Origin of the sequence: Oceaniradius stylonematis (assembly GCF_965223445.1) — a bacterium.
In the GTDB taxonomy this organism is placed as follows: domain Bacteria; phylum Pseudomonadota; class Alphaproteobacteria; order Rhizobiales; family Rhizobiaceae; genus Roseitalea; species Roseitalea stylonematis.
In genome coordinates this window covers 1620001-1846005 of record NZ_OZ244994.1, presented here as the reverse complement: position 1 = coordinate 1846005, position 226005 = coordinate 1620001, and the positions used below count along the sequence as shown (strand labels likewise).

The window sequence follows — 226005 nt, the reverse complement described above, 5'->3', positions numbered from 1 at the left end:
CGGCGGCAATGATGCCGGTCGACAGCGACTGGTAGCCGCGGTCGCGCTTGCGCGCGCGGAAGAAGCGGTTGAGCCGTTCGGGCGAAGTGAAGACGACGCGGATGATCCACCAAGTCAGCATGATCGCCGCGACGATTGAAACGACGCCGACGGCGGCGACCATCAGTGAGACATGGATGAGCTGGTCACCCACGGTGACGGCGACATCACCGGGCATGTCGGCGAGCCAGGCAAAGCCGAAGCCGAGCGCGAAAACCAGCGCGATGAAGATGAGCACCTTGATCATGGCAACGCTCCCTTACTGCGTCGCGCCGGCCGGGGGCGCGGAGGGACGCGCCGCCGACATGGCGTTGGCGAGAGCGCCGGCGACGAGCTGATCGACGGTCTGGCGCGCGCGGACCCTGTCCATGAAGTCCGCCGAGGCGGCCTTGGCCGGATCGGGGAGCGTCTCCCATTCGGCCAGCGCGCCTTCGAGATTGCCGTCCTTGAGCCGGGTTTCGACGCGGGCGGCGATGGCGCCGGGCGTGTCGCCTTCGGCCTCGCCGACCGGACGCACCTGCACCAGCGACCGGGCGCTCGACATCAGCCGGTCGCCGAGCGAGGCGTTTTCGTCCAGGCCCTGGCCGGTGGCGACGATCCGGTTGGCAACGGCGGCGAAACCGTCGGAGAGTTGCGTGACCGTCGGCACGCCGGAGGCGGCGAAATCGCGCAACTGCGCCACGGTCTCGTCTTCGCCGGCGACCGAGGCATAGGCTTCGAGCTCGGTCGCAAAGGCGCTGCCGCGATCGATGGCCGATTTGAGGCCGGCCGCCGCGATGGCTCGCGCGACGACGGTGGAATCCGCGCCACCCTCGGCCAGCCGGTCCTGCGCCTCCGACAGCGCCGCTTCGTTGGCGTCGATGCGCGCTGCGAGCGCGGCCAGCCCGTCACTGACCGTCGTTTCCATGCCCTGAACGCTGTCGCGCACGGTGCCGACGTCGCCGGCCAGCGTGTCGAGATCGCCGCGCAGCGCATCAAGGTCGCCCTGCACTGCGGCGACGGTTTCGCCGAGCGCCTGCATCGCCTCGGCGCCGGCGGCGTCCGCGCCGCTTGCGGAAAGGTCCGCCATCTGTGCGGTCATGCCCGTCACCTGCGCCTCGATCTGGTCGAGACGGCCGGAGAGGGTTTCAAGTCCGGCACCTTCGCCGGCGGCGCCCGACGACATGGCCGAGCGCAATGCGTCGATATCGGCGGTCAGCGTCTCGATGGCGGACAGCGCGCTGCCGCTGTCGGCCTGTGCGCTCCGGGCCGCTTGTGCCGCCGCTTCGATCTGGCCGGCCAGTTCGGCGGGCACGGCCGCTTCGCCCGACGCGGGCGCTGCGGCCATCTCGTCGAGACGCGCCTGCAACTGCGCGATCTCGGACTGGACCGGTGCCAGATCGACGGTCTCGGCGGGTGCCGAACCGAAGGAGGGCAAAAGACCGGTCCATTGCAGTCCTGCGCCGGCGACGAGCGCGATCACGCCGCCGATGATGCCACCGGCGATGGCGCCCGAACCGCCGCGCCGCGCGGGCGCGGGAGGGGTCGGTGGCGCTGCACGATGGGTGCGAGGCGTGTCTGCGTCGCCGCTTCTGTCGGTTCCGCCCGGTTGGGCTTTCTCCGCCTTTCCGTCTTCTCCGGCTTTGGCGAATGGCGAAGCTTCATTGCCGGTGGCTGAAGCCTTGTCCCCGGCGGTCGAAGCCCTGGCGCCTGGCTTGGCGGCCTGCTCCATGGCCACCGGTTCCGCCGCCTTGGGCTTCGCAGCCTTTTCGGCCGACGATTTGGAGGCACCGCCGGCGGTCGCGCCGGCGGTCTTCTCCGCCTCGAGATCGATGGTGACGGGCTTGCGAGTGCCGCCCCGTCCCGCGCCTCGCGACGGTCTTGCGCGCTGTGCCATGAACGCTCTCCCTTGAACCAGCGGACCAGATGTTGCCCGGTTCTAGCACGGCGGTGCGGAATCAAAAGCCGTCATTGGTCAAGTGCCGGCAATCAGGACGAAAAATGTCGCCGCACCGTCTCGACGAGCGAGTCGTCACGCGGTGCCGGCGCGGCGATGATCGACGCCTGCGCAAGCCTTTCAAGGGGCTCGCCGGCGCGCCCGGAAATCAGAAAAAGCGTTGTGTTCTCAAGCAATTGTTGGCGACCCGTTGCCTCAAGGGCATCGGCGAGCAGCCGGGCGGACATGCCGGAGTGCAGCAGCATACCGTCGAGATCGGCGCATTTTAGCGCATCCGTGATTTTGTCAGTCAAGTGGCTGACTTTTTGTATTGTGTAGGTCTCGATCAAGGTGACCTTGCGTCCGGTTTCCGACAGGCGCCGCTCCAGTTCGCCCGTCCGCACGCGGCCGCACATATAGGCGACGGTCGCATCGGCGGGGATGGCATGGCCGACCAGTTCGGCGAGCGCGATGGCGTCGCCGTCGGCGGACCTGACATCGACCATGCCTGCCTCTCGCGCGGCGCGCGCGGTTGCATCGCCCACCGCAAAGACCGGCATGGCGCGCACGGCGTCGACCAGCGCCGGCGGCGCGTGGGTCAGCGCCTTGGCGCTGGTGACGGCCGCCGCGGCACTGCGCCCGGCTTCGGCAATCGTTGCATCCTTCACCGGCAGGTCTACGCTTTCGGTGAACGGGCAGATGATGGCTTCGATGCCGGCCTCACCCAACGCGGCGGCGGTGCGCGATGCGCCCGGCTCGGGCCGCGTCACCAGAACGCGCGGGCGGCGTCCCGTCACCGGTCAGGTCCAGCTTTCGAAAAAGCCGGCGCCGGCACGGGCGCGCAATTCGTCGCCCGCCGTCCGCCCGAGCGTTTCGGGATCGCCGGCGGGGCCGCTCGACGCGATGTCGTGCGAGACCGTGCCGTCCGGCGTCAGGATGGTGCCGAAAAAATCGATCGTATCGCCGTCGATCCGGGCATGGCCGGCGATCGGCGTGCGGCAGGAGCCGTCGAGCGCGGCCAGAAAGGCCCGCTCGCACGTGAGCGCGGTTTCGGTCGCGATGTGCTTGAGCGGCGCGACCAGCGCGTCGGTGCGCGTGTCGCCGGTGCGGCCCTCGATGCAGATCGCGCCCTGGCCCGGCGCCGGCGGGAAGACGTCCATCGCGATCAGATCGGTGATCACATCGGCCATGCCAAGGCGCCTCAGACCCGCATTGGCGAGCAGCGTGGCGTGCGCGACGCCGTCCTCGAGCTTTTTCAGCCGCGTCTGCACATTGCCGCGAAAGCCGACCACTTCGACATCTGGGCGCGCGCGGCGCACCAGCGCCTGGCGCCGCAGCGAGGAGGTGCCGACGATGGCGCCCCTGGGCAGCGCGTCAAGCGTCGGCGCCGCCTTGCCGATGAAGGCGTCGCGCGGGTCCTCGCGCTCAAGGAACGCTGTCAGCGCCAGACCTTCGGGCAGTTTGGTCGGCATATCCTTGGACGAATGCACCGCCAAATCGATATCGCCAGACAGGAGCTGCGCCTCGATCTCCTCGGTGAACAGGCCCTTGCCGCCGATTTCCTTGAGCTCACGGTCGAGTACGCGGTCGCCCTTGGTCGAGATGACGACGATCTCGATCGCCTCGGGCGCCATGCCATGGGCGGCGACGAGCCGGTCACGCACCTCGTGCGCCTGCGCTAGCGCCAGCGGGCTACCCCGCGTTCCGATCCTGACCGTCTCCGACCCCTGTGCCACGGTTTGCTTGCTCCCCGATCCATGATAGGCGACCTGTTCCCTAACCTGTCTGGCCGAGGGCGGCAATCGACCCTTCGCCCTATCGGAATTTGCGCCATGCCGACCGTGCTGGGCATCGAGACGAGCTGCGACGAAACCGCCGCCGCCATCGTGCGGGCCGGCGCCGGCGATGCGCGCGGCGAGATCCTGTCGAACATCATCTACAGCCAGTTCGGCGAGCATGCCCGCTATGGCGGCGTCGTGCCGGAGATCGCCGCCCGCGCCCATGCCGACAAGCTCGACCGGGTGATCAAGGCCGCGCTTTCAGAAGCGGGCACCGATTGGGACGCGATCGACGCGATTGCGGCGACCGCCGGCCCCGGCCTGATCGGCGGGCTGATCGTCGGCACGATGACCGGAAAGGCGATCGCGCTGGCGCGCGGCAAGCCGTTTCTGGCGGTCAACCATCTGGAAGGCCATGCCCTGACCCCGCGCCTGACCGACGGCCAGCCGTTCCCCTATCTGCTGCTGCTGGTCTCGGGCGGGCACACGCAGATGGTCCTGGTGCGCGGCCTTGGCGACTATGAGCGCTGGGCGACGACGATCGACGACGCGCTCGGCGAAGCCTTCGACAAGACGGCCAAGCTGCTGGATCTGGGCTATCCCGGCGGGCCGGCGGTCGAGAAGATGGCCAGCACAGGCGATCCCGACCGGTTCGCACTGCCAAGGCCATTGAAGGGCGAGGCGCGGCCGGACTTTTCGTTTTCCGGCCTGAAGACCGCGCTGCGCAAGACGGCGACCGATCTGGGCGCGCTGACCGACCGGGACGTCGCCGACCTTTGCGCCGGTTTCCAGAAGGCGGTAACCGAGACGCTGGAAGACCGGGTGACGCGCAGCCTGGCGCGCTATCGAGCCGAGATCACCGACATCTCGCCGACGCTGGTCGTCGCCGGCGGTGTCGCGGCCAACAAGGCGATCCGCGCGATGCTGGAACGGGTCTGCGCCGAGCATGGCTTTGCCTTTCTCGCGCCGCCGATGGAGCTTTGTTCGGACAATGCGGCGATGATCGCCTGGGCCGGGCTCGAGCGGTTCCGGCGCGGCGAATCCGACCCGCTGGATATTGCGCCGCGCCCGCGCTGGCCGCTCGACGGCGACAGCGCGCCGCGGATCGGCTCGGGCCGCAAGGGCGCCAAGGCATGAGGGACGCCAAGGCATGAGGAGCGCGAGACGATGAGCGTGGCGGTGGTCGGCGCCGGCGCGTGGGGCACGGCCCTGGCGGCGGCCATGGCGCGGAACGGACAGCGCGTCGCGCTGTGGGGCCGCGATGCCGGCGTCGTCGGTGAGATCAATACGCAGCGCCGCAACCGCTTCTATCTGGGCGATGCCGATCTGCCCGAGGCGATCGATGCCACGACCGATGCGGGCACAGCGCTGGCCGATGCCGACATGGTGCTGCTGGCGGTGCCGGCCCAGACGATGCGCGCGGTGCTGACCATGATGGTGCCGCATCTTCATCCGCACATGCTGCTCGTCTCCTGCGCCAAGGGCATCGAGCGCGGCTCGGGCGCGCTGATGACCGAGGTGATGGGCCGGACGGCGCCCGCCAACGCCAATGCCGTCCTGTCGGGGCCGAGCTTTGCGGCCGATGTGGCGCGCGGCCTGCCGACCGCCGTGACGCTTGCGATGTCGGACGAAGCGCGCGCGCTCGCCGCCTGCCGGGCGCTTGCCCGTCCGGGACTGCGGCTTTATGCGAGCGGCGATGTCGCCGGCGTCGAATATGGCGGCGCGCTGAAGAACGTGCTGGCGATAGCCGCGGGCATCGTCGCGGGCCGGGGCCTTGGCGCCAGCGCGCAGGCGGCGCTGACGACGCGCGGCTTTGCCGAGATGAGCCGGCTTGCGGTGGCGCTCGGCGCACAGTCCGAAACGCTCGCCGGGCTTTCCGGCCTTGGCGACCTGATCCTGACCTGCGGCTCGGACCAGTCGCGCAATTTCGCCCATGGCAAGGCGATCGGGCGTGGCGAGGACACGTCCGGGCTCAAGCTTGCCGAGGGCGTTGCGACAGCAGGCACCGCCGCGCGCATTGCCGGCGACCATGGCATCGAGGCGCCGATCATCGCCGCCGTCGCGGCGATCGTCGATGGCACCCTTGACGTCGATGCCGCGATCACCACCCTTTTGTCGCGGCCCATCAAACCCGAAACCGAAAAAGGCTGACCATGTCCAATTACTGGCTCTTCAAATCCGAACCCTTCAAATGGTCCTGGGAGCAGCAAAAGGCCAAGGGCGAGGCCGGCGAGGAATGGGACGGCATCCGCAACTATCAGGCGCGCAACAACATGCGGGCCATGAAGCTGGGCGACAAGGCGTTCTTCTACCATTCCAACGAGGGGCTGGAGATCGTCGGCATCGCCGAGGTCTGCGCCGAAATCCACCCCGATTCGACCACCGACGATCCGCGCTGGGAGTGCGTCGACATAAAGGCGGTGTGCGACATGCCGCAGCCGGTGACGCTCAAGGACGTCAAGGCCAACGCGAAGCTGGCGGACATGGCGCTTGTCACCTCGATGCGCCTGTCGGTCCAGCCGGTCACCAAGGATGAGTGGCTCGAGGTCTGCCGCATGGGCGGGCTCGACAACCCGCCGCTCTGAGCCCTCGAAGGGCCGGCCATGTCTCAAAAAAGCCCGGATCGCGGGCGACATCGGGCGAAAAAAACGGGTGCCAGAGCGTTCCAACATGACGGGTCGATCGTTCAAACGCTGGCTGGCGCGTGTGCGCCAGGGCCGGGCCGGCATCACCGGCCTGTTCTGGCTGTCGGCGGGCGAAACCACGATTTTGCCCATGCCGGTCGAGATCGTTCTGATCCCGTTGATGCAGTATGCGCGCGACCATGTGTGGCGCATGGCAACCAGCGTGACGCTTGGCGCCGTTGCCGGCGCGGTTGCCGGTTATCTCGTCGCCTATTTCTTCATGGAAGCGGCCGGCAACAGCTTCGTTGCCCTGGCCGGCTGGCAGGACGAGCAGGCCCGCTTCGCCGAACTGTTCGACCGCTACGGCTTTCTGGCCATCGTTCTGGTCGGCATGTTGCCGCCGATCCCGTTCCAGCTTGCGATCGTGTCGGCCGGCGCGACGGGCTATCCGTTCGCGCTGTTCGTTCTGGCAACGCTCATCGCGCGGGGCATCCGCTATTTCTTCCTTGCGGCGGTCGTCCGCCTTTTCGGTGACCATGTCGCGACCGCCTATCAGAACAACCGTGCGCTGGCGCTGACGGTGCTGATCGCGCTGTTCTTTGGCGCGGTCGGCCTGATCGTCTATTTCGAACGCGGCTTTGCGTAACCCGAAAAGCAGACGGCCCGCCAATGGCGGGCCGTTTTCGGTTTTGCCGATCGGGCCGGTCAGCCGGTCTTGTTCTGGCGGTTCTCGATCAGATCGTCGACCACGGAGGGGTCGGCGAGCGTCGATGTGTCGCCGAGCGAGCCGAAATCGTCCTCGGCGATCTTCCTCAGAATACGCCGCATGATCTTGCCTGAGCGTGTCTTGGGCAGGCCCGGCGCGAACTGGATCTTGTCGGGCGAAGCGATCGGGCCGATCTCCTGACGCACATGCTGGACAAGCGCCTTGCGCAGGCCGTCATCGCCGTCATAGCCGCCCATCAGCGTCACATAGCAATAGATGCCCTGGCCCTTGACCTCGTGCGGATAGCCGACAACGGCCGCTTCCGACACGGAATCGTGGCTCACCAGCGCGGATTCCACCTCGGCCGTTCCCATCCGGTGGCCGGAGACGTTGATGACGTCGTCGACGCGGCCGGTGATCCAGTAATAGCCGTCGGCGTCGCGCTTGCAGCCGTCGCCGGTGAAATATTTGCCCTTGTAGGTGGAGAAATAGGTCTGGATGAAGCGCTCATGGTCGCCATAGACCGTGCGCATCTGACCCGGCCAAGAATCGACGATGCACAGATTGCCCTCGGCGACCGTCTCCGAATGCACCTGGCCCTCATTGTCGACCAGCTGCGGCTGGATGCCGAAGAAGGGCCGCGTCGCCGAGCCCGGCTTGAGCTTGGTGGCGCCGGGCAGCGGCGTGATCATGATGCCGCCGGTCTCGGTCTGCCACCATGTGTCGACGATCGGGCATTTCTTCTCGCCGACGACATTGTAGTACCATTCCCACGCCTCGGGGTTGATCGGCTCGCCGACTGAACCCAAAAGCCGCAGCGTCTTGCGCGAGGTGCGATTGACGAAAGAGACGCCGGCGCCCATCAGCGCGCGGATCGCGGTCGGAGCAGTGTAGAAGATCGTCACCTTGTGCTTGTCGACCACGTCCCAGAAGCGCGAAGCGTCGGGATAGGACGGTACGCCCTCGAACATCAGTGTCGTCGCGCCGTTACACAAGGGGCCGTAGACGATATAGGAGTGGCCGGTGACCCAGCCGACATCGGCCGTGCACCAGTAGATGTCGCCGTCCTGGCAATCGAAGACATATTGGTGGGTCATCGAGGCGTAGACCAGATAGCCGCCGGTGGTGTGCAGAACGCCCTTGGGCTTACCGGTCGACCCGGAGGTGTAGAGGATGAAGAGCGGATCCTCGGCCTTCATGCGTGCCGGCTTGCATTCCGGCTTCTGCTCGCTGACGGCTTCGTGGTACCAGACGTCGCGGTCGGAGAACCATTCGATCTTGCCGGCGGTGCGCCGGACGACCATCACCGTATCGACCTCGACCCCCTCGCGCTCGGCCACCTCGACGGCCAGATCGACATTGTGCTTGAGCGGAACCTTCTTGCCGCCGCGCAGGCCTTCGTCGGCCGTGATGACGAAGCTGGACTCGCAGCCGACGATGCGGTCGGCGAGCGCGTCGGGCGAAAAGCCGCCAAAGACGATCGAATGCACCGCGCCGATCCGCGCGCAGGCGAGCATGGCATAGGCCGCCTCGGGGATCATCGGCAGGTAAAGCGTGACGCGGTCGCCCTTCTTGACGCCGCGCGCCTTCATCGCGTTGGCGAGCCGGCAGACCTCGTCATGCAGTTCGCGATAGGTGATCTTCTTGTCGTCGTAGGGATTGTCGCCCTCCCAGATGATCGCCACCTGGTCGCCGCGCTTTTCCAGATGCCGGTCGATGCAGTTGTAGGAGACGTTGGTGACGCCGTCCTCGAACCATTTGATCGCGACCTTGCCGGTGAACGAGGTGTTCTTGACCTTGGTGTAGGGCTTGAACCAGTCGATCCGCTGGCCGTGCTTGGACCAGAAGCCTTCGGGGTCGTCGACGCTCTGCTGATACCAGGTCTTGTAGGTCGCATCGTCGATCAGCGCCTTCTTCTTGACCGCCGCGGGGACCGGATACACTTCACCTGACATCGAAAACCTCCACTTGGTTCGCGGGCACGCCGCCTTCACTCCCTGATGCGACGGACGGCTGGGCCGCCCGCGCGGGTCGGCACGGGTGTAGCGCGAAGTCTTCGTTGGCGTAAATTAGACCATGGATAGCGCAACGCCCGCTGCGGCCGTGCGGCGTATCCGACATTGGGCGAAGACGGGCGGCTTATGCGCCGCCCAGCGCCTGTGCGGCGACCGCTTCGGCAAGCGCCGTCTCCAGCGGCGTGTGCGGCTCGGCGCCGATCAGCGCCTCAAGGCGCGTATTGTCGAGAGAATGGGGCGTGTCCCACAGATAGCGCATCTTGACGACTTCGCGCACCAGCGGGTTGAACAGGCCGATCACCCGCATGATCGTCCAGGGCGCGGCGCCCTTCCTGAGCGGCCGGCCGACAGCGGTCTCCATGGCGGCATGGAATTGCTGGCCGGTCGCGGTGTGGCCGGCAAAGTGCAGCCGGGCAAACGGCGGTAGCGTCTCGCGCCTGTCCGCTACCATGACGAAAGCGCGGGCAAAGTCGGGCATAAAGGCGAAGGCGTGGTCGATATCGCGCCGGCCCGGCCAGACGACGCGGCCCTTCTTCAGATCCTTGGCGATGACCAGGTCGAACCAGCTTCCGTCCACCGGTCCGCCGAAAAAGTCGCCGGCGCGCAGCACGACCGACCGCAGGCCGGTCTCGCTTTCGGCGCGCAGCCGATCCTCGATGGCGACGCGGATGCGGCCTTTTTCGGTGTCGGGCGCCATCGGCGTGTCCTCGGTCAGTCCGGGGCGGACCGCGGTACCGTAATTGTAGACATTGCCGGGCAGCATCACGGTCGCGCCGGCGGCCCGGGCGGCGGCGATGACGTTTTCGGCCATCGGCATGGCGAGCTCGTCCCATTTGTCATAGGGCGGATTGAGCGCGTGCAGGATGACGTCCGCGCCGGCGCAGGCGGCGATCATGCCCTCGCGGTCCATGGCGTCGGCCTCGACGGGTTCGACGCCGGCGGGCAGCCGGCCGAGCTTGGCGCCGCGGGCGATGCCGCGAACGCTCCATCCGGCCTCGATGAAAGCCTCGGCGGCGGCGTGCCCGATCCGTCCGGCCGCGCCGGCAATAACGATTGTGCTCATCTGTTGCATCTCCTGAATCCTGATGATGCGCCATGATCGGCCATCGCCAGATGAATGGATAGACAAGAGTTCGACTGTCTAATATTCATTTTCGAATGAATGGAACGCGCTTCGACTGGAACCTGATCGGCAGTTTTCTGGCGGTGCTCGACGCCGGCACGCTGAGCGGCGCGGCACGGCAGTCGGGCATTTCGCAGCCCACTCTGGGACGGCATGTGGGCGAGTTGGAGGCGCAGACGGGCCTTGTCCTGTTCGAGCGGGGCCGCGCCGGGATGATGCCGACCCAGGCTGCCTTGCGGATCGCCGACGAGGCGCGGGCGATGCGCGACAGCGCGGCGGCGTTTTCGATGGCGGCGACCGATCAGGAAACGCGCGTCGAGGGCACGATCCGGCTCACCGCCAGCCGGGTGATGGCGACCTTCGTGCTGCCGCCGGTGCTGGCGGCGCTGCGCGCCGCCGAGCCCGCGCTTGCCATCGAACTGGTGGCGAGCGACGGCATCGATAACCTTCTGGCGCGCGATGCCGACGTCGCCGTGCGCATGGTGCGGCCGACCCAGAACGATCTGATCGCGCGCAAGATCAACGATTTTGTCATGGGCGCCTATGGGCACGAGGACTATCTCGCTCGCGCCGGCACGCCGGAAACACTGGACGATCTCTACCGGCACACGATGATCGGCTATGACCGGACGGATTTGATCGAGCGTGGCATGCGCGCGCTGACGGGCGGCTATGACCGCGATGCCTTCCAGATCCGCACCGACGACCAGATCGCCTATTGGGCGATCGTCGAGGCGGGCGCCGGCATCGGGTTCGGGCCGCGCTTTGTCGCCCGGAGGAACCCGGCCCTGCACAGGGTTCTGCCCGATCTGCAGATCGCGCCGCTGCCGGTCTGGCTCGCCTCGCACCGCGAATTGCGGCACAGCGCCAAGGTGCGGCGGGTCTATGACTTCCTTGCCGACACGCTGTCGGCGCTGCCGCTCGACCGGGACGGCAAATAGCCGATGACGAGGCTGCTCGCCCCGACCGCCAGAACGATCAGCGACCAGCCGGTGAAGACCAGCGCCAGCGAGAATGTTTCGGCGAGAGCGCCGACGAAGGCGGGCATGAACAGCAGACCGGCATAGCCGAAGGTGGTGATCACCGCGATCGCAACGGCCGGCGGAAGGCCGGGATAGGCGCCGGCGGCGGAAAACAGGATCGGCACCATGTTGGCCATGCCGAGACCGGCGATGAAGAAGCCGGCGCAGGCGACGAGGAAGCCGGGTGCCGTGCCGGCGATGGCCAGCCCGGTCGCCGCTACCGCAGAACTGGCAAGGAAGATGCGCCGGTCGCCGAAACGGGCGCGCAGCCCGTCGCCCAGAAACCGCACGGCGGCCATCGTCGCCGAGAACGCCGCGAACGCATAGCCGCTGACGACCAGCGGCGCGCCCAGCTCGTCGCGCAGATAGAGCGCGCTCCAGTCGATCACCGTGCCTTCGGGCGCAAACGCCAGAAGCGTCAGGATGCCGAGCCCGTAAATTCCCGCCTCGCGCGGGATGCCGGTCCGACGAGGCGTGCGGGCCTCGCCGGTTTCACTTGCGTCGACGCCGAATTCGTCGGGCCGGTAATGGCGCCATGCCCACAGCGCAACGGCCAGGCCGATCGCGCCGACCGCCAGCGCATGGCCCATCTCGCCGAGCGTGACGATCATCGCGCCGCCGGTCAGTCCGCCGACCATGCCACCGAGCGACCAGAAGCCGTGAAACGAGGACATGGCGGGCCGGCCGGCGGCCTTTTCGACGCCGATGCCGTTGGCGTTCATCGCATTGTCCATCGCGCCCAGAAACGTGCCGAGCCACAAAAGCGCCAGCGCGGCGGCCGGCACCGAGGGCGCGAGCGTCAGAAGAACCAGCGAAGGTGCCAGAAGCACCGACGTCCAGCGTACCACCGCGACCGAACCCAGCCGCGTCACCATCCAGGCGCCGCCGATCAGTGCGATCACCGCGCCGATGCCGAACAGCACGATCAGCCGTCCGAGCACCGCCTCGCTGATGCCGAGCCGTTCGACGAGCACGGGGATCTTGGTCGCCCAGTGGCCGACCATGAAGCCGTTGACGAAGAACGCCGCAAAGACGGCCAGCCGTGCCAGTCTCAGGCGCCTGATGTCGGGCGGCATGCCGCTTGCGCTGGTTTGAACGGTCGACATGACGGCTCCGCAAAGAACAGCTTTCCTTAGATCGGTTTCCGCGCTTCTCAAAGCGGTTTGAGAGCAGGGGCGTCAGAAGCCGTACAATTGCGCCGGATTGTCGACGAGAATGCGCTTGCGCGTCGCCGCGTCGGTGACGACGCGCAGCAACGCATTGAGCAGGACACCCGCGTCGGGCATCTGTGCATCGGCCAGCATCAGATGCGGCCAGTCGCTGCCCCACAGGCACCGTTCGGGATTGGCGGCCACCAGCGCGGCGACGAGCGCATCCGTCGCTTCATAGGGCGCGCCGGCGAGACGGTAGAGGCCGGACAGCTTGACCCATGCCCTGCCGCCTGCGAGCAGCGCAAGGAGGCGCTGGAAACCCGGTTCGTCCGGTCCCGCCGCGACATCGGGCCAGCCAATATGGTCGAAGACGACATCGACCGGCATGGAGCGCACGCCGTCATCGAGTTCGGCCATGTGGCGGTGCGCGTTCATCAGCATCTGGACATGCAGCCCGCGCGCCTTCAGCCGGTCGGCCATGGCGGTCACGCCGGCCCAGCTCAGGACACCGCCATGGACATAGTTGAGCCGCACGCCCGACAGGCCCGCTTCGGCGAGCGCGTCCAGTTCGGCGTCGGTGGCTGCATCGGTGACGAGCCCGATGCCGCGCGCCCGGTCGCGCCCGAGCCGGGCGACGGCGGCCTTGGTCACCGCATTGTCGGCGCCATAGAGGATCGAATGGACGATGACGACGCGGTCAAGGCCGAGCGCGGCCATGTGCCGTTCATAAAGCGCGATCCAGCCCTCGAAATCGAGGCCCGGCGCGGGGTTCTCGACGCGGCCGTCCCAGAGGTCGAACTCGCCCGGCGCCGCGACCATGTGGATGTGGGCGTCGCAGGCGCCCGGCGGCAGCGGCCGGTCCGGGCTTTGGGGAACGGCGACGGGCATTTCGGCATGGGGCTTCATGGCAGGTCCGGTGCAAAGGCGGTTGACGTCGGCGGCCGGCTTAACGCGTTTGCGCGGTGGCGCACAGATACCGGCCGTCATGTTTGCGCCGCACAATGCGAACCGCTAAAGAATGGTTGCGCCCTTCCACCCTTGTCCGGGAATTCCTGCCTTGACCATCACCAAACTGCTCGTCGCCAACCGCTCCGAGATCGCCATCCGCGTGTTCCGCGCCGCCAACGAGCTTGGCATGACAACCGTCGCGATATGGGCCGAGGAGGACAAGCTGGCGCTGCACCGGTTCAAGGCCGACGAGAGCTATCAGGTCGGCCGCGGCGGGCATCTGGACAAGGATCTCGGCCCGATCGAGAGCTATCTGTCCATCGAAGAAGTGATCCGCGTTGCCAAACAGTCGGGCGCCGATGCGATCCATCCCGGCTACGGGCTTCTGTCGGAAAGCCCCGAATTCGTCGATGCGTGCGATGAAGCCGGCATCATCTTCATCGGGCCGCGCGCCGACACGATGCGCGCGCTCGGCAACAAGGTCTCGGCCCGAAACCTCGCCGTCGAGGCGGGCGTGCCCGTGGTGCCGGCGACCGAGCCGCTGCCCGACGACATGGACAAGGTGCGCGCCATGGCCGCCGAGATCGGCTATCCGGTGATGCTGAAAGCGTCCTGGGGCGGGGGCGGACGCGGCATGCGCGCCATCCGCTCCGAGGACGATCTGGAGCGCGAGGTGACCGAGGCCAAGCGCGAGGCGATGGCGGCGTTCGGCAAGGACGAGGTCTATCTGGAAAAGCTCGTCGAGCGAGCCCGCCATGTCGAGGTGCAGATCCTCGGCGACACGCACGGCAATGTCGTTCATCTGTTCGAGCGCGACTGCTCGATCCAGCGCCGCAACCAGAAGGTCGTCGAACGCGCGCCGGCGCCCTATCTCGACAATGCGCAACGCGCCGAACTGGCCGAACATGCGATGAAGATCGCCCGCGCCACCGACTATGTCGGCGCCGGTACGGTCGAATTCCTGATGGATGCGGATACCGGCTCGTTCTATTTCATCGAGGTCAATCCGCGCATCCAGGTCGAGCATACGGTGACCGAGGAAGTCACGGGCATCGACATCGTCAAGGCGCAGATCAGGATTCTCGAGGGCGAAAGGATCGGCGATCCGGCATCGGGCGTGCCGGCGCAGGAGGACATCGCGCTGCACGGCCATGCGCTGCAGTGCCGTATCACCACCGAAGATCCCGAGCAGAACTTCATTCCCGATTATGGCCGGATCACCGCCTATCGGGGCGCGACCGGCTTCGGCATCCGGCTCGACGGCGGCACGGCCTATTCGGGCGCGGTGATCACGCGCTTTTACGACCCGCTTCTGGAAAAGGTGACGGCCTGGGCGCCGACGCCCGAAGAAGCGATCCGGCGCATGGACCGGGCGCTGCGCGAGTTCCGCATCCGCGGCGTCGCCACCAACCTGACCTTCCTTGAAGCGATCATCGGCCATGAGGATTTCAAGGCCAACCGCTACACGACCAAGTTCATCGACACGACGCCGGAGCTGTTCGCCGCCGTCAAGCGCCAGGACCGGGCGACCAAGCTCCTGACCTATCTGGCCGACGTCACCGTCAACGGCCATCCCGAGACCAAGGGCCGGCCGAAGCCGCCCGCCCATGCGGTGCCGCCGGAACCGCCCTTCGTCGGCGGGCCGGTGCCCGAAGGCGGCACCAAACGGATGCTGGACGAGATGGGGCCGGCGAAGTTCGGCCAATGGCTGCGCGAACATGATCCGGTGATGATCACCGACACGACGATGCGCGACGGGCATCAGAGCCTGCTCGCAACGCGCATGCGCACCTACGACATGGGACGGATCGCCGGGACGTATGCGCGCGCGCTGCCGAACCTTCTGTCGCTGGAATGCTGGGGCGGGGCGACCTTCGATGTCTCGATGCGGTTCCTCACCGAGGACCCGTGGGAGAGGCTGTCCGTCATCCGCGAGGCGGCGCCGAACATTCTGTTGCAGATGCTGCTGCGCGGCGCCAACGGCGTCGGCTACACCAACTATCCCGACAATGTGGTCAAGCACTTCGTCCGGCAGGCGGCGAGCGGCGGCATCGACCTGTTCCGCGTCTTCGATTGCCTGAACTGGGTGCCGAACATGCGCGTCGCCATGGACGCGGTCGCCGAGGAGAACAAGATCTGCGAGGCGGCGATCTGCTATACCGGCGACATCCTCAATTCGGCACGGCCGAAATACGATCTGAAATACTATGTCGGCATGCTCAGGGAACTGGAAGCGGCCGGCGCGCACATGATCGCGGTCAAGGACATGGCGGGCCTTCTCAAGCCGGCCGCCGCGACGGTGCTTTTCAAGACGCTGCGCGAGGAAACGGATCTGGCGCTGCATTTCCACACGCACGACACGTCCGGCATCGCGGCGGCGACGATCCTTGCGGCGATCGATGCCGGCGTCGATGCGGTCGATGCCTCGATGGACGCCCTGTCGGGCCTGACGGCGCAGCCCTGCCTTGGTTCGATCGCCGAGGCGCTAACTGGCACCAAGCGCGATCCGGGGCTGGACCCCGAATGGATCCGGCGCATTTCCTTCTACTGGGAAGCGGTCCGCGCCCAGTACGCCGCCTTCGAGAGCGATCTGAAGGGGCCGGCGTCGGAGGTCTATCTGCACGAAATGCCGGGCGGGCAGTTCACCAATCTGAAGGAACAGGCCCGCTCGCTCGGCCTCGACACGCGCTGGCACGAGGTCGCCCGCGCCTATCACGACGTCAACATGATGTTCGGCGACATCGTCAAGGTGACGCCGTCCTCCAAGGTGGTCGGCGACATGGCGCTGATGATGGTCAGCCAGGATCTGACGGTCGCCGATGTCGAGAACCCCAAAAAGGACATCGCGTTCCCGGACTCGGTGGTCTCGATGATGCGCGGCGATCTGGGTCAGCCGCCGGGCGGCTGGCCGGAGGGCATCCAGAAAAAGGTGCTCAAGGGAGAAGAGCCCTACACCGACGTGCCTGGCTCTCTGCTTCCGCCGGAGGATCTGGACGCACGTCGCGCCGAAATCGAGGACAAGCTCGGCCGCGAACTGAACGAATATGAGTTCGCCGCCTATCTGATGTATCCCAAGGTGTTCACCGACTTCGCGCTGGCGCAGGACAAATACGGGCCGGTCAGCGCGCTGCCGACACCCAACTATTTCTACGGTCTGCCGGCGGCCGAGGAGGTTTTCGTCGACATCGAAAAGGGCAAGACACTGGTCATCCGCTGCCTTGCCGTCGGCGAGCCGGACGACAAGGGCATGGTGACGGTGTTCTTCGAGCTGAACGGCCAGCCAAGGCGCATCAAGGTGCCAGACCGGGTGCACGGCGCCGAAAGTTCGGTCGCCCGGCGCAAGGCCGAGGACGGTAACGAGGCCCATGTCGGCGCACCGATGCCGGGTGTCGTCTCGACCGTCTCGGTGGCCGGCGGCCAGGAGGTCAAGAAGGGCGACGTGCTGGTGTCGATCGAGGCGATGAAGATGGAAACCGCGCTGCACGCCGAACGCGACGGCACGGTGTCCGACGTTCTGGTCAAGGCCGGCGACCAGATCGACGCCAAGGATTTGCTGGTGATTTACGCCGCCGGCCAGGCGGAATGAGGGCCGCGCCCCGCGGTGAATGCGACCTTCGGCACTTTTGGTTCGTCACCACTTACCTTATTATGTGAGTGGTTGCTTACTGAAACGCGCCGGCCGGTCACCTGCACGGCGCGACCGGGCTTGAGCGGCGGGCAATGCGCCCTTGGCGTGACGGGGCGAATTGGCCTAAACCGCATCCCGAACGATGGGACGTCGCTCGGAGATGGGGCATTCCGCCCGCCGGGTCTCCTCGCATTCAGGATCACAAAGCTCAGATGACCAACGAAAAAACCCGCGACATCGTCCTGATCGCACTTTTTGCCGCGATCATGGCCGTGCTCGGCGTCTTCCCGCCGATCACGCTGCCGCTCGTCGGCGTGCCGATCACCGCCCAGTCGCTTGGCGTGATGCTGGCAGGCGGCATATTGGGCGCACGGCGGGGCGCGCTCGCCATGGTTCTTTTCCTGGTGCTGGTCGCTGCCGGCCTGCCGCTCCTGTCCGGCGGCAGGGGCGGTTTCGCGGTCTTTCTAGGGCCAAGCGGCGGCTTTCTGGTCGGCTGGATCGTCGCCGCCTTCGTCGTCGGTCTGATGGTCGAACGGTTCTGGCCGCGGCTCGGCCATGTCAACGCGTTCGCCGCCTGCGTCTTCGGCGGTATCGTCGTCCTCTATGCGATCGGCATTCCGTGGATCGCGTTCGCCGCCGAGATTTCGATCGCGCAGGCCTTTGTCGGCTCGATGCCGTTCGTGCCGGGCGATGTGATCAAGGCGGTCATCGCCGCGACCGTCATCGTGACCGTGGCGCGGTCCTACCCGGTCATCGTGTCGCGCTAGCGGACCCATCTTGCACGCGGGAAGGCGCAGCCATTGATCCAGCTTGAAGGGGTGACCGTTCGCAAGGGCGATACGCTCATACTAGACGCGATCTCGGTGACGCTCACCGAACGGCGGATCGGCATTATCGGGGCGAACGGATCGGGCAAGAGCACGTTCGCGCGGCTGCTCAACGGGCTGGAACGGCCGACCACAGGCACAGTCCGGGTCGACGGGCAGCCGACGGACCGGAAATCGCCGCTGGGCAAGGTGGGCTTCGTTTTCCAGAATCCCGACAACCAGATCGTCATGCCGCTGGTCGATGAGGATCTGGCGTTCGGTCTTCGAAAATCCGGCCTGTCGAAGTTCGAGATCGGTGAACGTGTGCGGCGCCATCTCGAGCGGTTCGGCCTGACCCACCTGAACGGGCGGCGCACCCACGAACTGAGCGGCGGCGAAAAGCAGCTCATCGCGCTGATCGGCGTTCTGGTGATGGAGCCGGCGATCATCGTGCTGGACGAGCCGACCACATTGCTCGACCTGCGCAACCGGCGCATACTGGTCTCGTTTCTGGACAGGCTCGACCAGACGCTGATTGTGGTGAGCCACGATCTGGAGCTGATGGCGTCGATGGACCGTCTCATCTGGATTGACGAGAGACGGATTCGCGGCGACGGCGATGCCGGCGACATTGTGCGCGCCTACCGGGAGGCGATAGCGACCGAACCATGCTGACAAGCGATTACGTCCCCGGAGACAGCGCCGTTCATCGCGCCCGGCCGTTGATCAAGGTCGGCCTGCTGTTCGTCTTCTGTACATGGCTTTTCTTGCAGGAGGGCTGGCTGTCGCTGAGCGTCGCCGGGATGGCACTGGCGGCGCTCCTTGCTGTCGCGCGCATTCCGCCGAGGATGGTTTTTGCCGCCGTCCGTCCGGCCCTGTGGGTGCTTGGCCTGATCTTCCTGGCGCAGCTCTTTCTCGCCGACTGGCGTTTCGCCGGCTTCGTCGTGCTGCGCTTTGCCGTGATGATCCTCGCCGCGTCGCTTTTGACGCTGACCACGCGGACGAGCGATCTGGTCGAGGCCATCGAAGGCGCCTTGAGCCAATTTCTTCCGCAAAGATCGGCCGAAGCGATCAGCCTCGCCCTGTCTTTGTGCCTGCGCTTCATCCCGAGGGTCCGCGACATCTTCGATGAGGTGAAGAATGCGCAAAGGGCGCGGGGGCTGGGGACGAACTGGCGGGCGCTGGTCACGCCGACCATCGTCCGGGCGCTCAAGTCGGCCGACGAGATCGCGCGGGCCATCGTGGCGCGCTCGCCTGGCCCCGCCGACGGACCGGCAATGCCGGATGGCCGCCATGTCCGGTGACGACGCGACCGAAGCGGACGCCGGGCAGTTCGCCGATCTGGTCCGCAAGCGCCGGTCGGTGCGCGCCTATCTCGACACCGATGTCAGCCGCGCGCAGATCGAAGCCATCCTTGACATGGCACGCCACGCGCCGAGCGGCGGCAACATGCAGCCATGGAATGTCCATGTGCTCGGCCGGCAAACGATCGGCGAGTTGGGCGATGCGATCCGGACGGCGCTCGCCGAGCCCGACTACGTCGAGACAGGCGATTACCGCTACTATCCGGCACGACCCGTCGCGCCCTATGGCGACCGCATCCGGCAGGCGGGCCACGATCTTTACGAGGCGCTGGGGATCGGCCGCCGGGACGTGGCCGCGCGCCGCGAACAGAAGCTGAAGAATTTCGATTTTTTCGGCGCGCCAGCCGGCCTTCTGGTGACGATCGATGCGCGGCTGGAGCGCGGAAGCTGGATCGATGTCGGCCTGTTCCTCAACGCGCTGTCGCTGGCGATCGTCAGCCAGGGGCTCGGATGCTGCCTGCAGGCCAGCTTTTCGAGCCATGGCGATGCGGTGCGGCGGGTGCTGGGCCTTGAGCGCGATGCGCTGGTCGTCTGCGGCGTCGCCGTCGGCCATGCCGACGAGACCCATCCGGTCAACCGGCAGCCGCTGCGCCGTCAGGACGTTGCCGAATTTGTGCGGTTTCACCCATGATCGAAATTCGCGGCCATCATCTGCTGTGCGCCGTAACCTTTGTCGGGCGGGGCTATTCGCGCCGGTTCGAACGCGATTACAGGCGCGTCATCGCGCGCATGAACGACAATGAGGAGATGGTCATCGTTGGCGGGCCCGACGCGATATGCGCGTCGGTAAAGGATTGCGCGGGCAGCCATTGCCATGAGGAGCGGATCGTCGCCCGCGACCGGGCCGCCCTGGCCGCAATATCGGCGCTGACGGGACGCATGCTGACGGTCGGCTCGCGGATCATGCCGCACGATGTCTTCACCGCGCGCCACCGGGCGGCGTTTCGCGATGGGACGATCCGCGCCGCCTGTGCCGATTGCCAATGGTCGGACCTGTGCGACCGGATCGCCGCCGACGGCTTTCAGACGACTTTGCTGGACCGGCGGTGAGGGGATCGGCGGTCATGGCGTCGCGCATTGCATTGTCGATCCTTGAACATCTGCGCACGCGCCCCGGCGCGCCGGTCCTGCATTTCGGAACCGGGACGATCAGCGCCGGCGATCTGGCGGACAGGATCGACCGGCTGTCGCGCGGGCTGCGGTCGCTGGACCGGCATGGGCGCATCGGGATCGCGATGGAGGCGGCGCCGGACACGCTGGCGCTGTTCATCGCTTCGCTGATCGCCGCGCGCGAAACCTTCGTGCTCGATCCGTCCTGGCCGGAGGCGACGATCGCCCAAGTCACGGCCAGCACCGGGCTCGATGCCGTCGTCGCCCAGATGGACGCAGCGCCCGCCGGGGCGATCGGCGCCGAAACGCTCGCCCGGATGGGTGCCGACGCGCAGGTGCCCTTCTCGATGGATGAGGATGCGGCCGAACCGCTCTTCACCCTCTTCACCTCCGGCTCCACGGGCATGCCCAAGGGCTGCCGGCGCACCGAAACCTCCTGGTTGAGAAGTTTCGAGGCCGACCGCGCGCTCGCCGATCTTGAGGGGCGGGGCCTGGTGCTGGTTCCGGGCAATCTGGCGCATTCGCTGTTTCTCTATGCGGCGGTGCGCGGCCTGTGGGCCGGCTGCGCCATCGCGCTCTTTCCCCGCTTTCGTCCGGACCGGGTGTTGGCGCTTGCCGACCGGTTCGGCGATTGCGCCATGTTTGCCGTGCCCACCCAGTTGAGCGCGCTTTGCGCGGCGGCCGAGCGCCGGCATCCGGGCGTCAAGCGCGTGCTGCTCACGGGCTCCAAGCTGCCTTCCGCGGTCGCCGGACAGGCGCGGCACACATTTCCCGGCGCGGCCCTCATCGAGTTCTACGGCACGACCGAACTGAGCTACGTCGCCGCTCGTCATGTCGATGCCAACGATCCGCCCTCGCTGGTCGGCAAGCCGCTTGCCGGCGTCGATGTGATGGTCGTCGACGATGCGGGCGCGCCATGTCCGCCCGGCGCCAGGGGCCGCGTTTTCGTCCGGAGCGGCATGGCGTTCGACGGCTATGTCCGGAACGGGCGCTTCGAGCCGGCAGAGGCGTCGGTCGGCGTCGGCGACGCGGGATGGCTGGACGAAGAGGGCAACCTGCATCTGGACGGGCGGATCGACCGCATGTTCCAGTCGAGCGGGCGCAACATCGTCCCCGAAACCATTGAGGCGGCACTTGCGGCGGTGGAGGGCATCGAGGCCGCGGCCGTGTTCGGCATCCCGGACCCTGTGCGCGAGCACCGCATCGTCGCGGTGCTCAAGGCGCCGGTCGCGTCCGGCCGGTCGGCGATCGTTGGCGGCCTGAAGAAGAGCCTGCCGCCCTATGCGATCCCCGGACACTATTTCGAATGCGGTGACTGGCCGCTGACCGTTTCGGGCAAGCCGGATCTGGTCACGCTGCGCGAACGGCTCGACGGCGGAACGCTGGAGCCGCTTGCGTGAGCGGCGCGGTGTGGATGGCCGGCGCCCGCCGGACCCCGGTCGCCCCGCGCGGCGGCGCGTTCGCAGGGCTCGACGCGCACCGGATCGGCGCGGCGCCGATCACGGCCCTTGTCGATGACCTCGGCCTTCCCGCCGATGCTGTGGGCTGCGTCATTTTCGGAAACGGCGTTTATGGCGGCGGCAATCCGGCCCGGCTGTCGGCGCTCGCCGCCGGCCTGCCCGAAACCGTTCCGGCGATGACCATCGATACGCAATGCTGCGGCGGGCTGGACGCGATCCATCTCGCGCACAGCCTCGTCGCCTCGGGCGCGCACGAATTCGTCCTGGCCGGCGGCGTCGAATCCTACAGCGCCGCGCCGCGCCGCTTCCGGCGTTCGGCGGCGGGAGAAGCGGATGTCGAATATCAGCGGCCGCCCTTTTCGCCCTGGCCCGGGCGCGATCCGGACATGCTCGAAGCGGCCGCGCTTCTGGCGCGGCAGATGGGAATTACGCGAGCGGAACAGGAGGCGTTCGCCTGCCGCAGCCATGCCGATGCGCTTGCCGCTCGGGAAAGGCTCGCCGCCGAATGCGTGCCGCTCGGCGGTCTTGCCCATGACGCGTTCACCCGGCGGATCGGCCCGAAGCTGTGCGCGCGGCTGCCGGTCCTGGCCGGCGATGATGCGCACGGGCTGACCACGGCGACCACGGCTGTCGAAGCCGATGCGGGCGCGGTCTGCGCGATCGTCTCGGACGGTTTTTTGGCGGCCCATCCGCATCTCAAACCGCGGGCGATCCGGGTCGCCGGCGGCCTGTCGCTGGGCGACGATCCCGCCATGCCGGCGCTGGCGCCTGTGGCGGCGGTCCGCGAGACGCTGGCTCGCTTTTCCTTGGCGATGGATGGGTTCGACGTGTTCGAACTGATGGAGGCGTTCGCCGTGCAGGCGATTGCGTGCATCCGGCTGGCCGGCTTTGCGCCGGAGCGGACCAATCTGGGCGGCGGCGCGCTTGCGCGGGGTCATCCGGTCGGCGCATCGGGCGCGATCAACGCGGTGCGGCTCTACCATGAAATGCTGGTTCGGCCCGAGGCCGGCAAGGGCCTTGCCGCGATCGCCGGCGCGGGCGGGCTCGCCGCAACGCTGGTGCTTGCGCGGTAAGGCCGGACCCGCGCCGACGCGGGACGGTTTGCGGCAGCCAGCGCCGTCACATCAGCTTGAAGGGCACACCCGACAGCAGCGCCTCGACATAGCGCTTCTTCTGGAAGTGGCCGTTCAGCGAGACGCGCGGCATCGCCGTCGGGTTTTGGAGGCATGCGGCATTCAGCACGCCGGGCTGTGTGGTCACGGCGGCGGCGAAACCGGCATCGGCCACTGCCTTCACCTCGCGCGCGCCGACCGCTTTGGTCCAGCCATAGGGATAGGCAAACGACTGTGGCCGGCGGCCCGCATAGGCTTCTACGGCAGCCCTCGATTGTTCGATCTCGGCGTTCAGCCGTTCGTCGCTGACGCGGCGCAGATTGACATGGGTCATGGTGTGCGCGCCCAGATGCACCAACCGATCTTCGGCCAGTCGGCGCAGTTCCTCCTCATCCATGACAAGCGAATCGACGATGGCCATCGGGTCGATATTGTGAACCTGGCGCGCGACGTCATCGATCCTTTGCACCGCTTCGTCCTCGTCGATCGACTGGACGAAGGCTGCAAAGCGTTCGAAGGCAGCGAACTTGCGGGCCGTCGTTGTGGCTCGGAGGGTTTCCGGCCCGTCGCCGAAATCGAAGTCGATCCTGTCGGCCTTGCGGGCGATGGCGGCGGCGGTCTCCCACCATATGGAGCGTGTACGTTCGACGAAGCCGGGATTGATGAAGATCGAGTAGGGTACGCCGTGCCTGCGGAAGACAGGTGCCGCGAACTCGGCATTGTTGCGGTAGCCGTCATCGAGCGTGAACGCGACGAAGCGGCGCTGGTCGCCGGGCTCGGCGAGCAATGCCGGCAGGTCGTGCAGGTGAACCGGCGTCAACCCGCTTTCGAGCGCGGTCTCGACGGCCTGCTCGAGAAATTCCGGCGTTACGGACAAAAGTGCGTTGGGCGAGAACCTGGTGGTCTCCTGTTCAGGGCGGACGTGATGAAGCGTGAAGATCACGCCACGGCCGGCGGCGGATGGAAACAGCGACCGGACACCAGGCAGGGCGACGGCTTCCAGCCCGGCGCGGATGATGCCGTATTTCAGGTAACGCTTGGCTGTTGCACGCGCTGCCATTTGTCCGCAAGCTCCCTTCGTCAGGTTTGGTGACCGGCTTTGAGGATTCGCCTGGTCAGGACCCGCCCGCCTGTCAGCGGCAGATCGATCAGGCCCGGCCTGGGATCGTTGCGGGCAAAGGTGGCGCAGGCCCGGACCCGTCCGAACGAGCGCAAATCGCCGCCAAGGCCGATGTCCCTGCGGGCCATCAGGCTGGTGGCCGCGACGGCATCGCGGGCCAGATACATCCACGCCGTCCCAGGCGTTGCCGCGGCGGGCGCATTGGGCTGATCGTTGGCAAGCCGCCACAGCATCGTGCCAAGATCGATGCCGGCGGTCGAGCACAGGCCGAACCATGACCAGGGGCGCGGAATGACGTCCAGCAGCCTGAGCGAACCATCCCTTTGGTCGCGCTTGAACTCCACTTCGACCAGACCATGGTGGCCGATCGACGCGAGGATTGTGCGGGCCGCTTCGACAACGCCCGGCTCCTCGACGATCTCGACGAATGTGCTCTTACAGCCGAAATCGACCGGATACTGCCGGGTGCGGCGGGCGGTGAACTCGGCGACCGGCTTTCCATTGTCCCAGAGGGCGGCGTAGGAGAACTGGTCCTCTGCGGCCTTGAAGAGAAACGGGATGGCGCCTTCATCGAGCGGCCCGGGCCAGCCGATCTGGTGCTTTACATGGCGCAACGAGCCGGGGAGGGGGGAATCGTTGCTGATATGGGAAACCGGGACGCCGGACGCGCCCAGACTGCGCGCCAGGGCCAGCGCGCCATGCGCACCACCCAGAACGACTGCGCCTCGTTTGTCCATCGTCAAGAGTTCCCCAAAACCTCACGTCAGGTTAGCTGGGAATCACTAAGAAAGAGCTATGGGTGGCCGTGCCGATTGCGCGCGTTTCTTCGCCGGGCCGCCGAGGACATCGGCCGCACTGGCCGGGGCCGCCGCCAAGGCCATGATCGGGCCGGATTTCGGTCTCGCCAAAGGCATGGCACAGCCATGCCCGCGCCCTGCGCATTGCCGCACAGCGTGCCGAAAACCGTCAGTGTCGGTCTGGAATTTTGGAGCGGGCGATGAGATTCGAACTCACGACCCCAACCCTGGCAAGCGTGAGATTGCGAAATGCAGAACCGGCCCTGTTGAACACAAAACGGAACGAAACGGCACGAAATTGACGATCCTAAGCGGGCGACGGGCGCGCTCGCTGTTGGCCGATTGGTGGTTCTTGTCGAACTGTGTTCGAATGTGCAGGTTCTGGCTCGGTAACCGCGCTGGAACCGCACTTTCTCCAGAGCGTGACCTCAGGAGGCAACTGCATCTTCAATTCGCTGAAGAGGCCCAGAGAGCCGCCACCGACCAAAGGCTGCCGTGACCTGCACTCAGGCGTTCAGGCCGGCGGCGCATGCGCGAAAGTCTTGCACTGCTGGAGCTGCGCCATCGAGTGAAACAGGAACGGACCTGTCGCCAAGAAGAGCTGTTGCGGTGTGGTTGAACTCGAGGCCGTTTAGTACGTTGCCGAAGCCGCTGTCAGTGACCGTTAGGGACCGGCCTTCATCCGAGGCAATGTGGCGGTCTGTCGTGATGGTAAGCCCTCTCGGGCCATCGAAACGCATGGCAAAGATCGGGCCGCCAGGCCAGGGCTCCACCGTTCTGACCTCGATTGCGTATTCTGCTATCGCGGGATCGTACGTCACGCGGAAGAAAGCGTTTTCACCATCGTGGATGAGTTCACAAACTCGGCCAGGCTTGGTCTCCCAGGCCAATGCGGGCGCCGCACTCAACAAGATAACCGCAACTGCGCGCGAGAATCGGATCATCATTTGGACTCTGACGCCTCCGCGTATCAAGACCGTTGCTTGATGGAGATGGAGCAAAGCGAGGGGCCGTCAATTGGGCAATGGCGGCCCAGACAGTCCAAACTGCTGGTAGCGCGTTTTCGAGCCAGAGCTGCCGTTGGCGGGCGAAGTCCGGTTTCGGCCCAATGCTGGCCTTCGAGTTCAGCACGGGCAACGTCTGCAATTGGCGGCGAAGCGGACGTCAGCAGATCGGGCGAACTGGGTCATCTGGCGACCAGCGGCTGACGAACCGGATGACCAGGACGGCTGACTGCACATGGTCATCGTCCGAACGCCAAGCCTGATGGCAAAAATGGCAAGTCGGGGGAAGAAAGCTTTCCTCCATCCGTTCTTCTTGGTGAGCAAGCACAAGCCCATGTACTTCGGCGGATGATCCGCCCCGTGCTCATTCAAGAGGTAAGGCTGTCATGAATATCGCAATGCTGACCAACCGGAATGGACATCATACCCAGAACCGGTTGAAGCAAACCGCGGAAAGACGTGGACATGAACTCCATGCCATCAACCCGTTGCGCTGCACGATGGACATCAGCGAGAACGGGCTGCGTCTTTGGCACGAAGGACGGCCATTGACGAATTACGATGCTGTGATCCCTTTGCTGACCCCATCGACAGCCGAGTTCGGCATGGCCGTTTTGCGTCAACTCGAATGTATGGGTGTTATCTCCCTCAACCCGTCGGCGGCCGTCGCGCGGGCGCGCGACAAGTTGCTTTCACTTCAGCTACTCGCTCAAAGCGGGGTGCCCGTGCCTACGACTGCGCTCGCGCACGAACGGGCGCGCGCCGAACAGATGGTCGAATTGGTTGGTGGCGCCCCGACCGTGGTCAAGTTACCACAGGGGCGGCAGGGCATTGGCGTGGTTCTCGCGGAATCCATGCAATCGGCCCGTTCTGTCATCGAGGCCTTTCGCAGCACCAGGCAATATGTGCTGGTGCAACGTTTCATCAAAGAAGCAGCAGGCAACGATATACGTGTGATCACCATTGACGGTGAGGTGGTCGCTACAATGCGACGTACGGGCCAACCGGGAGAATTCCGGTCAAATCTGCATCGCGGCGGTGATCCAAAACCCGTTGCCATCACGCTGGCCGAACATGCGCTGGCATTGCAGGCAACACGGGCTGTGGGCCTTTCTGTATCCGGCGTTGACATTCTGCGCTCAAAGAACGGGCCACTGGTCATAGAAATCAATTCGACGCCCGGCCTGAAGGGCACCGAACAGGTGTCCGGACAGGATGTAGCCGGCAAGATGATCGATTTCCTAGAGTCACGGCTGAAGCAGCGTCGAGCCGAAGTGCCAAAACTTCGGACGATGGCTGCCTAGGGGCGGGCTTTCAACAAGTTGCCCTTTTGGGCCGGATAGGCGCGGCGGGTGCAACCTAAGCGGCATGCTCGGACCAGGCGGCCAGCATGCATGTCCGGTTCTGTCCGATTGGTCTTAGCGCAAGGGTCGTTGCCGCGTATCGTGCGTTCAGTCCCATTGGGCCGTTTCACCGATCCTTCCAATCCGCAATACAGCATGTTGAAGGATCAGTAAGGCGACCCAAGACGTTTCCCACATCCGGCAAGCTGGAGACCCGTCCGTTTGTCCAACGGTCTCTTTTTGTCGGACAAGCAACAGTGCTAGCCGTCATTGGCATCCGATGAGGCTGGCAAGAGCGGAAGTCAGCGGTTGATGATTTGCCGAGCCTGGTCGCGTTCATTCGCATTCCAGATGAAGGGCGAAGTGCTTCAGGCGACTTAGGAACGGTCCGACCCTGCTTCGGCTTCTTCGGTTTCACACAGTCCGCTCGCCCGCACCAGCCCGTGACCGAACACCGAGTCAAAACCCGGTTCACCCAGATCCTCCGCAAGGGCGATCAGCCGCGTTTTGGCCTGTTCGTAGGTCTGAAGGTCTGGATTGTTGGTGCGCAACACGGCCAGCGCGGCAGTCACAAAGGGTGTGGCAAAGGAGGTTCCCGTGCGGGTGCGTGCGCCCCTCACCGAGGCGGCCGTCCAAACCTCGACGCCCGGCGCAGCGAAATCGATGTGCTCGCCCCGCCCCGCGCGACGATAGATCCGCTTGCCATTGTCGATCGCTGTGACCGCAAACACCTGGTCATAAGCGGCTGGAAACGCCGGATCGGATCGCGGACCACGATTTCCAGCCGCGGCAACCAGAAGGATGCTCTGCGCGTTCAATCTTTCCACCATCTCCTCAAGCAACGCGTTGGCCGGCCCTGCCAGGCTCATGTTGATGATCTGGGCACCGCCGTCAGCGAGGCTGTCTAGAGAGCGCACGAGGGTGTAAACATCGCTCCGGTCATCGCCGCGATTGCCGCGATGAAAGGCATCGACGGCAATAACTTCAGCACCCGGAAGCAGACCCGGTGAGCGGGTATCCGCCGATCCAACCAGCATTGATGCGACAGCCGTGCCGTGTTGCTGGCTGGAGCTCGACAGCTTTCCTTCGACAGTCGTGAGCAGCGTCAACGCGCTGTCCTTGAGCGCTTCGTGATCGGCATTGATCCCAGTGTCGATCAATCCGATCGTTACATCGGCGAGGCAAACGTCATTGGCCTTGGGATCGGGCCAACCAATCAGGTTGGTTGCGAGGCACCACAATTCGTTGCAGGGCTGTGCCGCTCCGGGGCGGTAGAAGTGATTGAAGTCCGCCTCGCTGCCCGGTTGCACCTCTTCAACGGTGATCCGTGCCTCATCAAGGCTGGTGCCATCCGGCACCTGGAGGCGCGTTACAAACGCATCCACCAAACCAATCTGATCACGTTGAAGCACGGAGTATCCCAGCGCCTCAAGCGCGGTGACGCTCGGGTCCGTCAAACCAAGGGCAACGATCTCGGTCGGGGCGAAGTCCGGCAGAGGAGGTGGCGGCGGCGCTGATTGGCGGACCACGCGCCGAGGCTGTTGTGCACGCCGTGGTTGCTGATCGCGTCGCGGCGCAAAAAATCGGTCCAGCAGGTTGCGGCCAGATGAATCGCTTGAGGAACGTTGACCGCCGCCAGACCATCCGCCGCTGTTGCTGCCGCCACCATGTCCACCGCCGCCGCCATCACCATCGTCGCCGTCGTCTCCATCATCGCCGTCGTCTCCATCATCGTCGGCCCACGCAATTGCAGGCGTCAACTCCGAGAACATCGGCACAACCGTCCATGCGGTCGTCAAACCGGCGATCAACGCAAGCCGCCGGATCATCTTCCACGGCGTCAAACTGGTGTCGGACATGCAACCAACATTGAGCATCACAAGCTCCCTCGGGAATATCGCCTGGCTCGGCGCGTTTGCATGGTGTGTAAACGGCGCCACCGGACTATTATTCCATGACGGCTGAACTTTGTCGGAGAAATCAATGTCGCAGACATTCGGGCAGCAACTGATCGGGCTGCTCCCTAACCTGCGGCGCTTTGCGCTTTCGCTAACGCGTTCGGCTGCTGCCGCCGACGATCTGGTTCAGATTACCTGCGAAAAGGCCCTGGCCAATGCGAGCAGCTATGCGGACGGCACACGGTTGGACGCCTGGCTGTTCAGGATCATGCGCAATGCGTGGATCGACCAGCTGCGCAAGGAAAAGACGGCCGGCCTGAGCGTCGATGTCGATGCGCTCGTCAACATGCCAGGAGATGATGGGGCGAGGCAAACCGAAAGCGTACTGATGCTCAGGGCGACACGCGCCGCCATCGCCGATCTGCCTGATGAGCAGCGCGAGGTGCTTGTGTTGGTCTGCATCGAGGAACTGAGTTATCAGGAAACGTCCGACGTGCTGCGCATTCCGATCGGCACCGTGATGAGCCGGCTGGCGCGTGCGCGGAAGAAACTTGCGAGCGTGATGGGAATAATCGCCGACGAGTGACGTTGTTCCTGTAACCAAGGTCAAACACCATGCAAGAAGAGTTCAGCGACACCACATTGATGGCCTATGCGGACGGCGAGCTGGATGCCGAGACGCGCATCGAAATCGAGCGCGCGCTCGCCCGTGATGCCGCACTTGCCGCACGCCTTGACATGTTCACCAAGACACGGCGCGCCGCGTCGGACGCCTTTGAAGCGCATCTGGATGGGCCAGTGCCCGACGCGCTGGCAAGCAGCATCGCGGCGATGGTTGAACGCCATGAGGGTGCGACCGGTTCGGCAACCAGTGCGACGGGTGAACCGGCGGACAACGTATTCGCGTTTGATCGCAAGCCTCGGTTTTCGATGTTGCGTTTTGATGTTGCGCTTGCTGCGTCTATTGCGTTGGTTGCCGGTGGCGTCGTTGGCTACCTCGCCTCAGGGGTTGGTGGTGTCTCGCCGTCCAGCAGCATTTTGACCGCTGACCTCACCAATCCCTTGCTCCCTATCGCGCTGCGCAGTGTGGCGTCGGGCGATGAAATGGATCTCGACGGTGGCAGCCGGTTCCGTGCCATCGCCTCTTTCCGTGATGAAGCGGACAATATCTGCCGCGAGTTTGCGATCGACTACACCGATACATCGACGGTCGTCTCCGTTGCCTGTCAGGCCGATGAGCAATGGCATGTCCAGTTCACGGTTGCCGCTTCCAGTACCGATGATGGCTATGCGCCGGCATCGTCGCTTGAAGCGCTGGATGCCTATCTCATGGCGATCGGTGCTGGCGCACCATTATCTGAGGATGAAGAGCAAACGGTGCTCGACGGATTGCGCTAAAGCGGTTCGCACTGTGTGAGGATCAATCGATTGCCGAACCTTCAACGGACGGGCGCTTGTGCCGTGCCGTCCGCAGCGCCTTTGGTCAGGCGGGTTTTGCAGATCAATGACGTCGTCGACAAAAAAACGCATGGCTTGGGGAATAGCTGCCCCACCTGATCGTTCTCCTGGTGTGGTTTCGCTCCGAAACCAAAACGCAGGAGATAGACATGGACAAGCCCATCGCCTTCACTTCTTGCGCGCCTGTTGAAGACGGCGCCATGGCTGCGCTTTCCAGGGCGCATTGGACCTTCACCACACGCCGGGTTGCACGCCGCGACGCCGTCGGATTATCGGACGCCGTTGCTGCTGCACGATCCGGCGATCTTGTGTTGTGCGAGATCACCGAGATCGGCCAGCACCGTCGTCTGCAATTGACGTCAAAGCGCTACAAGAAAAGTTATGTCGGCGACCTGTTCGTCGCCTGCGTCGCGGACCGCTATGCGCCGGACCAGTATGAGGGACGAGCCGAGATCACCGATCAGGTCGGCCATTTGCTGGCCGGAGGCGGTGTTGTTGGTACGCTCGAGCACGCCCATGAACGGATGGCGCCGCCCACCGAAATCCGTCCGCTAGGCCTGCTGGTCGATACCAGCGGCGATGTCATCAATGTCTCCCGCTACAGCCTGCCAAGGCGCACGATCCCTGGCGAGGTCACCGTTCTGGGCGTCTTTGGCGCGTCGATGAATGCCGGCAAGACGACCGCCGCGATCAGTCTGGCCCATGGCCTGAAGCGGGCCGGATATGCGGTTGCCGGCGCCAAGGTGACAGGCACTGGATCGTTCGGCGATTTCCTGGCTTTTGAAGACACAGACGTTGCCACTTTCGATTTCACAGACGCAGGTCTGGCGTCCACCTACCGAATGCCGCTTTCGCGCATCGAAGACAGTTTCGAGACGCTGGTTGGCCATGCGGCCGCAGGCGGAGCCGAGGTCGTCGTTGTCGAAGTCGCCGACGGAGTTTTCCAGAAGGAAACGGCGGCGATCCTGCGGGCATCAAAGATCAAGGACCGCCTGGACGGTATCTTGTTTGCAGCGCCCGATGCGTTGGGTTCAGTCGGCGGCGTGCATGCGCTGGATGGCTATGGGCTGCGGCCTTTTGCGGTCTCCGGAATGGTGACCCGTTCGCCGCTCGCAGTCCAGGAAGCGTTTGCTGAAACCGGCGTTCCACACATGACGTGTGAGCAATTGGGTGACCCGGCTTCGATCTCGGAACTGGTTCGCCCCCTGTTGCGGAGCCAACCCGTGGTGCGATGGGCGGCCGCGTGACTCCCAATCTGCCATCAATCGATGCGTCCCGGATATTGGAGCGGTGACGGAGTAACCGTTCAGGTCAACCGTTATCCCTCCAGACGCCGGAAACGCTCAAGCCGCAAAGCGCCGATCGCATTCCGACACCCGGACCAAGGCAGGCCGTCGCGCGGTCGGACCAGGAAGAACTCGACCACAGAACACCGCCAACCAAATGAGAGGATGAAACCATGCAGTACTTCAAACGCCTGAAATTCAATGTCGATCCAAAGCCGTTTCTCGATGAGATCGAGAGCATCGATGATGCCTGGGCCCAATCGACGGGTCGGCAGGACAAGATTGAGGTTCAAAGGGAGGCGCTGGCGATCCCGTTGCGTGGTTTGCGCAAGTCGGCCATTGGCGATCGTAAACGCCGCGACGTTCATGAAAGCCGGTGGACCAACAGCTCGGCGCCTTTCGTTCTGGCAAGGCAGTTTCTCGAGGCGTTCGCACTGGAGCAGGACGGTATTCTTGGCCGTGCCAAGATTGTCTGCCTGCCAGCTGGAAAGCGTGTCTACCCGCACATTGACCGCGGCGAATACTATCGTGTCCGCAATCGCTACCATTTCATTCTGCGATCAACTTACGGCTCATGGCTGAAAGCCGGCAACGAGGAGGTGCGGATGAAAGAAGGTGAGTTGTGGTGGTTCGATAACGACCAGATGCATGAAGCTCACAATGATGGCGAGCAGGATCGCATCCATATGATCTTCGACATGCTGCCCAGCCACCGCGCCGAGGCCGTTTTTGGCGCGGCTGCCTAACCCAAAAAGAAGGACCACAATGATGGCTTTGGCGATTGCTCATGCAGCAGCTTCCGATGAACCGGCTGCGAACCTGTTGTTCCGGTCAGCATCGGAAACCGGTGGTCTGGCCTGCTGGCTGGCCGTGCCAGACAGCGTGGCTGGCGATAAGTCACCTTTGGTGGCTGTCCATGGCATCCGACGCGATGCCCGCCAACAGGCTGAACTGTTTGCTCAGCGCGCCAATGCGCTGGGCCGTCCGGTGATCGCGCCCTTGTTTGGCGAGCAGGAATGGCCGCGTTATCAGCAGGCCATCAGGCGCGGCCGCGCGGACCTTGCGCTGATTGCATTGATGGGAGCACTGAGCGCGGAAGGCATCTGCCGGACATCGCATTTCGAACTGTTCGGCTTTTCTGGCGGCGCGCAGTTCGCCCACCGGTTTGCCATGATGCATCCGCAGTTGATCAACCGGCTCACAGTCGCATCCGCAGGCTGGTACACCTTTCCCGACAGCACACAATTTCCCTTCGGTCTCTCTGCACGCACCGATGGTCCAGACCCATGGTCCGCCGTCACCGAAGACAGGATCCGACGTTTCCTGGCGATACCGACCCAGGTTTGTGTTGGGGCTGATGACACGTTGCGTGACGCCAATCTGCGCTCTGGAGACCGGATCGACGCCCAGCAGGGTCAAAACCGGTTGATCCGGGGTATCCGATGGGCACAGGCTCTCAAAAGGGCTGCGGAGGAACGTGGCCTACCGCCCCGCGCAGCCTTCTTCGCATTGTCGGCATGCGACCATCGTTTTCTGCAGTGTGTGCTTCGCGGCGGTCTCGATCGGATCGTCATCCCCGTCGATTATGGTCGGCGTCCCGTCACCGGTCGCTGCGGTCGTCAATGCGTCACATGCGACCAACCGTGCAAAACCAGAATCGATTTTTTGAAGCCCGTATCATGAGCGCCCTGCCAAAACTGTTCGACAAGGGGCGAACCCGTGGGATCGTGACCATTATCGCGCTGGCGCTCGGCCAGGCTGCTTCGACCGGGGTCGCCGCCTTCGCCACACGGGACGTGTTTGCCGCTTTCCGAGATACCGAAACCGGTCTTCCGGTCGCCGCGCTGGCACTTGTTGCCTGTTCGGGGCTGGCGATCGCCGCGATGCGCTATCGTGAACGGGTGGTGGCAGAACGTGTCGGCCAGGACTATGTCGCCGCCCTGCGCGTCAAACTGTTCCAGCATCTGGCACAAGTGTCGGCGCGTGACCTTGCTCGCCGCCGCGCTGGCGCGCTTTCTTTGCGTTTTGTCGGAGATCTGTCCGCGGTGCGCAACTGGGTCAGTCTGGGTCTGACACGACTTACGTCATCCCTGATCGTGCTGCCACTGGCGACGTTGGTGTTGTTTCTTTTGAACGTGCATCTTGCTGTCGCAGCGGCGATCCCGATTGCGATCGGCATGTTGGCCATGGCGATTGCGGGACCACGCCTCGGTCCAGCGCATAAAAAGCTGCGCAGCCGCCGGGCGCGGCTGGCCGCTGACATGAGCGAGCGTGTGCCCCATGCACCTGAACTGCGCCTGTTGGGCCGTGTCAAAACCGAAACACGCCACATCATAAAGCGCACCGAAACGCTGATCGATGCGGCTCTCGAGCGCGCGCGTGGCGCGGCTCTGCTGCGCGCCATCCCCGACGCCGTATCAGGCGCTGCAGCGGCATCGGTCTTTGTGACAGCGCTCGCCAGCGGAGCCGCGGCCGCTGAGGCTGCCGGGGCGCTTGCTGCTGTGGGGCTGATGATCCAGCCCCTGCGAGAACTGGCTGGCGTTTGGGACAGGCACCGTGCGTGGAAAGTGGCTCGCGACAAATGCGAGTCTCTTCTGTCGGTACCGAAACTGGCCAACAGGACCGACAACGAGTTGAGCGTTCTGGAAAACGTCCCGCAAAGCCTGACTTTCAAGAGTGCCGGAGCAGGCCGGCTTTCACCGGTCAATGTCATTGCACGGCCCGGCAAGAAGATCGCGATCATCGGCCCCAACGGATCAGGCAAGTCGACGCTTCTGAGTTTGGCAGCCGGTCTTGAAAGCCCGGAAAGCGGTGCCGTTCTGCTCGGCGATCGAAATGCCTTCGAACTGTCCACTTCGGAGCGCCGCAAGTTGATCGCCTATATCGGCACGCGCTCTCCGATCCTCGCAGGCTCGTTGAAACGTGCGCTGACGATGGGCGTGGACGGCGTGCTTGATGATGACACGATCTTTCGCTGTGCAGAGGAGTTCGGGTTGGGCCAGGTGATCGAAAGAATGGGTGGTCTTTCGGGCAAAGTATCGGAGGCGGGCCGCAATCTGTCTGCCGGTGAAATCCGGCGTGTTCTGCTGACACGAGCGGCACTGTCGAACTCCAGCTTGCTGCTGCTGGACGAACCCGATGATGCTCTGGATCAAGACGGTATCCGGCTGGTCGAACAGCTTGTCTCCAATACGCCGGCGACTACTCTGATGATCACACACAATCGGGACCTCGCTGCCCAGATGGATGAAATCTGGATCATTGACGACGGCCGGCTGACCATCAAGGGCCCGCCGGAGTTGGTGTTTACAGACAGGTCTGAAGCTGTCCGTGATTGGCGGTAGTTGGCCGACTTGGATAGCAAACAACTGCCGCTGACATGCGGGCAATTGACCCGCCAATCCGATTGTTGGGAAAGAGGCTCTTGCCCTGCGTCGATTGTCTGTTTTCGGACCTTTGCCGGTCCTTCGCTGCACTGCCGCTGATGGCAGCTTTGGGGATAAAGCGGACTTTGCCCGCCAACGGCAGCTCTGGCTCGAAAACGCGCTACCAGCAGTTTGGACTGTCTGGGCCGCCATTGCCCAATTGACGGCCCCTCGCTTTGCTCCATCTCCATCAAGCAACGGTCTTGATACGCGGAGGCGTCAGAGTCCAAATGATGATCCGATTCTCGCGCGCAGTTGCGGTTATCTTGTTGAGTGCGGCGCCCGCATTGGCTTGGGAGACCAAGCCTGGCCGAGTTTGTGAACTCATCCACGATGGTGAAAACGCTTTCTTCCGCGTGACGTACGATCCCGCGATAGCAGAATACGCAATCGAGGTCAGAACGGTGGAGCCTTGGCCTGGCGGCCCGATCTTTGCCATGCGTTTCGATGGGCCAATAGGCCTCACCATCACGACAGATCGCCACATTGCCTCGGATGAAGGCCGGTCCCTAACGGTCACTGACAGCGGCTTCGGCAACGTACTAAACGGCCTCGAGTTCAACCACACCGCAACAGCTCTTCTTGGCGACAGGGCCGTTCCTGTTTCACTCGATGGCGCAGCTCCAGCAGTGCAAGACTTTCGCGCATGCACCGCCGGCCTGAACGCCTGAAAGGGAGCGACGGCAGCCTTTGGTCGGTGGCGGCTCTCTGGACCTCTTCAGCGAATTGAAGATGCAGTTGCCTCCTGAGGTCACGCTCTGGAGAAAGTGCGGTTCCAGCGCGGTTACCGAGCCAGAACCTGCACATTCGAACACAGTTCGACAAGAACCACCAATCGGCCAACAGCGAGCGCGCCCGTCGCCCGCTTAGGATCGTCAATTTCGTGCCGTTTCGTTCCGTTTTGTGTTCAACAGGGCCGGTTCTGCATTTCGCCATCTCACGCTTGCCAAGGTTGGGGTCGTGAGTTCGAATCTCATCGCCCGCTCCAAAATTCCGGGTTGAACAGAGACGGTTTCTCAGACGCTTGGCGGCATATTGCTGCACGCGGGAGTTGCTGCGCTGTGGGATCTTGGCCGGTCGCGGTTACAGCGCGGTTACATGTCCAAGCGTCGTGGGCTTTGAGACCTTGAAAACGCGCACGAATTCCACACGTGAACCCGCCGTATTGAACTCGGATTTCGAGATGACTGTCGATTTTGCCGAGATTCGGCTTACAGCCCAACCTCGCGACTCGGGACGATCGATTGTTGCGTTGGGCCGGCCTCTCACAGCCACAGGCAAGTGGCGAGCCCCAGACGCATGCGGATGAGGTTGGCGCCCCACCCTCCCCGCAGGGCAAGCCACGATAGAAGCATCCACGCAACTATCTCCCCGTCGCCCGATCACACCACGGCGTTGGTAGCCTCCGTTGGAGCTGTTGTCCGCTGAGGATGCTGGCCCTAATCGCGCCAAAGGCTGCAAAGCGGAGATGGTGTTGAACAAGTCGCTGCTCTTGTCGGATTTGGCAAAGCGATGGGCGGGTCTGGCTTAACCTTTCACACTGGTTGCGGCACCAGCTTTGCGAGCTTGCGGAGATTTTGGACTGTTGCCGCCAGGATGAACTCATCTCTGGCGCCGTTGGGTCCCCAGAGGCGCAACCGGTCGAGCCCGATGATGCGTTTCAGGTGGGCGAACAACATCTCGACCCTGTTTCGCGCATAGCTGGCGGTCACATAGGCGTCGGTCTTGGTGATGTCGCGCGCCATGTTGCGTGCGCCCTCGTGGATGGAACGCAGGACCTTGCGGGCTGGCTCCTTGGGGCAGCATTGCTGCTTCAGCGGGCAAATATCACAATCGGTCTTGCTGGCGCGGCAGCGCATCAGACCTTCCTTATCGACGCCAGAACGCGGTGTTTTGTAGGGGCGCCTGAACTGCACCAGCTGTTTGCCGCCGTGACAGGTCCGCTCGGGCACCACCGGTTGGCGACAGAGCCACCTCGATGTCGCCATGCGCTCCGGGCGCAAGATGCCGTTGTTCATCGCCCGATCAAAAGTCTGTTGCCGGCGAGCAAGTGCATTGAGATCAGGTTTCCGGCTTGGGAACTGACGGGGCAGAACGCAGCCGAGATCGAACGCACCATGGCTCCAGAGTTTGTGGCTCCGGCATTTCAGACATCCTCGACGCGCACCTCTATGTCCATCGAGATCAGATCGACGCCGGTTCCGAAAAAACTGCCGCTCACCGGCGCCACCTGTTCGATCTTTCGCGCAACCGCGACCGGTATCAGGTTGGCGGATCCGATAGCCCGATTGGTTGGGTCAAACGGGATCCATCCGGCGCCGGGGACGAAGACTTCGACCCATGCATGGGTGGAGCCGGTTGCAGCCGAACCGAGCCGGTCACCGGTCGGATCGTAAAGATAGCCGGACACCAGACGCGCACCAAACCCGAGCGTCCGTGCCGCCTCCGCAAACAGAACCGCAAAGTCGCGGCAGGAGCCCCAGCCCCTGTCCAGCGTTTCGAGCGGTCCCTGGGTGCCTTCGGTTTCCCGGCTTTGGTAAGTGATTTGAGCCGTCACCCCGTTTGCGACATCTTTGAGCAAAGACAACGTATCGGTCGGCCGTTGCATGACGAACGCTTCGACCCAATCGGAAAGCCGGCCTGCATGATCGGCATATTGCGGCGATGCAAGCGTACCCAGGTCGGTCCAGTCGTCGGCGGCATAGATGAAGGGGTACGAGATCGCCGAGGCCGCGATCGCAAACACCGGCCAGACGGGCGCCGTCAGGTCCACGATCGTCCGCGCACCGATGGTCAAGACATCCGAGGACGCCGCGAAGGTCGCCGCCGCAATGGCATTTCCCGCCACGTCGTGCGACCAGTCGATCCTTGCGGCCGGCAAGATGTCCAGATCGAAGGCGACCAGCGTCAGATCGCGGGTCTCCCGCGGACGCAGCATCATCCGGTGCGGCGCCAAGGCGACGGCCGTCGTGTATCGATACGTCGTGTTGTGGGTGATCGCGACTCGCGGCACAGGCGGCGCCTACGACGTGCGTGCCGACGAGCGACGGCGGCTTTGTCCAGTGCTCACGGAGACAGCGGACCGCCAGGCGGCCGATCTCTTGCAGCGGCGGCAAATCCGTTCACCGAAACTGTCGCTCCAGAACGTCATCGTGCATCTCAGGCAAGCGCGCTCCGCGGCCACGTCGCCGCGAGCCTTCTCGATCGCAGAACCTGTTTCGGTGCCGTCCGTCATGGGCTGTTCTCCTCGCACTTTACGGCTTTTCCAAACCCGTCGCTTCTTTCGGCTTCCACGGTCCAGACCCGGAAATCCCTCAGGGTGTTCGGACCAAAGGTCTGCGTCAAAGGAACGTCGGCGGCATCGCGGCCCCTGGCCACGAGGATCCGTGCGGTCCTCCTGGTATTGTTGCGCGGATCGAAGACCCGCCAGCGACCGTCGAGGAAGACTTCCATCCAGGCCGCGAAATCCCCTGGCGGATGCGGTTCAGGCTCGCCGATATCGCTAAGGTAGCCCGTGCAGTAACGCGACGGGATGTTCATGCAACGGCAGAACGCGATGGCGAGATGCGCGAAGTCGCGACACACGCCCCGGCGGCCGGACAGGGTTTGCGAGGCCGTTCGTGTCGCATCGGCCTGCATGTAGTCGAACACAACGCTGTCGTGCACGAAATCGCAGATGGCTTGAACCCGCGCCCAACCCGGGTCGGTGTTGCCGAAAAGCCGCCAGGCCTCGTCCGAGAGGAGGTCGGTTTCGCAGTAACGGCTTCCGAGAAGGTAGACGAGCGTCTCGAAGGGCAGGTCCTCGACCCGATGTTCGCGCGCGCCAGGCGAGATCGGGTCGGGCTCGCCGGAGTCCCGGAAGATACCCTCGGTGGAGATCGCAAAATCGCCGGCGGGCGCTACCATTCGTGTGCACCAATTGCCGAAGCCGTCCCGGTAGTTTTCGAGCGGTACGCTGGGCGACGTTGCCAAATAGTCGGCCCGTTCAAGGTCGCCAAAGCGTGAGTGATGAACATTCAGTATGGCGATCAGCGGTGTCGGCTGGGGCAATTCGTACTTCAGGTTACATCCGATGCGCACGCGCATGCCCGCCCTCTCTTTCAAATGAGCCTTCGGCAACGTGTCATCGTCCAAGAATGCACCGACCATCCGTCACTCGAAAGCCCCTGTCGCAGCGCCACGCATTGCCGTCACGATCGAGATGCGCGTTAGTGGGCAGCTCCAGTTCGATGCAGGCATTGCCTTCGGCCTCATACCCACGCTCACAGCGCCATCCCGGCCCGTAGGACCTATTGTCCAGGAAGGCGTTGCCGGAACTGCGACCGCATCACACCGCCCATCGATTTCACCAAATCCCCGTTCACAGGCCCACGCCGCGCCGTACTCCGAGTTGGTCAGATACCCGTTCGCGGGAACGGCGATCGGAATACATCGGTCCGCTTCAGCCATGAAACCGCGATTGCAGGCCCATCCCGATCCTGAAGGCTCGCCGGTCAGATAAGCGTGATCGGGAAGCTCGATGGTGACACACATGTCTTGATCTTCCCGGTAGCCGCGCTCGCATTGCCAATCAAAGCCGGAAGACCGCAGAAAGGCATTCTCGGGAACGAAGATCGCCGCGCAGGCTTTGGCTTCCACCTCTTCAAAGCCGCGGCGGCAGGCCCAGCCCGTCCCGTAGGATCGTCCTGTCGCGTAGGAGTTTGCTGGAAGGTCGAGTTGGACGCAGAGCCCGTCCGTCAGGCGAAATCCGATATCGCAATCCCAGCCGCCATTGTACGTCCGCTCATGCGCGTTCTCTGGAGGGGGGCCGGTGCCGTCCTGCGCCCACACTGGCAATGCCGAAACCATCACTATTGCGGTCAGCAAAAGCGCACTCGAGGCCAGCTTCGCTAGCGGCATCCAACAGTCGGTCTTGATGAGAGTCATCGCAGGTCCCTTTTTGCCATTGGCCGCTTGTTCGTTGCTTTCGTCGGACGCCACACGCGGTCCACCATGCTCAGCGCGCACATCGCGGTGTGAGGGTGGATCTGCGGGCAGCGCTGAACGTCATCAGGTATTCGGCTTTCGACAGCGCAATCCTGCCGGAAATCGCCAGCACGCCCACTTCAATCGGGGAAGGCAACTGCGCCGAGCCATTCAGGCTCGCGCCGCCTGCGTTCGGTAACCGGACCCGGAGATAGCCGCTTGGCTTGATCGGTGGTCAATCAGAAATCGGCGACGGTCAGGGTGTAAAACGGGCGCCTTCCGCATGAATAGGTTTTGCGCGCCACATTGTGGATCGAGCCGCGTGCGGCGTCGAATGCCGTCAGGCACTCCTCTTCCGACAACGCAGTCTTGCCAGACCTCGGCAGTGCTCCCGCCTCGATCAGGAACGGCACCTGGGTCATGCCGTCATAACCGCTGAAGCGTATGGCGTTTCGTGCTTCGTCGAAGCTGCGGCTCAGATTTGGAAACTCCAGTGCCATTGTGTCAGCCCTTGCCTTTGGCGCGCGAGGAGCCCGCCACTGCGGCAGTGCTGATCTGCTTGGAGAACGAACTTTCAGTCTTGGGCGGAGGCCTTTCCTTCTTCGGCTTTCTGATCTCGCGATTGCTGCGTCTTCTTCCCTTGGCCATCGCCGAACGTCCTTTCGATGAGAGTTGCGTCAGAACCGGGCTGCGAACTATCGGCCTGTTCGAGACTGTCTTGCGTGGCCACCCGCTCATGGCCTTCGTCGTCGTTGCGGATGCGATATTGCGGCGAGCCGCCTTGAGGCGGGAGCGTCGCCGTGATCTGGTAAATGTCAGTGGGCGAGGCTCGTCTTCCAAACTCACTCTTCAACGTAACGGTCTGCCCGACCTTGAAGAGGTGCGTTGGAGCTTCGGTTCTAGCTGACCCTGCTTTGCTCCGGAAACGTCTTGCAATGTTCATGGTTTTTGCTGGTCCTTTTGGAGAGCGGCGTCGAGATCAGCCGGCTTTATCGGCACCGTCTGTCGTATCGACGCTTGGGTCGCGATCGCCGGCAAATGGATGAAAGTGCCGACACGCCGCCACGCAAGCCGGGAAATCCCTTCGATTTGCTCCTCGTCGAAATCGACGCGGTAGTCTCCCGCTGGCTGCCGCTGGTCAAACCCCGGCAGATCAAATGCGGACGAGAATCGGACAGAGGTCTGCGTGGTTCGGCGGGTCATGGCTGATACCTTGGAAAACGTACGATGGTCGCGCAGAACGGCCGCGCGTTCTTGTGCGTGCAGCGTATACAAGAACAGATTCGAACATATCGAAGTAAAAACACGCTGATTATTTTTCGAAATTCTATGGTTGATTATGAATCGTGACCGTGATTTATATGTATGCGCTTAAATCAGCTATTTCAAGCCCATTAAAAAACATGGGCGATATTCGGTATTGTGTGCTAAAAGAACGCATCCTGCGCGCGATTTTGCGTGTCTGTTCTCAAAACCGATTGGACATAATCATGAACATCCCTGTGTGGACGAAGCCTGCGTTCATGGGCGCGGCCGCCGGCGCTGCTGCCTTGGCCATCATCGGATTTGGATGGGGCGGCTGGGTGACCGAGGGCACCGCGATGGAGATGTCGAACAAGCAATCCATGGCTGCCACCGCAACGGCACTGACGCCTTATTGTGTCCAGAAGTCACGCAACGACCCCGATGCGACCGGTCTGATGGTGGAGATCAACGATGCCAGCAGGTTCCAGCGGCGCGGGATTGTTGAAAAGGCTGGCTGGGCCACGCCCTTGGGTGCCGATAAGCCCGATCGTGCTCTTGCGGAGGCATGCCTGATCGCACTGACCAGCGACACCTGAGGACCGAGCCGCCGCGTTCCCCGCGCTGGCCCAGACAGCATTTGAGGGAATCACATGGCTTCCATCATACATCTCGGACCACCGCATGCGCTGGACACAAAAAAAGCACCTTGCCATCGTCAAGGCTCCGGCGTCGGTTGTCCCGTTTTCATCTCACAACCACGCAAAACAGACCAGTACAGCGATCATCTACTGTGAAGGCAAATTCGGAGCCATTGACGGCAAGACGGCCAATGGCCTGGTCCGGCACTCGGAGAAATAGGAGATCCTTTCGGTCATCGACAGCCAAAAGGCCGGCCTCGATGCCGGCGAGGTGCTCGGAGACGCGCCGAACGCCATTCCGATCTACCGCGACCTGGCTGGCGCGCTGGCGCGCGCTGAAAGCCTGCCGGACTATTTCATGTTCGGAATGGCGCCATCAACCGGCATGTTGACCGCCCATGAGCGCGGTCTGCTGATCGAGGCCATGAGCCACGGCTTCAACATCGTCAGCAGGATGCACGAATTCCTCAACGACGATCCTGTGTTCGCGGCGGCTTGCGTCGCCAACAAGGTCGGCATTGTCGATGTCCGCAGGCCGCGTGACAAGAAAGATCGGCGCCCGTTCAGCGGCCAGATCCATGACGTCACCTGTCCACGCATCGCGGTCCTCGGCACCGTTTGCGCCGTCGGCAAACGGGCGACGGCGATAATTCTGGCGCGCGCCCTCAATGATCGTGGCATCAAGACGGTCATGGTGGGCACCGGCCACACACGAGCCTCGACGGGCTCACACCGAACGAGTTTGCAACCCGGCCCGAAGCGGACCACAACGTGAACAGGGCTAACCTATGAATGGGTACATTCAGGGGAGCATGTCATCTCCCGACCTTTTGTGGATCCCTGGTGGCACTGCTGCCGATGGCGGCTTTGTGAGCTGCTGCCGGTTTTGAGGACACCGAGTTAGGGTGTTTTTGAAACTGGAGATCAGACATGTCGAGACGACAGTTCAGCCGCGAATTCAAGACGGAAGCGGTTCACTTGGTGACGATGCGTGGCGTGAGTGTGACGCAGGCCGCCCGCGACCTCGATGTCCATGCGACAGTACTTCGTCGCTGGATCAAGCAATATGGGAACGATCCTGCCGAAGCGTTTCCCGGCAAGGGGCAGATGACGCCCGCCGATGACGAGGTGCGCCGGCTGCGGCGTGAGGTGGCCAAGCTGAAGGCCGAGCGCGACATTCTAAAAAAGCCGCGGCCTACTTCGCAAAGGACCAGGCGTGATGTTTGCCTTCATTGCGAAACACCGGGGGATCTGGCCCCTCTCGGCGATGCAAGCATCGCCTGACGGGCAGCAGGATCAGTTGGATGTGCGGGGCGCTCGTGCTACGCACCTCGCGAAGCGGTTTCCCTGCCTGGCTGACACGGTCGCCCAGCGCACGGGCCAGAGCCGATGCGAGCCTGACTGAACGCATCCGGGCAAGCTTCCTGCTCTCGGATCGGACCTATGGCGCCCGCCGTGTCTGGCGCGAAATGCTTGAGGAAGGCTTCGTCTGCGGCCTGCATCGCATCGAACGGTTGATGCGACTTCATGGCCTTCGGGCCCGGCCTCGCCGCCGCCAGCTTCCGAAGGATACCGGCGTACGCTCTGTCATCGCACCGAACGTGCTTGAGCGTGACTTTGCGGCGGATGGGCCGAACCGGAAGTGGGTCGCGGATTTCACCTACATCTGGACCGCCGAAGGCTGGCTCTATCTTGCGGTGGTGCTCGACCTGTTCGCCCGGCGCGTTGTCCGCTGGTCGATGAAGAATGCGATGACCGCCGATCTGGTCACCGACGCCCTTGTCATGGCGATCTGGCGACGCGGCAAGCCCGACGAACTGCTGCACCACAGCGATCAGGGAAGCCAGTACACGAGCGAGCAGTTCCAGCGCCTAATGGCCGATCACGGCATCACCTGTTCGATGAGCCAGTCGGGCAATGTCTGGGACAATGCGGCCATGGAGAGCTTCTTCTCGTCGCTGAAGACCGAGCGGACCGCCCGTAAGGTCTATCGTACGAGGGATCAGGCCAGGGCCGACGTGTTCGACTACATCGAGCGCTTCTACAATCCCCGGCGTCGTCATTCGACGCTGGATTACATGAGCCCAATGGCATACGAAAACGAGCTATGGGAGCTTAATCAGCCGTCCATCAAACCGGCAGCAGCTCAACGCCCTAAACCTTCATAGAACCGTGGACACACCAGGTCGGTGGAAAGCTCATCACCTCGCCGAGTTGGCACTTGCGGTCCGGGATGCCACAGAAACTGAGAAAGCAACCGCCGAGGCGAAGTTCGCAAGCATGTTGCAAAATTTCGGCCACCGGGCCCAGGGCATTTCCTTTATTCGGAAGGTTATGACATGAGAAAGATAGCGCCGATTTTGGACCAAGTCCTAAACAAGTAAAGACAGTAATTTCCAGTCACTCGAATGTAGTGCGAAACGATCAATTGGACGTTCGTTTTTTGGTCTGGCCACATCCATAGCCGAAGCACGGTGATCGGCCACAGTACCGGGACCAAACATCTAATGTCGGGTCTGCCGCCAGTTCGGACATCAGCCTGGAACGAACTGCTCAGTCGCCCAATGGCAACTTGCCGCCAGAACAGGACGGCCGTTTAGCTCATGATTTCAGCTGCTTACAATCGGCGAGGACCTACGCGTGTAACCGCGCTGTAACCGCGACCGGCCAAGATCCCACAGCGCAGCAACTCCCGCGTGCAGCAATATGCCGCCAAGCGTCTGAGAAACCGTCTGTTTTCAACTTGAAATTTTGGAGCGGGCGATGAGATTCGAACTCACGACCCCAACCTTGGCAAGGTTGTGCTCTACCCCTGAGCTACGCCCGCTCACGTCCGGCTGGCGCCGAACCGCCGCTTAATGCCGCAAGCCTTGGGTGAATGCAAGTGGGTTTTTGATGCCGTTTCCGGTGGCCCGTCCTGGCCTTGTGTTCGCCGTCCGGCTGCGTCACAAAGCGGCCAAACCGAAGCCCAGCCGCAGGCCCGAAACGCCGCCATGACCGACGATCACAGACAGGACAGCGACGCCACGGCGGCTCCTCCGGCGGTTGCCGCAAAGACCCCGGACGATCTGTTCGCCTTTCTCGACGCCCTGTCGATCGCGACGACGACGCACGAGCATGCGCCGGTCTTCACGGTCGCCGAAAGCCAGGCGCTGCGCGACGAAATCCCCGGCGGGCACACCAAGAACCTGTTTCTGAAGGACAAGAAGGGCCGCTACTTCCTTCTGACGGTCGGCGAGGAGGCGGAGATCGACCTGAAACGCATCCACACCCGGATCGGCGCGCAGGGCCGTGTCTCGTTCGGCAAGCCCGAAGCGCTGATGGCGCTTCTGGGCGTGGTGCCCGGCGCGGTCACCTGTTTCGGCGTCATCAACGATGCCGACAACCAGGTGACGCTGATCTTCGATGAGGCGCTGATGGAGCATGAGATCATCAACGGCCACCCCTTGCGCAACGATGCGACGACGTCGATCGCGCGCGACGATCTCAAGCGTTTCGTCGAAGCGACCGGCCACGCCTTCACCATCTTGAATCTGAGCGCGCCCGAGGCGACATAACGCCCATCACGGGATGAATTGCAGAAAAGCGCATCGTCGCGATGCGGGGACAGTGACCATGACCAACAACGACAATCCTTTTGCAACGGGCGGCGGCGCCGGCGGCTATGGCAACCAGACGGTGGATTTCGGCGCAACGCCCGCCAACGGCGCGGCGAACAGCTCGCCCGCAGCGGCGCCCGGCGCGCTGATCAAGGACACGACGACCGCCGACTTTCAGACCGACGTCGTCGCCGAGTCGCGCAACCAGCCGGTGCTGATCGACTTCTGGGCGCCCTGGTGCGGCCCGTGCAAGCAGTTGACGCCGGCACTCGAAGCGGCGGTCCAAAAGGCGGGGGGCAAGGTCAAGCTCGTCAAGATGAACATCGACGAGCACCCGGCCATTCCCGGCCAGATGGGCATCCAGTCGATCCCGGCCGTGCTCGCCTTCGTCGACGGCCAGCCGGTCGATGGCTTCATGGGCGCGCAGAGCGAAAGCCAGGTCGAGGCCTTCATCGACAAGCTGGTCAAGCAGTCCGGCGGCGGCGCGCAGAACGCGGCCATCGAACAGGCGCTCGCCCAGGCAACGGAGGCCGCCGCTGCCGGCGACGTCAACGGCGCCGCCCAGCTCTTCACCATGGTGCTGCAGCAGGAGCCGGAAAACGCCGCCGCCTATGGCGGCATCGCCGCGCTGATGGCCGATCACGGCCAGCCGGACCGGGCGCGCGACATGCTCGACCAGGCGCCCGAATCCATTCGCGAGGCGCCGGAGCTCGCGGCGGTCCGCACCAAGCTGGAGCTTGCCGAAAAGGTCGCACAGATCGGCGATCCGGCGGCGCTCGAGGCGCGGCTTGCCGGCAATGAAGACGACCATGATGCCCGCTTCGATCTGGCGCAGATCCTCAATGCGCGCGGCGAACGCGAGGCGGCCGCCGACCATCTTCTGGCAATCATGAAGGCCGACCGCGAATGGCGCGAGGACGGCGCGCGCACCGAACTGCTCAAGTTTTTCGAGGCATGGGGCCAGACCGACCCGGCGACGGTGAAGGCGCGGCGCAAGCTGTCGAGTCTTCTGTTCCGCTGATCCGGGAAGGGCCGGCGGCGGCGCAGGGGTTGCTGGCAGCCGCCGCTGCCCCATCTTTATCGCCATGAAACACAACAAGTCCCGGCGGTGATCCCATGCAGGCTGGCAACACGGTCTATCACGATCTCGACGATGTGCCGGCGGTGGTTCCGGTTTTCCCGCTGTCCGGTGCGCTGCTGCTGCCCGGAAGCCAGTTGCCGCTGAACCTTTTCGAGCCGCGCTATCTTGCCATGTTCGATGCCGCGCTCAAGGGCAGCCGGGTGATCGGCATGGTGCAGCCGGCCTTCAGCGGCGATCAGGGAAAGCCGGACAAGCCCGACCTCTGCAAGATCGGGTGTCTGGGCCGCGTCACCGCGTTCAGCGAAACCGGCGACGGGCGCTATCTCATCACGCTGGAAGGCATCTGCCGCTTCCGGATCATCGAGGAACTGTCTGTGACCACGCCGTTCCGGCAGTGCCGCATCGCGCCGTTCGCCGGCGATCTGGCCGACAAGGATGAGGGCGCCGATGTCGATCGCGAGCAGTTGCTGGCCGCCTTCCGCGACTATCTGGAGGCCAACCAGCTCGAAGCGGACTGGGCCAGCGTCAACAAGGCCAACAATGCCGCGCTCGTCAACGCGCTGTCGGTCATGTCGCCCTACGGGCCGGCGGAGAAGCAGGCGCTGCTCGAGGCGCCCGATCTGAAAAGCCGCGCGGAGACGCTGGTGGCGATCACCGAAATGTCGCTGGCGCGCGACAATGATGATTATGCGCGCACATTGCAGTAGGCTTTGCGGGTAGACCGGCCGATTCCCGGAAACCGCGATGACCGACGATCCCAAGCCCGAGACGCCCCAGACCGACAGTCCCGCCGACGCATCGCCGCCCGGCGGCGGCGAGACAGATGCGCATGGCGGTATCGATCCCAAACTGCTCGACCTTCTGGTCTGCCCGCTGACGAAAAAGACGCTGCGGCACGATGTCGAGGCGAACGAACTGGTGTCGGAAGCCGCCGGCCTTGCCTATCCGATCCGCGGCGGGGTGCCGATCCTGCTGCCGTCCGAAGCGCGCTCGCTGCGTGACGACGATGGCGACGCAGAGCGTGCCTCATGAGCACGGCGAAAGAACCGGCGGCAAAGCGTCACAAGCGCGGCGATGCCCGGCGTGAGGCGCTGGTGCAGGCGGCGGCGGAGCGGTTCTGGACGCGGGGCTATGCGGGCAGTTCGATCGCGCAGGTTGCCGCCGCGGCGGGCGTGCCGCTCGGCAATGTCTACTACTATCACAAGACCAAGGCGGACCTTGCGATGGCCGTCGCCGACCTGTTCGTCGGCCAGACCGAGGCACTGATCGACGAGGTTTCCGCCGAGAGCGACGATCCGCGCGGGCGTCTCAAGGCGCTGGTCGGGCGGTTGCGTGCCTCGCAGGCGCCGCGCCTTGCCCATGGCTGCCCGATCGCGGCCGCCTGCCGCGACTTTCGCGACGAGGCGCCCGAAGCGGCACGCCGTGCGGCCGAAAGTTTTTCGATCCTGACCGGCTTCATCGCCGCCGAGCTCGGCCGGACCGGGATGCGTCCGGCGCTGGCACTTGCCAGGGCGCGGGCGATCGTGTGCGACTGGCAGGGCGGCATCGCGCTCGGCCATGCGCTCGGCGAACCGCCGGTTCTGGCCGAGGCCTTCATGCGCATGGACCGACACATCACACAGACCTGACGCGTCGGATCTGGCCTTCAAGCCCATGCCGACCGGCCACAATCCGGTCACCAAATGATCCACCGCGCGCCGCCATTGCGACCGATTGTCGCCCTCACCATCACCAAATGTTGCGCCCGTTTGCTTTCGGTTCGCAGTCAGGAGGGTGATGATGACCGATACGATGACGGGCGTGCCGCCGGTGCCGCCGAAACGATCGACCGGGGGGCTGAGCCTTGGGGCAAAATTCTTCGTGCTTGGCATTCTGGCGGTGCTGCTCAGCGTGCCGCTTTTCGCCGTGTGGCTGCTGGTGCAGGACCGGGAGGCCAACTATCGCCGCGCCGTCGCCGAGATCGGTGCCCAGTGGGGCGGCAGCCAGACGCTGACCGGACCGCTGCTGGCGGTGCCGGTCACCGTTCTGTCCAATGTGCGCGGACAGGACGGCCGCACGGTGCAGCGTCGGGTCGGGCGGACGCTGCTGATCGCGCCGGAGACGCTCGATATCACCGGCCAGGTCGATCCCGATCGGCGCAAGCGCGGCATTCATGAAGCCATCGTCTATCAGGCCCGCCTGACGGCTCGCGCGCAGTTCGGCGCGCCCGATCTCGATGCGCTGGCGCAGCCGGTTGTCGCGGCCGACTGGTCTCGCGGCAAGCTGGTCGTGGCGCTCAGCGATCTCAAGGGCATCGAGACGGTTACGATCACGCGCGGCGAAACGGCGCTGGACGATGTGTCGCCGGGTATCGGCATTGGCTCGGCCGTCCGGCAATCGGGCTTCCATGTCCCGGTCGATCTGTCGGGCGGTTTCGCCGATGGCCGGACGACCGCCGGCTTTTCACTCGATCTGGCCTTCAAGGGCTCGCAGACGCTCCGGTTCACGCCGGTCGGCGGGGAGACCAAAGTGGCGCTGGCATCGCCATGGCCGCATCCGAGCTTTTCCGGCGCTTTCCTGCCGGCGGCGCGCTCGGTCGGCGAGCAGGGGTTCGAGGCGTCATGGACCGTGCCGCAACTGGCCCGGCCGATCCCGGCGGTGGCCCTGGCCGATGGCCATGCGCCGCTATCGGCCTTTGCGGACGCGCAGTTCGGCGCCGATCTCTATCAGCCGGTGCATTTCTACCGTTTCGTCGACCGGGCGGTGAAGTATGGCGTCCTGTTCGTCGGCGCGGCGTTCCTGGTGATCTTCGCCATCGAGGTGATGTCCGGCGGTCGCATGCATCTGGTCCATTACATGATGACCGGCCTGATGATGATCATCTTCTATGTGCTGCTGCTGGCGCTGGCGGAGATGATCGGCTTTGCGGCGGCCTATGCGGCGGCGGCCGGCGCCACCGGCGCGGTGGTGGCGGGGTTCACGGCAACGCTCTTCGCCGGGCGCCGGTGGGCACTGTCGGCCTTTGGCGGGTTCGCGCTGCTTTACGGCGTGCTTTATGTCGTGCTCAGCCTTGAGGACGCGGCTCTTCTTGCGGGCGCGGTGACCGGATTTGTGATCCTGACCGCGATGATGTTCGGCACCCGCAAGGTCGACTGGTCGGCTGGCGGGTCACCAGCGGTGAAAATCTGACGTCAGATCGGGTCCCCGCGCAGCAGGCGCGGCGCGGGGCCCGCAAGGCCGGCAGCCTGCCGGATGAAGAAGCTCTTGAGCTGCGGCATCCGGTCGACCAGCCCGAGCCCCAGATCGCGGACCGCGCGTACCGGCGCCAGATCGTTGGAGAAGAGGCGGTTCAGCACGTCGGTGGTCACGCCCATCTGCACCGTGTCGAAGCGGCGCCAGCGCTGATAGCGCTCCAGAACGTCGAGCGCGCCGATGTCCTGGCCGAGGCGATGCGCTTCGACCACGGTTTCAGCCAGCGCGGCGGCATCCTTGAAGCCCAGATTGAGACCTTGTCCGGCGATCGGATGGATGCCGTGCGCGGCGTCTCCGGCCAGCGCGAACCGCTCGGCGACGAAATCGCGCGCCAGCGTCAGGCCGAGCGGGTAGGCGCGCGGCCCGTCCTCGACGGTCAGTTCGCCCAGCTTGAGCCCGAAGCGCTGTTCAAGCTCCATTTCGAAGGTGAACGGATCGGCCTTCAACAGGCGTTCGGCATTTTCGGTCGATTCGGTCCAGACGATGGAGGACCGGTTGCCGGTCAGCGGCAGGATGGCGAACGGGCCGGCGGGCAGGAAGTGCTCCTCGGCGCGGCCCTCATGCGGGCGCTCATGGGCGATGGTGGCGACGATGCCGGACTGGCCGTAATCCCAGTGAACGGTTCTGATGCCGGCCATGTCGCGCAGCCGCGAGCGGACCCCGTCGCAGGCGATCAGAAGCCGCGCCTCGACGATCGTGTCGTCGCCGGCCATGATCCGCGTCAGTGCACCGTCGCGCTCGAAACCGGTCACGCCCGCGCCCTGGACGATGGTGACGCCGGCCTCGGCACAGCGCTGGCGCAAAATGCGGTTCATCTCGACATTGGGCAGCATGTGGGCAAACGGCTCGCCCGGCGCCACATCGCCGTCGAAGGTCAGGAATACGGGCCGCACCGGATCGGCGGTGCGGCTGTCGGTGACGATCATCTCGGTCATTGGCTGGGCATGCGGCACCAGCGCGTCCCAGCAGTCGAGCGCCTCGAGCATCTTGCAGGCCGCGGCGGCAATGGCCGATGCGCGGCCGTCCTTTTCCCACACGCCTTCGGGCGCGGCGTCGGCAACGACCACCGACAGGTCCGGCGCGCCTCTTGCGACCGACAGCGCCGTGGCAAGGCCGACATAGCCGGCGCCGGCGACGAACACGTCGCAACGGTCGGGCAGGGCCGGCTTTTTCGCCTTGCTGCGCGCGGATTTCGTGCTTGCCTTGGCCATGGGTCTGCCCTTTCAGCGCCGGTGCGTGTGTCACTTGACTTGATGTGCGCGCTTGTAGCAAGGCGGCAACACGTCGCGCAAATCCGCGCGTTGCCACGATCCCCGAACGGCGAGCCGAAATGTCCCAGGCGATGCAAAAGGTCCTGTCGATCCTCGATCTGGAGGCGGCGGGGGAAAACCGCTTCACGGGCCGCAGCCCGCAATCGGGCTGGCAGCGCGTGTTCGGCGGACAGGTGATCGGCCAAGCGCTGGTTGCCGCGCAGCGCACGGTCGATGCCGCCCGGCATGTCCATTCCCTGCACTGCTATTTCATGCGCCCGGGCGATCCTGCGGTCCCGATCGACTATTCGGTCGACCGGATTCGCGACGGCGGCAGCTTCAACACGCGCCGCGTCGTTGCCGAGCAGGGCGGTCGCGCGATCTTCTCATTGTCGGCCTCCTTCCAGCATGACGAGCCGGGCCTCGACCATTTCATGCCGATGCCGCCCGAGGTGCCAATGCCCGAGGCGCTGATGGGCGAAAGCCAGCTGATCGAGAGCTTCATCGACAAGGTGCCGGACAACATCCGCCGCTACTGGCTGCGCGAGCGGCCGATCGAATTGCGCCCGGTTTCGTTCACCCATTATGTCAGCCGCGAGAAACTGCCGCCGGTGCAGCATGTCTGGGTGCGGGCGACCGGCCCGGTGCCCGACGACCGCGCGCTTCAGGCCGCCGTTCTCGCCTATCTGTCGGACATGACGCTGCTGGACACCTCGCTGTTTGCGCATGGCCGTGCGATCTTCGATCCGGACCTGCAGGTGGCGAGCCTCGACCACGCCATGTGGTTCCACCGCCCGCACAAGCTCGACGACTGGCTGCTCTATGCCCAGGACAGCCCCAATGCGTCCGGCGCGCGCGGCTTCACCCGCGGCGGGCTCTACACGCGCGACGGCGTGCTGGTGGCGTCGGTCGCCCAGGAAGGGCTGATCCGCCTCCGCAAGCGCTGAAAAAACGAGCAGATCGGCTATTTTGCACAATATTTGTGCGCTTGATGGTTTCCGCCGTGCCCGCTTTCCGAGCATCATATAAAAAAGCCTTTTGAAAACAGCGGTTTGCCAAACTGGCACGCTGTGTGACTCCTCGTTGTGCGATGCAGCGTGCCCATAGGGCCGGCGCGCTGTGATGTCCGCCGGCGGCATGGTGCCGCTGCGGCAAGCAAACGGGGAAGACAAGCGCATGAAAATAGTCATGGCTATCATCAAGCCCTTCAAGCTCGACGAGGTGCGCGAAGCGCTCACAGGGCTGGGCGTTCAGGGCCTGACCGTGACGGAGGTCAAGGGTTATGGGCGCCAGAAGGGACACACCGAGATCTATCGCGGCGCCGAGTACGCGATCAGCTTCCTGCCCAAGCTGAAGATCGAACTGGTCGTCGACGACGACATGATCGACAAGGTGCTGGAAGCCATCGCCGGAGCCGCCAAGACCGGCCAGATCGGCGACGGCAAGATCTTCGTCCACTCCATTGACCAGGCGGTGCGCATCCGCACCGGCGAAACCGATTCCGAAGCGCTGTGACGCCGCTTCGCCATTCAGGAGTTCTCCACCCATGACACAACGCAAACTTGCAACACTGGCGGGCACCGGCCTTGCGGCGACCATGATGATGGTGGCGCCCGGTTTCGCCCAGGAGGCGGCCGAAGCCGCCTCGACCGCGCCGTCGGCCGAGGTCCAGTACATCTTCAACACGCTGCTGTTCCTGATCGGCGGCTTCCTGGTGATGTGGATGGCGGCCGGCTTCGCCATGCTCGAGGCGGGGCTCGTCCGCTCCAAGAACGTCTCGATGCAGTCGCTCAAGAACATCGCGCTCTATTCGATCGCCGGCCTGATGTACTGGATCGTCGGCTACAACCTGATGTACGCCAATGTCGATGGCGGCTTCATCGGCTCGTTCGGACCCTATTCGTTCGATCCGGTCGGAGGCGATGCGCTCGACACGGGCTATTCGACGGCGTCCGACTGGTTCTTCCAGATGGTGTTCGTGGCGACCGCAGCCTCGATCGTCTCGGGCACGCTCGCCGAACGCATCAAGCTGTGGCCGTTCCTGATCTTCGTGGTCGTGCTGACCGGCTTCATCTACCCGATCGCCGGTTCCTGGCAGTGGGGCGGCGGCTGGCTCAGCGAGATGGGCTTCTCCGACTTCGCCGGCTCGACGCTGGTGCACTCGGTCGGCGGCTGGGCGGCACTCGCCGGCGCGATCCTGCTGGGCGCTCGTACCGGCAAGTTCGGCGCGGACGGCTCGGTCCATCCGATGCCCGGCTCGTCGATCCCGCTGGCAACGCTTGGCACGTTCATCCTGTGGCTCGGCTGGTTCGGCTTCAACGGCGCCTCGCAGCTCGCAATGGGCACGATCAGCGACGTCACCGACGTCAGCCGTATCTTCGCCAACACCAACCTGGCTGCCGCTTCGGGTGTCGTGACGACGATCGTTCTGCTGCAGATCCTCTACAAGAAGATCGACACCACGATGGTCCTCAACGGCGCGCTGGCCGGTCTCGTCTCGATCACCGCAGAGCCGCTGGCACCGTCGATCTGGCAGACCGTCATCATTGGCGGCATCGGCGGCGCGATCGTCGTCTTCACGGTTCCGCTGCTCGACAAGCTGAAGATCGACGACGTGGTCGGCGCCATCCCGGTTCACCTGTTCGCAGGCATCTGGGGCACGCTGATCGTGCCGTTCTCGAACGGCGACGCGAGCTACGGCGTGCAGCTTATCGGCATCCTGGCCTATGGCGTGTTCACGCTGGTCGCCTCTTTCGTGGTCTGGTTCATCCTGAAGGCCGCGATGGGCATCCGCGCCAGCGAGGAAGAAGAGATGATGGGCCTGGACATGTCGGAAACCGGCGTCGAGGGCTATCCGGAGTTCACACGCGGCTAATGCCGCCCCGCGGGGCCGGCCGACATGCCGGCCCCTGCATTTCGACAAGGCCCGAAAGGGCCGTTCCAATCCCGTCGTGATGGTCACCATCACACAAACTGACCCGGTCCCTGTGACCGGGTCTTTTTTGGTTTGCGGGGCATCCGGGCGGAGCGCCATGGTTAATGTGCGTTTAACCAGTGCCCGCTAGGCTTCGGCGCGACATCGCAGCCAATCTCCAGACCGCACGCGCACGGGACCTACAATGTCGGCAGACCGTTTCGACCCCCATCACGGCCACGCAGACCTCGCCGACGGCGCATTTGCAGCGGATATGGCGGGTGCCCACGGCTCCGTCGGGGACTGGCTGCGCCGACAGGTTCGTTTCGCGGCCGGATGGGCGCTTCTTGCAATTGCCGGTTTTATCGTCCTTTCGCTGCTCGGCTGGAACGTTGCCGACCCCAGCCTCAGCCACGCCACCGAAGCGCCCGTCACCAACTGGATGGGCTATCCGGGCGCGGTGACCGCCGATCTGGCCATGCAGTTCTTCGGGCTGGCCGCGCTGGCAGCGCTTGTTCCATTGGTCGCCTGGGCCGTGGCGCTGATCCGCGACCAGGTTCCGAACCATGCCGGGCGCCGGATGGCGGCATGGTTCGCGGGCGCCCTTGGTGCCGCGGCGGCGATTGGCTGCCTGCCGCCGACCGCCGGCTGGCCGCTGCCGTCGGGCCTTGGCGGTGCGCTGGGCGACATGGTGCTTCGTGTGCCCGGCACATTCACCGGCGGCTATCCGTCAGGCTTCGCCGCGGTCGTCGTCGCGCTCGTCATGGCGCCGCTTGCGGCCGTTCTTCTGGCGTTGGCGAGCGGGATCGGCTGGCGCGGAACCGATGACGACCGGCCTTTCGATGCCGACGATGACGAGGAAGAAGGCGGTTCGCTGATCACGATCGGAGCGCTCCTGCACGGCATCTATGCGCTGCGCACGGCCGCCCGCCGCGTTCTGCCCGCCGATGCGTTCGGGGGCATGGTTCGCCGCCGCTCCGCTTCCACGCCGGTGCCCGCCACGCCGCGGGCCGAGCCGCAATTGGAGCCGTCGATGGACGCGATGCCGGCGCCGGACGCCGACGCCGCGCAATGGCAGGATGCCGGGGACTGGGCACCGCAGCCGGCGCCGACGGAGGCGATGCCGGAGCTGCTCCCCACCGAGCAGGCCGCGACGCGCGTCGCCGCGCCCGCGCCGCCGCCCAAGCCGAGCGTGCGTGTTCAGCGCGAGGCGCAGCCCTCGCTGATCAAGGACGGCGTGTTCGAGCTGCCGCAGATCCACTATCTGAACGAACCCAGGAACATCGTCCGCGACGAGACGCTGTCGGACGAGGCGCTCGAACAGAACGCCCGCCTTCTGGAAGGCGTGCTCGAGGATTTCGGCGTCAAGGGCGAGATTATCCAGGTCCGCCCCGGACCGGTGGTCACGCTTTACGAACTCGAGCCGGCGCCGGGCATCAAGTCGTCCCGCGTGATCGGCCTGGCCGAGGACATCGCCCGCTCGATGAGCGCCATCGCCGCGCGCGTCGCCGTCGTTCCCGGCCGCAACGCGATCGGCATCGAACTGCCCAACGCCCGGCGTGAGACGGTCTATCTGCGCGAACTGATCTCCTCGCAGACCTACGACAAATCCAAGGCGAAGCTGTCGCTGACGCTGGGCAAGACGATCAATGGCGAGGCGGTGATCGCCGATCTGGCGAAGATGCCCCACCTGCTGGTCGCCGGCACCACCGGTTCGGGCAAATCGGTGGCCATCAACACGATGATCCTCTCATTGCTCTATAAAATGACGCCGGACGAGTGCCGGCTGATCATGATCGATCCGAAGATGCTGGAACTGTCTGTCTATGACGGCATTCCGCATCTTCTGACGCCCGTCGTCACCGATCCCAAGAAAGCGGTCGTCGCGCTCAAATGGACCGTGCGCGAGATGGAACAGCGCTACAAGAACATGTCCAAGCTCGGCGTGCGCAACATTGACGGGTTCAACACCCGCATCCGCGAGGCCAAACGCAAGGGCGAGGAGCTGAGCCGTACCGTCCAGACCGGCTTCGACCGGGAGACGGGCGAGGCGATCTACGAGACCGAAGCGCTCGATCTGCACGTCATGCCCTATATTGTCGTGATCATCGACGAGATGGCCGACCTGATGATGGTCGCCGGCAAGGACATCGAGGGCGCCGTCCAGCGCCTGGCGCAGATGGCGCGCGCCGCAGGCATCCACGTGATCATGGCCACGCAGCGTCCGTCGGTCGATGTCATCACCGGCACGATCAAGGCCAACTTCCCGACGCGCATCTCCTTCCAGGTGACCTCGAAGATCGACAGCCGCACGATCCTGGGCGAGCAGGGCGCCGAACAGCTTCTGGGCATGGGCGACATGCTCTACATGGCCGGCGGCGGCCGGATCCAGCGTGTCCACGGCCCGTTCGTTTCCGACGAAGAGGTCGAGGATGTCGTCAGCCACTTGAAGGCGCAGGGCGTGCCGCAATATCTCGACGCGGTCACCGAGGATGACGAGGAAGACGAGGCCGGCTCCGAAGGCGGCGCGGCGGGCGCCGGCGGCGCAAGCGACAGCGAAGACCCCTACGACCAGGCGGTCGCCATCGTCATCCGCGACCGCAAGGCGTCGACCAGCTACATCCAGCGGCGGCTCGGCATCGGCTACAACCGCGCCGCCACGCTGATCGAACGGATGGAGCAGGAAGGCGTCATCGGGCCGGCCAACCATGCGGGAAAACGCGAGATCCTGGTTCCGTCCGAAGAAGAACGCATGGCGGGCATGTGACCATGCCGCGACGATGTGTGATCCATGACACGTGGTCCGCGTCCGGCTTCGCCTTAGTGAAGTCAAACTGTGACTCCAGATGAACCGCAAAAGACGACCCACCGATTCCGGGAAACCACCATGACCGACGCAAAAAGAGCCCACCGGACCCCGATGACCCGCCGCGGCGCGCTGACCGCCGGCGCTGGTCTCATCGCCGCCTTCGCGCTGCCCGGCGCGACGCGCGCCCAGGCTTCGGGCGCCCCGCAGCAGATCGCCGACCATTTCACCCGCGTGCGCACCATGATGGGCGAGTTCGTGCAGTTCGGCCCGTCCGGCGAGCAGACCGGCGGCCGCTTCTTCATCGAACGGCCCGGACGTGTGCTGTTCCTTTACGAGGAGCCGTCCAACATCCGCGTGGTTGCCGACGGCCGTTCGGTGCTGGTCAACAACACCAAGCTCGACACCTGGGATGCCTATCCGCTCAACAAGACGCCGCTCAACCTGGTGCTCGGCGACCGCATCGATCTGAGCGGCGGGCGCGTGCAGAGCGTGGTGGAGGCCGAGGACCTGACGACGATCGTCCTGCAGGACAAGCAGATATTCGGTGATTCGACCATCACCATGATGTTCGATCCGTCGAGCTACGATCTGCGCCAATGGACCATCCGCGATGCGCAGGGCAAGGACACGACCGTCATGATCTTCAATGTCCGCGAGGGCGTGACCTTCGGCGAAGGCACGTTCGACATCGACTATGCGCGGGTGCGCGAGAAAGACCCCAGCTATTCGCGCTGACCGTCTTCCAGCACGACAAGGAACTTGTGTGCGACGGCCGCTCCATCGGGGCGGCCGCTTGTTTTTGAGCCCCGGCGGGGCGAGAAGGCACCCGGTTCACGAGTTCAGGACCATTGTCCTTTCGCCACGATCCGGCCCTTCCGATGACGCAGCCCTTCACCATCGCCACCTGGAACATCAATTCGGTGCGCCTCAGGCGCGGGCTGGTGGAGCGGTTTCTCGCCGACCATGCGCCGGACATACTGTGTCTGCAGGAAATCAAGTGCCAGGACGACCAGTTCCCGGCCAAGGCGTTCGCCAGGGCGGGCTATGAGCATGTCGCACTGCACGGCCAGAAGGCCTATCACGGCGTGGCCACGCTTTCGAAAATACCCTTCTCAAGCGTCGAAAGGCGCGATTTTTGCGGCATGGGCGATGCCCGGCACGTGGAATGCACAGTCGATGTGAACGGCAGCCGCATCCGCGTGCACAATTTCTACGTTCCGGCCGGCGGCGACGAGCCCGATCCCGCCATCAATCCGAAATTCGCGCACAAGCTGAAATTCCTCGACGAGATGCGGGCGATCACCACCGAGACCGGTGCGCATGACGCCGCGCTTCTCGTCGGCGATCTGAACATCGCGCCGCTGGAAAACGATGTCTGGTCACACCGGCAGCTGCTGAAGGTGGTCAGCCACACGCCGGTCGAGACCGAGACGCTGGAAGAGTTGCGGCGCGAGGCGGGCTGGGCCGACCTGATGCGTCATCATGTTCCCGGGGACCAGAAGCTGTTTACCTGGTGGAGCTACCGCGCCAGGGACTGGGCCGCGTCCAATCGCGGCCGGCGGCTCGATCACATCTGGGGATCGGAAGCGTTGCGCGGGGCGCTCACCTCGATGAATGTGCTGACCGAGGCGCGCGGGTGGGAAAAGCCTTCCGACCATGTGCCGGTCGTCGCTCGGTTCGCGCCATAGGCCCGTCAGAGCTCGGGTGCCTGCCGGAGGCGCCGTTCGGCGACCTCGATGTCCTTGATGAGCTGTTGCAGATCGTCGGAAAGCTGCCGATGGATGGCCATGGCCGTTTCCGGATATTCCGCCAGCATACGGCGGAACAGGGCACGGCTGATCCGCAGCACCTCGGTCTCGGTGTCGGCCTGGGCGTCGGTCATCCACTGGGTTTCGGTGATCAGGGCCAGTTGGCCGAGCACACTGCCCGGACCGGCGCTCTGCACCGGCTTGCCGCCATCGGGCGCCGACCGCGACAGCGTGACGGCTCCGCTGACGATGACGAAGCCGCAATCGGCGCGATCGCCCTGGCGATAGAGTCTCCGGCCGGCGCGAAACTGAAGCCGTTCGGCGCCGAATGCCAAAAGGCGCAGCTGCTCGGCAGTCAACTGCTGGAACAGGCCCGCCGCCGAAAGGGCGCGTATGTCATCGTTCAGCGTCATGAAAGGCTCGGGCGCCACCGGCATGATTGCCGGCGTCGCTGTTACATGACCGGCGCGCCGTTGGAAAGGACGGCGCCGCCAAAGGGCATGTCCGCATGTGGACGCAGGGCCGCTTTGCCCCGAAATGTCCGACTTCGGACGAAACCGTTCAGGGCACCAGCTTGTAGCCGCCGCTTTCGGTCACCAGAAGGGATGCGTTGGAGGGATCGCTCTCGATCTTCTGGCGCAGCCGGTAGACGTGAGTTTCCAGCGTGTGGGTCGTCACGCCCGAATTGTAGCCCCAGACCTCTTCGAGCAGCGTGTCGCGGGTCACCACCTGGGCGCCGCTGCGGTAGAGGTATTTGATGATCGAGGCTTCCTTCTCGGTCAGGCGGATCTTGCGGCCGTTGCCGTCGACCAGCATCTTCTGGCTCGGCGTGAACGTGTAGGGGCCGACCGAGAAGGTCGCGTCCTCGCTCTGCTCGTGCTGGCGCAGCTGCGCGCGGATGCGGGCCAGCAGCACGGCGAACTTGAACGGCTTGGTGACATAATCGTTGGCGCCCGCTTCCAGCCCGAGAATGGTGTCGGAATCGGTGTCGTGGCCGGTCAGCATGATGATCGGCGCCTTGAAGCCGCCCTTGCGCAGGATCTTCACCGCCTCGCGGCCGTCCATGTCGGGCAGGCCGACATCCATCACCACCAGATCGATCATCGCGCCGCGCGCCGCCTCGACGCCCTTGGTGGCACTGGCGGCCTGCAGCACGTCGAACTCCTCGTAGAGCGAGAGTTGCTCGACCAGCACTTCGCGCAGATCATCGTCATCGTCGACAAGCAACAGCGTTCGGGTCGTCATGATCCACCTTCTTCTGTTCGGCCCGGGCGGTCGCGCGGGAAGGGTCAAGTATCTGGCCCTTTTGGCATCTTAATGGCAGTTTGCGTGTCAACAAAGGCTCAACTTTGCGTGTCTGCCGCGTCAGCGCGCCGTGAATGTCCGTGAGCGAACAAGGCGCCGGCACCCATGCTCACAACCATTGAAGTAAGGCGCAAACCGGGCGAGAGCGCACGCGGCGTACTGATTGCCGGCGCTCGGACGCTGTCATGCGCGCTGGGACGTTCGGGCCCCTCGATCTTCAAGCGCGAGGGCGATGGTGCCACGCCCGCCCATGCAGCCATGCGACCGCTTTGGGGTTATTGGCGCCCCGACAGGGGCGTTCGGCCGCGATCTATCCTGCCGCTGCACCGGATCGGGCCGGATGACGGCTGGTGCGATGCGCCGGAACACCCGTCCTACAATGCGCCCGTGCGGCTGCCGTTTGCCGCCTCGCACGAGGTCATGCGCCGCGCCGATTGCCTTTATGACATCTGCATCGTGCTCGACTGGAACATGGCGCCGCGCGGCCGCGCACGGCATCGCGGATCGGCGATCTTCCTGCACATGGCCAAGCCGGGCTACCCGCCCACGGCCGGCTGCATCGCGCTGGCACGCCGTGATCTTGAATGGCTGGTCGCCCGGATCGACCGGCGCAGCCGATTCGTCGTCGTGCGCTGATCAGACGCCGATCAGGCCGATCACGGCGCCCATGACCGTGGCGACAAGCAGCCAGTGGGCGCCGTCGATCAGCGTCAGGTCCCATCCGGCGTTCTGGTAGCGGTGGTTGACCGCCATGGTGGTCGCCATGAAGCCGGCCCAGACGAAAAAACCCGAGATGATGCCGTTGCGCAGGGTGACCTGTCCGTCGCCGAGATGGCCGATCAGCCCTGCCAGAACGAAGGCCATGACGAGCTGGCAGGCGAAGGTGATGGCAAACAGGGCCGGGCCGAACCTGGCGTCTTCGGGTGCGATGCCAGCCGCCTTCATCCACGGCCTGGACAGGGCACTGTAATAGACCGCGCCGACAATGAATGCGCACACCGTGGCGGCGAGCACCGCCCAAAGGTTGATACCGCCAAATGCCACCGCTGCCTCCTGCTTTGACCGCTGGCAGACAAACACCATGCCGCTTCGCGATCAAGCGGCACGCCAGCCGCCGCCGCTCACACTTTTTTGCTTGGCAAATCAGCGCGAAGGCGCCACCTTGATCGTGTGTTCAACGAAGTGAAAGGAGGTGATCCGATGTCGAGTGGTTCCATGGGTCCGGTTCGGTCTTTGCGGGTCATCATCCGTTGGAGCAGTCTCTGACGGCGTGAGCGCCCCGCGCAGCCGGTGACGCCCTGAAGGGCGCAAGGCCTGACGGCCGGCCGGAGACATGAATTGCGGAAGGGCCGCCCGAGCGATCGGGTGGCCCTTTTTCGTGCTTGCCGTCCTCTCTCTTGCGCTTGGCGCGCGCTTGGGGTTGGCCGGTTCAGAAGTCGATCGCCAGGCCCTTGACCTCCCAGTCGCCGTATCGGGCCGGGTCCTTGCCGCCGCGTCCGCCGCGTTCGGCTTCCGCCTGCGCCTCGAACCGGTCGACCTCGGCGCGGCGCGCTTCGGCTTCCTTCAGGGCGCGCTGGGCCGCCGGCGGCAGATCCTCGAAGCGCCGCGCCGGCGCTTGGTCGGCATCCGGATGGGATGTGATGTCCTCGCTCGCCATGCAGCCCCCTTCGGTCGATTGTTGAAACTCTGACGGCGCTCATCCATTTATATGGCGGCCCCGGGGGCCGCGTCCAGCAGCCCCGCAAGAACAGCGACGATGATGGAGTTGCACCCGATGAACATGATCAAGACCGCCATGCTGATCGCCTTCATGACGGCGCTGTTCATGGGCATAGGATATCTGATCGGCGGTACGGGCGGGATGATGATCGCGTTTGCCATCGCGGTCGTCATGAACGGCTTTTCCTACTGGAACGCCGACAAGATGGTGCTGCGCATGAACGGCGCGGTGGAGGTCGATGAGCAAAGCGCGCCCGAATATTACGGCATGGTGCGCGATCTGGCCGCCAATGCCGGCCTGCCCATGCCGAAGGTCTACATCATCAACCAGGAGCAGCCCAATGCGTTCGCCACGGGCCGCAATCCCGAAAACGCCGCCGTTGCCGCGACGACCGGCCTTTTGGACCAGCTGACGCCCGAGGAGGTGGCCGGCGTGATGGCGCATGAACTGGCCCACATCCAGAACCGCGACACGCTGATCATGACGATCACAGCGACGCTGGCCGGCGCGATTTCCATGCTCGGCAATTTCGCGCTTTTCTTCGGCTCGGGCCGCGATAACAACAATCCGCTGGGCATTGTGGGCGTCCTTATCGCAATGATCGTCGCGCCGTTTGCCGCAATGATCGTGCAGATGGCGATCAGCCGGACGCGCGAATATTCAGCCGACCGGCGCGGCGCGGAGATTTGCGGCCGGCCCGACTGGCTGGCCAGCGCCCTTGCCAAGATCGCCCGGGCTGCCGGCCGTTCGGTGAACGTGCCCGCCGAGCGCAATCCGGCGACGGCGCACATGTTCATCATCAATCCGCTCAACGGCCAGCGTGCCGACAGCCTGTTTTCCACCCATCCGGACACGCAGAACCGGATCGACGCGCTGATGGCGATGACCGATGCCGGCGGCCCGCCGGCACGGCCGCATCGGCCCGAACCCGCCCCGCGCCGCACATCGGGCGTTCCGGGCACCGGCAATCGCTGGGGCCGTTCTCATGACGGCAGCGACGGCAATGGCGGACCCTGGGGTTGAGCGCCTCCGCCCGCCGTCGCAAGCCCACAAAACGCACAGCCACACATGGCGCAGCCGAACGGCCCGGCCTCGCCGCGCGATTGGCGGGCCAGCGCCTTTTGAGCGCGATCGTCGATTCGCGCACGCCGATGGATGCGCTGACCGACGACAGCCACGGCCATCCGCATTATCTGGCGCTCGATGCGCGCGACCGGTCGCTTGTCCGCGCCATGCTGATGGCGGCGCTGCGCCACCGGGGCGATCTCGAAGCGCTGATCGACCGGTTCACCGACCGGCCGCTGCCCGGCGGCGCCGCATCGCTGCGCGCCATCATCCATCTCGCGCTGGCGCAGATCCTGTTCCTCGACGTGCCGGACCACAGCGCCGTCGATCTTGCGGTCGAGGCGGCGCGCACCGACCCGCGCAACCGGCGCTTCGCCGGTCTGGTCAATGCGCTTTGCCGCCGCGCAGTACGCGACCGGGAAAAGATTCTCGACGCGATCGCCCGGTCACCGTTGCGCGCGCCGGCATGGTTCGCCGAGCGGCTTACCGAGATCTATGGTGCGGACAGGGCGCTTGCGATCGAAGCGTGCCACCGGCGGCCGGCGCCGATCGATCTGACGCTGGCCGACGAAAGCCCCGAAAACGTGGTGCTGTGGGCGGAACGGCTCGGCGCTATCGCGCTGCCCACCGGTTCGCTGCGCCTGACGTCCCATACGGCAATCACGGAGTTGCCCGGATATGCCGATGGCGTCTGGTGGGTTCAGGACGCGGCGGCGGCGATCCCCGCGCGCCTGTTCGGCGATGTCGCCGGCCAGCGGGTTCTCGACCTTTGTGCGGCGCCCGGCGGCAAGACCGCGCAACTGGCCGCGCGCGGCGCCACCGTCACCGCGCTCGACCAGTCGGCGAACCGGCTCAAGCGCCTTGCCGCCAATCTCGACCGGCTCGGCCTGGCCGATCGCTGCGAGACGGTTGCCGCGAGCCTGTTCGATCATGGGGCGGACGTGCCGTTCGATGCGGTCCTACTCGATGCGCCGTGCTCGTCGACCGGCACCGTGCGGCGGCACCCCGACGTGCCCTGGACCAAGACACCGGACGACATCGCCAAACTGGCCGCGCTGCAGGCGCGGATGCTGGAGAGGGCGGCCGACTTCGTCGCGCCCGGCGGAACGCTGGTCTTTTCCAACTGCTCACTCGATCCGAGCGAGGGCGAAGACGTGGCGCGCGCCTTTTCGCGCGAACATGCAAACTTCGAGCCTCTTCCGGCGACCGATGACGACCTGCCCGGCCTTTCATCGGCGATCACCGGGGAAGGATTTGTCCGAACCACACCGGCGGATCTGCCGCTTGCCGGCGATGAGGCGCGGCTTGGCGGGATCGACGGTTTTTTTGCCGCGCGCTGGCGCCGTAGGGTCTGAAAAACGACAATAAAGCATTGGTTTGGCATAGCTGCGCAATGCAGTTATGGTTTCAGCCGATTGGGGAATCGGGGCGGAAGCCGTGGCACGTTCTCGCTGGAATGCGCAGCCGGGATACTGGGGAGTCAGCACCGGCCTGCTGTGGGAACGGCTGCGCTACCGGCTGCAGTCCGGCTCGATCACCAATTGGCAGCTTGTCGGCCCGGTTCCGGCGCGGCTGCTGCTGTCGCCGTCATGCCTGCGGCCCAGCGATCCGCTTCTGGCGCGCGACTTCTATCAGGGGCGCTACAGCTTCGGCGGGCGCACGGTCGAGACCGGCAGCCAGTCGCCCTTTCTGGCGGAGCCGCCATCGGCGGCCTGGTATGCCGAACTTCACGGCTTCCGGTGGCTGCGCCATCTCGCCGACGCCAACACCGATCTTGCGGCAGCGCAGGCACGCGCGCTGATCGAGGACTGGATCAGCGGCTACGGCAAGCGGCTGCGCGAACCGGCCTACGACCTGCCGACCACCGCCAGCCGCTTGATTGCCTGGATCCAGCACGCCCGCTTCTTTCTGCAGAGCAGCGAGCACGGTTTCTACCGCCGTTTCATGATGTCGCTGTCGCGGCAGGTTCGATATCTGCGCAACGCGCTGCGCGGCTATCCGGACTGCATCGACACGCTACAGGCGCTGATCGCCCTGTCGGTCGCTTCGCTCGCCATCCCGACGGCCGAGCGCCGCCAGCAGCGCATTGCCCGGCAGCTCGAATTCCAGCTCAAGCGCCAGATCCTGCCAGACGGTGCCCATGTCAGCCGCAACCCGGCGCATCTGCCCGAACTGCTCGCCGATCTTCTGCCGCTGGCGCAATGCTATGTGGCCGCCTCGCGGCCGGTGCCGCCCGAACTGGTGCGTGCCGTCGACCGGATGTTTCCGCGCCTGCGTGCCATGCGCCACCGCGACGGGCATCTGGCGATGTTCCACGGTGCCGGATATGACAAGACAGACCTGATCGCCGCCGTGCTGCGGCTCGACCAGACCGAGGGCAAGACCGGGCCGCATGCGGTCCAGAGCGGCTACTATCGGCTCGAGGCCGGCGACACGGTGATCATCGCCGACACCGGCACGATACCGAAGGGCATTGACGGGGCGAACTGCCATGCCAGCGCGCTGGCCTTCGAACTGTCGACGCTGCGCGGCCGGATCGTCACAAATCTGGGCGTCGACCGGCTGCTGCGGGCTGATTTCGGGCCGGTCGCCCGCGCCACCGCCGCCCATTCGACGCTTTCGGTGGGCGATGTGTCGTCGGCGCGCTTTCGCCGCTTCGCCGGCGCGCCCCGAAGGCATGACTGGCGCGCGGTGTCCGGTCCGCGCCGGGTCGCGGTCTCCGACTGGCAGAGCGACGGCATGACCGGCTTTTCGGCCGAACATGACGGCTATCAGCGCGTCTTTGGCCTTGTGCATGAACGCGGCATCGCAGTCCGGCCCGATGGCGGCCGTGTCGACGGGTACGATCTGCTGCGCCCGCCCTCCGGCCGCAAGCCGCATGCGGTTGCGGCGCAATTGCGCTTTCATTTCCATCCGGGCGTGCGCGTGAGCGCGACGCAGGCGGCCAACACGTTCCTGCTCTCTCTCGAAAGCGGCGAACGCTGGGCGTTCCGCGCCATCGGTGCGCCCGCCGCGATCGAGGAAAGCCTCTTTCTGGCGGCCGTCGCCGGCCCCGTGCGCACGGCGCAGATCGCGATCGGCATCGAGTGGCCGGAGACCGAACGGGTGAGCTGGCGCTTCGAGCGACTGTCCGACTGACAGCCCGACGATTTGCTGTGCGTTGCGGACCGGCCGTGGCGGGCTGGCGGTGGGCAATCGGCGTGGCGCCATGATAAGCGGGCGCCATCATCCGTCCCAGCCGAGGAAGCCCGCCCATGGCCGTCGCCGCCAAGACCATCGCACCGCCCGACCGCGTGCCCGTGCGCCGGGCGCTATTGTCGGTGTCCGACAAGACCGGGCTGGTCGAACTGGCGACCGCGCTCGCGCAGATGGACGTCGCGCTGGTCTCGACCGGCGGGACGCGCCGGGCACTGGCCGATGCCGGGCTCGCGGTTACCGACATTTCCGAAGTGACCGGGTTCCCTGAAATCATGGACGGAAGGGTGAAGACGCTGCATCCCAAGGTGCATGGCGGGCTTCTGGCCGTGCGCAACGATCCCGACCATCAGGCGGCGATGGCCGAACATGGCATCGAGGGCTTCGATCTGATCGTCGTCAATCTCTACCCGTTCGAAGAGGTTGTCGCGGCGGGCGGCGATGAGGCGACGACGATCGAGAACATCGACATTGGCGGCCCGGCCATGGTGCGGGCCTCGGCCAAGAACCATGGCCATGTGGCGATCGTCACCGACCCGGATGACTACGACATGGTGCTCGGGCATCTGTCGGACGGCAAGGGCACGACCGATCTCGCCACGCGCCGCCGCCTCGCGGTCAAGGCGTTCAAGCGGACGGCCAGCTATGACGCCGCGGTGGCGCGGTGGATGGAGACGGCGTTCGATGCCGAACCGTTCGATGCGCTCGATGCGCTGGGCGGGCGCCGTGTCGCGACGATGCGCTATGGCGAGAACCCGCATCAGGCGGCAGCGCTTTACCTGACCGGCGAGACCCGTCCGGGCGCTGCCACGGCGAGGGTACTGCAGGGCAAACCGCTCTCCTACAACAACATCAACGACACGGACGCGGCCTTCGAGCTGGTCAGCGAGTTTGGCGCGGAGACGCCGGCGGTGGCCATCATCAAGCATGCCAATCCGTGCGGCGTCGCGCGCGCCGGAACGCTGATCGACGCCTATCGCGCCGCATTCGATTGCGACCGCACATCGGCGTTCGGCGGCATCGTCGCGTTCAACCGTGAACTGGACGCCGAAACCGCCCGCGCCGTGCTTGAGATCTTCACCGAAGTCGTCATTGCGCCGGCGATCAGCGACGGCGCGCGCGAGGCTTTTGCGAGCAAGCCCAATCTGCGCCTTCTGCAGACCGGCGGGCTCGCCGATCCGCGCGCGCCGGGCTTCGTCGTCCGGCCGGTCGCCGGCGGCTATCTCAAACAGGGGCGCGACGCGGCGGTCGTCGACGACATGGCCCTGCGCGTCGTCACCAAACGCGCGCCGGACACGCGCGAAATGAACGATCTGAAATTCGCCTTCCAGGTTGCCAAACACGTCAAGTCGAACGCGATCGTCTATGCGCGCGACGGCGCCACCGTGGGCATCGGCGCAGGCCAGATGAGCCGTGTCGATTCAAGCCGCATCGCCGCGCGCAAGGCGGTCGACGCCGCCGAGGCGCTCGGTCTCGCCGAGCCGAAGACCAAGGGATCGGTGGTTGCCTCGGACGCGTTCTTTCCGTTCGCGGACGGATTGCTGGCGGCCGTCGAGGCGGGCGCGACAGCGGTCATCCAGCCGGGAGGCTCGATGCGCGACGATCAGGTGATCGAGGCGGCCGATGCGCACGGCATCGCCATGGTGTTCACGGGCACCCGCCATTTCCGCCACTGACCCGACGACCGGGCGGCTCGGCGCCATGGTTTTGCCATCGGTTTGCCGCATTCGCGGCTAAGGTGCGGCGCCGGGAATGCCGCGCCCGTCTGACATGTTCGTGATGGGTACGGGGAAACCTTGCGGTAACTTTCCGTCAACTATATTGCGTGGATCGGAAGCGACTATCGGGACCTCTAACATGCGTGTGCGTTCGGCTTTCACCGCATTGGCGCTGTCGGCAGCGGTCGCGCTGGCCTCGTGCCAGGGCAGCGACGTGCTGAACCTTGCCGCCGAGGCGCCGCTGCCGCGCGATGTCGTCAACATCATGAGCGCCAAGGGGATGACCAAGTCATCGCCCATCATGATGCGCATCTTCAAGGAAGAAGAGGTGCTGGAGGTCTGGAAGCAGACCGACACCGGCCGCTACGATCTCGTCAAGACCTATGAGATCTGCGAGTTTTCCGGCGACAAGGGACCAAAATTCCGGGAAGGCGACCGGCAGAGCCCGGAAGGGTTCTACTTCGTCAACCGGAACCTTCTGAACCCCAATTCGAGCTATCATCTGTCGTTCAATCTGGGCTTTCCCAATGCGTTCGACCGCTCGCATGGCCGCACCGGCTCGTTCCTGATGGTGCACGGAGATTGTTCGTCGCGCGGCTGTTACGCGATGACCGACAAGTACATCACCGAGATCTACGCGTTCGCGCGCGAGGCGCTGCGCGGCGGCCGGCAGAACGAGTTCCAGGTGCAGGCCTTCCCGTTCCGCATGACGCCGGAAAACATGGCCGCGCACCGCGACAGCCCGCATTTCGAGTACTGGAAGATGCTCAAATCGGGCTATGACCATTTCGAGCTGACGCGCACGCCGCCCAAGGTCGATGTCTGCGAGCGCAAATACATCTTCAACCAGATCCCCGAGGACGGCGACTTCGAAGCGGCTGCGCAGTGCCCGCAGACGACGATGCCGGCGCCGCTGGCCATCGCCTACAACCAGCTCAAGCAGCAGCACGCGCTGCAGTTCGAGCGCGCCGTGGCGCGCCTCGAGGGCCGTCCGCTCGATCTCAGCGAGGGCATGACCGGACTTCTGGACCTGCCGCCGACGCCGGTGCGCCAGGTCGAACCGCTCACGCCGGCCGAGGTATTGCCGACCGTCGGCCAGCCGCCCGAGGCATCGGTTCAGCCGGCGCCCGCCGTTCAGCCTGCAGGACAATCCGCGCCGTCATCGGCCCAGTCGACGCCGCTGACGGCGATCACGCCCGGCACGGCCGGCCCGATCATTGCGACGTCCAGCGGATCGGGCATCACCGCCAATTCCGGCCCGCAGGCGGCTCAGGCTGCGCCGGGCGTCGCCCCGGATTCCGGCGCCGGAACCGGGGTTCCCCTGCCGGCCTCGCGGCCGTTGCAGTGACCGCGCCATGAGCGGAGAGGCACTGTCCGACGATTACGATCTGCGCGGGCTGAACTGCCCGCTTCCCGTGCTGAAAACGCAGAAGCGGATGCGCGCCATGGCGGCCGGCGAGCGGCTCTGGGTGCGCACAAGCGATCCTCTCGCGGTGATCGACATTCCCAATTTCTGCCGCGAGAGGGGCCACGGCCTGATCGAGACCGAGAGCGTCGATGACGGCCACCGCTTCCTGATTGAACGGGGCTGACGTGCGCCGCTACCCGCTTTCGGGGCGGCTCGCCGGCACCGGCACATCGAAGCCGGGCCGCAGTTGGTAACGTTCCATCTCCGCCTCGCTGGCCAGCGACGGCCGATAGGGCCGCGGCGCCGGCACCGGATAGGCGTCGATCGCCGCGCCGCCCAGCACGATCGCGGTCATGCTGGCGCCTTCGGCGCCTCCAAGTCCGACCCGCGCGGCGCGCGGTTCCCGGTCCATCGTGCCTATGAGGGCAGTGTCGAAGACGATGTTGCCATCGACATCGCGCCCGTCCCAGCGGGCGGCACGCGCCTCGTCGGTGCACACGACCGGCCGCAGATCGGCGGGAACGCCGTCGGCGTCGGTTCCCGGAACGCTGTCGAGATCGACGGTGGTGGCCGCTTCGGCGCTGAAACCGTCCTGCAGCAGCGTCGCGCTCTTTTCGGCGCGCTCCTTCTGGCTTTCGGTGCCCATCACCACGGCGACCAGCGTGCGGCCCCCGCGCGTTGCCGATGCGACCAGATTGAAGCCCGATGCGCATACGAAACCGGTCTTCATGCCGTCGGCGCCCTCGAAGCGGCCAAGCAGCAGATTGTAGGACGGGATCAGCTGTTCGCCGAAGCTGATCGCCTCGATGGAAAAATAGTCGGCGCGGTCGGCAAACTCGGTCCTCAGCGCGCGGGCCAGAACCGCCATGTCGCGCGCGGTCGTATATTGCTGTTCGTCGTGCAGCCCGTGCGGATTGACGAAGTTGGTGTTCGTCATGCCAAGGCGCGCCGCTTCCTCGTTCATGCGTGCAACGAACGCCGCCTCGCTGCCCGCCACCGCCTCGCCGAGCGCGACGGCGATGTCGTTGGCCGAGCGGACGATCACCATCTTGATCGCATTGTCGACGGTCATGATCGATCCGGACGGATAGCCCATCCGGCTCGGCGGCGTGGAGACGGCGTTGGCGGTGACGCGCACCGGCGAGCGCAAGGTCAGTTCGCCGGCCTCGAGCGCACGGAACGTGACATAGGCGGTCATCAGCTTGGTCAGCGAGGCCGGGCTCCAAAGGTCGTGCGCCTGCTCGTGATGCAGCACCGACCCGGTTGCCGGCTCGAAGACCAGCGCCGGCGCGGCCTCGGCGGCGATCGGCAGCCCGAGCGCCAGAACCAGCGCGGCTGCGGTCCGCGCCGGCATCGTCCTGCGTGCAGTTGGTGCGATCATCATGTTCCCCGGCCAGCCCGTTTGCGCCGCATCCCGCGCGGCTCCGTTGCGCCATCAAACAAATCGTGCCCGGTCATGGCAACCGCGAAATGATGACATCGGCGCGAGCGGCGCGCTATATGGAGCCCAGATCAGACAGGCCGTGTCCCGGTCCCAGCGAGAGAGAGCCTTTATGCCCTTATTGAACCGCGCCGCCGAACTGCAGGATGAAGTCAGCGGATGGCGCCGCCATCTGCACGCCCATCCCGAACTGATGTTCGATGTGCACGACACGGCCGCCTTCGTCACCGACAAGCTGCGCGCCTTTGGCTGCGACGAGGTGGTGACCGGTCTTGGCCGCACCGGCGTCGTCGGCGTCATCAAGGGCAATCGGGGCGAAGGCGAGACGATCGGCATGCGCGCGGACATGGATGCGCTGCCGATCCATGAAGCGACGGACGTGCCGCACAAATCGACCATCGCCGGCAAGATGCATGCCTGCGGCCATGACGGACACACCTCTATGCTGCTCGGCGCGGCCAAATATCTGGCCGAGACGCGCAATTTCGCCGGCACGGTGGTCGTCATCTTCCAGCCGGCCGAAGAGGGTGGCGGCGGCGGCAACGAGATGGTCAGGGACGGGCTGATGGAACGCTTCGGCATCGACCGCGTCTACGGCATGCACAACATGCCCGGCGTCGATGCGGGCGCGTTCGTCATCCGGCCGGGCGCGCTGTGCGCGGCGACCGACGAGTTCACGATCACGGTGACCGGAAAGGGCGGCCACGCCGCCATGCCGCAAAAGAGCATCGATCCGATCGTCATCGGCGCGCAGATCGTCACGGCGCTGCAATCGATCGCCTCGCGAAACACCGACCCGGTCGGGTCCATCGTCGTGTCGGTGACCAAGTTCAATGCCGGTACGGCCTACAATGTCATTCCCGGAACCGCCGTTCTGGCGGGAACGGTGCGCACGCTCGACGAGGATGTCCGCAAGCTGGGGGAGGAACGGCTGCACGCCATCACGCACGGGATCTGCGAGGCGCATGGCGCCGAGGCCCATATCAAATGGCATCGCGGCTATCCGGTGACGGTCAATCATGCCGACGAGACGATGATCGCGGCCGATGCGGCCGAGCAGATCACAGGGCAGGGAACGGTGCCGACCGACATCAAACCGATGATGGGCGGGGAGGATTTTTCCTACATGCTCAACGCCCGGCCGGGCGCGATGATCATGATCGGCAACGGCGACAGCGCCGGACTGCATCACCCCGAATATGATTTCAACGACCAGATCATTCCGGCCGGCATCAGCTTCTGGGCCAAGCTCGCCGAAACCAATCCCGCGCGCTGAGCGCGGGCGTCATTCGGCTTTCTGGGTTTCCTGACCGGTAGCGGCGGCTTCGCCGTCCATGCCCCGCGGGCAGTAAAGATCGTGCAGGACAGCGAGCACCTCGGTCACTTCGCGGCCCTGCAGCGAATAATAGATCGTCTGCGCATCACGCTCTGTCTTGACCAGGCCCGCCTCGCGCAGCTTGCGCAGATGGTGCGACATGGCGGGCTGTGACAGGTTGACCGCCTCGGCCAGCTTGACCACGCTCCATTTCTGTTCCGACAGCGCACACAGGATGCGCAGGCGCACCGGCTGGGAGAGCATTTCCATCAGCCGGGCCGCCTCGGCGATATGCGGTTCGAGCTCTTCGACATCCATTATATAAGACCTCTTGAATATTAACTGATGAGAATATAACTATCGGATCATCGCGGTGCAAGCAGGCGCTGCGAAAAGGGCGGAAAGCCCCGTTCAACCGGTTGGGATCAAGGAAAGCTTCATGGCCACCGAATTCACCCCCTTCATGTCGCTTCTGGGCGGCTTTCTCATCGGCGTCGCCGCCATCGCGCTGATGGCGCTGCATGGCCGCGTTGCCGGGATGACCGGCATCATGGCCGGCATTCTGCCGCCAGCCGTCAGCGACTGGCAGTGGCGCGCCGCGTTTCTGGCGGGCGCCGTCATCGCGCCGGCCCTGTTCCTGTTTGCCGGCGGAACCGTGCCGTTCGCGGTTCCCGTGCCGGTCTGGGCCATGGTCGTCGGCGGTCTGATTGTCGGCATCGGCGTACATTTCGGCTCGGGCTGCACGTCCGGTCACGGTGTCTGCGGCATGGCGCGCCTGTCGCCGCGCTCGATCGTCGCCACCATCACCTTCATGATCACGACGGGCATCACCGTCTATGTCATGCGTCACGTTCTTTCGGTCGGAGTTGCCTGATCATGCATATCGTTTCAGCCCTTCTCATCGGCGCCGTCTTCGGCCTGGGGATCGCCATTTCCGGCATGGCCAATCCGGCCAAGGTGATCAACTTCTTCGACGTCGCCGGCACCTGGGACCCCAGTCTCATCTTCGTGATGGGCGGCGCGCTGGTCACCACGGCGATCGGCTATCGTATCGTCTTCGGCACGCGGTCCCGGCCGCTGTTCGCCAAGAATTACTCCCTGCCCACGCGCACCGATCTCGATGCGCGGCTGATCGGCGGCTCCGCCCTTTTCGGCGTCGGCTGGGGTATCTCCGGCTTCTGCCCGGGCGGCGCCATCCCGGCACTCGGGCTCGGCCAGCCGGCCGTTCCGGTCTTCGTCATCGCGATGGCCGCCGGCATCATCGTCGCGCGCAGCGCGCTCAGTCCCATGCTCAGCAAGACCGCTTCTGCGTAAGCGGCATAAAAGGAGTCCCATCATGACACTTCAGTTCCAGCCCGACATGCAGGTCAAACCGGACGTTGCGGCCTTCTTCGATCCGCAGACCAACACGATCTCCTATGTCGTCAAGGACCCGGCAAGCAACAGCTGCGCCATTGTCGATTCGGTGCTCGATATCGACTATGCGGCCGGCCGGCTGTCCTATGACAGCGCCGACAAGATCATCGAACACGTCAAGGCCAACGGCCTGACCGTCGAGTGGATCATCGAGACCCATGTCCATGCGGACCATCTGTCGGCGGCGCCCTACCTTCAGGAGAAGCTTGGCGGCAAGATCGGCATCGGGGACCAGATCACGATCGTCCAGGACACGTTCGGCAAGGTGTTCAACGAGGGCACAGAGTTCCAGCGCGACGGCTCGCAGTTCGACCGGCTGTTCGCCGACGGCGACACCTATCAGGTGGGCTCGATGACCGCCCATGTGATGGCGACGCCCGGCCACACGCCGGCCTGCCAGACCCATGTGATCGGCGATGCGGCCTTTGTCGGCGACACGCTGTTCATGCCCGATGGCGGTTCCGCCCGCGCCGATTTCCCCGGCGGCGATGCAGGCGTGCTCTACGATTCCATCCAGCGTGTTCTGGCGCTGCCGGATTCGACCCGCCTGTTCATGTGCCACGATTACGGTCCGAACGGCCGCGACATCAAGTGGGAGACCACGGTCGCCGACGAGAAGGCGCACAACATCCATGTCGGCGGCGGCAAGAGCCGCGATGCGTTCGTCGCCATGCGCACGGCGCGCGACGAAACGCTCGACATGCCCAAGCTGATCCTGCCGTCGCTGCAGGTGAACATGCGCGCCGGCGACGTTCCCACGGACAAGGACGGCAACCCGATGCTGAAGGTTCCGCTCAACAAGCTCTGAGCGGCCAGCGTTGCGGCCCGGACGGCGTCCGGGCCGCAGCATCCCGAAACAATTCAAGAGAAGGCCCGATGTGATGCGCAAGCCGCCTCATCTCCTGCAGCGCTATTTCCCGGTGCTCGATTGGGGGCGCGGCTATGATGGCGAGACCCTGACCGGCGATCTGGTCGCCGCGGTGATCGTCACCATCATGCTGATCCCGCAATCGCTCGCCTATGCGCTGCTGGCGGGTCTGCCGCCCGAAATGGGCCTCTACGCCTCCATCGTGCCGATCGTCCTTTACGCTCTGTTCGGCACCTCGCGGGCGCTGGCCGTCGGCCCGGTCGCGGTCGTCTCGCTGATGACGGCGGCGGCGATCGGCAAGGTCGCCGAGCCCGGTTCCTCCGACTATATCATCGCCGCTTTGACGCTGGCCTTCATGTCGGGCGCGCTTCTCGTCGCGATGGGGCTTTTGCGCCTCGGTTTCGTCGCCAACTTCCTGTCGCATCCGGTTATTGCCGGCTTCATCACCGCGTCGGGCATCCTGATCGCTGCCTCGCAGCTCAAACATCTGCTCGGCGTCAGCGCCCACGGCCACACGCTGCCCGAGATCCTGGGCAGCCTGATCGCCGATCTGGGTGCGCTCAACTGGATCACGCTTGTCATCGGGGTCGCGGCCACCGCGTTCCTGTTCTGGGTGCGCGGCGGGCTGAAGCCGATCCTTGTCCGCATCGGCATAGCAGAACGCCTTGCCGGACATCTGGCACGCACCGGCCCGGTCTTCGCCGTTGCGGTCACTGCGTTGGCCGCCTGGTACTGGAACCTTGGAGAGGCGGGCGTCAAGCTCGTCGGCGACGTGCCGCGCGGCCTGCCGCCGCTGACCCAACCGTCCTTTTCGCCCGATCTATGGCTGGCGCTCGCCGGTCCGGCGGTGCTGATCTCGATCATCGGCTTTGTCGAATCGGTGTCGGTCGCCCAGACGCTGGCCGCCAAGCGGCGCCAGCGCATCGACCCGGATCAGGAACTGATCGGCCTGGGCATGGCCAACATGGGCGCCGGCATGACCGGCGGCTATCCGGTCACCGGCGGCTTTGCCCGCTCGGTCGTCAATTTCGACGCCGGGGCGCGGACGCCCGCAGCCGGCGCGTTCACCGCGATCGGACTGGCCATCGCTTCGTTGACGATCACGCCGTTCATCGCCTTTCTGCCGCAGGCAACGCTGGCGGCAACGATCATCGTCGCGGTCCTCAGCCTGGTCGATTTTTCGATCTTCCGGACGGCATGGGTCTATTCGAAGGCCGACTTCGTCGCGGTCGCCGCCACCGTTCTGGTCACCCTTGTGATCGGCGTCGAGGCCGGCGTGACGGCAGGCGTGCTCCTGTCGGTGCTGATCCACCTCTACAAGACGTCCAAGCCGCACATGGCGGTGATCGGCCAGGTGCCGGGCACGGAGCACTACCGCAACGTCAAGCGCCACGAGGTGATCACCGATCCGCACATCTTGCAGCTTCGCGTCGACGAGAGCCTTTATTTCGCCAATGCGCGCTATCTCGAGGACAAGCTCTACGCCATGGTTGCCGACCATCCCGAGCTCAAGCATGTCGTCCTTGCCTGTCCCGCGGTGAACGCCATCGACATGAGCGCGCTGGAATCGCTTGAGGCGATCAATGAACGGCTCGAGGCGCTGGGCGTGAAGTTCCATCTCACCGAGGTCAAAGGCCCGGTGATGGACCGGCTCAAGCGCAGCCATTTCCTCGACGATCTGACCGGTGAAGTCTTCCTCAGCCAGCATCAGGCGCTGTGCACCCTGTCCTCGGCCAGGCCGGTCAATGGCGACGGCCAGCCCCGCTACGACAAAGCGGATGCCGAGTTGGATTTGCCCGACGCATTTGATAAGCGAGACGGCGACGGTCCCGTAGCTCAGCAGGATAGAGCATCAGATTCCTAATCTGAGGGTCACAGGTTCGAATCCTGTCGGGATCGCCAGATCAGACCCGGCCCCTTACGTATCGACGAAGTCCGAGCCGCGTCCCATCGAGAAGCGGACATTGGCCCTCGGCGTATCCTGTTTGCCGGCGACGGCGGGCGCGGACCGCGTCCGCACCACGACGGTCTCGGCGATCCGGTCGCCCAGCCGCTGGTTCCGGTACGCTTTCATGACCGGCGTTGACCGTCCGGCCGCCACGGACGCGCCGGCGGGTCTTGGCTGCCTTGAGCGCATGTCATGCCGCGCTGTCTGAGGCGCGAGGCGCCCGCTCGCCGGTCCGATGCTTTCAGTGACGGCACCGCTCAAGGGCCGATGAAGCTGACGATCGCCATGGCAGCAGCGAGCAGCAGGATGGTCTGAAGACAAACCAGCGCGACATGGCGCCCGCCCAACCCGACCATTGCGCCGAGCGAGGTCTTCACGCCAAGCGCGGCGATCGCCGCGATCAGCATCCAGCGGCTTGTTTCGACAAGAGCGGCAACAAACGGCTCGGGAAGGACGCCCAGAGAGTTGATCGCCATGAAGACGATGAACATGACCACGAAAAGGGGCACGCCGACACCATTCGCTTCGGGCGCCCGGAAGAAGACCGCAATGGCGATGATCACCAAGGGCAACAGCAGCACCCGCTTGAGCTTCGTCAAGGTCGCCATGTTGCCGGCTTCGTCGCTGATCGAATATCCGGCACCAACGACCTGAGCCACATCGTGGATCGTCGCGCCGATCAGAAAGCCGGCCTGCAGGTCGGTGTAGCCGAGCATCGAGAACACGATCGGATAGGCGATCATGGCGACGGTCGACAGGGTGGTGACCGCGACCACGGTGAACAGCGTATCCTGATCGAGGCCGGCGCGCCTTGGCATCGCGGCAGCGATGGCCAGCGCAGCGGATGCGCCGCAGATGGCAACCGCGCCCCCCGTCAGCAAGCCGAGCTGGGTTGACCGTTTGAGGACAGGCGCAAACAGCCAGCCACTGGCAATGGTCATCACCACGAGGCCGACAATGACCGCGACCGACAGCCAGCCCTGCTCCGCCACCTGGCCGAAGCTGAGACGGAAGCCGAGCAGGGCAACACCCATGCGCAACAGGGTCTTGGCGGCAAAGTCGATGCCGCCCTTGCATTGCTCATTGTCGGCGAGGAAGTGGAAGGCCATGCCGATCAGCAGGGCGAACAGCATCACCGGCGCGCCGTAGTGGTCGGACAGAAAGCCCGCGCACAGTGCGACGGTAACGACGACGATCAGCCCGCGATAGCCGTGCCGCAAGGCTGCAAACGGAGCAAGCACGCCGTCAATCCGCCGATGCGGCGAGATCGAAGGATTCCTGCGGGAAGAACTTCGCAAGACGGATGTCGGCGGTGCGGGCATGGCCTTCCATGCCCTCGAGGCGCGAGATGCGCGCCGTCGCTTCGGCGACGGGTCTTGCGCCGTCGCGCGTGGCCCGCTGCCAGGTGACCGTCTTCATGTATTTGTGCACCGAAAGCCCGCCCGTGTACCGGGCCGCCCCCGAGGTCGGAAGGACATGATTGGGTCCGGCGGCCTTGTCACCGAAGGCCACCGTCGTTTCCTCACCGAGAAACAGCGAGCCATAGGAACGAAGCCGGCCCAGCCACCAGTCGAGATCGGCCGCCTGAACGTGCAGGTGCTCGGGGCCATAGGCGTCGCAAACCTGTGCCATTTCTTCCCGGTCCGAGCACAGGATGACCTCGCCATGGTCACGCCAAGCGGCTTCCGCGTTCTTCGCGTTCGTTTCGGGCAGCTCGGCGATGATGGTCGGCATGAGCCGCATCACGGATTCGGCCAACGCGCGGTCGTCGGTCACCAGCCAGACAGGCGAGTTGTAGCCGTGTTCGGCCTGCCCGGCGAGATCCCAGGCCACCAGATGCGGGTCGGCGGCCCCATCGGCGACGACCATCGAATCGGTGGGACCGGCGAACATGTCGATGCCGACCCGGCCGAACAGCAGGCGCTTGGCTTCGGCGACATATTGGTTGCCGGGTCCGACCAGCATGTCGGCCCTGGGCAGGCCGAACAGACCAAACGCCATGGAGGCGATGCCCTGCACGCCGCCCATGTTCAGAACGGCGTCCGCGCCGCACAGCTGCATCGTGTAGAGGATCGCCGGAGGGATACCGATGCCGGGTTTTGGCGGCGAGCATGCGGTGATGTGATCGACGCCCGCCACCTTAGCCGTCGTGATGGTCATGATCGCCGAGGCGATATGGCTGTAGCGTCCGCCGGGGACGTAGCATCCCGCGGCCGAGACCGGGATGTGCTTCTGCCCGGCGAAGAAGCCCGGCTGAACCTCCAGCTCGCAAGGCTGGATCGTGACCTTCTGGGCCTCGGCGAACCGGCGGATATTGTCGTGGGCGAAGCCGATATCCGCCTTGAGCTTGTCCGGCACCTGGTGCGCGGCCGCGTCGAGGGCGTCCTGCGGCACCAGGGCCGGGCCCGTCCAGCCGTCGAACTTCTGCGCATGGGCGCGTGCGGCAGCATCCCCGCCCTGCTCGATTTCGGTGAGCAAGGCCTGCACCGTGGCCTGCAGATCGGACTGGCCGGTCTCGGCCCGCCGGTCGGCCTTCTTCAGATATTCGATCGTCATCGACGCTTTCTGGCCCCATTCTACCTGTGATCGGCGCGGCGGAACGCGCCTTGTACGATGCGGTCGATGACCATGGCGACGAACAGGATGGCGAACCCTCCCAGAAGACCGGGCCCCTTGGCGGCGAACTGCAACGCTTCGAGGATCACCTTGCCGAGCCCGCCGCCGCCGATCAGCGATATGATGACCACCATGGACAGGCACATCAGGATTGTCTGGTTCACGCCGGTCATGATCGAAGGAAGGGCGAGCGGCAGTTCCACATCCTTCAGCAACTGCCAGCGCGAAGCGCCGAACGCGGTTGCCGCCTCCTTGATGCTCTCGGGCACGCCGCGCATGCCGAGCGCGGTCAGGCGGATCACCGGCGGCATGCCGAAGATGATCGTTGCCAGAATGCCGGGCGGATTGCCCGTTCCGAAGAATGCGATGATCGGGATCAGATAGACGAAAGCCGGCAATGTCTGCATCAGGTCGAGAACCGGTTCGGCGAACCTGTAGGCGCGCTGGGATTTGCCGAACCAGATGCCCAGCGGAATGCCGATGACGACGCACAGGACCACCGCGGCGCCGACGAGCGCAACCGTCTCCATCGCGATCTCCCAATAGCCCAGCAGCGCGATATAGGCGAGCGCGGCGGCCGTGAAGATCGCCACGCGAGGACCTGCCGCGCGCCAGGCAAAGACGCAGATCACGGCCATGATCACCGGCCAGGGTGTGCCGATCAGGGCAAGGGAGATGGTGTCGAGGATTTGCCGGACGACAAGCACGATGCCGTCGAACGCGCCCGCGCCGCTGCGCGCCGCATCGTCGATCACCGCTTCGAGCCAGCGCGCGGTTGCGCCATAATGGTCCGGATCGGCCGGAAACGCCGTCAGCCAGTCCGGAATGTTCTCTATGGTGAAGCGGTAGACGGTCAGCGGCATGATGACCAGGCCAAGCGCAACTCCGAATACGATGTTGGGCGTGCGGAAGCCCGAGGGTACGGCGCCCGGCGCCACGCGCCAGCGGGAGTACTGCTTCTCATAGACGACGTTCGACCAGATGCCCTGTACAAGACGCAAAACGACAAGCAACGCCAATCCGGACAGCAGGATCATGAACGCGTCGGCGGCCGCCGCTTCGGCCGTCTCGCGGCTCCGCTCGGCGGCCCGCGTGAGATTGCTTGCAAGTGTCTCGAACCGGCTGGGGTCCTCGCCGGCATCGCGCGCTGCCTGCGCCTGGAGGAGAAACTCCTCGGCGCGCGCCGCCTGACGCTCGGCTTGCGCCATGGCGTCGGCGCCCAATTCACCCCAGGTGCCGCGTCCGATCTGCACCCAGGCGATGATCTCCAAAATCAAGAAGGCCCAGAAGAAACCCCACACGCCGCGTGCTGCCGACCAGAACGGGCCGAAAAGGGCGGCGGCCCAGTTGAAGGTCCGCGGTATTCCGGCCGTTGTGTCGTGAATGGTGTGGAACGCGTTTGCGTAATAGTCGGGATTGCGATCCACGAAGTCGGCAATGGAGCGATCCAGCTCGTTGCGATCGACCTCGATATCCTTGACCGACGACGCCTTGGCGGCCGGAGCCTGCACGTCGGTTTGCGATGGTTGAACGTTCATCACCGGCCTCCCTGAATGCCGCGCAGCAATGTGGTCTTGGTGATGATGCCGACATCCTGGCCGGCCTCGGTGACAATCAACGGATGTTCGCTGCCAACGGCGACGTCGATGAGCGAATCCAGGTCCTGGTCGCCTTCGACGCGGATGGCGCCGGCCGATGCTGAGCCATCGGCCAGCGGCTCCATGATCGTGTGTGCCCGCACCAGTTTCAGCCGGGAAATGCCTTGCACGAATTCGCGCACATAGTCGTCGGCCGGTTTGGTGACGATCTCTTCGGGGGTGCCGATCTGGACGATGACGCCGTCCTTCATGATCGCAATTCGGTGGCCTATGCGGATGGCCTCGTCGAGATCGTGGGTGATGAACAGCGTCGACTTGTTGAGGTCGCGCACAAGCGCCTTGAACTGGTCCTGCAATTGCAGCCGGATCAGCGGGTCGAGCGCCGAGAACGGCTCATCCATCAGCAGGATTTCCGGGTCGCTGGCAAGCGCCCGGGCGATACCCACGCGCTGCTGCATGCCTCCGGACAGCTCGCGTGGCAGGCGGTCTTCGTAGCCGGTCAGATCGACCAGTCCGAGCGTGTAGTCGGAAATCGCCCATCGCCTGGACTTGGGAATCTTCCGGATTTCAAGCGGATAGGCGACGTTCTCGCGCACCGAGCGATGTGGCATCAGTGCCATGTGCTGGAAGACCATGCCGATGTGGCGGGCCCGCATCTGGCGCAGTTCGGCATTGCCCATCGCCCCGACATCGGTGCCAAGCACCTTGATGGAACCGGCGCTCGGCTCGATGAGCCGGTTCACGTGCCGAACGAGCGTCGACTTGCCCGAGCCGGACAGCCCCATGATGCAGAAGATCTCGCCGCGGGCGACCGAAAACGAGGCGCTGCGCACGCCGATGACGGTCTGGTACTTCTCCAGAGCCTCGGTCTTGGAGAGGTTGGTTCGTTCGGCATCGGCGATCGTCTCATCGGCACGCTCACCAAAAACTTTCCAGACATTGGACAGTTCGACGACGGTCTCAGCCATATGAACTCGCAGTGGATTGTCAGGGCGTCTGCCCGGTGGGGCGCTGTCGCGGAACGGGCGTTCCGCGACAGTCCGGCGACAAGGTCAGTTCGTCAGCCAGCCGAGCACGATGTCTTCGTTCTCGGCCACCCAGTTCCTGGCGAACTCTTCCACGTCCACATCCTCGACGGACAAGGCATAGCCGGCCTGGCTGAGCACTTCCGGCGGCATCTGGTAGCTGTCGAGCATCGCGGCGACTTCAGGGAAGTCGTCGCGGATGGACGCCGCGTAGTGCAGATGAAGCGTCGCGCCCTTCCATGCGGTCGATGCCGACGACTTCTCCAGCCATTGCGGGTCGTCGGTCGGCTGGATGATGGTCCATGTGTCCGGATCGTGCGGCGGTTCGTCGAGATAGACAAGGTCGTAGGCCACAAAGATGAAGTGCGGCTCGTAGCAAAAGCCCATCCATGGCTCGTCAGCCGCTGCCGCTGCGCCCAGCTCACCCCATGCGACGGTGCCGTCATACTCCTTCAGCTCCATGGTCTGATCGTAGCCATAGGACTTGGCCCGGATCTTCTCGATGACCGTCGATGCCCAGCCCGGCGCACCGATCCACACTTCCGGCGTCCCGTTTCCGTCCTTGTCGAAGATCGCCATCTTGTCGGGATCGGTCAGGTCATTGATCGAGGTGATGCCGTAGGTGTCGGCGGTGTGCTGTGTCACGCACATGCCCTGTACCGCCTGAACCGGGTTCTCGTTCATCACGACGGTCTTGTTTTCGTTGACGAATTTGTTGTGGAGATTGGCCTGGTTGGGCAGCCACACCTCCGGATGCAGGTGCATCGAGCCGGCATCCATGGCTTCGAATATGATCGGGTTTGTGCCGCTTTGCAGCTCCACTTCCAGGCCGAAATTCTCTTCGATGACCACCTTGAGGATGTTGGAGGTCGCGTTGGCTGCCGGCCAGTTCGGCACACCAAGCACCAGATCGGCGGCCTGGGCCGCAGAAACGGAACTCATCGAGACGAGCGCCGTCGCGATCATCAGTCGGGATTTGCTGTTCAGCATGGCAGGTTTTCCTTTCCCAGATGGTCGGATTTTGGGGGCACGGAAGCTGCGCTCGACCCGCGCGCTGCTTCGCTGGATTGGGAGTCGCCGGTTGAGAACGCGACGCATGCATCGACGAGCACCTGGAGCGTGTCGAACAGCATCGCTTTGTTGCGCAAACGGTCGGCAATCAGTGAGAACTCGGTGCAACAGACCATCAGAACATCGGCGCCGCGCTCCACCAGGCGATCGGCTGAGACCTGCAAGGCGCCGATCGCGTCTGGCGTGACGCCGCGCTTCTTGACGCTGCGGATGATGTCAAGACGCGCGTCGGCGTCGTTGCCGTAGATCGGCGTCAGGCCAACCTGCGCGAAAGGACCCTCAAACACACGCGTGGCCTGCAAGGCGGGCGACCCCAGAACGCCAATGCGCGCGCCAGGCGCCGTTTGCTCTAGCGCCTTGCCCGATGCCAGCCGCACCATGTCGAGAAAGGGGATCGAAACCGCCTCGGCGATCACGGGCGCATAGTGATGTGCGGTGTTGCAGGGCATTGCCAGCGCATCGGCGCCGGCGCCCTCGAGATCCTTGGCCATCGCAGCCAACACCGGCCCCGGGGCTTCACCGCCGTCTTCGATCAGTGCCCTGATCCGCGACGGCACCTGCGTGTTGTTGTGCACGATCAGCGGGACATGGTCGCAATCGTCATTGGCGGGCACGGCGTCCAGCATCTTCTGCATGAACAGGATCGTGGCTTCCGGGCCCATGCCGCCCAGAACGCCGATTGTGGCTTTTCGGGATGTCATGCTGCCCCGTCCAACGAGATGTGGGCCAGCGTGTGGGCGATGATACCGGCAATATGCTCGCAATCGTCGAGCGTGAAGGTCAGCGGGATGCGCATGTCGAACAGGCCGGCAAGAACCCGGTCGGTTTGTTTCAGGTCTTGCGGTTCGATGTAGGTCCAGCTGTGATGGTTGGAGGTGAATCCGATCGGGTCGGCATCGCCAAACCATTTCAGTTCGACACCCAGGGCCTTGTTGGCGGCGATGAATTCCCTGGCAGAAGCCTCGTCGACCCAGGGAAGACGGAACTGGATCGAGCTGCCGACATAGGCTTCTGCCTGCGGGCGGTTCGGCAGGACCACACCGGGAATTGCGGAGAGGCGGGTTGCCAGAAGGTCGTACCGCGCGTTCCAGCGGCGGGTGTTCTCGTCAAGCGCGGCCAGTTGCGGCAGCAATATCGCGGCGCGCAGATTGTCCATGCGGCCGGACATGTTCGGCGTTTCAAGCCTGATGGCGTCGAATGCCTCCCTGGGGGGCGCGGCGCCATGGCGCTCATAATGCATGTAGGAGCCCGACAGCATGATCGCGCGGGCCATGAATTCGGCATTGTCCGAGGTCAGCAGCCCGCCTTCACCGGAGTTGAGATGCTTGTAGGTCTGGGTCGAGAAGCACCCCGCCAGGCCGAAGCTGCCGCTGGGCCTGCCGTTCCAGCCGGCGCCCATCGTATGGGCGCAATCCTCGATGAGCACGATGCCGGCATCATCCAAAAGGGGGACGAGCGCGTCCATGTTGCACAGATGACCGCGCATGTTGGACAGCAGCAGAACCCTGGCGCCGGTCGATGCGATCTTGCGCCGCAGGTCTTCAAGATCGATGACAAGGTCTTCGGTAATGTCGACCAGAACGGGCCGGGCTGCGACGCCGGCGATCGCACCGGGCACCGGGGCCAGCGTGAATGCGTTGGTCAAAACCCGGTCTCCGGGCCCGACGCCAGCGGCCCGCAAAGCCAGCGACATCGCATAGCCGCCCGACGCGCAGGCGAGGCAGTATCTGGCGCCCTGATAGTCCGCAAAGGCACGCTCGAGACGCGAAACGGAACTCTGTTCGCCTTCCGCGACATTGTACCGGTGAAGGCGACCGCCGCGCATCACGTCGATGGCGGCCGCCACCGCCGCTTCTGGCAGAGCCTCTTGCTGCGTAAAACTGCCGCGGAAGGGGTCCAACACCGTGCCTCCGCTCACTCGGCCGCCTGCATGACCGGCTTTTCGTAGCCGAATGCGTCGGTATAGCCGAACAGCGCGACCGCGCCGCCGGTGTGGAGGAAGACGATGTTCTGATCGTCGGCAAATTCGCCCTTGGCGACGAGGTCGATGAGGCCGGCCGCGCCCTTGCCGGAGTAGACCGGGTCCAGCAGGATCCCTTCCAGCCGCGCGAACATCTCTATGGCCTGCAGGCATTCGGGCGTCGGAATCCCATATCCTTGGCCGACATAGTCAGTGTTGGCGACAATGTCTTCGCGCGCGACCACGCCCGGACAGCCCAGCTTTTCGGCCGTTGCGACGGCCAGTTTGTAGACGTTTTCCTCCTGCTTCGGCTTCGGCGCCCGGACGCCGATGCCGAGAAGCGGAATGTTGGCGTTGATCGCCTTCAGCCCGACGATCAACCCGGCCTGGGTGCCTGCGCTGCCCGTTGCATGGACGATCCTGTCGATCTTCAAGCCCATGGAATTGGCCTGCTGGACCAGTTCCATGGCCGCATTGGAATAGCCCAAAGCGCCCGTCGCGTTCGACCCGCCCCCCGGGATCGTATAAACATTGCGCCCGCTCGCGCGGAATCCGTCGGCGACCGCCGCCATCTCCGCGTTCATGTCGAGGCCGCCGGGCCGCTTCTCGGCCGTTGCCCCGTGCAGAAAATTCAGGAAGACGTTGCCATTGTTGTTGTAGTTCGGGTCCTTGGAGCCGGTCCGATCCTCCAGCAGGATGTGACAATCCATGCCCAGGCGCGCCGCAAACGCGGCGGTCTGGCGCGCGTGGTTGGATTGCGTGGCGCCTTGGGTAATCACCAGATCGGCACCCTGAGCCTGCGCTTCCGCCATCAGGAATTCGAGTTTTCGCGTCTTGTTGCCGCCGGTCGACATGCCGGTGCAATCGTCGCGCTTGATCCAGATACGTGGACCGCCAAGCGTCTCGGAGAGCCGATCCATGGGCTCAAGTGCGGTCGGCAAGTGTGCCAGATGCACCCGCGGAAAACGCGAAAAATGCATGAATGACATCTCCTATTTGGACTTTCGAAGGATGTTGACACGGTGTTTCCAGACATTCAAATGCATTTTTGAAGCCATAACATGCAAGAAATGCATATTGGAGTGAGTCAGCATGAGGATTGACTGGATCGACGACATCATTGCGCTGCTCGATACGGGATCGGTCGTGGAAGCGGCAGCGATGCGCAATGTTTCGCAATCGGCGTTTTCGCGACGAATCCAGACACTTGAGATATTGCTGGATGTCACACTGATCGACCGCCGGTCGAAGCCGAACCGGCCTGCGACCGCCTTGCGCAATCACGAGGAGCAATTGCGGCAGGCGGCGCGCCAGCAGCGCAGTCTGATCAAGAAGATCCAGACGGAGAGCCAGTCGGGTTCACGCCTGGTGGTTGTCGCCTGCCAGCACGCCATCACCGCCTCGCTCGGCCCACAGATCGTCAAGCTGATTTCCGGCCTCGGCAAGGCACATGTGCGTCTGCGGTCGGCCAACCTTGACGAATGCGAGGCCTTGCTGCTCACCGGCCAGGCCGATTTCTCGATTACCTACAGTCTCGACTCTGACAATTCCGACCACCGCGCCGCAATGACGATGGAGGCCTTCATCGCAAACGAAAGGCTCATCCCGGTTTACGGGACGCAGAGCGTCAAAGAGATGCTGTGGCGTTTTCACACCGGCAGTCTGGACGTGATCGCCTATCCCGCCGACGTGTTTCTGGGCATTGTCGTTGAACGCCAAATCTTCCCGCGCCTCGAACGTCAGTGCCGGCTCAACATCGTCGCGGAGACGGCGCTGACATTGGCCGCCATGCAGATGGCATCCGCCGGCGTCGGCGTCGCCTGGGTTCCGGAGGCTCTCGCGCAGGCCGATCTTCGAGACGAACGGCTGAGCGATCTCAGCGGCCAGCTCGGCGGCCTGGAGATGCAGATCGTCGCGCGCAAGCGCGCCGAGGACGCGCCGGACTTGCACGCCCGCATCTGGAACGCGCTTTCGCGCGCCGGCGCCGTCGTGCCGTAGACCGGGGAGACTTGCGGCGGCCTCGGTGCGTCGGAGCCCGGTGCCATCGCAATTCCCGCCAAAATCCGCTGTCCATCGGGTCGGCCAGCCGGAGGCCCAAATCCATGCCGGGGGTCGGCTGCCTTTCTGAGTCACCAAGGGGCGACCCAGGCCAGCAAGGACATGTCGCTCCAAGCGTTGGGGGATTACACAGCCGTTCGGCACGTCATGGTCGCAGCATAGACCAGCCTTTCATGAGACCGGTTCAGCCGCACGATGAAGTGCTCTAATCGCCATAGCGTCTCGGAGATGTCGAGATGGCCCGGCTCGCCGTACGAACGCCGCGTGCCAGCGCCGTCGCAACATCATCGCCATTGGCCAGCGCCGCGAGAAAAGCGGCATTGAACGTGTCGCCCGCGCCGACCGTATCGATGACTTCGACCTCGGGGGCTGTTGCTTCGCGGATCGCGCCGCGATGGTGCGCACGGGCGCCATCGGGGCCGCGCTTGAGGACGAGAAGGTGGTCGGCGCCGGCGCGTGCGACAATTTCTTCCGCGGCAGCTTCAACGCTTTGAGCATCGGCCAGTTGAACGACTTCGTCCTCGTTCAAGAGGCTGGCATCGGCCGTCGCGAGCCATTGCCGCATCATGGACCGGACGGCTTGGCTCCACCCGTCCGGCGGCCATCCGGGGTCGATGGCAACCCGCCATCCCAGCGCCTTCAGCTTGCCGATCAAGCCGGCCGTGTTCTGCATCAGGTCCGGCATCAGGAAGCCGCCGGAGATGATCGCCCAGGCACGCGAATGCGGTGCTTTGGTCAGCCGGCGCATGACAAAGCGCGTGTCCGCGCGCATCAGATGTCCGGGCGTTGTGAAGAAGGCCCGATCGGCGTCGGCGTGGACTATGCCGACGGTCACCGTCGTCGCGCCCGGGCTGACAATCCAGTCGCAGGTTTCCTCGTCGAATGCGTCACGCAGCCACGCGCCGAAAACGTCATCGCCGGTGGCCGCGATCAAGCGGTGGCCGATTCCCATGCCGCCGAGGGCGAGGGCCGTGTTGCCGGCGGAACCGCCGGCCCGCATCTCGCTGCGATCAACGACGATCTCCGTTCCGAAGTCCGGCCAGTCGTCGATCTTGCCGAGAACGAGATCGAAGTTGACGTTGCCGATCACCAGGATGGACGCCTTCATCGCGCACGAACGCCGCTGACGGCCATCGCTCAGTCGCCGGCCCGAGCGACCAGGGGGACATAATCCTCAAGGTCGCCGGCCGGGAAATGCACGGTTTGTCCAAGTTCCGCGGACCGGTAAAGGCCGATCAGGATCTCGACGACTGCAAGGCCGTCCTCGAATGTCTCGTCCGGCCGTTCGCCCTTGCGGAAACGCTCGACCATATGGCGATTTTCATCGGTGTAGCCGTAGATGCCGGCCTCGTCTTCCAGCACCGGCATCAGGCCCTGCTCGGCATTCTGCTTTTCGACCAGGTCCTCACCCTCCGCGCCGGTGACCGCGCGCGACATGAAGACCTTGAGACCGGTCGAAAGAGAGTTGAACTCCATGGAGTATTCCGGACCCAGGAGTTCGAGCTGGATGCGCAGACCGGCACCGACATAGGCCCAGGACGTTGTCGCCTCGATCATCAGTTCCAGGCCATCCTCGTCTTCAAGCAGGATGGTGGCGCGCGCGAAGTCCTCCGCAGGCCGGTTGCGGTAATCGACCGCGTCGCCATAGCGTTCGCGTAGCTGGTCGGCATAGGCCGGCCGCGTCCATTTGAGGTTGGCGACCGTGCCATTGACCCATTTGACGGTCAGCGACTTGCGCGGCGCATCGGGCTTGGTGAGCAGGTGACGGGCGACCTCGACGGAATGGCACATCATGTCCGACAGCACGCCGCCGCCCTGTTTGTCGCCCCTCCAGAACCAGGCTTCATGCGGACCGGCATGCTCTTCGGCGGCGCGCGCGAGATATGGGCGCCCGGTGGACGAGGCGGCCCGGCGCCAGACGATTTCCTTGCCGCGCAGCACCGCCGTCGAGAACACCTGGTTTTCCAGATAGCCGTGGTTGAGGCCGGCGTCCTCGGCAAGCCGCAGCATCTCGCGCGCGTCGGCAATGGTGCGAGCGAGCGGCTTTTCGCAGGCGACGGCAAAGACCTTGCTCCGCGCCGACGTCACTTCGGCGTGGATTGTCCGCATGATGTCCAGGCGCGTGTTGTTGGGCGTCAAAATCCACACGGCGTCGATATCATCGGCTTGCAGCATCTTCTCGAGCGAGCCATGCGCGGTGCAGGTGCCCAGCTCCAGTTCCGTCACCAGATCGACGATGCGCTGGCGGTTTTCCGCCTTGCGGCTGTAGACACCGGTGACTTCGACGTTGCGGACGCCAACCATCGAACGCAGATGAAACTGGGCAATGAAGCCGGTGCCAATCAGACCGATGCGCAGCTTCGATTTCGGCAGGTTGGTCATTGGTGTCTCCCTTGGTGTTGTGTTGTCAGGCTTTTTGGCGGTGCCGTGGTTCCGCGGACCTTGAGTTGGGTGGCGACGACCACCGGTTCATCGGGCACGGCAGCGCCAGACAGCCGGGACAAGAGGATCGTCATCGCCTGGCGACCGATATCGGCGCGCGGCTGGCTGACGGTTGTGAGGGGCGGTTGGAACGCGGCGCTCAGGAACAGGTCGTCGAAGCCGACCACGGACACATCATCCGGCACCGAAACACCCTGCCGGTTCAATTCACCGATGACACCGAACGCCATCTCGTCATTTGCGCAGAAGATCGCGGTCGGCAGCACGGGCAATGCGAGCAGGGCGCGACAGCATTGCACACCTGATTCGAGCAGGTAATCGCCCCGCTGCTCGAACCCCTCGCGGATGGCCAGCCCGGCCAGCTTCATGGCAGTGCGGTAGCCTTCCATGCGTCTTTGGCTCATCGGTTCCGGCAAAGGGCCGGTGATGTGCGCGATATTCTGGTGGCCCAGTTCGATCAGATGATTGACCGCAGAAAGCGCGGCCGCATGGTTGTCGATGACCACATGCGGATATCCCGAACCCTCGACCATTTCGAGCGCCACGACCACCGGCTCGTCGCCTGTCGCGCGTGTGTCGTTGGGCGCGGGCAGCTTGCCTGTCATCAGGATCATCCCGTCGGCGTGGCCATCGCCAAGCATGGCGAAATACTCGGTCTCGCGCACCGGATCGTCCTCGGTATTGCCCATAAGCACCGCGTAACCGGCCTCTCGCGCCGCCGCCTCGACCCCCTTGAAGACCTCGAGATAAAACGGGTTGCCCGCATCGCGGACGACCAGAAGTATCGCCATCGATCTTTGCGTGCGCAGATTTCGGGCACTGACATTGGGGCGGTAGTCGAGGGCGGCGGCGGTTTCTCGAATTCGCGACAGCGTCGGCTCGGCGACAAGCCCGGTTCCGGCCAGCGCACGCGACACCGTGGCCGGCGAGACGCCGACCATGTCGGCGATGTCCTTGATCTTCGGACGCCCAGCCAACTGTCAGCCCCGCATGGCCCGGCCGCGGCCGTAGAACAGCATCAGCACCAGGAGCGTCGCACCGAAGACGATCTGTCGGCCGGCTTCGTCGATGTTGATCGTCGTCAGGATGGACTGCAGGATCACCAACAGAACGGCGCCGGCCATGGTTCCCGTGTAGCCGCCCTTGCCGCCCGACAGTGGCGTGCCGCCGAAGACCACGGCGATGATGGACGGCAGCATGTACTGCTCGCCGACATTGGCAAAGGACTGGCCCGAATAGCCGAGCAGGCAGATGCCGGCGATCGCCGCGAACATGCCCGACAAGATGAACAGGGACACGCGCATCAGGCGTACCGGCACCCCGGCCATCGCGGCCGCGTGCTCGTTGGAGCCGATGGCATAGATGCGGTGACCGAACACGGTCCGTCGCAGCAGAAAGGCCATGAACGCGCCGATGCCGATCCAGAGCCAGATGATGCCCGGCAGCCCCAGAAGAAAGGGCTGGGAGACAAAACCCGACAGGGCCGGCGCCGCATTGCCCGAGGGTATGCCCTGGCGGACGACGACCAAAAGTCCTTGCAGGACGCCAAGCATGCCCAGCGTCATCACCAGCGGCGGAATGCGCAGCAGTGTCACGCCGACGCCGTTAATGAGGCCGAACAGCCCGCCGATGGCGACACAGGCGAGTATCGCCGGCACGATGCCGGCATCGGCCCCGTTCATGATGTTGCCGGCGACGATCGCGCTGAGCGACACGACACCGCCGACCGACAGGTCGATGCCCTCGCGGCCACCAAGAATGACCAGGTTCTGCCCCGCAGCGACGATGCCGAGCAGGGCTGCAACGATGAGCAGACGGAGGATCTGTTCGCCCGACGCAAAGCCCGGCGACAGAAGTTCGCCGGCGACCAGCAGGGCGGCAATCAGCGCGAGCGCGACGATGATGGGCTGCCGCACGAGGCGCTCGGCGGAGAGAGCGGCGGTTCGTCCAATGCCGGGTTCGGCGGCGCTCATTGGCCGGCCCTCCGCGAGACGAGGATACCCACCGTCAAAGCGACCAGTATGGCCAGGCCCTGCACAAGGTTCTGCCATTCCGAGGGCGTGCCGACGAAGAAGACCAGCGAGTTGACCAGGCCGATGATCAGCGCACCGATCACCGATCCGGCAACCGAGCCGACACCGCCGGACAATGCCGTCCCGCCCAGCACGACGGCCGCGACGCTGTTCAGTGTCATCGCACCGCCGACCAGAGGGTCGCCGCTGGCCGTATCGCCGGTGATGCACAGTGCGGCCAGCGCCGCGAACACGCCGCACAGCGCATAGCCGCGAATGCGCGTCATGGTGACAGGCAAACCCGACTGGTAGGCCGATTGCTGGTTGTCGCCGACCGCCAGCAGCTGGGTGATGAGCCGCGTGCGTGCGATCACATAGAGGATCACCGCCACAGCGACCGCCAGGTAGATGACGAACGGCACATCGAAGAGCCGGCCGCCGTAGGTGCGCCAATAGACGCTCGGCGCAGGGATGCCGGAGACCGGCATGATGTAGAGCGCGATGCCGGTAAAGATGATCGACGTGGCAAAGGTCGCAACGATCGGCTGCAGGCGCAGACCGGCGACGATGATGCCATTGAAGATGCCGCAGGCGAGGCCGATGCCGATGCCCGCGAAGCAGGCCACCAGAACCGAAAGCGCCGAGCCGCCCATGAGCTGCATCAGAACGATGATGGACACGTTGACCAGCGACAATATCGCGCCGACCGACAGATCGATGTCGGCGGCATAGACGACGTAGGTCTGCGCCACCGCCAGCAGCATCAAGGCCAGATAGGTGCTGACCAGTCCGGTCAGGGCGCCGAACGACAGGCTGTTGGGCTCGAACAGGCCGTTGAGCACCAAGAGCGCGATCAGGATGACAAACGCCGGCAGGAACGGAAAGCGCTCGAAAATGCGGCCGATCCCGGTGTGGGCGCCAGCGCCCGGTTGTGCAACGAGACCACTCATCAAGCGGCCTCGTAGGCGGCATGGTAAAGGTTGTACCGCGTCCGGTCCGCGCCGGTCAGTTCGCGTGCGATCGCGCCTCCGCTGAACACCAGGATGCGGTCGGCATTGGTGAGCAATTCACTGTCCTCGGACGAATAAAGGATGATCGCCATGCCCTTTTCGGCGAGTTCGCGGATCAGCGCGAACAGTTCCGTCTTGGTCGCCAGATCGATGCCCTTTGTCGGATCGTCAAGCAGCAGCACCTGGGGCGGATCGGTCAACCAGCGCGCGATGACGATCTTCTGCTGGTTGCCTCCAGACAGAGAACTGATCGGGTGGGAAAGCGTCGCATACTTCGTCCGCAGCGCCTGTAACGCGGGCAGCACGGCCGCTCGCAAGCGACCGGGAAAAGCAAACGTCAGCCGGTTCCTGAGGAAATGCACCGGCGTGACATTTTCAAGGATCGGCCGGTCCGTGATGACGCCGTCATGCCCGCGGTCGCCCGAGATATAGGCCATGCCCTGGCGGATGGCCGCGCGCGGCGCGGTGGCCGTGTAGGGTGTGCCGTTCAGCGTGATCGTTCCCGCTTGCCGGCGGCTCGCGCCGAACAGGGCGCGCAAGACCGAAGACTGGCCCTGGCCGTGCAATCCGCCGAAGCCAACGATCTCGCCGGCTGCAACCGAAAAGCTGATTTCGGAAAACCCCGGGCCGGAGATATTCTGGACCGACAGGATTGTCTTGCCGGTCCGGCGGGTTCCTTCATCGTCGGCATTGCCCGTCGCGATGAGGGCCTCCTGACCGCCGACCATCGCGCGGATCACCATGTCATGGTCGGCATCGGAAAGCGCCATCGTCGTCACGGTCTCACCGTCGCGCATGATTGTCACCCGGTCGCCGATGGCGAAGATCTCGTCCATCCGGTGGGAGATGAAGATGATCGATCGCCCTTCGCCGCGCAGCTTGCGCAGCACATCGAAGAAGCGCTCGACCTGGGCGCTGTCAAGCGCCGAGGTGGGCTCATCGAAGATCAGGACCGGCGCCTCGGTTGCCAGCGTCTTCATGATCTCGACCAGCTGTCGCTGATCGGCGCGCAATTTGACGACGGGCGTGTCCGCGGCAAAGCCATCGCCCAGTACGTCGGCAAATGGCGCCATGTATCGCTCTGCGGCCGCTGTGACTGCCGCATGGTCGACAAAGACACCGGCATTGGCCGGCAATCGCGCCAGAGAGATATTCTCGGCAACGGTCCGATGCGCTGCCAGGCTCAACTCCTGATAGAAGATACCGATGCCCAGCTCGCGCGCCATTTGCGGTCCTGTGACGGTCACGGGCCGGCCATCGATAATCACCTCGCCGGCGTCGGGCCGCACGCTTCCGGCAATGATCTTGCACAGGGTGCTCTTGCCGGAACCGTTGGAGCCGATAAGCACGTGCACTTCGCCGCTCTCCAGCACCATGTCGCCGCGTTTGAGGGCAATGGTTGCGCCATAGGCCTTGCGCGCACCGCGAACCTGCAGTTTGGCCATTGTGTTGATCTCCCAGTGCACCGCCCGTCTGCGGGCCAGCACGAATGCGCCGGCCCCGACGTCTTTGCGCTTACTGGAACAGCGCTTCGGCTTCCTCGATGCTCAAGGAACTCGAATAGGAAAAGTGGCCCGGCTGCCCGTCAAGTGCCGAGGCGGCCTCAGCGACATTGTTGCCATCGATGAACGGGATCGGCAGATAGAGCGCGTTGCCGTACACGCCATCGTCGGCCGGCTCCTTCAGTTCGCGCCCCTGCAGCATGAAGACCGCAACATTGAGCGCGCTGGCCATCACGCCGGGCGGGTTGACCGAAGCGCCCGACGTAAAGTCGTTTTCGACCCACAGATCGATGAAGTCCTTGCGGATTTCACCCGTGGCGGCGATTTCATCGACGCGATCGGCGTCCATGATCGACCGCCAGGCGCCGGCGGCCATGCCGTCCTGCACCCAGACGCCGTCAATATCGGGATAAGTGGCGAGAAGGTTCTGCATCGCCTGCTGACCCTGCGCCTGATCCCAGTTGGCGTTGACCTCATTGACGATCTCGATGCCGTCATATTCGCCGAAAACCTCCGTGTAGCCTTCAACGCGCATCTGGTTGGCCGGATGGCCGGCGACGCCGTTGATGGCGACCACCGTACCCTCACCGCCCAGCGTCTCGGCCAGCCATCGGGCGCTCGCCTCGGCCCAGCCCTTCTGATCGATGCCGACATAGATGGCGTCCTGGGAGGACACTTCGGCGTCGGTCGAGATCACCAGGATCCCGGCACTGGCGGCCTGCGCGAAGACCGGATCGAAAGCGGTCGGGCTGTTGGGGTTGATGATGATGGCATCGACGCCCTGACTGATGAAGTTGCGCACATGCGCGATCTGGCCGGGCACATCGACGTTCGAGCTTTGGACGACCACCTCGACATCGACGCCGCGCTCACCCCACGCCGCGGCGGCGGCCTGCGCTTCCTCGATCATCTGGGTGCGCCATTCCGAACCGACCCAGCCATTGGTCAGGCCGATGGTAAAGTCGTCCGCAAGCGTGGCCCCGGTGGCTGCTGCCAGAACCGAGACCGTTGCGAGCGCCTTCTTCATGAAATGTGACATCACTTTCCTCCCTTGGTGACGGATTTGGGAAGTTAAACTGAGAATGAAATCGATTTCAACGAGATTCTGCACTTTGTCGGATTGCATTGTCCCGGTCCGAACGACTTGAGCTGCGCTGATATGGTTTGCGACGGTCGACATTGGCCGTTCCGGCGGTCGGGCAGATCGCTGTCTCGCACAATCCCTGCCCTTCGGACATGACGTCCCGGTCGCCGTCACCGGTACCTTCCAGCAAGTCCGCGACCCGTTGCCGATGGACCCCGAGGCCGTTTGCGGCCCGGTTCAGCCGATCGTCTCCTTCAGGACCCGCAACCAGTTGCCGTGACAAACCGCTTCGATCTGTGCCGCATTCAGGCCGCCGGCTTCCATCCGACGGACCAATGAGGGCAGGGCGCTGCAGTCGGCCAAATCGCGGGCGACAGGGCCGCCGTCGAAATCAGAGCCCAACGCTGCGGCCTCGATGCCGGCGACATTGATGACGTGGCGGATGTGGTCGACGAACGACGACAGGTCGGTATCCGGATCGGCCCGCCCGTCGCGGCGGATGAAATCGGTGTTCAACACGATGCCGACCAGTCCGCCGGAGTGGGCGATGGTTCGCAGTTGATCATCGGTGTGGTTTCGAGACGCGGGGCAGATGGCATGCACGCCCGCATGGCTGGATACGAACGGAGTTTCCGCAACGGACGCCACATCGGCAACACCAGCCGCATTCATGTGGGCGACATCGACGAGGATACCCATCTGCTGGCATATCTCGATCAGTTCGAACCCGGCGGCGGTAAGGCCGGGTCCCGTGTCCGGATCGCAAGGGTAACGGAACGGCACGCCGTGACCGAACCTGTTCGGCCGTGACCAGACTGGCCCGATGGAGCGGACGCCCAGATCGTAGAGCTCCGGCAATTGCGCCCGGGGATCGTCGATCATTTCCAGCCCCTCGACATGGAGCACGCAGGCCACCGCGCCATCGGACATGGCCTGCCCGATCTGGCCGGTGGATGAGCAAATGCGGAGCGCATCGGGCCGCGCCGCACTCATACGGCGGACGATCGCAATCTGCTCATGACAGATGGCAGAAGCATGTGTCAGGCCGATCGGCTCGATATCGTCCATGGAAAGGGGCATGGCCGAGGCATCGGTCGATGCGAGGGTCTGCTCGAACTCCGGGCTGTCGGCAAACACCGCAAAAAGGCCGCCTGAAAAGCCGCCGATGCGTGCCCGTTCCAGATCGATATGGCCTTGCCCATCGCTTGTCAGAAACGCCGCGCCATCCCGGTCCCCGGTTTCCCATAACCGATACAGCAGATCATTGTGGCCGTCGAAAACGCGCATGGCGCATCGTCATATCCCGGGGCCTACATCGCTTCCTTCGCCGTTTGCCGAAATGAACTTCGCAAACGCTCCATTAAGGTGCCGCTCGCGTCCCGTTAGGCTTCGGTTCCGCAGAACACCGCCGGGCCACCCGTCCCGGTGCGAGCGAAAAGGAGACACATGATGAAAACGCTAACCGGAATGGGCGCCGCCGCGCTGGTCGCCCTTGGCCTGTCGGCCTCGGGCGCAGCCGCGGAAAAGATACTCGTCGCCACCGAGGCGTCCTACCCGCCCTTCAGCCAGACCGAGGCCGATGGCTCCTATTCGGGCTTCGAGATCGATCTGGGCAACGAGGTGTGCGCGCGCATCGAAGCCGAGTGCGAATGGGTCAAGCAAGATTTCGACGGCGCCATCGCAGCGCTGCTCGCCGACAAGTTCCGGATGATCTTCTCGGCCATGTCGATCACCGACGAGCGCAAGAAGGTCGCCGATTTCTCGCTGGCCTATTTCAACGTCAAGGACGCATTCGTCGCGCGCAAGGGCGAGGTGACCACCTTCCCCGACGATCTGGCGGGCAAGACGATCGGCGGCTATGAGGCGTCGGCCGGCGTTCGCGCATTCATGGCCGATAACTATCCCGATATCGAGTTCCGAGGCTATCAGCGTTTCGATCAGATCGCCGCGGACATGCAGGCGGGGCGGATCGTCGGCGCGCTGGAGGCCGAAACGCCGATCCGGGAGTTTCTCGGCAAGCCAGAGGGCGCCGATTTCGAGATCGTACACAGCGGCTTTTGCATCACATGCAGCGGCGCGGGCGCGATGTTCCGCAAGGGCGATGACGAATTGCGCGAGCGGGTGAACACCGCCCTGCGCGAAATCTATGCCGACGGCACGTTCGACACGATTGCCGCCAGATGGTTCCCGGAAGGCATGAACCTGCGCGCCGACATGCTCTGGGACCAATAGTCTCGGAGCATCGAAACGGGCGGGGCTGCGGCCCCGCTCCGCCTTTTTCCCAATCCACAGGACGGCCATGTATCTGCATCAGTGGTATCAATCGCTTTACGACGCGATTCCCGACATCGAACGCGAGGCGGCGGATTTCGCCCAAGCCGAGGGCCTTGACCGGTTCGCCGGCGCGGTCGGAACCTACCAGGGGTCGTCCGGCTGTCCGGCCCGGCTTCCCGACTATGTCATGGACGCGATCGCCGAGGCCAACCGGGTCGATGTGCTGCCGGCGGTGCAGATCGCAGACGAGATGCGGGTGTTGGTCAAGGACGTTTATGGCGACGAGTACGATGTGTGCGTGACCAACACCGCCGAGGCGTCGCTGCGCGTCGCCTTCGAGACGCTTGTTGCGCCACCTTCCATGCGCAAGGGTGACCAGTACCGCGCCCGCTCGCTGCAGATCTACGGTGAAGACGCCGAATGGGGCGGCGGCTATGGCCGGGCGTTTCCGCCCAAATACCGGCACTTCGCCATGGACAGGACCGTCGCCGGCGGCGAACTCGGCATTGACGGCAAGAGCCTTACCAATCTCGATACGCTGTTCGTCCGGGCGCCGGGCGTCAAATACGAGATCCATGGCGTGCGCCAGAACACGGTGGCCCTGATGACGGGTCTTGATGTCGACGGCACGATGGCCGCGATGGAGCGTACGGCGAGCCGCCACAGCGCCTATGTTTCGGCGGTGCATGCGGTTGGCTACGACACGCCCGGATGGGGTTTCGGCCAGACGGGCGAGGGGGCTCCCGAACTGATGAAGCGGCTGGGCGGCCTGGCGCGCGACTGGGACGTGCCCTACATCGTCGATTGCGCGACATGCCTGCCGGTCGTCGGCATCGACCCGCGCGCCATCGACGCAGACATCATGATCTATTCGATGGACAAGGCCGGCCGGTCACCCATTGGCGGGCTGATGATCGGCAAGGCCGAACCGATGAATGTGATCCGCAAGTCGATGGGATGGATCGGCCCGCGCAGCGGCGGCACCTCGTCCTATGGCAAGGGCGTCTTTTCGATGCACGATCCGGGGCGCGATTCGCTGGTTGGCATGCTCGCCTTCCTGCGCATGATGGTGAACGAGCCGACGCGCGTAACCGATCCGGTGGACGGCATGCACCGCATCTTGATGGAAGAACTCGACGGGTTTCCCGCGCATTTCCGAGACGATCTGATCGTCACGCCGAGCTATCACATGGGCGGGATCGAACTGAATTACGCCAACACATGGAAGGGCGGCGACAAGGGACTGCCGCTCTACAATCTGGAGGATCTGGTGGCCGGAACCAATGCGATCGATGCGGCGTGCATGGCGATGGGGCAGGCCGGCACCACCATCTATGGCGGCAATGTGCTGATCGGGCCGGGCCTCGGCATGATCGACGGTGACGGCCGGCTGCGCGAGGACGCGACCCGCGCCACGTTCCGCGGGCTCGTCAAGGCCTTCGAGATCGTGGCCCGCCACGCGGGAGTTGCGTGATGACGGTGACATCGGTCTTTTCTCTCGACGAGATCGTCGCGGCGCTGCCCGATGTGGACGTTGTGTCCGAGGTGGAAGCGGGCTTTGCGGCCTTTTCGCGCGGCGAGGTGACGGTTCCGCCGGTCGGCGAGCTGTTGTTTCCCGACGTGCATGGCGAGATGCACATCAAATATGGCGCGGTGCGCGGCGACGATGTGTTCGTCATCAAGGTCGCGACCGGCTTCTTCGGCAATCCCGCGCTGGGACTGCCGCCCTTTGGCGGCTGCATGCTTGTGCTGAGCCAGAAGACCGGCATGGTCGAGGCCGTGCTTCTGGAGGAGGGGGAACTGACCAACCACCGGACGGCGGCCGCCGGCGCAGTCGCAGCCAAGCATCTGGCTCCGAAAAATGTCGGTTGCATCGGCATCATCGGAAGCGGCGTTCAGGCAAGGTTGCAGGCCGATTATCTGCGGCGGGTCGCTCCATGCCGCAGGCTGATGATCTGGGGACGGCGCGACGCCTCCCGCAGCGCGGCTGCGCGGGACATCGCTGCGATGGGCTATGCGGTGGAGGAGGCTGGCTCTCCGGACGACGTTGCCAGACACTGCCGGCTGATCGTCACGACGACACCGGCCGAGACGCCGTTGCTGTCGGCCGACATGATCGCGCCGGGCACACACATCACCGCGATGGGTTCGGACACGCCGGACAAGAACGAACTGTCGCCCGATCTTCTCGGCCGCGCCGATCTTGTCGTCGCCGACAGCATCGCCCAGTGCCAGGAACGGGGCGAAATCTTTCATGCACTTGGTGCCGGTGCGATCGGCGAGGACGATGTGATCGAACTTGGAACCATCATCGATGGCGGCCATGCGGGCCGGGTCGGCGACGATGCGATCACGGTCAGCGACCTGACCGGTGTCGCGGTGCAGGACATTGCGATCGCCAAGGCGGTTCTCGCGCGGCTGGCGCGGTCGTTGGAGGCGGCGCAGTGAAGATCGACACGTTTCTGCTCGAACGCAGCCAGACGCTCTACGAAAACGAGGTCGAGATCAATCTGACCGAAAGCGGCGTCCATCACGCGACCATGGCCGATCTGGTGCCGCCGGACGAGATGGACGCCATCCGCGACCTGCCGCTGGGCTATGGCTACACGGACGGGACGCCGGCGCTGCGGCAGGCCGTGGCCGACTGGTATCCGGCGTCGTCGGCGGAAAACGTTCTCATCGCCAACGGCACCAGCGAGGCCAACATGCTGGCGCTGATGAGCCTCGCCGACCCGGGCGATCACATGGTCATGCTGACGCCCAACTTCATGCAGCTGGACGGACTTGCGCGGGCGCTCGGGGTCGAGGTCACGCGCGTTCCGCTGCGGCCGGAAAACGGTTGGCAACCGGACATGGACGATGTTCGCGCGGCGATAGGGCCGGCGACAAAGCTGGTTACGCTGTGCGACCCCAACAATCCCACCGGCGTGCTGATGCGCGGCGAGACGCGCCGCGCCCTGGCCGCGTTGACCGAAGAGGCAGGCGTGTGGCTTCTGGTCGATGAAATCTACCGTGGTTCGGAGATCGACGGTCGACCGCCCGCCACCGCATGGGGCCTTGGCCGCAAGGTGATCGCCACCGGAGGTCTTGCCAAATCGTTCGGGCTGCCGGGCCTCCGCATGGGATGGTGCATCGCGCCGCCCGATCTGGTCACGCGCATGCATGAACGGCAGGACTACACGACCATCGGGACAGGACCGCTGGCCCAGGAACTGTCGCGGCGGGCGCTGACCAATCCGGTGCGCGACCGGTTGCTGGCGCGCGGCCGCCAAATCCTGTCGGCTGGACGCGGCCGGGTCGAAGATTGGTTGCGCGGACGCAACGGCTGGTCATTGGTGCAACCTGAAGCCAGCGGCATGGCGTTCGTGGCGTACGATCTCGACATGGACTCCGAACGGTTCGTGCACGAACTGCGGGACCGGACCGGTGTCTTCGTGTGCGCCGGCGACTGGTTCGGCATTCCCCGGCACATCAGGATCGGGTTCGGCGTCGACCGGTCCGATTTGGACATGGGGCTGGAGCGCATCGACGCGTTCGCCAAATCCCATGCCGGGTGAACCGGTTGTCGAGGCCGCCGGGCTGAACGTCCGGATCGGGGATTTTCCGGTCCTGACCGACATCGATCTGACGATCCGCAAGGGCGAGAAGATCGTGCTGATCGGCCCGTCCGGTTCGGGCAAGACCAGCCTGTTGCGCGTTTGCGCAGGGCTGCTTTCGGATCGAAGCGGGCGGTTCGAGCTGTTCGGATCGGTACCGGCCACGCCCGGGCAGTGGAGCAAGGCGCGCCGGCGCATGGCGATGATCTTTCAAAGCTTCAATCTCTATTCGATGCGCACGGCGTTGGACAACATCACCTTCGCGGCTCGTGAATTGCGTCTGGGTAGCGAAGCAGAACTGAACGAACGCGGCAGGGACCTTCTCGAACTGGTGGGTTGCCATGGATTGGCGGACAGATACCCGTTCGAAATGTCGGGCGGCCAACAGCAAAGGATCGCCATCGCACGGGCACTGATCGGCGATCCGGAATTGCTGCTGCTCGACGAGCCGACGGCGTCGCTCGACCCCGAGACCATCGCCGGCATTCTCGATCTCTTGACGCAAGTGGCCGAAGGCCGGTTCAGCGGACGCCCGATGACGGTTCTGTGCGCCACCCACGAGATGGGCTTCGCCCGGCGTATCGCCGACCGCGTGCTCTTCATGGAAAAAGGATATGTGGTCGCATCGGGAACCAGCCGGCAGATGTTCGGCGGCGGTGTCAGCGACCGGTTCCTGGAGTTTGTGGGAGCGATGGCCCATCAACGGCCGTAAGCCCGGGGGCGGTCTTTCCGGCGCGCGGCCGGGCCCTTTCCGCCTTGCGCCGGAGTTCCGGCGACAAGCGGACCTCCAGCAAGGCCATGAAACTGCTAAGCGCCAGGATCAGAACCAGGAAGATCGCGCCGGCGATGAGCAGCGGCGTGATCGGGTCGTAGGTCCGATAGTAGACACCGCTTGCTCTGGCCATCAATTCCTGGATTGTCACCAGGCTGGCGATGGAAGTCGCCTTGACCACGAAGATCATCTCGTTGCCGTAGTTGCGCAGACCCAATCGGATCGCGTTGGGTGCGATGATCCCCTTGATGACGGTCCATCGCGACAGCCCGGCGACATGGGCCGCTTCGATCTCACCCCGGGGGACGGCACGCACTGCCCCGACGATGACTTCCGTCAGATAGCCGGCGGAATTGAGCGACAGGGCCAGGATCGCGCAGAAAACGGGATGTTGGAACGCATGCCACAGAAACGTGTCGCGCACGATCGGCAGTTCGGGCACGCCATAGTAGATCAGGAACAACAGAACGAGCAGCGGCGCACCGCGAAAAACGAAGACGAACGTCAGGCCGAACCCGTTCGCCGCCCGGTTCCGCGAAAGCCGGCAGGGCACGATCATCAAGGCGATGATCATCCCGAAGAACAGAACCGACACGGTCAGCAAAAGCGTCCAGGCGAGACCCTCGGCGAAGCCCGGCAGCGTGGAGAGAAGCGTCTCGAAGTCCATGATCATGGCGACCAACTCCCCTGTTTGGGCAAATGGCGCATCAGGTTGCGTTCGAGCCGGATCTGCCCCCAGAGCGAGACGGCGGACACAAGCAGATATGCGATCAGCGCAGCGGTGAAGAACGCGAAATAGTGTTTGGTGTTCTGCCCGGCGGTGTTGGCCTGCCCGATCAGATCGGCAAGACCGATCGCGGAGACGAGCGGGGTGTTCTTGATCATCACCATCCACAGGTTGGACAGGCCGGGAAAGGCGTATCGCAGGGCGACGGGAAAAACGATCCTGTGGAATGTCACGAACGGTGTCATGCCGAGCGAGCGGGCTGCTTCACGCAGTCCGGTCGGCACGGATATGATCGCGCCGCGAAACACCTCGGCCGTATAGGCGCCATGCACGAGCGCCAGCGCCACGACGCCGGCCGTGAAAGCATCCAGCGATACGCGCAGGTCGATGCCGATCAGCGCGAACGTCGAACGGATCATCAGCGCGGCGCCGTAGTAGGTCAGAAACAGGATGAGAAGCTCGGGCACGCTGCGAAAGATCGTGCCGTATGCCGCTGAAACCGGCCGCAGGATGCGCGATTTCGACAATAGCGCCAAGGCCGCAAAAAGCCCGATGACCGTGCCGATCACATAGGCGGCAATGGCCAGCGTCATCGTCAGGGCAAAGCCCCAGAGCAGTTCGTCGCCCCAGCCGTTGGCGCCGATCGAAAACAGTGTCCAGTTCATCGCGCCGGCCAGCCCTTGGTGATGGTCTCGCAGACATAACCGATCACAGTGTTGCCCTCCATATCGGCATCGCATCGTCCTGTTGCGGCGATGCAGGCAAAAATGCCAGTGCATTGCGCGGTCAGATCGACCGGCGCGGAAAGATCGTCGGGATGAAGTCGGGCGACCGTCTGGCCCCTGGTCACCGCATCGCCGAGTTGCGCCACCGGCTCGATCACGCCGACCGCAGCGCAGGTCACCGTGTGCCGTTCGCCGCTCATTTCGAGCAGCGGGCCCGGCGATGGCGGCGGCGCGCCCCCCTCCATCAGGCCGATCGCGCCCAGAAGTCGGATGACGCCATCGCGTGTCGCCGCCATCGATGCCGCGCTGACGCGGCCGCCGCCGCCAAGTTCGGTTGAAACGGCATGGGCGCCAAAACTCTTTGCGTGATGCTCCAGCGTGCCGGTGTGCGGCATGGAATGATCCGATCCATCGAACACCAGCGAGAAGGGCGCTCCGAACGCATGCAGATAGGGCCGCATGGTCAGGTCATCGTCCGATCCGATGGCCGCCTGGACATTGCCGCTGACAACGAACTCGTGGCTGACCCCGCCCGAATGCAGGTCGATCACCCAATCGGCACGGGGCAATATGGCATCAGTCACAAAGTCCGAGATGAGCTTGGCGCGGCCGGTGGCCGATCCCCTTCCGTAGACGCGGTTGATGTCCTGTCCGGCATCCGCCGGGTCGGTGCGGCGTCCGGCGAGACATGCCCCCGGATTGTGGCGGGGCAGGCAGATGAGGGTGCCGCTTATGTCCAGCGCGTCGAGACGGCGCACCATCTGTGCAACGACGATCTGGCCTTCATATTCGTCGCCGTGCGTGCCGCCGACCAGAAGAACGGTCGGCCCCTCGCCCTGGCGCTTGACGCTGATGGGCAGATCGCCGGGGCCGATCCCGTGCCGGACGCCCTGCGCACCGGTGATGTCGGATATCTGCATCGGCGAATTTGCAGCCATGGCCGAACCCTATCAGCGGGTGCGACCGCCTTGACCCGGGATGGTGCGGATTGTACTTCGATTTTGTCGAAGTAATCGAGTGAACCATGGTCGGTCGCGTCAGCGACATCGATATACGCCTGCTGCGGATCTTCGTCGCGGTGGTTGACGCGGGCGGCTTTTCGCTGGCCGTGGCACGCCTCAATCTCGCCGAATCCACAGTCAGCCAGCACATGGCCGATCTGGAGACGCGTTTGGGCCTGCGCCTTTGCGAGCGCGGCCGCGGCGGCTTTCATGTCACGCCCGCCGGCGAGGAAGTCTACCGGCTGGCCATCAACATGCTGCTCGATCTCGAGGAGTTTCGCGACCAGCTCACCTCGATACGATCGGGGGTGGCCGGCACGCTGCGGATCGGTTTGCCCGACGGGATCATCGGCGACCCGCACTTTCCGATTGGCCGGCAACTGGCCCAGTTCCTCAAGCGCTATCCGGAGATCCAGCTTGAGATCAACATGCGCTCGCCACGGGTGCTCGAGCGCTCGGTTCAGGATGGCGATCTCCTTTTGGCGATCGGGCCGCGCCATCGTCGCGTTTCCGGCCTGCGCTTCGTGCCGATCTATGCCGAAGCCAATTCGCTTTATTGCGGGCGCGGCCACGACCTTTTCGGCGTGCCGCCCGAGAAGCTGGCGGCCAAGGATGTCGAGCAGTTCGATCGGATCGCGCGCGGCTATCTGGACCGTTTCGACGCCCAGTTCTTCCGCGACCAGACATATCGGATCACCGTTCATCAGGTGGAAGCGGCGGCCATGATGATCCTGGCGGGCGCCGGCATCGGCTTCCTGCCCGATCATTTCGCGGCCGCCTATGTGGAGCGGGGCGAGTTGTGGCGGGTCAAACCCGATCACTTCCGGTTCGACAGCGACATGGGCGCGATTTTGCATCCGTCGAAATCGGACGAACCGAAGGTCTCCCGCCTGCTCAAGATGCTCGGTATCGGCTGACCGGACCGAGGGTGGTGAGCTCGGCACGAAAGTTGTGCCGATGGTCGCCGGTCTGGCCCCTCGATGACAAACTCGCAGCGATCACCACGCCTCGCCGAACTGCGCGAGCGTGTGCGCTTTCCGACCGGGCCAGGCATGGCAAGGCCGTGAGCCGCGCCCGGCGACAGTCTTGTCCCGCATCGTTCGCGCCGGACAATTCCGTAACTGTGGCAGTCGCCTACCATGCGACTGGTCAGGCCTGCTGAGCGCCGGCCCAAGCCGGAAAGCCTGCCGCACGGCAGCCGATCAGCGATTTCACACGCCGCTTTCGCGGTACGAGCGGAGACCAGACCAGAGACGCGGGTCTGGTACGCTCGTTCCAGCCGGGAAGCAGGTTGCGAAGGCGCCCGTCGCGCAGTTCGGAGACGACTGCAAAGCTGGGCAAAATGACCGATGCCAGCGCCCTTGGCGACAAGCGTGAGCGCACAAAGGCCGCTGTTGGTGCGACAGCGCGGATTGATCGACAGGCGACGCTGGCGGCCTTCCGGGCCCGACAGGAGGACTTCGGGAGCCGTGATTGCCCCGCCTGAACGGTCCGGTTTGATTGTGGTTTATGACCAGCCAATGGTCCATCGAGACTATGGTTTCCGGGGCCGATGCTCGGACAGGCGCCGCATTTACACAGTCATGCCCGGGCCAACGGCGTCGATATCCCCCTGCGCCGTCGAGCGGTATGTCGGTGAAGCACGCAGGTGCCACGTGGTCATGGAAACGCGGCCCGCCGGCCGTCAACGGGTCGCCGATGCCCTGACCGCTGATGCCGATGTGCTTGCACACCTTCTGTCGCGGGAACAGGGCAAGCCATCGGCCAAATCGCAGGCCGGGGTCGGTGGCGCCGGCTTCTTCATCAACGGCTTTGCCGATCTCGATCTCGCACCGACGGTCCATCGCGATGCGGACGCGCAACATGTACGCGCCGAGCGGCGCCCCATCGGCGTCGTCGGCGCAATCACGGCCTGGAACTATCCGGTTCTGCTCGGCGCATGGACGATCGTCCCTGCCGTCCTGACCGGCAACGCCGTGATCCTGAAACCGGCGCCAACAACACAGCTGGCCACGCTCAGGAAGGCCGAGATCGCCGATCGGATATTCCCGCCGGGCATGGTCACAGTGCTTGCAGGCGACGACAATCCCGCCATGGCTGGAAGCCGGTTCGGTCTGGATCAACCAGCACCCCTCCACAGGACCCGAGATCACGTTCGGAGGCATCAAGCAGTCCGGCATCGGCGTTGAATGCGGTGTTCGGGGTCTGGAGGAGCAGACTTTCCGTTCGTCCTGAACGTCAAGAAGGGATGACCGGGCCGGGACGCGATCCGGTCGGGCGGGTCAGAACTCGCCGAACAGGCCCGCCCGCGCCGCCGGCAGGCCGTCGGCGTTGAGGCTGAAGGCGGCCGTGATGCCGCTGGGCCTCGGCGTGTCCAGCCGGTGTGCGACGGCGAAGCCGCTGGCCCACTTGGACTTGTAGACACCCATATTGGCCGCCCAGGTGGTGCGGCCGGGGGCCGACGGCATCGGCGCATTGGCCATTGCCATAACCGCCGCGATGCCGCGCCGCGATTCGGTCTGGACCTGGTCGATGCGGCGGTTCAGATGGTCGATGTCCGCCCCGACCGCGCTGGCAAGGTCGCCCAGCAGCGACTGCAGCGGCACGGCGGCGAGGTTGCCGCCGGCGTCGGTCGTCACGATCTGCGTCGGTCCCGATTGCGCCGCACGGCTTGCGTCCGAGGCAATGCCCGGCATCGTGTATGTGTTGGCCCCCGTTCCGATGACGATCTGGTTGGCGCGGCCGGTGCTGGCGCCGGCGCCCAGCGCGGCCGACCCCGCATGGGTCGCCGATGCGCCATGCCCGACAGCGGTCGCGCCGCTGCCCGAAGCGACCGAGCGCGCACCTTGGGCCACCGACCGGTCGCCATTCGCCTGGGCGCCGGCGCCGGTTGCCGTCGCATCGGTGCCCGCGGCCCCGGCGCCCCAGCCAACGGCCAAAGCGTCGTCGCCCGTTGCCGCCGCTGCCGCAAGGCCCGACGTATTGTTGGCGGCGATCACGCCGAAGTCGCCATCGACCACCGTCAGCGCCGTATCGAGGGCGGCCAGCGCCGATCCGACATCGTTGTGGGTCGTCCCGCGGATCGTGAAACCGGGATCGGTGAAAAGGCCTGTGGCGGGGTCGAACGCCGCGCCGCCTCCGAGCGCGCCGGCCAGATTGTCGCCGACCGCACGCAACTGGCGCAGATTGACCGCATCGGTGTCGGCGGTACCGCCGGCGACGTTGGTGATCTGCCGTTCGCCGCCCGCCGTGCCGACCGAAACCGCGCCGGCCGACGAGGCCACGGACGTGCCGGAAAACGCCTCATCGGCGCCCGCCATGCCGGTTCTGCCGGCCACCGAGCCCGCACCGAGGGCAAGACCGCCCGCCGTGGTGACCGTGCTGTCGCGGCCGATCGCCACGCCGTCGATGGCGGTCACGGTGCCACGCAGACCAAGCGCAACGGCACCGGTCGCGCCGGCTGCGGTGTTGGCGCCGTTGCCGATCGCGATCGCGTCCGCTTCACCTGCCGATGCCAGCGGGTTGCCGGTGCCGCCAAGACCGTCGATCGAGCCGCCGCCCATGGTGATGCCTTCGCCGTTGTCGATGTCCACGCCCTGCGTGCGCAGCTGGCAGCCCGACCCGAGAGCCACAGCATTTCCGTCCGTGTCCAGAACGCTCAGCCCGATGTTCTGGCCGCTCAGCGGCGCCTGAATGTCGGTGTTGATCTCGCCGATGATGAGATTGAGCACCGGATCGAGCAGGCCGCTCAGAAGGCCGGACGCCGCGTTGCTGACAGGATCGAGCACCGGCAGATCGACGCTCAAGCCCGAGCAGACATCGACAAGCGCCTGCGAACGGGCCGGTCCGGCGAACCATGACAGTGCGGAGGCGCAACAGGCCAGGGAACAGATGACGATACGGACGCGACGCATGGGCAGGCCTCGATACACGCAAATGTTGCACTTGACGCTACGTCATCAACCTTAACGATTATTTCCAGCGACGTTCCCGCATGAGGCGAATTCGGTTGTGTTCTTCCCCCTCGTCAACCTGCCATTAACCCTCATCGCAGCGCATGGCCGTTGCGATCTCCGGTTAACCCTTTGTCACCGGCAGCCCGCGCATAATGGCGCCAGATCAATCTGGACAGCGGCAATGCAGACCCTTTCGACAACCAGGCAAGGCGCCGTCGCGGTCAAACCGGCCGATGCGGCCGGTGACGGTCCCGATCACGCCGTGTGGCTTCCGGCGCTGGCGTTTGCCGGGGCGGCCGGCACATTTGCGCTCGGCCAGTTTTCTTTTGCTGCGGCGTTGAGCGTGGCCGTGGCCGCATCGGCCGGTTCTGCACTGATCGCGGTCGGGCGCGGTTCGGAACGGTTGCGGGCGCCACTGTTCGTGGACCGCCTCGCCCAAGGCTGCCTCTGCGCGGCGCTTCTGTGGGCCGCCCAGCTGCTGACCGCCGGATTGCTGCCGGCGGGCATGGGCCTTGTTTCAACCGGCCTGACCGTTCTGGCCCTGTTCATGGCCCTGTCGGCCCTCGAAGCGATGGCGGCCGCCGGGCTTTGCCTTGCTGCCCGGCGTGGCCTGGGCGGGTCGATCGCCGCGGCGATCGTGCTCGACAATCGCGGCTTTGCGAGCCTGGGCGCGCTTCGCCGCTGACCGACGGCTTTCCGGTTCACCGAGAACGCAAAAAAATGCCGGGCGCGGACAACTCTTTCCGCGCCCGGCATGTCTGCTGGTGTCGTGTTCGTTCTTGAGCCGGAATTTGTGTGTCGCGCCGCTTGTCAGAAGCCGTAGTCGAGCTTCGACATGGCGATCGCCGTTTCCAGCGCGAGTTGCCCGGACACGGCGAGCGGCACCTTCTTCTCATACATGGCCGCCGCCTTGACCGTCGCCAGCGCAAAGGCCTTCTGGGCGGTCGTTTCGGCCTCGGGCGCGTTGCGCAGGCAGGTCAGCGTGTTCTCCCACAGCATGATCAGCAGGGCCTGTGGCGGGATTTCCGGCATGTGCTTTTCGGCAACCGTATAGTCGGGATAGGCGGGCGCGTTGATGGCCATGAAATTGTGCTGGATCATCGCGTTGATGTGCGGCAGCCAGCCGGCACCGGCGGCCATCATCTCGGGCACCAGCGTGGCGGCGTAGCTGTCGCGGGTCAGATCGTGAACGTGGCGATCGACATGGGCGGACACGGTGACGCCGGGCCGGCGGACACCGGACGGCGTGCGGAAATCGTCCGCGATCAGTCCGGCCTCGATCTCGCGGCGCACGATCCAGCGGGCCGAGCGGCCCGCGAGCGCGCCGAAGGCGGCTATGAAGCTCTGCGGGTGAATGCCCTTCGGACCGTCCAGCGACGTCGACACCAGTTGAAAGAGCTGCGCGGAGAGGCGCGCCGGATCGGGAAGACCGGCATCGGCCGGCGTCCTGCGATTGGTGTTGGCCGGACCGGGTCTTTCGGCGGCCATACCGGCGAGAACCGGATTGAGTATCGTTGCGCTCGCAGCAACCATTGTTGCGTCCCCCTGAAGCAAGTGAGGCCACGATAACAGGCAAACGCCAAGCCCCGGCTAAGGCGATGTTTACAATTTGATGAAAAAAATAACGGGACAGTAAGCACGCCCCATGCGCGTGGCGACCATGCAGGATGAGCCGATGAACGCCCTAACACAATTGATCGACCGCTGGACCGAGGCGCTGACGCCGGAGCATCTGCGCCAGGACATCCAGGTCTACAAGCGCGTGCGCATGTTCATCCTGTCGCACCTGTTCGGCCCGTTCCTCGGCCATCCGGTCACGATCTACCTGTTCCTGAACGACCCCAATCCGTGGCCGCATGTGCACATTCTGGGCCTTTCGGTGACCTTGTTCTGGTTCTTCCCGATCGCCCTTCAGTTCTTTCCCCGGCGGTACGAGCTGCTGGCCATCACCTCGGTCGCCAACCTCAATTTCGCGATCCTGATCACCGCCTATCATTTCGGCGGCGTCTCCTCGCCGCTCTTGATGTGGTTCCTGGTCGTGCCGCTGCTCGCCTTTTTCTATCTGGGCTCCGGCGTTCGCACATCGGTCGCGATCTTCGCACAGATCGTCATCGGCCTTGCCGCGTTCTACGCCGTCTACCTGATGAACCGCTCTTTCCCGATGCACATTCCGCTCGAGGAAATGGTCGATGTGACGATGATCTCGATGCTGTGCGCCTCGCTCTACATCTTCTTCATGGCGAGCTATTATGCCTCGGTCGTCGACTCCCAGTCCGAACTGCTCAAGGAGATCGACCGGCACCAGGCAACGATGGACGATCTGACGGCTGCCAAGGAAGAGGCCGAACGGGCCAACGGCGCCAAATCGGAGTTCCTGGCCAAGATGAGCCATGAGCTGCGCACGCCGCTCAACGCCGTGCTCGGCTACAGCGAAATCCTGCTCGAAGACGCCGAACTGGACGGCAATGGCGAGCAGATCGCGGACCTGCAGAAGATCTCGGCGGCGGGCAAGCACCTTCTGGCCATGGTCAACGACATTCTGGACATCTCCAAGATCGAGGCGGGCAAGACCGAACTGTTCCTTGAAGATGTCGATCTCGACCAGCTGATCGAGGAGATCGAGGTGACCGCGCGTCCGCTGGCCGCCAAGAACACCAATGTCTTCGAGGTGATCAAGGACGGCGAGCTGGGCACCGCCCATCTCGACCTGACCAAGCTGCGTCAGGCGACGTTCAATCTCCTGTCGAACGCATCCAAGTTCTGTCAGAACGGCAAGATCACGCTGGAGGTCAAGACGATCGAGCAGGATGGCCGGCCGATGCTTTCGATGGCCGTTCACGACACCGGGGTCGGCATCTCCGAGGAGGCGCTTGCCAGCCTGTTCCAGAACTTCACCCAGGCCCATGCGTCGATCAACGCCAAGTTCGGCGGCACGGGTCTGGGGCTGTCGCTGTCGAAGAATTTGTGCCGCCTGATGGGCGGCGACATTACCGCCGACAGTGTGCTCGGCGAAGGTTCGGTTTTCACCATCACGGTGCCGATGCGGGTGGAAGCGCTCGCGCCGGCAGAGATGAGCGAGGAAGCGGTGGACGAAACCCTCAAGGACGCGGCCGCCGAACTGCGCAAGCTCAACGAGGCCGACCAGATGCTGTCGACAAGCGCCGACGCGAACTCCCCGTCGCTGGGCACCGTGCTCGTTGTCGATGACGACCCGGAATATCTCGAGATCATGGACCGGATGCTGCGCAAGGAAAACCTCAACCCGATCCTGACGTCCGATCCGGCCAGTGCGTTGCATCTGGCCCGGACGGTTCGCCCGGCGCTGATGCTGATCGACGTGCTGATGCCCGATGTCGATGGCTGGGAACTGGTCGAGACGATGAAGAACGACCCGGTCACGCGCGACGTTCCCACGATCATGGTTTCGATCATGGACGATCCGAAAAGCGGCGCGCCGCAACTGGCCGACGGCTTCATGAGCAAACCGGTCGATTCGGCCAAGCTGCGCAAGGCGCTGCAACTCCATCTCGGCAAGAAGGCCGCGTAGACAAGAGCAGGACGAGACGATGACGACCGTACTGATTGTGGAAGACCATCCGACCAACCGCGACATAATCGGGCGACGGCTGGGCAAGCGCGGGTTTACGATCCGTTTCGCCGTCGACGGACTGTCGGCGATCGACAGCGTCCAGGAAATCAAGCCCGACATCATCCTGATGGATATCGGCCTTGGCGACGGCATCGACGGCTGCGAGACGACGCGGCGGATCAAGACCATTCCCGAGGTGGCCCACATTCCGGTGATCGCGCTGACGGCGAGCGCGTTCGAGACCGATCGCCAGAACGCCCTGTCCGCCGGCTGCACGGATTTCGACACCAAGCCGGTCGACCTGCCGCGCCTTCTGGGCAAGATGAACCAGGCGCTGCACGCCTGACGCCGATCGACCGCCGGGCGCACGATGGCCCGGGCTGTCGACGGGACGTCTCACACCTTTGACGACGTACGAAAAACCCGGCGCGAATCTCGCGCCGGGTCTTGTCTTTCGGGCCTGTCCGCCGTGGCGCTCGTTCAGGCTGCCTTGGCCATATCCCGGTCGAGCAGAATGTTGCGCAGAACCGATATGTCGAGCGGCTTCTGCAGGCTGTGCGTGGCGTCCAGGCCCAGTTCAAGCGCGCGCTGGCGCGTCTGTTCCAGAACGGCCGGCTCCTGTCCGCTGACGATCAGAATGCGGCCGGCATAGCCGTCGTGTGCCAGAAGCTCGAACAGATCGTTCGCGTCGAGGTTCGGCATGCAGATGTCGACTGCCAGGATTGATGGCTTGAGTGCCGTCGTCAGGTTCATCACCCCGCGCGAGTCGGAGGTGGCGAACGCTTCATAGCGGCAGCGCTCGGCGATTCTCACGATCAGCTCGGCCGACGACACGTCGTCGTCAATGGCCAGCAGTCGTTTGGCTGTCTCCAACATGATCAGGCAGCGTCCCGCACACAGTCTGCGAACTGTGCGGCGGCACGCTGGTTCTTCATCAGCGAGGGGTGGTCATCGCACAGAGACAGATATTCCTTCTCCGCGCTGCGCATCGCCTGGAGCATCAGGACGACGAGTTTGTCGACGTCCTCGTGGCTGTGGTCGGACATGACCTGGACGCGGAAACGGGCGCCGCCCTGCGGCACGGCCGGATATTCGACCAGATTGGCGATGGCACCCAGATTGCTCAGATCGCGCGATGCGATGCGGGCCAGACCTTCGGCGCCCACGCGCACCGGCACGATGGCGGACGGGTCGCCCAGCGTTTCAAGGCCGACCTTGCCCATCTCCGAGCGCATGTAGAGGATGTTGTCCATCAGCTTGCGCCGGCGATCGCGGCCTTCGGACGAGTCGACGATCTCGAACGCCGCCAGAACCGTTGCCGCCTGCACCGGCGACAGCGCGTTCGAAAAGGTCTGGGTGGCCGAATAGTATTTCAGATATTCCGCCGTGGCCCGATCCTTGACCGAAATGAAGCCGCCATTGGATGCGAACGTCTTGGAAAAGCTGCCGATGATGATATCGACATCGTGCAGCACGTTCTGCAGGCTCATGTGACCGCGTCCGTCGTCGGCCATCGACCCGAAATCATGGGCACAATCGACCAGCAGGACGGCGTTGTATTCGTCGCACAGCGCGCGCATGGCGGCGATGTCCGGCGTGTCCGAGTGCATCGAGAACAGGCTCTCGGTGACCAGAAGAATGCCGTTTTCCGTGTCGTTTGCGCGGATCTTCTGCAGACGACGTTCCATGGCCCGGACATTGAGGTGGCCATGGAAATGAATGTTGCGGGTCGAGGCGCGGGCGCCTTCCTGCAGGCACGAATGCGCCAGAACGTCCATGACGACATGGTCGTCGGGGCGGACAAAGCCCTGGATGGCGGCAAAGCCGGCCGACCAGCCTGTCGGATAGAGAACCGTCTCGCGGCCGTCGAGAAATTCGGTGATGCGCTTTTCGAGCAGCAGCGAATGGCGCGTGTTGCCCAGAAGCGCTGCCGAACCGGCGCTGTGCACGCCATATTCCTTGATCGCTTCGGTTGCCGCCTCCTTGATGGCGGGATGCGAAGACAGGCTCAGATAGTCCTGGCTGGCGAAGTTGACGCCTTCCATGAGCGCGCCGCCATCGGTCTTGGCGGCACAATGGGTCCGCGGCGCGGTCGCCGTCGATTTGGCATAGGGCCAAAGATCGCAGCGCCGGCGCTCTTCCTGCCAGTGAAAGAAGCCGTCGGTACGGCCCAGCATGTCCGTGCCCTGCTTGGCCTTGAAGTCGCGCAGGCTGCCGGTCAATGCGCCAAATGAAATGTCGTCGAACTGGTTCGCTTGAATGGTTTTCGTCATGGTCGCCCCCATCGTTTTTATGCGGCGAGACTAACCCAGCGGCGTGAAGTCCGGCTTAAGTGCGAGGGTAAACGGTCGCTGAATGCCGCAATGGTGAATCGGTGATGACCGCTGTCCGAAATCGAACGATCCGGAACCCGTTTGCGGAACAATTGCTTAACCCGGCAACGCTAGATTGCATGCTGCGGGGGGACTGGATGTTCGGCATGAGTTTGACCAATCGGGTCAGCACATTTTTGCAAGACCTGACCGGTGGCGCCGATCTGGTCGAAGCGCAGAAGACGGCGGTCGTTGCCGCGCAGGTTATGACGATACTGCGTCACCTGCCGGTGATGGCCATCTCCGGCGTGATGATTGCGCTGATCACCGCCTATGTGGCCTGGGACCATGCCAACTTCACCGTGTTCGCCATCTGGCTTGGCGGCTTTGTCTGCCTCGAAGCGGTGATGCTGGCGCTTTGGTGGAAGAACAGAAACCGGGCGCCCGAAACACTCGCCGAAACGGCAATCGCGGTGCGCAGGACGGTCTGGTATGCGGCGGCGATCGGCCTGTCCTGGGGCAGTCTTGCCGCACTGCTCATTCCTTACGTCGCCGCGGACAACACGATCTTTGCGACAGCACTGATAACCTCCGCGATCCTGGTGACGGCATTCAGCCTGATGGCGCTTCTCCCGGCAGTGCTCGTGTTTGTTCTGATCAGCGGGTCGCTGGCGATCGCATCGGCGCTGTTCCATCCGCATGCCGAGGAGTGGCCGCCGATCGTCGGTCTGATTGCCGCTTACATGCTTTTCATTCCGTGGCTGGCCGTTTCGTACGGCCGCGCGTTTCTGCGGCATCTGAAGACCGACATCGAGAACCGGGAGAACGCGCAGGTCATCGGCTATCTGCTCGATGAATATGAGGAGACGGTCTCGGAATGGATCTGGGAGACCGATCCAGCGGGGTGCACTGCGCGCATGTCCTCGCGTCTGTCGGCCAAGCTGGGCACGACCGGTGAAGGGACCGCGCGCGTGCCGTTCGCCACGCTTTTGGGCCTTGTTGCACGGGTGGACGATGCCGGCTTCCAGGAGGTGCGATCGGCTCTCATCGAAGGCCGGGCTTTCTCCGGGATCGAATGCCAGGTCAGGAGCGGCGGCACGGATCAGTACTGGCGCATCTCGGGCCGGCCGATCCGTGACGATGCGGGCACCCCGGCCGGCTTTGTCGGCACGGTGCGCGACATCACCGCCGAAAAGGAAGCCAAGAACCAGATCATCCGTCTGGCGCATCGCGACACGCTGACCGGGCTCTACAACCGCGCCAGCTTCACCGAGCGGCTGGAAAATGCGGTGCGCACGCTGGAACGCTACGGCACGCCGTTCACGCTGCTTTTTCTCGATCTGGACAAGTTCAAGCTGGTCAACGACACCTATGGCCACCCGGTCGGCGACCGCCTTTTGGCCGAGGTGTCCAAACGCATCCAGGCGATCGTGCGCAAGGATGACTGCGTGGCACGGCTGGGCGGCGACGAGTTCGCCATCATCCTCGAGCAGAGCAATGACGCCGTCTTCGCCGCCAAGCTGGCCTCGCGCCTGATCGCCAGCGTGCTCGAAGCTTATGTGATCGACGGCGAAACGCTTTGGATCGGCGTCAGCGTCGGCATTGCGCTGGCGCCCCAGCACGGCACACGGCCCGAACAAATCCTGCGCAATGCCGATCTGGCGCTCTATCGCGCCAAGGAGGACGGGCGCGGCGTGTTCCGCTACTTCGAAGCGCAGATGGACTTTGCCCAGCGCGAGCGGCGTATCCTAGAGCAGGAGATGCATCAGGCGCTGGAGGACGAAGAGTTCCGCCTGTGCTACCAGCCGCTGATCGGCAGCGAAAGCGGCCGCATACGCGCCATGGAAGCGCTGATCCGCTGGGATCATCCGATCCGCGGCGAGATTTCGCCGGTGGAATTCATCTCGATCGCAGAACAGTCGAACCTGATCGTCGCTATCGGCAAGTGGACGCTTCGCACGGCCTGTGAGGCGGCGACGGCCTGGCCCGATGATGTGTGTGTTGCGGTCAATGTCGCTGTCCCGCACTTCATGCGTTCGGACATCGTCGCCGATGTCGAGGCCGTGCTCCAGGCGACGGGGCTGCCGGCATACCGGCTCGAAATCGAGATCACCGAAAGCCTGCTGATCGAGGATTCCGATGACGTCCTGAACCGGCTCATCGCGCTGAAGAAGCTGGGTTGCGCCATCGTCATGGACGATTTCGGCACCGGCTATTCCAGCCTGTCCTATCTGCTCAAATTCCCGTTCGACCGGCTGAAGATCGACCGTTCCTTCACCAGGGACATCGATACCGGCGAAAGCGCCAAGGCGATCCTGATGGCGATCGCCTCGCTGGGTGAGAATCTCGGCATCAAGATCACCGCCGAGGGCGTCGAAACGGCCGATCAGCTCGATTTTCTGGTCGACATTGGCTGCGACCAGCTTCAGGGCTTTTACTTCTCCCAACCCGTCCGGCACGAAGACGTCGCGCCGATCATGCTGCGCAACTTCATGGATTCCCGGCAGATGTCCCTGCATGCGGAAATTCGCGACGAGCGCGAGACCAGGCGCAACCGCTCTGCGGGCTGAGGCCCGCGGGACAGCCGCGCCTTGTCCGGAATAACACAATCTGGCGGTGCGCGTTTACTTGCTGGCAACCATATGGATTTACCGTGATGGCATATCCACCCTGAAAGGTCGTGATATGCGTAGACTTGTGATCGGTGCACTTGCCCTTCTTCTGACCAGCGGCACGGCCACCGCAATGGACCATTCGGGTTCGGCGAGCGGCCAGTGGACGGGTGCGCAGCTCGGTGTCCTTTACGGCTACAGCTGGATGAAGGACATGAACAATGTCCTGCGGCTGACGGCCGAGGGCAACGGCGATGTGATGGGTGTTTACGCGGCCTACAACCACCAGGTGGGGCATTTCGTCGGCGGCGGCGAAGTCACCTACAGCCGGCACGACAACATGTTCACTGACGGATCGGGTGTGCGCGTCGGCGATGTCTTCGCCGCAAAGCTGCGCGCCGGTGTCGGCTATGACCGTTACAATGCCTATGGCATGGTCGGCGTCACGCACGGTACGACCAACCTGGCCGGTGACGACTGGGGCGCGGTGTTCGGTGTCGGTCTGGATGTGCTCCTGACCCATTATCTGGTCGCCGGCATCCAGTACAACTACTACAACTATGTGGACTTCAACCACACCAAGATCGACGCCGACCTGTCCGAGGTCACCGTCCGTCTCGGCTACAAGTTCTAAAGCGCCGGCAACCGCCCACAAATTGCGGCCTGCCCCTTGGCGCCGCCCGCGCCAAGGCCTAACTCCGTGGTCCGTCAAACGATCATGAGGCAGGGCAATGGGCGATACGAACCGGGTCAATCCGGCCATAGAGACATGGGACGGACCGCTCGGCCTGCCCCGGCAGGAGGCGATCGCCGACAGCGACCTGCCGCCGGCCATCAAGGCCGGTTTCGCCCGTGACCTTGCGGAAGCCGAAGCGGTTGCGGCGAATCCGGAGCCACCGACCTTCAACAACACGATCGAGGCGCTCGAACGAGCCGGCGACCTGCTTGGGAAGGCGGCATCGATCTTCTTTGCCCGCGCCGGCAATCACACCAACGAGACCATCCAGGCCGCCGAGCGGGAATTGGCGCCGCTTTTCGCGCGGCATGCCGGCACGATCGCCCAGAACAAGGCCCTATTCAGCCGCATCCAAACGCTGTGGCGGAACCGCGACGCGCTGGATCTGACGACCGAGCAAACCGAGGTGCTGCGCCGCTATCGCCGGACATTCGTGCGGCAAGGCGCGGCGCTGGAAGGCGAGGCGCAGGCCCGTCTCATCGCCATCAATGAGCGCCTTGCGGAACTGGGCACGGCTTTCGGGCAAAACGTTCTCGCCGACGAAGCCGGCTGGGCGCTGATGCTGGACGGCGACGGCGATTTGGCCGGTTTGCCGCCCTCGACAGTGGCCGCCATGGCCGCCGCGGCCGCTGAACGCGGCGAAGAGGGCAAACACGCGGTGACGCTGTCGCGGTCGATCATCGAACCGTTCCTGACCTTTTCGACCCGCCGCGACCTGCGCGAAATCGCATTCCGCGCCTGGACCGGACGCGGCGAGACGAACGATGTCACCGACAATCGCCCGATCATCGCCGAAACGCTCAGGCTGCGTGCCGAGAAGGCGCAATTGCTTGGTCATGGCAGTTTCGCCGCGCTCAAGCTCGACGGAACCATGGCCAAGACGCCCGAGGCGGTGAACACGCTGCTTGAAACGGTCTGGGAAAAGGCGCGCGCGCAGGCCGAGACCGAGGCCGCCGACATCGCCGCGCTGATGCGTGAGCAGGGGACCAATCACGATCTCGGCGCGTGGGACTGGCGGCATTATGCCGAGCAGATCCGCGCTGCGCGCTACGCCTATTCGGACGACGAGATCAAGCCATACATGGCGCTCGAAAGAGTGATCGAGGCGGCGTTCTACGTCGCCAACCGGCTGTTCGGGCTGACCTTCGAGGAGGTGCCGGGCATTGCCACGCATCATCCCGATGCCCGCGTGTGGCGCGTCAGCGACGCCGATGGCGCACACCGTGCCGTCTTCATCGGCGACTATTTCGCCCGGCCTTCCAAGCGTTCGGGCGCATGGATGAGCGCGCTTCAGGTGCAGTCCAGGCTGCTCGGGCGCCATCCGATCATCACCAACACGATGAACTTCGCCAAGCCGCCGGCCGGCGAGCCGGCGTTTTTGTCGTTCGACGATGCGCGCACGCTGTTTCACGAATTCGGCCATGCGCTGCACGGCATGATGTCCGATGTGACCTATCCGTCCGTGTCGGGCACCAATGTCGCGCGCGATTTCGTCGAGTTGCCATCGCAGCTGTTCGAACACTGGCTGACCGTGCCCGAGGTTCTGAACCGGTTCGCGCTGCATCACGAGACCGGCGAGCCGATGCCGGAGGCGCTTCTGGACAAGGTGCTCGCCGCGCAAACCTTCAATGCCGGGTTCGACACGGTCGAGTATACGGCGAGCGCGCTGGTCGACATGGCCTATCACCAGGGCGCCGATGCGCCGGCCGATCCGGCTGTCTTCGAGGCCGAAAAACTGGACATGCTCGCCAAACCGGCGGCGATCACGATGCGCCACCGCTCGCCGCACTTCCAGCACATTTTCTCAGGCGATTCCTATGCGGCGGGCTATTATTCCTACATGTGGTCGGAAGTGCTCGACGCGGACGCCTTTTCGGCCTTCGAGGAAGCGGGCGACCCATTCGATCCCGCGCTCGCCGAAAAGCTGGGGCGGCACATCTATGCGTCCGGCGGCACCGCCGATCCCGAAGACGCCTATATCGCCTTTCGCGGCAAGCTGCCGACGCCGGACGCCATGCTGGAAAAGCGCGGGCTGACGTAGCACAGTGACCCGAGAAAACGGACCAGCAGGAGACGGCCCATGCAATGGTCATTTTCGATCGGCACGGTGGCGGGCAGCCAGATCCGCATCCACCTGACCTTCTTTCTTCTGCTGGCCTGGGTCGCGCTGGTCTACATGCAGGAAGGCGGTGCGTCGGCGGCCATTGAGGGCGTTCTGTTCATCTCGGCGATTTTCGCGTGCGTCGTGCTGCATGAACTTGGCCATGCGCTTGCCGCGCGGCGCTACGGCATCAAGACGCCGACCATCACGCTTCTGCCGATCGGCGGCGTCGCCTCGCTCGAGCGGATGCCCGAAGACCCGCGCAAGGAGATCGTCGTCGCGCTGGCCGGACCGCTGGTCAATGTCGTCATCGCGTTCGTGCTGATCGTCTTTCTGGGCGCCGGGTTGGATCTGTCGACAGCGGCAGCGCTGGAAGACCCGGCCGCCGGCTTTCTGGCCCGGCTCGCCGCCATCAATGTGATCCTTGTGCTGTTCAACCTGATCCCGGCCTTTCCGATGGATGGCGGGCGGGTTCTGCGCGCACTTCTTGCCACCCGCTATTCGCGTGTGCGCGCCACCGAGATGGCCGCCCGTGTCGGCCAGGCCGCGGCTTTCGTCTTCGGCTTTCTGGGCCTGATGAGCGGCAATCCGCTGCTCGTCTTCGTTGCGATCTTCGTCTACATCGCCGCCGCCGGCGAAGCGCAGGCCACCGGCATGCAGGACATTGCCCGTTCGCTGCGGGTGCGCGATGCGATGATCACCAGTTACGAAGCGCTCGGGCCGGGTGCGACGCTCGGCGAGGCGGCCGAACTGCTGCTCAAGACGACCCAGCACGAGTTTCCCGTACTCGACACGAACGGCACGATGACCGGCGTCCTGCTGCGGCGCGATCTCGTCGCCGGCCTCGAACAGGCCGGGCGCGACGGGCTCGTCGACGGGTTTGTCAATCGCGACGTTCCGGCCGTCGCCGAGACCGAAGGGCTGGAGACGGCGCTCGATCTCATCCAGCAAAAGGGCAAGCCGGCGGTTGCCGTGCGCGGCCGCGACGGCATGCTCGTCGGCTATGTCACGATGGAAAATCTGGCCGAACTGATGCTCATCCGCACGGCGGTCGATCACGCGGACTGAGGTTCCACTCGTCTGGATGCCGCCCTAGATTGGTGCGATGACAGGTCGTCTCGATCCACTTTTTTCCCGGACCCTGCCGGAGGGCGACACGCATCAGCGCGATGTGTGCGACCATTGCGGCTTTGTCGCCTACGAAAATCCGAAGATCGTCGTCGGCTCGGTCGTCACCCATCGGGGCAAGGTGCTGCTGTGCCGGCGGGCGATCGAGCCGCGCCACGGCTACTGGACCGTTCCGGCCGGCTACCTGGAACTGGGCGAAACGCCCGAGGAGGGTGCCCGGCGCGAGGCGCGCGAAGAGGCCAATGCGGATCTCGAACTGCACGGTCTTCTGGCGGTCTACACGGTGCGCCGCCTCAGCCAGGTGCAGCTGATCTACCGTGCGACGCTCGCCGACGGCGTGTTCTCGCCGGGCACTGAGAGCCTTGAGACACAGCTTTTCGACTGGGACGCCATTCCCTGGGACGATCTTGCTTTTCCGACGGTGCACTGGATGCTGGGCCATCAGCGGGCCTTCGAAGCCGGAAAGGGCGTCGGGCCATTCGGCAATCCTGTTGGCGCCGATTGATCCCGCGCAAGAACTGCCGGCGCGGATCGCGCATGATGGGTTACCGGATCACAAGGAGGCCCGCATGCCCGCAGCGACAAATGCGCAAGACCTTCTCGCCGTTTTCGACAAGGAACTGGCCAGGCTTCAAAAGACGCTTGATGGCGTCGACGAGGCCATGGCCAGCCGGCACACGGCGGACGACGCGGTAACCATCCAGGGCGTGATCGCCCACAGGACCCACTGGATCGGCCTGTTCTTTGACTGGTATGCGGACGGCGTTGCCGAAAAGGCCGTCGAAACGCCGGCGCCGGGCGTCAAATGGAACCAGCTCAAGGCCTACAACGCACCGATCTACGAGGCTGCCAATGGGCGGCGCTGGTCGGATCTCCGGGCCGAATTCGACGCCGCTACGGCGCGCCTGCGGGCGTTCATCGCCGAGAGCGATGACGCGTTGCTCTATGAGCCCGGTCTTTATGACTGGATGAACAAGTGGACCATTGGCCGGTGGGCCGAGGCGTCGGGGCCTAGCCATTTCCGCTCGGCCAACAGCTACATCCGCAAGGTGCTGCGCGAGAGCGGCGCCCGGTGAGGCCTTACTCGTCCTTGTCGAGCGAATGGCGCACGATCAGCGGCATCTGCGCCAGCGTGAAGGCGATGGTGATGGGCAGATTGCCCCACACCTTGAAGGCGACCCAGAAATCGGTCGAGAAGTTCCGCCACAGCACCTCGTTGACGACCGCCATGACCGCGAGGAACAGCCCCCAGCGGATCGTCAGCTTGTGCCAGCCTTCCTCGTCGATCTGGAACGCCGCGTCGAACACGTAGCGCAGAAGCGAAACGCGGAAGATGAACAGGCCGCCCAGCAAAAGCGCCGAGAACAGACCGTTGACGATGGTCGGCTTGATCTTGATGAAGAGGTCGTCATGCAGCCAGAGCGTCAGCGCGCCGAAGATCAGCACGACAACTCCGGCGACCAGCGGCATGATCGGAATGGTGCGCGTCAGGAGCCATGACAGCGACAGCGAGATGATCGTCGCCACCATGAAGACCGCGGTCGCCACGAAGATCGGTTCGCCCAGCGCGCCCAGAAAGCCGACGCGCTCGGACAGCCATTCGCCACGCGCATTGGCAAAGAAAAACGCCAGAAGCGGGCCGAACTCCAGCGCGAGCTTCAGTCCCGGGCGGACCGCCGGCTTCTCCTTGGGTGTAGGCGCAATCGCTGCTTGGTCAGCCATTCAGGCATCCTCACGGGCGGGCGCGCCGGTGCCGGCGATCGCACGCGCAAAATCTGTGGCGCGGAACGGTTCGAGATCGTCGACGCCCTCGCCCACACCTATAAAGTAGACAGGTAAATTAAACTTTGCAGATATGGCGACGAGAATTCCGCCGCGCGCGGTTCCGTCGAGCTTGGTCATCACCAGGCCGTTGACGCCGGCGACGTTGCGGAAGATCTCGACCTGGCTCAGCGCGTTCTGGCCGGTCGTCGCGTCGAGCGTCTGCAGGACCGTGTGCGGCGCGTCCGGGTCGTGCTTTTGCAGAACGCGGACGATCTTGGCCAGTTCGTCCATCAGTTCGGCCTTGTTCTGCAGGCGTCCGGCCGTGTCGATGATGACGACGTCCGAGCCGTTGTCGCGCGCCTGCTCATAGGCTTCATAGGCAAGGCCTGCCGCGTCGGCGCCCAGTTTCGTGCCGACAAAGGCCGAGCCCGTGCGTTCGGACCAGATCTTGAGCTGCTCGATGGCCGCCGCGCGGAACGTGTCGCCGGCGCCGAGCGTCACCGAAAGCCCGGCTGCGCGCAGCTTGGCGGCAAGCTTGCCGATCGTCGTCGTCTTGCCGGTTCCGTTGACGCCGACAACCAGGATGACGTGCGGCTTGACCGACAGGTCGAGTTCAAGCGGCATGGCCACAGGACCGAGTACCTTTTCGACCTCGGCCGCCATCACATGGCGCACCTCGTCGGGCGTGACGTCGCGGCCAAGCCGCGTCGAGGCCAGCGCATCGGTGACACGCATTGCCGTTTCGACGCCAAGGTCGGCCTGGATCAGGATGTCCTCAAGTTCCTCGAGCGTCTCGTCGTCCAGCTTGCGCCTGGTGAAGACGCCGGCAATGTTGTCGCCGAGTTGGCGCGAAGAACGCGACAGGCCCGAGGTCAGCCGGGCCAGCCAGCCCTTCTGCTCGTCCGACGGAGACGGCGCGACGGGCTGCGGCTCGTCGCCGATCGTCACCGTGCGGGCCGTCGCGGGCAGGTCGTCGGGCGCCAGCTCCGGTGGCGTGACCGGCACCGATGGCGGTTCGACCGGCGGCAGCGGTTCCGGCGTCTCCGGCACTTCGGGAACAGCGGGCTCGGGCGTTTCGGGCGGTGCCGGCGGGACCGGCTCGGGCTCGGCGGGCACTTCGGGCGGCGCCTCGGGGGCCGGCTCGGCAGGCACCTCTTGTGGCTCGGCCGGTTGCGGCTCCGGCGCCTCGGGGATTTCAGGTTCCTGTGGCGTCGGTGCGGGTGAAGGTTCGGCGGGCACTTCGACAGGCGCCGGCGCCGGCACTTCCGCGGGCTGTTCGGGGTCTCCGGCCTGCGCGTTTTCGGCTTCGGCGACCGGCTGATCGGTTGCTGCAGCTGCGTCGGCGGCCAGTTCTTCGGATGCCACGGCAGGGTCGGGCGTCTCCTCGACCTTGCCCTTGCCGAACGAGAAGATGCGCTTGAGAAAGCCGGCCATCGCGTTACTCCGCCGCCTCTGCCATGGCGGCCAAGCCGGTCAGTGCCGTGCCGTCATGGCCCGTTATGGACGTTGCCACCATGTCGCCGGGCGCGCCGGCATGACCGGTAAGCCGCACTGGCGTGAAATCCGGCGCGCGGCCGAAGCCGGGCTTTTCGAGCAGAACCGGCTGGACCGTGCCGGCGAAAGCCGCCAGATGGGCATGCCAGGCCTGCTCGGCCTTCAACCGCAGGCAGGCCGCGCGGTCCTTGACCAGCGCGCGGTCGAGCTGCGGCATCTTCGCCGCCGGGGTGCCATTGCGCGGCGAGAACGGGAACACATGGACCCGCGCCAGTCCGCACGCGTCAATGATCGACAGCGCATTTTCGAACATCGTCTCGGTCTCGGTCGGAAAACCGGCGATCATGTCCGCGCCGAACGAAGCGTCTGGGCGGAGCCGGCGGACGGTGTCGCAGAATTCGATGGAATGGTCGCGCAAATGGCGCCGCTTCATGCGCTTTAGAATCAGGTCGTCACCATGCTGCATCGACAGGTGGAAATGCGGCATCAGCCGCTGTTCGGTGTCGATGGCTTCGAACAACGCGTCGTCGGCCTCGATGGAGTCAATGGAGGACAGACGCAGGCGCCACAAGTCAGGCACTTGACTGAGTATTGTCTTGACCAGTCTGCCGAGCGTTGGATGTCCGGGAAGGTCCGGCCCGTAGGACGTCAGGTCGACGCCGGTCAGCACGACTTCCCGGTAGCCGTTCTCGACCAGCCGGCGGATCTGCTCGACCACCGCGCCCATCGGCACGGACCGCGAATGACCGCGGCCATAGGGGATTATGCAGAAGGTGCAGCGGTGGTCGCAGCCGTTCTGAACCTGCACGAAGGCGCGCGTGCGGCCCTCGATGCTCTCGACCATGTGCGACGCGGTCTCGCGCACCTCGAAAATGTCGTTGACCCGCACTTTCTCGGAGCTGTTGACGCCAAAGTCGGGCATGGCGCGGTAGGACTGGGCCTTGAGCTTGTCGTCATTGCCGATGACAAGGTCGACCTCGTCCATGCCGGCGAAGCTCTCCGGCTCGGTCTGGGCGGCGCAGCCGGTGACGATGATGCGGGCGTCGGGCGCCTCGCGCCGCGCGCGCCGGATGGCCTGTTTGGCCTGGCGGACCGCTTCGCCGGTCACCGCGCAGGTGTTGATCACCACCGCGCCGCCCTCCAGCGCGCCGAGGCCGGCCGCGTCGGCCTGGCGCCGCACGATCTCGCCCTCATAGCTGTTGAGGCGACAGCCGAATGTCTTGACGTCGATGCCCATCAGCCGGCCCCGGCGCCAGCATTGTCGTTGGCGCCTTCCACCTGCCGCTGCCACTGGCCGGTGGCGGGGTCGAGCAGGCCCGCGAACTCGTACTCGGCCGGCCCGGTCATGATCACGTGATCATCGTCGCGCCATTCGATCAGAAGGTCGCCGCCGGGAACCGTGACGGTGGCGGTGCGGCCGGTCAGCCCCTTGCGGGCGGCGCAGACCAGCGCCGCGCAGGCGCCCGAACCGCACGCCTTTGTCAGCCCGGCGCCGCGCTCCCATGTGCGGATGACGATGTGCTCGGGATCGACGACACGCGCGATCGTGATGTTGGCGCGGTCGGGAAAGATCGGATGGTTCTCGAGCAGCGGGCCGAACCGTTCCAGATCGTAGGACCAGACATCCCTGTCGACCCAGAAGACGGCATGCGGATTGCCCATGCTGGCGACCGACGGCGTGTGCAGGACCGGTGCGTCGATCGGGCCGATCTGCAATTCGATGCCGGTGGTGTCGGCGAATTCTTCCTCGAGCGGGATCTGGTCCCAGCGGAAGCGCGGCCGGCCCATGTCGACCGACACCATGCCGCCCTCCTGTTCGGCCGCGTTGAGCAGGCCTGCAACGGTCTGGAAGGTGAACGCGGTCTTGCCAGTTTCGGCGGCGAGCGCCTGGACGACGCAACGCGTGCCGTTGCCGCAGGCGCCCGCTTCGGAGCCGTCATTGTTGTAGATGCGAAGAAACGCGTCCGTTCCGTCGGTCGCTGGATCATGGATCGCCATGATCTGGTCGAACGCGGTCGCCGGATCGTGGTTGATCGCGACGGCCGCGTGCGGGGTGAACGCATCGGCGCGGCCACGCATGTCGGCCACGATGATCTGGTTGCCCAGACCGTTCATCTTCGCAAATTGGACGTCGATCGCCATGTCGCCAGAACTTCCGCAGGGTACCATCCCCATATGGAGGAAAGCGGCGGCGAGTTAAACCCTGCGTTGGCCTTCAGGCGATCGCGACAACGCCCAGAAGCACCAGAAGAAACAGGACCAGGACCACGGCAATCAGGATCTTGGCGCCGCTCAGGGCGATTCCCGACAGGCGGCCAAAACCGAGAAGGCCGGCAATGGCGGCCACCACGAGAAGGATGAGAATGAGTTCGAGCATGGAAGTGTCCTTTCACCTATCATCCGCCCTCCAACGTGGAAACCGCTGTCGTGGTTCCCTTATTGGCTTGCGGCGGAACGGCTCACGACCTTTCCGCGGGCGGCACGTCCCAGACCTGGCCGGGGCGCATGGGCTGAAATCGCGCCGGTGCGATGCCGACATTCTGCAGCGCCGCTTCAAGCGCGTACAGCGGCGCCTCTACGGCTTCGTTGGTCAGCCGGAACGTGCCCCAGTGATGGCCGACCGTATGGGCGGCCCGGCACAGGGCCATGCCTTGCGCTGCCTCCAGCGGAGTCTGGTGCTGGCCTTGCATGAACCAGCGCGGCTCATAGGCGCCGATCGGCAACAGGGCGAGACGGAACCCGCCATGCTTGTCGCCGGCGGCGCGATAGTTGATGCCGTCGTGAAATCCGGTGTCGCCGACATGGTAGATGTTCCCGGCCGGCGTTTCGACCACGAAGGCGGACCACAGCGCCATGCGGCGGTCGCTGCCGCCGCGTGCCGACCAGTGATGAGCGGGCTCGATATGCACGCGGGTGCCGTTGCCGATACGCACCACATCGCCCCAATTGCCGGTCGAAACCCGCGCGGTCGGCGCGGTCTGGCGGATGATCGTGTCGTTGCCGAGCGGCGTGACGATGTGCGGGTCGTGCGTTGCGACAAGTCGGTCGAACGTCGCCAGATCCAGATGGTCGTAGTGATTGTGCGTCAGAAGCACCGCGTCGATCGGCGGCAGATCGTCAAAGGCGATCCCCGGTGCATTGCGGCGGTAGGGACCGGCAAAGGAAAACGGGCTCACCCGTTCGGACCAGACCGGATCGGTCAGTATGTTCAGCCCGGCGATTTGCACCAGCATCGTGGCATGGCCGACCATGGTGACCCGCAGACCGTCGCCATTGACACGCGGCTCGGGCCGCGCGGCCGGAAACGGGCTTGGATAGGTCTCCGGCCAGGCCTCCTTGCCGCCGCCGAGCTGCCAGCGCAGCAGATCGGTGAAGCCGCGCGGCTCTGCGCCGCCGGGATTGAAAAATGTCCGGCCGTCGAAATTGGAAGCCGCCGGCCCCGAATAATAGGGGTTGCCGGCATTGGCGCGGCGCACGGCGAACGTGCCGCCCGCCGCCAGAAGGCCGCCGATTCCCAGCCATTTGAAGAAGCCGCGCCGCGTCATGAGGGCAAAGATGGCGATATGGCGGTCAGGATCAAGGGGCCAATCCGCATGCGCTCCGGCTTGTGCGGTGTCCGGCGCGTCTCTATAGAAGCGCCACCTTTTCCGCCGCGCGGGGGCGTGGCGTTGCCCAGTTCACGGAAATCGCGTCCATGGAAGCCATCCTGCAGCTTGCCGCGGCCAACATCCTGTCGCCGCCCGTGCTGTTCTTCATTCTGGGCTTTGCCGGCTCGATCGCCGGCTCGCAGCTGACGCTGCCCGAGGCGGTCGCCAAGACGCTGTCGATCTATCTGATGCTCGCGATCGGCTTCAAGGGCGGCGTGGCGCTCGCCGCCGAGGGGCTGACGCTGGCGCTGATGCTGGCGCTTCTGGCCGGCATCGTCCTGTCGGCCCTGATCCCGCTGGTCGCCTTCTTCATCCTGCAGCGGATCTCCAAACTGCCGCGCATCGATGCGGCGGCCGCTGCCGCCCATTACGGATCGATCTCGATCGTCACCTTCGTAGCCGCCACCCAGGCCGTGCGCTCGATCGGGCTCGAGCCCGAGGGCTTCATGGTCGCCGTTGCCGCGGCGATGGAGACACCGGCAATCCTCGTTGCGCTGTTTCTGGCGCGCTCGGCGGCCAAGCAGAGAAAGGCCGCCGACCCCGACGCCGGCGAAGGGCTGTTGCAGGAGGTGTTCCTGAACTCGTCCGTGGTCGTGCTGATGGGGGCGTTCGTCATCGGCGCGGTGACCGGCGCCGAAGGCATGGCGGCCATCGAAGGCTTCATCGTCGTGCCGTTCACCGGCGTCTTGTGCCTTTTCCTGCTCGACATGGGCGCGGTGGCCGGACGCGGCATGGCGCAGGCGCGCAAGGTGCTCGATGCGCGGCTCGTCGGTTTCGGCCTTTTCATGCCGTTCATCGGCGCGGCGATGGCCTTGCCGTTCGCGTTGATCGCCGGCCTGTCGACCGGGGGTGTCGCGCTTCTGATGACGCTGGCGGCCAGCGCCTCCTACATCGCGGTGCCGGCGGCGATGCGCCTGGCGCTGCCCGAAGCGCGGCCGTCGATCTACCTGTCGCTGTCGCTCGGTGTTACCTTCCCGATGAACCTGACCATCGGGATTCCGGCCTATGCGGCGGTGGCGCGCCTTGTGACCGGTGGATAAGCGAGCGATGCGATCATGAAGACCCATGCCAAGAAACAGATGACCGTGATCTGCGAAATGCCGGTCATGCACCGCATCACCCGCGTTCTCGACAAGGTTCCGGTCACCGGATACACGGTCTTTCCGGCGCTTTCGGGCCGTGGGTCGGAAGGGACGTGGGACCGCGACCGGATCATCGGCGATGCCGGTCGCATGGTGATGATCGTCTCGGTCATGTCGGTGGAGCAGGCCGATATCGCCATCGACCGCATCTATGAGGCGCTGGAGCCGCAGATGGGCATCATCACGGTCGCAGACGTGGACGTGCTGCGGCCGGACCGGTTCTGAGCGCGGTTAGCCGAAAAGCGCAATTGCCGTTGGCGGCGGCCCGGCGCTAAATCCGTCTACGTGGAAGGGCGGGACCATGCGCACATTTCCTCTCCGGCTTCTGGACGGCTATCGCGGCTTTCGCGGCCGCGCGGCACAAAAAGGCAGCTATCAGCATGCCCGGCTGGCCGACGAGGGCCAGAAGCCCGACACGCTGGTCGTTGCCTGCTGCGACAGCCGGGTGACGCCCGAACTGATCTTTTCGGCCGACCCGGGCTCGCTGTTCGTCCAGCGCAATGTGGCCAATCTGGTGCCGCCCTACACCACCGACGGGCGCAACCTGTCGACCGCCGCCGCGCTTGAATTTGCGGTCAACGGGCTGCAGGTTCGTCACATCGTCGTTCTGGGCCACGCGCGCTGCGGCGGCATCCGTGCCTTTGTCGAGGGAGCGGGCGAGGCCGGGCCCCTGTCGCCCGACGATTTCATCGGGACATGGATGAGCTGGCTCGACCGCGACCCGATCGATCATGTCTGTGCCGATCCTGACGACCATGACAGCTACCGGGCGGTCGAGGAGGAGGGAATTCGCCAGTCGATCGCCAATCTGAAGAGCTTTTCGTGTGTCCGAGACCGGCTCGACCGTGGCGAATTGACGGTGCATGGCGCCTGGTTCGACATCGCCCGCGGCGAATTGTGGGTGATGGACGGGCCGACCGGCGAGTTCCACTGGACCGACGGCGTCGAGTTCCGTTGAGCCGCGCCGCCCTCGCGGACGCTTCTCTCCGGTTCACGCGCCAGCGCGCCGGCGCGGACCAGCGACCAGCAGGTTCTAGGCGATCGCGTTTCCCTAGGTCTTCGGCCGGAACTTGCGCCAGGAAAGCACCGCCGCCTCGTTGCGCAGATGGAACAGGTCCAGGCTTGCCGAGATCACGGCGTTAAGGCGGTCATCGGTCGTGTTTGGCCGGTTTTGGCCGATCATCAGGTCGAAGAAACGTCCGCTTTCAATGGTGCCGCGCGTCGCCTGCAACTGATCGAGGAGCGCCTGACCGCGTTCGTGAGCCACCGCAACCAGGTCCAGTTCGCGTTTGGCGGCGTCGGCCATGCTGCCGTGCTTGGCCAGCGCGTCGAGGCGTTCTTCCAGCGGGCGAAAACGGCTTTCATCCATCTGAAGCGCACCCATGAACGACACGTCGTGGCGTGTCACCGCGCCAAGCGGTTTGCCATAACCTTCAAACACGGACATCCGTTCGTGCTCGACCTCGAGTTTGCCGCGCAGGCTCTGGCAGGTCTCGACGAAGCGCCTGGCCGCGCGCCCGGCCTCGGCAAACGATTCCCGCGAACCGCCGGCATCCTTGTTCCAATATCGTGTCGCGCTGTTCTCGAGCAGGCGGGCGATGGTCATGGAAAGCGCGACCAACTCGTATGTTTCGCTGCTTGCGTCGTTGCCGGCCATCATGGCCTGCAGCTGATCGACATCGGAGTCAGTATCGCGGTCGTCCTCGGGCGGGTCGCGGTCGCCGTCCGGATCCGTTCCGCTCTCATCGTCATCACGCGGCGGATCGGGCGGATCCGGTGGGTCCTGGTCTCCAGGTCCATTGATTGGAGCCTGCTTGTTTCCCCAACTAAACATGTTTGTCTCCCACCGTTACATCGGGGTCGAAGTTGAACACCTGGCGGTAGTCAAATCAAGCAGCCCTTCTTGACTTCCGAAGCGGTTTGCCGCATAGCCGCGCCGATCAGCGACGAGACCCGTCTCCGAGCCGCCGACCGGGGCGCCTGACAAGGACGATCCCGGAGGTCCACACCCGACAGCGCGATGCGCCCTCGGGTGCGTTTGTGCTTTGGCGTTTGGGTTTGCGTGCGCGGATGCTTATCTCGACGACGTGGTTCCGGCACTGCCGGGGCCGGTGAAATCGGGGATGGGACGAACAGATGTTTGAATCGCTTTCCGACCGCTTGGGGTCGATATTCGGGTCGCTGACCGGTCGCGGCGCATTGTCGGAGAAGGATGTCTCCGCGGCGCTGCGCGAGGTGAGGCGCGCGCTGATCGAAGCCGATGTGTCGCTGGAAGTGGTGCGCGGCTTTGTCGAGCGCGTGCGCGAAAAGGCGGTCGGCGTCGATGTCCTGAAATCGGTCAAGCCCGGCCAGATGGTCGTCAAGATCGTCCATGACGAACTTGTCGAGACTTTGGGCTCGGACGCCGAGACGATCGACCTGAATGCGCCGGCGCCGGTCGTCATCAAGATGGTCGGCCTTCAGGGCTCGGGCAAGACGACGACGACGGCCAAGATCGCCAAGCGGCTGACCGAGCGCGACAAGAAAAAGGTCCTGATGGCCTCGCTCGACACGCGCCGGCCCGCCGCCCAGGAACAGCTCCGCCAGTTGGGCGAGCAGACGGAGGTGGCGACCCTGCCGGTCATAGAGGGACAGGACCCGGTGGCGATCGCGGGCCGTGCCGTGCAGGCCGGCAAGCTCGGCGGCCACGACGTCGTCATTCTGGACACCGCCGGCCGGACGCATATCGACGAGCCGCTGATGGTCGAGATGGCCGACATCCGGAAGGCCGCCGATCCGCACGAAATCCTGCTGGTCGCCGACTCGCTGACCGGTCAGGACGCGGTCAATCTGGCCAAGAGCTTTGACGAGCGCGTCGGCATTACCGGTTTGATCCTGACCCGGATGGATGGCGACGGGCGCGGCGGCGCGGCGCTTTCCATGCGGGCCGCAACCGGCAAGCCGGTCAAGCTGATCGGCACCGGCGAGAAGATGGATGCGCTGGAGGAATTCCACCCCAAGCGCATCGCCGACCGTATTCTGGGCATGGGCGACATCGTTTCGCTGGTCGAAAAGGCCGCCGAGACGATCGACCAGGAAAAAGCCGAGGCCATGGCCAAGAAGATGGCCTCGGGCAAGTTCGACCTCAACGATCTCGCCGACCAGTTGCGCCAGATGCAGAAGATGGGCGGCATGGGCGGCCTGATGGGCATGATGCCGGGCATGAGCAAGGCGAAGGACCAGATGGCCGCCGCCGGACTGGACGACAAGATGTTCGGCCGTCAGCTCGCCATCATCTCGTCGATGACGCCGAAGGAGCGTGCCCAGCCGGAACTGCTCAAGCATTCGCGCAAGAAGCGCATCGCGGCGGGCTCGGGCACCAACGCCGCCGAGATCAACAAGCTTTTGAAAATGCACCGCCAGATGGCCGACATGATGAAGTCCATGAAGGGCAAGAAGGGCGGCGGCATGATGGGCAAGCTGATGGGTGGAATGGCCGGAAAGATGGGCCTGCCGGGCGGCGTGCCCGGCGGCATGGGCGGCATGCCCGACCCCTCGCAGATGAGCGAGAAGGACCTCAGGAAGCTGCAACAGCAGGCCGAACAGCTCGGCCTTGGCGCGCCGGGCGTCCCCGGCGGCGGCCTGCCGGGCCTTGGCGGACCGAAATTGCCCGGACTTGGCGGTCCGTCGCTGCCCGGCCTGCCGAAAGGGCCCAAGAAGTGAATTACGGTGCCGTCGATATCCCGGTCATCGAGACCGAACGGCTGCGGCTGCGCGGTTTCGAACTGCGCGATTTCGATGCGGTGGCGGCCTACAAGGCCGATCCGCACGTCATGCGCTACACGGGCGGACCCGAATCCGGCTTCAACGCGTGGAAATCGTTTGCCGCGATGGCGGGCAGCTGGGTCCTGCTGGATTCGGGCTATTTCTGCATTGCCGAAAAGGACAGCGATATCTGCATCGGCCATTGCGCGCTGTTCAAGCCGCCGGGCTGGCCCGAGCACGAGGTCGGATACACGCTGGCGCGGCAGGCCCAGGGCAAAGGCTATGCCGTGGAAGCGGCAGGCGCCGCGCTGCGCTTTGCCTATGACGAACTGGGCTGGGACACGGCGATCAGCGTGATCGACCCGGCCAACACGGCTTCGCAAGGCGTGGCGCGCAGACTTGGCGCCTCCAAGGAACGCGAAAGCGTTCCGATCTGGGATTTCACCGCCGACATCTGGCGCCATCTGCCGCCGGCGCAGGTTCTGGCGCGCAAGGGCGCCGCATGAGGCGCGCCGCGCCGCCTGAAAAGCTCACGGACAAGGAAACCATGCACGACAAGGACGATGACATCGAACGTGCCCGCTCGTTGCTGGCCGTCCAGCGCGCGTCGATCGACAATATCGACGCGGCGATCGTCTACATGCTGACCGAGCGTTTCCGCTGCACCGAGACCGTCAGCCGGCTCAAGGCCGAGCACGATCTGCCCTCGGCCGATCTGGTGCGCGAGGCCGAACAGGCCGACCGGCTGCGCGGGCTGGCGCGAGAAGCCGGTTTCAGCCCCGATTTTGCGGAAGCCTATCTGCGTTTCGTCATCGACCATGTCATGCGCCACCACGATGCCATCGCCGCCGGCGAAACCGGCGTCGATCTGGTTCGGCGCACCGATCATCATCATTCCAACGCCATTTGAACCGACAGGAGAAACACCATGGCACTGAAACTGCGTCTGGCCCGTGCGGGCTCCAAGAAGCGCCCCTACTACCACATCGTCGTCGCCGACGTGCGCTCGCCGCGCGACGGCCGCTTCATCGAGCGCGTCGGCGCGTGGAACCCGATGCTGCCCAAGGACGGCGAGGCCAAGCGCGTGACGCTCGACGAGGAACGCGTCAAGCATTGGCTCGGCGTCGGCGCGCAGCCGACCGATCGCGTGCTGCGTTTCCTCGACGAGGCCGGCATCGCCAAGCGCGAGGCGCGCAACAACCCCAACAAGGCCAAGCCCGGCAAGAAGGCGCAGGAGCGTCTTGAAGAGCAGCGCATAAAGGAAGAGGAAGCCGCCGAAGCGGCAAAGGCGGCTGAGGAAGAAGCCAAGGCCGCCGCCGAGGCTCCCGCTGAAGAAGCCCCGGCGGAGGCTCCCGCCGAGGAAGAGACCAAGGAAGCGGCGGCCGAATAAGCCCCGCCTTCCCGGTCACGCAAGGGCGGGGTCTATGGCCCCGCCCTCGCTTGTGGTCTCATGGCGACCAGGCGGCTTCGAGATCGGCCCGCAACTGGTCGGCATCGCCTATCGTCCAGCCCTGGCGCGTACCGCGCACATAGGTGACCAGTTCCAGCGGCGCCCGGCCCCGCAGGGCGGCGGAGGCGATCTCGTCGGGCAGGATCATCGTGCGTCCGTAGATGCGCCGTTTCGGCAAGCCGGCTTCCGGCATGACATGATTGACCAGTTCGGCGCAGAACAGGCAGGTGTCGTCATCGGCGTTGAAGTGGAAGTCGAAGCGTGTGCCGACATGGCCGAAAAAGTCGACCAGTTTGCCGGCCCGGTCGCCCGGTGCAAGACCGGTTGGCCGCAATATCACCACCCGGTCGACATCGAACACGGTCCGCGGCGTCGATAGATGAACGCCCCGCTGATCGGATTCGATGAAGCCGGCCCCGGCCTTCACCGCATCGCGGTGAGGAACCACCGCCGGATCGTTCCAGACGCCGAACCGCTGCAGCGCCCGCTCATCGCCCAGCCGGGCCGCGACATGGGCGAAAGCGCCCGGAATGATGTTGTGGCTCATGCGCCCCTTGGCGCCGACAAGGACGACATCGAGCGGCTGGACGACGGCCATCAGGTGCGCGATGGCCGCCTCGTCCTCATGCAGGTAGCCATGCCGGCCGGTCATGTTGGCGGTGACGCGGCCCAGGACGGGCGCGCCGGGAGCCAGCACATTGACCAGAAGCGGTGGAAACCGCTCGGGATCGGCGCAGCAGGTGTCGGTGACCGCACCGGGTTTTCCGGCCTCATCGGCGACGGACGGCTCGGCGGTCGTCGAACATCCGCTGATACCAAGCCCGATCACAAGCAGCAGCATCGCGGCGACGTATGAACGCCGTCCCCGCTGGCCGCAACGTTCCGCTTGACGAATAACCGGCATTGCCCCTGTCCCGTTTCCTGCCTTGGGACGAATGCAACAGCATGTCTTCGACCGCCGGGCTTTGACACGGGTCAACCCGGCGGCATGGCGCCGGGCAGCTCGCGCGCCGTGACCGAATTGTCACGAAGGTCGTGCAAGTGAAACGGCCAAGCGGCTGTTAAGCTTGTTTTTTCTTTCTTTGGCCGTTTTATTGGACGAGGAAGGGCGCAATCGCGGCGCGAACAAACGCATGCCGCGCAAGTGGAGATGGGACATGGGCAGGAACGTTTCGGGCAGGAACCTTGCGGGCCCGATCGCGGCCGCGGCCTTGGCGGCAGTCGCCTTGTCGGGCTGCACGAGCAACCGGATCGGCGCGTTGAACACGCAGCCGGCACCGCTGAACCCGGCGCCGGCCGGCACCGTGACCAGCGGACAGTTGCCGCCACCCTCGCAGCCCGGCGCGGGTGCTGGCGCGCCGGTGCTGGGGCCTGACGGTTTCCCGGTCGCACCGGGCGGTACGGTCGTGGCCGGCACCGATCCGACGCTCGACGCCGACACGGCCGATGCCACCGATCCGAACGCGGACCCGACCAGCATCCAGCAGGTGGCATCGGCCGAGCCGGTGACCCGCGAGGCGATGGTCGGCGCGTGGCGCGTATCGACCGAAGGCGCGAACTGCCAGATGTTCATGGCGCTGACGCGCTGGTCGACGGGCTTCAGGGCTGCCTCGCGCGGTTGCCCGGGCGATGCGGCGAACGTGTCGTCGTGGACCATCAACGGCAATCAGGTGGTTCTCAGCGATTCGGGGGGCAATCGCGTCGCCACCCTGTTTTCTTCGGGCAGCGACCGCTTCGACGGCCAGACGACCAGCGGCCGGGCCATCAGCCTGGCCCGGTAGGCACGCAAAGGACGGGACCGCGACCGGCGATGCCCGACAGGATCCGCCCCGGCGATTCGGTTGCCTCGCGCTATCGCGAACTGGTGCGCGAGGGCGCGATCAGCGACGATGCGGCGCAGCATGCGCTGGCCAATCGTCTTGACGCGCTGAACACGCAGATCGGCTCGATGCGGCTGGCGTCGAAATCCTCGTCGCTCGGCTGGCTGTTCGCCAAGAAGGCGCCGAAATTCAACCAGGTGCACGGTCTTTACATCCACGGCTCGGTTGGCCGCGGTAAGACCATGCTGATGGACTTCTTCTTCCGCGCCTGCCCCGCCAAGCGCAAGCGCCGGGCCCATTTCCACGACTTCATGGCCGACGTGCACGACCGGATCGGCGCCCATCGCGCGGCGCTCAAGGAGGGAACGGTCAAGGGCGACGATCCGATCCCGCCGGTGGCGCGGGCGATCGCCGACGAAGCGCGCATATTGTGTTTCGACGAGTTCACGGTGACCGACATCGCCGATGCGATGATCCTGTCGCGCCTGTTTGCCGCGCTGTTCGAGCGCGGCGTGGTGCTGGTCGCCACATCGAACGTGCCGCCGTCCGAACTCTACAAGGACGGGCTCAATCGCGGCCTGTTCACGCCATTTCTCGACATTCTGGCCGCCCATGTCGACGTGTTCAGCCTCGATGCGGATCGCGACTATCGGCTTGGCCGGCTGTCGCACACGCCGCTCTACATGACGCCGCTCGGACCCGAGACCGAGATGGCGATGGAGGCGGCCTGGGTGAAGATCACCGGCGGCATCGCCTCGCCGCCCGCCCAGGTCGCGGTCAAGGGCCGCAGCGTGCCGGTTCCGGCCGCCGCGATGGGCGCGGCGCGCTTTGCTTTTGCCGACCTGTGCGAGGCGCCGCTCGGCGCGCGCGATTTCCTCGCCATTGCCCGGCAGTATCACACGCTGATGGTCGAAAACGTGCCGGTGATCGGCGACGGCAAGCGCAACGAGGCCAAGCGCTTCATCACGCTGATCGACACGCTCTATGACAATCGCAACAAGCTGGTGGTCTCCGCGGCCGCCCATCCGCACGAACTTTATCGGGCAAAGTCGGGCACCGAAGCGTTCGAGTTCGACCGCACGGCATCGCGGCTGGTCGAGATGCGCTCGGATGACTGGATCGCGGCGAAGAAGCCGATGGCGGCGGCTTCGTGACCCGTCGCCTCTTGTGCCTGACCGGTGACATCTGCCTGGCCGGTGACATCACAACTATCCAAAGTTGAATTTGCCGAAGGGCGGACCCGTGCTTTGCTGTGGGCGACGGGTTTCCGGCGTTCGGGCCGGATCGCGGCGTCGATCATCGCCCGATGCGGTTGTGTTTTACGTTTACGTAAGACCCGTAAAACCCAAGCCATTGAAATCATTGATTACGAAAGTTTTGGTTGATTTTTCGGGGCCCATGGGCCACGCGGTAGTCCTGATCGGGGGAGGGGCCACGCAGCGGCGGGGCGCATTCCCGTTCAACACAACAAAGGCGACAAACGGGAAAACCGCTAATGGCACGCAACAAGATCGCACTCATCGGTTCCGGCATGATCGGCGGAACGCTTGCACACATGATCGGCCTCAAGGAGCTGGGCGATGTGGTGCTGTTCGACATTGCCGACGGGATCCCGCAGGGCAAGGGGCTCGACATCGCCGAATCCGCCCCGGTCGACGGCTTCGACGCAAAGTATGTCGGCGCCAACTCCTACGAGGCGATCAAGGGTGCCGATGTCTGCATCGTCACCGCCGGCGTGCCCCGCAAGCCGGGTATGAGCCGCGACGATCTGCTCGGCATCAACCTCAAGGTGATGGAGCAGGTGGGCGCAGGCATCAAGAAATATGCACCCGATGCGTTCGTGATCTGCATCACCAACCCGCTCGACGCGATGGTCTGGGCATTGCAGCAGTTCTCGGGCCTGCCCAAGAACAAGGTATGCGGCATGGCCGGCGTGCTCGATTCGGCGCGCTTCCGCCACTTCCTGGCCGAGGAGTTCGACGTCTCGGTCGAGGATGTCACCGGGTTCGTGCTTGGCGGCCATGGCGACACGATGGTGCCGCTGACCCGCTATTCGACCGTTGCCGGCATTCCGCTGCCCGACCTTGTGAAGATGGGCTGGACCACCAAGGAAAAGCTCGACGCTATCGTCCAGCGCACGCGTGACGGCGGCGCGGAGATTGTCGGCCTTCTGAAGACCGGTTCGGCCTATTACGCGCCCGCCTCGTCGGCGATCGCCATGGCCGAGAGCTATCTGAAGGACAAGAAACGCGTCCTGCCCTGTGCCGCCCATCTGAACGGCCAATATGGCGTCAAGAACATGTATGTCGGCGTGCCGACCGTGATCGGCGCCGGGGGCGTCGAGCGCATCATCGAGATCGATCTGAACAAGACCGAGCAGAAGATGTTCGACAAGTCGGTGGCGTCGGTGGCGGGTCTGTGCGAGGCCTGCTCAAACATCGCGCCGAACCTGAAATAGCAGCGGGCCGGAAACCAGCAGTGCCAGGCGAGCAACATCGGGGGCAGAACGGGCCACGGCACGCGGCAGCGTTGCTGCTCGCTGGCGTGTGGCTTCTGGCGGCAGGCCATGCGCACGCCGCCGAAAGCGTCTACACCACGCTCGATCTCGATGCCTGTGCGGTGCTGGACCAGGATGACGTGTCCGGCGGCATTTCGCTGCAATGCGACGGGCTGCCGGGCCATCCGGTCTTCGCATCGGAGGGCGATTTGCGCTTCGATGTCGATTATGGCGTGCCCAACGACCGGTGGGAGAGCTTCGGCCCGTTTAATTCGGTCGGCGAGACCGTCGAATGGCGTGTCGCGGACGGCGAGCCGCATGCCGCGATCCTGCGCTTTTTCATCGATACGGGCATGACGGGCGGGCCGGAAGACAAGGGGCAAGCGCTGGTCGTCTCGCGGGTCGGCACCGATGCCGCGCCGGGCTGTGTTGTCGCGGTTGTCGACGCCAAGGTCGAACAGGCCAATGGCGTGGCGCGCGGCGCGGCCGCCATGGCACCCCGTTTCGCCTGCGGCACCGACATGCCGGTCGCCATCGGGCCCGAGGACAGTTTCGCCCGCAGCTTCAATTCCATCGTGCCGGAAGGCCAATGAAACCCACGCTTGATCAAAGGCAGACGCAATGAACATTCATGAATATCAGGCCAAGCGCCTTCTGCATTCCTACGGCGCGCCGGTGGCGGCCGGGGTTGCCGTCTATTCGGTCGAGCAGGCCGAGGAATGGGCGCAGAAGCTGCCCGGACCGCTCTATGTGGTCAAAAGCCAGATCCATGCGGGCGGCCGCGGCAAGGGCAAGTTCAAGGAACTGGGCGAGGATGCCAAGGGCGGCGTCCGGCTGGCGAACTCGGTCGAGGAAGTGGTCGAGAACGCCAGGGAAATGCTCGGCAACACGCTTGTCACCAAGCAGACCGGCCCGGCCGGCAAGCAGGTCAACCGCCTTTATATCGAGGACGGTGCCGACATCGACCGGGAGCTCTATCTGTCGATCCTGATCGACAGGACGACGGGCCGGCCGGCCTTTGTCGTCTCGACCGAGGGCGGCATGGATATCGAGGCGGTCGCGGAAAAAACGCCGGACAAGATCACCACGCTGCCGATCGATCCGGCCAAGGGCATGACCGAAGCCGATGCCAAGAAGCTCAACCGGGCGCTGAAGCTGACCAAGCAGGCGGCCAAGGACGGGCTGGAGCTGTTTCCGACGCTCTACAAGGCATTTACCGAGAAAGACATGAGCCTTCTGGAAGTGAACCCGCTGATCGTCATGAAGGACGGCCATCTGCGCGTGCTCGACGCCAAGGTGTCGTTCGACAACAATGCGCTGTTCCGCCACGACGACATCGTCGAACTGCGCGATGTGACCGAAGAGGACGACAAGGAGATCGAGGCATCCAAGCACGATCTCGCCTATGTCGCGCTCGACGGCAATATCGGCTGCATGGTCAACGGCGCGGGGCTCGCCATGGCGACCATGGACATCATCAAGCTCTATGGCGCCGAGCCCGCCAACTTCCTCGATGTCGGCGGCGGCGCGTCCAAGGAAAAGGTGACGGCGGCGTTCAAGATCATCACCGCCGACCCGAACGTCAAAGGCATTCTGGTCAACATCTTCGGCGGCATCATGCGCTGCGACGTGATCGCCGAAGGCGTGGTTGCAGCCGTCAAGGAAGTCGGCCTTGAAGTGCCGCTGGTCGTGCGCCTCGAGGGCACGAACGTCGATCAGGGCAAGGCCATCATCAATGAAAGCGGGCTGAACGTCATCGCTGCGGACGATCTGGACGACGCCGCACAGAAGATCGTCGCGGCCGTCGAGGGGAACTGAAATCCATGTCCATCCTGATCAACAAAGACACCAAGGTTCTGGTTCAGGGCCTGACCGGCAAGACCGGCACCTTCCACACCGAACAGGCGCTGGCCTACTTCGGCACGCAGATGGTTGGCGGCATCCATCCCAAGAAGGGCGGCGAGACATGGACGGCCGGTGAGGGCGCCGGCGAAAAGGCCGGCACCGAACTGCCGATCTTTGCCTCGGTCGCCGACGGAAAGAAGGCGACCGGCGCCAACGCCTCGGTCGTCTATGTACCGCCGGCGGGCGCCGCCGCGGCGATCATCGAGGCGATCGACGCGAAGATCCCGCTGATCATCTGCATCACCGAGGGCATTCCGGTTATGGACATGGTCCAGGTCAAGGCGAAGCTCGACAAGTCGAAGTCGCGCCTGATCGGGCCGAACTGCCCCGGCGTTCTGACGCCGGAGGAATGCAAGATCGGCATCATGCCGGGCCGCATCTTCAAGAAGGGTTCGGTCGGCATCCTGTCGCGCTCCGGTACGCTGACCTATGAGGCGGTGTTCCAGACGACCAATGAGGGGCTCGGCCAGTCGACGGCGGTCGGCATCGGCGGCGACCCGGTCAAGGGCACCGAGTTCATCGACATGCTCGACCTGTTCCTCGACGATCCGGAAACGGAATCGATCATCATGATCGGCGAAATCGGCGGCAGCGCCGAGGAAGATGCCTGCCAATGGCTCAAGGAGCAGGCGGCCAACGGCCGCAAGAAGCCGATGGTCGGCTTCATCGCCGGCCGCACCGCACCGCCCGGACGCACCATGGGCCATGCGGGCGCGGTGATCTCGGGCGGCAAGGGCGGCGCCGAAGACAAGATCAAGGCGATGGAGGATGCGGGCATCCGCGTCTCGCCATCGCCGGCACAGCTCGGCAAGACGCTGGTCGAGGTGCTGAAGGGGTAACGTATTGACCGACAGGACGCCCATCGCGGTCGAAAACTGGTACGCGGCCATCAAGGCCGGCGATTGGGCAGCCTTGCGTGCCGCAGCCACGCCGGATGTCGTCATTGACTATCCTGCGCCCGACGGTGTGCTGCCATGGTCCGGTGAATGGAAGGGTCCGGATCAGTTGCAGGCATTCTTCAGGACGGTTGGCGAGCATCTGAGTGTCGAGCGGGTCGATGTGACCGAGACTTTTGAGACCGGGGATGCGTTCATCACGGTCTTGAAGGGGCGGTGGACGATCCGCAGCAACGGCAGGAACGTCAACGCTCGCGTTGTCAATATATTCAAGATCAAGAACGGGCTCATTGCCCGTTATCAGGTGCACAACGACACGGCCGCCTTTGCCATCGCGCTGGGCTGAAACGTGGCTTTTGGGAGAAAGCGGAAACGCTTGAAGGAGTTGAAATGGCACGCAAGGACCAGGCCAACGACATCTTCGCCGGAACGTCGTTCCTTTATGGCGGCAATGCGCTCTACATCGAGCAGATGCAGGCACGCTTCGAGGAGGACCCCGCTTCTGTGTCGGCCGAATGGCGGGAGTTCTTCGAAGGGCTGGCCGACAATCGCGACGATGTGATCAAGATCGCCGAAGGTCCGTCATGGGAACGCGATCACTGGCCGATCCCGGCCAATGGCGAGCTGACATCGGCGCTCGACGGCGACTGGGGCGAAGTCGAAGCCCACATGAACGGCAAGATCGCCGAAAAGGCGCAGACGGCCGGCGGCATCTCCAGCGAGGAACTGGTGCGCGCAACGCGCGATTCGGTGCGGGCGATCATGATGATCCGCGCTTACCGTATGCGCGGCCATCTGCACGCCGATCTCGACCCGCTCGGCCTTGCGGGTCACAAGGAGGACTATAACGAGCTGCATCCGTCCTCCTACGGGTTCCAGGAGAGCGACTACGACCGGCCGATCTTCATCGATCATGTGCTCGGGCTCGAATATGCGACGATCCCGCAAATGCTCGACATCCTCAAGCGCACCTATTGCGGCACGATGGCGGTCGAGTTCATGCACATCTCCCATCCGGAGGAGAAGTCGTGGATCCAGCAGCGCATCGAGGGGCCGGACAAGGGTGTCGAATTCACGCCGAACGGCAAGAAGGCGATCCTGCAGAAGCTGATCGAGGCGGAGGGCTTCGAACAGTTCATCGATGTCAAGTACAAGGGCACCAAGCGCTTTGGTCTCGACGGCGGCGAATCCCTGATCCCGGCTCTCGAGCAGATCATCAAGCGCGGCGGCCAGCTCGGCCTCAAGGACATCGTGTTCGGCATGGCGCACAGGGGCCGGCTGAACGTCCTGACCCAGGTGATGGGCAAGCCGCATCGGGCGCTTTTCAACGAATTCAAGGGCGGTTCGTTCGTGCCCGACGATGTGGAGGGCTCGGGCGACGTCAAATATCACCTCGGCGCCTCGTCGGACCGCCAGTTCGACGAAAACAGCGTCCACCTGTCGTTGACGGCCAACCCGTCGCACCTGGAGATCGTCAATCCGGTGGTGCTCGGCAAGGCGCGCGCCAAGCAGGACCAACTGGCGGGCGGGGCGCACCGTCCGGAGATCGTTCCGCTGGAGGACCGCGCCGAGGTGCTGCCGCTGCTGCTGCACGGCGATGCGGCATTTGCCGGACAGGGCGTGGTCGCCGAGTGCCTCGGCCTTTCGGCCCTGCGCGGCCACCGGGTGGCGGGTTCGATCCACTTCATCATCAACAACCAGATCGGCTTTACCACCAACCCCTATCTGTCGCGCTCCTCGCCCTATCCGTCCGACGTCGCAAAGATGATCGAGGCGCCGATCTTCCATGTGAACGGCGACGACCCCGAAGCGGTCGTCTATGCGGCCAAGGTGGCGATCGAATTCCGGATGAAGTTCCACAAGCCGGTGGTCATCGACATGTTCTGCTACCGGCGGTTCGGCCACAATGAGGGCGACGAGCCGGCCTTCACGCAGCCGATCATGTACCGGACGATCCGCAAGCACAAAACGGCGGTGCAGATCTATTCCGACAAGCTGATCTCCGAAGGCCATGTGGCGGTCGACGATGTCGAGAAGATGAAGACCGACTGGCGCGAGAAGCTGGAGATCGAATTCCAGGCCGGCGACGACTACAAGCCCAACAAGGCCGACTGGCTGGACGGCAAATGGTCAGGCCTTCAGCGCGCCGACAATGAGGATGAGCGCCGCCGCGGCAAGACCAATGTGCCGCTCAAGACGCTCAAGGAAATCGGCAAGCAGCTCACCACAATCCCGAACGATTTCAACGTCCACCGCACCATCCAGCGCTTCCTCGACAATCGCGCCAAGATGATCGAAAGCGGCGAGGGCATCGACTGGGCGACCGCCGAGGCACTGGCGTTCGGCTCGATCCTGCTCGACGGGCAGGGCGTGCGGCTATCGGGTCAGGACTGCGAGCGCGGCACGTTTTCGCAGCGCCATTCGGTGCTCTACGATCAGGAGACCGAGGCCCGCTACACGCCGCTCAACGACATCAAGGCCGGCCAGGGCCGCTACGAGGTCATCAATTCGATGCTGTCGGAAGAGGCGGTGCTCGGCTTCGAATATGGCTATACGCTGGCCGAGCCGAACGCGCTGACGCTGTGGGAGGCCCAGTTCGGCGACTTCGCCAATGGCGCGCAAGTGCTGTTCGACCAGTTCATCTCGTCGGGCGAGCGCAAATGGCTGCGCATGTCGGGCCTCGTTTGCCTCTTGCCGCACGGCTATGAGGGCCAGGGCCCCGAACATTCGTCGGCGCGGCTCGAGCGCTTCCTGCAGATGTGCGCCGAGGACAACATGCAGGTCGCCAACTGCACCACGCCGTCGAACTATTTCCACATCCTGCGGCGCCAGCTCAAGCGCGAGTTCCGCAAGCCGCTGATCCTGATGACGCCCAAGTCGCTGCTGCGGCACAAGCGGGCGACATCGACGCTGGCCGAGATGTCCGGCGAGAGCGCGTTCCACCGGCTGTTGTGGGACGATGCCGAATATCGCAAGGATGAATCGGAGATCAAGCTGGTCACCGATTCCAAGATCCGCCGCGTCGTGCTGTGCACGGGCAAGGTCTATTACGACCTTTACGAGGAGCGCGAAGCGCGCGGCATCAACGATGTCTATCTGTTGCGGATCGAACAGCTTTACCCGTTCCCGGCAAAGGCGCTGATCACCGAACTGTCGCGGTTCAAGAATGCCGAGATGGTCTGGTGCCAGGAAGAGCCCAAGAACATGGGCGCGTGGGCATTCATCGATCCGTATCTGGAATGGGTGCTGGCCCACATCAACGCCAAGCACGCGCGCGTGCGCTACACCGGCCGGCCGGCCGCCGCATCGACGGCCACCGGTGTGATGAGCACGCACAAGGCACAGCTCGCCGCGTTCCTCGAGGATGCGCTGGGCGATTGAGAAAAGTGACACAAGCTAACTGACTGACTTTCAAAGTCCGGGGAAGACCGAAATGGCAAAAGAAATCCGCGTACCGACGCTCGGTGAATCGGTCACCGAGGCCACCATCGGCCAATGGTTCAAGCAGCCCGGCGACGCGGTCGCCGACGGCGAGACGCTGGTCGAACTGGAAACCGACAAGGTGACGCTGGAGGTGCCGTCGCCTGGCGCCGGCACGCTGGGCGAGATCGTCGCCAATGAGGGCGACACTGTCGAGGTGGACGCGCTTCTGGGCATGCTGACCGAGGGCGACGGCGCCGGGGCGGCTGCGGATTCCGGGGGCAAGACCGCCGACGCCAAAAAGGACGAGGAGACCGACGCGACGCCCGAACCGGCGCCTTCGGGATCGGAGACCGAATCGCCGGGCATGAAGGATGCAAAGGGCGACATGCCGCCGGCGCCGTCGGCCGCGAAGATGATGGAAGAAAAGGGCATGTCCGCCGATCAGGTGGACGGCTCGGGCAAGCGCGGCCAGGTGCTGAAGTCCGATGTGCTGGAGGCGGTGGCCAAGGGCGGCCAGGCCGCACCGGCGCCAAGCCCCGCGCCGCAGGCGGCGCGCCCGCCGTCGAGCGCCGACGACCAGGTGCGCGAAGAACGCGTGCGCATGACGAAGCTGCGCCAGACCATCGCGCGGCGGCTCAAGGATGCGCAGAACACGGCCGCCATGCTGACCACCTACAATGAGGTGGACATGAGCGCCGTGATGGCGATGCGCAGGAAGTACAAGGATCTGTTCGAGAAGAAGCACGATGTGAAGCTGGGCTTCATGGGCTTCTTCACGAAAGCGGTGACCCACGCGCTCAAGGAGATACCGTCGGTGAACGCGGAGATCGACGGCACCGACATCATCTTCAAGAATTATGCCCATATCGGCGTGGCCGTGGGCACCGACAAGGGGCTGGTCGTGCCGGTGGTGCGCGACGCGGACCGGATGTCGATCGCCGAGGTGGAGCTTGAGATCGGCCGGCTCGGCAAGGCGGCGCGCGACGGCAACCTGTCGATGGCCGACATGCAGGGCGGCACGTTCACCATCTCCAATGGCGGCGTCTACGGCTCGCTGATGTCCTCGCCCATCCTCAATGCGCCGCAATCGGGCATTTTGGGCATGCACAAGATCCAGGAGCGGCCCGTCGCGATCAATGGCGAGGTGGTGATCCGGCCGATGATGTATCTGGCGCTCAGCTACGACCACCGGATCGTCGACGGCAAGGAAGCGGTGACGTTCCTGGTTCGCGTCAAGGAGAGCCTGGAAGATCCCGAGCGCTTCGTGCTCGATCTTTGACGGGCTGATTACGACAGGAAGGACCCGCAGCGAACTGCGGAGGGATGCAAGATGGCTTATGATGTTGTGGTGATCGGCTCGGGACCGGGCGGGTATGTGTGCGCGATCAAGGCGGCCCAGCTGGGCCTGCAGACGGCGATCGTCGAGAAATGGCCGACGCTTGGCGGCACCTGCCTGAACATTGGCTGCATTCCGTCGAAAGCGCTGCTGCACGCCTCCGACATCTTTCACGAGGCCGGGCACAGCCACAAGACGCTGGGCGTCGATGTCGGCACGCCGAAGCTCGACCTCAAGGCGATGATGGCGCACAAGGACGCCACGGTGAAATCCAATGTCGACGGCGTCTCCTTCCTGATGAAGAAGAACAAGATCGACGTCAAAAGGGGCACCGGTTCGGTACTCAGCGAGGGCAAGGTGGCCGTCACCGGCGATGACGGCAAGGTCGAGGAGATCGAGACCAGGAACATCGTCATCGCCACCGGATCGGATGTCGCCGGCATTCCCGGCGTCGACGTGGAATTCGACGAGAAGGTGATCGTGTCGTCGGAGGGCGCGCTGTCGCTCGCCAAGGTGCCGGGCAAGATGATCGTCGTCGGCGGCGGCGTGATCGGACTGGAACTGGGCTCGGTCTGGGCGCGGCTCGGCGCCGAGGTCACCGTGGTCGAATATCTCGACACGATCCTTGGCGGCATGGACAGCGATGTCGCGCGCCAGTTCCAGAAGATGCTGGCCAAACAGGGGCTTGCCTTCAAGCTCGGCGCCAAGGTTACCGCCGTGCAAAAGGCCGGCAAAGGCGGCAAAGTCACTTTCGAACCGGTCAAGGGCGGTGACGCCGAAACGCTGAACGCCGACGTCGTGCTCGTCGCAACGGGCCGCAAGCCCTACACGGAGGGGCTCGGCCTCGAGAAGGCGGGCGTCGTCCTGGACGATCGCGGCCGCGTCGAGATCAACGAGCACTGGCAAACATCGGTGACCGGCGTCTGGGCGGTTGGCGATGTGGTCAAGGGACCGATGCTTGCCCACAAGGCCGAGGACGAGGGCATGGCGGTTGCCGAACGGATCGCCGGCCAGGCCGGCCACGTCAATTACGGCGTCATCCCGTCGGTGGTCTACACCGAGCCGGAAGTCGCCTCCGTCGGCAAGACCGAGGACGAATTGAAGGCCGAGGGCGCCGATTACGTCGTCGGCAAGTTCCCCTTCTCCGCCAACGGCCGCGCCCGCGCCATGCTGGCCACGGACGGCTTCGTCAAGATGCTGGCCGACAAGGCGACGGACCGGGTTCTGGGCGTGCATATCGTCGGCAAGGGCGCCGGCGACCTGATCCACGAATGCGCGGTGCTGATGGAATTCGGCGGCTCTTCGGAGGATCTGGCGCGCACCTGCCACGCCCACCCGACCATGAGCGAAGCCGTGCGCGAGGCTGCGCTTGCCACGAGCACCGGCAAACCGCTGCACATGTGAGCCATGCCATGCCCGGATCGGCGACCGAACGCACCGTGACGCTGCCGCATCCGGCGCTGTCCGGTGCCGACTGGGCCGATGCCTGGACCGCAACCCCGCGCCGACGGTTCGACACCGCAAGACAGGCGGCCGAAGCCGTACACCGGGCGACACCGGGCTGGGTGGGGCCGCTGATGGGTCTGCGGACGCTGGCCGTCGCGCCCTTCGGTCTCAAGAGCGGCCTGTCAAACCGCGACCTTGCGCCTGCGGACAGGATCGGGTTGTTCGCGGTGCGCGATGATTCAGGCGACCGGGTTGTCGTCGGCATGGACGACAGGCATCTCGATTTTCGCTGTGTGCTCGATCTCGATGAGGCCGACGGCCAGCAGACCGTTACGGTGACCACCCTGATCCGCCGGCACAACCGGCTGGGCCGCGCCTATCTCGCGACCATCCTGCCGTTTCATCGGCTGATCCTGCAAGCCTGTCTGAGCCGGCTATAGGGCGGTTCAGGCGATCCGGCATGCTTTGGCCGACTACAGCATGGCCGATCGGTGCGATAAACGGATTGTAACTTTGCCGACCGTTCCTGATCGGGTAGACATCCAAAGGCTCGCTGCGGCCGTATGTGGTGAGACACGTCCCATGTGTCGCGTTCCTGTGTCGAAACGGAAATCCAGATGACCGCCATTCGTTCTTTCTCCGCCGTGGCATTCGCCGCCGCCGTCACCGTCGCCGTGCCGGCAACAACGGCACAGGCCGCCGATGACTATGGCGCGTCGGCGCCTCCCGGTATCGAGTTCGAGCTCGGTGCCGCGGCCAATGTCGCGCCGCGCTATGAAGGCGCCTCGGAAATGCTCGTCACGCCGGTGCCGCTGATCAAGATTAACCGGCTGACGCTGCCGAACGGCTTTCAGATCGGCGGACGCGATCGTGGCGGCTTGTCCGTCTCGCCGTCGTTCAACGTTCGCGGCGCGCGCAAGTCGGCCGACACGCCGGCGCTGACCGGGCTTTCCGATGTCGATCTGGCGATCGAGTTCGGCGCGGAGATTTCCTACGAGGCGGAGTATTTTCGTCTGCACGCCAATTTGCGGCGCGGTTTCGGCGGTCACGAGGGCTGGGCCGGCGAAGCGGGCGCTGACCTGATCGTGCGTCCGATGGAAGGCTTGCGCGTGTCTGCCGGGCCGCGCATCTCCTATGCAGACAATCGCTACATGGACACCTATTTCAGCGTTCCGGCCGGAACCGCCGGCTTTGCCGCGTTCAATGCCGATGGCGGCATCAAGAGCTATGGCGTCGGGGTCGGCTTGCGCCAGGACTTCGACAATTCATGGGCGATCATCGGCGAAGCGGGCTATGACCGGCTGACAGGCGATGCCGGTTCGTCGCCGGTCACCGCCGTGGGCAGCCGCGACCAGTTCAGCGTCCGGCTGGGCGTCGTCCGCAAGTTCCGCTTCGATTTCTGACGTGTTCCGAAAAAGAAAACCCGGCGACCAGATCGGCCGCCGGGTTTTCGTGCTTGGAGGCCGGAAACAGGCGCTCAGGCTTTCTCCCAAGCGTCCAGATACTTGATGAGCCAGGCGTCGACCGGCGCTTGCGCCACCTCCACCTTGGTCACCTTGCTGTAGTCGACGGGTGTCTGCGCCACGCTCTGCTTGCTCCAGTTGCAAGCCGATGCGGCGGTCGCGCCAGCCAGAAACAACGCGGCTGCCACGGACAGGGTCGTCATCCGCATTGACAGTCTCCTCGGTTGCGGTCCCACACCGGGACAATTCGAGGTTAGGGCGCAACGGTTGTTTCGCAAAGGGCGCAAATGACCAAGGATTGTTGCCGCGCGTTTCGTGCGGCCCGGCATTGCGTTTCGCAAGGTTCAGTTAACCCCGATGGCGCTAGATGGACCCAATCGAGGTGGCGGTGGCGCGGTGATTCCCTCCGGCGACGACATTGTTGACGTGCAGTTCGAAACGGTCGGGCCGGCGGCGCCGACCCTGCGCCCGATCGCGGACTGGGCCTCTTTCGCACGGCCGAACGCCGGCCGGCAGGCGCGCGCAAGCCGATGCCGCTGCCCATGTTCGCATTCATCGCGACGCTCAGCGCCTGCGCATCCTTCTATGTCGCCGGCGGCCACGCCCTGTTTGCCGCAACGGCCGCCATCACGAAGCCGGTGGCACCATCGGGCATCGTGCTCGAGGATACCGCGACCCGCATCGACACGTCGGGCGGCCGCGCCGTCTTCGTGATCCATGCGACGATTGCCAATGCGCTTGATGTGGCGGGCATCGTCCCGCCCGTCGCCATCACTTTCGAGCGTTCGGACGGCGCCGGCTCGGTCACCCACACGCTCACGCGCGGAGAACGGCTCGCGCCCGGAGAGCGCATGGCCTTTACAACACGCGTTCCGGCGGGCGACTATGCCGGGACAGAACCGCGAATCGCGCTTGTCACCCGCCGCTGAGCCCATGCAGATCGTTCGAGGAAAGCGTATCGACGTGCTCTTCTCCGCTTCGGCGATTGCCCGGCGCAATCTCGAGCTGGCCAAGGAGATCGCGGCGCGCGACTACAAGGACCTCCTGGTCATTTCGATCCTGAAAGGGTCGTTCATCTTCGCCGCCGACCTCATTCGCGCCATGCACGATGCGGGGCTGGCGCCCGAGGTCGAGTTCATGATGCTGTCGGCCTATGGGGCGGGCACGGAGGCGGGCGAGGTCAAGATGTTGCGCGACATCGACAGCGACGTGAAGGGCCGCGATGTCCTTTTGATCGACGATATCCTGGAGTCGGGCACCACCTTGACCCACGCGCGAAAGATCCTGATGGACCGCGATGCCAATTCGGTGGCCATCGCCGTGCTTCTGGACAAGCGGACACGGCGCAGCGCCAAGACGCCGCTCGATGCCGATTTCACCGGCTTTGAATGTCCCGACCATTTCGTGGTCGGCTACGGCATGGATGTGGGCCATGCCTTCCGCGAACTGCCCTTTGTGGGCGTTGTGACAGGAGATGCCTGACCGATGGCGCAGATTCTCGTGGTTGATGACGATCATTCGGTCCGTAGCTTTACCGCCCGCGCGCTGACACTGGACGGCCATGACGTCGACCAGGCCGACGATGGCGATCTGGCGCTGGAGCGGATCGCCGAAAAGTCGGGCGCCTACGATCTGGTGCTGTCGGACATCCGCATGCCGGCGATGGACGGGATTGCCATGGCGCGGACGGCGGTGAAGGACTTTCCCGATCTGCGCATCCTTCTGATGACCGGCTATGCCGAACAGCGCGAGCGTGCCGCCGATGTCGAGAAGATCGTCATCGACGTTGTATCCAAGCCCTTTACGCTCGCCGACATTCGCGGCGCGGTGACCGAGGCTCTGGCGGCGTAGTCACACCACTCCGATTTCAGACATAGGTCGCGGCGACGGCGGGATTGTCGCGCATCAGCGCGGCACGCAGCTTTTCCAGCGCGCGATTCTCGATCTGGCGGACACGCTCCTTTGAAATGCCGAGTTCGATGCCCAGCGATTCAAGCGTTGCGCCGTTCTCGGCCAGGCGCCGCCTGGCAATGATGCGCATTTCGCGCTCGTTGAGCACATCCATCGCTTCGCGCAGCCATACCGAGCGGCGTTCGGTGTCGATGTGCTCCTCGACCAGTTCGTCCTGCAACGGACGATCGTCGACGAGGAAGTCCATGCGCGTCGAGGTGGCGCTCTCGTCGTCCGCCACCGGCTGGCTCAGCGAGGTGTCGGGGCCCGACAGGCGCGAATCCATCAGCGCCACATCCTTTTCTGCGACACCGAGCGCGTCGGAGATCTGCCGGTACATCGCGGCCTTGGAGACCGGCGCGCCGGACCGGCTGAGCTTCGCGCGCAGCCGCCGCAAATTGAAGAACAGGGCCTTTTGCGCCGACGAGGTGCCGCCGCGCACGATCGACCAGTTGCGCAGGATATAGTCCTGCATGGAGGCGCGAATCCACCACGTCGCATACGTCGAAAAGCGGACCTCGCGCTCCGGCTCGAACCGGGCCGCCGCTTCGAGCAGGCCGACATAGCCCTCCTGGACGAGATCGCTCATCGGCAGGCCGAAGCTGCGGAACCTGGAGGCCATCGAAATGACCAGACGCATGTGGGCTACGGTAATCTGGTGCAGCGCTTCCTGGTCCCGGTTGTCTTTCCAGCGCACTGCGAGAGCGTGTTCCTCATCGCGCTCCAGATAGGGTGCATTCATGGCCATGCGGACCATGTCGCGTCGTGCCGGTTCCGACTTCATCATGCTCTCCCATGCGCGGTTCTGAGCCCGCTACTGGAAGGGTTACGTCACCGATGGCGCTCCGGTTCAGTCCGGACGCAGAAAAATTGCCGTCAAGGTTACAAAATGCCCGGTTGGCGCGACGAAAACGCCGCGCTGCGGGCACGAAAAAACCGGCGCGGAATGTGCCGCGCCGGTGCGTCATGGATCTGGTCTGAACCGGGGCTGGCCGGATCAGGCGGCCTGTTCCTGCGAACCGCCCTCGTCGTTTTCAGCCTTGTTCGCCCGCTTAGGGCCAAGCTTGAGATTGGTTTCGATGAGGCGCACCGCCTCGGTTTCCGACACCTTCTTCACCGCCGCGATTTCGCGCGCCATGCGGTCCAGCGCGGCCTCGTAGAGCTGGCGCTCGGAATAGGATTGCTCCGGCTGGTTCTCTGCGCGGTACAGGTCGCGCACGACCTCGGCGATCGAGATCAGGTCGCCGGAATTGATCTTGGCGTCATACTCCTGCGCGCGGCGCGACCACATGGTCCGCTTGATGCGGGCGCGGCCCTGAAGGACCTTGAGCGCGCGGTCGACGAAACCGCCTTCGGCGAGTTTGCGCATGCCGATCGACAGCGCCTTTGCAACCGGAACCTTCAGGCGCATCTTGTCCTTCTGGAACTCGATAACGAACAGTTCCAGCGTGTGGCCTGCGACTTCCTGTTCCTCGATGGCCGTGATCTGGCCGACACCGTGGGCGGGATAGACGATGAACTCGTTGGTCCGAAACCCTTGGCGCTGCGAGGCTTTCTTGGGCGAAGATGCCATGTTTTTCATACTCCCTGCCGGACGAGACACATGCCGGGCTTTGTTTGCGGCGCGAGCCGATTGGCAATGACGCAGGCGCACGACAAAGCCGGGAGACCATCGGTTGTCGAGGGCGAAAACCCACGAGACGACCGATCTGACCCGGCTTTAGGACCTCTTGGAAATGCGCGGCAAGGCGCAGAGCATCGTGGCGGAAAGCGACATTATCTGACCATATAGCATGAATCGGCGGTTTTTTCAACGCCGCGACCGGCTGCGTCGCGCTGCGGTAAGAATTCGTCAACCATGTGGTTAATGCGATGGTGCGCTGCAACAGGCGCTGCTGCGCGCCAGCCGGCGGCCTATGTCGTCATCTGGTGGCGACCAGCCTAGTCGCCCTCGCCGGGCTCGGCCGAGAAGAATTCCTCGAACTTTCCGGACTTGCCGTCGTAGGCGTCCGCGTCGGGCATCGGATCACGCTTGATGGTGATGTTGGGCCACTTTTCGGCGTATTCGGTGTTGACTTTCAACCACTTGTCGAGACCCGGTTCGGTGTCGGGCTTGATCGCGTCAGCCGGGCATTCCGGTTCGCACACCCCGCAATCGATGCATTCGTCGGGGTGAATGACGAGCATGTTCTCGCCTTCGTAGAAGCAATCGACCGGACACACTTCCACGCAATCGGTGTATTTGCAGCGGATGCAATTGTCGGTCACGATGTAGGTCACGGTCTCACTCCAGATCTGCGCGCCGCAAAAGCTGACGTAAAAGGTTTTGTTATCGCGCACAAGGCTCGGCCGGGTCCAAACGGGTCGGCATGGACGCGACTTTCGGCTCGTGGCGACGACTTGCCGCAGGCACCGGCTTTCACCATGGTTCGCCGTCGCGATCAAGCTTGTCGATGGCGCGCCGCTCCTTCTTGGTCGGCCGTCCGCTGCCGCGTTCGCGCAACGGCACGGCACCGTCGAGCGGCGACAGCGGCCGTTCGGGCGGTGGCGGGCTGATATCGTCGTAAAGAAGCCGCGCTTCAGGCGCCGGGCCGCGCCGTGTTCCGCAATCGAGGATCTTCAAGACGAGCACGCGGCGGTCGGTGGCGATCGTCAGCACGTCGCCGACGGCAACGGCGCGGCTCGGCTGGGTGATCTTGGAGGCATTGACGCGAACGCCGCCGGCGCCGACGAGCTTTGCGGCAAGGGAGCGCGATTTGACGATGCGGGCGAAGAACAGCCATTTGTCGATGCGCTGCCGGTCCGGGCCGGCAGCGGGCAGGCGGGGTTCGGCCGGCGGCCGTTCGCTCATTTGTCGAGCCGGTCCTTGAGCGCCTGCAGCTTGGCGAACGGCGAATCCGGGTCGGCCACTTTCTCGCGCGGACGTGGCGGTTTGGCGGTGGTCACGCGCGGTCCGCCACCCTGCTGGCCGTTGTTGCGCGGCGGACGCTTGCCCTTGTGGCGTCCGGCTCCGGCATCGGCACGTTTGCCTTTTTGGCCATCGCCCCTTCCACCATCGGCCTTGCGATCCTGATCGCGGCGGCCATGGCGGGCATTGGCGGGCCGGTCGGGACGGCCCTGGCGCCAGACCAGAACAGGTGCCGGCGGTTCGGTTTCCGCTTGGGGTGCCGCTTCGGCGCCGGTGGCGGTTGCCGGTGTCTCTTCCGGCGCCGTGCCTGCGGTATCCGTCTCCGCCGCGGTGTCCGTTGCGGGCGCCGAAGCCGTGTCGGCTGTGGGGGTTTCCGTCTCGCCGCTCTTGGCTGCCGGCTCGACCACCGGTGCCGGCTGATCGCCATCGGCAGGCGTGCCGGCTGCGGCATTCGGTTCGGCTTCAGAATCGGGCGCCGCTTCATCGGCCGCCTCATCGGTTGCTGCTGTGGCCTCGGGGGCCGAAGCGGGGTCTTCAGCGGCGGGCTCGGTCGCCGCTTCGGGTGCCGGTTCGGCTGGCGCCGGCGCATGTTTTGCGCGCAGAGCTTCGAGCGCCTGTTCGGCATCGGCGGCTTCGACCGCCTCGTGCCGGTAGCCCAGCGCCTTGAGCACCTCCGTCATGTCGTCCATCGTTGCGCCGAGGATCGACAGCATGGCCGGGGTGACGACGAAGCGGCCATTGCCGTACGCGCCCTCGGGCAGCGCATCGCCGCCGGGCTTGAAGAAGATGCAGGGGCGGATCAGGTCGGCGAGCCGTTCGAGAATGTCGACCCGCACCGCACGCGGGCCCAGATGCCGGTAGCCGGCGAGCTTGAAGAAATCGCGGTCATAGCCCTGGTCGGTGACGAGCGACGTGCGGCCGCTGGCAAGCAGCGTGACCACCTCGCCATAACCCGGCTTGTCGCGGCTGTCGGTGGCCAGCGCCCACAGCAGCGTCACAAGGCCGGCAGGGGCCGGCTTGATCAGCGCCGGCACGAAGATGTGGTAGAAGCCGAACCGCACGCCGTAGCGGCGCAGCGCGGCGCGGCCGTCCTGGTCGAGCGATTTGAGGTCGGCGGCAATGTCGCGGCGCTGCACGATGCCGAAATTCTCGATCAGCCGGAACGCGATGCCACGGGCGATGCCCGACAATTCGTCGGCCTTTTTGAGATCGGTCAGCGGCTTGAGGTGCGTTTCGATATGGAAGGCGACGAAGCGCTCGGCGCGGGCGCGCACCTTGTCCAGCGCCGGCCCGCTCAATTGCTCGTCCGCCAAGAGGATCAGGCGCGGCGACAGCCAGTCTTCGCCGGCGGCGAGCGATCCCACCGGGGCACCGAGCCAGCGCAGCAGGCCATCCGTGCCGATCGCCAGATCGCCGTTCGGGCTGGCTGCGAACCGCTCGGCGCGAGCCTCGAACTCGCTGGCGAGCGCCTTTTGCGCCGCCGCGCGGACTGCCTTGGCGTCCTCGCCCTGCGCGCTCTGGTCGGCGGTGAAGCGGAAACCGTCCAGCTTGCCGATGTGGTGGCCTTCGACGGTCACGTCTCCTGACGGGCTGATTTCCGCTTGCATGGTCATGTTCTCTTTGAGCCGCTTCATGAGCACGGATGTCCTGCGATCAACGAAGCGTTTCGTCAAGCGCTCGTGCAGCGCGTCGGAGAGTTTGTCCTCGATCTGCCGCGTGCGTTCCTTCCAGTGGTCTGCGTCGGCCAGCCAGCCGGGCTGGTGCGACACGTAGGTCCAGGTGCGGATCTGCGCGATCCGGTGCGACAGCGTGTCGATCTCGCCGTCGGTGCGGTCGGCGCGGCGCACCTGCTCGGCCATGAAGTCCTCGTCGACATGGCCGGTGCGGACCAGATCGAGGAAGATCGACGAGATGATGTCGGCATGCTGGGCCGGCGCGATCTTGCGATAATCGGGCAGCGCGCAAACGTCCCACAGCCGTTCGACGGCACGTTCGTCGGCGCACAGGCCCATCACGTCATCGTCGCGCGACAGGAATTCGAGCGCCCGCTGGTCCACGGCGGGAAGCGCCCGGGTCAGGCCGGGAAGCGCCGGGACGATATCGAGCGATGCCTTCAGGTCGGCAACCGATGAAAAGTCCAGCCGGCGGTTGCGCCATTGGAGGACGGACAGCGGCTGGAAATCGTGTCCCTCGATGCGCCGGACCAGCTCTTCGTCCAGCGGCGGAACGCGCGAGGAAACGCCAAACGTGCCGTCGCGAATGTGGCGGCCGGCGCGTCCGGCGATCTGCGCCATCTCCGGCGGGGTCAGGTCGCGATAGGTGCGGCCGTCGAACTTGCGAAGCTGCGCGAAGGCGACATGGTCGACATCGAGATTGAGACCCATGCCGATCGCGTCGGTGGCGACCAGATAATCGACATCGCCGGATTGGAACAATTCGACCTGGGCGTTCCGCGTGCGCGGGCTCAGCGCGCCCATCACCACCGCCGCGCCGCCGCGCTGCCGGCGGATCAGTTCGGCCACCGCATAGACCTCATCGGCGGAGAAGGCGACGATGGCCGACCGGCGCGGCAGGCGCGTCAGCTTGGCGGGCCCGGCATAGGACAGGTGCGACATGCGCGGCCGCGCCGTGATCGTGATTCCCGGCAGAAGCTGGCGCAGCAGCGGCGCGATGGTCGCCGCGCCCAGAAGCAGCGTCTCTTCGCGCCCGCGCACATTCATCAGCCGGTCGGTGAAGATATGGCCGCGTTCGAGATCGCCGGCCAGTTGCACCTCGTCGATCGCAACGAAGGCCGCATCGGGGTCGCGCGGCATGGCCTCGACGGTGCAGACGGTGAACCGCGCCTTTTCCGGCACAATCTTTTCTTCGCCGGTGACCAGCGCGACACTGGCCGCGCCGACCTTTTCGGCCACGCGGCCATAGACCTCCCGCGCCAGCAGCCGCAGCGGCAGGCCGATGACGCCGGACGAGTGCGCGACCATCCGCTCGATGGCCAAATGCGTCTTGCCGGTGTTGGTCGGCCCCAGAATTGCGGTGACCGCGTGGCCCGAGACCGCGTTCTGCGCCCGGTCTCCGGACGATGGCGATGGCGATGGCGTGCGCGTTTGGGAGAGCATGAGAGATCGTGTTCCGTGTGCCGCGCAGATAGGGCGAGCGTGGCGCCGATACCATGGCGGACGGCAAATTGCAGCGCTCGACGCGCCGGTTTTCGTCCACAGCCGTTAACAACCGGAACGAGTCTGGAACGAATCGCTGACGAATCGCTGACTCGCATGGGTTGTGCATTTGTTCCCCACCATATGTGGTGATCCGGGCGTGCCGGACCACCATGGCTAGACTCGGTGGAAAGCGTCACGGGGCTGTCACGCGCCCCAGCGTTAACCTTTGGCGGCGGCGCGCGCCAACGTGACGGGTCGTGATGATAACCGCTTGAATTTGAACGATGAAGTTTACACTTGGTTAACCATGAATGGCGCGGATTTGCTGTTTTCCGTTAACTTTCGGAACCGGGCGGGAACGAACCGGCGACGAATCGCTGATTGGGCAAGGTTGGCGCTTTGTTCTCTCAAGATGTGGTGGGTCGCTGCCCTTGCTGGATACAACCATAGCGTTTCATGGCGATGTTCGGAGGCCGGATGCGGGCGTCCGCGTTAACGAAATGCGCGGGAAGCGGGTACGTGGCCCGGCGTTCAACTGCCGGGCCGGGCCGCCAGCGCACCGTCTATCAGCGCAAACGCGTCGGGGCTCGACCAATGGGCCGGGCCGTTCATGTTGGCGATCACGCAGCCGGCCTCGTCGACCAGCAGCGTCACCGGAAGCCCGAACGCCAGCCCGTCGCGCTTGAGCGCGTTGAACACGCCGATCGTCGGGTCGTGATAAAAGGCAAGGCCGTCCACGCCGATCTCGTCGAGAAAGGCGCGCGGTTTGTCGTCCGAGCCGCCATCGACGGAAATCGCCACGACCTCGAAACCTTCGCCGCCGCGCTCCTGCTGCAGCGTTTCAAGCCAGGGCATTTCCTCTCGGCACGGCGCGCACCAAGTGGCCCACAGATTGATCAGGCGCAGCTTTTCGCCCGTGTCGGCCAGCGTGATGGGCGTCCCGGCATTGTCGTTAAAAGCGAGGGACGACAGGTTCTCCGGCTCGTCGCGGATCGCCATCGCCGCCATGTCGCCGGCCAGAAGCGGGTCGATCGCGGTCTGATAGGCTGCCGTCGCCGTGCATTGCGCGTTGGCGGCCTGACCGGCATGGACAGAGGCGCCGCCGCTCCCGTATATCCGCGCAGCGCCGATGGCGGCGCCCGCCACAAGGCCCAGCGCGACGAAGACGCCGATTGTCAGCGGCCAGCGGCGGGCCGAGCCTTTTTCATTCTTGTCCGGGGACGGATTGTCCATGTCCAACTCATCCAAACCTGCAAACGACGCAAGCGAAACGTCCAACCTGATGTGGGGCGGCCGTTTCGCCTCCGGTCCCGCCGCCATCATGGAGGAGATCAACGCTTCGATCGATTTCGACCGCGCGCTCTACACCCAGGACATTGACGGGTCCATCGCCCACGCCACCATGTTGGAAGCCACCGGTATCATTTCCAGTGGCGACCGTGACGCGATCATTGCCGGTTTGACCGCGATCCGCGGGGAAATCGAGGCCGGAACGTTCACTTTTTCGCGCGCGCTCGAGGACATTCACATGAACATCGAGGCGCGGCTGGCCGAAACGATCGGCCCTGCGGCGGGCCGCCTGCACACGGCGCGCTCGCGCAACGACCAGGTGGCGCTCGATTTCAGGCTCTGGGTCAAGACCGAACTGAAGAAGACCGAAAGCGCGCTCAAGACGCTGATCGGCACCTTCGTCGACCGGGCCGAGGAGCATGCGGGTACCGTAATGCCCGGCTTCACGCACCTTCAGACGGCGCAGCCGGTCACCTTCGGCCATCATCTGATGGCCTATGCGGAAATGTTCGGCCGCGACCTGTCGCGGGTTCGCGACGCGCTGGAACGGCTGGACGAATGCCCGCTCGGCGCAGCGGCGCTGGCCGGCACGGGCTTTCCGATCGACCGGCACATGACCGCCGAGGCGCTCGGTTTCCGCGAGCCGACACGCAACTCCATCGACACGGTCTCGGACCGGGATTTTGCGCTCGATTTCCTGTCGGCGTCGTCGATCTGCGCGACGCATCTGTCGCGGCTGGCCGAAGAGATCGTGATCTGGTCGACACCGCAATTCGGCTTCGTGACCCTGTCGGATGCGTTTTCGACCGGCTCGTCGATCATGCCGCAGAAGAAAAACCCCGATGCGGCCGAGCTGGTGCGGGCCAAGACCGGGCGGATCAATGGCGCGCTGATCGCCCTGTCGACGGTGATGAAGGGGCTGCCGCTGGCCTATTCCAAGGACATGCAGGAGGACAAGGAGCAGGTGTTCGATGCGGCCAAGTCGCTCGAACTGGCGCTTGCCGCGATGACCGGCATGGTGGCCAATCTGACGGTCAACAAGGCTGCCATGCGTAAGGCGGCAGGGTCGGGCTATTCCATCGCCACCGATCTCGCCGACTGGCTCGTGCGCGAACTCGGACTGCCTTTCCGGGAAGCCCATCACGTGACGGGCCGTGCGGTGGCGCTGGCCTCCGAGCGGGGAGTCGGCCTCGAAAAACTGACGCTGGACGATCTTCGCTCGATCCACGAGGGCATCACGGACGATGTGTTCTCGGTGCTCTCGGTCACGAAGTCCGTCGCGAGCCGGACCAGCTTTGGCGGCACGGCACCGCGCGAGGTCAGGCGGCAGGTGCGCTATTGGCGCAAGCGGCTCAAGAAGATGGGCTAGGCAAGCCGCGCGCCGGCCCCTTGCAACGCTTCACCATTTGCCGCACACAGACGCCGGTTGCCAGAAACGAGACCGACGCCATGACCGCCCGTACAGCCCTGACCCGCACGGCCCTTGCCGCGCTTCTTCTCGCGCTCGCCGCCTGCGGACGGGCAGGCCCGCTGGAGCCGCCGCCCGCACGTACCGCGCCGGACGGCACGCCGGAACAGGCGCAGCCCGAAGAGGCCGACCGTCCGTTCATCCTCGACGGCCTGATCCAGTAGCTTGGACCACGCACCGTGAACCATTTCGACTATCGCGATGGCGTTCTGCACGCCGAGGGCGTGCCGTTGCCGCTGATCGCCGAGCAGGTCGGCACGCCGTTTTATTGCTATTCGACGGCGACGCTTACCCGCCATTACCAGGTCTTTGCCGGTGCGTTTTCCGATATCGACGCGCTCGTCTGCTATGCGATGAAGGCCAATTCGAACCAGGCCGTGCTGGCCACGCTGGCAAAGCTCGGCTCGGGCGCCGATGTGGTTTCCGAAGGTGAGTTGCGGCGCGCGCTGGCCGCCGGCATCGCGCCCGACAAGATCATGTTTTCCGGTGTCGGCAAGACCGCCGCCGAGATGGATTTCGCGCTGTCGGCGGGCATTCATTGCTTCAACGTGGAGTCCGAGCCGGAACTCGAACTGCTTTCGGCGCGCGCCGTTGCCGCCTGCAAGACCGCGCCCGTGTCGCTGCGCATCAATCCCGATGTCGACGCCAGGACGCATGCCAAGATCTCGACCGGCAAGAAGGAAGACAAGTTCGGCATTTCGTGGACCCGCGCGCGCGACGTCTACCGCCGCGCCGCCGAACTGCCGGGTCTCGCCGTCATCGGCATCGACATGCATATCGGCAGCCAGATCACGGCGCTGCAGCCGTTCGACGATGCATTCGCGCTTTTGACCGATCTGGTCGGCCAGTTGCGCGCCGATGGACACGCGATCGAGCATGTCGATCTGGGCGGCGGTCTGGGCATCCCCTACCGCATGGACAACGACCCGCCGCCGCTGCCTGACGATTATGCCGACATCGTCAAGAAGCATGTCCGCCCGCTGGGCGTGAAGACGATCTTCGAACCGGGCCGGCTGATCGCCGGCAATGCCGGCATTCTCGTCACGTCGGTGATCTATCTGAAGGCGCTCGAGACCAAGAGTTTCGTCATTGTCGATGCCGCGATGAACGACCTGATCCGGCCGACGCTGTATGATGCATGGCACGATGTCTTCCCGGTGATCGAGCCGTCGCCCGACGCGCCGCGCGTGGTGGCCGATCTTGTCGGCCCGGTGTGCGAATCGGGCGATTATCTGGCGCATGAACGCGATATGGCAAAGCCCGCGCCGGGCGATCTCTTGGCGATCGGGTCGGCCGGAGCCTATGGCGCGGTGCAGGCGGGCACCTACAATTCGAGGCTTCTGGTGCCCGAGGTGATCGTTCATGGCGATCAATGGCATATCGCCCGCCCGCGCCCGTCCTATAAGGCGCTGATCGGGCTCGACAGCGTGCCGGACTGGCTCTGACCGCCGGCATCCGCCCACAGGCAATCGGCCAGTGACAAAAGCGTGAGCCGCTTTCGCCTCGCCAACGCCACATAAGCTGCTATCTTTTCTCAGGTGAGCAGAGGGCACAGCGCCATGTCCGACCATCAGCCTGCGCCATCCGGCAAAAACCGGGGACGGGGCCTGAAACGCGCCGATGCCGGTGCGGGGCTTGGCTTTGCCCGATGGTTCAGCCGTGCCGTGATCGCCGCAGAACGGCTGGCGCCTTTGGTCCTTCCGCTCGCCATCATCGTCTGCCTGTTTGCCATCCTGTCATGGTTCGGCTTTTTCCGGGCGGTGCCCGACGCGGTGCGGATCGGCACCGGCGCGGTCCTCGCCGTTGCCGCGGTCGCGGCGCTTTGGCCGCTGCGCCGCCTGACCCTGCCAGTCGAGCGCGATGTCGATCACCGTCTCGAGCGCGAGAACCACCTGCTGCACCGGCCGATCACGACCCAGGACGACCGTCTGGCGCGCGATGACGATCCGTTCGCACGCGCACTCTGGAAGGCGCATCAGGACAATATCGCCAAGGGGCTCGGCCGCGTCGATCCGGTGCGCGCGCGCACCACGCTGCCGGCGCGCGATCCTTGGGCCCTGCGGGCGCTGGTGCCGCTTTTGCTGGTGACGGCATTCGCCTATTCGTTCGCGCCCGACGGCGGCCGGCTGACCGATGTCGCGCGCACCCATGCGGCCGAGATCGTCGTGCCGGCGCGCGTCGATGTGTGGATCACGCCACCGGCCTATACCGGCATTGCGCCGATCTTCCTGACCTCCGAACTCAACGCCGAAAAGACCCAATTCACCGCGCCCGAAGGTAGTGGCATCACCGTGCGGATTGCCGGTGGAACCGGCGCCGAGACCGTCAGCTTCCCGACCCCCGAAGCGCCGATCGCCGCAGAAGCCGGCGCGCAAGGCGAAGCGCGCGCGTTCGCCGCGACGGTGGATACGGGCGGCGCGCTGCAGATCGCCGACGGCGAGGAAACGCTCGGCGCATGGTCGATCCTGATGACCGAGGATCATGCGCCCGAGATCGCCTTTGCGCCGGAAGAGCCGTTCGAGCGGGCCGCCAACGGCACGATGACCCTCCGGTACACGGCGACAGACGATTATCGGGTTTCCGCCGCGCGCGGTCTGATCGAACTGGCCGACCCGGACGCGCAAGGTGCACGACCGCTTTACGATGCGCCGGAACTGCCGCTGACATTGCCGCGCCGCAACGCCGAGGATGGCGCAGCGCGCACCATGCGCGATCTGACCGAGCATCCATGGGCCGGGGCGCGGGTTCGGCTGACGCTGGAGGCCGAGGACGATCTGGGCCAGACGGGCCGCAGCGGTCCGCGCACGCTGGTTCTGCCGGGCCGCCCGTTTTCCAACCCGCTGGCGCGCGCATTGATCGAGCAGCGCCGCATTCTCGCGCTCGATGCCAACCGGCAGGCGGAGATCGTCGACCTGCTCGACGTGCTGATGCTCTATCCCGAGGAAACCATCGACAATGCCTCGCACTTTCTGGGCATGACGACGGCGCGGACGCGGCTGGCCGATGCGCGCAATGACGACCAGCTGCGCGCCGTGGTCGACTATCTGTGGGAGGTGGCGCGCCAGATCGAGGATGGCGGTCTGACCGACGCAGAGCGCCGGCTGCGGCAGGCGCAGCAGGCGCTTCAGGACGCGCTCGAAAACGGCGCCTCGGAGGAAGAGATCGCGCGCCTGATGGACGAATTGCGCGAGGCGATGAACGAATTCATGCGCGAATTCGCCGAGCGCGCCATGAACGATCCGGACCTGGCGCAGCGGATGCCCGAGGCGAACGGTGAGGAGATCGACCGGCAGACGCTGGACGAGATGATGGACCAGATCGAGGAAATGGCCCGTTCGGGCGCCCGCGAGCAGGCGATGGACATGCTGCGGCAGCTCGAGAACATGATGAACAATCTGCAGATGGCGCGCCCGAACCAGCAGGGCGATAGCCAGAGCCAGGCGCAGCAGCAGATGAACGAGCTTGGCGAGATCCTGCGCGAGCAGCAGCAATTGATGGACGAGACCTTCCGCCAGAACCGGCAGGGGCAACAAGGCCAGCAGCAGCCCGGGCAGGGCCAGATGGGTCAACAGCCGCCGCCGGGTCAGGGCCAAGGTCAGCAGGGACAGCAACCCGGACAGGGCCAGATGGGCCAGAACGGCCAGGGCGGCCAGCAGGGACAGCCCGGCCAAGAGGGGCAGGGCCTTGAGGGCCTGGCGCCCGGCCAGCAGGCATTGCAGGACCGGCTCGAACAGTTCCTCGACGGTTTGCGCGGCATGGGGATCGATCCGGGCGAGGATTTCGGCGAGGCCGGACGATCGATGGGCGAAGCCGGCGAAGCGCTGGGCGGCAATGAGGGCGAACAGGCACTGGCCGAACAGGGCAATGCGCTCGACGCGCTGCGCCGCGGCGCCGGCGACATGATGCAGCAGATGCAGCAGCAGGCGCAGAACGGCCAGGCCGGCTCGATGGAGCCGGGCGGCAACCGGAACGGCGAGGATCGCGATCCGCTCGGGCGGCCGCAGCGCTCATCGGGCCCCGATTTCGGCGAATCGGTCGATATTCCAGACGAAATCGATGTCCGCCGCGCCCGCGAGATCCTCGAAGCGATCCGCGAGCGGCTCGGCAACGCCCTGTCGCCGCAGCTTGAGCGCGACTATCTGGAACGGCTTCTGGAACTGCGCTGACCCGTTTCGGGCGGGCCGGATCGCGGGACTGACGAACAGTCCTAGTGCGTGACGGTCTTGTAGTACTGGCCCGCGACGATGGCCTCGCCCGGCTCGAGACCGTTCAGCACGCGGAAGAAGCCCGGCCTGTCGGTCGTGCCCAGCATGGTCTGCGACAGGCTCTCCACCGTGTCGCCATTGCCGGCCCGGACGATGCGAATGCGCAGCGGCTTGAGGCTGGCCTTTTCGGCGGCCGACAGCATCCGGAAGCCCGTCCGGCTGTTCTGCGCCAGCGCGTCGAGCGCGCCCGACCCGACCGGCACCGCCACCAGGATGCGATAGACCTGCCCGCCGCCCCGCACCACCGTGACGTCGAAATCCCATCGGCCGACACGGGCGCGCGCGGCCGCGCCGTCCAGACCGTTGATCGATACGGCGCGAACGGTCGACGGATCAAGACCCTCCACCCAGCCGCTGGCGAGATAGTCGGTCAGCGACTGGCGCGGCGGCACCTCGACGCCGTCAAAGCGGATGCCGGCGCCGTCGCTTGCGCGGGCCGCAAGCACGGCCTCGGGCCGGTTTTCGATGTCGAAGCCCGCCGGAAACTCGAACGCGATGCCCAGATCCGCATGGGCATAGGTGCGGCCGCGCACATAACCCTCATCCGGGCTGTCGCCGAACAGCATGCCGTCAATGCCCGCCAGATAGGCCTGCCGATTGCGGTCGCCGACTCCGCGCGCACCGAATTTGCGCGCATGGCCGAGCGCCAATGCCACGCGCTGCGGCGTCGAGGGGTGGGTCGACAGGAAGTCGAGGCTGTTTACCTGTGCGTCCGTCCCGCTGTTGAAGGCGTTGAACGCGCTCATCGCGGCCTGGAAATCGGCTGCCGCATAGGGGTCGAAGCCCGCTTCGCCCATCGCCGCGATGCCGATGCCATCCGCTTCCAGCTCCTGGTTGCGCGAGAACTGGGCCAGCGCCACCTTGCCGCGCGCCAGCGCGCGCTGGCCGGCTGCCTTGTCGGACAGGACCTCGGAAACGACGCGGCTCGCCAGGACGGCCTCGGCTTCGCGCTGCTGACGCAAGACGCCGTGGTTTGCGGTCACATGGGCCATTTCATGGGCGATGACGGCCGCAAGTTCCGCCGAATCGTTGGCGACGGCGAGCAGCCCGCGCGAGACATAGAGATAGCCGCCGGGCAGCGCGAAGGCGTTGATCACCGGCGAATCGAGGATCGAGATCTGATAGACTTGGCTGGGATTGTCGGAGACCGTGACCAGACGACCGACGATGCCGGCGACCATGCGTTCGAGCCGCATGTCGGAATATTCGCCGCCATAGGAGGCAAGGATGCGCGGATGCTGGGCAGCGCCGATCCGGGCAAGCCGGCCGGAGCGCACATTGTCGGCGATGACCGGACGCGCGGACGGCGCCAGATCCTCGTCCAGCCCCATATTGCTCAGCGATGTGCAGCCGGCGAGCCCGAACAGCGCCGCGACGGCGAGCACCGTCCGCGCCCGCCGCCGGGACGTTCCGTTCCAGTTCCGCATCACACTACGCATGGGCGCGCCGCCTCTTGCGCGGCATCTCCGGTCGCCGCAATTGGATCAGGGCCACACAGCCCGCTTCATGGTTAAGGCACGGTAAAAAGGGCCGTGTCCACGGCTCCCTGACGCCACAATTGGGCGAAAGCGCGTCACGATGGAAGCCTCTGCGACCCCAGATAGGCATTGACCTCGGCATTTGCATGGCCGTTGAGCAATTCGCTGACCGGGCCCTGCGCGCCGACGGTGCCGTCCTTGAGAAAGACCAGATCGGTGGCGATTCGCCGGGCGTCGGCCGGATCGTGGCTGACCATGACGACGGTCATCGCCGTCCGGCGCTGAAGATCGGCGACCAGATCGAGCATGGATTCGCGCAGGGCCGGCCCGAGCGAGCCGAACGCCTCGTCGAGCAGCAGCACCGGCCGCTCGCGCACAAGCGCGCGTGCGATCGCGACACGTTGCCGTTCGCCGCCGGACATGGAGCCGGGCATGCGCGCGCCATAGCCGGCAAGGTCGACCGCTTCGAGCGCTTGGGCGACGCGCGCCTCGTCCTCGGCGCTGCGTTTCAGCGCCGGCGATATGCCGAGCGCGACATTGGTGCCGGCATCGAGATGGGCGAACAGATTGTTGTCCTGGAAAACGCAGGAGACCGGCCGGTTGCCGGGCGCCTTGCCGGTGATGTCATCGCCGCCGATCAGGATGTGGCCCGATTCGGCACGCTCGAACCCGGCGATCAGCGACAAAAGCGTCGACTTGCCCGAGCCGCTCGGACCCATCACGGCGGTGATCGTCCGTGGCGCAAACGTGCAGTCGAACCGCATGGGCGCCGCATCCGGCCCGTAGCGGAATACAACGCCGTCGCATGTGACCGGCAGGCCCTTCATTCGCTGCTTCCTTCCGTCACCATCGTTCGTGATCGGCGCGCGAAATGCTCGGCGGCCAGCATCAGCGCCATTGTCATGACCATCAGGATCAGCGCCAGTCCGGCGGCATCCTGCGTGCGATAGGCGCCCATGCGCTGCATGATCAGATAGGGCATGGTCTGCACCTGCTCCGAGCCGAACAGGGCGATCACGCCGAGGTCACCGAGCGACAGGGCGAGCGCGAAGGCGAGCGCGGCGACCAGCGGCGCGCGCAGCACCGGCCAGGTGACGAGCCGCCAGCGTGCCATGCCGGCAAGGCCGAGATGGGCGCAAAGACGTCCGTTGCGCTCTTCGGCGGCGAGCATGGCCGGGTGGATCAGCCGCGCGGCGAACGGCATCGCCATGGCCGCGTTGACTGTGATGACGAGATAAGGTGCTGCGTCATAGACGTTGGTCACCGTGCGCAGGGCGATGAACCAGCCCGCCGCGATGACGATCGGCGGCACCACGAGGATCAGCGACGGGGCGCTGGTCAGAACCGTCTCCGTGAAGCCCGGCCGGCCGGAGAAGCGGCGCCCTGCGGCCATTTCCGCGGCGCCGCGCGACAGCGCATAGGCCAGCCCGACGGCCAGGGCCGCGGCGCAAAGGCCGAGGCCGAGCGAGGTCAGCATGGCCCGCCGGACACGCGGCTGGACGATCAAATCCGTCAGGTCGCTGGCCAAGCCGCTGGCAAGGATCGCAACAAACGGCGCGCCGACGTAAAGGACCGCCATCAGGGTCAGCGCGCCGCCCAAGATGGCGCCAGCGGGCCGGTCGCCGGCAAAGCGGCGTGACGCGCCGGCCGAAATGGTCATGCCGGCTTCCACCGATCCGCCGGCGAAGGCGAACAGGGCAACGGCCCCGATGGTGACGGCCAGCTGAAGAAGCGTCAGCACCACGGCGCGGACAATGTCGAAATCGAAAGTCAGGGCCTGATAGAGCGCCACTTCCAGCGTCGTTGCGCGCGGCCCGCCGCCCAGGATCAGCACGACGGCGAAACTGGTCACACACAGCATGAAAACCAAAGCCGCCGCGCCGGCGGCAGCCGGGCGCATGGCCGGCCATTCGACCAGCCGAAAACGCGCCAGCGCGCCCATGCCGAGCTGCGCGGACAGGCGCTCATATTCGGCCGGCACGAGGGCGAGCGCGCCGTGCATGATGCGCGCGGCCAGCGGCAGGTTGAAGAAGGTGTGGGCGATCAGGATGCCGGTCAGGCCGTATATCGATGGCGGGTCGAAGCCGGCCCGTTCGGCCAGCCCGGTGACGAAGCCGCGCTGTCCGTAAAGCGCGACCACGCCAAGCACGGCGACGATCTGCGGCAGGGCGAGCGGCAGGGCGAACAGGGCGAGGACGGCGCGCCGGCCCGGCCCGTCAGCCATGCGGGTGATCGCGATCGCCACCGGCACCGCCAGGCCGACCGACAGCACGGTCGACCAGAACGCCTGCCACAGGGTGAAGCGCACGATGCGCCAGACGACCGGGTCGGTCAGAACCGCGCCGGCGCCGCCGGCGCCGCCCGCCTGCACGACAAGCGCACCGACCGCGACGAGGCACAGGGCCGCCAGCAAGATGCCCGCCAGGGCTGCGCCGGCAAGCGGAGCATGGCGGGCGTTCGAATGGATCACCGGACCTTCACCGTCAGCGGCTCATCACTTCGAGCCACTCGGCGGTCCAGGCCGCGCGGTTTTCGGCGACGGTCTGCGGATCGAACAGAAGCGTGATCTCCGGCTCGACCAGCCCGTCAAAGGCGGGATTGAGCGGTTTGGACGTCTCGCCGGCGGGCATCATCCAGTTGGTTTCGGGGATGATGTCCTGGAACCCGGGTCCGGTCATGAAGCTCAGAAACTGCGCGGAGAGCGGGTTTTCGGCTCCGGCTGTCGTCTGTGCGGCCACCTCGATCTGCATGTAGTGGCCCTCCTCGAACGCCATCGCCTGATAGCGGTCGGTGCCGTCGAGCACGATATGGACAGCCGGCGAGGTCGTGTAGGAGAGCACCATCGGGACCTCGCCATTGGTGAACAGGCCATAGGCTTCCGACCAGCCCGGCGTCACCGTCAGCACCCGGTTGGCGAGCTTGGCGTAGGCATCGGGCGCCTCGTCGCCATAGAGCTTTTTCAGCCAAAGCATCAGCCCGAGCCCGGGGGTCGAGGTGCGGGGGTCCTGGATGGCGATCTTGTGCCCGTCTTCATTGGCCAGGAACTCGGCCATCGATGTCGGCGGGTTTTCGATCGTCTCGGTGTCGTAAACGATGGCGAAGTGGCTGTAGTCGAACGGCACGAAGACGTCGTCATTCCATCCGCCGGGCACCGAGACCGCGTCGAGCGAAATGCCGTGCGGGGCGAAAAAGCCCGTCTCGCGCGCCTCGGCCGTCAGATTGGTGTCGAAGCCGAGCACGATGTCGGCGTCGGTGTTGCCGCCTTCCAGGCGCAGCCGGTTGAGAAGCGCGACGCCGTCGGCGACCGAAACAAAGCGCAGGTCGCAGCCGCATTCGGCTTCGAACGCGGTCTCGACCTGCGGGCCGGGCCCCCATTCGGCGGTGAAGCTGTCATAGGTGTAGACGGTCAGCGTTTCGGCCGCATCGGCCGTGTGCACCGCGCTTGCCAGAAGGCCGGCGGCGAGCAGGGGAAGAAGGAGACGGACGGACGGACGGGTGTGCATTGCGGCACCTCCTTTGGTTCGAGTTGAACGGGAAAAGGCGCCTGCGGGTCCGACCGCGTCGATCGCGTCTAATCCCTACGCCGGTGCTAACCGGATCAGGTTCTTCGGGTTGGCATGACGCCTCTCAGCCGTTTCCGGCACCCCGTTAGAGCAGGTTCGATCTAGCATCGCCGCCGGCCCGGTTCAAGCGCCCGGCCAGCGAAATCGGTCTGCCGCACTGGCCAAGCCCTTGGCCTGCTGCCGCAAATCGGTCTAGGCAGAGCCATGAAGGCAGCGAAAGCCACCGCCCGCGACGCGCGGTTCGCAATTCTCATGGACGGCGACCTGACGCCCACCGACCGGCTGCGATCACAGGTTGCCGGTGCTCGTGCGATTGCCGCCGATGGCGGCATGCGCCATGCGGCAGCGCTCGGTCTCGAGCCGGAAGTCTGGGTCGGCGATTTCGATTCGACGCCGGATGAACTGCTCGGCCGGAACGGCCATGTTCCCCGGCATGACCTTCCGGCGCGCAAGGCGATATCCGACGGCGAACTGGCGGTGATGCGCGCGCTCGAGGCCGGCGCCCGGTCGCTGGTGCTGTGCGGCGCGATGGGCGGTGCGCGCAGCGACCACATGCTGTTTCACATCATGATGGCATTGCGCATAGCGCGCGAGAGGGACATCGAGGTGTTGCTGACGAGCGGGACCGAGGAGGCATCGCCGTTGTTGCCCGGCAAGCCCGCCATGCCCGACTGGCCGGCCGGTACGCTGTTTTCGGTGATCCCGTTTTCGCCACTGTCCGGCCTGTCGATCGAACGGGCAGACTGGCCGCTTGACGCCGTCGAGGTCGCGATGGGCAGTTCCCTGACCCTTTCGAACGTGTCGGCGGACGGTCTGCGCATTCTTCTGGGCAGTGGAACCGCGGCGCTGGTTGCATCGTTTGATGTGTGATATCGAACACACTGCAAGCCCTGATGGGGTGTTTAGATCGGCGCAGGCAAAATAGGAGACTGAGCCCATGAGACTTGGATTGACCATTGCGGCGGTGGCGACGGCAGGCATGCTTGCTGCCGGCTGCACGACCACCGAACAGACCACGGCGGCGGGTGCGCTGATCGGCGGCGGCGCGGCAGCCGTTGCAGGCGGCAACACCGGACAGATCATCGCGGGCACGGCCGTCGGCGCGGGCGCCGGCCTGCTCGTCGGTACGCTTGCCAACGGAAACTGCCGTTACCGCAATCCGGACGGCTCGACCTACATCGCCCGCTGCCCCTGACCGGGAGCCAATGCGATTACCGGAGAAGCCCGCCTCACCGGCGGGCTTTTTCGTGGGGGCGCGTTCCGGGAGCGCCATGGGTCGTCCCTTTGCCACCCTTGATTTCCGCTGGCCAAGACGGCACATCCGCCTTCTCACCCGGACGGACCCGCCATGGCCATTGCCGCGCCCCTGATGCGTCTCGAAGACATTACGCTGACCTTCGGCGGCAAGCCGCTTCTGGAGGCGGTTTCCTTTTCCGTCCATCAGGGCGACAGGATCGCGCTGGTCGGGCGGAACGGATCGGGCAAGTCGACGCTTTTGAAGATCGCGGCCGGTCTGGTCGAGCCGAGCGGCGGCACGGTGACCGCCGAGCGCGGGACGACCGTGCGCTATCTGCCGCAGGCACCCGATCTGGACGGTCATGCCGATCTTCACGCCTATGCCGCCGCCGGGCTTGGCCCGCTCGACGATCCGCACCGTGCGGATCGGCTTCTGGCGGAACTCGGTCTCGATCCGGCCCGTTCGCCCGCCAACCTGTCGGGCGGCGAGGCGCGCCGCGCGGCGCTGGCGCGGACGCTGGCGGCCGCACCCGATCTCCTGCTGCTGGACGAGCCGACCAACCATCTCGACCTGCCGGCGATCGAATGGCTCGAAGGTGAACTGGCGCGGTCCGCGTCGGCGATGGTGATCATCTCGCACGACCGGCGCTTTCTCGAGACTCTGACCCGCAAAACGGTTTGGCTCGACCGGGGCACAATCCGCGAAAACGGCAAGGGGTTTGCCGGCTTCGAGGAATGGCGCGACCGGGTTCTCGAGGAGGAAGAGCGGGATCTGCACAAGCTCAAGCGCAAGATCGTGCGTGAGGAGCACTGGCTGACCTATGGGGTGACCGCGCGGCGCAAACGCAACCAGCGCCGCCTGTCGGATCTGAAGTCGCTGCGTCAGCGGTTTCGCGATCACGACAAGGCGCCGGGCGCGGCGAAGATGGAGGCGAGCGATGCCCGCGCATCGGGCAAGCTGGTGATCGAAGCCGACACTGTGTCAAAGACGCTCGGCGGAAAGCCGCTGGTGCGCGATTTTTCGCTGCGCATCCATCGCGGCGACCGGATCGGGCTGGTCGGGCCGAACGGGGCCGGCAAGACGACGTTGATCAATCTGCTGACGGGAGCGGTCCAACCCGATGCGGGCCATGTGCGCCTCGGCGCCAATCTCGACATCGCCGTCCTCGACCAGCGCCGCGCCGCGCTCGATCCCGACGAGACGCTGGAGCATTTCCTTACCGACGGGCGGGGCCAGTCGCTGGTCGTCAATGGCAGCCAGAAGCATGTTGCCTCCTACATGAAGGATTTCCTGTTCAAGCCCGAGCAGGCGCGCACGCCGGTGCGCGAACTGTCGGGCGGCGAGAAGGCGCGGCTCGTGCTCGCGCGCCTTCTTGCGCGGCCGGCCAACCTGCTGGTGCTGGACGAGCCGACCAACGATCTGGACATGGAAACGCTCGATCTGCTGCAGGAGCTGATCGCCGGGTTCGACGGCACGGTTCTTCTGGTCAGCCACGATCGCGACTTTCTCGACCGCACCGTCGGCGCCGTCATCGCGCCCGATCCGGCGCAGCCGGGCCATTGGCTGACCTATGCGGGCGGCTATTCGGACATGATTGCGCAGCGGCGCGAGCGGACCGCCAAGACCGATGCGTCACCGGCCAAGGCAAAGCCGGCAAGAACCGGCGAAAGCCCGGCCCAGCCGGACACGAAGTCCGCGCCGGCACGGCGGAAACTGTCCTTCAAGCAGAAGCACGCGCTGGAGACGCTGCCGGGCGACATGGAACGTCTGGCCGAGGAAATCGCGGGGCTCGAAACGCAAATGGCCGATCCGGACTTTTTCGCGCGCGATCCGTCCGGCTTTTCCGATGCGGCGAAAAAGCTCGAGGCGGCGCGTTCGCGCCATGCGGCGATGGAAGAGGAATGGCTTGAACTCGAACTGATGCGCGAGGAAATCGAAGGCGCCTGAGTCAGGGGCGTTGGCGCAAAAAAAAGCGGAGCGGGATGCCCCGCTCCGCCGATCAGCGAGTTTTGCCGGTTCAGCCGAAGAACTGGGCGCCGTTGGCCGAGATCGTCGAGCCGTTGATGAAGCCGGCGTCGTCGGAGGCTAGGAAAGCCACGCAGCGCGCAATCTCCTCGGGCTCGCCGAGCCGGCCTGCGGGAATTTGCGCGATGATGGATTCGCGCACCTTTTCGGGCACGGCCATGACCATTTCGGTCGCGATGTAGCCCGGGCAGACCGCATTGGCCGTGATGTTGTTGCGCGCGCCTTCCTGGGCGAGGCTGCGCACGATGCCGATGTCGCCGGCCTTGGTGGCCGCATAATTGGTCTGCGCGAACTGGCCCTTCTGGCCGTTGACAGACGAGATGACGATGACGCGGCCGAACTTGCGCTCGCGCATGCCGGGCCAGACGGGGTGGATGGTGTTGAAGACGCCGGTCAGGTTGGTGTCGATCACTTCTTTCCACTGGTCGGGCGTCATCTTGTGGAACGGCGCATCGCGCGTGATGCCGGCATTGGCGACGACGATTTCGATCGGGCCCAAATCGGCTTCGACCTTTTCGATGCCGGCCTTGGACTCGCCATAGTCGGCGACGTTCCACTTGTAGGTCCGGATGCCGGTCGCATCGGTGAAGGCCTTGGCCTTTTCGTCATTGCCGGCATAGGTGGCTGCGACCGTGTAGCCGGCCTCCTTCAAGGCCTTGGAGATTGCCTCCCCGATGCCGCGCGTTCCGCCGGTGACAAGCGCCACTCTGCTCATGATGTCTCCTCCCTTTGAATTGCGATGGCGTGGCGGCGGAGCGGGCGGACGACAACCTCCATGCCATCCACCGCCCGCCGTCCGTTGGTGCTGTCAGGTCAATCCCGCTCGACGCAGAGCGCAACGCCCATGCCGCCGCCGATGCACAGCGTGGCCAGGCCCTTTTTGGCGTCGCGGCGCTGCATCTCGAAGAGCAGGGTGTTGAGGACGCGGGCGCCGGATGCGCCGACCGGGTGACCGATCGCGATCGCGCCGCCATTGACGTTGACGATGTCCGGGTTCCAGCCCATGTCCTTGTTGACCGCGCAGGCCTGGGCGGCGAATGCCTCGTTGGCCTCGACCAGGTCGAGATCGTCGATCTTCCAGCCGGCCTTCTCCAGCGCCTTGCGCGATGCGGGGATCGGTCCCGTGCCCATGATCTGCGGATCGACGCCGGCGGTCGCCCAGGAGACGATGCGCGCCATCGGGCTGATGCCCCGCTTTGCGGCTTCTGCGGCACTCATCAGCACCGTCGCCGCGCCGCCATCATTGATGCCCGACGCGTTGGCCGCGGTCACCGTGCCTTCCTTGTCGAAGGCGGGACGCAGCTTGGCGATGCCGTCGATCGTGACGCCGTGCTTGATGTATTCGTCGTCTTCGACCACGGTCTCGCCCTTGCGGGTCTTGACCGTGTGCGCGACGATTTCGTCCTTGAACTTGCCCGCCTTCTGGGCGGCCTCGGCCTTGTTCTGGCTGGCGACGGCGAATTCGTCCTGCTGTTCGCGGGTGAGCTGCCACTGGCGCGCAACGTTCTCGGCCGTGTTGCCCATGTGGTAGCCGTAGAAGGCGTCCATGAGCGCGTCCTTGAGCATCGTGTCCATCAGCTTGACGTCGCCCATCTTCACGCCGCCGCGCAAATGCTGGCAGTGCGGCGACATCGACATCGATTCCTGGCCGCCGGCCACCACGATGTTGGCATCGCCGGTGGCGATCTGCTGCATGCCGAGCGCCACCGCCCGCAGGCCCGATCCGCAAAGCTGGTTGATGCCCCAGGCGGTGGTTTCCTGCGGACACCCTGCGGCCATCGCCGCCTGCCGGGCCGGGTTCTGGCCTTCGCCGGCGGCCAGTATCTGGCCCATGATCACTTCATCGACGTCGGCCGGATCGACGCCGGCCCGCTCGAGCGCGCCCTTGATGGCCGTTGCGCCCAACTCGTGCGCCGGCACATTGGCAAATGACCCGTTGAACGAGCCCACTGGCGTGCGGGCTGCGCTGGCGATGACGATCGGCTCCATGATGTGTCTCCTCGACAAACTGCAATATACAAGCGGCAAAACGCGTGGTTCGGCCTTCGTGTGCCACAGATATCGGCCATTGCCTATTGGTTAAAGGGATAGGGTGGGCTGCGGTTCCGCAGCGATTTGGTGCGATGCGAGAAACGTTTTGAATTTGACCAGATCAGGGTTTACTGTTTCGCCCACGGACAAGATTGTCAGGGCGCTGGCAAGAACCCGGAAGGCCGATCAAGGAGATGTCCATGGGCAAAACCGATGGCGCGACAATCATCAAGAAATATGCAAACCGTCGGCTCTACAACACCGGCACGAGCACCTATGTGACGCTCGACGACCTGGCCACCATGGTCAAGGAGGACGAGGACTTCACGGTCCAGGACGCCAAGTCCGGTGAGGACATCACCCATTCGGTCCTGACGCAGATCATCTTCGAACAGGAGGCCAAGTCCGGCCAGACCATGCTGCCGGTCTCGGTGCTGCGCCAGCTCATCTCGTTTTACGGCGACCAGATGCAGATGGTGGTGCCGAGCTATCTCGAACATTCGATGGCCGCCTTCGCCCAGGAACAGGAACGCATCCGCGAGCAGATGACCTCGATGATCGGCAAGTCGCCGATTGACGTCGTGGCCTCGGGTCAGCAGATGTTCGGCGAGCAGGCGCAACGCAACATGGCGATCTTCCAGGAGGCCATGAAGATGTTCAATCCGTTCGCGGCGATGGCCGACACCCAGCCCAAGAACGGCGCGCCGGCCGCGGCGCCGGCCGAGAGCGAAGCCGGCGACCAGAACGATCTGCAGTCGATGCGCGACCAGATCGCCGAAATGCAGCGCAGGCTGGACAAGTTGGGCTGACCGGACAGCTCGGCTTCAGAAGCCCGCGCAGTCGTCGGCGATCTGTTCGAACAGGGCGTTGACGATCAGCCCTTGCTCGATGGCGAAGGTCTCGCGGTTCAGCACTTCATTGTCCGCAAAGCGGAAGCAGACCGTCGCCGACACGCTGCTCTCGTCAAAGCCCGGCTCGATCCGATGGGCGACGGTGCCGCCGGCGACCGCATCTGCCCACACATCGAGACTTTCGAGATATTCCTCGCGCGTCTGCGTGATGCCCAGATCGCGCAGGTCGATCACCGCGCCCTCGGCCAGAAGCGTGCCTGCCCGTGCCGCCATGGCCTGGGCATCCTGTCCGGGCAGGAGGCTCGCATACCAGCCATTGACCGCTGCGACCGCGTCCACCTGACCGGCGTGGGCGGCCGATAGGCCGCCGGCCAGCACCATGACCAGGCTGACAATGCATCCGCTTTGCCGTCGTCGCATCTCGTTCAACCTCCAATCGTGATGTCTTCGGACCGCCGCCCGACGGAACGGACATCGATGTCGGACACCGGCTCGGACAGAAGGGCGGCATCGGCCGCCAGGGTCAGTTCATCCGCTCCGCGGGCACGGGTGTTGGCAAGCACGTCATGCACGGATGCCGTCGCCCGCCGCAACGCCTCCAGATGGCCGCGCCCGTTGACAAGGTGCGCCAGAAACAGCGCTGCGGTCAAATCACCGGTGCCGTTCGGCGCGCGGTCGAAGGCGGCGTGTTCGGCAAGATGGGCGGTTTCGCGGAGGACGAGCAGGTTTCCGGTCATGCCCGGCTGCGCGGCGAACGCGCTGGTCACCAGCACGGCAGGCGGGCCGAGCGCCCGCGCGGCATCGATGATCGCCTCATTGTCTTCAAGCACGCGGCCCGAAAGCCAGGCCAGTTCGAACCGGTTCGGCGTCGCCAGATCGGCGACGGGCACCAGCGTGCCGGCGATGGCGCGGGCGACCTGCCCGGACACGTAAAGCCCGCTCTCGTCGCCGATCACCGGATCGCAGGCGTAGACCAGATCGGGCCGCACCGAACGCAGCGCGGCCACCGATGCTGCAATGGCCGCAGCCTGGCCGGCATCGCCCAGATAACCCGAAAGCACCGCGTCGATCTCGCCGGCGAACGGACCGTGGGCGAGATCGGCCATGAAACCGGCAAACTGGCGATTGTCATGGACGATCCGCGTCGCCGGTCCATGACCGGGATGCCAGGGCAGAAGGACGGTCGGCACGGCGATCACAGGGTGGCCGAGGGTCTCGATGGCGAACACCGCCGCCCGGTTGCCCACCGCGCCGCGCGCCACATGGCTTGAGATCACGGCGACCGAACCGGGCTGACCGCCCGATCGCACGTCCGCTTTGTGCGCGGTGCCGCTCATCGCGTCAGATACGCAAGCAGCCATAACGCCAGACCGATGAAGGCGATCACCGAAAGGGCGCGGCCGACCCGCCGGCCCCACACTTCGACCGGATCTCCGCCCTCGGCCTCGGCCGCCGTCAGATGGTCGCGCGCCTTGCCTGCGGCGCGCACGAAGGATGAGCGGCCGACGATCTCCGATTCGCGTTCGACGCGCTCGATCACCTTGCGCGCTTCCTCTTCGCGCGCGTCATGTGGAGGCTTGCTGCTCATCGACCCGTCCGTCGCGTGGCGTTGCCCGTGTGGCGTGCAATTTGTGCTGCAAACTGCAATCGCGCTGTTATGGTGACGACCTAAACGCCAACAGAGCGTGAGTAAACGAAAATCGCGGACGGGATGGGGACATGGCAAAGGCATTGAACGCGGCTTCGCGGCGTAAACTGGCCCGAATCGCGGACCGGATCAGCGACAAGGCCAAGGTGCTCGCCGAACACCTTCTGCTCGATGCCCATGGCGAGGACATGGCGGTCCTGTCCGACGACGTGCTCGCCGGCGCGCTGAAACTGGCGGCATCGGCGGTCGCCGATCATCGCGCCGGCAAGTCGATCGTCCGGACCCAATCGCTGCCCGACGGTCCCGGCCGGCATTGCACCGTGATGGCGATCGTCAACGACAACAAGCCGTTCCTGTTCGATTCGGTGCTGGGCGAAATCAATGCCGCCTCGTCGACGGTCGAGTTCGTCGTCCATCCGGTCCTGGAGGTCCAGCACAGCAAATCCGGTTTCGAGATCATCGACAAGTCGCGGCCGGGCATGGCGCTCGAATCGACGGTGCGCACCAGCGTGATTTCGGTCGTCATGTCGGGTCTGGACGACCGCGCCGTAACCGAACTGGAGGCGGGCATCATCGCCACGCTCGGCCAGGTTGCCGCCGCCGTGCGCGACTGGCCGGTGATGCTGGATCGGCTCGATGCGATCGTCGCCGAGCTTCACGATGGCATCCTGCCGGCGCGCAAGGGCGATGTTGCCGAGGCGCTGGAGTTCCTGCACTGGCTGCGCGACGACAATTTCACCTTCCTCGGCATTCGCGAATACGATTATGTCGGCGGCGAAAAGCGCGGCAAGCTGCAGCGCGCGGACCGGCCTTCGCTCGGCATTCTCAGCGACCCCGACGTCCGGGTTTTGCGGCGCGGCGACGATGCGGTGACAACGACGCCTGAGATCCGCGCGTTCCTCAACAGCCGCGATATCCTGATCGTCACCAAGGCCAATCTGAAATCGGTGGTGCACCGCCGCACCTACATGGATTATGTCGGCATCAAGCGCTACGACGAGAAAGGCAGACTGTCGGGCGAACTGCGGCTGGTCGGCCTTTTCACATCGACGGCCTACACGCGTTCGGTGCAGCGCATTCCCTACATCCGGTCCAAGATCAAGGCGGTCCTCAAACGCTCGCATCACGATCCCGACAGCCATTCCGGCAAGGCGCTGCTGAACGTCCTTGAATCCTATCCGCGCGACGAACTGTTCCAGATCGAGGTGCCGGTCCTGACTCGCCACGCCGAGGCGATCGTGGCCCTGGCGGACCGGCCGCGCGTGCGCGTGCTCAGCCGCATCGATGCGTTCGACCGCTTCGTCTCGGTCATCGTGTTCGTGCCGCGCGACCGCTACGATTCCGAAATTCGCGAACGCATCAGCGCGCATATGGCGGATGTCTATGAGGGCCATGTCTCGGCCTTCTATCCCGCTTTTCCCGAGGGCACGCTGGCGCGGGTGCACATCATCATCGGCCGCCGGTCCGGCAAGACGCCGACGCCGACGCAAGCCTCGCTGGAACGCGGTGTCGCGGCGATCATCCGCACCTGGGAGGACGCCCTGCGCGATGCGCTGGCGGCGAAGGGCGCGGCGATCGACAGCGACCGATTCGCCTTTCCGGAAGCCTATCGGGACACGGTGTCGCCCGAGCAGGCCGTGTCGGACATCGGCTTCATCGACACGATCGACGCCGACAATCCGATCGCCGTCGATTTTCTGCGCGACGAGGACGACGCCGACGACCAGGCGCTGTTGCGCGTCTTCCATGCCGAAGAGCCCGTGGCCTTGTCCGAGCGGGTGCCGCTTCTGGAAAACATGGGCTTCCGGGTGATCTCCGAACTGACCTACCGGGTCGGCTGCGCGCCGGGCGAGGGCAACCGGCCATCGTGCATCTGGCTTCACAGCATGCGGATCGAAAGCGCCTCGGGCGCGCCGGTGAACCTGGACGATGAAGGGGCGCTCTTCGAGGACGGGTTCCGGTCGGCATGGGCCAAGGAGATCGGAGACGACCGCTACAATGCCCTGATGCTCGCATCGGGCATGGGGGCGCGGACGATCCGTGTGCTGCGCGCCTACGGCCATTATCTGCGCCAGGCAGGCTCGGCCTACAGCCATGCCTATATGGCCGCCACGCTGGAACGCCATGCCCAATTGACCCGGCAGCTCTACGAACTGTTCGATGCGCGGTTCAATCCAACGCGACAGGCGGACCCCGACGAGGACACGGCGGTGACCGAAAAGCACCTGCTATCGGCGTTCCGTGACGCGCTGGCCGACGTGCCGTCGATCGATGAGGACCGCATCCTGCGGCGGTTCTGCAACGTGATCACCGCCACGCTGAGAACCAATTTCTATCATCCGGAGGCGGACGGCCGACCGCGCCGGACCCTTGCCTTCAAGCTCGATCCAAAGGCGATCGACGCCCTGCCGGAACCGCGGCCGCATCGCGAGATTTTCGTCTTCGGTCCGGAGGTCGAGGGCGTGCATCTGCGCTTCGGCCCGATCGCGCGCGGCGGCCTGCGCTGGTCGGACCGCTCGGAGGACTACCGGACCGAGGTGCTGGGGCTGGTGAAGGCGCAGCAGGTCAAGAACGCGGTGATCGTGCCGGTGGGCGCCAAGGGCGGTTTCCTGCCCAAGCGCCTGCCGCGCGACGGTTCGCGCGACGAGGTCTTCGAGGCAGGCAAGAACGCCTATGTCACCTTTGTCGCCTCGCTTCTGTCGGTGACCGACAATCTGGACGGCGAGACGGTCGTGCCGCCGCCCCTGACCGTGCGCCGCGACGGCGAGGACCCCTATCTGGTGGTCGCCGCCGACAAGGGCACGGCGACCTTCTCCGACACCGCCAACGGCATTTCTCAGGCGCACGGCTTCTGGCTCGACGACGCGTTCGCCTCGGGCGGTTCGGCCGGCTACGACCACAAGAAGATGGGCATCACCGCGCGCGGCGCGTGGGAAGCGGTCAAGCGCCATTTCCGCGAGATGGACAAGGACATCCAGAGCGAGCCGTTCACCGTCGTCGGCGTCGGCGACATGTCCGGCGACGTTTTCGGCAACGGCATGCTTTTGTCAGAGCAGATCAGGCTTATCGCCGCGTTCGACCATCGTGACATCTTCATCGATCCCGATCCCGACCCGGCTGTCAGCTTCGCCGAGCGCAAGCGCCTTTTCGAGATGGGCCGGTCGTCCTGGCAGGATTATGACACCGCCAAACTGTCGCGGGGCGGCGGCATCTACCCGCGCAACCTGAAGCAGATCACCCTGTCCAAGGCGGCCGCAGATGCCATCGGGCTCGACAAGGTCAAGGCGACGCCAAGCGAGATCATGACGGCGATCCTGACTGCGGACGCCGAATTGATGTGGTTCGGCGGAATCGGCACCTATGTGCGCGGATCGGCTGAAAGCAATGCCGAGGCCGGCGACCGCGCCAATGACGCCATCCGCATCACGGCCAGGCAATTGCGCGTCAAGGTCATCGGCGAGGGCGCCAATCTGGGGCTTACGCAGCGTGCCCGGATCGAATACGGCCTGGCCGGCGGGCGGTGCAATTCCGATGCGATCGACAATTCGGCCGGGGTCAATTCCTCGGACCTTGAGGTCAACATCAAGATCGCCTTTGCCGGGGCGCTGGCCGACGGCAGTCTCGAGCGCAAACGGCGCGACAAACTGCTGGCCTCGATGACCGACAGCGTGGCCGATCTGGTGCTGCGCAACAATTACGAGCAGACGCTGACCATAAGCCGTGCCGAGCGCAGGAAGGACGCCAATCTGGCGCTTCAGGAAAGGCTGATGACGTCGCTGGAAGAGCGCGGGCTTCTGGACCGCGCGGTCGAACTTCTGCCCGACGAAGAGGCGCTCGCCGAGCGCCGGCAGGCCGGCCAGGGTCTGGCGCGGGCGGAGATCGGCGTTCTTCTGTCCTATGCCAAGATCGTCCTGTTCGACGATCTGGTGCGGTCGGCACTGCCGGACGAACCTTATCTCGAAGCGGATCTGTTCGGCTATTTCCCGCCGCGCATGCATGGCGATTTCGGCGACCGGATCAGGAACCACCGGCTGCGCCGCGAGATCATCGCCACCGTCCTGGCCAACCAGATCGTCAATCGCGGCGGCCCCTCGGTGATCAGCCGGTTCGAGGACGCGACCGGCATGCTGCCGTCCGGCATCGCGCGCGCCCACGTCATTTGCCGCGACGCCTATGACATCGAGGCGCTGCACGCGGCGATCGACGGGCTCGACAACCAGGTGCCGGGCGATGCGCAGATGGCGATCTACGACGAACTGGCCGAGGCGCTGCGCGGCGCGATCGGCCAGTATCTGAAATCAGGCGACATGACCGGCGATCTCGGCGCTGCGGTCGCCGCGCTGAGCGAGGCGCGCGCCGCGCTCGAGCCGGACCTGCCAAGGATCGTGCCGGACTATCTGGCCAACTGGGCGCAGCAGCGCCGCGAGCGTTTCAAGCAGGCCGGCATGGCCGACGGGCCGGCGCAAAGGCTGGCGCTTCTGCCCGTCGCGGCCGTGACGCCGGACATCATGGCCGCTGCCGCTGCCACCGGCCGGCCGATCGGCGAGGCGGCGAAGGGCTATTTCGACGTGACCAGGAGCTTCCGCATCGGCCGGCTCGAACATCTCGCCCACCAATTGCCGGCGCACGACTATTTCGACGGGCTGGCGCAGCAGCGCGCGCTCGACACGATTCATTCGGCGCGGCTGGCGATCACAACCGCGGCGCTCAAGGGCAACGGCGCCGATCCGTCCGCTGCCGTCGAAAGCTGGGTCGATGCCAACAAGGTGCGGATCGCCCGCGTGCAGGACCGGATCGTCGAACTGACCGATCATGGCGATCTGACGGTCTCGCGCCTGACGGTCGCCGCCGGCCTTCTGGCCGATCTCGTCGGCTGAACCCGATGGCGTAGAACTGTGATGAAAGAACGATACGGGGTAAAGGAATGAGCGCAGTGACCGACGATCTCACCCCGGCGCCGACGGCAAGCCGGCGCGGCATCTGGAGCTGGATGCTGTTCGACTGGGCCGCGCAGCCGTTCCACACGCTGATCATCACGTTCGTCTTTGCGCCCTATTTCGCCGGTCAGGTGGCGGCCAATCCGGTGGACGGGCAATCCGACTGGGCGTTTGCCGCCACCATCGGCGGCCTTCTGATCGCGTTTCTGGCGCCGGTTCTCGGTGCACTGTCGGACGCGACGGGTCCGCGCAAGCCATGGATATTCGGGTTTTCGGCGATTGCCGCCGTGGCGGTCTTTTCGCTGTGGTTCGTCACGCCCGATCCGGACCCGGCCAACATCACGCTGGCGCTGGTCGCGTTCGTCGTCGCGCTGATCGGTTTCGAGTTCGCCGCCATCTTCAACAATGCGATGATGCCGGGCCTTGTCGGACGGGACAAGCTGGGCAGCCTTTCGGGCAACGCGTGGGCGCTCGGCTATGCGGGCGGCCTGATCTGTCTGATCGCCATGCTGGTGCTGATGGTCGCTTCTCCCGACAGCGGCAAGACACTGGTCGGCCTCGATCCGATCCTCGGTCTCGACCCCGCGCAGCTTGAAGGGGATCGCGCGTCCGGACCGCTGACGGCGATCTGGTTCGTCATCTTCATCATCCCATTGTTCCTGTTCACGCCGGATACGGCCCGCCGCATCGGGGTGAAGAACGCTGTTTCCAAGGGCCTGCGGGAACTCATCGACACGATCCGCACCCTGCCGAGACATCCGAGCCTTTTCGCGTTTCTGGGTTCGTCCATGTTCTATCGCGACGCGCTCAACGGTCTCTACACGTTCGGCGGAATCTATGCAGTCGGTGTCTTGGGCTGGTCGACGATCCAGCTTGGCGTCTTCGGCATTCTTGCCTCCGTCACGGGCATTTTCGGTTCCATCGCGGGCGGCTGGCTCGATACGCGGCTCGGCACCAAACGGGTCGTCACACTGACCATATTGGCGCTGATCGCGGCGAGCGCGCTGGTGATCTCGACCACCGAGACGCATGTGCTGTTCGTCGCCGTCGCCGAGGGATCGAGCGTACCGGACATCATGTTCTACTGCGCCGGAGCGCTGATCGGCGCGGCCGGCGGCGCGTTGCAGGCCGCATCGCGGCCGCTTCTGGTCGATCAGGTGGAGCATCCCGAACGGATGGGCGAAGCGTTTGGCCTTTACGCGCTGTCGGGTAAGGCGACCGCGTTCCTGGCGCCGCTCGGCATCTACATCTTTACCGAACTGTCGGGCAGCCAGCGGATCGGGATCACGCCGATCCTGATCCTGTTCGTTGTCGGGCTTTTGCTGCTGATCCCGGTCCGGTCGCGGACGTGACGGGCTCTAGCGCTGGTACTTGATGAAGGGCGTCAGCGTGGCGATGCGGTCGTAGAGCTTGCGCGCGGTGGCGTTGAAATCCTGCGTCATCCAGTAGACCGACGGACAGCCGGCCGCATCGGCCTTTTCATAGACCGCCTCGATCAGCGCGCGGCCGACGCCGGTGCCGCGCACGTCCGGGTCGGCGTAAAGATCCTGCAGATAACAGACATTGTCGGTGCGCCAGCAATGGCGGTGGAAGATGTAATGGACCAAACCGGCAGGCTTGCCGTCGACAAGGGCGACCAGACCGTTCGGATCGTAGAGTTCATCGCCCAGAAGGCGGGCCCACGTCGTTGCATAGACCTCCTCGGAGACCGACGACTCATAGAACTCCAGATAGGCTGTCCATAGCGCGCGCCACGCCTCATGATCACCTTGTTCGAGCGGACGGATGGTCAGGCTCATTGGGCGGCCTCCCGGTCATGGCCGATCTCGGCGAGATCGAACGAGGTGGTCTGGTAGACCTGGTTGATCCAATTGCCGAACAACAAGAACGCATGGCTGCGCCAGCGGTTCAGCGGCGTGCAGGCCGGATCATCGCCCGGATAGTAATTGTGCGGCACGTCGATCGGCGTGCCGCTGGCGACATCGCGCTCATATTCCTCGGCGAGCGTGGTTGAATCATATTCGATGTGATTGAAGATGTAGAGCCGGTTGGCAAACGCCTCGTGCAGCAGGCATAGGCCCGTTTCGGCCGATTCCATCAGCACTTCGAGCGATCCGTCCGCCGGCAGTTCGTTGCGGCGCACTTCCGTCCAGCGCGACACCGAAATCTGGAAATCGTCGGAAAAGCCGGCGAGATAGGGCGAGGCGGGGCTGAGGTTCCTGTGCCGGTAAACGCCGAACGCCTTGTGCGGGAGCGTGTGCTTGGGCACTTTGTGGAAATGCCAGGCGGCGGCCATCGCACCCCAGCAGATAAAGAAGGACGAATGCACGTGCGTCGTCGTCCAGTCGAGGATCTGCTCCAGTTCTTTCCAATAGGTGACCTCCTCGAAGGGCAGCGTCTCGATGGGCGCGCCGGTGATGATGAAACCGTCGAACTTGCGGTGACGGACATCCTCCCAGGTCTCGTAGAAGGAGATCAGATGGTCCTCGGACGTGTTCTTCGACTTGTGGTTGCCGATCCGCACTAGCGTCAGATCGACTTGCAGCGGCGTTGAGCCGACAAGACGGGCGATCTGCGTTTCCGTCTTGATCTTGTTGGGCATCAGGTTGAGCAGGCCGATCTGCAGGGGCCGGATGTCCTGCCGCGTCGCCGTCTTCTCGTCCATGACCATGACACCCTCGCGCAGCAGCGTGTCGCGGGCGGGCAGGGCGTCCGGGATCCTGATCGGCATCGTCTCAACTCTCCAAACAACAAAAAACCGGCGGCGAAACATCGCTGCCGGTCCAACACATTCGGCCCTTTAGCGACTTGTTTAACGTGGCTGCAAGCCGACCGGCCAAATCACCACGGACGCCATTCCTAGACCCGCAATCGGTCAGCGTCAAATGCGTGGCGCGCTGTGCAATCGGTCACACCTGTCGTCGGATGGGCATGCCAAAAGGGTGCAGCCGGTAGTTCGTTATGGACCATGACGGGCTGTCTCCCCGGTGTGGGTGCACCGCTCTGCCCTTAATGCCCCAAGGGCGGGGCGGTGTCCTGCGAACGTTCCGTGCAATGCAGGAATTTTTGTGCGGCGCACAAAAATTCCTTGATTTGGCCATCGATTTGCTTAGCCTTGAGCGTATCCGGGAGGGCACATGCAACGGAGACTGTCATGGCGACCGGACACGCATCGTCAAATGTCATCACCTTTCCCGGGCAGTCCCGCTTTCGCGCGCCTGCCGCGCGGACTGCCGGCCCCATTCGTCAAGGCGGCTTGAGGGGCGCGCTCGCCGGGCGCCTCGCCCGGCTGTCGTCGCTGCGCGATGCCGGGCTGCCGCAGCGACCGGACGTGCCGAACGGCAGCGTATCACCGCTTTATTGAACCGGACGGACCGCGTCCGGTCGGTCAGCGTGTCGGGACCGGCGTCTCGCCGCGATAATCGTAGAAGCCGCGACCGCTCTTGCGGCCCAGCCATCCGGCCTCGACATATTTCACCAGAAGCGGACAGGGGCGGTACTTGGAATCGGCCAGCCCGTCATGCAGCACCTGCATGATCGCCAGACAGGTGTCGAGACCGATGAAATCGGCCAGTTCGAGCGGACCCATCGGATGGTTGGCGCCCAGCTTCATCGCCGTGTCGATGGCCTCGACCGATCCGACGCCCTCATAGAGCGTGTAGATCGCCTCGTTGATCATCGGCAACAGGATGCGGTTGACGATGAAGGCGGGAAAATCCTCGGACACGGTCGACGTCTTGCCGAGCCGGTCCACATAAGCGCGGGCAAGGTCGAACACCTCGTCTGCGGTGGCGATGCCGCGCACCAGTTCGACCAGCTTCATGCGCGGCACCGGGTTCATGAAATGGATGCCCATGAAGCGCTCGGGCCTGTCGGTGGCCGCGGCCAGACGCGTAATCGAGATCGAGGAGGTGTTGGACGCGATCAGCGCTTCGGGCTTCAGGACCGGGCACAGTTCGACGAAGATCTTGCGCTTGACCGCTTCGTTTTCGCTCGCAGCCTCAATAACCAGATCGCAGCCGGAGAGCCCGTCCATGCCGCCCGCCACCGAGATGCGGGCGACGATCGCATCGCGATCGCCGGACTGCATGCGGCCGGCATCGACGGCCTTCTGCATCTGGGTCTTGAGCCTGTCCAGGCCCGCCTGTGCCGCCTCCAGGGAGATGTCGGCGATCACCACATCATAGCCGGCCGCCGCCGAAACCTGGGCAATGCCGCTGCCCATCTGGCCCGCACCGATCACACCGATCGTTTCCAACTGTTCGATCATCGCTCTCATCCCGCTTTTCTTGTGTTTTGGCGGAAGTGTGCGGTTGTTGCGACGCAATGTAAATCATTGCATCGCACCAAACCGGCGCCTTGCGACGTTTCAGTCGCTTATTGTGACTTTCACGCCACGGCGCACCAGACGGGCCAGTTCCAGCGCGTCCCAATTGGTCAGCCGGATGCAGCCGACACTCTCGGCAAGGCCGATGCGCGAGGGTTCAGGCGTGCCGTGAATGCCGTAGGTGGGCTTTGACAGGCCGATCCATGCATTGCCCACCGGTCCGTTCGGCCCCGGCGGCAGAAGCACCAGACCTTCGGCCAGACCCGGCTGGGCCGATCCGCGCGGATCGTAGGTGTAGCGCGGGTCCTGCGCCTTGTTGCGCACGGTGAAGCTGCCCGTCGGCGACGGTGTGGCGGCCGAGCCGATCGATGCGGGATAGATGGCGACCAGCGCCCCTTCGGCATCGAATGCGCGCACTTGCCGCGTCCGCTTGCCGGCTTCGATGCGCGCGATGCGCCGTTGCAGGTCGCGTCCCGGATCGGCGACGGTGATGATGGTGCCGACACGGCCGAAATCGGCATCCGCGTTCAGCGCGGCCAGATAGGCCTCGTCCATGTGAAACCGCTCGGCCAGCATTTCGCGCGTATCGCGGAACCCGATCTCGGCAAGGCTGGCCTGATGCACGTAGAGATGCGGGATTTCCGGCGTGAACGGCCCGGCAATGTCGTCGGCGGTGATCGCATACGTCCGGAACGCGTCACCGCCAGTGTTCGCGAGGGCGTCGGCGATGGCCATCGCGTCGCGCGTGCCGGCGATACCGTCGCCGGCCGGGTTCGTCCGCAGCACCGAAAAGGCGGCGCGCAGGCGCGGCGTGTCGCGGCCGTCGATGACACCCGGGGAAATGCCGAGCCGATCCATCAGCACCTGCAGCGCCGCGATGGTCCGGCTGGCTCCGGCGATTGGCGCCGCCACGGGCGATGCCGGGTCGTAGAACTGGCTTCCGCCGATCACCCGGCGGTCGAATTCGTCGCTGGTCGGCGGCATCGCGCCGGACGGCGCGGCAAGGCCGGCCAGAAGCAGCGCGGCGATCGGCAATGACAGGAGGTTCGGCAAGCGGCGGCTCCGGGCGAGGTGTCTCCTATCGCATCGCCCGCCTTGGCTTGCAACGGAAACGCGGGCCGGAAGGCCCGCGCCGTTACTGCATTGTCAGGGAGCCGATCAAGATCAGGCGGCTTCTTCCGCCTGGTCCTCGTTGGCGGCCGACACCGGCTTGAAGTTGAGCCGGTCCGAACCTTCCAGCACCTTGACGAGCGAGCCGTCGGCGATCTCGCCGGCCAGAATGCGCTCGGCAAGCGGGTCCTGCACGTTTTTCTGGATCACGCGCTTGAGCGGCCGCGCGCCATAGGCGGGATCGTAGCCCTTGTCGGCCAGCCACCGGCGGGCGTCCCCGTCGAGCTGCAGCGTGATCTTGCGCTCGGCGAGCAGCTTTTCTAGACGGCCGAGCTGGATGTCGACGATCGCGCTCATGTCGGCCTTCTGCAGCCGCTGGAACAGGATCACCTCGTCCACCCGGTTGAGGAACTCGGGGCGGAACGAGGCCCGCACGACGTTCATGACATCGTCGCGGACAGTATCCACCTCCTGGCCCTCTCCCAGATTGACAAGGAACTCCGCGCCAAGGTTGGAGGTCATGATGATGACCGTGTTGCGGAAGTCGACCGTGCGGCCCTGACCATCCGTCAGGCGGCCATCGTCGAGCACCTGCAGCAGGACGTTGAAGACGTCCGGATGCGCCTTTTCGATCTCGTCAAACAGGATCACCTGGTAGGGCCGGCGGCGGACCGCCTCGGTCAAAACGCCGCCTTCCTCATAGCCGACATAGCCGGGCGGCGCGCCGATCAGCCGGGCGACCGCATGCTTTTCCATGAACTCGCTCATGTCGACGCGCACCATCGCCTGGTCGTCGTCGAACAGGAACTCCGCCAGGGCCTTGGTCAGCTCGGTCTTGCCGACGCCGGTGGGACCGAGGAAGATGAACGAACCGATCGGCCGGTTGGGATCCTGAAGCCCGGCGCGCGCGCGGCGCACGGCTTTCGAGACGGCCTGGACCGCTTCGCCCTGGCCGACGACGCGCTCGGCGATCTCGTCTTCCATGCGCAGCAGTTTCTCGCGTTCGCCCTCCAGCATCTTGTCGACGGGAATGCCGGTCCAGCGCGAGACGATGTGCGCGACGTGGTCCGGCGTGACCGTTTCCTCGACCATGGAGGACGCATTGTTGTCACCGCCCTTTTCGGCCTCTTGCAGCTTGCGTTCAAGTTCAGGAATTTTGCCGTAGGCCAACTCGCCCGCACGCTGGAACTCGCCCGAGCGCTGGGCGATGGCCAGTTCGTTGCGGGCTTCGTCGAGTTCGCGCTTCAGATCGGCGGCGGTGCCGAGCTTTTCCTTTTCGGCCTGCCAGGCGGCGGTCAGTCGCGCCGATTCCTCCTCAAGGCCGGCCAGGTCCTTTTCCAGCGATGCCAGCCGGTCCTTCGAGGCCTGATCGGTCTCGACCTTCAGAGCCTCGCGCTCGATCTTGAGCTGGATGATCCTGCGGTCAAGTTCATCGAGCGCCTCGGGCTTGGAATCCACCTGCATGCGCAGGCGCGAAGCGGCTTCGTCCACCAGATCGATCGCCTTGTCGGGCAGGAACCGGTCGGTGATGTAGCGGTTTGACAGGGTCGCAGCCGCGACAAGGGCGGTGTCCGAGACGCGCACCTTGTGGTGCTGTTCATATTTTTCCTTGAGGCCGCGCAGGATCGACACCGTGTCCTCGACGGTCGGCTCGCCGACGAAGACCGGCTGGAAGCGGCGGGCGAGCGCGGCGTCCTTTTCGACATGCTTGCGGTATTCGTCGAGCGTGGTCGCACCGACACAGTGCAGTTCGCCGCGCGCGAGCGCCGGCTTCAAAAGGTTGGAAGCGTCCATCGCGCCGTCGGCCTTGCCGGCGCCGACCAGCGTGTGCATTTCGTCGATGAACAAGACGATGTTGCCGTCGGCGCTTTGCACTTCGGACAGGACGGCTTTCAGCCGTTCCTCGAACTCGCCGCGATATTTGGCGCCGGCGATCAGCGCGCCCATGTCGAGCGCCATCAACTGCTTGTCGCGCAGGCTCTCGGGCACGTCGCCATCGATGATGCGCAGGGCCAGCCCCTCGGCGATGGCGGTCTTGCCGACGCCGGGCTCGCCGATCAGCACGGGATTGTTCTTGGTGCGCCGCGACAGGACCTGGATGGTCCGGCGGATTTCGTCGTCTCGGCCGATCACCGGATCGAGCTTGCCTTCGCGCGCATCGGCGGTCAGGTCGCGCGCATATTTCTTCAGCGCGTCATAGCCTTCCTCGGCGCTTGCCGTGTCGGCCGTGCGGCCCTTGCGGATGTCGTTGATGACCTGATTGAGCGCAGTCGGCGTGACGCCGGCCTTGGCCAGAATGTCGGCGCTTTTGGCCGACTTTTCCATCGCAAGCGCCAGCAGCAGCCGTTCGACGGTCACGTAGGTGTCGCCGGCTTTCTTGGCGATGTCTTCTGCGGTGGTGAACACCTTGGCGAGCGGCTGGGCGAGATAGAGCTGGCCGTTGCCGCCCTCGACCTTGGGCAGCGCGTTGAGTGCCGTCTCGACACCCATGCGCACATCCCTGGCGTTGCCGCCGGCGCGCTCGATCAGAGAGGCGGCCATGCCTTCCGAATCGTCGACCAGCACCTTGAGAATGTGTTCGGGCGTGAACTGCTGATGGCTCGAGCCGAGAGCAAGCGTCTGCGCGGACTGGATGAAACCGCGCACGCGTTCGGAATAGTTTTCCAGGTTCATGGTCTTGATGTCTCCAATCTTCCCCGCATCCCTCAAAGGCAATGCGCGGCTTCAATCGATGACGGGCCCCCGCCAGGCGGCGAGCCCCTGATGTGATCACGATATGGTGACGGGTTGGGCGCGAATAAAGGGGAAAAGGACGCAAAAACAAACCGGCACGCCCGAGGGCGCGCCGGTTCGCATTGTCATTCGTCGGGCTTGGCGCGGCTTATTCGGCCGCGACCGGCGCTTCTTTGCCATCGGTTTCGTCGCCGGACGATGCCTCGATGTCGGCCGGCTTCTTGCGCGGCTTGCGTGGACGCTTGGGCTTGGCGGGTTCGTCGGCGTTTGCGGTCTGCTGGGCCTCTTCCTCGCGCACCTCGGCGGGGGTTCCGTCGATCACGGGCTGAGGCTGCGCGCCGGCATCGGCCTGGCTGTCACCGGTTTCGGCGGTGGCCCCGTTCTGTTGCTGGCCGTCCTCGGCGTCCTCGTTCCGTTCGTCGCGGTCACGGCGGTTGCGGTTGCGGCGGCCCTGTTGCTGTTGGCCATCGTCGCGTCCCTGCCGGTCATCGCCCGAGGCCTGCTGCGGGTTGTCGTCCTGCTCGTCATCGTCCTCGCGCGGCTGCGGCTGCGCGGCCAGGATGATGCGGTTATAATGTTCGGCGTGCTGCAGATAGTTCTCGGCCATCACCGTATCGCCCGACGACAGCGCATCGCGCGCGAGCGTTGCGTATTTGTCGGCGATGACCTGGGCATTGCCGCGGATCTTCACGTCAGGACCGTTGCTCTCGTAACTGCGCTGGAGCGGGTTCTGATTGCGCCGTCCGCTTCCACGATTGCGCGAACGGCGTCCTTGTTGCTGTGGTCTCATCAATCTCTCATGTTCGGGTTATTCGGCTTGCATTGCGCAATTTGTTGGTGAGGAAACGTTTCGGCGCGCGGGTCCAATGGTGTTACCGTCAAAGCAAGCCCTCGGCTTGCGATTGGTCATCATCGTGTCAGATCGCCCCTGCGACTAAACATGTCGGAACCGTGCGCCGCCGGCCTTCGGGCCACGCGGGAAAAATCTTGGTGCTGTCGGTTGCCTGACTGCCGATCAGTCTCGTGTATCGGCCTGTTTGCCTAGTGGTAGCGAGCGCGGGACAGATTGCCAAGGCATTTTTTCGCTTTTTGGCACGAATTCGTGTCAGTAACTGAACAATATCGCCCTTTCGAGGCCGTTAAGGTCCTGTGCGCTGGCTGCAACCTGCATGCCGGCGGCCGCAAAAAGTCCGGCGACCGCCGATCTCTGGCCCTTGCCGATCTCAACGGCGATTCGCCCGCCGTCGGCCAGATGCGGCAGTGCCCGGGCGGCGATCAGCCCGTAGGCGTTGAGCCCGTCCGAGCCGCCGTCGAGCGCCGCAAGCGGGTCATGATCGCGCACATCGGGGTCCAGCGTCGGGATGACCGCCGTCGGAATATAAGGCGGGTTGGAGACGATCAGGTCGAACTGTCCCGAAAGCGCCGAGAACCAGTCCGAGCGCAGCGCGGTGAAGCGCTCGGACAGGCCGAGCCCTTGCGCGTTGCGCGTGGCCATCTCAAGCGCTTCGGCGGACACGTCGGTGCCGGTCGCGACCGCTTTGGGCACCTCGTTGAGGATGGCGAGTGCGATGGCGCCACTCCCGGTGCCCAGATCGAGCACCCGGCAGCTGCCGGTTTCGCCGGCGCGGTGGCGGGCGAACGGCAGAACCAGATCGATCAGCGTCTCGGTGTCGGGGCGCGGCACCAGCGTGTGCGGGTTCAGCGACAGGGGCAGCCCGTAGAATTCGCGCCAGCCGATGATCCGGTGGACGGGTTCGTGGCTCATGCGCCGGGCGATCGCCGTCCTGAGCGCCTGGTGCTGGCGCGGGTTGAGCGGCTTGTCGGGCTGGGTCAGCCGGTCCAGCGCGGTCATGCCGGTCGTGTGCTCGACCAGAAGCGTCGCATCGAGATCGGGCGTCGGCGAGCCGGCGCGGGACAGATGGGCGACCGCATCGTCATAGGCGTCCTGAAGGCTTGCCGACCCGGTCATCTCATGCCGCCGCCTCTTCGGTGAGCAGCCTGGCCTGATGATCGGCGGTCAGCGCATCGACGATTTCGTCGAGATCGCCCTCCATCACCCGGTCCAGCTTGTACAGCGTCATGTTGATGCGGTGGTCGGTGACGCGCCCCTGCGGAAAATTGTAGGTGCGGATGCGCTCGGACCGGTCGCCGGAACCGACTTGCAAGCGCCGCGCCTCGGAGCGCTCCTCGGCCGCCTTGCGCCGTTCTTCGTCATACAGGCGGGCCCGCAATATCTCCATGGCCCGGGCGCGGTTCTGGTGCTGCGACTTCTCCGCCTGAACGACGACGATGCCGGACGGAACATGGGTGATACGCACCGCCGAATCGGTCGTGTTGACATGCTGGCCGCCGGCGCCCGACGCCCGCATCGTGTCGATGCGTATGTCCTCGTTGCGGATGTCGACATCGACCTGCTCGGCCTTGGGCAGGACGGCAACCGTCGCTGCCGAGGTGTGGATGCGGCCGCCGGCCTCGGTCTCGGGCACGCGCTGGACGCGATGGACGCCGGACTCGAACTTCAGCTTCGAGAAGACGCCCTTGCCCTCGACCTGCGCGATGATCTCCTTGTAGCCGCCGGCATCGCCGTCCGATGCCGAGACAATCTCCATCTTCCAGCCATGGGCGGCGGCGTAGCGCTCATACATGCGGAACAGATCGCCGGCGAAAAGCGCGGCTTCCAGCCCGCCCGTGCCGGCGCGGATTTCGAGGATCGCGCTGCGCTGGTCGGCGGCGTCGCGCGGCAGCAGAAGCAAACGTATGTCCTGCCCAAGCGTTTCGAGCCGTTCGTCCAGCTCGGGCCGTTCCTCTTCGGCAAGGGCGCGCATCTCGGCGTCGATCTCGGCGTCGGACAGCAGCGCGTCGAGATCGTCGCGTTCGGCCTCGACCTGGCGATACTCGCGGATCTTGCCGGCGATTTCTTCTAGTTCCGCATATTCGGCGGCGAGCCGCACATAGGTCTCGCTGTCGGGGCCTTCGGCCATCTGCGCCTCGAGCATGTCGAAGCGCTTGACCATCTGGTCCATCTTGTCGGCTGGCAGATCGAGCATGGCGGGTTGATAGCGGCCCCTGACCGCCTGTCAAAGGGCAATGGCGTGGGCTTCGGCATATTCGCGGATAATGTCACGGATATCGGCGCCCGTGCTGCCGTTTTCAAGCGGATCGGCAATCGCGGCGCGCAGGGCGGCCATGTCCGTCTTCAGAATGGCGGCCTTGACCGGGCCGATGGCCGCCGGCGACATGGACAGGGTTGTGATGCCGAGCGCCGCAAGGGCGAGGGCCTCCAACGGCCGGCCGGCGATTTCGCCGCACAGTGTCAATGGCGTCTCGTGCCGGGCGGCGGCGTCGGCGATCGATTTCAGCGCGCGCAGAAAGGTCGGCGACAGGGTTTCGAACCGGTCGGCGACACGGCTGTTGCCGCGGTCGGCGGCATACATGAACTGGAACAGGTCGTTCGAGCCGATGGACACGAAGTCGACCTTCTCCATCAGACCGTCCAGATCGAACAGCAGCGAGGGCACTTCCAGCATGGCGCCGATCCGCAACGTCAGCGGCAAGCCGTGGCCGAAACGCGACAAGTGCTTGACCTCGCGCATGATCAGCGCGCGCGCCTGGTCGATCTCGTGCAGTTCGGTGACCATCGGCAGCATGAGCCGCAATTCGCGGCCCGACGCGGCCTTCAGCAGCGCCCGCACCTGAGTCCGCAGCAGGCCGGGACGGTCCAGCGCCAGCCGCATGGCGCGCCAGCCGAGCGCAGGGTTCTCCTCGTCGGGGGCGTTGCGGAAATAGGGGAGCACCTTGTCGCCGCCGATATCGAGCGTGCGGAAAGTGACCGGCCGGCCGGCGGCGGCATCGAGCACCGACCGGTAAAGCCGCTCCTGCGCCTCGGCGCGCGGAAAGGTGGCAGCGATCATGAATTGCAGTTCGGTCCGGAACAGGCCGATGCCGGCCGCACCCGACTGCTCGACCTGCGGCAGGTCGACCAGAAGACCGGCATTCATCAAGAGCGAGACGGGATGGCCGTCGGCGGTGACCGAAGGACGGTCGCGCAGCGTGCGATACTCCTCCTGGCGGCGGGCGCGGAAACGGACTTTTTCGGCGTAAGCCGCCTCGACATCGGGCTGGGGCCGCAGATGCACATGGCCGGACAAGCCGTCGACGATGATTGCGTCGCCCGAATCGGACATGGCGACGACACCCTTGGCGCCGCCGGCGACCGGTATGTTCATGGCGCGCGCGACGATCACCACATGGCTTGTCGGCGCACCCTCCTCCAGGACCAGCCCGCGCAGCCTGTCGCGCGGATAGTCGAGCAGTTCGGCCGCGCCCATGTGGCGGGCGACGATTATGGCGTCCTCGGGCAGGGACTTTGCGCCGTGGGACGGCTCGCCGCTGATCAGTTGGCGGAGCAGACGATTGGCCAGATCGTCGAAATCGCTCATGCGCTCGCGCAGATAAGGGTCGGTGACCGTGCTCAGCCGCGCGCGCATGTCGCTCTGCACCTTCTCGACTCCGGCCTCGGCGGTCAGGCCGTTGCGGATCGCCTCCTCCATGCGCTGCACCCAGCCCTTGTCGTGGGCGAACATGCGATAGGTTTCCAGCACGTCGCGGTGTTCGCCCTCGAATGCCACATCGCCGCGCGACAGCATGTCGTCGATGGTCAATCGCAGGCTGGAGAGCGCGGCCGCCAACCGCTCCAGTTCGGCCTGGGTGTCATCGTTGAACATGGCCGTGACGACGACGCGCGGTTCATGCAGGACGACATGTCCCAGCCCGATGCCTTCGGACAGGGGCTGGCCGTGATGTGTGACCGGCTTGGCGAGATCGAGTTCGACGCCGGCTGAAGAAAGGCTTCTCAGATCGCCGGTGGCGATCATCTCGCCGATCACCATGGCGACCGTTTCCATCGCCTCGCCCTCATCGTCGCCATAGGCGCGGTGGGCTTCGTTCTGAACGACGAGCACGCCCAGCGTCCGGCCGGCTCGCAGGATCGGCACGCCGAGGAAGGAATTGTAGAGTTCCTCGCCGGTTTCGGGGAGGTATTCGAAGGCCGGGTGCTTTTGCGCTTCGGCAAGGTTCAGCGGGCGCGAGGATGCGGCGATGGTGCCGACGAGGCCCTGGCCGAGCCGCAACTGGGATTGGTGGACGGCCTTGGGATTGAGGCCGACGGTGGCATAGAGTTCGAGAACGCCGTCGGCGCGCAGCGCATAGACCGAGCAGACCTCGGCGACCATCGACTGGGCGATCTGGGCGACGATCCGGTCGAGGCGCTGCTGCGGCGCCATCGGCTCGGCCATGATTTCGCGGATGCGCTTGAGCAGCACGCGGGAGCCCGCGTCCTTGTCGCGGGTCGCGGGCGGCCCGTCGGGTCCGGCAAATCGGTTGGCGCTCATGGCGCCAATCTGGACCGCCGGGTCAGGCCTTGTCGAGCCCATAGACGCCGTGCAGCGTCCGCACGGCCAGTTCGGCATAGTCGCCGTCGATCAGGATGGAGATCTTGATTTCGGACGTGGTGATGGCGCGGATGTTGATCGCCTTGTCGGCCAGCGCCTGGAATGCGGTCGCGGCGACGCCGGCATGGCTGCGCATGCCGATGCCGATCACCGAGACCTTGGCAAGGCCCGTTTCGGACTGGACGGTGTCGTAGCCGATTGCCTGCTTGTGCTGTTCGAGCGCGGCAACGGCCTTGTCCACATCGCCGGACGGCACGGTGAAGGTCATGTCGGTGTAATCGCCATCGGCGGAGACGTTCTGCACGATCATGTCGACATTGATGCCGGCCTTGGCGAGCGGGCCGAAGATGGCGGCTGAAATGCCGGGACGGTCGGCGACGCGGCGCAGCGAAATCTGCGCTTCGTCCTTGGCATAGGCGATGCCGGTGACGGTTTCATGTTCCACGATCTCGTCCTCACTGCAGATCAGCGTTCCGGGCGGGTTGTCGAAGTCGTTCATGCCCGGCGCGTCGGGTGCGTCGAAACTGGAGCGCACGAAGGTGCGCACATTGTGCACCATGGCCATTTCGACCGACCGCACCTGGAGAACCTTGGCGCCGAGCGAGGCCATTTCCAGCATCTCCTCGAAGGAGACCCTAGCCAGACGGCGGGCGGCCGGTTCGATGCGGGGATCGGTGGTGTAGACCCCGTCGACATCGGTGTAGATGTCGCAGCGGTCGGCGCGAACCGCCGCAGCCAGCGCCACCGCCGAGGTGTCCGATCCACCGCGCCCGAGCGTGGCGATGCGATTGTCGGGACCGATGCCCTGAAAGCCGGCAACGACAGCCACCTGGTCCATCGACAGGCGCTCGTTCAGCGTGTCCGCCTCGATGTCGGCGATGCGGGCGGCGCCGTGGGCATTGTCCGTTTTGACCGGGATCTGCCAGCCCTGCCAGGAGCGTGCATCGACGCCCATCGATTGCAGGGCGATGGCCAGAAGCCCGCTCGTCACCTGTTCGCCCGAGGAGACGATCGTGTCATATTCGCGCGCATCGTAGAAGGAAGCGCCGGCGCCGGCCGTCACCGGCATCTGGCGCACCCATTCCACCAGCTCGTTGGTCTTTCCGGCCATGGCGGAGACGACCACGGCGACCTGGTGGCCGGCATCGACTTCGCGCTTGACGTGCCGCGCCACATTGCAGATGCGGTCCAGATCGGCGACGGACGTGCCGCCAAATTTCATCACGATGCGGGCCATTTTGGGCGGGTCCGGCGGGTGGGTGTTCACGAAACGCGCGGTCCATAGCGGACTATGCCGCACCCCGCAAGCAAGCGCATGGGTTGACTTGGCCGCCCTTCCGCCCGACTTGCATCGGCGGACGACAATGCGGAGCATCAGATGAGCGACAGCGCCACCACGATCGATCAGGCCGAAGTGGACCGGTTTTCCCGGCTGGCGGCGGAATGGTGGAACCCGAAGGGCAAGTTCAAGCCGCTGCACAAGTTCAACCCGGTCCGCCTGACCTACATCCGCGACACGGTGTGCGCCCATTTCGGTCGCGATCCGAATGCGCCGAAACCGTTCGAGGGGCTGCGGCTGCTCGACATCGGCTGCGGCGGCGGGCTCTTGAGCGAGCCAATGTCACGTCTGGGGGCCGATGTGGTCGGCGCGGACGCGTCCGAGACCAACATCGAAGTTGCGAAAATCCACGCCGATCAATCGGGAGTTGACGTCGACTATCGCGCCACGACCTCCGAGGCGCTCGAGGCGGCCGGCGAGACGTTCGACATCGTGCTCAACATGGAGGTGGTCGAGCATGTCGCCGATGTGGACCTGTTCATGAAGAGCTGCGCGGCGATGGTGCGGCCCGGCGGGCTGATGTTCGTGGCCACGATCAATCGTACTACAAAGGCCTGGGGGCTGGCGATCGTTGGCGCCGAATATGTGCTGGGTTGGCTGCCCAGGGGCACGCACCAGTACGAAAAGCTGGTCAAGCCATCGGAAATCGATGCGGCGCTTTCCGGAACAGGTGTCGAAGTGTTCGACCGCAGCGGCGTCTTCTACAATGTGCTGGCCGACGAATGGCGCCTGTCTCGCGACATGGATGTCAACTATATGGTCGTGGCGCGGCGCGGCGCTTGACCTTCTCGGTGCGGCGCAGTGCAAGGGGCGACCTTGTGAAACGCGTGCATGCATGGCATTTTTGACCCATGAACGGCCCTGACACGAAATCCCTGACAGTCTCTCTGCCAGCCGAACAGGTTGCGCAGATGGACGAGGCGGTGCGCGCGGGCGCGTATGCCTCCGGCAGCGAAATCGTTCGTGATGCCTTGCGGCTATGGGAACAGCGCGAGCATCTACGCAAGCGCGAAATAGCGCGCTTAAAGCGTGCATACGATGCAGGCATGGCAAGCGGTGAGGGCCGGCCGGTCGATGCAGATACGTTTCTCGCCGACTTGAAACAGCAGTCGGACGCAGGTGGCTAGATTTCTGCTCAGTCCGCGTGCTGAGCAGGACATAGGAGACATATGGCGCACGATCGTTGTTGAAAACCCGGCTGCCGCCGACAAATTGGTCCGACGGTTCTTTGAAAAATTTGAACTGGCGGCAACCCAGCCCAATATGGGCGCCCCCCGCCCGGAACTCAGCCAGACGGCCCGGATTTTGATCGAGGGATCATACATCTTGATCTATGAGCCGCTTGCTGACGGCGTCCTGATCGTCGCGGTGGTTCACGGTGCACGCGACCCGGCAAGCTGGCTGTGACCGGATGGTCCGTCTTCGTCAGTTCAAATCCTCGGGCAGATCCGGCAGCGGCATGATGTCGATGCCCTCGTCGACCAGGCTTTCGACATCGTCTGGCGAAGCCTTGCCGTAGATCGGCCTGGCATCGGTCTCGCCATAATGCATCTGCCGCGCCTGCTCGGGAAACTTCTCGCCGACATCCTCGGCCTGCGCCTTCACCTGCCGCGTCACTTCGCGCATCTTCTCGACCATCTCGCGACGCATCGCCTGGCCGGCGGCGACCATGACCGCCTCCTTGCGCGCATCCTTGGCGCGGCCGGTTGCCACCTGCGGCGCCATCAGGGCCTTTGAAACCTTGATCGATCCGCAGGCGGGGCATTCGACGAAGCCCCTTTTTGCCTGGGTTTCATAGTCCTCGTTGGAGCGGAACCAGGCCTCGAATTCATGGCCCTTGTCGCAATGCAGCGCGAATTTCATCGTGTCGTCTCGTCCGGTCTTTTCTCGTGCACATAGGACCGCGCATTCCGCAGGTTGGGTATTCTGCCACGCGCCGCGGCCGGCGCGGATAGATCGATGTCGGCGACGACGATGCCCGGTTCGTCATCATCCTTTTCGGCGATGATCGCGCCCCAGGGATCAATGACAAGCGAATGGCCGTAGGTCTCGCGGCCATCTTCGTGGACGCCGCCCTGGGCGGCGGCGATCATGAAAGCGCCGTTCTCGATGGCGCGGGAGCGCATCAGGACATGCCAATGGGCCTCGCCGGTCTGGCGGGTGAAGGCGGCGGGCGCCGTCAGGACGGTGGCTCCGGCGCGGGCCTGATCGCGGAACAGGTGCGGGAACCGGACATCGTAGCAGATGGCAAGGCCCAGCGTGGCGTCGTCCATGTCCCAGGTTACAAGTGCCTCGCCCGGCGCGTAGATCGCCGATTCCCGCCAGCTTTCGCCATTGGGAAGATCGACGTCGAACATGTGGATCTTGTCGTAGGTCGCCGCGCGGGAGCCGTCCGGCGCGAAAAGCGCGGCGCGGTTGGCCACCTTGCCGTCCTCGCGCAGGATCGGCGTGGACCCGACATGCAGCCAAATGCCGTGGGTGGCCGCCGACCGGGCAGCGGCGGCGAACACCGGATCGTCCTGCTCGGGCCCTACGGTTCGCATCAGCGCGTCGCGGTCCTTCTGGACGAGACCGGTCATTTCGGGCGATTGCACATAACGGGCGCCGTCAGCGGCGGCCTCGGCGACCAGCCGCGCGAAGTCCTCGGTGTTGCGGTCCGGATCGGTGCCCGACCGCATCTGGATGCAGGCGACACGCATCGTGGTCACGCCGCCAGGAGCGCGTCCAGCTTGCCGGCGCGCTCCATCGCCATCAGATCGTCGCAGCCGCCAACATGGGTGTCGCCGACGAAGATCTGCGGAAAGGTGGCGCGGCCATTGGCCTTCTGGATCATTTCGCGCTTCAGCGCCGGATCGAAGCTTGCATCATGCTCGATATAGGCGATGCCCTTCCTGTCCAGCAGCCGCTTGGCCGCGGTGCAAAAGCCGCACAATTGTCGTGTGTAGATTGTCACGTTTGCCATGTGTCGTCTTTCCGAAACGATCATCCGTCTGGCCGCGATATAGGCCGTGCGGCGTTCAAGTGAAAGGCTTGCGGCTCAGGGGCCGGATTGGCCCGGATTACGCCGTCCGCCGACGACGCGCGAAAAGGTCAGCACCAGGACCGACATGGCGCCGGCCTTCTTCAGCGCTCTGGCCGCGGCATCGACGGTCGCCCCCGTGGTCAGAACGTCGTCGACCAGCAACACCCGACGGCCGGCCACGGCGATCTCCTGGCCTGGCGGTACCTTGAAGACACCGCGCACATTGGCCTGGCGCTGATTGGCCGTCAGGCCGACCTGCGGCCGGGTGCGCTTTTGCCGCGTCAGCGCACCGGCAGCCATGGGCAGATCGCTTGTCGCGGAAAGCGCCCGGGCCAGTTCGGCGGCCTGGTTGAAACGGCGGCGCCACATGCGGCCGCGGTGCAGCGGCACCGGTATGATCACGTCGGCCTCTCCGATCAGTTCGGCGCCGGCCCTGGCCATGAAACGGGCCATCCAGGGTGCAAGGTCCGTGCGGTCGCCATATTTAAGGCGCGTGACGAGCTGTCTGGCGGCGCCCGCATGCACGCATGCCGCGCGCGCCCTGTCATAGACAGGCGGGTTGGCGAGGACGTCGGCGCTGACCATCCGGCTGCCGAAATCGTGCGCGAAGGGCACGCCACTGACGTCGCACAGCGGCTGCTCGATAAAGGCGATGTCGGGCCAGCACCGGGCGCACATCGTTCCGTGCCGCGCCACGTGCCGGCCACAGGCCAGACACGCGTCGGGGAACAGGACCGCGCCTGTTGCGCGGCCGGCCGTTATCGCCCATTGACGCCCAAGGCTCATCATGTCGCCTGTCAAAGAGAGGTATCGGCCGCCCATGCGCGCCATTATCGATCAAAAGCAACGCGCCGCCAACCATGCGCGGGCGGCCCGGCTTGGTGTTGCCGGAGCCGATTTCCTGCTGGTGCACGCGCTCGACGAGTTGGCCGACCGGATTGCGGTGACGACGCGGTCTTTCGACCGTGCGCTGGCGATCGGTCCGCATGCGGACCGGATTGCCAGGACGCTCGCCGCCACCGGCAAGATCGCATCGGTCGATCGGGTCGTCTTCGATGGTGACGAGACGCTGGATGTGCCGGAGGCGGGGGCCGATCTGGCCGTCTCTATCCTCGACCTGCACGAGATGAACGACGTACCGGGAGCGCTGGTGCAAATCCGGCGCGCCCTGCGCCCGGACGGACTGCTGCTCGGTTGCGCGCCGTCCAGCGGAACGCTGGGCGAACTGCGCGAATGTCTGACCGAGGCGGAGACGATGGTCTCCGGCGGCGCGGCGCCGCGCATCCTGCCGTTCATGGATGTCCGGGATGGCGGCGGGCTTCTGCAAAGGGCCGGGTTCGCGCTGCCCGTCGCCGATCATGACACGGTCACGGTGCGCTACGACAGCGCGCTCGATCTGATGCGCGATCTGCGCGCCATGGGAGCGGCCAACGCGCTGGTCGCCCGCCCAAGGCACGTCACCCGGCGCGCTGTGATTTTCGAGGCGGTGCGTCTTTATGCCGAGCGCCATGCCGATCCCGATGGCCGGGTGCGCGCGACGTTCTCGTTTGTCTGGATGTCGGGCTGGGTGCCGGACGCAAGCCAGCCAAAGCCGCTCAGACCCGGCAGCGCAACCCACTCCCTGGCCGAGGCGCTTCGGTCCAAGCTCTGATCGCGATAGCCGTGAACGGGCTATCCGTCGAGCGCCGCGCCGATCTCGCCATTGTTGGTGTCGTAAAGCTCGTTCAGGCTCGTGCCTGTGGCAGTCATTCCCGCAATCACGCCTACGGCAATGAGCGCGGCAATGAGCCCATATTCAATGGCTGTCGACCCGCGTTCGTCTTTCAGGAAGTTAAGGAACATTGCAATCACCTCTCGCTACGTCACACTAGCGCGGCAGGGTTAACGCGATGTTCGGCCCATCGGCCCGCGGCACGTGTTTACGAAGCGTGGTTAAGCGATGGTTGCATACCCGACGATACCTTAACGCGAGCAGTCGCCCGTCCGAGTTCCATTGGCATGGATGATGCAGACGGCGTTTGGCGAATTCTGCAGGACGCTGCGGCGCATGGTATAGGCCGCGCGCTGTTGCGGCGTCGATGCGGTGGTCATGAAATCGATGCCGGGATTGGACCGCTCTGCGGCGATGCGCGCGCTCGATCTTTCAAGATAGGGTGTCGCGAACATGGCCACGGCGACGGCCAGTACACCGAAAAGCAAGGTCGCCCGCAACAGATTGTTGCCCCAGTCGAGCACGGCCGACCGCTTGGGTTCGACCGGCGCGTACCACTGATTGTCATCACTCATGACCGTACCCCGATGGCGGCCGGCGATTGTCGCTGGCAGGCCGCACGGCGATCATTGTCCCGCGATCCCATAAACGATTGCTTAACGCTAAACGCAGCCGACACGCCGCGTCCGCCGGTTCACAAAAGGTCCTGCAGCACCGGCACGAGCGGGGCGTCGGCTTCCGGCATCGGATAGTCGCGCAGGTCGCGCGCGCGCACCCATTTGAGCGTCTGCCCTTCGCGCGAAACGGGGATGCCATCGAACTTGCGGCAGATGTAAAGAGGCATCAACAGGTGGAAGTCCGCATAGGCGTGGCTGGCGAAGGTGAGCGGCGCAAGGCACGCGGCCTGGGTCCGAACGGCCAGTTCTTCCTCAAGTTCGCGGATGAGCGCCTGTTCGGGCGTCTCGCCGGGCTCGAACTTGCCGCCGGGAAACTCCCACAGGCCCGCCATCGCCTTGTCGGGCGGCCGTTGTGCCAGAAGGATACGGTTTTCGCGGTCGACCAGCGCGCAAGCGGCGACCAGCATCAGGGGTTTGGTGTTCACCGCTCAGTCGCCCCGCATCCGATAGACATAGCGGTAGACCTCTTCAAAGCCCATCCGGCCGTAGAGGCCGTTGGCAGCGGTGTTTGCCGCTTCCACTTGCAGCCAGCCGGTTGCCGCGCCCTGGGCTGCGGCCCATCTGAGGGCGGCGCGCACGATCGAGCGGCCATAGCCCTTGTTGCGCAGCCCATCGCGCACGGCGATCTCGAACAGGCCGGCCATTTCATTGTCGTGGACACACAGGGCGGTGGCCGCTGGCCCCTGATCGTCCTCGACAACGAACATCCCGAAGGGCGGACGGATGCTTTCCAGCAGCTCGGTCAGTCCCGGCTTGTTGACACGCTCGTCGGCATTGAGGGTGATCGCCGCATCGACGAAGCGCCCGATATCGCGCACCGGCAGCAATTCATAACCGCCTTCGAGATCGATCTGGCCGAGCGAGGCGGCAAGCACCCTTGTCTCGTCCGCCCGAGTCCATCCCATCGCGTTCAGATGCGCTTCCAGTTCGGCCGGCGCCAGCGGCGACATGCGGAAGACGATGGGCCGTTCATAGGCCTTGAAGCGCTGTTCGATGCGGGCGATGCGATGTTCGATTTCGCGATTGTCGGCCGGATCGAGCGGATTGACGGAATTGAGGCGCCGCGAGGGATGGCTGGCGGTCAGGCGGACCGCCCAGCTTCCGTCATAATGGACCGATGCGGCCGGCCATGCGCGAAACCCGACCGCTTCCATGCGCCTGACCATCGACAATTTGGGCATCGGTCCTCCAACCCTAGCTGCGGTAGTCGCCATTGATGGTGACATAGTCCTTGGTCAGGTCGCAGCCCCAGGCGGTAAAGCGGCCCTCGCCCAGGCCGATATCGACACCGATCGTGATTTCGTCCTGCTTCATGTAGGCGCTCATTGCGCCCTCGTCATAGCCGGGCGCGCGTTCGCCGTCCGTCGCCGCGGCGAGATCGCCGAACCGGATGGCGAGCCTGTCCCGGTCTGCCGGTTCGCCGGCCTTGCCGACGGCCATGACGATGCGTCCCCAGTTCGCATCGCCGCCGGCGAGCGCGGTCTTGACCAGCGGCGAATTGGCGATGGCCAGCGCGATCGTTCGCGCCGAGGCGTCCGATTGCGCGCCGGTGACCTCGATCCGCATCAGCTTGCTGGCGCCCTCGCCATCGCGGACGATCTGCAGGGCGAGATCTTCCATCAAATCCTTGAAGGCGGCCTCGAACGCGGCGAGGCGGGAATCGCCGGCGGTCTTGATCGCGGCAACATCGGCCGCGCCGGTGGCGAAGGCCAGAACCGTGTCGGAGGTGGAGGTGTCGCTGTCGACCGTGATCGCGTTGAAGGTCGCATCGACATGCCGTGTCAGGAGCGTCTGCAGCGCTGCCGCCGACAGCGGTGCGTCGGTGACGATGTAGGCGAGCATCGTCGCCATGTCCGGGGCTATCATGCCCGAGCCCTTGGCGATGCCGTTGAGCGCGACGGTGACGCCGTCGATCTCTGCCGTTCGCGTCGCCAGTTTGGGAAAGGTATCGGTCGTCATGATCGCGCGCGCGGCGTCTTCCCACCGGTCCGGGTTCGCGTCGTGCACGACTTCCTGCAGCACGCCATCGAACTTTTTGGCCTCCAGCGGCTCGCCGATCACACCCGTCGACGACAGGAAGACCTCGGAGACCGGGCAGCCGATTACGGCGGCCGCCATTTCGGCAGTCAGGGCCGTGGCGTCGGCGCCCTTCCTGCCCGTAAAGGCGTTGGCGTTCCCCGAATTGACGACGAGAATGCGCGCCTGACCGCCTGGCAGGTTGGCGCGGCACCAGTCGACCGGCGCCGAAGGGCAGAGCGAGCGGGTCAGAACGCCGGCGACGGCGGCCTGTGCATCGAACACCATGGCCATCAGATCGGTGCGGCCGGCATACTTGATACCCGCGGCGGCGGCACCGAGCCGGACGCCCTCAATCGGCGGCAGAACGGCCAGCTTGCTGGGTGCGAGCGGAGAAGTCTTGATCGGCATGTATGGCGGTCCGCGAGCTATTCGGCCGCGTTGACGCCGGCGCTGATCGCCGCGTCATAGGCGGCCTTGAGCTCGGGGTCGGTGATCTCGATCGTCGCATCGGTGCGCAGCGTGGTCAAAAGCTCGAAATAGCGTTCCCGCAAAAGCACGGAGCGGACCTGCGCCTCGACCTGTTCGAAGGGCGGCGGCTGGACGGGCCGACGGTCCTCCAGCTTGATGACGTGCCAGCCAAACTGCGTCTCGACAGGATCGGCGGTGACGCCGCCGGGCTCGAGTGCGAATGCAGCTTCCTCGAAGGGCGGCACCATCCGACCGCGCGTGAAATAGCCCAGATCGCCGCCATTGGGACCCGAGGGGCCGGTCGATCTCTCGGCGGCCAGTTCGGCGAAATCGGCGCCGTCACCCAGTTCGGCGATCACGGCGCGTGCCTCTTCCTCGGTTTCGACGAGAATATGCCGCGCGCGGATCTCGTTCTCGGGCGGCGTGGCGGCGATTTCCGCGTCATAGCGGGCGCGCACGTCCGCATCGCTGATCGTCTCGACGACCTGATCGCGGAAATAGCTGTTGTGCAACGCCCGCGACCGCAGGAATTCGAGGCGCTGGCGGAATTCGTCCGTATCTGCAACGCCTTCGCTTTCTGCCTTGTCCGCCAGCAGCTCGATGTCGATCAGGGCCATCATGGCTGCAAAACGCTGCTGGTCCGGCGGAACCTGGCCGAGCTGGTCCTCCAGATCGCCAATGGCGAAGCCGATGTCGCGATTGGTCACGTCGCGGCCGTTGATCGTGCCGATCACGGTTTCCGGATCGGGCGCCTGCGCCTGCTGGGACAGCGCGGCGCCGGCGAGCGGTATCGACAGCCACACCGCCAGCCCGGCGGCAAGAAGTGGACGGACGCGTTTGACACGATGAGACATCTTGAAAGACCTTGTAGCGACGGCGACCTGCCGTTGGGATCGAGGAACCTGCCGGGTGGCCGAACGGCGAGCGAAAGCGTGGCCGGCGGCGGCGTTGACAAGCATTTGTGCCACTCTTATCTGTCCACCCAACCGGCGTCCACCGTGCAGTTGGCCTGTTTTCCGGGTTGGGGCGCCGCAATCCGCCCGGGACGCGGGCAGCAGAATTGCATGACCTAGACCGTTCTTACGAAAGGGCCGCCATTCATGGTCAGTCTTGGGGGCATTGCCCGCTCACTCTTCGGATCCGCCAACGACCGGCGCATCAAGTCCGAGCGGCCGCGCGTCGCCGCCATCAATGCTCTGGAAGCGGAGATGGAGGCGCTGAGCGACGAGGAGTTGCGCGGCAAGACGGAGGCTTTCCGCGAGCGGATCAAGGGCGGCGAAAGCCTCGACGATCTCCTGGTTGAAGCCTTCGCCGTCGTGCGCGAGGGTTCCAAACGGGCGCTGGGCATGCGGCCGTTCGACGTGCAGCTCATCGGCGGCATGGTGCTGCATGAAGGCTCGATCGCCGAAATGCGCACGGGCGAGGGCAAGACGCTGGTCGCCACGCTGCCGGTCTATCTGAACGCGCTTTCGGGCAAGGGCGTGCATGTCGTCACGGTCAACGATTATCTGGCCGGGCGCGATGCGGAATGGATGGGCAAGCTCTACCAGTTCCTGGGACTGAGCGTGGGCGTCATCGTCCACGGCATGGACGACGCCCGGCGGCAGGCGGCGTACGAGTGCGACGTCACCTATGGCACCAACAACGAACTTGGCTTCGATTATCTGCGCGACAACATGAAATATGAGCGCGCGCAGATGGTGCAGCGCGGTCACAATTTCGCGATCGTCGACGAGGTGGACTCGATCCTGATCGACGAGGCGCGCACGCCGCTGATCATTTCCGGGCCACTCGAGGATCGTTCGGAACTTTATGTGCAGATCGACACCTTCATTCCCGGGCTGGTCGCCGAGGATTACGAGATCGACGAGAAGCAGCGCTCGGCGACCTTCACCGAAGAGGGGACGGAGAAGATCGAGCGCATGCTCGCCGAAGCCGGCCTCTTGAAGGGCGAGAACCTCTATGACGTCGAGAATGTCTCGATCGTCCATCATCTCAACAATGCGCTGAAGGCGCACAGGCTGTTCCAGCGTGACAAGGACTACATCGTCAAGGGCGACGATCTGGTCATCATCGACGAGTTCACGGGCCGCCAGATGCCGGGCCGGCGCTTCTCGGAAGGCCTGCACCAGGCGTTGGAAGCCAAGGAGAAGGTGACCATCCAGCCCGAGAACCAGACGCTTGCCTCGGTCACCTTCCAGAATTACTTCCGCATGTATGAAAAGCTGGCCGGCATGACCGGTACGGCGGCGACGGAGGCCGAGGAGTTCGGTAACATTTACGGGCTCGGCGTGGTCGAAATCCCGACCAACCTGCCGGTCAAGCGCATCGACGAGGATGACGAGGTCTACCGCACCGTCGAGGAAAAATACGATGCGGTGGTGATCGACATCATCGATGCGCAGCAGCGCAAGCAGCCGGTGCTGGTCGGCACGACGTCGATCGAGAAGTCGGAAATGCTGGCCCGCATGCTGGGCGACAAGAAATTCCTCAAGGCGCTGCGCGACAGGCTGCAGGGCCGGCTGGACGCCCTCAAGGAGGGCAAGGAGCCCGAACTGCGCCAATGGCTGGAAGAGGGGCTGGCGCATGTCGACCGCGCGATCAAGAATGGCGGCGTGACGCATGAAGTGCTCAATGCGCGCCAGCACGAGCGCGAAGCCTTCATCGTCGCACAGGCCGGTGTTCCGGGCGCGGTGACGATCGCCACCAACATGGCCGGTCGCGGCACCGACATCAAACTGGGCGGCAATGCCGAGATGCGGGTCGCGCAGGAACTTGGCGACATGCCCCAAGGGCCGGATCGGGATGCCAAGGAAAAGGCGATCGAGGCCGAGGTCGAAGCGCTCAAGCAGCAGGCGCTCGAGGCCGGCGGCCTTTACGTTCTGGCGACCGAGCGGCACGAAAGCCGGCGCATCGACAATCAGTTGCGCGGCCGGTCGGGCCGTCAGGGCGACCCCGGACGGTCGAAATTCTACCTGTCGCTGGCCGACGATCTGATGCGCATTTTCGGTTCGGACCGGATGGACGGCATGCTGCAGAAGCTCGGCCTGAAGGAAGGCGAGGCGATCGTCCACCCCTGGATCAACAAGGCGCTTGAAAAGGCGCAGAAGAAAGTCGAGGCGCGCAACTTCGACATCCGCAAGAACCTTCTGAAGTTCGACGACGTGATGAACGACCAGCGCACGGTCGTGTTCGAGCAGCGGCTCGAACTGATGGACGGCGTCAATGTCGCCGAAACGGTCGCGGAAATGCGCCACGAGGTCATCGAGACCTTGGTGACCGATCACATTCCGGAAAAAGCCTATGCAGAACAATGGGATGTAGAGGGCCTGAAGGAAGAGGTGGTCAAGTCGCTCAATCTCGATCTGCCGGTTGATGAATGGGCCGCCGAGGAAGGCATTGCCGAAGACGACATTCTCGAACGGCTGCGCGAGGCGGCCGACAAGGCGGCCTCCGAACGGGCCGAGCGTTTCGGCCCGGAGATCATGGCTTATGTGGAGAAATCGATCATCCTGCAGACGCTCGATCATCTGTGGCGCGAGCACCTGGTCAATCTCGATCATCTGCGCTCGGTGATCGGTTTCCGGGGCTATGGCCAGCGCGATCCGCTGCAGGAATACAAGTCCGAGGCGTTCGAGCTGTTCCAGTCGATGCTCGCCAACCTGCGCAAGGTCGTTACCGCGCAGCTGATGCGGGTCGAGATCGTTCAGGAAGCCGCACAGGCGCCCGGACCCGAGGCGCCGCCGATGCAGGCGCAGCATGCCGACCCCGTTACCGGCGAGAACGAGATGGCCGACAATGGCGCCGCTCGCACCGCCGCTGGCATCATCGCGGCGGCGACCGGTCAGGTGGCCCCCGAAGAGCGCAATCCCGACGATCCCAACACGTGGGGAAAGGTGGGCCGCAACGAGGCCTGCCCGTGTGGCTCGGGCAAGAAGTTCAAGCATTGCCACGGCGCGTTCGTTTGATCGCGGCCATGGCCATGCCCGGGCACATCGGAGCCGGCTGTCGCACGGCTTAGGCCATGTGCTGCCGCCACCGAAACTTTCCCCTGCGGCAGGACAAATGCCGGACCGACGAACCAATTCTTAAGCCCGATCGGCTAACGCTATTCGCACACGAATGAGCGGAGCGACAGGGTTTGCGTTTTTCCGCCGCCCAAACCATCGAACAGGTCCTTCCCGAGGCTCTCAGCCGCCGGGCGCAACCGCTTGCCGGCCTTGTGGACCGGCTAGTGAATGGAACCGACGAAGCAAGCGCGGCACAGCGCACGACGCTGGTGGCGTTTTCGATCCGCGTGGCGAGCGCGGCCATCGCCTTTTTGTCCCAGGTCGCGCTGGCCCGGTTGATGGGCGCGTTCGAATATGGCGTGTTCGTCTTGGTCTGGGTTTCGATGATCATCATCGGCAACCTGTCCTGCTTCGGCTTTCACACGGCGATTGTCCGCTTCCTGCCGCAATATCGCGAGCGCGGCGATCTGGACCGCGTGCGCGGGCTGTTGCTGGCTGGCCGGATTTTTGTCCTGGCGACGTCGACGGCGATGACCGCGCTTGCCATGGCCGCGGCCCATTTCGGATCGTCATGGTTCCAGTCCTACTATGTCGTCCCGTTCATGATCGGCGCGCTGGCGCTGCCGATGATCGCGCTGGGCGACACGCTCACCGGCACCGCACGGGCCAATGGCTGGTCCATCCGGTCGCTGGGACCGACCTACATACTGCGCCCCTTGCTCATCCTCGCCTTTCTGGTCGGCGCATGGGCGCTCAACTATCCCGTCAACGGCGTGACCGCACTGGTCTGTGCGGTGCTCGCCACCTATCTGACCACGCTGGGCCAACTGATCGTCGTCACGGTTTCGCTCGACCGGCATTTTCCGCCCGGGCCGCACCGCACCGAATTGCCGTTGTGGGTTTCCGTGTCGCTGCCGATCTTTCTGGTCGAAGGATTTTTCTTCCTGCTCGTCAATGCCGATGTGCTGATGGTCGGCGCGCTGATGCGTCCGGACGACACGGCCGTCTATTTCGCGACCGTGAAGACGCTGGCACTCGTCCACTTCGTCTATTTCGCCGTCAAGGCGGGTGTTGCGCACCGGTTCGCGGCGCGCATCGACGATACCGACAAGTCGGCGCTGCACGACCTCGCACGGCGTTCGGTCAACTGGACGTTCTGGCCCTCGCTTGCGATGGCCGGCATGATCCTGCTCGCCGGCCCGCTGCTGTTGTCCATGTTCGGCGCGGATTTCGGGCGCGGCTATCCGCTCCTTTTCATTCTGGCGGCCGGCGTTGTGTTGCGCGCCGCGATCGGCCCCGCCGAGAGCCTCTTGACCATGTCGGGCAACCAGAATGTCTGCGCGGCGCTTTTCGGCGGCGTGCTGGCGATCAATGTTGCGCTCAATGCACTGATGATTCCGGTCTACGGTCTGTACGGCGCCGCGCTGGCCACGCTGATCGCCACGATCGTCGAAACGTTTGCGCTTTATCAACTGGTTTGGTCGCGTATTGGCGTGCGCATGTTGGTTTTCATGCCAGCCAGAAAAACGGATCGTTGAGGCCATGTCCGCACTGCCGGTGATCGAGGAAGACGTTGCAGACGGTGGCCCGCCGATCATGCCGGGAACGGCGTTGCCCGACGACAGAGCGGCGGTCCCGGCCAGCCGACTGACAAAGGGAAACCGCAAGTTCGCCGTCTACCCGGCCGGCGCGGGCTTTGACATATTCGACGATATCGATCCGGTTACGAACTACACGGTCGAACCCAACATCTTCTTCTCGCCGCGCTTTTCGGTGCCGGCCATGCCGCGCCTCGACGACCGCAAGGTCTTCCTGATGGTCCTGCAGGACCGCGACGAGGCGGCCGCCAACACCCGGTTCCTCATGCCCTATACGGTCGAAAAGCCGGGTTTCCGGATCGGGCCCGACCTGATCCGTGCCTGGGCCAATCCGTTCGGTCCCTATGGCGTGCCGCTGGTCGAGCGGCGCGAAAGCGGCCAGATCATCGACGATCTGATGCAGACGCTGGCGCTGCCGTCGGTGCCGCTGCCCAAGGTTCTGGCCCTGCCGGACGTGTTCATCGACAGTCCGGTTGTCTCGCTGTTCCGGTCGATCGCACTTTCCTACGGCCTGCCTGTGGCGACGACGAGCCCGATTCAACGCCCGGTTCTCGATGCCACGCAGGATGCCGACGCCTATCTTGCCGACGCCATCAGCAGCCATCACCGGCGCAATCTGGGTCGCCTGTGGCGGCGGCTCGACCAGCAGGGCGGCCTGAGCTACGAGATCGCCCGCGCCCCCGAGGCGGTGCGCATCGCGATGGAAGAGTATCTGCTGCTCGAAAATGCCGGCTGGAAGGGCCGCCATCGCTCCTCGCTGGCAGCGGACCGCTACCGAGCCGCATTCGCCCGCGAGGCGGTCAACGCGCTTGCCTCGCGCGACAAGTGCCGCATTCACGAATTGCGGCTTGGCGACCGCGTCATCGCCTCGCTGATCGTCTTCGTCGATGCCGGACGGGCATGGACGTGGAAGACGACGTTCGACGAGACCCTGTCGGCCTCCTCGCCCGGCATGCTGCTGATGTGGCGGGTGACCGAAGCGCTGCTCGACGATCCCAACATCGTCAGCGCCGACAGTTGCGCGCCGCCCGACCATCCGGTGATGAGCCGCCTGTGGCAGGAACGGCGCGAGCTTGTGACGCTGGTGATCGGCCTGGAGCAGGGCCGCGACCGCGAGGTGCGCCAGGCCGCGGCGCAGATCGAACTCTACAAATCCACGCGCACGACCGCGCGACACGTGCGCAAGCGGTTCAACGCGCTCTTGTCGCGGCGCTGAGGGCGATCAGCCTTGCCGGAAATGCCGGCGGATGACCTTGCCCGACTCGGTCAGCGGGATGGATTCGACGAAATTGATCTCGCGCGGATATTCGTGCGCCGACAGCCGGGTCTTGACGAAGGCGGCAATTGCCCGCTTGCGCACCTCGTCGCCGGTCACGCCGTCCCGCAATTTGACGAAAGCGGCAACGATCTCGGTGCGTACCGGATCCGGCTTGCCGATGACGGCCGCCATCTCGACGTCGGGATGGGCGGCGAGGCAATCCTCGATCTCGGATGGGCCGATCCGGTAGCCGGACGATGTGATCACATCGTCCAAGCGACCGACGAAGTGGAAATAGCCGTCAGCGTCCATTCGGCCCGAATCGCCGGTCAGAAGCCAGCCGTCGCGATGTTTGGCCCGTGTTGCGGCCTCGTCGTTCCAATAGCCGAGGAACTGGACCGGGTCGGGCGCTTTGACCGCGACCTCTCCCGACTCACCCGGATCGGCGTGGCTTCCGTCCGGGCGCAGGATTGCAACCTCGTGGCCGGGCACCGGCTTTCCCATCGCGCCGGGGCGGTTGATGCCGAGCGCGGCGCAATTGGCCAGCATCGCGTTGCACTCGGTCTGGCCGTAGAACTCGTTGACCGGCACGCCGAACATGTCCATGGCGCGCTGGTGGGTCTGGCGGCCGAGGGCCTCGCCGGCCGTGCCGATGACGCGAAGTGACAGTTCTTCGGTTGCAGTGCCGCCGCCGAGGATCATGCGCAACGCGGTGGGCGGCAGGAAGACATTGGTCACCGCGCACCGTTTCATCACCTCCAGTGCCCAGACTGGCTCGAATTTGGGCGCAAGCGCAGCAACGACGGGAACGCCGTGACAAAGCGCAGGCAACAGCGCGTTGAGCAATCCGCCGGCCCAGGCCCAGTCTGACGGCGTCCAGAAGACGTCGCCCGCCTGCGGCATGAAATTCTGCGCCAACTCGATGCCCGGCAGATGGCCGAGAAGGACCCGATGGCCGTGCAGCGTGCCCTTGGGCTGGCCGGTCGTGCCGGAGGTGAACAGCATCATCGCCGGGTCGTCGGGTACCGTGTCGACCGGTGCAAAATCCGGCCCGCCCGTTGCGATCAGCGTTTCGAGCGCGCCAGCCTTGTTCGAGAGTGCGCCCGCTTCGGCGACGAGATCCAGTTTGTCGAGCGCGCCGGTTTCGCGGGCGCGGGCGATGCCTTTGCCGAAAGCGACGAACGCGCGGGCGCCCGATGTGCGCAGCCTGTAGGCGATTGCATCGGGACCGAACTGGGTGGCAAGCGGCACGGCGATGGCGCCGAGCTTGTAGGTGGCGAGATGGACAATCGCGGCGTCGGCCGACTGCGGCACCATGATCGCGATCCGGTCGCCGCGCCCGATCCCACGGGCTGCCAGGGCGGCCGCAAGGCGCGTCGAGCGCCGCGCCAGATCGCCGAAGCTGGTCGCCGACCTTTGCCCTTCGGCGAATTCGATGATTGCAGGTCGGTCCGGATGTCTCTGCGCGACAGTGTCCGAACATGCGGTGCCGATGTTGAACCGCGCCGGCAGGTTCCAGGCGAAGCGGGCGTGCAGATCGTCGAAATTTTTCGGATTGGCGGGAAGCATGTCCGCCTTTCAGGAAAACGATGGTGCCCCCTTCCGGGGTCGAACCGGAACTCCCGAAGGAACCGGATTTTGAATCCGGCGCGTCTACCAATTCCGCCAAAGGGGCTGACCGTCAGGCCGCAAAAACGTCTATTGGCGCTGCCCCGATCCGTCAAGGCGGGGCGGTCGGCGGCATTTAGGCAATCTTTGGGGTTTGCGGCTAAACCATCTCTGCTATGAGCGCGAAAACGACGCGCAACCGCATCGGAAACGGGCAGCCATGACGCAGACATCGGCGGCAGACGCCGCAACGCCGCGCGGCGCACTGGCCAAGATCGAGCATATTCTACGCTCGCAGAACGGCGGTGACATTTCCGCCGAGATCACGCTGGGGGAGCTCAGCGATGCGATGGAAGAGCGCGCCTTCGGTCTCTTGCTGCTGATCCTGGCGCTGCCCTGCTGCCTGCCCTTCGTTTATCTTCTGCCGCAGCTTGTGGCCCTGCCGATGGTGGTTCTGGCCTGGCAGATGGCGATGGGCCGGCGCGCGCCATGGCTGCCCGAAACGCTGCGCAAGCGACGTCTTCCCGTCGAAAGCCTGCTTGACGTCGTCGATCGGACACGGCGCTATGGCGGCGGTTTCGTCGAGCGGCTCGCCCATCCGCGTCTCGTCGGGCTGACGGGCGATCGTGGCACACGGGTCATCGGCGCGCTTCTGGTCGTTCCCTGCCTGTCCATCCTGGTGCCGCTGCCGCTGACCAACACCGTGCCCGGCTTCGGCGTCTCGCTGGCGGCGGTCGGTCTGATCGAGCGCGACGGGCTGTTCGTGATTGCCGGTCTGCTGGTCGGGCTGGCCTGGGTTCTGCTGCTGGCCGTCGGCGGGCCGGCTCTGATCTACTTCCTTGTCGACCGGTTCTTCGCCTGATACCACGCCGCCGCCATAATCTGGCTGAAAGACGCGCTTCATGGATATCGCTTCACCTGCACGCTCTCGGTTCTTCGGCGCGCTGGCCTTGGCCGTTGCGATGGCGATCGTCGTTGGCACGGCGCTCGCCTTCGAACATGTCGGTGGCTTTATCCCGTGCGCTTTGTGCCTTGAGCAGCGCACACCCTATTATGCCGGCATTCCCCTCGCGCTGTTCGCCGCGCTGGCCGCGGTGCTCGACTGGCCTTCGATCCTGACGCGCGGCGCGCTGGTCGTGGCGGGGCTCTTGATGGTCTACGGCCTCTATCTCGGCGTCTATCATGCGGGCGTCGAATGGGCCTTCTGGCCCGGGCCGGCCGATTGCGCGACATCGGCCACATCGGGCCTTGCGACCGATGCGGGCAGCCTTCTGGCCGATCTGGACGCGGTGACGCCGCCGGCCTGTGACGATGCGGCCGGGCGGTTTCTCGGCCTGTCCTTTGCGGGATGGAACGTGATCGCCAGCCTTGGCCTGGCGGCTGTGGCCTTTTTCCTGGCGACGCGCCCGGCGCGATGAAAGAGCCGCCTACGGCTCCAGCTCGACGTCCCAGTACAAATAGTCCATCCAGCTCTCGTGAAGATAGTTCGGCGGGAAGCTGCGGCCATTGTTGTGCAGATCATGCACGGTCGGCTGGAACGGCATCTGACGCGGCTTCATGTCGGTGTTGTGCGGCATCCGCCCGCCCTTGCGCAGATTGCACGGCGAACAGGCGGTGACGATGTTTTCCCAGGTCGTCTGGCCGCCGAACCGGCGCGGGATCAGGTGGTCGAAAGTCAGGTCATCGAGTGAGCCGCAATACTGGCATTCGAAATGATCGCGCAGGAAGACGTTGAAGCGGGTGAAGGCGGGGTAGAGCGCGGGTTTGACGTATTGCTTGAGCGACACGACGCTCGGCAGACGCATCGCCGCCGACGGGGAATGGACCTCGTGATCATATTCGGCGACGATGTTCACGCGGTCCAGGAAGACGGCCTTGATGGCGTCCTGCCAGGACCAGATTGACAGCGGGTAGTAACTCAGCGGACGGTAGTCTGCATTCAGCACCAGGGAGGGAAGGGCCTCCGGCGAAACCGCTACTGTCAAAACTGACCCCTTTCAGTTCTGTCCCTTACGCGCCTTATAATTACCCCCTTGTGACAGCCTTGTGAAGCTGCACACGATTTCGTCGGTCTATACGAAAGCGGAAAAGTTTCAAAGGCTTGGTGCGCCACCGTCATCATGGCAAGACCGTCCTGCCGGTCGTCTGGCCGTACCAGGCCCACAAAAGGCGGGCGGCAACGCCGCGCCACGGGCTCCATGATTCGGCCATGGCGCGCAGCGCCTTGTCGTCTGGCCGGCCATCGAGCCCGTAGGCCGACGCGGCAGCGACTTGCAGAGCAAGATCGCCGGCGGGGAAGATGTCACGGTGGCCGGCGGCGAACAGAAGGTAGACTTCGGCAGTCCAGGGGCCGATCCCCTTGACCTCGGTCATCGCGGCGATCGCCGCTCCGGCGTCGATCGCGCACAGCCCGTCAAGGTCGAGCGCTCCGGCGTCGATCGCATCGCATATGGCGCAAAGCGTCCGCTGCTTGGGCCGCGACAGGCCGATCTCGCGCCACACGGTTTCGCCGGCCGTCATGAAACTGTCCGGCGTCAGCGGATCGACGAGCCGGACCATCCGGCCGGTGATCGCATCGGCGCTCTGTTTGGAGACCTGCTGCGACACGATAATGCCGGCAAGGCTGGCAAAGCCCGGCTCGGTGCGCCGCAGCGGCACATGGTCAACGTCATCGAGCAGTCGCGCCAGTGCCGCGTCCGCGCGCGCCAGATGGACCAGCCCGGTGGCGATGTCGTCATGGGTCTCGATCGTTTGGGGCGCGTCCATCATGCCGGTGCGGTTTGGCTGGTTTCGTTCGGCATGAAGGTGTGCCACAGATGCGCACCCTTGGCACCCCTGAGCATGTCGGGAGTGATCGTGACACCCGTCTTCCGTTTCGCGCCGAGCCCCAATGGCCTTTTGCATCTCGGCCACGCCTATTCGGCGCTTTTGAACTTCGACATGGCGCGCGCTGCCGGCGGCCGGTTCCTGATGCGCATCGAGGACATCGACACGGTCCGCTGTACGCCGGAGCTCGAAGCGCGCATGCTCGAAGATCTCGCATGGCTGGGGCTTGAATGGGAAGAGCCGGTGCGGCGCCAGTCAGAGCATTTCGCCGATTACCGCGCGGCGCTGGAGGCGCTGACCGATGCCGGGCTGGCCTATCGCTCGGCGATGAGCCGTGGCGACATTCGCCGCCTCGTTGAAGCGCACGAGGCCGAAGGCGTCCTCTGGCCGCGCGATCCGGATGGCGCGCCGCTGTTCCCCGGCCGCGAACACGAGGGGGATGAGGAGGAGGGTGGCGTTTGGCGGCTCGATGTTGCGGCCGCGCTCGACCATCTTGGCGCACGGGACCAATTGGGCTGGATGGAGGAAGGCACGGGTCCGGCCGGCGAGACCGGATGGCAGGCGGCCGATCCCGCGGTCTGGGGCGACTTCGTCCTGGCGCGCCGGGACACGCCGACCAGTTATCATCTGTCGGTGGTCGTCGATGACGCGCTGCAGGGCGTGACCCATGTGGTGCGTGGGCGCGACCTCTTCATGGCGACCTCGGCGCATGTTCTGTTGCAGGACCTTTTGTGCCTGCCGCGTCCGGTCTATCACCATCATGATCTGGTGATGGATGATGACGGTACGCGCAAACTGTCGAAAAGCCGGGGCGACACGGCGCTGGCCGCGTTGCGGGAAGCCGGCATGACGCCCGGCGATGTTCGCCGCATGGTCGGATTGCCGGAGGCCGTTTAGACCTTGCGAGGGCTGCGCCTCAGAAGCCGAAGCGGCCGAGCATGTTCTTGATCAATGCCAGCAGGGTCAGGCACACAAAGCCACCGGTGACCCCCCGCACGGCATCGGCGGCCATGGCGTCGATCGGCAGGCGGACAGTGCTGCCGAAATGCACGCCGATCAGGGCGCCGGCCACCAGAATGGCCATGTTGCCGGCCACGCCGAAGCCGTCTTCCTGCATCACGCCGTCCATGGCCAGGCCGGTGAAGAAGCCGGCAGCGCCAATGGCGAGGGCTGCGATCATGAGCGTTGTCGTGTCAAGGTCCGTGAGCATGACGTGCACTACTCCTGTGACGGCGCAATTGTGACAGGCTGGAGTTGCGGTTTCGTCGATGCCGCCCGGCAAATCCGGCTTGCGCGGTTTACCGGCCGTTTACCAAAAACCTACTCGGCCGGCTGGTCGGCCGTATTGCCCCGGGCGGGGACGACGATGGCGCGTGCGGCGCGATATCGCAGGATTGCCGCGTTGATCTCGGCCCCGAGGATGAAGATCGCCGAGATGATGTAGAGGAAGACCAGCGCGATCATGATCGATGCCAGGCCCGCATAGGTCGTCACATAGGTGGCAAACCGTTCCAGATAGGCGGCGAAGACACCGGCTCCGATCAGCCACGCCAGAATGGTCAGCGCGATGCCGGGCACGAGCGATCCGAGGCTGCGCTTGCCGTCCGGGAGCCATTTGTGGACGACGAACAGTCCGGTGATCAAAACGGACAATGCGACGACGTATCGCCAGAAGCCGATCGAGAAGGACACGGTCTCCATGCCGGGCACCCATTGCTCGGCCAGCCGATAGGCAAGCGGCGCAAGGACCAGAAGAAAACTGATCGCCATGAAGCCGATGGTGGCGATGACGACGAACAGAAGACTCTGCAGGCGCATGAAGGTGAAGGATCGCGTTTCGGTCACCCGGTAGGCCCGGTTGAGCGCGACCCTCAAGGCTTCGATGCCGTTGGAGGCGAAGACCGCGGCGACGATGACCGAAATCGTCAGCAGGCCGCCGCGCTGCACGGTCAGGACGCTTTCGACCTCGCGGGCGATGGGCGCGGCGATCCGCTCGGGCCAGGTGTCGAACACCAGATGCACCGCAACCTCGGCGAACCGGTCGGCGCCCAAGAAGGTGGCGAGCGTCGTCGCAAAGATCAGGAACGGGAAGATCGCGAGCAGCGTCGACAGCGCGACATGGCTGGCCAGCGCCCAGCCGTCGGTTTCGTTGAAGTGACCGAACGCATCGCGCAGGATACGGCGCGTGATCAGAAACTGTCTCAGCATCGCCTTGCCGGTTTGAATTGCCCGCGCCCGCCGACTATGCAAAAGCGCGCCGCCAAACTAAGCGCTGGGATCATGACACGCAAACCCGCCATCGTCGTCACCGGATGCTCGTCGGGCATCGGCGCGCACTGTGCCGGCCGACTGCGCGCCGACGGCTGGCACGTCGTCGTGACCGCGCGCAAGGAAACCGATCTGGAGCGGCTGCGCGGCGAGGGGTTCGATGCGGTCTATCTGGACTATTGCGAGCCGAGCTCGATCGATGGCTGTTTCGCCTTTGCGATGGAGGCAACCGGTGGCCGGATCGACGCGCTTTTCAACAATGGCGCCTATGCGCAGCCGGGCGCGGTCGAGGATGTGCCGGTGGATGCGCTGCGTGCCCAGTTCGAGGCCAACTTGTTCGGCTGGCATCACCTGACCCGGCTGGCCGTTCCGGCGATGCGGCAACAGGGCGCAGGGCGGATCGTGCACAATTCCTCGGTGCTCGGCTTCGTGCCGGTGCCGCTGCGCGGCGCCTACACCGCGTCCAAATATGCGCTCGAGGGGCTGATGCTGACCCTGCGTCAGGAGCTTGCCGGATCGGGCATCCATGTCAGCCTGATCGAGCCGGGGCCGGTCCCCTCAAGGTTCGCGATGAACACGCTGCCCTGGATCGAGCGCTTCATCGACGTCAAGGGTTCGGTGCACGCCGAAGCCTATCGCGCGCGGCTCGAACAGTTGCGCGCCGGCGGCACCGGGGACGATGGCGGCAAGGCGCTGGACTGGTGCTACCGGGCGCTGTCGGCTGCCTTGACCGACGCACGGCCGCGGCCCCATTACCATGTCACGCCGCAGACACGCCTTGCCGCGCTGGGCAAACGTGTCGCCCCGTCCGACCTTCTCTATCGACTCCTGGCGCGCGGCGCCTAGGTTCAGACCCAGTCTTTCCAACCGGGAACAGTCCATGTCAGGTCCATTGTTCTATCTGGCGATCCTCGCCATGCTCGCCGTGTTTGCCGTGCTTCTTGCCGGCCTGCGCAACATGATGAAGCAGGGTGACGCCAACGTCTCCAACAAGCTGATGCAGTTGCGGGTGTTTTTGCAGTTCGTTGCGGTGGTGATCATCGTGCTGGTTGTCTATCTTGCCCGGCAGGGCAGCAGCGGAGCGGGATAAGGGCCGATGGTCGTTCTGAACAAGATCTACACCAAGACGGGCGATGACGGCACGACGGCGCTTGGCACTGGCGAGCGGCGCCTGAAATATGACCGGCGGGTGAGCGCCTACGGGACGGTCGACGAGGCCAATGCCTGCATCGGCATGGCGCGGCTGCACACGGGCGCCGATGCCGACCTCGACCGGATGCTGTCGCGCATCCAGAACGACATGTTCGATCTCGGCGCGGACCTGGCAACGCCGGAGAGCGAAGAGAAGCTCGACTATGAACCGCTCCGGATCACCGATGCGCAGGTGACCCGGATCGAAGCGGATATCGATGCGCTCAATGCCGGTCTGCAACCGCTGCGTTCGTTCGTGCTGCCCGGCGGCAGCGAAGCGGCGGCGGCGCTTCATCTGGCCCGCACGGTGTCGCGCCGTGCCGAACGAGACATGGTCGAACTGGCCGAACAGCCGGGCGAACACGTCAACCCGGTAGCGCTGCGCTACATGAACCGTGTCTCCGATTTCCTCTTTGTCGCGGCGCGCGTCGTCAACGACAATGGCGCGGGTGACGTCTTGTGGGTGCCGGGCAAGAACCGGTGATGGCGCGAATGACCTAGGTCAGACGCTTCTCAAAGAAGAAATCCGGATAGGGATCGTCGTTGAAGCGGTCGATCTGTTTCCAGCCGCTCCGGCTGTAGAGCTCATAGGCCTCGGGCAGGGCGCGGTTGGTGTCGAGACGCAGCGTGTCCATCGACAGGGCGCGGGCTTCGTCTTCGATGGCGGCCATCAGGCGCTTGCCCAGGCCGGCACCGCGCGCATCGGGCGCGACCCACAGCCGTTTGACCTCGCCGAGCGTGCTGCCGTTTCCTTTCAGGCCGACGCATCCGACGGGCAGGCCATCGGAGAGGGCGACCAGAAACGCGCCGCGCGGCGGCACCATGTCCGACGCTTCGGGATCGCACGAAAGCGAGACGTCAAAGCCCTCCTCGAACCTCCGGGCCAGTTCGGCGTAGTAGCGCTCGAGGCCGTAGCGGGCATCGCCACTGGTCGGGTCGACCCGCTCGATGGCGACGGCATGGCGGTTCATGGCGGTGGCGATGAAGTCCATTGCTTCCAGAAGCGCGTCCGGAGCCGGATGGTCGGACAGGAACCGGTCGGCGGCCTCGTCGGACAAGTTTTCATAGGCGTTGAATTCGGTACGACCGGCATCCGTGAGTTCGACGATACGCCTGCGTCCGTCATCGGGATGGGTCCGGGTTTCGATGAGCCCTTCATCTTCCAAACTGCGCAGCAGGCGGCTGGCCAGACCCGAATCGAGCCCCAGATAGGTCCGGATGTCGGCAACATCGCACCGGCCTTGTCCGACGGCATTCAGGACGCGCGCTGCGCCAAGCGGCCGGTCGCGTCCCAGAAAGGACTGGTCCAGCGCGCCCACCTGTCGCGTGACTGCGCGGCTGAACCGCCGGTAACGGGAAATCGGGTCATGTTCCATTTATCTGACTTTAGTCAGATAAAATCTCGGGTCAATGTCTGGTCGGGACATGCCGCATTTGCCGATTGAACTGGCGGCCTGGCTCCGCTCTAATGGCGCAAACAGTCGCCGGGGTCCGCTATCGATGTTTGTGCCGCTGCACGATGCCAACCGGCTCAAGCATATCAGGCTGCAATATGTGACGCTGGCAATCATTGCCGCCAATGTCCTCATCTTTCTCGGCGTCAACCTGGCGGCGACTGAAGCGGGACTTTTTGCAACCGTCACCTCGCTCGGCTACACGCCCGCCGTCGTCAACGATTTCGCCGAACTGCCGCCCGAACTGGTCTGGATTCCGGAGGAAATGTCGCTGGTCAGCTATTCATTCCTGCACGGCGATTTCTGGCACCTTGGCGGCAACATGCTGTTCCTGTGGGTGTTCGGCGACAATGTCGAGGACGCGATGGGCCATTTCCGGTTCCTGATCTTCTATCTCCTATGCGCGATCGCCGGCGCTCTGGCGCACGGTCTGATGGACCCGGCTTCCGCTGCGCCGCTGATCGGCGCGTCCGGGGCCGTTGCCGGGATCGTCGGCGCCTATCTGCTCCTGCATCCGCGCGTCCGCGTCTGGGTGCTGGTTCTGGGCCGCATCCCGTTGCCGCTGCCGGCTTGGATTCCGCTGGGGCTCTGGATCGGGTTCCAGTTCGCGATGATTGCGCTGATGGCCGACGACCAGGTGTCGTGGGCCGCTCATATTGGCGGCATCGTCGCCGGCATGGCGCTGGTTCTCGTCTTGCGGCGCCGCGGCGTGCCGCTGTTCGACCGGGAGATCCGCACGCCGCAAGCGGTGGAGGTCGACGTCTCCCGCCCGCCTGCGCCGACGCACGGCCCATGGGGGCGCGGCGGGTCGTGACCGGCTTGTTGAAGCGACCAGCTTTAACGTTGACGTAAACGTCAAAATTCGATACGAGGCCGCAAATGTGCGGTTCGGTGCTGACCGGGCTTGCGCGCCGGCCTCAATCCATGCATCCACGGGCCGACGCGGCATGTCGGCAATGCGCAAGCCTCGCCGCCCGCGGACGACTAACGGGCAGGGCCGGTCAATGCCGGTTCGGCGAAAGGGAGAGATGGTGCGATGAAGATCCTTGTCCCGGTGAAGCGGGTTGTCGATTACAATGTGAAGATTCGGGTCAAGGGTGACGGGTCGGGCGTCGAACTGGCCAATGTGAAGATGTCCATGAACCCGTTCGACGAGATTTCCGTCGAGCAGGCGATCCGCATGAAGGAAGCTGGCCAGGCCGACGAGATCGTCGTGGTGTCGATCGGTCCGGACAAGGCGACCGAGACGCTGCGCACGGCGTTGGCGATGGGCGCCGACCGGGGCATTCTGGTCAAGCATGACGACATCGTCGAACCGCTGGCCGTGGCCAAGATCCTCAAGGGCATTGTCGACGAGGAACAGCCGGGCCTGGTTATCCTGGGCAAGCAGGCGATCGACGACGATGCCAACCAGACCGGCCAGATGCTGGCGGCGCTGCTCGGCTGGAGCCAGGGCACCTTCGCCTCCAAGGTCGAGATCGATGGCGACAAGGCCAATGTCACGCGAGAAGTCGATGGCGGCCTGCAGACGGTCCAGATTTCGATGCCTGCCATCGTGACGACCGATCTGCGCCTGAACGAGCCGCGCTATGCCTCGCTGCCCAACATCATGAAGGCCAAGAAGAAGCCGATCGACGAAAAGACGCCGGGCGATTACGGCGTCGATGCCGCGCCGCGCCTGACCGTTCTGAAAACGGAGGAGCCGGAAGGCCGCAAGGCGGGCGTCAAGGTCGCCGATGTTGCCGAACTCGTCGATAAGCTGAAGAACGAAGCGGGTGTCCTTTAAGGGCGGGGAGCGAAAAGCAAAATGACAATTCTTCTGATTGCAGAACACGACAACGCAACCCTTTCCGACCAGACCGCCAAGGCGCTGAGCGCCGCCAAGGACATTGGCGGCGACGTGCATGTGCTGGTCGCAGGCCAGGGCGCGCAGGCAGTTGCCGATGCCGCCGCCAAGCTGGACGGCGTCGCCAAGGTGCTGCTCGCCGAGGATGCATCGCTCGAACATCAGCTGGCCGAGCCGATGGCTGCGCTGATCGCCGGCCTTGCCGGCGACTATGACGTGCTGATCGCGGCGGCGACCACCAACGGCAAGAACATCATGCCGCGTGTGGCCGCCCTGCTCGACGTGATGCAGATCTCCGAGATCACCGACGTGGTCTCCGCCGACACGTTCAAGCGGCCCATCTATGCGGGTAACGCGATCCAGACCGTGCAGTCGTCGGACGCCAAGAAGGTGATCACCGTGCGGACGGCCTCCTTCAACGCGGCGGGCGAGAGCGGCAGCGCCAGCGTCGAGACCATCGATGCGGCCGCCGATCCGGGCCTGTCTTCCTATGTGTCGACCGAGCTGTCGGGCGGCGACCGGCCGGAACTGACATCGGCCAAGATCATCATCTCGGGCGGTCGGGCGCTGGGCTCGTCGGAAAAGTTCGAGGAAGTCATCCTGCCGGTTGCCGACAAGCTGGGCGCCGCCGTCGGTGCCTCGCGCGCCGCGGTCGACGCGGGTTATGCGCCGAACGACTGGCAGGTTGGCCAGACGGGCAAGGTGGTCGCGCCCGAACTCTACATCGCCGCTGGCATTTCAGGGGCGATCCAGCATCTGGCCGGCATGAAGGATTCGAAGGTCATCGTTGCCATCAACAAGGATGAGGATGCGCCGATCTTCCAGGTCGCGGACTATGGCCTCGTCGCAGACCTCTTCGACGTCCTGCCCGAACTTGAAAAAGCACTCTGACGGCGTATTCCGCGTCTAATGGCACTCAGGGGCCGGGCTGCATTCAGCCCGGCCTTTTTCTTTGCCTGGGCAACCTCGATCGCTTAGCGTCCCGGCGGAACGGGGCGCGCCATGGCCGAGGCGGCGAGCGACATTGCGGCACCAAGCCGGACCTTCTGCCCCAGACAGCGGCGGCGCTTCGTGCTGGTCGCGGCAATCCTCGCCTCGTCGATGGGCTTCATCGACGGCTCGGTCGTGTCGATCGCCACGCCCGCCATCCGGGCGACACTGCCGGCCACGCTTGCCGAGGCATTGTGGATCAGCAACGCCTACATGCTGTTTCTGTCCTCGCTCATCCTGATCGGCGGCGCGGCGGGCGACCGCTACGGCCTGCGGCGAGTCTTCATGATCGGCATCTGCGTGTTCACGGTCGCGTCGCTCTGTTGCGCGATCGCGACCAATGCCGAGACGCTGATCGTCGCCCGCGCAGTGCAGGGGATCGGCGCGGCGATCATGGTGCCCGGCAGCCTGGCGATCATCGCCAAGGCCTATCCGGCCGATGAGCGCGGCAAGGCGATCGGCATCTGGGCCGCGGCATCGGCGCTGACCACCGCGGCCGGGCCCATTCTGGGCGGTGCGGCGCTGAGCGTTCTCGGCGATTCGGCGTGGCGATTGCTGTTTGCGATCAATCTGCCGTTCGGGGCGATCGCGCTGGCGATGCTGTGGTTTCTGGTGCCGCCCGACGAAGCGACGGGCCGGCGGCGTCTGGACCTTGTCGGCGGCGGACTGATCACGCTGGCGCTGTTCGTGCTGGCATTCGGGCTGACCGGCGGTGGCGGCGAAGGCAGCGTGCCCGGCGCGGGCGCGGTCACGCTGGCCATCGGCCTGTGCGCGGTTCTGGTCGTCCTCTTCATCTGGTGGGAGCGGCGGTGTACGGCGCCGATGGTGCCGCTCACCTTGTTTGCCAACCGCGCGTTCTCGGGCGCCAACATGCTGACCTTCACGCTCTATTTCGGTCTTTCGGCGATGCTTTTCTACCTGCCGATGACCGTCATTGGCGGCTGGGGCGTCACCGAGGCCGCCGCATCGCTTATGTTCGTGCCGATCACGGTCATGGTCGGGCTGTTTTCCGGAAGGGCTGGCGACTATGCCGACCGTCACGGACCGGCATGGCCCGTTACGGCCGGCTCGCTTATCGTCGCAATGTCCTACGGCGTGCTGGCGCTGACAGTGCAGACGCAGAACTACTGGCTCGGCGTGATGCCGCTCATGGCGATATCGGCTTTCGGCATGGCGCTTCTGGTCTCGCCCCTGTCGACGGCGGTGATGACCTCGGTCGACGATGACGATACGGGCACCGCGTCGGGGATCAACAACGCGGTGTCGCGCATGGCCGGGCTGGTGACTGTCGCGGCGATGGGGCTGCTGGCCGCGGCGCTCTATCCGGTGCTGATGGGTGGCGGCGAGACGAGCTTCGGCGAGATCGTCGAGAATGCCGCTCCATCCGTGGCCAGGGCCCATGCCGATGCCACGACGCTGACGTTTGCGGCGATCGCCGGGGTGACGGCGGTTCTGTCGGCGGTCTCGGCGGCCATCGCGTGGACGACGCTGCCGCGCAGCGGAAAGGCGGATGCCGGGTAGGGCCGATCGTCGGCCGGTCAGCCGTCGGCGCGCGCAACTTCCGTCGGCTCTTCCAGTTCGATTTCCAGAAGCGCGTTGATGCGGTCGCGTTCGCGTTTGAAGGCGATGAGTTCATCGCCGTTCAGCGTCTTGCCGTCGGGCAGGCGGACACGCATCGGATCGACGCGCTTGCCGTTGACGCTCATCTCGTAGTGCAGGTGCGGGCCGGTCGAAAGGCCGGTCGAGCCGATGTAGCCGATCACCTGGCCCTGGCGAACCTTGGCGCCGGGCTGGATGCCCTTGGCGAACCGGCTCTGGTGCGAATAGGAGGTCTCGTAGCCGTTGGCGTGGCGGATCACGGTCTGCTTGCCGTAGCCGCTGTTCCATCCGGCTTCGATGACGGTGCCGTGGCCGGGTGCGATGATGGGCGTGCCGCGCGGCGCGGCCCAGTCGGCGCCCCAATGCATGCGCGAATAGCCGAGGATCGGGTGGCGCCGCATGCCGAAGCCGGAGCGGAACTTGCCGGTGGGCACCGGGTTGCGAAGGAGGAACTGGCGGGCGCTGCGCCCCTCCTCGTCATAATAGTCGTAAGTGCCGTCGGCGCTGCGGAACTTGTAGTATTTGCGCGACTGGCCGCCGAACGTGGCGCGCACGAAAAGCACTTCGCGCACATCCTCCCCGCCCTCCTCGGGAACCGAATAGAACAGTTCGAGCGAATCGCCGGGATTGACCGCCGAGCGGAAATCGACATCGGCGGCGACCATCCGCACGATCTTCGACGCAATGGGCTGCGGCAGCTCGTAGGCAAGAACGCCACGATAGATCGCATCATAGACGCTTGGCAGATCCTGTGCCGTCGGCAGTTCCGGCGCACGGTCGCGCGCATTCATGTGTCGCATGATGCCGGTGTCGACCGGCTCGGGGGCCGGGACGAACTGGTCCTGATCGTTAAGGGCGATCGTCAACACATGGTTGCGGCCCGAATAGACCGTTGCGCGTACGATGCGGCGACTGTCTGCGCCATTGTCCTCGACAAGGCCAAGCCGGATGGCGTGGCCGGCCCTGATGGTCTCCGCGTTCAACAGTGTCGAAAGCGCCTCGGCCATTTCCAGGCTGCCGCGATGGCCCGATGCCTCCATCAGCACAGCCAGTTCGCCGGCTTCATCGACCGTGATCAGGTCTTCGGCATAGACGGTGGCGCTGTCATCATCGTCCGGCTCGGCCACCGAAACATTCTGCTGAACGATGCGGGCCTGCGAACCCGTCGTGGCGATCCCTTCCAGAAGCGGATTGTCGAGCCCGAAGCGGCGCGGGTCGATATAGTGCAGCGAGGCCACTTCGATCGCGCCTTCGGTCAGAATGTCGGCGCTGGCACGCACGGCCTCCTCGGCCTCCCATTCGCTGATCTCGAACGCGGTGTCATAAACCTCGCCATCGTCGAAGACGAATTCAGTGACACGGATGGATGCGCCGGTCTCGATGCTGGCGCCGTAGATGAAGCTGCTGGCAGGCTGATTGTCGGGCTCCGCATCGGGCTGACCGGGTTCGGCAAAGATGGTCAGCGGATTGAAGGGCGGATAGTCGGCCTCGACGGGCCGTGCGGCGGCAAGCGCGATCGACAAATGTTCGAACGGCTTGGTGCGGACCACGTCCGCATCGCTCGTGCGTGTGACGGTGGAAACGCTCATCCGGCGCCGATCGGTCGGAGGGGTCGCAACCTGGACGGAGTTGCCGACAAGGCGCGCGGTCTTGACCGCATCTTCGCCATGCCTGTCATGGCCCTTCTGCGAGGCGATCTCCGGGGGCGTTGCCAGAAACTGCTTGCCGTCGAGCGCGGCAAACAGCG

General features: G+C 64.9%; 214 protein-coding genes, 3 tRNA genes, 3 pseudogenes and 2 riboswitches (2 of these 222 cut by a window edge). Of the genes and pseudogenes, 117 read left to right on the top strand and 103 right to left on the bottom strand.

Going from position 1 to position 226005, the window contains the following annotated elements; all coding sequences use genetic code 11:
* The 4 genes from ACOQOU_RS09060 to hemC form a co-directional block, all read right to left on the bottom strand.
* Positions 1–286 carry the beginning of a heme biosynthesis protein HemY gene (locus ACOQOU_RS09060; protein ID WP_306025391.1) on the bottom strand. The gene continues 1616 nt to the left of window position 1, outside the view, so only the first 286 of its 1902 coding nucleotides appear in the window; it begins with the start codon at positions 284–286; its stop codon lies off the left edge, out of view.
* A gap of 12 nt (positions 287–298) precedes the next feature.
* Entirely contained in the window at positions 299–1915 is a 1617-nt protein-coding gene (locus ACOQOU_RS09055) for a COG4223 family protein (protein ID WP_306025392.1), read from the bottom strand.
* A 92-nt stretch (positions 1916–2007) separates the two neighbouring features.
* Complete coding sequence (locus ACOQOU_RS09050; RefSeq protein ID WP_306025393.1) at positions 2008–2751, bottom strand: uroporphyrinogen-III synthase; 744 nt, start codon at positions 2749–2751, stop codon at positions 2008–2010.
* A 3-nt stretch (positions 2752–2754) separates the two neighbouring features.
* On the bottom strand, positions 2755–3690 hold the full coding sequence (gene hemC, locus ACOQOU_RS09045; RefSeq protein WP_306025394.1) for a hydroxymethylbilane synthase: 936 nt from the start codon (positions 3688–3690) through the stop codon (positions 2755–2757).
* Positions 3691–3786: 96 nt separating this feature from the next.
* On the opposite strand from hemC, the gene tsaD reads away from it, so the two are divergent.
* The 4 genes from tsaD to ACOQOU_RS09025 all read left to right on the top strand — a co-directional run bounded on the left by tsaD (position 3787) and on the right by ACOQOU_RS09025 (position 7002).
* Positions 3787–4869 (top strand): tRNA (adenosine(37)-N6)-threonylcarbamoyltransferase complex transferase subunit TsaD, encoded by a 1083-nt coding sequence (tsaD, locus tag ACOQOU_RS09040; protein WP_109765738.1) that lies wholly within the window; start codon positions 3787–3789, stop codon positions 4867–4869.
* 30 nt (positions 4870–4899) lie between these two features.
* A complete protein-coding gene (locus tag ACOQOU_RS09035; protein ID WP_306025395.1) occupies positions 4900–5883 on the top strand; it encodes an NAD(P)H-dependent glycerol-3-phosphate dehydrogenase in 984 nt (327 codons plus the stop codon).
* 2 nt (positions 5884–5885) lie between these two features.
* Positions 5886–6317, top strand: coding sequence for an EVE domain-containing protein (locus ACOQOU_RS09030; protein WP_109765736.1), 432 nt, complete (start codon positions 5886–5888; stop codon positions 6315–6317).
* 85 nt (positions 6318–6402) lie between these two features.
* Positions 6403–7002 (top strand): YqaA family protein, encoded by a 600-nt coding sequence (locus tag ACOQOU_RS09025; protein ID WP_158585186.1) that lies wholly within the window; start codon positions 6403–6405, stop codon positions 7000–7002.
* Positions 7003–7061: 59 nt separating this feature from the next.
* On the opposite strand, the gene acs is transcribed toward ACOQOU_RS09025, so the two are convergent.
* Both acs and ACOQOU_RS09015 read right to left on the bottom strand, forming a co-directional pair.
* Entirely contained in the window at positions 7062–9017 is a 1956-nt protein-coding gene (gene acs, locus ACOQOU_RS09020) for an acetate--CoA ligase (protein ID WP_109765734.1), read from the bottom strand.
* A gap of 184 nt (positions 9018–9201) precedes the next feature.
* Positions 9202–10140: an NAD-dependent epimerase/dehydratase family protein gene (locus ACOQOU_RS09015; protein ID WP_306025396.1), complete on the bottom strand. Its 939-nt coding sequence runs from the start codon at positions 10138–10140 to the stop codon at positions 9202–9204.
* Between the two features lie 95 nt (positions 10141–10235).
* Here ACOQOU_RS09015 and ACOQOU_RS09010 point away from each other — a divergent pair, with 95 nt between their 5' ends.
* A complete protein-coding gene (locus tag ACOQOU_RS09010) occupies positions 10236–11141 on the top strand; it encodes a LysR family transcriptional regulator (protein WP_306025397.1) in 906 nt (301 codons plus the stop codon).
* Here the strand turns inward: ACOQOU_RS09010 and ACOQOU_RS09005 are convergent.
* Positions 11084–12328 carry an MFS transporter gene (locus ACOQOU_RS09005; RefSeq protein WP_306025398.1) on the bottom strand — a complete coding sequence of 415 codons (1245 nt, stop codon included), beginning with the start codon at positions 12326–12328 and terminating at the stop codon, positions 11084–11086. The genes ACOQOU_RS09010 and ACOQOU_RS09005 overlap by 58 nt on opposite strands.
* A 72-nt stretch (positions 12329–12400) precedes the next feature.
* Complete coding sequence (locus ACOQOU_RS09000; protein WP_306025399.1) at positions 12401–13279, bottom strand: amidohydrolase family protein; 879 nt, start codon at positions 13277–13279, stop codon at positions 12401–12403.
* Positions 13280–13430: 151 nt separating this feature from the next.
* Between ACOQOU_RS09000 and pyc the strand changes: the two genes are divergently transcribed.
* From pyc to ACOQOU_RS08960, 8 genes are all read left to right on the top strand, one after another.
* Positions 13431–16907: a pyruvate carboxylase gene (gene pyc, locus ACOQOU_RS08995; protein ID WP_109765729.1), complete on the top strand. Its 3477-nt coding sequence runs from the start codon at positions 13431–13433 to the stop codon at positions 16905–16907.
* A gap of 254 nt (positions 16908–17161) precedes the next feature.
* Complete coding sequence (locus ACOQOU_RS08990; protein ID WP_109765728.1) at positions 17162–17716, top strand: biotin transporter BioY; 555 nt, start codon at positions 17162–17164, stop codon at positions 17714–17716.
* A gap of 33 nt (positions 17717–17749) precedes the next feature.
* Positions 17750–18430 carry an energy-coupling factor ABC transporter ATP-binding protein gene (locus ACOQOU_RS08985; protein WP_306025400.1) on the top strand — a complete coding sequence of 227 codons (681 nt, stop codon included), beginning with the start codon at positions 17750–17752 and terminating at the stop codon, positions 18428–18430.
* The gene (locus ACOQOU_RS08980) at positions 18424–19059 is read left to right on the top strand and encodes an energy-coupling factor transporter transmembrane component T family protein (RefSeq protein WP_306025401.1); all 636 of its coding nucleotides are present in this window, start codon (positions 18424–18426) and stop codon (positions 19057–19059) included. Before ACOQOU_RS08985 ends, ACOQOU_RS08980 begins: the two co-directional genes overlap by 7 nt.
* Complete coding sequence (locus tag ACOQOU_RS08975) at positions 19049–19750, top strand: nitroreductase (protein ID WP_158585187.1); 702 nt, start codon at positions 19049–19051, stop codon at positions 19748–19750. The genes ACOQOU_RS08980 and ACOQOU_RS08975 overlap by 11 nt, the downstream gene beginning before the upstream one ends.
* Positions 19747–20169 carry a DUF1284 domain-containing protein gene (locus tag ACOQOU_RS08970; RefSeq protein WP_109765724.1) on the top strand — a complete coding sequence of 141 codons (423 nt, stop codon included), beginning with the start codon at positions 19747–19749 and terminating at the stop codon, positions 20167–20169. The genes ACOQOU_RS08975 and ACOQOU_RS08970 overlap by 4 nt, the downstream gene beginning before the upstream one ends.
* A gap of 14 nt (positions 20170–20183) precedes the next feature.
* On the top strand, positions 20184–21629 hold the full coding sequence (locus ACOQOU_RS08965; RefSeq protein ID WP_306025402.1) for a class I adenylate-forming enzyme family protein: 1446 nt from the start codon (positions 20184–20186) through the stop codon (positions 21627–21629).
* On the top strand, positions 21626–22762 hold the full coding sequence (locus ACOQOU_RS08960) for a thiolase family protein (protein WP_306025403.1): 1137 nt from the start codon (positions 21626–21628) through the stop codon (positions 22760–22762). Before ACOQOU_RS08965 ends, ACOQOU_RS08960 begins: the two co-directional genes overlap by 4 nt.
* A gap of 46 nt (positions 22763–22808) precedes the next feature.
* On the opposite strand, the gene ACOQOU_RS08955 is transcribed toward ACOQOU_RS08960, so the two are convergent.
* The 3 genes from ACOQOU_RS08955 to ACOQOU_RS08945 form a co-directional block, all read right to left on the bottom strand.
* On the bottom strand, positions 22809–23861 hold the full coding sequence (locus tag ACOQOU_RS08955; RefSeq protein ID WP_306025404.1) for a polysaccharide deacetylase family protein: 1053 nt from the start codon (positions 23859–23861) through the stop codon (positions 22809–22811).
* 20 nt (positions 23862–23881) lie between these two features.
* Positions 23882–24658 (bottom strand): hypothetical protein, encoded by a 777-nt coding sequence (locus ACOQOU_RS08950; RefSeq protein WP_306025405.1) that lies wholly within the window; start codon positions 24656–24658, stop codon positions 23882–23884.
* A 566-nt stretch (positions 24659–25224) separates the two neighbouring features.
* The gene (locus ACOQOU_RS08945; protein WP_306025406.1) at positions 25225–25665 is read right to left on the bottom strand and encodes a hypothetical protein; all 441 of its coding nucleotides are present in this window, start codon (positions 25663–25665) and stop codon (positions 25225–25227) included.
* 443 nt (positions 25666–26108) lie between these two features.
* Here ACOQOU_RS08945 and ACOQOU_RS08940 point away from each other — a divergent pair, with 443 nt between their 5' ends.
* Positions 26109–27026, top strand: a complete 918-nt coding sequence (locus ACOQOU_RS08940; protein ID WP_306025407.1) for a RimK family alpha-L-glutamate ligase — start codon at positions 26109–26111, stop codon at positions 27024–27026.
* Between the two features lie 416 nt (positions 27027–27442).
* Here the strand turns inward: ACOQOU_RS08940 and ACOQOU_RS08935 are convergent, their stop codons facing one another.
* Positions 27443–28924 carry a S8 family serine peptidase gene (locus ACOQOU_RS08935; RefSeq protein ID WP_306025408.1) on the bottom strand — a complete coding sequence of 494 codons (1482 nt, stop codon included), beginning with the start codon at positions 28922–28924 and terminating at the stop codon, positions 27443–27445.
* A 124-nt stretch (positions 28925–29048) separates the two neighbouring features.
* On the opposite strand from ACOQOU_RS08935, the gene ACOQOU_RS08930 reads away from it, so the two are divergent.
* The 7 genes from ACOQOU_RS08930 (at position 29049) to ACOQOU_RS08900 (ending at position 35803) form a co-directional block, all read left to right on the top strand.
* On the top strand, positions 29049–29549 hold the full coding sequence (locus ACOQOU_RS08930) for an RNA polymerase sigma factor (RefSeq protein ID WP_306025409.1): 501 nt from the start codon (positions 29049–29051) through the stop codon (positions 29547–29549).
* A gap of 29 nt (positions 29550–29578) precedes the next feature.
* Entirely contained in the window at positions 29579–30361 is a 783-nt protein-coding gene (locus tag ACOQOU_RS08925; protein WP_306025410.1) for an anti-sigma factor, read from the top strand.
* 209 nt (positions 30362–30570) lie between these two features.
* Complete coding sequence (locus ACOQOU_RS08920; RefSeq protein ID WP_306025411.1) at positions 30571–31668, top strand: hypothetical protein; 1098 nt, start codon at positions 30571–30573, stop codon at positions 31666–31668.
* A gap of 212 nt (positions 31669–31880) precedes the next feature.
* Entirely contained in the window at positions 31881–32453 is a 573-nt protein-coding gene (locus ACOQOU_RS08915; RefSeq protein ID WP_306025412.1) for an aspartyl/asparaginyl beta-hydroxylase domain-containing protein, read from the top strand.
* Between the two features lie 19 nt (positions 32454–32472).
* Complete coding sequence (locus ACOQOU_RS08910) at positions 32473–33390, top strand: alpha/beta fold hydrolase (protein WP_420578707.1); 918 nt, start codon at positions 32473–32475, stop codon at positions 33388–33390.
* Positions 33351–35051, top strand: a complete 1701-nt coding sequence (locus tag ACOQOU_RS08905) for an ATP-binding cassette domain-containing protein (protein WP_306025414.1) — start codon at positions 33351–33353, stop codon at positions 35049–35051. Before ACOQOU_RS08910 ends, ACOQOU_RS08905 begins: the two co-directional genes overlap by 40 nt.
* A 311-nt stretch (positions 35052–35362) precedes the next feature.
* Complete coding sequence (locus tag ACOQOU_RS08900; protein WP_306025415.1) at positions 35363–35803, top strand: hypothetical protein; 441 nt, start codon at positions 35363–35365, stop codon at positions 35801–35803.
* 864 nt (positions 35804–36667) lie between these two features.
* On the opposite strand, the pseudogene ACOQOU_RS08895 reads toward ACOQOU_RS08900, so the two are convergent.
* The 7 genes and pseudogenes from ACOQOU_RS08895 to ACOQOU_RS08865 all read right to left on the bottom strand — a co-directional run.
* Positions 36668–37069 (bottom strand): annotated as a pseudogene (locus ACOQOU_RS08895) (transposase); the annotation flags it as partial.
* A 209-nt stretch (positions 37070–37278) separates the two neighbouring features.
* Positions 37279–38145 carry a transglutaminase family protein gene (locus ACOQOU_RS08890; protein ID WP_306025416.1) on the bottom strand — a complete coding sequence of 289 codons (867 nt, stop codon included), beginning with the start codon at positions 38143–38145 and terminating at the stop codon, positions 37279–37281.
* Positions 38146–38363: 218 nt separating this feature from the next.
* On the bottom strand, positions 38364–39218 hold the full coding sequence (locus ACOQOU_RS08885; protein ID WP_306025523.1) for a transglutaminase-like domain-containing protein: 855 nt from the start codon (positions 39216–39218) through the stop codon (positions 38364–38366).
* 66 nt (positions 39219–39284) lie between these two features.
* Positions 39285–40058: a hypothetical protein gene (locus ACOQOU_RS08880; protein WP_306025417.1), complete on the bottom strand. Its 774-nt coding sequence runs from the start codon at positions 40056–40058 to the stop codon at positions 39285–39287.
* Positions 40059–40336: 278 nt separating this feature from the next.
* Entirely contained in the window at positions 40337–40597 is a 261-nt protein-coding gene (locus ACOQOU_RS08875; protein WP_109765715.1) for a DUF1488 domain-containing protein, read from the bottom strand.
* A 74-nt stretch (positions 40598–40671) separates the two neighbouring features.
* Positions 40672–41040, bottom strand: a complete 369-nt coding sequence (locus ACOQOU_RS08870; protein WP_306025418.1) for a hypothetical protein — start codon at positions 41038–41040, stop codon at positions 40672–40674.
* Positions 41037–41300, bottom strand: coding sequence for a hypothetical protein (locus ACOQOU_RS08865; protein WP_306025419.1), 264 nt, complete (start codon positions 41298–41300; stop codon positions 41037–41039). The genes ACOQOU_RS08870 and ACOQOU_RS08865 overlap by 4 nt, the downstream gene beginning before the upstream one ends.
* Before the next feature lie 143 nt (positions 41301–41443).
* Here ACOQOU_RS08865 and ACOQOU_RS08860 point away from each other — a divergent pair, with 143 nt between their 5' ends.
* The 3 genes and pseudogenes from ACOQOU_RS08860 to ACOQOU_RS08850 all read left to right on the top strand — a co-directional run bounded on the left by ACOQOU_RS08860 (position 41444) and on the right by ACOQOU_RS08850 (position 44148).
* The gene (locus ACOQOU_RS08860) at positions 41444–41938 is read left to right on the top strand and encodes a hypothetical protein (RefSeq protein ID WP_306025420.1); all 495 of its coding nucleotides are present in this window, start codon (positions 41444–41446) and stop codon (positions 41936–41938) included.
* Positions 41939–42203: 265 nt separating this feature from the next.
* Complete coding sequence (locus tag ACOQOU_RS08855; protein ID WP_420578884.1) at positions 42204–42755, top strand: DUF1611 domain-containing protein; 552 nt, start codon at positions 42204–42206, stop codon at positions 42753–42755.
* Between the two features lie 155 nt (positions 42756–42910).
* Positions 42911–44148: pseudogene (locus tag ACOQOU_RS08850) on the top strand (IS3 family transposase).
* A gap of 584 nt (positions 44149–44732) precedes the next feature.
* On the opposite strand, the gene ACOQOU_RS08845 reads toward ACOQOU_RS08850, so the two are convergent.
* Positions 44733–44807, bottom strand: a tRNA-Gly gene (locus tag ACOQOU_RS08845).
* A 166-nt stretch (positions 44808–44973) separates the two neighbouring features.
* On the opposite strand from ACOQOU_RS08845, the gene ACOQOU_RS08840 reads away from it, so the two are divergent.
* The 6 genes from ACOQOU_RS08840 (at position 44974) to creD (ending at position 49828) form a co-directional block, all read left to right on the top strand.
* The gene (locus ACOQOU_RS08840) at positions 44974–45537 is read left to right on the top strand and encodes a prolyl-tRNA synthetase associated domain-containing protein (protein WP_109765710.1); all 564 of its coding nucleotides are present in this window, start codon (positions 44974–44976) and stop codon (positions 45535–45537) included.
* Between the two features lie 58 nt (positions 45538–45595).
* Positions 45596–46600 (top strand): thioredoxin, encoded by a 1005-nt coding sequence (gene trxA, locus ACOQOU_RS08835; RefSeq protein ID WP_306025423.1) that lies wholly within the window; start codon positions 45596–45598, stop codon positions 46598–46600.
* 95 nt (positions 46601–46695) lie between these two features.
* Positions 46696–47367 (top strand): LON peptidase substrate-binding domain-containing protein, encoded by a 672-nt coding sequence (locus ACOQOU_RS08830; protein WP_306025424.1) that lies wholly within the window; start codon positions 46696–46698, stop codon positions 47365–47367.
* A 130-nt stretch (positions 47368–47497) separates the two neighbouring features.
* Positions 47498–47692: a Trm112 family protein gene (locus tag ACOQOU_RS08825; RefSeq protein WP_245412828.1), complete on the top strand. Its 195-nt coding sequence runs from the start codon at positions 47498–47500 to the stop codon at positions 47690–47692.
* Positions 47689–48288 (top strand): TetR/AcrR family transcriptional regulator, encoded by a 600-nt coding sequence (locus ACOQOU_RS08820; protein ID WP_306025425.1) that lies wholly within the window; start codon positions 47689–47691, stop codon positions 48286–48288. Before ACOQOU_RS08825 ends, ACOQOU_RS08820 begins: the two co-directional genes overlap by 4 nt.
* Positions 48289–48436: 148 nt before the next feature.
* Positions 48437–49828: a cell envelope integrity protein CreD gene (gene creD, locus ACOQOU_RS08815; RefSeq protein WP_420578876.1), complete on the top strand. Its 1392-nt coding sequence runs from the start codon at positions 48437–48439 to the stop codon at positions 49826–49828.
* A gap of 2 nt (positions 49829–49830) precedes the next feature.
* Here the strand turns inward: creD and ACOQOU_RS08810 are convergent, their stop codons facing one another.
* Complete coding sequence (locus ACOQOU_RS08810) at positions 49831–51102, bottom strand: ubiquinone biosynthesis hydroxylase (RefSeq protein ID WP_109765705.1); 1272 nt, start codon at positions 51100–51102, stop codon at positions 49831–49833.
* Between the two features lie 119 nt (positions 51103–51221).
* On the opposite strand from ACOQOU_RS08810, the gene ACOQOU_RS08805 reads away from it, so the two are divergent.
* From ACOQOU_RS08805 to ACOQOU_RS08780, 6 genes are all read left to right on the top strand, one after another.
* A complete protein-coding gene (locus ACOQOU_RS08805) occupies positions 51222–52088 on the top strand; it encodes an acyl-CoA thioesterase (RefSeq protein WP_109765704.1) in 867 nt (288 codons plus the stop codon).
* A gap of 229 nt (positions 52089–52317) precedes the next feature.
* Positions 52318–52656, top strand: a complete 339-nt coding sequence (locus ACOQOU_RS08800) for a P-II family nitrogen regulator (protein WP_196780288.1) — start codon at positions 52318–52320, stop codon at positions 52654–52656.
* A gap of 31 nt (positions 52657–52687) precedes the next feature.
* Positions 52688–54016, top strand: a complete 1329-nt coding sequence (locus tag ACOQOU_RS08795; RefSeq protein WP_196780289.1) for an ammonium transporter — start codon at positions 52688–52690, stop codon at positions 54014–54016.
* Between the two features lie 313 nt (positions 54017–54329).
* Positions 54330–56822: a DNA translocase FtsK 4TM domain-containing protein gene (locus ACOQOU_RS08790; RefSeq protein ID WP_420578883.1), complete on the top strand. Its 2493-nt coding sequence runs from the start codon at positions 54330–54332 to the stop codon at positions 56820–56822.
* Positions 56823–56942: 120 nt separating this feature from the next.
* Positions 56943–57599: an outer-membrane lipoprotein carrier protein LolA gene (locus tag ACOQOU_RS08785; RefSeq protein ID WP_109765703.1), complete on the top strand. Its 657-nt coding sequence runs from the start codon at positions 56943–56945 to the stop codon at positions 57597–57599.
* Between the two features lie 143 nt (positions 57600–57742).
* Positions 57743–58552 carry an exodeoxyribonuclease III gene (locus ACOQOU_RS08780; RefSeq protein WP_306025428.1) on the top strand — a complete coding sequence of 270 codons (810 nt, stop codon included), beginning with the start codon at positions 57743–57745 and terminating at the stop codon, positions 58550–58552.
* A gap of 5 nt (positions 58553–58557) precedes the next feature.
* On the opposite strand, the gene ACOQOU_RS08775 is transcribed toward ACOQOU_RS08780, so the two are convergent.
* Both ACOQOU_RS08775 and ACOQOU_RS08770 read right to left on the bottom strand, forming a co-directional pair.
* Positions 58558–59025 (bottom strand): Crp/Fnr family transcriptional regulator, encoded by a 468-nt coding sequence (locus ACOQOU_RS08775; RefSeq protein ID WP_109765809.1) that lies wholly within the window; start codon positions 59023–59025, stop codon positions 58558–58560.
* Positions 59026–59173: 148 nt separating this feature from the next.
* Entirely contained in the window at positions 59174–59857 is a 684-nt protein-coding gene (locus ACOQOU_RS08770; protein ID WP_306025429.1) for a response regulator transcription factor, read from the bottom strand.
* Between the two features lie 165 nt (positions 59858–60022).
* Between ACOQOU_RS08770 and ACOQOU_RS08765 the strand changes: the two genes are divergently transcribed.
* Positions 60023–60553, top strand: coding sequence for a L,D-transpeptidase family protein (locus ACOQOU_RS08765; protein ID WP_109765701.1), 531 nt, complete (start codon positions 60023–60025; stop codon positions 60551–60553).
* On the opposite strand, the gene ACOQOU_RS08760 is transcribed toward ACOQOU_RS08765, so the two are convergent.
* Positions 60554–60961, bottom strand: coding sequence for a DUF1761 domain-containing protein (locus tag ACOQOU_RS08760; protein ID WP_306025430.1), 408 nt, complete (start codon positions 60959–60961; stop codon positions 60554–60556).
* A gap of 385 nt (positions 60962–61346) precedes the next feature.
* Positions 61347–61574: a DUF1674 domain-containing protein gene (locus ACOQOU_RS08755; RefSeq protein ID WP_306025431.1), complete on the bottom strand. Its 228-nt coding sequence runs from the start codon at positions 61572–61574 to the stop codon at positions 61347–61349.
* 117 nt (positions 61575–61691) lie between these two features.
* Between ACOQOU_RS08755 and htpX the strand changes: the two genes are divergently transcribed.
* The 6 genes from htpX to ACOQOU_RS08725 all read left to right on the top strand — a co-directional run bounded on the left by htpX (position 61692) and on the right by ACOQOU_RS08725 (position 69207).
* On the top strand, positions 61692–62660 hold the full coding sequence (htpX, locus tag ACOQOU_RS08750; protein ID WP_109765699.1) for a zinc metalloprotease HtpX: 969 nt from the start codon (positions 61692–61694) through the stop codon (positions 62658–62660).
* The gene (locus ACOQOU_RS08745; protein ID WP_420578882.1) at positions 62651–64057 is read left to right on the top strand and encodes an RsmB/NOP family class I SAM-dependent RNA methyltransferase; all 1407 of its coding nucleotides are present in this window, start codon (positions 62651–62653) and stop codon (positions 64055–64057) included. The genes htpX and ACOQOU_RS08745 overlap by 10 nt, the downstream gene beginning before the upstream one ends.
* 82 nt (positions 64058–64139) lie before the next feature.
* Positions 64140–65840 (top strand): heparinase II/III family protein, encoded by a 1701-nt coding sequence (locus tag ACOQOU_RS08740; RefSeq protein WP_158585190.1) that lies wholly within the window; start codon positions 64140–64142, stop codon positions 65838–65840.
* 116 nt (positions 65841–65956) lie between these two features.
* Positions 65957–67573 carry a bifunctional phosphoribosylaminoimidazolecarboxamide formyltransferase/IMP cyclohydrolase gene (gene purH, locus ACOQOU_RS08735; RefSeq protein WP_306025433.1) on the top strand — a complete coding sequence of 539 codons (1617 nt, stop codon included), beginning with the start codon at positions 65957–65959 and terminating at the stop codon, positions 67571–67573.
* Positions 67574–67754: 181 nt separating this feature from the next.
* Positions 67755–68963: a murein L,D-transpeptidase family protein gene (locus ACOQOU_RS08730; protein ID WP_196780290.1), complete on the top strand. Its 1209-nt coding sequence runs from the start codon at positions 67755–67757 to the stop codon at positions 68961–68963.
* A 7-nt stretch (positions 68964–68970) separates the two neighbouring features.
* Positions 68971–69207, top strand: coding sequence for a sulfurtransferase TusA family protein (locus ACOQOU_RS08725; protein ID WP_109765696.1), 237 nt, complete (start codon positions 68971–68973; stop codon positions 69205–69207).
* Between the two features lie 9 nt (positions 69208–69216).
* On the opposite strand, the gene ACOQOU_RS08720 is transcribed toward ACOQOU_RS08725, so the two are convergent.
* Complete coding sequence (locus tag ACOQOU_RS08720; protein ID WP_306025434.1) at positions 69217–70404, bottom strand: D-alanyl-D-alanine carboxypeptidase family protein; 1188 nt, start codon at positions 70402–70404, stop codon at positions 69217–69219.
* A 172-nt stretch (positions 70405–70576) separates the two neighbouring features.
* Here ACOQOU_RS08720 and ACOQOU_RS08715 point away from each other — a divergent pair, with 172 nt between their 5' ends.
* A complete protein-coding gene (locus ACOQOU_RS08715; protein WP_109765805.1) occupies positions 70577–71740 on the top strand; it encodes a M20 aminoacylase family protein in 1164 nt (387 codons plus the stop codon).
* Between the two features lie 9 nt (positions 71741–71749).
* Here ACOQOU_RS08715 and ACOQOU_RS08710 read toward each other — a convergent pair whose 3' ends face one another.
* Entirely contained in the window at positions 71750–72097 is a 348-nt protein-coding gene (locus ACOQOU_RS08710; protein WP_306025435.1) for an ArsR/SmtB family transcription factor, read from the bottom strand.
* A 55-nt stretch (positions 72098–72152) separates the two neighbouring features.
* On the opposite strand from ACOQOU_RS08710, the gene ACOQOU_RS08705 reads away from it, so the two are divergent.
* The 5 genes from ACOQOU_RS08705 (at position 72153) to ACOQOU_RS08685 (ending at position 75965) form a co-directional block, all read left to right on the top strand.
* Positions 72153–72653 (top strand): YeeE/YedE family protein, encoded by a 501-nt coding sequence (locus ACOQOU_RS08705; RefSeq protein WP_109765694.1) that lies wholly within the window; start codon positions 72153–72155, stop codon positions 72651–72653.
* 2 nt (positions 72654–72655) lie between these two features.
* The gene (locus ACOQOU_RS08700; RefSeq protein WP_109765693.1) at positions 72656–73093 is read left to right on the top strand and encodes a DUF6691 family protein; all 438 of its coding nucleotides are present in this window, start codon (positions 72656–72658) and stop codon (positions 73091–73093) included.
* Between the two features lie 22 nt (positions 73094–73115).
* A complete protein-coding gene (locus ACOQOU_RS08695; protein ID WP_306025436.1) occupies positions 73116–74003 on the top strand; it encodes an MBL fold metallo-hydrolase in 888 nt (295 codons plus the stop codon).
* Between the two features lie 73 nt (positions 74004–74076).
* Positions 74077–75927 (top strand): SulP family inorganic anion transporter, encoded by a 1851-nt coding sequence (locus tag ACOQOU_RS08690; RefSeq protein WP_109765804.1) that lies wholly within the window; start codon positions 74077–74079, stop codon positions 75925–75927.
* A tRNA-Arg gene (locus ACOQOU_RS08685) sits at positions 75889–75965 on the top strand. Before ACOQOU_RS08690 ends, ACOQOU_RS08685 begins: the two co-directional genes overlap by 39 nt.
* Before the next feature lie 16 nt (positions 75966–75981).
* On the opposite strand, the gene ACOQOU_RS08680 is transcribed toward ACOQOU_RS08685, so the two are convergent.
* From ACOQOU_RS08680 to ACOQOU_RS08640, 9 genes are all read right to left on the bottom strand, one after another.
* On the bottom strand, positions 75982–76137 hold the full coding sequence (locus ACOQOU_RS08680; protein ID WP_306025437.1) for a hypothetical protein: 156 nt from the start codon (positions 76135–76137) through the stop codon (positions 75982–75984).
* A 131-nt stretch (positions 76138–76268) separates the two neighbouring features.
* Positions 76269–77252: a YeiH family protein gene (locus ACOQOU_RS08675; RefSeq protein ID WP_306025438.1), complete on the bottom strand. Its 984-nt coding sequence runs from the start codon at positions 77250–77252 to the stop codon at positions 76269–76271.
* 4 nt (positions 77253–77256) lie between these two features.
* Positions 77257–78567: a histidinol dehydrogenase gene (hisD, locus tag ACOQOU_RS08670; protein WP_306025439.1), complete on the bottom strand. Its 1311-nt coding sequence runs from the start codon at positions 78565–78567 to the stop codon at positions 77257–77259.
* Positions 78568–78587: 20 nt separating this feature from the next.
* The gene (locus ACOQOU_RS08665; protein WP_306025440.1) at positions 78588–80165 is read right to left on the bottom strand and encodes an ABC transporter permease; all 1578 of its coding nucleotides are present in this window, start codon (positions 80163–80165) and stop codon (positions 78588–78590) included.
* The gene (locus ACOQOU_RS08660; protein ID WP_109765687.1) at positions 80165–81193 is read right to left on the bottom strand and encodes a quaternary amine ABC transporter ATP-binding protein; all 1029 of its coding nucleotides are present in this window, start codon (positions 81191–81193) and stop codon (positions 80165–80167) included. The genes ACOQOU_RS08665 and ACOQOU_RS08660 overlap by 1 nt, the downstream gene beginning before the upstream one ends.
* Before the next feature lie 84 nt (positions 81194–81277).
* Positions 81278–82240, bottom strand: a complete 963-nt coding sequence (locus ACOQOU_RS08655) for a glycine betaine ABC transporter substrate-binding protein (RefSeq protein WP_109765686.1) — start codon at positions 82238–82240, stop codon at positions 81278–81280.
* Entirely contained in the window at positions 82234–83022 is a 789-nt protein-coding gene (locus tag ACOQOU_RS08650; protein WP_109765685.1) for an aspartate/glutamate racemase family protein, read from the bottom strand. Before ACOQOU_RS08650 ends, ACOQOU_RS08655 begins: the two co-directional genes overlap by 7 nt.
* Positions 83019–84224 carry a DegT/DnrJ/EryC1/StrS family aminotransferase gene (locus tag ACOQOU_RS08645; protein WP_306025441.1) on the bottom strand — a complete coding sequence of 402 codons (1206 nt, stop codon included), beginning with the start codon at positions 84222–84224 and terminating at the stop codon, positions 83019–83021. The genes ACOQOU_RS08650 and ACOQOU_RS08645 overlap by 4 nt, the downstream gene beginning before the upstream one ends.
* 11 nt (positions 84225–84235) lie before the next feature.
* Entirely contained in the window at positions 84236–85261 is a 1026-nt protein-coding gene (locus ACOQOU_RS08640; RefSeq protein ID WP_306025442.1) for a D-cysteine desulfhydrase, read from the bottom strand.
* A gap of 112 nt (positions 85262–85373) precedes the next feature.
* Between ACOQOU_RS08640 and ACOQOU_RS08635 the strand changes: the two genes are divergently transcribed.
* A complete protein-coding gene (locus tag ACOQOU_RS08635) occupies positions 85374–86279 on the top strand; it encodes a LysR substrate-binding domain-containing protein (RefSeq protein ID WP_109765683.1) in 906 nt (301 codons plus the stop codon).
* A gap of 265 nt (positions 86280–86544) precedes the next feature.
* On the opposite strand, the gene ACOQOU_RS08630 is transcribed toward ACOQOU_RS08635, so the two are convergent.
* The 8 genes from ACOQOU_RS08630 to ACOQOU_RS08595 all read right to left on the bottom strand — a co-directional run bounded on the left by ACOQOU_RS08630 (position 86545) and on the right by ACOQOU_RS08595 (position 95676).
* On the bottom strand, positions 86545–87447 hold the full coding sequence (locus tag ACOQOU_RS08630) for a carbohydrate kinase family protein (RefSeq protein ID WP_306025443.1): 903 nt from the start codon (positions 87445–87447) through the stop codon (positions 86545–86547).
* A 29-nt stretch (positions 87448–87476) separates the two neighbouring features.
* Entirely contained in the window at positions 87477–88721 is a 1245-nt protein-coding gene (locus ACOQOU_RS08625; protein WP_306025444.1) for a Gfo/Idh/MocA family protein, read from the bottom strand.
* Positions 88718–89758 carry a LacI family DNA-binding transcriptional regulator gene (locus ACOQOU_RS08620; protein ID WP_306025445.1) on the bottom strand — a complete coding sequence of 347 codons (1041 nt, stop codon included), beginning with the start codon at positions 89756–89758 and terminating at the stop codon, positions 88718–88720. Before ACOQOU_RS08620 ends, ACOQOU_RS08625 begins: the two co-directional genes overlap by 4 nt.
* A 3-nt stretch (positions 89759–89761) precedes the next feature.
* Positions 89762–90754: an ABC transporter permease gene (locus tag ACOQOU_RS08615; protein ID WP_306025446.1), complete on the bottom strand. Its 993-nt coding sequence runs from the start codon at positions 90752–90754 to the stop codon at positions 89762–89764.
* Positions 90751–91743 carry an ABC transporter permease gene (locus ACOQOU_RS08610; RefSeq protein WP_109765678.1) on the bottom strand — a complete coding sequence of 331 codons (993 nt, stop codon included), beginning with the start codon at positions 91741–91743 and terminating at the stop codon, positions 90751–90753. Before ACOQOU_RS08610 ends, ACOQOU_RS08615 begins: the two co-directional genes overlap by 4 nt.
* On the bottom strand, positions 91743–93248 hold the full coding sequence (locus ACOQOU_RS08605; protein WP_306025447.1) for a sugar ABC transporter ATP-binding protein: 1506 nt from the start codon (positions 93246–93248) through the stop codon (positions 91743–91745). The genes ACOQOU_RS08610 and ACOQOU_RS08605 overlap by 1 nt, the downstream gene beginning before the upstream one ends.
* A 70-nt stretch (positions 93249–93318) precedes the next feature.
* Positions 93319–94332: an ABC transporter substrate-binding protein gene (locus tag ACOQOU_RS08600; RefSeq protein WP_306025524.1), complete on the bottom strand. Its 1014-nt coding sequence runs from the start codon at positions 94330–94332 to the stop codon at positions 93319–93321.
* Between the two features lie 294 nt (positions 94333–94626).
* Positions 94627–95676: a dipeptidase gene (locus ACOQOU_RS08595; protein ID WP_109765676.1), complete on the bottom strand. Its 1050-nt coding sequence runs from the start codon at positions 95674–95676 to the stop codon at positions 94627–94629.
* A 159-nt stretch (positions 95677–95835) separates the two neighbouring features.
* Between ACOQOU_RS08595 and ACOQOU_RS08590 the strand changes: the two genes are divergently transcribed.
* From ACOQOU_RS08590 to ACOQOU_RS08570, 5 genes are all read left to right on the top strand, one after another.
* Positions 95836–96621 (top strand): transporter substrate-binding domain-containing protein, encoded by a 786-nt coding sequence (locus ACOQOU_RS08590; protein ID WP_420578875.1) that lies wholly within the window; start codon positions 95836–95838, stop codon positions 96619–96621.
* Positions 96622–96688: 67 nt separating this feature from the next.
* Positions 96689–98137 (top strand): hypothetical protein, encoded by a 1449-nt coding sequence (locus tag ACOQOU_RS08585; RefSeq protein ID WP_306025449.1) that lies wholly within the window; start codon positions 96689–96691, stop codon positions 98135–98137.
* Positions 98137–99111, top strand: a complete 975-nt coding sequence (locus tag ACOQOU_RS08580) for an ornithine cyclodeaminase family protein (RefSeq protein ID WP_306025450.1) — start codon at positions 98137–98139, stop codon at positions 99109–99111. The genes ACOQOU_RS08585 and ACOQOU_RS08580 overlap by 1 nt, the downstream gene beginning before the upstream one ends.
* Positions 99108–100220 carry an aminotransferase class I/II-fold pyridoxal phosphate-dependent enzyme gene (locus tag ACOQOU_RS08575; protein WP_306025451.1) on the top strand — a complete coding sequence of 371 codons (1113 nt, stop codon included), beginning with the start codon at positions 99108–99110 and terminating at the stop codon, positions 100218–100220. Before ACOQOU_RS08580 ends, ACOQOU_RS08575 begins: the two co-directional genes overlap by 4 nt.
* Complete coding sequence (locus ACOQOU_RS08570) at positions 100210–100971, top strand: amino acid ABC transporter ATP-binding protein (protein WP_109765672.1); 762 nt, start codon at positions 100210–100212, stop codon at positions 100969–100971. The genes ACOQOU_RS08575 and ACOQOU_RS08570 overlap by 11 nt, the downstream gene beginning before the upstream one ends.
* Here the strand turns inward: ACOQOU_RS08570 and ACOQOU_RS08565 are convergent.
* The 3 genes from ACOQOU_RS08565 to ACOQOU_RS08555 are packed head-to-tail and all read right to left on the bottom strand — an operon-like array spanning position 100919 to position 103421.
* Entirely contained in the window at positions 100919–101704 is a 786-nt protein-coding gene (locus ACOQOU_RS08565) for an ABC transporter permease (protein WP_306025452.1), read from the bottom strand. The genes ACOQOU_RS08570 and ACOQOU_RS08565 overlap by 53 nt on opposite strands.
* The gene (locus ACOQOU_RS08560; protein ID WP_306025453.1) at positions 101701–102423 is read right to left on the bottom strand and encodes an ABC transporter permease; all 723 of its coding nucleotides are present in this window, start codon (positions 102421–102423) and stop codon (positions 101701–101703) included. The genes ACOQOU_RS08565 and ACOQOU_RS08560 overlap by 4 nt, the downstream gene beginning before the upstream one ends.
* A complete protein-coding gene (locus ACOQOU_RS08555; protein ID WP_306025454.1) occupies positions 102420–103421 on the bottom strand; it encodes a succinylglutamate desuccinylase/aspartoacylase family protein in 1002 nt (333 codons plus the stop codon). The genes ACOQOU_RS08560 and ACOQOU_RS08555 overlap by 4 nt, the downstream gene beginning before the upstream one ends.
* Before the next feature lie 86 nt (positions 103422–103507).
* On the opposite strand from ACOQOU_RS08555, the gene ACOQOU_RS08550 reads away from it, so the two are divergent.
* The 3 genes and pseudogenes from ACOQOU_RS08550 (at position 103508) to ACOQOU_RS08540 (ending at position 105719) form a co-directional block, all read left to right on the top strand.
* Positions 103508–104401, top strand: a complete 894-nt coding sequence (locus ACOQOU_RS08550; RefSeq protein ID WP_306025455.1) for a LysR family transcriptional regulator — start codon at positions 103508–103510, stop codon at positions 104399–104401.
* A gap of 432 nt (positions 104402–104833) precedes the next feature.
* Positions 104834–105556, top strand: a pseudogene (locus ACOQOU_RS08545) (aldehyde dehydrogenase family protein); the annotation flags it as partial.
* Complete coding sequence (locus tag ACOQOU_RS08540; RefSeq protein WP_245412788.1) at positions 105555–105719, top strand: aldehyde dehydrogenase family protein; 165 nt, start codon at positions 105555–105557, stop codon at positions 105717–105719. The pseudogene ACOQOU_RS08545 and the gene ACOQOU_RS08540, both read left to right, overlap by 2 nt.
* 47 nt (positions 105720–105766) lie before the next feature.
* Here the strand turns inward: ACOQOU_RS08540 and ACOQOU_RS08535 are convergent, their stop codons facing one another.
* Positions 105767–107398, bottom strand: a complete 1632-nt coding sequence (locus ACOQOU_RS08535; RefSeq protein ID WP_306025457.1) for a hypothetical protein — start codon at positions 107396–107398, stop codon at positions 105767–105769.
* Between the two features lie 223 nt (positions 107399–107621).
* On the opposite strand from ACOQOU_RS08535, the gene ACOQOU_RS08530 reads away from it, so the two are divergent.
* Positions 107622–108125: a hypothetical protein gene (locus tag ACOQOU_RS08530; protein ID WP_109765663.1), complete on the top strand. Its 504-nt coding sequence runs from the start codon at positions 107622–107624 to the stop codon at positions 108123–108125.
* Between the two features lie 125 nt (positions 108126–108250).
* Here ACOQOU_RS08530 and ACOQOU_RS08525 read toward each other — a convergent pair whose 3' ends face one another.
* On the bottom strand, positions 108251–108973 hold the full coding sequence (locus ACOQOU_RS08525; RefSeq protein ID WP_306025458.1) for a hypothetical protein: 723 nt from the start codon (positions 108971–108973) through the stop codon (positions 108251–108253).
* Between the two features lie 142 nt (positions 108974–109115).
* Here ACOQOU_RS08525 and ACOQOU_RS08520 point away from each other — a divergent pair, with 142 nt between their 5' ends.
* Positions 109116–110987, top strand: a complete 1872-nt coding sequence (locus tag ACOQOU_RS08520; RefSeq protein WP_158585195.1) for an ATP-binding protein — start codon at positions 109116–109118, stop codon at positions 110985–110987.
* A gap of 19 nt (positions 110988–111006) precedes the next feature.
* Positions 111007–111375 carry a response regulator gene (locus tag ACOQOU_RS08515; RefSeq protein ID WP_109765660.1) on the top strand — a complete coding sequence of 123 codons (369 nt, stop codon included), beginning with the start codon at positions 111007–111009 and terminating at the stop codon, positions 111373–111375.
* Positions 111376–111509: 134 nt separating this feature from the next.
* Here the strand turns inward: ACOQOU_RS08515 and ACOQOU_RS08510 are convergent, their stop codons facing one another.
* Together ACOQOU_RS08510 and ACOQOU_RS08505 are read right to left on the bottom strand one after the other, a co-directional pair.
* A complete protein-coding gene (locus ACOQOU_RS08510) occupies positions 111510–111905 on the bottom strand; it encodes a response regulator (protein WP_109765659.1) in 396 nt (131 codons plus the stop codon).
* A 2-nt stretch (positions 111906–111907) separates the two neighbouring features.
* On the bottom strand, positions 111908–113302 hold the full coding sequence (locus ACOQOU_RS08505) for an aminotransferase class I/II-fold pyridoxal phosphate-dependent enzyme (RefSeq protein ID WP_306025459.1): 1395 nt from the start codon (positions 113300–113302) through the stop codon (positions 111908–111910).
* Positions 113303–113508: 206 nt separating this feature from the next.
* Between ACOQOU_RS08505 and ACOQOU_RS08500 the strand changes: the two genes are divergently transcribed.
* From ACOQOU_RS08500 to ACOQOU_RS08475, 6 genes are all read left to right on the top strand, one after another.
* Positions 113509–115911, top strand: coding sequence for a putative bifunctional diguanylate cyclase/phosphodiesterase (locus tag ACOQOU_RS08500; RefSeq protein WP_158585196.1), 2403 nt, complete (start codon positions 113509–113511; stop codon positions 115909–115911).
* 115 nt (positions 115912–116026) lie between these two features.
* On the top strand, positions 116027–116587 hold the full coding sequence (locus ACOQOU_RS08495) for an outer membrane protein (protein ID WP_306025460.1): 561 nt from the start codon (positions 116027–116029) through the stop codon (positions 116585–116587).
* Positions 116588–116684: 97 nt separating this feature from the next.
* The gene (locus ACOQOU_RS08490; RefSeq protein ID WP_109765656.1) at positions 116685–118730 is read left to right on the top strand and encodes a M3 family metallopeptidase; all 2046 of its coding nucleotides are present in this window, start codon (positions 116685–116687) and stop codon (positions 118728–118730) included.
* A 39-nt stretch (positions 118731–118769) separates the two neighbouring features.
* Positions 118770–119858 (top strand): site-2 protease family protein, encoded by a 1089-nt coding sequence (locus ACOQOU_RS08485; protein ID WP_306025461.1) that lies wholly within the window; start codon positions 118770–118772, stop codon positions 119856–119858.
* Positions 119859–119895: 37 nt separating this feature from the next.
* Positions 119896–120423, top strand: a complete 528-nt coding sequence (locus ACOQOU_RS08480) for an NUDIX hydrolase (RefSeq protein WP_306025462.1) — start codon at positions 119896–119898, stop codon at positions 120421–120423.
* Positions 120424–120487: 64 nt separating this feature from the next.
* On the top strand, positions 120488–120994 hold the full coding sequence (locus ACOQOU_RS08475; RefSeq protein WP_306025463.1) for a ClbS/DfsB family four-helix bundle protein: 507 nt from the start codon (positions 120488–120490) through the stop codon (positions 120992–120994).
* A 4-nt stretch (positions 120995–120998) separates the two neighbouring features.
* Here the strand turns inward: ACOQOU_RS08475 and ACOQOU_RS08470 are convergent, their stop codons facing one another.
* The 6 genes from ACOQOU_RS08470 to ACOQOU_RS08445 all read right to left on the bottom strand — a co-directional run bounded on the left by ACOQOU_RS08470 (position 120999) and on the right by ACOQOU_RS08445 (position 126721).
* Positions 120999–121640, bottom strand: a complete 642-nt coding sequence (locus ACOQOU_RS08470; protein ID WP_109765652.1) for a septation protein A — start codon at positions 121638–121640, stop codon at positions 120999–121001.
* Positions 121641–123116: a signal recognition particle-docking protein FtsY gene (ftsY, locus tag ACOQOU_RS08465; protein ID WP_306025464.1), complete on the bottom strand. Its 1476-nt coding sequence runs from the start codon at positions 123114–123116 to the stop codon at positions 121641–121643.
* A 4-nt stretch (positions 123117–123120) separates the two neighbouring features.
* Positions 123121–124413, bottom strand: a complete 1293-nt coding sequence (gene mtaB, locus ACOQOU_RS08460; RefSeq protein ID WP_306025465.1) for a tRNA (N(6)-L-threonylcarbamoyladenosine(37)-C(2))-methylthiotransferase MtaB — start codon at positions 124411–124413, stop codon at positions 123121–123123.
* Positions 124413–125318 (bottom strand): diaminopimelate epimerase, encoded by a 906-nt coding sequence (gene dapF / locus ACOQOU_RS08455; protein WP_306025466.1) that lies wholly within the window; start codon positions 125316–125318, stop codon positions 124413–124415. Before dapF ends, mtaB begins: the two co-directional genes overlap by 1 nt.
* Positions 125319–125391: 73 nt before the next feature.
* On the bottom strand, positions 125392–125553 hold the full coding sequence (locus tag ACOQOU_RS08450) for a DUF1328 family protein (protein WP_109765648.1): 162 nt from the start codon (positions 125551–125553) through the stop codon (positions 125392–125394).
* Between the two features lie 82 nt (positions 125554–125635).
* Complete coding sequence (locus ACOQOU_RS08445; protein WP_306025467.1) at positions 125636–126721, bottom strand: MBL fold metallo-hydrolase; 1086 nt, start codon at positions 126719–126721, stop codon at positions 125636–125638.
* Positions 126722–126870: 149 nt separating this feature from the next.
* Here ACOQOU_RS08445 and ACOQOU_RS08440 point away from each other — a divergent pair, with 149 nt between their 5' ends.
* The 3 genes from ACOQOU_RS08440 to ACOQOU_RS08430 all read left to right on the top strand — a co-directional run bounded on the left by ACOQOU_RS08440 (position 126871) and on the right by ACOQOU_RS08430 (position 128923).
* Entirely contained in the window at positions 126871–127863 is a 993-nt protein-coding gene (locus tag ACOQOU_RS08440; protein WP_109765799.1) for a sodium-dependent bicarbonate transport family permease, read from the top strand.
* Positions 127864–127878: 15 nt separating this feature from the next.
* On the top strand, positions 127879–128190 hold the full coding sequence (locus ACOQOU_RS08435; protein WP_306025468.1) for a P-II family nitrogen regulator: 312 nt from the start codon (positions 127879–127881) through the stop codon (positions 128188–128190).
* 76 nt (positions 128191–128266) lie between these two features.
* Positions 128267–128923 (top strand): carbonic anhydrase, encoded by a 657-nt coding sequence (locus ACOQOU_RS08430; RefSeq protein ID WP_109765644.1) that lies wholly within the window; start codon positions 128267–128269, stop codon positions 128921–128923.
* A 93-nt stretch (positions 128924–129016) separates the two neighbouring features.
* On the opposite strand, the gene ACOQOU_RS08425 is transcribed toward ACOQOU_RS08430, so the two are convergent.
* Positions 129017–129799, bottom strand: a complete 783-nt coding sequence (locus ACOQOU_RS08425; RefSeq protein WP_420578874.1) for a hypothetical protein — start codon at positions 129797–129799, stop codon at positions 129017–129019.
* Between the two features lie 302 nt (positions 129800–130101).
* Here ACOQOU_RS08425 and ffh point away from each other — a divergent pair, with 302 nt between their 5' ends.
* The 4 genes from ffh to rpsP are packed head-to-tail and all read left to right on the top strand — an operon-like array spanning position 130102 to position 133099.
* Positions 130102–131667, top strand: a complete 1566-nt coding sequence (ffh, locus tag ACOQOU_RS08420; protein WP_306025470.1) for a signal recognition particle protein — start codon at positions 130102–130104, stop codon at positions 131665–131667.
* Entirely contained in the window at positions 131664–132215 is a 552-nt protein-coding gene (locus ACOQOU_RS08415) for a GNAT family N-acetyltransferase (RefSeq protein WP_306025471.1), read from the top strand. The genes ffh and ACOQOU_RS08415 overlap by 4 nt, the downstream gene beginning before the upstream one ends.
* Before the next feature lie 41 nt (positions 132216–132256).
* Positions 132257–132619, top strand: a complete 363-nt coding sequence (locus tag ACOQOU_RS08410) for a chorismate mutase (RefSeq protein WP_306025472.1) — start codon at positions 132257–132259, stop codon at positions 132617–132619.
* 18 nt (positions 132620–132637) lie between these two features.
* Positions 132638–133099, top strand: coding sequence for a 30S ribosomal protein S16 (rpsP, locus tag ACOQOU_RS08405; protein ID WP_306025473.1), 462 nt, complete (start codon positions 132638–132640; stop codon positions 133097–133099).
* A 58-nt stretch (positions 133100–133157) separates the two neighbouring features.
* Here rpsP and ACOQOU_RS08400 read toward each other — a convergent pair whose 3' ends face one another.
* On the bottom strand, positions 133158–134000 hold the full coding sequence (locus ACOQOU_RS08400) for a hypothetical protein (RefSeq protein WP_109765639.1): 843 nt from the start codon (positions 133998–134000) through the stop codon (positions 133158–133160).
* Between the two features lie 226 nt (positions 134001–134226).
* Here ACOQOU_RS08400 and ACOQOU_RS08395 point away from each other — a divergent pair, with 226 nt between their 5' ends.
* The 12 genes from ACOQOU_RS08395 (at position 134227) to ACOQOU_RS08340 (ending at position 147885) form a co-directional block, all read left to right on the top strand.
* A complete protein-coding gene (locus ACOQOU_RS08395) occupies positions 134227–134940 on the top strand; it encodes a protease inhibitor Inh/omp19 family protein (protein ID WP_375566210.1) in 714 nt (237 codons plus the stop codon).
* Positions 134941–134969: 29 nt separating this feature from the next.
* Positions 134970–136133, top strand: a complete 1164-nt coding sequence (zapE, locus tag ACOQOU_RS08390; protein WP_109765638.1) for a cell division protein ZapE — start codon at positions 134970–134972, stop codon at positions 136131–136133.
* 341 nt (positions 136134–136474) lie between these two features.
* Positions 136475–137437, top strand: a complete 963-nt coding sequence (gene mdh, locus ACOQOU_RS08385) for a malate dehydrogenase (protein ID WP_306025475.1) — start codon at positions 136475–136477, stop codon at positions 137435–137437.
* A 71-nt stretch (positions 137438–137508) separates the two neighbouring features.
* Complete coding sequence (locus tag ACOQOU_RS08380; protein ID WP_420578873.1) at positions 137509–138069, top strand: hypothetical protein; 561 nt, start codon at positions 137509–137511, stop codon at positions 138067–138069.
* 28 nt (positions 138070–138097) lie between these two features.
* Positions 138098–139294, top strand: a complete 1197-nt coding sequence (gene sucC, locus ACOQOU_RS08375) for an ADP-forming succinate--CoA ligase subunit beta (protein ID WP_109765635.1) — start codon at positions 138098–138100, stop codon at positions 139292–139294.
* A 5-nt stretch (positions 139295–139299) separates the two neighbouring features.
* Positions 139300–140220, top strand: a complete 921-nt coding sequence (sucD, locus tag ACOQOU_RS08370) for a succinate--CoA ligase subunit alpha (RefSeq protein WP_306025477.1) — start codon at positions 139300–139302, stop codon at positions 140218–140220.
* A gap of 4 nt (positions 140221–140224) precedes the next feature.
* The gene (locus tag ACOQOU_RS08365) at positions 140225–140623 is read left to right on the top strand and encodes a nuclear transport factor 2 family protein (protein ID WP_109765633.1); all 399 of its coding nucleotides are present in this window, start codon (positions 140225–140227) and stop codon (positions 140621–140623) included.
* Between the two features lie 44 nt (positions 140624–140667).
* Positions 140668–143658 carry a 2-oxoglutarate dehydrogenase E1 component gene (locus tag ACOQOU_RS08360; RefSeq protein ID WP_306025478.1) on the top strand — a complete coding sequence of 997 codons (2991 nt, stop codon included), beginning with the start codon at positions 140668–140670 and terminating at the stop codon, positions 143656–143658.
* Between the two features lie 52 nt (positions 143659–143710).
* Positions 143711–144979, top strand: coding sequence for a 2-oxoglutarate dehydrogenase complex dihydrolipoyllysine-residue succinyltransferase (gene odhB, locus ACOQOU_RS08355; protein WP_306025479.1), 1269 nt, complete (start codon positions 143711–143713; stop codon positions 144977–144979).
* Between the two features lie 51 nt (positions 144980–145030).
* Positions 145031–146440, top strand: a complete 1410-nt coding sequence (lpdA, locus tag ACOQOU_RS08350) for a dihydrolipoyl dehydrogenase (RefSeq protein ID WP_306025480.1) — start codon at positions 145031–145033, stop codon at positions 146438–146440.
* An 8-nt stretch (positions 146441–146448) separates the two neighbouring features.
* Positions 146449–146922 carry a DUF2867 domain-containing protein gene (locus ACOQOU_RS08345; protein ID WP_306025481.1) on the top strand — a complete coding sequence of 158 codons (474 nt, stop codon included), beginning with the start codon at positions 146449–146451 and terminating at the stop codon, positions 146920–146922.
* Between the two features lie 177 nt (positions 146923–147099).
* Positions 147100–147885: a MipA/OmpV family protein gene (locus tag ACOQOU_RS08340; RefSeq protein WP_147393283.1), complete on the top strand. Its 786-nt coding sequence runs from the start codon at positions 147100–147102 to the stop codon at positions 147883–147885.
* Positions 147886–147959: 74 nt separating this feature from the next.
* Here ACOQOU_RS08340 and ACOQOU_RS08335 read toward each other — a convergent pair whose 3' ends face one another.
* Positions 147960–148154, bottom strand: a complete 195-nt coding sequence (locus ACOQOU_RS08335; protein ID WP_109765627.1) for a hypothetical protein — start codon at positions 148152–148154, stop codon at positions 147960–147962.
* A 333-nt stretch (positions 148155–148487) separates the two neighbouring features.
* Here ACOQOU_RS08335 and ACOQOU_RS08330 point away from each other — a divergent pair, with 333 nt between their 5' ends.
* The 3 genes from ACOQOU_RS08330 to ACOQOU_RS08320 are packed head-to-tail and all read left to right on the top strand — an operon-like array spanning position 148488 to position 149796.
* Positions 148488–148874 carry a hypothetical protein gene (locus ACOQOU_RS08330; RefSeq protein ID WP_420578872.1) on the top strand — a complete coding sequence of 129 codons (387 nt, stop codon included), beginning with the start codon at positions 148488–148490 and terminating at the stop codon, positions 148872–148874.
* Positions 148875–148878: 4 nt separating this feature from the next.
* Complete coding sequence (gene hpt / locus ACOQOU_RS08325) at positions 148879–149427, top strand: hypoxanthine phosphoribosyltransferase (protein WP_109765796.1); 549 nt, start codon at positions 148879–148881, stop codon at positions 149425–149427.
* Positions 149428–149430: 3 nt separating this feature from the next.
* Entirely contained in the window at positions 149431–149796 is a 366-nt protein-coding gene (locus ACOQOU_RS08320) for a response regulator (protein WP_109765625.1), read from the top strand.
* A 16-nt stretch (positions 149797–149812) separates the two neighbouring features.
* On the opposite strand, the gene ACOQOU_RS08315 is transcribed toward ACOQOU_RS08320, so the two are convergent.
* From ACOQOU_RS08315 to tlpA, 6 genes are all read right to left on the bottom strand, one after another.
* Entirely contained in the window at positions 149813–150679 is an 867-nt protein-coding gene (locus tag ACOQOU_RS08315) for an RNA polymerase factor sigma-32 (protein ID WP_306025483.1), read from the bottom strand.
* A 213-nt stretch (positions 150680–150892) separates the two neighbouring features.
* Entirely contained in the window at positions 150893–151468 is a 576-nt protein-coding gene (locus ACOQOU_RS08310; RefSeq protein ID WP_109765795.1) for a CarD family transcriptional regulator, read from the bottom strand.
* Between the two features lie 368 nt (positions 151469–151836).
* Positions 151837–152175, bottom strand: a complete 339-nt coding sequence (gene fdxA, locus ACOQOU_RS08305) for a ferredoxin FdxA (RefSeq protein WP_109765794.1) — start codon at positions 152173–152175, stop codon at positions 151837–151839.
* 139 nt (positions 152176–152314) lie between these two features.
* The gene (locus ACOQOU_RS08300; RefSeq protein WP_109765623.1) at positions 152315–152746 is read right to left on the bottom strand and encodes an RNA-binding S4 domain-containing protein; all 432 of its coding nucleotides are present in this window, start codon (positions 152744–152746) and stop codon (positions 152315–152317) included.
* Positions 152743–155919: a helicase-related protein gene (locus ACOQOU_RS08295; protein WP_306025484.1), complete on the bottom strand. Its 3177-nt coding sequence runs from the start codon at positions 155917–155919 to the stop codon at positions 152743–152745. Before ACOQOU_RS08295 ends, ACOQOU_RS08300 begins: the two co-directional genes overlap by 4 nt.
* Positions 155920–156492: 573 nt before the next feature.
* A complete protein-coding gene (gene tlpA / locus ACOQOU_RS08290) occupies positions 156493–157194 on the bottom strand; it encodes a thiol:disulfide interchange protein TlpA (RefSeq protein WP_306025485.1) in 702 nt (233 codons plus the stop codon).
* Here tlpA and argH point away from each other — a divergent pair.
* From argH to ACOQOU_RS08270, 4 genes are all read left to right on the top strand, one after another.
* On the top strand, positions 157193–158620 hold the full coding sequence (argH, locus tag ACOQOU_RS08285) for an argininosuccinate lyase (protein WP_306025486.1): 1428 nt from the start codon (positions 157193–157195) through the stop codon (positions 158618–158620). The two genes, tlpA and argH, sit on opposite strands and share 2 nt — an antisense overlap.
* A gap of 80 nt (positions 158621–158700) precedes the next feature.
* Entirely contained in the window at positions 158701–158883 is a 183-nt protein-coding gene (lptM, locus tag ACOQOU_RS08280) for an LPS translocon maturation chaperone LptM (protein ID WP_346433270.1), read from the top strand.
* Between the two features lie 15 nt (positions 158884–158898).
* Complete coding sequence (lysA, locus tag ACOQOU_RS08275; protein WP_306025487.1) at positions 158899–160164, top strand: diaminopimelate decarboxylase; 1266 nt, start codon at positions 158899–158901, stop codon at positions 160162–160164.
* Positions 160165–160278: 114 nt separating this feature from the next.
* The gene (locus tag ACOQOU_RS08270) at positions 160279–162885 is read left to right on the top strand and encodes a TIGR02302 family protein (RefSeq protein ID WP_306025488.1); all 2607 of its coding nucleotides are present in this window, start codon (positions 160279–160281) and stop codon (positions 162883–162885) included.
* Positions 162886–162926: 41 nt separating this feature from the next.
* Here the strand turns inward: ACOQOU_RS08270 and ACOQOU_RS08265 are convergent, their stop codons facing one another.
* The 4 genes from ACOQOU_RS08265 to thiB form a co-directional block, all read right to left on the bottom strand.
* Positions 162927–164423 (bottom strand): M48 family metalloprotease, encoded by a 1497-nt coding sequence (locus ACOQOU_RS08265; RefSeq protein ID WP_306025489.1) that lies wholly within the window; start codon positions 164421–164423, stop codon positions 162927–162929.
* A 134-nt stretch (positions 164424–164557) separates the two neighbouring features.
* Positions 164558–165289, bottom strand: a complete 732-nt coding sequence (locus ACOQOU_RS08260) for an ATP-binding cassette domain-containing protein (RefSeq protein ID WP_109765615.1) — start codon at positions 165287–165289, stop codon at positions 164558–164560.
* Positions 165286–166932: a thiamine/thiamine pyrophosphate ABC transporter permease ThiP gene (locus ACOQOU_RS08255; RefSeq protein ID WP_306025490.1), complete on the bottom strand. Its 1647-nt coding sequence runs from the start codon at positions 166930–166932 to the stop codon at positions 165286–165288. The genes ACOQOU_RS08260 and ACOQOU_RS08255 overlap by 4 nt, the downstream gene beginning before the upstream one ends.
* Before the next feature lie 13 nt (positions 166933–166945).
* Entirely contained in the window at positions 166946–167965 is a 1020-nt protein-coding gene (gene thiB / locus ACOQOU_RS08250; protein WP_306025491.1) for a thiamine ABC transporter substrate binding subunit, read from the bottom strand.
* A gap of 55 nt (positions 167966–168020) precedes the next feature.
* Positions 168021–168120, bottom strand: a riboswitch (TPP riboswitch).
* Between the two features lie 109 nt (positions 168121–168229).
* On the opposite strand from thiB, the gene ACOQOU_RS08245 reads away from it, so the two are divergent.
* The 3 genes from ACOQOU_RS08245 to ACOQOU_RS08235 all read left to right on the top strand — a co-directional run bounded on the left by ACOQOU_RS08245 (position 168230) and on the right by ACOQOU_RS08235 (position 171209).
* The gene (locus tag ACOQOU_RS08245; RefSeq protein WP_109765613.1) at positions 168230–168895 is read left to right on the top strand and encodes a thiamine diphosphokinase; all 666 of its coding nucleotides are present in this window, start codon (positions 168230–168232) and stop codon (positions 168893–168895) included.
* A gap of 67 nt (positions 168896–168962) precedes the next feature.
* Positions 168963–169220: a hypothetical protein gene (locus ACOQOU_RS08240; RefSeq protein ID WP_109765612.1), complete on the top strand. Its 258-nt coding sequence runs from the start codon at positions 168963–168965 to the stop codon at positions 169218–169220.
* Positions 169221–169379: 159 nt separating this feature from the next.
* Positions 169380–171209, top strand: coding sequence for an ABC-F family ATP-binding cassette domain-containing protein (locus tag ACOQOU_RS08235; RefSeq protein ID WP_306025525.1), 1830 nt, complete (start codon positions 169380–169382; stop codon positions 171207–171209).
* A 70-nt stretch (positions 171210–171279) separates the two neighbouring features.
* On the opposite strand, the gene phbB is transcribed toward ACOQOU_RS08235, so the two are convergent.
* Positions 171280–172002 carry an acetoacetyl-CoA reductase gene (gene phbB / locus ACOQOU_RS08230; protein ID WP_306025492.1) on the bottom strand — a complete coding sequence of 241 codons (723 nt, stop codon included), beginning with the start codon at positions 172000–172002 and terminating at the stop codon, positions 171280–171282.
* Between the two features lie 98 nt (positions 172003–172100).
* Positions 172101–173276, bottom strand: a complete 1176-nt coding sequence (locus tag ACOQOU_RS08225) for an acetyl-CoA C-acetyltransferase (protein ID WP_196780296.1) — start codon at positions 173274–173276, stop codon at positions 172101–172103.
* A 242-nt stretch (positions 173277–173518) separates the two neighbouring features.
* On the opposite strand from ACOQOU_RS08225, the gene phaR reads away from it, so the two are divergent.
* Entirely contained in the window at positions 173519–174127 is a 609-nt protein-coding gene (gene phaR, locus ACOQOU_RS08220; protein ID WP_109765610.1) for a polyhydroxyalkanoate synthesis repressor PhaR, read from the top strand.
* Between the two features lie 15 nt (positions 174128–174142).
* Here phaR and ACOQOU_RS08215 read toward each other — a convergent pair whose 3' ends face one another.
* Genes ACOQOU_RS08215 through ACOQOU_RS08205 form a run of 3 tightly spaced genes read right to left on the bottom strand, consistent with a single transcriptional unit; the run spans position 174143 to position 175757 of the window.
* On the bottom strand, positions 174143–174589 hold the full coding sequence (locus ACOQOU_RS08215; protein WP_306025493.1) for a hypothetical protein: 447 nt from the start codon (positions 174587–174589) through the stop codon (positions 174143–174145).
* Between the two features lie 5 nt (positions 174590–174594).
* Positions 174595–175506 (bottom strand): pyridoxal kinase PdxY, encoded by a 912-nt coding sequence (pdxY, locus tag ACOQOU_RS08210; RefSeq protein ID WP_109765608.1) that lies wholly within the window; start codon positions 175504–175506, stop codon positions 174595–174597.
* On the bottom strand, positions 175503–175757 hold the full coding sequence (locus ACOQOU_RS08205) for a hypothetical protein (protein ID WP_306025494.1): 255 nt from the start codon (positions 175755–175757) through the stop codon (positions 175503–175505). The genes pdxY and ACOQOU_RS08205 overlap by 4 nt, the downstream gene beginning before the upstream one ends.
* Before the next feature lie 131 nt (positions 175758–175888).
* On the opposite strand from ACOQOU_RS08205, the gene ACOQOU_RS08200 reads away from it, so the two are divergent.
* Together ACOQOU_RS08200 and ACOQOU_RS08195 are read left to right on the top strand one after the other, a co-directional pair.
* Positions 175889–180694: an NAD-glutamate dehydrogenase gene (locus ACOQOU_RS08200; RefSeq protein ID WP_306025495.1), complete on the top strand. Its 4806-nt coding sequence runs from the start codon at positions 175889–175891 to the stop codon at positions 180692–180694.
* Between the two features lie 47 nt (positions 180695–180741).
* Positions 180742–182106, top strand: coding sequence for an MFS transporter (locus tag ACOQOU_RS08195; RefSeq protein WP_109765605.1), 1365 nt, complete (start codon positions 180742–180744; stop codon positions 182104–182106).
* Between the two features lie 6 nt (positions 182107–182112).
* Here ACOQOU_RS08195 and ACOQOU_RS08190 read toward each other — a convergent pair whose 3' ends face one another.
* Positions 182113–182553, bottom strand: coding sequence for a GNAT family N-acetyltransferase (locus tag ACOQOU_RS08190; RefSeq protein WP_109765604.1), 441 nt, complete (start codon positions 182551–182553; stop codon positions 182113–182115).
* Positions 182550–183485: a homoserine O-succinyltransferase gene (locus tag ACOQOU_RS08185; RefSeq protein ID WP_109765603.1), complete on the bottom strand. Its 936-nt coding sequence runs from the start codon at positions 183483–183485 to the stop codon at positions 182550–182552. The genes ACOQOU_RS08190 and ACOQOU_RS08185 overlap by 4 nt, the downstream gene beginning before the upstream one ends.
* 49 nt (positions 183486–183534) lie before the next feature.
* Positions 183535–183612: riboswitch (SAM riboswitch) on the bottom strand.
* Positions 183613–183908: 296 nt separating this feature from the next.
* Between ACOQOU_RS08185 and ACOQOU_RS08180 the strand changes: the two genes are divergently transcribed.
* Positions 183909–184118 carry a hypothetical protein gene (locus ACOQOU_RS08180; protein WP_306025496.1) on the top strand — a complete coding sequence of 70 codons (210 nt, stop codon included), beginning with the start codon at positions 183909–183911 and terminating at the stop codon, positions 184116–184118.
* 24 nt (positions 184119–184142) lie between these two features.
* Here the strand turns inward: ACOQOU_RS08180 and ACOQOU_RS08175 are convergent, their stop codons facing one another.
* From ACOQOU_RS08175 to ACOQOU_RS08140, 8 genes are all read right to left on the bottom strand, one after another.
* Complete coding sequence (locus ACOQOU_RS08175) at positions 184143–185024, bottom strand: 3-hydroxybutyryl-CoA dehydrogenase (protein ID WP_109765600.1); 882 nt, start codon at positions 185022–185024, stop codon at positions 184143–184145.
* Between the two features lie 99 nt (positions 185025–185123).
* Positions 185124–186134 (bottom strand): L,D-transpeptidase, encoded by a 1011-nt coding sequence (locus ACOQOU_RS08170; protein ID WP_306025497.1) that lies wholly within the window; start codon positions 186132–186134, stop codon positions 185124–185126.
* A 111-nt stretch (positions 186135–186245) separates the two neighbouring features.
* Positions 186246–188864: an ATP-dependent chaperone ClpB gene (clpB, locus tag ACOQOU_RS08165; RefSeq protein ID WP_109765598.1), complete on the bottom strand. Its 2619-nt coding sequence runs from the start codon at positions 188862–188864 to the stop codon at positions 186246–186248.
* Between the two features lie 208 nt (positions 188865–189072).
* The gene (locus tag ACOQOU_RS08160) at positions 189073–189714 is read right to left on the bottom strand and encodes a DUF4167 domain-containing protein (protein WP_109765597.1); all 642 of its coding nucleotides are present in this window, start codon (positions 189712–189714) and stop codon (positions 189073–189075) included.
* Positions 189715–190029: 315 nt separating this feature from the next.
* Positions 190030–190893: a peptide chain release factor N(5)-glutamine methyltransferase gene (gene prmC / locus ACOQOU_RS08155; RefSeq protein WP_306025498.1), complete on the bottom strand. Its 864-nt coding sequence runs from the start codon at positions 190891–190893 to the stop codon at positions 190030–190032.
* Position 190894: 1 nt separating this feature from the next.
* Positions 190895–191971 carry a peptide chain release factor 1 gene (prfA, locus tag ACOQOU_RS08150; protein ID WP_306025499.1) on the bottom strand — a complete coding sequence of 359 codons (1077 nt, stop codon included), beginning with the start codon at positions 191969–191971 and terminating at the stop codon, positions 190895–190897.
* 30 nt (positions 191972–192001) lie between these two features.
* Positions 192002–194314: a phosphoenolpyruvate--protein phosphotransferase gene (gene ptsP, locus ACOQOU_RS08145; protein ID WP_420578871.1), complete on the bottom strand. Its 2313-nt coding sequence runs from the start codon at positions 194312–194314 to the stop codon at positions 192002–192004.
* 22 nt (positions 194315–194336) lie between these two features.
* Positions 194337–195611 carry an aspartate kinase gene (locus ACOQOU_RS08140; RefSeq protein ID WP_109765789.1) on the bottom strand — a complete coding sequence of 425 codons (1275 nt, stop codon included), beginning with the start codon at positions 195609–195611 and terminating at the stop codon, positions 194337–194339.
* Between the two features lie 141 nt (positions 195612–195752).
* Between ACOQOU_RS08140 and ubiG the strand changes: the two genes are divergently transcribed.
* From ubiG to ACOQOU_RS08125, 3 genes are all read left to right on the top strand, one after another.
* Entirely contained in the window at positions 195753–196496 is a 744-nt protein-coding gene (gene ubiG, locus ACOQOU_RS08135; protein ID WP_306025500.1) for a bifunctional 2-polyprenyl-6-hydroxyphenol methylase/3-demethylubiquinol 3-O-methyltransferase UbiG, read from the top strand.
* Between the two features lie 68 nt (positions 196497–196564).
* The gene (locus ACOQOU_RS08130; protein ID WP_306025501.1) at positions 196565–196840 is read left to right on the top strand and encodes a ribbon-helix-helix domain-containing protein; all 276 of its coding nucleotides are present in this window, start codon (positions 196565–196567) and stop codon (positions 196838–196840) included.
* Entirely contained in the window at positions 196833–197120 is a 288-nt protein-coding gene (locus ACOQOU_RS08125; RefSeq protein ID WP_306025502.1) for a type II toxin-antitoxin system RelE/ParE family toxin, read from the top strand. The genes ACOQOU_RS08130 and ACOQOU_RS08125 overlap by 8 nt, the downstream gene beginning before the upstream one ends.
* 18 nt (positions 197121–197138) lie before the next feature.
* Here the strand turns inward: ACOQOU_RS08125 and ACOQOU_RS08120 are convergent, their stop codons facing one another.
* The 4 genes from ACOQOU_RS08120 to ACOQOU_RS08105 all read right to left on the bottom strand — a co-directional run bounded on the left by ACOQOU_RS08120 (position 197139) and on the right by ACOQOU_RS08105 (position 199524).
* Positions 197139–197576 (bottom strand): DUF1178 family protein, encoded by a 438-nt coding sequence (locus tag ACOQOU_RS08120; protein WP_109765593.1) that lies wholly within the window; start codon positions 197574–197576, stop codon positions 197139–197141.
* A complete protein-coding gene (locus ACOQOU_RS08115) occupies positions 197573–198421 on the bottom strand; it encodes a carbon-nitrogen hydrolase family protein (protein ID WP_306025503.1) in 849 nt (282 codons plus the stop codon). Before ACOQOU_RS08115 ends, ACOQOU_RS08120 begins: the two co-directional genes overlap by 4 nt.
* Positions 198418–198675, bottom strand: coding sequence for a glutaredoxin 3 (grxC, locus tag ACOQOU_RS08110; protein ID WP_306025504.1), 258 nt, complete (start codon positions 198673–198675; stop codon positions 198418–198420). Before grxC ends, ACOQOU_RS08115 begins: the two co-directional genes overlap by 4 nt.
* 75 nt (positions 198676–198750) lie before the next feature.
* The gene (locus ACOQOU_RS08105) at positions 198751–199524 is read right to left on the bottom strand and encodes a ComF family protein (protein WP_420578870.1); all 774 of its coding nucleotides are present in this window, start codon (positions 199522–199524) and stop codon (positions 198751–198753) included.
* Positions 199525–199555: 31 nt separating this feature from the next.
* Between ACOQOU_RS08105 and ACOQOU_RS08100 the strand changes: the two genes are divergently transcribed.
* Complete coding sequence (locus ACOQOU_RS08100) at positions 199556–200386, top strand: methyltransferase domain-containing protein (protein WP_306025506.1); 831 nt, start codon at positions 199556–199558, stop codon at positions 200384–200386.
* A gap of 20 nt (positions 200387–200406) precedes the next feature.
* Here the strand turns inward: ACOQOU_RS08100 and ACOQOU_RS08095 are convergent, their stop codons facing one another.
* From ACOQOU_RS08095 to ACOQOU_RS08070, 6 genes are all read right to left on the bottom strand, one after another.
* Positions 200407–200577, bottom strand: a complete 171-nt coding sequence (locus ACOQOU_RS08095; RefSeq protein ID WP_420578869.1) for a Flp family type IVb pilin — start codon at positions 200575–200577, stop codon at positions 200407–200409.
* A 120-nt stretch (positions 200578–200697) separates the two neighbouring features.
* Positions 200698–201021 (bottom strand): hypothetical protein, encoded by a 324-nt coding sequence (locus tag ACOQOU_RS08090; protein ID WP_109765588.1) that lies wholly within the window; start codon positions 201019–201021, stop codon positions 200698–200700.
* Positions 201022–201140: 119 nt separating this feature from the next.
* Complete coding sequence (gene mutT / locus ACOQOU_RS08085; RefSeq protein WP_109765787.1) at positions 201141–201530, bottom strand: 8-oxo-dGTP diphosphatase MutT; 390 nt, start codon at positions 201528–201530, stop codon at positions 201141–201143.
* 21 nt (positions 201531–201551) lie between these two features.
* A complete protein-coding gene (locus ACOQOU_RS08080; protein ID WP_109765587.1) occupies positions 201552–202304 on the bottom strand; it encodes a GNAT family N-acetyltransferase in 753 nt (250 codons plus the stop codon).
* Positions 202305–202317: 13 nt separating this feature from the next.
* A complete protein-coding gene (gene argJ, locus ACOQOU_RS08075; RefSeq protein ID WP_109765586.1) occupies positions 202318–203550 on the bottom strand; it encodes a bifunctional glutamate N-acetyltransferase/amino-acid acetyltransferase ArgJ in 1233 nt (410 codons plus the stop codon).
* A 17-nt stretch (positions 203551–203567) separates the two neighbouring features.
* Entirely contained in the window at positions 203568–204464 is an 897-nt protein-coding gene (locus tag ACOQOU_RS08070) for a peptidylprolyl isomerase (protein ID WP_109765786.1), read from the bottom strand.
* A gap of 246 nt (positions 204465–204710) precedes the next feature.
* Between ACOQOU_RS08070 and secA the strand changes: the two genes are divergently transcribed.
* The 3 genes from secA to ACOQOU_RS08055 all read left to right on the top strand — a co-directional run bounded on the left by secA (position 204711) and on the right by ACOQOU_RS08055 (position 210434).
* The gene (gene secA, locus ACOQOU_RS08065) at positions 204711–207578 is read left to right on the top strand and encodes a preprotein translocase subunit SecA (RefSeq protein WP_306025508.1); all 2868 of its coding nucleotides are present in this window, start codon (positions 204711–204713) and stop codon (positions 207576–207578) included.
* A gap of 173 nt (positions 207579–207751) precedes the next feature.
* Entirely contained in the window at positions 207752–209158 is a 1407-nt protein-coding gene (locus ACOQOU_RS08060; RefSeq protein WP_306025509.1) for a lipopolysaccharide biosynthesis protein, read from the top strand.
* 4 nt (positions 209159–209162) lie between these two features.
* The gene (locus ACOQOU_RS08055; RefSeq protein ID WP_306025510.1) at positions 209163–210434 is read left to right on the top strand and encodes a GNAT family N-acetyltransferase; all 1272 of its coding nucleotides are present in this window, start codon (positions 209163–209165) and stop codon (positions 210432–210434) included.
* A gap of 6 nt (positions 210435–210440) precedes the next feature.
* Here the strand turns inward: ACOQOU_RS08055 and ACOQOU_RS08050 are convergent, their stop codons facing one another.
* The gene (locus ACOQOU_RS08050; RefSeq protein ID WP_306025511.1) at positions 210441–212045 is read right to left on the bottom strand and encodes an AMP-binding protein; all 1605 of its coding nucleotides are present in this window, start codon (positions 212043–212045) and stop codon (positions 210441–210443) included.
* A 21-nt stretch (positions 212046–212066) separates the two neighbouring features.
* A tRNA-Leu gene (locus tag ACOQOU_RS08045) sits at positions 212067–212151 on the bottom strand.
* Positions 212152–212304: 153 nt separating this feature from the next.
* Between ACOQOU_RS08045 and ACOQOU_RS08040 the strand changes: the two genes are divergently transcribed.
* Both ACOQOU_RS08040 and ACOQOU_RS08035 read left to right on the top strand, forming a co-directional pair.
* Entirely contained in the window at positions 212305–212946 is a 642-nt protein-coding gene (locus ACOQOU_RS08040) for an exopolysaccharide biosynthesis protein (protein ID WP_109765785.1), read from the top strand.
* Between the two features lie 40 nt (positions 212947–212986).
* Complete coding sequence (locus tag ACOQOU_RS08035; protein WP_109765581.1) at positions 212987–213502, top strand: disulfide bond formation protein B; 516 nt, start codon at positions 212987–212989, stop codon at positions 213500–213502.
* Positions 213503–213511: 9 nt separating this feature from the next.
* On the opposite strand, the gene ACOQOU_RS08030 is transcribed toward ACOQOU_RS08035, so the two are convergent.
* Complete coding sequence (locus tag ACOQOU_RS08030; RefSeq protein ID WP_109765580.1) at positions 213512–214069, bottom strand: HNH endonuclease; 558 nt, start codon at positions 214067–214069, stop codon at positions 213512–213514.
* A 133-nt stretch (positions 214070–214202) separates the two neighbouring features.
* Positions 214203–214850, bottom strand: coding sequence for a DNA-3-methyladenine glycosylase family protein (locus ACOQOU_RS08025; protein ID WP_306025512.1), 648 nt, complete (start codon positions 214848–214850; stop codon positions 214203–214205).
* 87 nt (positions 214851–214937) lie between these two features.
* Here ACOQOU_RS08025 and gluQRS point away from each other — a divergent pair, with 87 nt between their 5' ends.
* Positions 214938–215807, top strand: coding sequence for a tRNA glutamyl-Q(34) synthetase GluQRS (gene gluQRS, locus ACOQOU_RS08020; RefSeq protein WP_306025526.1), 870 nt, complete (start codon positions 214938–214940; stop codon positions 215805–215807).
* A 19-nt stretch (positions 215808–215826) separates the two neighbouring features.
* Here the strand turns inward: gluQRS and ACOQOU_RS08015 are convergent, their stop codons facing one another.
* Positions 215827–216120 carry a hypothetical protein gene (locus tag ACOQOU_RS08015; protein WP_306025513.1) on the bottom strand — a complete coding sequence of 98 codons (294 nt, stop codon included), beginning with the start codon at positions 216118–216120 and terminating at the stop codon, positions 215827–215829.
* Between the two features lie 110 nt (positions 216121–216230).
* A complete protein-coding gene (locus ACOQOU_RS08010; protein WP_306025514.1) occupies positions 216231–217118 on the bottom strand; it encodes a YihY/virulence factor BrkB family protein in 888 nt (295 codons plus the stop codon).
* 72 nt (positions 217119–217190) lie between these two features.
* Between ACOQOU_RS08010 and ACOQOU_RS08005 the strand changes: the two genes are divergently transcribed.
* The 3 genes from ACOQOU_RS08005 to ACOQOU_RS07995 are packed head-to-tail and all read left to right on the top strand — an operon-like array spanning position 217191 to position 218853.
* On the top strand, positions 217191–218024 hold the full coding sequence (locus tag ACOQOU_RS08005; protein ID WP_109765782.1) for an SDR family NAD(P)-dependent oxidoreductase: 834 nt from the start codon (positions 217191–217193) through the stop codon (positions 218022–218024).
* Positions 218025–218058: 34 nt separating this feature from the next.
* Positions 218059–218268, top strand: coding sequence for a twin transmembrane helix small protein (locus ACOQOU_RS08000; protein WP_109765577.1), 210 nt, complete (start codon positions 218059–218061; stop codon positions 218266–218268).
* A 6-nt stretch (positions 218269–218274) separates the two neighbouring features.
* Positions 218275–218853: a cob(I)yrinic acid a,c-diamide adenosyltransferase gene (locus ACOQOU_RS07995; RefSeq protein WP_109765576.1), complete on the top strand. Its 579-nt coding sequence runs from the start codon at positions 218275–218277 to the stop codon at positions 218851–218853.
* Positions 218854–218866: 13 nt separating this feature from the next.
* Here ACOQOU_RS07995 and ACOQOU_RS07990 read toward each other — a convergent pair whose 3' ends face one another.
* Positions 218867–219745 (bottom strand): bifunctional helix-turn-helix transcriptional regulator/GNAT family N-acetyltransferase, encoded by an 879-nt coding sequence (locus ACOQOU_RS07990; RefSeq protein WP_306025515.1) that lies wholly within the window; start codon positions 219743–219745, stop codon positions 218867–218869.
* A gap of 124 nt (positions 219746–219869) precedes the next feature.
* Here ACOQOU_RS07990 and ACOQOU_RS07985 point away from each other — a divergent pair, with 124 nt between their 5' ends.
* From ACOQOU_RS07985 to ACOQOU_RS07970, 4 genes are all read left to right on the top strand, one after another.
* Positions 219870–220637: a rhomboid family intramembrane serine protease gene (locus tag ACOQOU_RS07985; RefSeq protein ID WP_306025516.1), complete on the top strand. Its 768-nt coding sequence runs from the start codon at positions 219870–219872 to the stop codon at positions 220635–220637.
* 222 nt (positions 220638–220859) lie between these two features.
* On the top strand, positions 220860–221609 hold the full coding sequence (locus ACOQOU_RS07980; RefSeq protein ID WP_109765574.1) for an electron transfer flavoprotein subunit beta/FixA family protein: 750 nt from the start codon (positions 220860–220862) through the stop codon (positions 221607–221609).
* Between the two features lie 21 nt (positions 221610–221630).
* A complete protein-coding gene (locus tag ACOQOU_RS07975) occupies positions 221631–222560 on the top strand; it encodes an electron transfer flavoprotein subunit alpha/FixB family protein (RefSeq protein WP_306025517.1) in 930 nt (309 codons plus the stop codon).
* A gap of 111 nt (positions 222561–222671) precedes the next feature.
* Entirely contained in the window at positions 222672–224180 is a 1509-nt protein-coding gene (locus ACOQOU_RS07970) for an MFS transporter (RefSeq protein ID WP_306025518.1), read from the top strand.
* Positions 224181–224197: 17 nt separating this feature from the next.
* Here the strand turns inward: ACOQOU_RS07970 and ACOQOU_RS07965 are convergent, their stop codons facing one another.
* Positions 224198–226005, bottom strand: the 3' portion of a protein-coding gene (locus ACOQOU_RS07965; protein ID WP_109765571.1) for a M23 family metallopeptidase. Its footprint extends 157 nt past the window's final position; only the last 1808 of its 1965 coding nucleotides appear in the window; the start codon falls outside the window, past its right edge — the gene reads right to left on this strand; it ends in the stop codon at positions 224198–224200.

Coding starts and splice junctions, on each gene's coding strand:
- ACOQOU_RS08965 (WP_306025402.1), top strand. CDS start 20,184: ATGGCGTCGCGCATTGCATTGTCGATCCTTGAACATCTGCGCACGCGC.
- ACOQOU_RS08445 (WP_306025467.1), bottom strand. CDS start 126,721: ATGACGCGGCGCGGCTTCTTCAAATGGCTGGGAATCGGCGGCCTTCTG.
- ACOQOU_RS08480 (WP_306025462.1), top strand. CDS start 119,896: ATGACAGGTCGTCTCGATCCACTTTTTTCCCGGACCCTGCCGGAGGGC.
- ACOQOU_RS08535 (WP_306025457.1), bottom strand. CDS start 107,398: ATGCGTCGCGTCCGTATCGTCATCTGTTCCCTGGCCTGTTGCGCCTCC.
- ACOQOU_RS08010 (WP_306025514.1), bottom strand. CDS start 217,118: ATGCTGAGACAGTTTCTGATCACGCGCCGTATCCTGCGCGATGCGTTC.
- ACOQOU_RS08920 (WP_306025411.1), top strand. CDS start 30,571: ATGGACAAGCCCATCGCCTTCACTTCTTGCGCGCCTGTTGAAGACGGC.
- argH (WP_306025486.1), top strand. CDS start 157,193: ATGTCCAACTCATCCAAACCTGCAAACGACGCAAGCGAAACGTCCAAC.
- tsaD (WP_109765738.1), top strand. CDS start 3,787: ATGCCGACCGTGCTGGGCATCGAGACGAGCTGCGACGAAACCGCCGCC.
- ACOQOU_RS08310 (WP_109765795.1), bottom strand. CDS start 151,468: ATGGCATCTTCGCCCAAGAAAGCCTCGCAGCGCCAAGGGTTTCGGACC.
- ACOQOU_RS08435 (WP_306025468.1), top strand. CDS start 127,879: ATGAAGACCCATGCCAAGAAACAGATGACCGTGATCTGCGAAATGCCG.
- ACOQOU_RS08205 (WP_306025494.1), bottom strand. CDS start 175,757: ATGAGCAGCAAGCCTCCACATGACGCGCGCGAAGAGGAAGCGCGCAAG.
- hisD (WP_306025439.1), bottom strand. CDS start 78,567: ATGACGATCGAATATCTGAAGAAGGCCGACCGGCGGGCCGAGACCGGC.
- ACOQOU_RS08025 (WP_306025512.1), bottom strand. CDS start 214,850: ATGGACGCGCCCCAAACGATCGAGACCCATGACGACATCGCCACCGGG.
- ACOQOU_RS08780 (WP_306025428.1), top strand. CDS start 57,743: ATGACGCAGCCCTTCACCATCGCCACCTGGAACATCAATTCGGTGCGC.
- ACOQOU_RS08785 (WP_109765703.1), top strand. CDS start 56,943: ATGACCGACGCAAAAAGAGCCCACCGGACCCCGATGACCCGCCGCGGC.
- ACOQOU_RS08950 (WP_306025405.1), bottom strand. CDS start 24,658: ATGGACAAACGAGGCGCAGTCGTTCTGGGTGGTGCGCATGGCGCGCTG.
- ACOQOU_RS08195 (WP_109765605.1), top strand. CDS start 180,742: ATGAGCGCAGTGACCGACGATCTCACCCCGGCGCCGACGGCAAGCCGG.
- ACOQOU_RS08495 (WP_306025460.1), top strand. CDS start 116,027: ATGCGTAGACTTGTGATCGGTGCACTTGCCCTTCTTCTGACCAGCGGC.
- ACOQOU_RS08360 (WP_306025478.1), top strand. CDS start 140,668: ATGGCACGCAAGGACCAGGCCAACGACATCTTCGCCGGAACGTCGTTC.
- hpt (WP_109765796.1), top strand. CDS start 148,879: ATGCAGATCGTTCGAGGAAAGCGTATCGACGTGCTCTTCTCCGCTTCG.
- ACOQOU_RS08715 (WP_109765805.1), top strand. CDS start 70,577: ATGCCCTTATTGAACCGCGCCGCCGAACTGCAGGATGAAGTCAGCGGA.
- ACOQOU_RS08975 (WP_158585187.1), top strand. CDS start 19,049: ATGTCCGGTGACGACGCGACCGAAGCGGACGCCGGGCAGTTCGCCGAT.
- ACOQOU_RS08660 (WP_109765687.1), bottom strand. CDS start 81,193: ATGGCTGAGACCGTCGTCGAACTGTCCAATGTCTGGAAAGTTTTTGGT.
- ACOQOU_RS08500 (WP_158585196.1), top strand. CDS start 113,509: ATGAGTTTGACCAATCGGGTCAGCACATTTTTGCAAGACCTGACCGGT.
- ACOQOU_RS08565 (WP_306025452.1), bottom strand. CDS start 101,704: ATGATCATGGACTTCGAGACGCTTCTCTCCACGCTGCCGGGCTTCGCC.
- ACOQOU_RS08070 (WP_109765786.1), bottom strand. CDS start 204,464: ATGTCTCATCGTGTCAAACGCGTCCGTCCACTTCTTGCCGCCGGGCTG.
- ACOQOU_RS08475 (WP_306025463.1), top strand. CDS start 120,488: ATGCCCGCAGCGACAAATGCGCAAGACCTTCTCGCCGTTTTCGACAAG.
- ACOQOU_RS08090 (WP_109765588.1), bottom strand. CDS start 201,021: ATGAGTGATGACAATCAGTGGTACGCGCCGGTCGAACCCAAGCGGTCG.
- ACOQOU_RS08490 (WP_109765656.1), top strand. CDS start 116,685: ATGGGCGATACGAACCGGGTCAATCCGGCCATAGAGACATGGGACGGA.
- ACOQOU_RS08015 (WP_306025513.1), bottom strand. CDS start 216,120: ATGCTCACGGACCTTGACACGACAACGCTCATGATCGCAGCCCTCGCC.
- ACOQOU_RS08315 (WP_306025483.1), bottom strand. CDS start 150,679: ATGAAGTCGGAACCGGCACGACGCGACATGGTCCGCATGGCCATGAAT.
- ACOQOU_RS08000 (WP_109765577.1), top strand. CDS start 218,059: ATGTCAGGTCCATTGTTCTATCTGGCGATCCTCGCCATGCTCGCCGTG.
- ACOQOU_RS09055 (WP_306025392.1), bottom strand. CDS start 1,915: ATGGCACAGCGCGCAAGACCGTCGCGAGGCGCGGGACGGGGCGGCACT.
- ACOQOU_RS07975 (WP_306025517.1), top strand. CDS start 221,631: ATGACAATTCTTCTGATTGCAGAACACGACAACGCAACCCTTTCCGAC.
- ACOQOU_RS08695 (WP_306025436.1), top strand. CDS start 73,116: ATGACACTTCAGTTCCAGCCCGACATGCAGGTCAAACCGGACGTTGCG.
- ACOQOU_RS08340 (WP_147393283.1), top strand. CDS start 147,100: ATGACCGCCATTCGTTCTTTCTCCGCCGTGGCATTCGCCGCCGCCGTC.
- ACOQOU_RS09025 (WP_158585186.1), top strand. CDS start 6,403: ATGACGGGTCGATCGTTCAAACGCTGGCTGGCGCGTGTGCGCCAGGGC.
- ACOQOU_RS09005 (WP_306025398.1), bottom strand. CDS start 12,328: ATGTCGACCGTTCAAACCAGCGCAAGCGGCATGCCGCCCGACATCAGG.
- ACOQOU_RS08410 (WP_306025472.1), top strand. CDS start 132,257: ATGCACGACAAGGACGATGACATCGAACGTGCCCGCTCGTTGCTGGCC.
- ACOQOU_RS08610 (WP_109765678.1), bottom strand. CDS start 91,743: ATGAGTGGTCTCGTTGCACAACCGGGCGCTGGCGCCCACACCGGGATC.
- ACOQOU_RS08655 (WP_109765686.1), bottom strand. CDS start 82,240: ATGCTGAACAGCAAATCCCGACTGATGATCGCGACGGCGCTCGTCTCG.
- ACOQOU_RS08525 (WP_306025458.1), bottom strand. CDS start 108,973: ATGGTTGCTGCGAGCGCAACGATACTCAATCCGGTTCTCGCCGGTATG.
- ACOQOU_RS07990 (WP_306025515.1), bottom strand. CDS start 219,745: ATGGAACATGACCCGATTTCCCGTTACCGGCGGTTCAGCCGCGCAGTC.
- ACOQOU_RS08055 (WP_306025510.1), top strand. CDS start 209,163: ATGTCCGCACTGCCGGTGATCGAGGAAGACGTTGCAGACGGTGGCCCG.
- ACOQOU_RS08955 (WP_306025404.1), bottom strand. CDS start 23,861: ATGGCAGCGCGTGCAACAGCCAAGCGTTACCTGAAATACGGCATCATC.
- ACOQOU_RS08485 (WP_306025461.1), top strand. CDS start 118,770: ATGCAATGGTCATTTTCGATCGGCACGGTGGCGGGCAGCCAGATCCGC.
- ACOQOU_RS08175 (WP_109765600.1), bottom strand. CDS start 185,024: ATGATCGAACAGTTGGAAACGATCGGTGTGATCGGTGCGGGCCAGATG.
- ACOQOU_RS08680 (WP_306025437.1), bottom strand. CDS start 76,137: ATGAAAGCGTACCGGAACCAGCGGCTGGGCGACCGGATCGCCGAGACC.
- ACOQOU_RS08400 (WP_109765639.1), bottom strand. CDS start 134,000: ATGCTGCTGCTTGTGATCGGGCTTGGTATCAGCGGATGTTCGACGACC.
- ACOQOU_RS08555 (WP_306025454.1), bottom strand. CDS start 103,421: ATGGCTGCAAATTCGCCGATGCAGATATCCGACATCACCGGTGCGCAG.
- ACOQOU_RS08830 (WP_306025424.1), top strand. CDS start 46,696: ATGCAGGCTGGCAACACGGTCTATCACGATCTCGACGATGTGCCGGCG.
- ACOQOU_RS08225 (WP_196780296.1), bottom strand. CDS start 173,276: ATGGAGCCGATCGTCATCGCCAGCGCAGCCCGCACGCCAGTGGGCTCG.
- purH (WP_306025433.1), top strand. CDS start 65,957: ATGGCCGTCGCCGCCAAGACCATCGCACCGCCCGACCGCGTGCCCGTG.
- ACOQOU_RS08980 (WP_306025401.1), top strand. CDS start 18,424: ATGCTGACAAGCGATTACGTCCCCGGAGACAGCGCCGTTCATCGCGCC.
- ACOQOU_RS08650 (WP_109765685.1), bottom strand. CDS start 83,022: ATGACATCCCGAAAAGCCACAATCGGCGTTCTGGGCGGCATGGGCCCG.
- acs (WP_109765734.1), bottom strand. CDS start 9,017: ATGTCAGGTGAAGTGTATCCGGTCCCCGCGGCGGTCAAGAAGAAGGCG.
- ptsP (WP_420578871.1), bottom strand. CDS start 194,314: ATGAGCGCCAACCGATTTGCCGGACCCGACGGGCCGCCCGCGACCCGC.
- ACOQOU_RS08600 (WP_306025524.1), bottom strand. CDS start 94,332: ATGAAGAAGGCGCTCGCAACGGTCTCGGTTCTGGCAGCAGCCACCGGG.
- ACOQOU_RS08200 (WP_306025495.1), top strand. CDS start 175,889: ATGGCAAAGGCATTGAACGCGGCTTCGCGGCGTAAACTGGCCCGAATC.
- ACOQOU_RS08330 (WP_420578872.1), top strand. CDS start 148,488: ATGTTCGCATTCATCGCGACGCTCAGCGCCTGCGCATCCTTCTATGTC.
- ACOQOU_RS08805 (WP_109765704.1), top strand. CDS start 51,222: ATGTCCCAGGCGATGCAAAAGGTCCTGTCGATCCTCGATCTGGAGGCG.
- ACOQOU_RS08935 (WP_306025408.1), bottom strand. CDS start 28,924: ATGTCCGACACCAGTTTGACGCCGTGGAAGATGATCCGGCGGCTTGCG.
- ACOQOU_RS08800 (WP_196780288.1), top strand. CDS start 52,318: ATGAAAATAGTCATGGCTATCATCAAGCCCTTCAAGCTCGACGAGGTG.
- tlpA (WP_306025485.1), bottom strand. CDS start 157,194: ATGGACAATCCGTCCCCGGACAAGAATGAAAAAGGCTCGGCCCGCCGC.
- zapE (WP_109765638.1), top strand. CDS start 134,970: ATGCCCGACAGGATCCGCCCCGGCGATTCGGTTGCCTCGCGCTATCGC.
- creD (WP_420578876.1), top strand. CDS start 48,437: ATGATGACCGATACGATGACGGGCGTGCCGCCGGTGCCGCCGAAACGA.
- ACOQOU_RS08295 (WP_306025484.1), bottom strand. CDS start 155,919: ATGCTCTCCCAAACGCGCACGCCATCGCCATCGCCATCGTCCGGAGAC.
- ACOQOU_RS08945 (WP_306025406.1), bottom strand. CDS start 25,665: ATGATGATCCGATTCTCGCGCGCAGTTGCGGTTATCTTGTTGAGTGCG.
- htpX (WP_109765699.1), top strand. CDS start 61,692: ATGAACATGATCAAGACCGCCATGCTGATCGCCTTCATGACGGCGCTG.
- ACOQOU_RS08755 (WP_306025431.1), bottom strand. CDS start 61,574: ATGGCGAGCGAGGACATCACATCCCATCCGGATGCCGACCAAGCGCCG.
- lptM (WP_346433270.1), top strand. CDS start 158,701: ATGACCGCCCGTACAGCCCTGACCCGCACGGCCCTTGCCGCGCTTCTT.
- ACOQOU_RS08590 (WP_420578875.1), top strand. CDS start 95,836: ATGATGAAAACGCTAACCGGAATGGGCGCCGCCGCGCTGGTCGCCCTT.
- ACOQOU_RS08900 (WP_306025415.1), top strand. CDS start 35,363: ATGATGATCCGATTCTCGCGCGCAGTTGCGGTTATCTTGTTGAGTGCG.
- ACOQOU_RS09010 (WP_306025397.1), top strand. CDS start 10,236: ATGAATGGAACGCGCTTCGACTGGAACCTGATCGGCAGTTTTCTGGCG.
- ACOQOU_RS08690 (WP_109765804.1), top strand. CDS start 74,077: ATGCGCAAGCCGCCTCATCTCCTGCAGCGCTATTTCCCGGTGCTCGAT.
- ACOQOU_RS08560 (WP_306025453.1), bottom strand. CDS start 102,423: ATGAACTGGACACTGTTTTCGATCGGCGCCAACGGCTGGGGCGACGAA.
- ACOQOU_RS08640 (WP_306025442.1), bottom strand. CDS start 85,261: ATGCATTTTTCGCGTTTTCCGCGGGTGCATCTGGCACACTTGCCGACC.
- ACOQOU_RS08240 (WP_109765612.1), top strand. CDS start 168,963: ATGAGACTTGGATTGACCATTGCGGCGGTGGCGACGGCAGGCATGCTT.
- ACOQOU_RS08120 (WP_109765593.1), bottom strand. CDS start 197,576: ATGAAATTCGCGCTGCATTGCGACAAGGGCCATGAATTCGAGGCCTGG.
- ACOQOU_RS08635 (WP_109765683.1), top strand. CDS start 85,374: ATGAGGATTGACTGGATCGACGACATCATTGCGCTGCTCGATACGGGA.
- dapF (WP_306025466.1), bottom strand. CDS start 125,318: ATGGCGATCGACGTCCAATTTGCGAAGATGAACGGTCTGGGCAACCAG.
- secA (WP_306025508.1), top strand. CDS start 204,711: ATGGTCAGTCTTGGGGGCATTGCCCGCTCACTCTTCGGATCCGCCAAC.
- ACOQOU_RS09035 (WP_306025395.1), top strand. CDS start 4,900: ATGAGCGTGGCGGTGGTCGGCGCCGGCGCGTGGGGCACGGCCCTGGCG.
- ACOQOU_RS08180 (WP_306025496.1), top strand. CDS start 183,909: ATGGCGACCGGACACGCATCGTCAAATGTCATCACCTTTCCCGGGCAG.
- ACOQOU_RS08665 (WP_306025440.1), bottom strand. CDS start 80,165: ATGAACGTTCAACCATCGCAAACCGACGTGCAGGCTCCGGCCGCCAAG.
- ACOQOU_RS08790 (WP_420578883.1), top strand. CDS start 54,330: ATGGCGGGTGCCCACGGCTCCGTCGGGGACTGGCTGCGCCGACAGGTT.
- ubiG (WP_306025500.1), top strand. CDS start 195,753: ATGAGCGACAGCGCCACCACGATCGATCAGGCCGAAGTGGACCGGTTT.
- ACOQOU_RS08440 (WP_109765799.1), top strand. CDS start 126,871: ATGGAAGCCATCCTGCAGCTTGCCGCGGCCAACATCCTGTCGCCGCCC.
- trxA (WP_306025423.1), top strand. CDS start 45,596: ATGACCAACAACGACAATCCTTTTGCAACGGGCGGCGGCGCCGGCGGC.
- ACOQOU_RS08040 (WP_109765785.1), top strand. CDS start 212,305: ATGACGCAGACATCGGCGGCAGACGCCGCAACGCCGCGCGGCGCACTG.
- grxC (WP_306025504.1), bottom strand. CDS start 198,675: ATGGCAAACGTGACAATCTACACACGACAATTGTGCGGCTTTTGCACC.
- clpB (WP_109765598.1), bottom strand. CDS start 188,864: ATGAACCTGGAAAACTATTCCGAACGCGTGCGCGGTTTCATCCAGTCC.
- ACOQOU_RS08260 (WP_109765615.1), bottom strand. CDS start 165,289: ATGAAGGGCCTGCCGGTCACATGCGACGGCGTTGTATTCCGCTACGGG.
- ACOQOU_RS09015 (WP_306025396.1), bottom strand. CDS start 10,140: ATGAGCACAATCGTTATTGCCGGCGCGGCCGGACGGATCGGGCACGCC.
- ACOQOU_RS08700 (WP_109765693.1), top strand. CDS start 72,656: ATGCATATCGTTTCAGCCCTTCTCATCGGCGCCGTCTTCGGCCTGGGG.
- ACOQOU_RS08320 (WP_109765625.1), top strand. CDS start 149,431: ATGGCGCAGATTCTCGTGGTTGATGACGATCATTCGGTCCGTAGCTTT.
- ftsY (WP_306025464.1), bottom strand. CDS start 123,116: ATGGCCGGCTTTCTCAAGCGCATCTTCTCGTTCGGCAAGGGCAAGGTC.
- ACOQOU_RS08795 (WP_196780289.1), top strand. CDS start 52,688: ATGACACAACGCAAACTTGCAACACTGGCGGGCACCGGCCTTGCGGCG.
- ACOQOU_RS08885 (WP_306025523.1), bottom strand. CDS start 39,218: ATGCGCGTGCGCATCGGATGTAACCTGAAGTACGAATTGCCCCAGCCG.
- ACOQOU_RS08940 (WP_306025407.1), top strand. CDS start 26,109: ATGAATATCGCAATGCTGACCAACCGGAATGGACATCATACCCAGAAC.
- mdh (WP_306025475.1), top strand. CDS start 136,475: ATGGCACGCAACAAGATCGCACTCATCGGTTCCGGCATGATCGGCGGA.
- sucC (WP_109765635.1), top strand. CDS start 138,098: ATGAACATTCATGAATATCAGGCCAAGCGCCTTCTGCATTCCTACGGC.
- ACOQOU_RS08425 (WP_420578874.1), bottom strand. CDS start 129,799: ATGTTTAGTTGGGGAAACAAGCAGGCTCCAATCAATGGACCTGGAGAC.
- odhB (WP_306025479.1), top strand. CDS start 143,711: ATGGCAAAAGAAATCCGCGTACCGACGCTCGGTGAATCGGTCACCGAG.
- pdxY (WP_109765608.1), bottom strand. CDS start 175,506: ATGAGCGGCACCGCGCACAAAGCGGACGTGCGATCGGGCGGTCAGCCC.
- ffh (WP_306025470.1), top strand. CDS start 130,102: ATGTTTGAATCGCTTTCCGACCGCTTGGGGTCGATATTCGGGTCGCTG.
- ACOQOU_RS08050 (WP_306025511.1), bottom strand. CDS start 212,045: ATGCTTCCCGCCAATCCGAAAAATTTCGACGATCTGCACGCCCGCTTC.
- ACOQOU_RS08595 (WP_109765676.1), bottom strand. CDS start 95,676: ATGCGCGTTTTCGACGGCCACAATGATCTGCTGTATCGGTTATGGGAA.
- ACOQOU_RS08775 (WP_109765809.1), bottom strand. CDS start 59,025: ATGACGCTGAACGATGACATACGCGCCCTTTCGGCGGCGGGCCTGTTC.
- ACOQOU_RS08765 (WP_109765701.1), top strand. CDS start 60,023: ATGCTCACAACCATTGAAGTAAGGCGCAAACCGGGCGAGAGCGCACGC.
- ACOQOU_RS08630 (WP_306025443.1), bottom strand. CDS start 87,447: ATGAAGGCGTCCATCCTGGTGATCGGCAACGTCAACTTCGATCTCGTT.
- ACOQOU_RS08625 (WP_306025444.1), bottom strand. CDS start 88,721: ATGACCAACCTGCCGAAATCGAAGCTGCGCATCGGTCTGATTGGCACC.
- ACOQOU_RS08875 (WP_109765715.1), bottom strand. CDS start 40,597: ATGGCACTGGAGTTTCCAAATCTGAGCCGCAGCTTCGACGAAGCACGA.
- ACOQOU_RS08130 (WP_306025501.1), top strand. CDS start 196,565: ATGAACGGCCCTGACACGAAATCCCTGACAGTCTCTCTGCCAGCCGAA.
- ACOQOU_RS08725 (WP_109765696.1), top strand. CDS start 68,971: ATGAGCGGAGAGGCACTGTCCGACGATTACGATCTGCGCGGGCTGAAC.
- ACOQOU_RS08005 (WP_109765782.1), top strand. CDS start 217,191: ATGACACGCAAACCCGCCATCGTCGTCACCGGATGCTCGTCGGGCATC.
- mutT (WP_109765787.1), bottom strand. CDS start 201,530: ATGCTGGTCGCCGCTTGCGCGCTGGTCGACCGCGAAAACCGTATCCTT.
- thiB (WP_306025491.1), bottom strand. CDS start 167,965: ATGCACACCCGTCCGTCCGTCCGTCTCCTTCTTCCCCTGCTCGCCGCC.
- ACOQOU_RS08245 (WP_109765613.1), top strand. CDS start 168,230: ATGAAGGCAGCGAAAGCCACCGCCCGCGACGCGCGGTTCGCAATTCTC.
- ACOQOU_RS08265 (WP_306025489.1), bottom strand. CDS start 164,423: ATGCGTAGTGTGATGCGGAACTGGAACGGAACGTCCCGGCGGCGGGCG.
- ACOQOU_RS08215 (WP_306025493.1), bottom strand. CDS start 174,589: ATGCGACGACGGCAAAGCGGATGCATTGTCAGCCTGGTCATGGTGCTG.
- ACOQOU_RS08510 (WP_109765659.1), bottom strand. CDS start 111,905: ATGTTGGAGACAGCCAAACGACTGCTGGCCATTGACGACGACGTGTCG.
- ACOQOU_RS08550 (WP_306025455.1), top strand. CDS start 103,508: ATGGTCGGTCGCGTCAGCGACATCGATATACGCCTGCTGCGGATCTTC.
- ACOQOU_RS08925 (WP_306025410.1), top strand. CDS start 29,579: ATGCAAGAAGAGTTCAGCGACACCACATTGATGGCCTATGCGGACGGC.
- ACOQOU_RS08930 (WP_306025409.1), top strand. CDS start 29,049: ATGTCGCAGACATTCGGGCAGCAACTGATCGGGCTGCTCCCTAACCTG.
- ACOQOU_RS08520 (WP_158585195.1), top strand. CDS start 109,116: ATGAACGCCCTAACACAATTGATCGACCGCTGGACCGAGGCGCTGACG.
- ACOQOU_RS08300 (WP_109765623.1), bottom strand. CDS start 152,746: ATGAGCGAACGGCCGCCGGCCGAACCCCGCCTGCCCGCTGCCGGCCCG.
- ACOQOU_RS08345 (WP_306025481.1), top strand. CDS start 146,449: ATGCCCGGATCGGCGACCGAACGCACCGTGACGCTGCCGCATCCGGCG.
- ACOQOU_RS08870 (WP_306025418.1), bottom strand. CDS start 41,040: ATGAACATTGCAAGACGTTTCCGGAGCAAAGCAGGGTCAGCTAGAACC.
- ACOQOU_RS08605 (WP_306025447.1), bottom strand. CDS start 93,248: ATGGCCAAACTGCAGGTTCGCGGTGCGCGCAAGGCCTATGGCGCAACC.
- ACOQOU_RS08810 (WP_109765705.1), bottom strand. CDS start 51,102: ATGGCCAAGGCAAGCACGAAATCCGCGCGCAGCAAGGCGAAAAAGCCG.
- ACOQOU_RS08820 (WP_306025425.1), top strand. CDS start 47,689: ATGAGCACGGCGAAAGAACCGGCGGCAAAGCGTCACAAGCGCGGCGAT.
- mtaB (WP_306025465.1), bottom strand. CDS start 124,413: ATGGGCATCGACGTCAAGACATTCGGCTGTCGCCTCAACAGCTATGAG.
- lpdA (WP_306025480.1), top strand. CDS start 145,031: ATGGCTTATGATGTTGTGGTGATCGGCTCGGGACCGGGCGGGTATGTG.
- phaR (WP_109765610.1), top strand. CDS start 173,519: ATGGGCAAAACCGATGGCGCGACAATCATCAAGAAATATGCAAACCGT.
- ACOQOU_RS08270 (WP_306025488.1), top strand. CDS start 160,279: ATGTCCGACCATCAGCCTGCGCCATCCGGCAAAAACCGGGGACGGGGC.
- ACOQOU_RS08140 (WP_109765789.1), bottom strand. CDS start 195,611: ATGGCCCGCATCGTGATGAAATTTGGCGGCACGTCCGTCGCCGATCTG.
- prmC (WP_306025498.1), bottom strand. CDS start 190,893: ATGACCGGGTCGGCAAGCCTTCAGGACGCCTATGACGATGCGGTCGCC.
- ACOQOU_RS08430 (WP_109765644.1), top strand. CDS start 128,267: ATGCGCACATTTCCTCTCCGGCTTCTGGACGGCTATCGCGGCTTTCGC.
- ACOQOU_RS08160 (WP_109765597.1), bottom strand. CDS start 189,714: ATGAGACCACAGCAACAAGGACGCCGTTCGCGCAATCGTGGAAGCGGA.
- ACOQOU_RS08840 (WP_109765710.1), top strand. CDS start 44,974: ATGACCGACGATCACAGACAGGACAGCGACGCCACGGCGGCTCCTCCG.
- ACOQOU_RS08770 (WP_306025429.1), bottom strand. CDS start 59,857: ATGACGACCCGAACGCTGTTGCTTGTCGACGATGACGATGATCTGCGC.
- ACOQOU_RS08880 (WP_306025417.1), bottom strand. CDS start 40,058: ATGACTCTCATCAAGACCGACTGTTGGATGCCGCTAGCGAAGCTGGCC.
- ACOQOU_RS07970 (WP_306025518.1), top strand. CDS start 222,672: ATGGCCGAGGCGGCGAGCGACATTGCGGCACCAAGCCGGACCTTCTGC.
- prfA (WP_306025499.1), bottom strand. CDS start 191,971: ATGCTCGATCTGCCAGCCGACAAGATGGACCAGATGGTCAAGCGCTTC.
- ACOQOU_RS08910 (WP_420578707.1), top strand. CDS start 32,473: ATGATGGCTTTGGCGATTGCTCATGCAGCAGCTTCCGATGAACCGGCT.
- ACOQOU_RS08865 (WP_306025419.1), bottom strand. CDS start 41,300: ATGACCCGCCGAACCACGCAGACCTCTGTCCGATTCTCGTCCGCATTT.
- ACOQOU_RS08915 (WP_306025412.1), top strand. CDS start 31,881: ATGCAGTACTTCAAACGCCTGAAATTCAATGTCGATCCAAAGCCGTTT.
- ACOQOU_RS08515 (WP_109765660.1), top strand. CDS start 111,007: ATGACGACCGTACTGATTGTGGAAGACCATCCGACCAACCGCGACATA.
- ACOQOU_RS08720 (WP_306025434.1), bottom strand. CDS start 70,404: ATGATCGCACCAACTGCACGCAGGACGATGCCGGCGCGGACCGCAGCC.
- ACOQOU_RS09030 (WP_109765736.1), top strand. CDS start 5,886: ATGTCCAATTACTGGCTCTTCAAATCCGAACCCTTCAAATGGTCCTGG.
- ACOQOU_RS08080 (WP_109765587.1), bottom strand. CDS start 202,304: ATGCCCAAATTGTCGATGGTCAGGCGCATGGAAGCGGTCGGGTTTCGC.
- ACOQOU_RS08970 (WP_109765724.1), top strand. CDS start 19,747: ATGATCGAAATTCGCGGCCATCATCTGCTGTGCGCCGTAACCTTTGTC.
- rpsP (WP_306025473.1), top strand. CDS start 132,638: ATGGCACTGAAACTGCGTCTGGCCCGTGCGGGCTCCAAGAAGCGCCCC.
- ACOQOU_RS08470 (WP_109765652.1), bottom strand. CDS start 121,640: ATGGCTGACCAAGCAGCGATTGCGCCTACACCCAAGGAGAAGCCGGCG.
- ACOQOU_RS08585 (WP_306025449.1), top strand. CDS start 96,689: ATGTATCTGCATCAGTGGTATCAATCGCTTTACGACGCGATTCCCGAC.
- ACOQOU_RS07985 (WP_306025516.1), top strand. CDS start 219,870: ATGTTTGTGCCGCTGCACGATGCCAACCGGCTCAAGCATATCAGGCTG.
- ACOQOU_RS08100 (WP_306025506.1), top strand. CDS start 199,556: ATGCGCGCCATTATCGATCAAAAGCAACGCGCCGCCAACCATGCGCGG.
- ACOQOU_RS08615 (WP_306025446.1), bottom strand. CDS start 90,754: ATGAGCGCCGCCGAACCCGGCATTGGACGAACCGCCGCTCTCTCCGCC.
- ACOQOU_RS08035 (WP_109765581.1), top strand. CDS start 212,987: ATGGATATCGCTTCACCTGCACGCTCTCGGTTCTTCGGCGCGCTGGCC.
- ACOQOU_RS08335 (WP_109765627.1), bottom strand. CDS start 148,154: ATGCGGATGACGACCCTGTCCGTGGCAGCCGCGTTGTTTCTGGCTGGC.
- ACOQOU_RS08190 (WP_109765604.1), bottom strand. CDS start 182,553: ATGAGCCTGACCATCCGTCCGCTCGAACAAGGTGATCATGAGGCGTGG.
- ACOQOU_RS07995 (WP_109765576.1), top strand. CDS start 218,275: ATGGTCGTTCTGAACAAGATCTACACCAAGACGGGCGATGACGGCACG.
- phbB (WP_306025492.1), bottom strand. CDS start 172,002: ATGAGCAGAGTGGCGCTTGTCACCGGCGGAACGCGCGGCATCGGGGAG.
- ACOQOU_RS08710 (WP_306025435.1), bottom strand. CDS start 72,097: ATGGATGTCGAAGAGCTCGAACCGCATATCGCCGAGGCGGCCCGGCTG.
- ACOQOU_RS08185 (WP_109765603.1), bottom strand. CDS start 183,485: ATGCCGATCAGGATCCCGGACGCCCTGCCCGCCCGCGACACGCTGCTG.
- sucD (WP_306025477.1), top strand. CDS start 139,300: ATGTCCATCCTGATCAACAAAGACACCAAGGTTCTGGTTCAGGGCCTG.
- ACOQOU_RS08730 (WP_196780290.1), top strand. CDS start 67,755: ATGCGTGTGCGTTCGGCTTTCACCGCATTGGCGCTGTCGGCAGCGGTC.
- ACOQOU_RS08095 (WP_420578869.1), bottom strand. CDS start 200,577: ATGTTCCTTAACTTCCTGAAAGACGAACGCGGGTCGACAGCCATTGAA.
- ACOQOU_RS08990 (WP_109765728.1), top strand. CDS start 17,162: ATGACCAACGAAAAAACCCGCGACATCGTCCTGATCGCACTTTTTGCC.
- ACOQOU_RS08505 (WP_306025459.1), bottom strand. CDS start 113,302: ATGACGAAAACCATTCAAGCGAACCAGTTCGACGACATTTCATTTGGC.
- ACOQOU_RS07980 (WP_109765574.1), top strand. CDS start 220,860: ATGAAGATCCTTGTCCCGGTGAAGCGGGTTGTCGATTACAATGTGAAG.
- ACOQOU_RS08580 (WP_306025450.1), top strand. CDS start 98,137: ATGACGGTGACATCGGTCTTTTCTCTCGACGAGATCGTCGCGGCGCTG.
- argJ (WP_109765586.1), bottom strand. CDS start 203,550: ATGCCGATCAAGACTTCTCCGCTCGCACCCAGCAAGCTGGCCGTTCTG.
- ACOQOU_RS08530 (WP_109765663.1), top strand. CDS start 107,622: ATGCAGACCCTTTCGACAACCAGGCAAGGCGCCGTCGCGGTCAAACCG.
- ACOQOU_RS08570 (WP_109765672.1), top strand. CDS start 100,210: ATGCCGGGTGAACCGGTTGTCGAGGCCGCCGGGCTGAACGTCCGGATC.
- ACOQOU_RS08105 (WP_420578870.1), bottom strand. CDS start 199,524: ATGATGAGCCTTGGGCGTCAATGGGCGATAACGGCCGGCCGCGCAACA.
- ACOQOU_RS09000 (WP_306025399.1), bottom strand. CDS start 13,279: ATGAAGCCCCATGCCGAAATGCCCGTCGCCGTTCCCCAAAGCCCGGAC.
- ACOQOU_RS08450 (WP_109765648.1), bottom strand. CDS start 125,553: ATGCTCGAACTCATTCTCATCCTTCTCGTGGTGGCCGCCATTGCCGGC.